General features: G+C 62.2%; 221 protein-coding genes, 3 tRNA genes and 1 pseudogene (1 of these 225 cut by a window edge). 97 read left to right on the forward strand and 128 right to left on the reverse strand.

From position 1 onward, the window contains the following. Window positions 1-208 precede the first annotated feature (208 nt). The gene (locus tag Q0974_RS06625) at window positions 209-1,693 is read left to right on the forward strand and encodes an MFS transporter (protein WP_299324078.1); all 1,485 of its coding nucleotides are present in this window, start codon (window positions 209-211) and stop codon (window positions 1,691-1,693) included. A 54-nt stretch (window positions 1,694-1,747) separates the two neighbouring features. On the opposite strand, the gene pdeM is transcribed toward Q0974_RS06625, so the two are convergent. The 5 genes from pdeM to Q0974_RS06650 form a co-directional block, all read right to left on the reverse strand. Next, the gene (gene pdeM / locus Q0974_RS06630) at window positions 1,748-2,410 is read right to left on the reverse strand and encodes a ligase-associated DNA damage response endonuclease PdeM (RefSeq protein WP_299324080.1); all 663 of its coding nucleotides are present in this window, start codon (window positions 2,408-2,410) and stop codon (window positions 1,748-1,750) included. Window positions 2,411-2,441: 31 nt separating this feature from the next. Beyond that, the gene (locus Q0974_RS06635; protein ID WP_299324081.1) at window positions 2,442-3,845 is read right to left on the reverse strand and encodes an MFS transporter; all 1,404 of its coding nucleotides are present in this window, start codon (window positions 3,843-3,845) and stop codon (window positions 2,442-2,444) included. Between the two features lie 12 nt (window positions 3,846-3,857). After that, window positions 3,858-5,072: a dipeptidase gene (locus Q0974_RS06640; RefSeq protein WP_299324083.1), complete on the reverse strand. Its 1,215-nt coding sequence runs from the start codon at window positions 5,070-5,072 to the stop codon at window positions 3,858-3,860. 158 nt (window positions 5,073-5,230) lie between these two features. Then, the gene (locus Q0974_RS06645) at window positions 5,231-5,644 is read right to left on the reverse strand and encodes a hypothetical protein (protein WP_299324086.1); all 414 of its coding nucleotides are present in this window, start codon (window positions 5,642-5,644) and stop codon (window positions 5,231-5,233) included. A gap of 188 nt (window positions 5,645-5,832) precedes the next feature. Then, window positions 5,833-8,268, reverse strand: a complete 2,436-nt coding sequence (locus Q0974_RS06650) for a ligase-associated DNA damage response DEXH box helicase (protein WP_299324088.1) — start codon at window positions 8,266-8,268, stop codon at window positions 5,833-5,835. A 100-nt stretch (window positions 8,269-8,368) separates the two neighbouring features. On the opposite strand from Q0974_RS06650, the gene Q0974_RS06655 reads away from it, so the two are divergent. Beyond that, the gene (locus tag Q0974_RS06655) at window positions 8,369-9,283 is read left to right on the forward strand and encodes a sulfotransferase domain-containing protein (RefSeq protein ID WP_299324090.1); all 915 of its coding nucleotides are present in this window, start codon (window positions 8,369-8,371) and stop codon (window positions 9,281-9,283) included. Window positions 9,284-9,292: 9 nt separating this feature from the next. On the opposite strand, the gene Q0974_RS06660 is transcribed toward Q0974_RS06655, so the two are convergent. Further along, window positions 9,293-9,826, reverse strand: coding sequence for an HD domain-containing protein (locus Q0974_RS06660; RefSeq protein ID WP_299324093.1), 534 nt, complete (start codon window positions 9,824-9,826; stop codon window positions 9,293-9,295). A gap of 38 nt (window positions 9,827-9,864) precedes the next feature. Between Q0974_RS06660 and Q0974_RS06665 the strand changes: the two genes are divergently transcribed. Beyond that, complete coding sequence (locus Q0974_RS06665) at window positions 9,865-10,863, forward strand: ligase-associated DNA damage response exonuclease (protein ID WP_299324094.1); 999 nt, start codon at window positions 9,865-9,867, stop codon at window positions 10,861-10,863. Window positions 10,864-11,079: 216 nt separating this feature from the next. On the opposite strand, the gene Q0974_RS06670 is transcribed toward Q0974_RS06665, so the two are convergent. The 4 genes from Q0974_RS06670 to Q0974_RS06685 form a co-directional block, all read right to left on the reverse strand. Continuing rightward, window positions 11,080-11,481, reverse strand: coding sequence for a DUF1801 domain-containing protein (locus tag Q0974_RS06670; RefSeq protein ID WP_299324097.1), 402 nt, complete (start codon window positions 11,479-11,481; stop codon window positions 11,080-11,082). Then, window positions 11,481-12,863, reverse strand: coding sequence for a phosphoglucomutase/phosphomannomutase PgmG (pgmG, locus tag Q0974_RS06675; protein ID WP_299324098.1), 1,383 nt, complete (start codon window positions 12,861-12,863; stop codon window positions 11,481-11,483). Before pgmG ends, Q0974_RS06670 begins: the two co-directional genes overlap by 1 nt. 98 nt (window positions 12,864-12,961) lie before the next feature. After that, window positions 12,962-13,378: a DnaJ domain-containing protein gene (locus tag Q0974_RS06680; RefSeq protein ID WP_299324100.1), complete on the reverse strand. Its 417-nt coding sequence runs from the start codon at window positions 13,376-13,378 to the stop codon at window positions 12,962-12,964. Window positions 13,379-13,385: 7 nt separating this feature from the next. Beyond that, window positions 13,386-14,177, reverse strand: coding sequence for a division plane positioning ATPase MipZ (locus Q0974_RS06685; protein WP_299324101.1), 792 nt, complete (start codon window positions 14,175-14,177; stop codon window positions 13,386-13,388). Window positions 14,178-14,274: 97 nt separating this feature from the next. On the opposite strand from Q0974_RS06685, the gene panC reads away from it, so the two are divergent. From panC to Q0974_RS06700, 3 genes are all read left to right on the forward strand, one after another. After that, a complete protein-coding gene (panC, locus tag Q0974_RS06690) occupies window positions 14,275-15,120 on the forward strand; it encodes a pantoate--beta-alanine ligase (RefSeq protein ID WP_299324103.1) in 846 nt (281 codons plus the stop codon). Window positions 15,121-15,320: 200 nt separating this feature from the next. After that, window positions 15,321-15,617: a hypothetical protein gene (locus Q0974_RS06695; RefSeq protein ID WP_299324104.1), complete on the forward strand. Its 297-nt coding sequence runs from the start codon at window positions 15,321-15,323 to the stop codon at window positions 15,615-15,617. A gap of 113 nt (window positions 15,618-15,730) precedes the next feature. Then, the gene (locus Q0974_RS06700) at window positions 15,731-16,342 is read left to right on the forward strand and encodes an FKBP-type peptidyl-prolyl cis-trans isomerase N-terminal domain-containing protein (protein WP_299324106.1); all 612 of its coding nucleotides are present in this window, start codon (window positions 15,731-15,733) and stop codon (window positions 16,340-16,342) included. Window positions 16,343-16,437: 95 nt separating this feature from the next. Here the strand turns inward: Q0974_RS06700 and Q0974_RS06705 are convergent, their stop codons facing one another. The 6 genes from Q0974_RS06705 to pyrE form a co-directional block, all read right to left on the reverse strand. Further along, window positions 16,438-17,556 (reverse strand): AI-2E family transporter, encoded by a 1,119-nt coding sequence (locus Q0974_RS06705; protein ID WP_299324108.1) that lies wholly within the window; start codon window positions 17,554-17,556, stop codon window positions 16,438-16,440. After that, window positions 17,553-18,428: a signal peptidase I gene (lepB, locus tag Q0974_RS06710; RefSeq protein ID WP_299326225.1), complete on the reverse strand. Its 876-nt coding sequence runs from the start codon at window positions 18,426-18,428 to the stop codon at window positions 17,553-17,555. The genes Q0974_RS06705 and lepB overlap by 4 nt, the downstream gene beginning before the upstream one ends. A 53-nt stretch (window positions 18,429-18,481) precedes the next feature. Continuing rightward, entirely contained in the window at window positions 18,482-18,904 is a 423-nt protein-coding gene (gene acpS, locus Q0974_RS06715) for a holo-ACP synthase (protein WP_299324110.1), read from the reverse strand. Between the two features lie 437 nt (window positions 18,905-19,341). After that, window positions 19,342-20,073 (reverse strand): pyridoxine 5'-phosphate synthase, encoded by a 732-nt coding sequence (locus Q0974_RS06720; RefSeq protein ID WP_299324111.1) that lies wholly within the window; start codon window positions 20,071-20,073, stop codon window positions 19,342-19,344. Beyond that, window positions 20,070-21,143 (reverse strand): serine hydrolase, encoded by a 1,074-nt coding sequence (locus tag Q0974_RS06725; protein WP_299324113.1) that lies wholly within the window; start codon window positions 21,141-21,143, stop codon window positions 20,070-20,072. The genes Q0974_RS06720 and Q0974_RS06725 overlap by 4 nt, the downstream gene beginning before the upstream one ends. After that, window positions 21,143-21,724, reverse strand: a complete 582-nt coding sequence (gene pyrE / locus Q0974_RS06730) for an orotate phosphoribosyltransferase (RefSeq protein WP_299324115.1) — start codon at window positions 21,722-21,724, stop codon at window positions 21,143-21,145. Before pyrE ends, Q0974_RS06725 begins: the two co-directional genes overlap by 1 nt. Window positions 21,725-21,915: 191 nt before the next feature. On the opposite strand from pyrE, the gene coxB reads away from it, so the two are divergent. From coxB to Q0974_RS06785, 11 genes are all read left to right on the forward strand, one after another. Then, complete coding sequence (coxB, locus tag Q0974_RS06735) at window positions 21,916-22,977, forward strand: cytochrome c oxidase subunit II (protein WP_299324118.1); 1,062 nt, start codon at window positions 21,916-21,918, stop codon at window positions 22,975-22,977. 12 nt (window positions 22,978-22,989) lie between these two features. Further along, window positions 22,990-24,651 (forward strand): cytochrome c oxidase subunit I, encoded by a 1,662-nt coding sequence (gene ctaD / locus Q0974_RS06740; RefSeq protein WP_299324120.1) that lies wholly within the window; start codon window positions 22,990-22,992, stop codon window positions 24,649-24,651. Between the two features lie 49 nt (window positions 24,652-24,700). Next, entirely contained in the window at window positions 24,701-25,651 is a 951-nt protein-coding gene (locus Q0974_RS06745) for a heme o synthase (protein ID WP_299324123.1), read from the forward strand. Then, the gene (locus Q0974_RS06750) at window positions 25,648-25,779 is read left to right on the forward strand and encodes a hypothetical protein (protein ID WP_299324125.1); all 132 of its coding nucleotides are present in this window, start codon (window positions 25,648-25,650) and stop codon (window positions 25,777-25,779) included. The genes Q0974_RS06745 and Q0974_RS06750 overlap by 4 nt, the downstream gene beginning before the upstream one ends. Beyond that, entirely contained in the window at window positions 25,776-26,327 is a 552-nt protein-coding gene (locus Q0974_RS06755) for a cytochrome c oxidase assembly protein (RefSeq protein WP_299324127.1), read from the forward strand. Before Q0974_RS06750 ends, Q0974_RS06755 begins: the two co-directional genes overlap by 4 nt. A 46-nt stretch (window positions 26,328-26,373) precedes the next feature. Next, the gene (locus Q0974_RS06760; protein ID WP_299324129.1) at window positions 26,374-27,186 is read left to right on the forward strand and encodes a cytochrome c oxidase subunit 3; all 813 of its coding nucleotides are present in this window, start codon (window positions 26,374-26,376) and stop codon (window positions 27,184-27,186) included. An 18-nt stretch (window positions 27,187-27,204) separates the two neighbouring features. Further along, complete coding sequence (locus tag Q0974_RS06765) at window positions 27,205-27,585, forward strand: DUF983 domain-containing protein (protein ID WP_299324131.1); 381 nt, start codon at window positions 27,205-27,207, stop codon at window positions 27,583-27,585. Beyond that, window positions 27,582-28,154, forward strand: coding sequence for an SURF1 family protein (locus Q0974_RS06770; protein ID WP_299324133.1), 573 nt, complete (start codon window positions 27,582-27,584; stop codon window positions 28,152-28,154). Before Q0974_RS06765 ends, Q0974_RS06770 begins: the two co-directional genes overlap by 4 nt. A 26-nt stretch (window positions 28,155-28,180) precedes the next feature. Next, the gene (gene thrC / locus Q0974_RS06775; RefSeq protein ID WP_299324136.1) at window positions 28,181-29,578 is read left to right on the forward strand and encodes a threonine synthase; all 1,398 of its coding nucleotides are present in this window, start codon (window positions 28,181-28,183) and stop codon (window positions 29,576-29,578) included. Then, window positions 29,575-30,438 carry a class I SAM-dependent methyltransferase gene (locus Q0974_RS06780; RefSeq protein ID WP_299324139.1) on the forward strand — a complete coding sequence of 288 codons (864 nt, stop codon included), beginning with the start codon at window positions 29,575-29,577 and terminating at the stop codon, window positions 30,436-30,438. Before thrC ends, Q0974_RS06780 begins: the two co-directional genes overlap by 4 nt. Before the next feature lie 67 nt (window positions 30,439-30,505). After that, window positions 30,506-30,871: a hypothetical protein gene (locus tag Q0974_RS06785; RefSeq protein WP_299324141.1), complete on the forward strand. Its 366-nt coding sequence runs from the start codon at window positions 30,506-30,508 to the stop codon at window positions 30,869-30,871. Between the two features lie 231 nt (window positions 30,872-31,102). Here Q0974_RS06785 and Q0974_RS06790 read toward each other — a convergent pair whose 3' ends face one another. Genes Q0974_RS06790 through Q0974_RS06800 form a run of 3 tightly spaced genes read right to left on the reverse strand, consistent with a single transcriptional unit; the run spans window position 31,103 to window position 32,738 of the window. Beyond that, window positions 31,103-31,750, reverse strand: a complete 648-nt coding sequence (locus Q0974_RS06790) for a heme exporter protein CcmB (protein ID WP_299324143.1) — start codon at window positions 31,748-31,750, stop codon at window positions 31,103-31,105. Next, window positions 31,747-32,331, reverse strand: a complete 585-nt coding sequence (gene ccmA, locus Q0974_RS06795) for a heme ABC exporter ATP-binding protein CcmA (RefSeq protein ID WP_299324144.1) — start codon at window positions 32,329-32,331, stop codon at window positions 31,747-31,749. The genes Q0974_RS06790 and ccmA overlap by 4 nt, the downstream gene beginning before the upstream one ends. Continuing rightward, window positions 32,328-32,738 (reverse strand): metallopeptidase family protein, encoded by a 411-nt coding sequence (locus Q0974_RS06800; RefSeq protein ID WP_299324146.1) that lies wholly within the window; start codon window positions 32,736-32,738, stop codon window positions 32,328-32,330. The genes ccmA and Q0974_RS06800 overlap by 4 nt, the downstream gene beginning before the upstream one ends. A gap of 53 nt (window positions 32,739-32,791) precedes the next feature. On the opposite strand from Q0974_RS06800, the pseudogene Q0974_RS06805 reads away from it, so the two are divergent. Next, window positions 32,792-33,085: pseudogene (locus Q0974_RS06805) on the forward strand (4a-hydroxytetrahydrobiopterin dehydratase); the annotation flags it as partial. Window positions 33,086-33,359: 274 nt separating this feature from the next. On the opposite strand, the gene Q0974_RS06810 reads toward Q0974_RS06805, so the two are convergent. Then, a complete protein-coding gene (locus Q0974_RS06810) occupies window positions 33,360-34,154 on the reverse strand; it encodes an SDR family oxidoreductase (RefSeq protein WP_299324148.1) in 795 nt (264 codons plus the stop codon). Between the two features lie 127 nt (window positions 34,155-34,281). Between Q0974_RS06810 and Q0974_RS06815 the strand changes: the two genes are divergently transcribed. Continuing rightward, window positions 34,282-35,058, forward strand: a complete 777-nt coding sequence (locus Q0974_RS06815; RefSeq protein WP_299324151.1) for an ATP-binding cassette domain-containing protein — start codon at window positions 34,282-34,284, stop codon at window positions 35,056-35,058. After that, on the forward strand, window positions 35,055-36,611 hold the full coding sequence (locus Q0974_RS06820; RefSeq protein WP_299324154.1) for a glycine betaine ABC transporter substrate-binding protein: 1,557 nt from the start codon (window positions 35,055-35,057) through the stop codon (window positions 36,609-36,611). The genes Q0974_RS06815 and Q0974_RS06820 overlap by 4 nt, the downstream gene beginning before the upstream one ends. Here the strand turns inward: Q0974_RS06820 and Q0974_RS06825 are convergent. The 6 genes from Q0974_RS06825 to Q0974_RS06850 form a co-directional block, all read right to left on the reverse strand. Further along, a complete protein-coding gene (locus Q0974_RS06825; RefSeq protein ID WP_299324156.1) occupies window positions 36,608-37,405 on the reverse strand; it encodes a glycosyltransferase in 798 nt (265 codons plus the stop codon). The genes Q0974_RS06820 and Q0974_RS06825 overlap by 4 nt on opposite strands. Window positions 37,406-37,412: 7 nt before the next feature. Then, a complete protein-coding gene (locus Q0974_RS06830; protein WP_299324159.1) occupies window positions 37,413-38,324 on the reverse strand; it encodes a Gfo/Idh/MocA family oxidoreductase in 912 nt (303 codons plus the stop codon). Continuing rightward, window positions 38,321-38,839, reverse strand: a complete 519-nt coding sequence (locus Q0974_RS06835; RefSeq protein WP_299324161.1) for a dTDP-4-dehydrorhamnose 3,5-epimerase family protein — start codon at window positions 38,837-38,839, stop codon at window positions 38,321-38,323. Before Q0974_RS06835 ends, Q0974_RS06830 begins: the two co-directional genes overlap by 4 nt. Window positions 38,840-38,948: 109 nt before the next feature. Then, complete coding sequence (locus tag Q0974_RS06840; protein ID WP_299324163.1) at window positions 38,949-39,725, reverse strand: ion transporter; 777 nt, start codon at window positions 39,723-39,725, stop codon at window positions 38,949-38,951. Between the two features lie 2 nt (window positions 39,726-39,727). Beyond that, window positions 39,728-40,705: a calcium/sodium antiporter gene (locus Q0974_RS06845; protein ID WP_299324164.1), complete on the reverse strand. Its 978-nt coding sequence runs from the start codon at window positions 40,703-40,705 to the stop codon at window positions 39,728-39,730. 130 nt (window positions 40,706-40,835) lie between these two features. Further along, entirely contained in the window at window positions 40,836-41,738 is a 903-nt protein-coding gene (locus tag Q0974_RS06850) for a LysR substrate-binding domain-containing protein (RefSeq protein WP_299324166.1), read from the reverse strand. A 111-nt stretch (window positions 41,739-41,849) separates the two neighbouring features. On the opposite strand from Q0974_RS06850, the gene Q0974_RS06855 reads away from it, so the two are divergent. Both Q0974_RS06855 and nhaA read left to right on the forward strand, forming a co-directional pair. Further along, window positions 41,850-42,026 (forward strand): YdcH family protein, encoded by a 177-nt coding sequence (locus Q0974_RS06855; RefSeq protein WP_299324167.1) that lies wholly within the window; start codon window positions 41,850-41,852, stop codon window positions 42,024-42,026. 125 nt (window positions 42,027-42,151) lie between these two features. Then, on the forward strand, window positions 42,152-43,357 hold the full coding sequence (gene nhaA, locus Q0974_RS06860) for a Na+/H+ antiporter NhaA (RefSeq protein ID WP_299324168.1): 1,206 nt from the start codon (window positions 42,152-42,154) through the stop codon (window positions 43,355-43,357). Window positions 43,358-43,531: 174 nt separating this feature from the next. On the opposite strand, the gene nrtS is transcribed toward nhaA, so the two are convergent. Continuing rightward, window positions 43,532-43,783: a nitrate/nitrite transporter NrtS gene (nrtS, locus tag Q0974_RS06865; RefSeq protein WP_299324171.1), complete on the reverse strand. Its 252-nt coding sequence runs from the start codon at window positions 43,781-43,783 to the stop codon at window positions 43,532-43,534. A 127-nt stretch (window positions 43,784-43,910) separates the two neighbouring features. Between nrtS and Q0974_RS06870 the strand changes: the two genes are divergently transcribed. Genes Q0974_RS06870 through Q0974_RS06880 form a run of 3 tightly spaced genes read left to right on the forward strand, consistent with a single transcriptional unit; the run spans window position 43,911 to window position 49,495 of the window. After that, window positions 43,911-44,990 (forward strand): efflux RND transporter periplasmic adaptor subunit, encoded by a 1,080-nt coding sequence (locus Q0974_RS06870; protein WP_299324174.1) that lies wholly within the window; start codon window positions 43,911-43,913, stop codon window positions 44,988-44,990. 9 nt (window positions 44,991-44,999) lie between these two features. Further along, the gene (locus Q0974_RS06875) at window positions 45,000-48,071 is read left to right on the forward strand and encodes an efflux RND transporter permease subunit (RefSeq protein ID WP_299324175.1); all 3,072 of its coding nucleotides are present in this window, start codon (window positions 45,000-45,002) and stop codon (window positions 48,069-48,071) included. Next, window positions 48,068-49,495 (forward strand): efflux transporter outer membrane subunit, encoded by a 1,428-nt coding sequence (locus Q0974_RS06880; protein ID WP_299324177.1) that lies wholly within the window; start codon window positions 48,068-48,070, stop codon window positions 49,493-49,495. The genes Q0974_RS06875 and Q0974_RS06880 overlap by 4 nt, the downstream gene beginning before the upstream one ends. 273 nt (window positions 49,496-49,768) lie before the next feature. Here the strand turns inward: Q0974_RS06880 and Q0974_RS06885 are convergent, their stop codons facing one another. The 8 genes from Q0974_RS06885 to Q0974_RS06920 all read right to left on the reverse strand — a co-directional run bounded on the left by Q0974_RS06885 (window position 49,769) and on the right by Q0974_RS06920 (window position 65,717). Further along, window positions 49,769-51,826: a hypothetical protein gene (locus Q0974_RS06885; RefSeq protein ID WP_299324179.1), complete on the reverse strand. Its 2,058-nt coding sequence runs from the start codon at window positions 51,824-51,826 to the stop codon at window positions 49,769-49,771. A gap of 188 nt (window positions 51,827-52,014) precedes the next feature. Further along, on the reverse strand, window positions 52,015-53,367 hold the full coding sequence (locus Q0974_RS06890; RefSeq protein ID WP_299324182.1) for an HlyD family type I secretion periplasmic adaptor subunit: 1,353 nt from the start codon (window positions 53,365-53,367) through the stop codon (window positions 52,015-52,017). Between the two features lie 6 nt (window positions 53,368-53,373). Next, a complete protein-coding gene (locus Q0974_RS06895) occupies window positions 53,374-55,185 on the reverse strand; it encodes a type I secretion system permease/ATPase (protein ID WP_299324184.1) in 1,812 nt (603 codons plus the stop codon). Then, window positions 55,182-56,630: a TolC family protein gene (locus tag Q0974_RS06900; protein WP_299324186.1), complete on the reverse strand. Its 1,449-nt coding sequence runs from the start codon at window positions 56,628-56,630 to the stop codon at window positions 55,182-55,184. The genes Q0974_RS06895 and Q0974_RS06900 overlap by 4 nt, the downstream gene beginning before the upstream one ends. 45 nt (window positions 56,631-56,675) lie before the next feature. Next, window positions 56,676-62,759 (reverse strand): Ig-like domain-containing protein, encoded by a 6,084-nt coding sequence (locus tag Q0974_RS06905; RefSeq protein WP_299324189.1) that lies wholly within the window; start codon window positions 62,757-62,759, stop codon window positions 56,676-56,678. A gap of 344 nt (window positions 62,760-63,103) precedes the next feature. Continuing rightward, a complete protein-coding gene (locus tag Q0974_RS06910) occupies window positions 63,104-64,162 on the reverse strand; it encodes a TIGR03032 family protein (protein ID WP_299324190.1) in 1,059 nt (352 codons plus the stop codon). Between the two features lie 261 nt (window positions 64,163-64,423). Then, window positions 64,424-65,566, reverse strand: coding sequence for a TIGR03032 family protein (locus Q0974_RS06915; RefSeq protein WP_299324191.1), 1,143 nt, complete (start codon window positions 65,564-65,566; stop codon window positions 64,424-64,426). Between the two features lie 60 nt (window positions 65,567-65,626). After that, a tRNA-Ser gene (locus tag Q0974_RS06920) sits at window positions 65,627-65,717 on the reverse strand. Between the two features lie 113 nt (window positions 65,718-65,830). On the opposite strand from Q0974_RS06920, the gene Q0974_RS06925 reads away from it, so the two are divergent. From Q0974_RS06925 to Q0974_RS06940, 4 genes are all read left to right on the forward strand, one after another. Further along, entirely contained in the window at window positions 65,831-66,661 is an 831-nt protein-coding gene (locus Q0974_RS06925; RefSeq protein WP_299324193.1) for a LytTR family DNA-binding domain-containing protein, read from the forward strand. Window positions 66,662-66,832: 171 nt separating this feature from the next. Beyond that, window positions 66,833-67,462, forward strand: a complete 630-nt coding sequence (locus tag Q0974_RS06930) for a hypothetical protein (RefSeq protein WP_299324196.1) — start codon at window positions 66,833-66,835, stop codon at window positions 67,460-67,462. 42 nt (window positions 67,463-67,504) lie between these two features. After that, entirely contained in the window at window positions 67,505-68,407 is a 903-nt protein-coding gene (locus Q0974_RS06935; protein ID WP_299324199.1) for a peptidylprolyl isomerase, read from the forward strand. A 109-nt stretch (window positions 68,408-68,516) separates the two neighbouring features. Beyond that, window positions 68,517-69,674, forward strand: coding sequence for a cell wall hydrolase (locus Q0974_RS06940; RefSeq protein ID WP_299324201.1), 1,158 nt, complete (start codon window positions 68,517-68,519; stop codon window positions 69,672-69,674). A 146-nt stretch (window positions 69,675-69,820) separates the two neighbouring features. On the opposite strand, the gene Q0974_RS06945 is transcribed toward Q0974_RS06940, so the two are convergent. From Q0974_RS06945 to rimP, 16 genes are all read right to left on the reverse strand, one after another. Continuing rightward, entirely contained in the window at window positions 69,821-70,333 is a 513-nt protein-coding gene (locus tag Q0974_RS06945) for a TIGR02281 family clan AA aspartic protease (protein WP_299324203.1), read from the reverse strand. Window positions 70,334-70,379: 46 nt separating this feature from the next. Next, the gene (locus Q0974_RS06950; RefSeq protein ID WP_299324205.1) at window positions 70,380-70,616 is read right to left on the reverse strand and encodes a hypothetical protein; all 237 of its coding nucleotides are present in this window, start codon (window positions 70,614-70,616) and stop codon (window positions 70,380-70,382) included. A gap of 97 nt (window positions 70,617-70,713) precedes the next feature. Then, a complete protein-coding gene (locus Q0974_RS06955) occupies window positions 70,714-71,418 on the reverse strand; it encodes a hypothetical protein (protein ID WP_299324208.1) in 705 nt (234 codons plus the stop codon). Window positions 71,419-71,594: 176 nt separating this feature from the next. Then, window positions 71,595-73,853: a polyribonucleotide nucleotidyltransferase gene (gene pnp, locus Q0974_RS06960; RefSeq protein WP_299324217.1), complete on the reverse strand. Its 2,259-nt coding sequence runs from the start codon at window positions 73,851-73,853 to the stop codon at window positions 71,595-71,597. A gap of 180 nt (window positions 73,854-74,033) precedes the next feature. After that, on the reverse strand, window positions 74,034-74,303 hold the full coding sequence (gene rpsO, locus Q0974_RS06965) for a 30S ribosomal protein S15 (protein WP_299324218.1): 270 nt from the start codon (window positions 74,301-74,303) through the stop codon (window positions 74,034-74,036). Window positions 74,304-74,395: 92 nt separating this feature from the next. Then, window positions 74,396-75,442: a tRNA pseudouridine(55) synthase TruB gene (gene truB / locus Q0974_RS06970; RefSeq protein WP_299324219.1), complete on the reverse strand. Its 1,047-nt coding sequence runs from the start codon at window positions 75,440-75,442 to the stop codon at window positions 74,396-74,398. Beyond that, window positions 75,424-75,984 (reverse strand): GNAT family protein, encoded by a 561-nt coding sequence (locus Q0974_RS06975; RefSeq protein ID WP_299324220.1) that lies wholly within the window; start codon window positions 75,982-75,984, stop codon window positions 75,424-75,426. Before Q0974_RS06975 ends, truB begins: the two co-directional genes overlap by 19 nt. Window positions 75,985-76,024: 40 nt before the next feature. Next, window positions 76,025-76,405, reverse strand: coding sequence for a DUF6491 family protein (locus tag Q0974_RS06980; protein WP_299324221.1), 381 nt, complete (start codon window positions 76,403-76,405; stop codon window positions 76,025-76,027). Between the two features lie 130 nt (window positions 76,406-76,535). Then, complete coding sequence (locus tag Q0974_RS06985) at window positions 76,536-77,153, reverse strand: thymidine kinase (RefSeq protein ID WP_299324222.1); 618 nt, start codon at window positions 77,151-77,153, stop codon at window positions 76,536-76,538. A gap of 38 nt (window positions 77,154-77,191) precedes the next feature. After that, the gene (locus Q0974_RS06990) at window positions 77,192-77,704 is read right to left on the reverse strand and encodes a DUF2239 family protein (protein WP_299324223.1); all 513 of its coding nucleotides are present in this window, start codon (window positions 77,702-77,704) and stop codon (window positions 77,192-77,194) included. A 77-nt stretch (window positions 77,705-77,781) separates the two neighbouring features. Next, on the reverse strand, window positions 77,782-78,624 hold the full coding sequence (locus tag Q0974_RS06995) for an enoyl-CoA hydratase (RefSeq protein ID WP_299324224.1): 843 nt from the start codon (window positions 78,622-78,624) through the stop codon (window positions 77,782-77,784). 61 nt (window positions 78,625-78,685) lie between these two features. After that, window positions 78,686-79,078 carry a 30S ribosome-binding factor RbfA gene (rbfA, locus tag Q0974_RS07000; protein ID WP_299324225.1) on the reverse strand — a complete coding sequence of 131 codons (393 nt, stop codon included), beginning with the start codon at window positions 79,076-79,078 and terminating at the stop codon, window positions 78,686-78,688. 230 nt (window positions 79,079-79,308) lie between these two features. Then, window positions 79,309-81,819 (reverse strand): translation initiation factor IF-2, encoded by a 2,511-nt coding sequence (gene infB / locus Q0974_RS07005; RefSeq protein WP_299324226.1) that lies wholly within the window; start codon window positions 81,817-81,819, stop codon window positions 79,309-79,311. Further along, window positions 81,816-82,520 (reverse strand): DUF448 domain-containing protein, encoded by a 705-nt coding sequence (locus Q0974_RS07010; RefSeq protein ID WP_299326228.1) that lies wholly within the window; start codon window positions 82,518-82,520, stop codon window positions 81,816-81,818. The genes infB and Q0974_RS07010 overlap by 4 nt, the downstream gene beginning before the upstream one ends. Window positions 82,521-82,533: 13 nt before the next feature. Further along, on the reverse strand, window positions 82,534-84,162 hold the full coding sequence (gene nusA / locus Q0974_RS07015) for a transcription termination factor NusA (protein WP_299324227.1): 1,629 nt from the start codon (window positions 84,160-84,162) through the stop codon (window positions 82,534-82,536). Between the two features lie 4 nt (window positions 84,163-84,166). After that, window positions 84,167-84,694, reverse strand: coding sequence for a ribosome maturation protein RimP (gene rimP / locus Q0974_RS07020; RefSeq protein WP_299324228.1), 528 nt, complete (start codon window positions 84,692-84,694; stop codon window positions 84,167-84,169). Window positions 84,695-84,881: 187 nt separating this feature from the next. Here rimP and Q0974_RS07025 point away from each other — a divergent pair, with 187 nt between their 5' ends. Both Q0974_RS07025 and Q0974_RS07030 read left to right on the forward strand, forming a co-directional pair. Further along, window positions 84,882-86,012 (forward strand): PQQ-dependent sugar dehydrogenase, encoded by a 1,131-nt coding sequence (locus Q0974_RS07025; protein ID WP_299324230.1) that lies wholly within the window; start codon window positions 84,882-84,884, stop codon window positions 86,010-86,012. Then, window positions 86,012-86,668: a Rieske (2Fe-2S) protein gene (locus Q0974_RS07030; protein ID WP_299324233.1), complete on the forward strand. Its 657-nt coding sequence runs from the start codon at window positions 86,012-86,014 to the stop codon at window positions 86,666-86,668. The genes Q0974_RS07025 and Q0974_RS07030 overlap by 1 nt, the downstream gene beginning before the upstream one ends. Before the next feature lie 58 nt (window positions 86,669-86,726). Here the strand turns inward: Q0974_RS07030 and Q0974_RS07035 are convergent, their stop codons facing one another. The 9 genes from Q0974_RS07035 to lnt form a co-directional block, all read right to left on the reverse strand. Beyond that, a complete protein-coding gene (locus Q0974_RS07035) occupies window positions 86,727-87,095 on the reverse strand; it encodes a MerC domain-containing protein (protein ID WP_299324235.1) in 369 nt (122 codons plus the stop codon). A gap of 172 nt (window positions 87,096-87,267) precedes the next feature. After that, complete coding sequence (locus Q0974_RS07040) at window positions 87,268-87,834, reverse strand: phosphoribosyl-AMP cyclohydrolase (RefSeq protein ID WP_299324238.1); 567 nt, start codon at window positions 87,832-87,834, stop codon at window positions 87,268-87,270. A 53-nt stretch (window positions 87,835-87,887) separates the two neighbouring features. After that, window positions 87,888-88,670: a carbonic anhydrase gene (locus Q0974_RS07045; protein WP_299324240.1), complete on the reverse strand. Its 783-nt coding sequence runs from the start codon at window positions 88,668-88,670 to the stop codon at window positions 87,888-87,890. A 159-nt stretch (window positions 88,671-88,829) separates the two neighbouring features. After that, window positions 88,830-89,357, reverse strand: a complete 528-nt coding sequence (locus Q0974_RS07050) for a hypothetical protein (protein ID WP_299324242.1) — start codon at window positions 89,355-89,357, stop codon at window positions 88,830-88,832. Beyond that, window positions 89,358-90,047 carry a tRNA (guanosine(46)-N7)-methyltransferase TrmB gene (gene trmB / locus Q0974_RS07055; protein ID WP_299324244.1) on the reverse strand — a complete coding sequence of 230 codons (690 nt, stop codon included), beginning with the start codon at window positions 90,045-90,047 and terminating at the stop codon, window positions 89,358-89,360. Beyond that, the gene (locus Q0974_RS07060; RefSeq protein ID WP_299324246.1) at window positions 90,044-91,561 is read right to left on the reverse strand and encodes an AMP-binding protein; all 1,518 of its coding nucleotides are present in this window, start codon (window positions 91,559-91,561) and stop codon (window positions 90,044-90,046) included. The genes trmB and Q0974_RS07060 overlap by 4 nt, the downstream gene beginning before the upstream one ends. Continuing rightward, entirely contained in the window at window positions 91,558-92,787 is a 1,230-nt protein-coding gene (locus Q0974_RS07065) for a DUF418 domain-containing protein (protein WP_299324249.1), read from the reverse strand. Before Q0974_RS07065 ends, Q0974_RS07060 begins: the two co-directional genes overlap by 4 nt. 89 nt (window positions 92,788-92,876) lie before the next feature. After that, window positions 92,877-94,109, reverse strand: a complete 1,233-nt coding sequence (gene metK, locus Q0974_RS07070) for a methionine adenosyltransferase (protein WP_299324251.1) — start codon at window positions 94,107-94,109, stop codon at window positions 92,877-92,879. A gap of 82 nt (window positions 94,110-94,191) precedes the next feature. Then, window positions 94,192-95,718, reverse strand: a complete 1,527-nt coding sequence (gene lnt / locus Q0974_RS07075) for an apolipoprotein N-acyltransferase (protein ID WP_299324253.1) — start codon at window positions 95,716-95,718, stop codon at window positions 94,192-94,194. A gap of 88 nt (window positions 95,719-95,806) precedes the next feature. Here lnt and Q0974_RS07080 point away from each other — a divergent pair, with 88 nt between their 5' ends. Continuing rightward, complete coding sequence (locus Q0974_RS07080) at window positions 95,807-96,232, forward strand: VOC family protein (RefSeq protein ID WP_299324255.1); 426 nt, start codon at window positions 95,807-95,809, stop codon at window positions 96,230-96,232. Here Q0974_RS07080 and Q0974_RS07085 read toward each other — a convergent pair. The 14 genes from Q0974_RS07085 to Q0974_RS07150 all read right to left on the reverse strand — a co-directional run bounded on the left by Q0974_RS07085 (window position 96,229) and on the right by Q0974_RS07150 (window position 106,929). Further along, entirely contained in the window at window positions 96,229-97,608 is a 1,380-nt protein-coding gene (locus Q0974_RS07085; protein ID WP_299324258.1) for a sorbosone dehydrogenase family protein, read from the reverse strand. The two genes, Q0974_RS07080 and Q0974_RS07085, sit on opposite strands and share 4 nt — an antisense overlap. After that, window positions 97,605-98,513, reverse strand: coding sequence for a hemolysin family protein (locus Q0974_RS07090; RefSeq protein ID WP_299324260.1), 909 nt, complete (start codon window positions 98,511-98,513; stop codon window positions 97,605-97,607). Before Q0974_RS07090 ends, Q0974_RS07085 begins: the two co-directional genes overlap by 4 nt. A gap of 12 nt (window positions 98,514-98,525) precedes the next feature. Continuing rightward, window positions 98,526-99,050 carry an rRNA maturation RNase YbeY gene (gene ybeY, locus Q0974_RS07095; protein ID WP_299324263.1) on the reverse strand — a complete coding sequence of 175 codons (525 nt, stop codon included), beginning with the start codon at window positions 99,048-99,050 and terminating at the stop codon, window positions 98,526-98,528. After that, the gene (locus tag Q0974_RS07100; RefSeq protein WP_299324265.1) at window positions 99,047-100,039 is read right to left on the reverse strand and encodes a PhoH family protein; all 993 of its coding nucleotides are present in this window, start codon (window positions 100,037-100,039) and stop codon (window positions 99,047-99,049) included. Before Q0974_RS07100 ends, ybeY begins: the two co-directional genes overlap by 4 nt. Further along, the gene (gene miaB / locus Q0974_RS07105; protein ID WP_299324267.1) at window positions 100,039-101,376 is read right to left on the reverse strand and encodes a tRNA (N6-isopentenyl adenosine(37)-C2)-methylthiotransferase MiaB; all 1,338 of its coding nucleotides are present in this window, start codon (window positions 101,374-101,376) and stop codon (window positions 100,039-100,041) included. Before miaB ends, Q0974_RS07100 begins: the two co-directional genes overlap by 1 nt. 53 nt (window positions 101,377-101,429) lie before the next feature. After that, window positions 101,430-102,065 carry a hypothetical protein gene (locus tag Q0974_RS07110; protein ID WP_299324269.1) on the reverse strand — a complete coding sequence of 212 codons (636 nt, stop codon included), beginning with the start codon at window positions 102,063-102,065 and terminating at the stop codon, window positions 101,430-101,432. A gap of 8 nt (window positions 102,066-102,073) precedes the next feature. Next, window positions 102,074-102,862: a 1-acyl-sn-glycerol-3-phosphate acyltransferase gene (locus Q0974_RS07115; protein WP_299324272.1), complete on the reverse strand. Its 789-nt coding sequence runs from the start codon at window positions 102,860-102,862 to the stop codon at window positions 102,074-102,076. Further along, complete coding sequence (locus tag Q0974_RS07120; RefSeq protein ID WP_299324273.1) at window positions 102,859-103,596, reverse strand: 1-acyl-sn-glycerol-3-phosphate acyltransferase; 738 nt, start codon at window positions 103,594-103,596, stop codon at window positions 102,859-102,861. The genes Q0974_RS07115 and Q0974_RS07120 overlap by 4 nt, the downstream gene beginning before the upstream one ends. A gap of 9 nt (window positions 103,597-103,605) precedes the next feature. After that, window positions 103,606-104,028 carry a Fur family transcriptional regulator gene (locus tag Q0974_RS07125; protein ID WP_299324275.1) on the reverse strand — a complete coding sequence of 141 codons (423 nt, stop codon included), beginning with the start codon at window positions 104,026-104,028 and terminating at the stop codon, window positions 103,606-103,608. Between the two features lie 70 nt (window positions 104,029-104,098). Then, window positions 104,099-104,521, reverse strand: coding sequence for a MucR family transcriptional regulator (locus Q0974_RS07130; protein WP_299324277.1), 423 nt, complete (start codon window positions 104,519-104,521; stop codon window positions 104,099-104,101). Window positions 104,522-104,619: 98 nt separating this feature from the next. Then, on the reverse strand, window positions 104,620-105,114 hold the full coding sequence (gene rimI, locus Q0974_RS07135) for a ribosomal protein S18-alanine N-acetyltransferase (protein ID WP_299324285.1): 495 nt from the start codon (window positions 105,112-105,114) through the stop codon (window positions 104,620-104,622). Further along, the gene (gene tsaB / locus Q0974_RS07140; RefSeq protein ID WP_299324286.1) at window positions 105,111-105,725 is read right to left on the reverse strand and encodes a tRNA (adenosine(37)-N6)-threonylcarbamoyltransferase complex dimerization subunit type 1 TsaB; all 615 of its coding nucleotides are present in this window, start codon (window positions 105,723-105,725) and stop codon (window positions 105,111-105,113) included. Before tsaB ends, rimI begins: the two co-directional genes overlap by 4 nt. 15 nt (window positions 105,726-105,740) lie before the next feature. Further along, complete coding sequence (locus Q0974_RS07145) at window positions 105,741-106,331, reverse strand: malonic semialdehyde reductase (RefSeq protein WP_299324288.1); 591 nt, start codon at window positions 106,329-106,331, stop codon at window positions 105,741-105,743. A 28-nt stretch (window positions 106,332-106,359) separates the two neighbouring features. Then, on the reverse strand, window positions 106,360-106,929 hold the full coding sequence (locus tag Q0974_RS07150; RefSeq protein WP_299324289.1) for a NifU family protein: 570 nt from the start codon (window positions 106,927-106,929) through the stop codon (window positions 106,360-106,362). 112 nt (window positions 106,930-107,041) lie between these two features. On the opposite strand from Q0974_RS07150, the gene Q0974_RS07155 reads away from it, so the two are divergent. The 3 genes from Q0974_RS07155 (at window position 107,042) to Q0974_RS07165 (ending at window position 109,672) form a co-directional block, all read left to right on the forward strand. Beyond that, the gene (locus tag Q0974_RS07155; RefSeq protein WP_299324291.1) at window positions 107,042-107,416 is read left to right on the forward strand and encodes a DoxX family protein; all 375 of its coding nucleotides are present in this window, start codon (window positions 107,042-107,044) and stop codon (window positions 107,414-107,416) included. Between the two features lie 13 nt (window positions 107,417-107,429). Next, the gene (locus tag Q0974_RS07160) at window positions 107,430-108,086 is read left to right on the forward strand and encodes a DUF2461 domain-containing protein (RefSeq protein ID WP_299324292.1); all 657 of its coding nucleotides are present in this window, start codon (window positions 107,430-107,432) and stop codon (window positions 108,084-108,086) included. Window positions 108,087-108,337: 251 nt separating this feature from the next. Continuing rightward, window positions 108,338-109,672: a DEAD/DEAH box helicase gene (locus Q0974_RS07165; protein ID WP_299324294.1), complete on the forward strand. Its 1,335-nt coding sequence runs from the start codon at window positions 108,338-108,340 to the stop codon at window positions 109,670-109,672. 33 nt (window positions 109,673-109,705) lie between these two features. On the opposite strand, the gene Q0974_RS07170 is transcribed toward Q0974_RS07165, so the two are convergent. Then, window positions 109,706-110,320: a peroxiredoxin family protein gene (locus Q0974_RS07170; RefSeq protein ID WP_299324296.1), complete on the reverse strand. Its 615-nt coding sequence runs from the start codon at window positions 110,318-110,320 to the stop codon at window positions 109,706-109,708. 175 nt (window positions 110,321-110,495) lie between these two features. Between Q0974_RS07170 and Q0974_RS07175 the strand changes: the two genes are divergently transcribed. Beyond that, window positions 110,496-111,038, forward strand: coding sequence for a hypothetical protein (locus tag Q0974_RS07175; RefSeq protein ID WP_299324298.1), 543 nt, complete (start codon window positions 110,496-110,498; stop codon window positions 111,036-111,038). Between the two features lie 59 nt (window positions 111,039-111,097). Here Q0974_RS07175 and hslU read toward each other — a convergent pair whose 3' ends face one another. The 3 genes from hslU to hslV all read right to left on the reverse strand — a co-directional run bounded on the left by hslU (window position 111,098) and on the right by hslV (window position 114,166). After that, on the reverse strand, window positions 111,098-112,411 hold the full coding sequence (gene hslU / locus Q0974_RS07180; protein ID WP_299324299.1) for an ATP-dependent protease ATPase subunit HslU: 1,314 nt from the start codon (window positions 112,409-112,411) through the stop codon (window positions 111,098-111,100). A gap of 57 nt (window positions 112,412-112,468) precedes the next feature. Continuing rightward, a complete protein-coding gene (locus Q0974_RS07185; protein ID WP_299324301.1) occupies window positions 112,469-113,431 on the reverse strand; it encodes an FAD-dependent oxidoreductase in 963 nt (320 codons plus the stop codon). A gap of 174 nt (window positions 113,432-113,605) precedes the next feature. After that, window positions 113,606-114,166, reverse strand: a complete 561-nt coding sequence (gene hslV / locus Q0974_RS07190) for an ATP-dependent protease subunit HslV (protein WP_299324302.1) — start codon at window positions 114,164-114,166, stop codon at window positions 113,606-113,608. Between the two features lie 110 nt (window positions 114,167-114,276). On the opposite strand from hslV, the gene Q0974_RS07195 reads away from it, so the two are divergent. Continuing rightward, window positions 114,277-116,187, forward strand: a complete 1,911-nt coding sequence (locus Q0974_RS07195) for a PAS domain-containing sensor histidine kinase (protein WP_299324304.1) — start codon at window positions 114,277-114,279, stop codon at window positions 116,185-116,187. Between the two features lie 11 nt (window positions 116,188-116,198). Here the strand turns inward: Q0974_RS07195 and Q0974_RS07200 are convergent, their stop codons facing one another. From Q0974_RS07200 to Q0974_RS07230, 7 genes are all read right to left on the reverse strand, one after another. Then, window positions 116,199-116,804 carry a hypothetical protein gene (locus Q0974_RS07200; protein ID WP_299324306.1) on the reverse strand — a complete coding sequence of 202 codons (606 nt, stop codon included), beginning with the start codon at window positions 116,802-116,804 and terminating at the stop codon, window positions 116,199-116,201. After that, window positions 116,801-117,100 (reverse strand): hypothetical protein, encoded by a 300-nt coding sequence (locus Q0974_RS07205; protein WP_299324309.1) that lies wholly within the window; start codon window positions 117,098-117,100, stop codon window positions 116,801-116,803. Before Q0974_RS07205 ends, Q0974_RS07200 begins: the two co-directional genes overlap by 4 nt. Before the next feature lie 122 nt (window positions 117,101-117,222). After that, the gene (locus Q0974_RS07210) at window positions 117,223-117,636 is read right to left on the reverse strand and encodes a holin family protein (RefSeq protein WP_299324311.1); all 414 of its coding nucleotides are present in this window, start codon (window positions 117,634-117,636) and stop codon (window positions 117,223-117,225) included. A 73-nt stretch (window positions 117,637-117,709) separates the two neighbouring features. Further along, window positions 117,710-118,687, reverse strand: a complete 978-nt coding sequence (locus Q0974_RS07215) for a kelch repeat-containing protein (RefSeq protein WP_299324314.1) — start codon at window positions 118,685-118,687, stop codon at window positions 117,710-117,712. Between the two features lie 41 nt (window positions 118,688-118,728). Next, a tRNA-Pro gene (locus Q0974_RS07220) sits at window positions 118,729-118,805 on the reverse strand. 78 nt (window positions 118,806-118,883) lie between these two features. Next, entirely contained in the window at window positions 118,884-119,570 is a 687-nt protein-coding gene (locus tag Q0974_RS07225; RefSeq protein ID WP_299324317.1) for a nitroreductase, read from the reverse strand. A 3-nt stretch (window positions 119,571-119,573) separates the two neighbouring features. After that, window positions 119,574-119,885 carry a putative quinol monooxygenase gene (locus Q0974_RS07230; protein ID WP_299324319.1) on the reverse strand — a complete coding sequence of 104 codons (312 nt, stop codon included), beginning with the start codon at window positions 119,883-119,885 and terminating at the stop codon, window positions 119,574-119,576. Window positions 119,886-120,056: 171 nt separating this feature from the next. Here Q0974_RS07230 and yajC point away from each other — a divergent pair, with 171 nt between their 5' ends. The 4 genes from yajC to Q0974_RS07250 are packed head-to-tail and all read left to right on the forward strand — an operon-like array spanning window position 120,057 to window position 123,360. Continuing rightward, complete coding sequence (yajC, locus tag Q0974_RS07235; RefSeq protein ID WP_299324322.1) at window positions 120,057-120,380, forward strand: preprotein translocase subunit YajC; 324 nt, start codon at window positions 120,057-120,059, stop codon at window positions 120,378-120,380. A 15-nt stretch (window positions 120,381-120,395) separates the two neighbouring features. Continuing rightward, window positions 120,396-122,000 (forward strand): protein translocase subunit SecD, encoded by a 1,605-nt coding sequence (gene secD / locus Q0974_RS07240; protein WP_299324324.1) that lies wholly within the window; start codon window positions 120,396-120,398, stop codon window positions 121,998-122,000. Next, window positions 122,000-122,980, forward strand: a complete 981-nt coding sequence (secF, locus tag Q0974_RS07245; RefSeq protein WP_299324327.1) for a protein translocase subunit SecF — start codon at window positions 122,000-122,002, stop codon at window positions 122,978-122,980. Before secD ends, secF begins: the two co-directional genes overlap by 1 nt. Continuing rightward, complete coding sequence (locus Q0974_RS07250) at window positions 122,980-123,360, forward strand: MTH938/NDUFAF3 family protein (protein WP_299324329.1); 381 nt, start codon at window positions 122,980-122,982, stop codon at window positions 123,358-123,360. The genes secF and Q0974_RS07250 overlap by 1 nt, the downstream gene beginning before the upstream one ends. Here Q0974_RS07250 and Q0974_RS07255 read toward each other — a convergent pair. Continuing rightward, window positions 123,346-124,512: a glycosyltransferase gene (locus tag Q0974_RS07255; RefSeq protein ID WP_299324331.1), complete on the reverse strand. Its 1,167-nt coding sequence runs from the start codon at window positions 124,510-124,512 to the stop codon at window positions 123,346-123,348. The two genes, Q0974_RS07250 and Q0974_RS07255, sit on opposite strands and share 15 nt — an antisense overlap. A 102-nt stretch (window positions 124,513-124,614) precedes the next feature. On the opposite strand from Q0974_RS07255, the gene Q0974_RS07260 reads away from it, so the two are divergent. The 4 genes from Q0974_RS07260 to ligA all read left to right on the forward strand — a co-directional run bounded on the left by Q0974_RS07260 (window position 124,615) and on the right by ligA (window position 129,779). Further along, entirely contained in the window at window positions 124,615-125,412 is a 798-nt protein-coding gene (locus Q0974_RS07260) for an outer membrane protein assembly factor BamD (protein ID WP_299324333.1), read from the forward strand. A 41-nt stretch (window positions 125,413-125,453) separates the two neighbouring features. Beyond that, window positions 125,454-127,115: a DNA repair protein RecN gene (recN, locus tag Q0974_RS07265; RefSeq protein WP_299324336.1), complete on the forward strand. Its 1,662-nt coding sequence runs from the start codon at window positions 125,454-125,456 to the stop codon at window positions 127,113-127,115. Beyond that, window positions 127,115-127,588, forward strand: coding sequence for a hypothetical protein (locus Q0974_RS07270; RefSeq protein ID WP_299324338.1), 474 nt, complete (start codon window positions 127,115-127,117; stop codon window positions 127,586-127,588). Before recN ends, Q0974_RS07270 begins: the two co-directional genes overlap by 1 nt. 61 nt (window positions 127,589-127,649) lie before the next feature. Continuing rightward, window positions 127,650-129,779: an NAD-dependent DNA ligase LigA gene (gene ligA / locus Q0974_RS07275; RefSeq protein WP_299326231.1), complete on the forward strand. Its 2,130-nt coding sequence runs from the start codon at window positions 127,650-127,652 to the stop codon at window positions 129,777-129,779. Here the strand turns inward: ligA and Q0974_RS07280 are convergent. After that, window positions 129,776-130,804: an HWE histidine kinase domain-containing protein gene (locus Q0974_RS07280; RefSeq protein ID WP_299324341.1), complete on the reverse strand. Its 1,029-nt coding sequence runs from the start codon at window positions 130,802-130,804 to the stop codon at window positions 129,776-129,778. The genes ligA and Q0974_RS07280 overlap by 4 nt on opposite strands. 103 nt (window positions 130,805-130,907) lie before the next feature. Beyond that, a complete protein-coding gene (locus tag Q0974_RS07285; protein ID WP_299324343.1) occupies window positions 130,908-131,585 on the reverse strand; it encodes a TIGR02117 family protein in 678 nt (225 codons plus the stop codon). 69 nt (window positions 131,586-131,654) lie between these two features. On the opposite strand from Q0974_RS07285, the gene phhA reads away from it, so the two are divergent. Then, complete coding sequence (gene phhA / locus Q0974_RS07290; RefSeq protein ID WP_299324346.1) at window positions 131,655-132,536, forward strand: phenylalanine 4-monooxygenase; 882 nt, start codon at window positions 131,655-131,657, stop codon at window positions 132,534-132,536. Here the strand turns inward: phhA and Q0974_RS07295 are convergent. From Q0974_RS07295 to Q0974_RS07305, 3 genes are read right to left on the reverse strand one after another with little or no spacing between them, the layout of a single operon-like run. Next, window positions 132,481-133,422, reverse strand: a complete 942-nt coding sequence (locus Q0974_RS07295) for a 50S ribosomal protein L11 methyltransferase (RefSeq protein ID WP_299324348.1) — start codon at window positions 133,420-133,422, stop codon at window positions 132,481-132,483. The two genes, phhA and Q0974_RS07295, sit on opposite strands and share 56 nt — an antisense overlap. Then, entirely contained in the window at window positions 133,412-134,134 is a 723-nt protein-coding gene (locus tag Q0974_RS07300) for an SDR family oxidoreductase (protein ID WP_299324351.1), read from the reverse strand. Before Q0974_RS07300 ends, Q0974_RS07295 begins: the two co-directional genes overlap by 11 nt. A gap of 53 nt (window positions 134,135-134,187) precedes the next feature. After that, window positions 134,188-135,504: a methyl-accepting chemotaxis protein gene (locus Q0974_RS07305; protein ID WP_299324353.1), complete on the reverse strand. Its 1,317-nt coding sequence runs from the start codon at window positions 135,502-135,504 to the stop codon at window positions 134,188-134,190. Window positions 135,505-135,659: 155 nt separating this feature from the next. Here Q0974_RS07305 and sdhC point away from each other — a divergent pair, with 155 nt between their 5' ends. From sdhC to Q0974_RS07335, 6 genes are all read left to right on the forward strand, one after another. Then, the gene (sdhC, locus tag Q0974_RS07310; protein ID WP_299324355.1) at window positions 135,660-136,097 is read left to right on the forward strand and encodes a succinate dehydrogenase, cytochrome b556 subunit; all 438 of its coding nucleotides are present in this window, start codon (window positions 135,660-135,662) and stop codon (window positions 136,095-136,097) included. After that, window positions 136,097-136,477, forward strand: coding sequence for a succinate dehydrogenase, hydrophobic membrane anchor protein (gene sdhD / locus Q0974_RS07315; protein ID WP_299324357.1), 381 nt, complete (start codon window positions 136,097-136,099; stop codon window positions 136,475-136,477). The genes sdhC and sdhD overlap by 1 nt, the downstream gene beginning before the upstream one ends. Further along, a complete protein-coding gene (sdhA, locus tag Q0974_RS07320; RefSeq protein WP_299324360.1) occupies window positions 136,477-138,279 on the forward strand; it encodes a succinate dehydrogenase flavoprotein subunit in 1,803 nt (600 codons plus the stop codon). Before sdhD ends, sdhA begins: the two co-directional genes overlap by 1 nt. Window positions 138,280-139,061: 782 nt before the next feature. Next, window positions 139,062-139,400, forward strand: a complete 339-nt coding sequence (locus Q0974_RS07325) for a hypothetical protein (protein ID WP_299324362.1) — start codon at window positions 139,062-139,064, stop codon at window positions 139,398-139,400. Between the two features lie 74 nt (window positions 139,401-139,474). Beyond that, complete coding sequence (locus tag Q0974_RS07330) at window positions 139,475-139,855, forward strand: hypothetical protein (RefSeq protein WP_299324365.1); 381 nt, start codon at window positions 139,475-139,477, stop codon at window positions 139,853-139,855. Window positions 139,856-139,865: 10 nt separating this feature from the next. After that, on the forward strand, window positions 139,866-140,873 hold the full coding sequence (locus tag Q0974_RS07335) for a C13 family peptidase (protein ID WP_299324367.1): 1,008 nt from the start codon (window positions 139,866-139,868) through the stop codon (window positions 140,871-140,873). Here the strand turns inward: Q0974_RS07335 and Q0974_RS07340 are convergent. Next, window positions 140,870-142,018 carry an alpha-hydroxy acid oxidase gene (locus tag Q0974_RS07340; protein ID WP_299324370.1) on the reverse strand — a complete coding sequence of 383 codons (1,149 nt, stop codon included), beginning with the start codon at window positions 142,016-142,018 and terminating at the stop codon, window positions 140,870-140,872. The two genes, Q0974_RS07335 and Q0974_RS07340, sit on opposite strands and share 4 nt — an antisense overlap. 107 nt (window positions 142,019-142,125) lie before the next feature. Between Q0974_RS07340 and Q0974_RS07345 the strand changes: the two genes are divergently transcribed. From Q0974_RS07345 to zapE, 5 genes are all read left to right on the forward strand, one after another. Then, the gene (locus tag Q0974_RS07345; protein ID WP_299324372.1) at window positions 142,126-143,133 is read left to right on the forward strand and encodes a phosphoribosylglycinamide synthetase; all 1,008 of its coding nucleotides are present in this window, start codon (window positions 142,126-142,128) and stop codon (window positions 143,131-143,133) included. Window positions 143,134-143,217: 84 nt separating this feature from the next. Further along, on the forward strand, window positions 143,218-144,585 hold the full coding sequence (gene creD, locus Q0974_RS07350; RefSeq protein WP_299324375.1) for a cell envelope integrity protein CreD: 1,368 nt from the start codon (window positions 143,218-143,220) through the stop codon (window positions 144,583-144,585). A 107-nt stretch (window positions 144,586-144,692) separates the two neighbouring features. Beyond that, a complete protein-coding gene (locus Q0974_RS07355; protein WP_299324377.1) occupies window positions 144,693-145,475 on the forward strand; it encodes a succinate dehydrogenase iron-sulfur subunit in 783 nt (260 codons plus the stop codon). Between the two features lie 14 nt (window positions 145,476-145,489). Next, window positions 145,490-145,942, forward strand: a complete 453-nt coding sequence (locus tag Q0974_RS07360; protein WP_299324380.1) for a PaaI family thioesterase — start codon at window positions 145,490-145,492, stop codon at window positions 145,940-145,942. After that, the gene (gene zapE, locus Q0974_RS07365) at window positions 145,939-147,048 is read left to right on the forward strand and encodes a cell division protein ZapE (protein WP_299324383.1); all 1,110 of its coding nucleotides are present in this window, start codon (window positions 145,939-145,941) and stop codon (window positions 147,046-147,048) included. Before Q0974_RS07360 ends, zapE begins: the two co-directional genes overlap by 4 nt. Window positions 147,049-147,050: 2 nt before the next feature. Here zapE and Q0974_RS07370 read toward each other — a convergent pair whose 3' ends face one another. After that, entirely contained in the window at window positions 147,051-147,563 is a 513-nt protein-coding gene (locus tag Q0974_RS07370) for a winged helix-turn-helix transcriptional regulator (RefSeq protein WP_299324384.1), read from the reverse strand. Between the two features lie 92 nt (window positions 147,564-147,655). On the opposite strand from Q0974_RS07370, the gene Q0974_RS07375 reads away from it, so the two are divergent. The 6 genes from Q0974_RS07375 to sucD all read left to right on the forward strand — a co-directional run bounded on the left by Q0974_RS07375 (window position 147,656) and on the right by sucD (window position 151,885). Next, a complete protein-coding gene (locus tag Q0974_RS07375; protein WP_299324387.1) occupies window positions 147,656-148,036 on the forward strand; it encodes a VOC family protein in 381 nt (126 codons plus the stop codon). A gap of 5 nt (window positions 148,037-148,041) precedes the next feature. Then, the gene (locus Q0974_RS07380) at window positions 148,042-148,545 is read left to right on the forward strand and encodes a hypothetical protein (protein WP_299324389.1); all 504 of its coding nucleotides are present in this window, start codon (window positions 148,042-148,044) and stop codon (window positions 148,543-148,545) included. 164 nt (window positions 148,546-148,709) lie between these two features. Continuing rightward, window positions 148,710-149,675, forward strand: coding sequence for a malate dehydrogenase (gene mdh, locus Q0974_RS07385; RefSeq protein ID WP_299324392.1), 966 nt, complete (start codon window positions 148,710-148,712; stop codon window positions 149,673-149,675). A gap of 2 nt (window positions 149,676-149,677) precedes the next feature. After that, window positions 149,678-150,253 (forward strand): hypothetical protein, encoded by a 576-nt coding sequence (locus Q0974_RS07390; RefSeq protein WP_299324394.1) that lies wholly within the window; start codon window positions 149,678-149,680, stop codon window positions 150,251-150,253. Between the two features lie 106 nt (window positions 150,254-150,359). Then, a complete protein-coding gene (locus Q0974_RS07395) occupies window positions 150,360-151,004 on the forward strand; it encodes a hypothetical protein (protein WP_299324397.1) in 645 nt (214 codons plus the stop codon). After that, window positions 151,001-151,885, forward strand: coding sequence for a succinate--CoA ligase subunit alpha (gene sucD, locus Q0974_RS07400; RefSeq protein ID WP_299324399.1), 885 nt, complete (start codon window positions 151,001-151,003; stop codon window positions 151,883-151,885). The genes Q0974_RS07395 and sucD overlap by 4 nt, the downstream gene beginning before the upstream one ends. Here the strand turns inward: sucD and Q0974_RS07405 are convergent. Beyond that, window positions 151,882-152,829, reverse strand: a complete 948-nt coding sequence (locus Q0974_RS07405) for a glycerophosphodiester phosphodiesterase family protein (RefSeq protein ID WP_299324402.1) — start codon at window positions 152,827-152,829, stop codon at window positions 151,882-151,884. The two genes, sucD and Q0974_RS07405, sit on opposite strands and share 4 nt — an antisense overlap. A gap of 148 nt (window positions 152,830-152,977) precedes the next feature. On the opposite strand from Q0974_RS07405, the gene Q0974_RS07410 reads away from it, so the two are divergent. The 6 genes from Q0974_RS07410 (at window position 152,978) to Q0974_RS07435 (ending at window position 160,445) form a co-directional block, all read left to right on the forward strand. Continuing rightward, window positions 152,978-155,881 carry a 2-oxoglutarate dehydrogenase E1 component gene (locus Q0974_RS07410; RefSeq protein WP_299324404.1) on the forward strand — a complete coding sequence of 968 codons (2,904 nt, stop codon included), beginning with the start codon at window positions 152,978-152,980 and terminating at the stop codon, window positions 155,879-155,881. Window position 155,882: 1 nt separating this feature from the next. Continuing rightward, entirely contained in the window at window positions 155,883-157,160 is a 1,278-nt protein-coding gene (odhB, locus tag Q0974_RS07415; RefSeq protein ID WP_299324407.1) for a 2-oxoglutarate dehydrogenase complex dihydrolipoyllysine-residue succinyltransferase, read from the forward strand. A 31-nt stretch (window positions 157,161-157,191) separates the two neighbouring features. After that, window positions 157,192-158,601: a dihydrolipoyl dehydrogenase gene (gene lpdA, locus Q0974_RS07420; RefSeq protein WP_299324409.1), complete on the forward strand. Its 1,410-nt coding sequence runs from the start codon at window positions 157,192-157,194 to the stop codon at window positions 158,599-158,601. Between the two features lie 145 nt (window positions 158,602-158,746). Next, window positions 158,747-159,457, forward strand: a complete 711-nt coding sequence (locus Q0974_RS07425; protein WP_299324412.1) for a PepSY domain-containing protein — start codon at window positions 158,747-158,749, stop codon at window positions 159,455-159,457. 37 nt (window positions 159,458-159,494) lie between these two features. Next, window positions 159,495-159,806, forward strand: coding sequence for a GIY-YIG nuclease family protein (locus Q0974_RS07430; protein ID WP_299324414.1), 312 nt, complete (start codon window positions 159,495-159,497; stop codon window positions 159,804-159,806). Between the two features lie 12 nt (window positions 159,807-159,818). Further along, the gene (locus tag Q0974_RS07435) at window positions 159,819-160,445 is read left to right on the forward strand and encodes a trimeric intracellular cation channel family protein (RefSeq protein ID WP_299324417.1); all 627 of its coding nucleotides are present in this window, start codon (window positions 159,819-159,821) and stop codon (window positions 160,443-160,445) included. Between the two features lie 9 nt (window positions 160,446-160,454). Here the strand turns inward: Q0974_RS07435 and Q0974_RS07440 are convergent, their stop codons facing one another. From Q0974_RS07440 to Q0974_RS07460, 5 genes are all read right to left on the reverse strand, one after another. Then, a complete protein-coding gene (locus tag Q0974_RS07440; protein WP_299324419.1) occupies window positions 160,455-161,219 on the reverse strand; it encodes a VOC family protein in 765 nt (254 codons plus the stop codon). Then, entirely contained in the window at window positions 161,216-162,307 is a 1,092-nt protein-coding gene (gene rsgA, locus Q0974_RS07445; RefSeq protein ID WP_299324422.1) for a ribosome small subunit-dependent GTPase A, read from the reverse strand. The genes Q0974_RS07440 and rsgA overlap by 4 nt, the downstream gene beginning before the upstream one ends. A 225-nt stretch (window positions 162,308-162,532) precedes the next feature. Beyond that, window positions 162,533-164,419, reverse strand: a complete 1,887-nt coding sequence (gene sppA / locus Q0974_RS07450) for a signal peptide peptidase SppA (RefSeq protein WP_299324424.1) — start codon at window positions 164,417-164,419, stop codon at window positions 162,533-162,535. 264 nt (window positions 164,420-164,683) lie between these two features. Beyond that, window positions 164,684-165,325 carry a DUF1109 domain-containing protein gene (locus Q0974_RS07455; RefSeq protein ID WP_299324427.1) on the reverse strand — a complete coding sequence of 214 codons (642 nt, stop codon included), beginning with the start codon at window positions 165,323-165,325 and terminating at the stop codon, window positions 164,684-164,686. Between the two features lie 5 nt (window positions 165,326-165,330). Continuing rightward, window positions 165,331-165,855, reverse strand: coding sequence for a sigma-70 family RNA polymerase sigma factor (locus Q0974_RS07460; RefSeq protein ID WP_299324428.1), 525 nt, complete (start codon window positions 165,853-165,855; stop codon window positions 165,331-165,333). Window positions 165,856-166,369: 514 nt separating this feature from the next. Between Q0974_RS07460 and groES the strand changes: the two genes are divergently transcribed. The 3 genes from groES (at window position 166,370) to Q0974_RS07475 (ending at window position 169,844) form a co-directional block, all read left to right on the forward strand. Next, window positions 166,370-166,657, forward strand: coding sequence for a co-chaperone GroES (gene groES / locus Q0974_RS07465; protein ID WP_299324431.1), 288 nt, complete (start codon window positions 166,370-166,372; stop codon window positions 166,655-166,657). Window positions 166,658-166,709: 52 nt separating this feature from the next. Beyond that, window positions 166,710-168,356, forward strand: coding sequence for a chaperonin GroEL (gene groL, locus Q0974_RS07470; RefSeq protein ID WP_299324434.1), 1,647 nt, complete (start codon window positions 166,710-166,712; stop codon window positions 168,354-168,356). A gap of 171 nt (window positions 168,357-168,527) precedes the next feature. After that, entirely contained in the window at window positions 168,528-169,844 is a 1,317-nt protein-coding gene (locus tag Q0974_RS07475; protein ID WP_299324435.1) for a S41 family peptidase, read from the forward strand. A gap of 15 nt (window positions 169,845-169,859) precedes the next feature. Here Q0974_RS07475 and Q0974_RS07480 read toward each other — a convergent pair whose 3' ends face one another. Beyond that, entirely contained in the window at window positions 169,860-170,282 is a 423-nt protein-coding gene (locus Q0974_RS07480; RefSeq protein WP_299324438.1) for an MAPEG family protein, read from the reverse strand. A gap of 127 nt (window positions 170,283-170,409) precedes the next feature. On the opposite strand from Q0974_RS07480, the gene Q0974_RS07485 reads away from it, so the two are divergent. Further along, on the forward strand, window positions 170,410-171,315 hold the full coding sequence (locus tag Q0974_RS07485; protein WP_299324440.1) for a LysR family transcriptional regulator: 906 nt from the start codon (window positions 170,410-170,412) through the stop codon (window positions 171,313-171,315). Between the two features lie 6 nt (window positions 171,316-171,321). Here Q0974_RS07485 and Q0974_RS07490 read toward each other — a convergent pair whose 3' ends face one another. From Q0974_RS07490 to Q0974_RS07500, 3 genes are all read right to left on the reverse strand, one after another. Further along, entirely contained in the window at window positions 171,322-171,534 is a 213-nt protein-coding gene (locus Q0974_RS07490) for a hypothetical protein (RefSeq protein ID WP_299324443.1), read from the reverse strand. 109 nt (window positions 171,535-171,643) lie between these two features. Beyond that, complete coding sequence (locus tag Q0974_RS07495; protein WP_299324445.1) at window positions 171,644-171,913, reverse strand: hypothetical protein; 270 nt, start codon at window positions 171,911-171,913, stop codon at window positions 171,644-171,646. Between the two features lie 133 nt (window positions 171,914-172,046). Then, window positions 172,047-172,886 carry a VacJ family lipoprotein gene (locus Q0974_RS07500; RefSeq protein ID WP_299324448.1) on the reverse strand — a complete coding sequence of 280 codons (840 nt, stop codon included), beginning with the start codon at window positions 172,884-172,886 and terminating at the stop codon, window positions 172,047-172,049. 200 nt (window positions 172,887-173,086) lie between these two features. Here Q0974_RS07500 and Q0974_RS07505 point away from each other — a divergent pair, with 200 nt between their 5' ends. The 6 genes from Q0974_RS07505 to Q0974_RS07530 all read left to right on the forward strand — a co-directional run bounded on the left by Q0974_RS07505 (window position 173,087) and on the right by Q0974_RS07530 (window position 182,837). Beyond that, window positions 173,087-174,997: an alpha/beta fold hydrolase gene (locus tag Q0974_RS07505; RefSeq protein WP_299324450.1), complete on the forward strand. Its 1,911-nt coding sequence runs from the start codon at window positions 173,087-173,089 to the stop codon at window positions 174,995-174,997. Between the two features lie 97 nt (window positions 174,998-175,094). Continuing rightward, entirely contained in the window at window positions 175,095-176,054 is a 960-nt protein-coding gene (locus tag Q0974_RS07510) for a metalloregulator ArsR/SmtB family transcription factor (protein ID WP_299324454.1), read from the forward strand. Continuing rightward, window positions 176,051-177,007, forward strand: a complete 957-nt coding sequence (metF, locus tag Q0974_RS07515) for a methylenetetrahydrofolate reductase (protein WP_299324457.1) — start codon at window positions 176,051-176,053, stop codon at window positions 177,005-177,007. Before Q0974_RS07510 ends, metF begins: the two co-directional genes overlap by 4 nt. Then, window positions 177,004-178,065, forward strand: coding sequence for a homocysteine S-methyltransferase family protein (locus Q0974_RS07520; protein WP_299324459.1), 1,062 nt, complete (start codon window positions 177,004-177,006; stop codon window positions 178,063-178,065). The genes metF and Q0974_RS07520 overlap by 4 nt, the downstream gene beginning before the upstream one ends. A gap of 141 nt (window positions 178,066-178,206) precedes the next feature. Beyond that, complete coding sequence (metH, locus tag Q0974_RS07525) at window positions 178,207-180,846, forward strand: methionine synthase (RefSeq protein WP_299324461.1); 2,640 nt, start codon at window positions 178,207-178,209, stop codon at window positions 180,844-180,846. A 209-nt stretch (window positions 180,847-181,055) separates the two neighbouring features. Beyond that, complete coding sequence (locus Q0974_RS07530; protein ID WP_299324463.1) at window positions 181,056-182,837, forward strand: arylsulfatase; 1,782 nt, start codon at window positions 181,056-181,058, stop codon at window positions 182,835-182,837. 149 nt (window positions 182,838-182,986) lie between these two features. Here Q0974_RS07530 and Q0974_RS07535 read toward each other — a convergent pair whose 3' ends face one another. Next, complete coding sequence (locus Q0974_RS07535; RefSeq protein ID WP_299324466.1) at window positions 182,987-184,639, reverse strand: alkaline phosphatase family protein; 1,653 nt, start codon at window positions 184,637-184,639, stop codon at window positions 182,987-182,989. 68 nt (window positions 184,640-184,707) lie between these two features. Between Q0974_RS07535 and Q0974_RS07540 the strand changes: the two genes are divergently transcribed. Then, window positions 184,708-186,780 (forward strand): protein-disulfide reductase DsbD domain-containing protein, encoded by a 2,073-nt coding sequence (locus Q0974_RS07540; protein ID WP_299324468.1) that lies wholly within the window; start codon window positions 184,708-184,710, stop codon window positions 186,778-186,780. 107 nt (window positions 186,781-186,887) lie between these two features. Here the strand turns inward: Q0974_RS07540 and Q0974_RS07545 are convergent, their stop codons facing one another. Together Q0974_RS07545 and Q0974_RS07550 are read right to left on the reverse strand one after the other, a co-directional pair. Further along, window positions 186,888-188,603 carry an amidohydrolase family protein gene (locus Q0974_RS07545; protein ID WP_299324471.1) on the reverse strand — a complete coding sequence of 572 codons (1,716 nt, stop codon included), beginning with the start codon at window positions 188,601-188,603 and terminating at the stop codon, window positions 186,888-186,890. Between the two features lie 98 nt (window positions 188,604-188,701). Next, window positions 188,702-189,568: an NAD(P)-dependent oxidoreductase gene (locus tag Q0974_RS07550; protein ID WP_299324472.1), complete on the reverse strand. Its 867-nt coding sequence runs from the start codon at window positions 189,566-189,568 to the stop codon at window positions 188,702-188,704. A gap of 85 nt (window positions 189,569-189,653) precedes the next feature. Between Q0974_RS07550 and Q0974_RS07555 the strand changes: the two genes are divergently transcribed. Further along, on the forward strand, window positions 189,654-190,895 hold the full coding sequence (locus tag Q0974_RS07555) for a threonine ammonia-lyase (protein WP_299324475.1): 1,242 nt from the start codon (window positions 189,654-189,656) through the stop codon (window positions 190,893-190,895). Window positions 190,896-190,965: 70 nt separating this feature from the next. Here the strand turns inward: Q0974_RS07555 and Q0974_RS07560 are convergent, their stop codons facing one another. Then, window positions 190,966-191,718: a glycosyltransferase gene (locus Q0974_RS07560; RefSeq protein ID WP_299324476.1), complete on the reverse strand. Its 753-nt coding sequence runs from the start codon at window positions 191,716-191,718 to the stop codon at window positions 190,966-190,968. After that, window positions 191,703-192,287 (reverse strand): TIGR04282 family arsenosugar biosynthesis glycosyltransferase, encoded by a 585-nt coding sequence (locus tag Q0974_RS07565; protein ID WP_299324478.1) that lies wholly within the window; start codon window positions 192,285-192,287, stop codon window positions 191,703-191,705. The genes Q0974_RS07560 and Q0974_RS07565 overlap by 16 nt, the downstream gene beginning before the upstream one ends. A gap of 119 nt (window positions 192,288-192,406) precedes the next feature. Here Q0974_RS07565 and Q0974_RS07570 point away from each other — a divergent pair, with 119 nt between their 5' ends. After that, the gene (locus Q0974_RS07570) at window positions 192,407-193,783 is read left to right on the forward strand and encodes an L-serine ammonia-lyase (RefSeq protein WP_299324480.1); all 1,377 of its coding nucleotides are present in this window, start codon (window positions 192,407-192,409) and stop codon (window positions 193,781-193,783) included. On the opposite strand, the gene Q0974_RS07575 is transcribed toward Q0974_RS07570, so the two are convergent. The 5 genes from Q0974_RS07575 to Q0974_RS07595 all read right to left on the reverse strand — a co-directional run bounded on the left by Q0974_RS07575 (window position 193,784) and on the right by Q0974_RS07595 (window position 197,572). Then, a complete protein-coding gene (locus tag Q0974_RS07575) occupies window positions 193,784-194,266 on the reverse strand; it encodes a TspO/MBR family protein (protein WP_366943582.1) in 483 nt (160 codons plus the stop codon). A gap of 39 nt (window positions 194,267-194,305) precedes the next feature. After that, window positions 194,306-195,931, reverse strand: coding sequence for an AbgT family transporter (locus Q0974_RS07580; RefSeq protein WP_299324483.1), 1,626 nt, complete (start codon window positions 195,929-195,931; stop codon window positions 194,306-194,308). A 119-nt stretch (window positions 195,932-196,050) separates the two neighbouring features. Further along, entirely contained in the window at window positions 196,051-196,845 is a 795-nt protein-coding gene (locus Q0974_RS07585; protein ID WP_299324486.1) for an SDR family oxidoreductase, read from the reverse strand. 206 nt (window positions 196,846-197,051) lie between these two features. Then, window positions 197,052-197,126, reverse strand: a tRNA-Glu gene (locus tag Q0974_RS07590). Between the two features lie 62 nt (window positions 197,127-197,188). Further along, a complete protein-coding gene (locus tag Q0974_RS07595; protein ID WP_299324488.1) occupies window positions 197,189-197,572 on the reverse strand; it encodes a VOC family protein in 384 nt (127 codons plus the stop codon). Window positions 197,573-197,711: 139 nt separating this feature from the next. Here Q0974_RS07595 and Q0974_RS07600 point away from each other — a divergent pair, with 139 nt between their 5' ends. The 3 genes from Q0974_RS07600 to Q0974_RS07610 are packed head-to-tail and all read left to right on the forward strand — an operon-like array spanning window position 197,712 to window position 198,659. Beyond that, on the forward strand, window positions 197,712-198,248 hold the full coding sequence (locus Q0974_RS07600; protein WP_299324489.1) for a hypothetical protein: 537 nt from the start codon (window positions 197,712-197,714) through the stop codon (window positions 198,246-198,248). An 11-nt stretch (window positions 198,249-198,259) separates the two neighbouring features. Beyond that, window positions 198,260-198,475 (forward strand): helix-turn-helix transcriptional regulator, encoded by a 216-nt coding sequence (locus tag Q0974_RS07605; RefSeq protein WP_299324491.1) that lies wholly within the window; start codon window positions 198,260-198,262, stop codon window positions 198,473-198,475. After that, window positions 198,462-198,659 (forward strand): hypothetical protein, encoded by a 198-nt coding sequence (locus Q0974_RS07610; protein ID WP_299324493.1) that lies wholly within the window; start codon window positions 198,462-198,464, stop codon window positions 198,657-198,659. The genes Q0974_RS07605 and Q0974_RS07610 overlap by 14 nt, the downstream gene beginning before the upstream one ends. Window positions 198,660-198,668: 9 nt before the next feature. On the opposite strand, the gene recJ is transcribed toward Q0974_RS07610, so the two are convergent. Both recJ and Q0974_RS07620 read right to left on the reverse strand, forming a co-directional pair. Further along, complete coding sequence (gene recJ, locus Q0974_RS07615) at window positions 198,669-200,432, reverse strand: single-stranded-DNA-specific exonuclease RecJ (protein ID WP_299324495.1); 1,764 nt, start codon at window positions 200,430-200,432, stop codon at window positions 198,669-198,671. A 23-nt stretch (window positions 200,433-200,455) separates the two neighbouring features. After that, entirely contained in the window at window positions 200,456-201,676 is a 1,221-nt protein-coding gene (locus Q0974_RS07620) for a cation:proton antiporter (protein ID WP_299324496.1), read from the reverse strand. A 122-nt stretch (window positions 201,677-201,798) separates the two neighbouring features. Between Q0974_RS07620 and Q0974_RS07625 the strand changes: the two genes are divergently transcribed. The 3 genes from Q0974_RS07625 to Q0974_RS07635 are packed head-to-tail and all read left to right on the forward strand — an operon-like array spanning window position 201,799 to window position 204,001. Further along, a complete protein-coding gene (locus Q0974_RS07625) occupies window positions 201,799-202,749 on the forward strand; it encodes an ABC transporter ATP-binding protein (protein ID WP_299324499.1) in 951 nt (316 codons plus the stop codon). Next, window positions 202,746-203,507, forward strand: a complete 762-nt coding sequence (locus Q0974_RS07630; protein WP_299324500.1) for an ABC transporter permease — start codon at window positions 202,746-202,748, stop codon at window positions 203,505-203,507. The genes Q0974_RS07625 and Q0974_RS07630 overlap by 4 nt, the downstream gene beginning before the upstream one ends. A gap of 2 nt (window positions 203,508-203,509) precedes the next feature. Then, window positions 203,510-204,001 carry an NAD(P)H-dependent oxidoreductase gene (locus tag Q0974_RS07635; RefSeq protein ID WP_299324503.1) on the forward strand — a complete coding sequence of 164 codons (492 nt, stop codon included), beginning with the start codon at window positions 203,510-203,512 and terminating at the stop codon, window positions 203,999-204,001. Between the two features lie 10 nt (window positions 204,002-204,011). On the opposite strand, the gene Q0974_RS07640 is transcribed toward Q0974_RS07635, so the two are convergent. The 7 genes from Q0974_RS07640 to Q0974_RS07670 all read right to left on the reverse strand — a co-directional run bounded on the left by Q0974_RS07640 (window position 204,012) and on the right by Q0974_RS07670 (window position 211,791). Continuing rightward, window positions 204,012-205,175, reverse strand: a complete 1,164-nt coding sequence (locus Q0974_RS07640; protein WP_299324505.1) for a hypothetical protein — start codon at window positions 205,173-205,175, stop codon at window positions 204,012-204,014. Between the two features lie 118 nt (window positions 205,176-205,293). Further along, window positions 205,294-207,099 (reverse strand): hypothetical protein, encoded by a 1,806-nt coding sequence (locus tag Q0974_RS07645; protein ID WP_299324507.1) that lies wholly within the window; start codon window positions 207,097-207,099, stop codon window positions 205,294-205,296. Window positions 207,100-207,192: 93 nt separating this feature from the next. After that, window positions 207,193-208,536, reverse strand: coding sequence for an NAD(P)/FAD-dependent oxidoreductase (locus Q0974_RS07650; RefSeq protein WP_299324511.1), 1,344 nt, complete (start codon window positions 208,534-208,536; stop codon window positions 207,193-207,195). A 13-nt stretch (window positions 208,537-208,549) separates the two neighbouring features. Further along, window positions 208,550-209,527 (reverse strand): class II fructose-bisphosphatase, encoded by a 978-nt coding sequence (glpX, locus tag Q0974_RS07655; protein ID WP_299324514.1) that lies wholly within the window; start codon window positions 209,525-209,527, stop codon window positions 208,550-208,552. Window positions 209,528-209,541: 14 nt separating this feature from the next. Beyond that, a complete protein-coding gene (locus tag Q0974_RS07660) occupies window positions 209,542-210,009 on the reverse strand; it encodes a hypothetical protein (RefSeq protein ID WP_299324516.1) in 468 nt (155 codons plus the stop codon). Next, window positions 209,984-210,469, reverse strand: coding sequence for an asparaginase domain-containing protein (locus tag Q0974_RS07665; protein WP_366943583.1), 486 nt, complete (start codon window positions 210,467-210,469; stop codon window positions 209,984-209,986). The genes Q0974_RS07660 and Q0974_RS07665 overlap by 26 nt, the downstream gene beginning before the upstream one ends. Before the next feature lie 14 nt (window positions 210,470-210,483). Further along, window positions 210,484-211,791: a homoserine dehydrogenase gene (locus Q0974_RS07670; RefSeq protein ID WP_299324518.1), complete on the reverse strand. Its 1,308-nt coding sequence runs from the start codon at window positions 211,789-211,791 to the stop codon at window positions 210,484-210,486. 84 nt (window positions 211,792-211,875) lie between these two features. Here Q0974_RS07670 and Q0974_RS07675 point away from each other — a divergent pair, with 84 nt between their 5' ends. Next, a complete protein-coding gene (locus Q0974_RS07675) occupies window positions 211,876-212,667 on the forward strand; it encodes an NTP transferase domain-containing protein (protein WP_299324521.1) in 792 nt (263 codons plus the stop codon). 2 nt (window positions 212,668-212,669) lie between these two features. Next, on the forward strand, window positions 212,670-213,464 hold the full coding sequence (locus tag Q0974_RS07680; protein WP_299324523.1) for an NTP transferase domain-containing protein: 795 nt from the start codon (window positions 212,670-212,672) through the stop codon (window positions 213,462-213,464). Here Q0974_RS07680 and Q0974_RS07685 read toward each other — a convergent pair. The 4 genes from Q0974_RS07685 to Q0974_RS07700 all read right to left on the reverse strand — a co-directional run bounded on the left by Q0974_RS07685 (window position 213,461) and on the right by Q0974_RS07700 (window position 216,581). Further along, on the reverse strand, window positions 213,461-214,522 hold the full coding sequence (locus Q0974_RS07685; RefSeq protein ID WP_299324525.1) for an alkane 1-monooxygenase: 1,062 nt from the start codon (window positions 214,520-214,522) through the stop codon (window positions 213,461-213,463). The genes Q0974_RS07680 and Q0974_RS07685 overlap by 4 nt on opposite strands. A gap of 50 nt (window positions 214,523-214,572) precedes the next feature. Further along, window positions 214,573-215,037 carry a hypothetical protein gene (locus Q0974_RS07690; RefSeq protein WP_299324527.1) on the reverse strand — a complete coding sequence of 155 codons (465 nt, stop codon included), beginning with the start codon at window positions 215,035-215,037 and terminating at the stop codon, window positions 214,573-214,575. An 86-nt stretch (window positions 215,038-215,123) separates the two neighbouring features. After that, window positions 215,124-215,738, reverse strand: coding sequence for a 2-hydroxychromene-2-carboxylate isomerase (locus Q0974_RS07695; protein WP_299324530.1), 615 nt, complete (start codon window positions 215,736-215,738; stop codon window positions 215,124-215,126). A 432-nt stretch (window positions 215,739-216,170) separates the two neighbouring features. Next, a complete protein-coding gene (locus Q0974_RS07700; protein ID WP_299324532.1) occupies window positions 216,171-216,581 on the reverse strand; it encodes a thioesterase family protein in 411 nt (136 codons plus the stop codon). 49 nt (window positions 216,582-216,630) lie between these two features. On the opposite strand from Q0974_RS07700, the gene Q0974_RS07705 reads away from it, so the two are divergent. Next, window positions 216,631-217,164, forward strand: a complete 534-nt coding sequence (locus Q0974_RS07705) for a demethoxyubiquinone hydroxylase family protein (protein ID WP_299324534.1) — start codon at window positions 216,631-216,633, stop codon at window positions 217,162-217,164. Here the strand turns inward: Q0974_RS07705 and Q0974_RS07710 are convergent. Continuing rightward, complete coding sequence (locus Q0974_RS07710; protein WP_299324536.1) at window positions 217,161-218,369, reverse strand: LL-diaminopimelate aminotransferase; 1,209 nt, start codon at window positions 218,367-218,369, stop codon at window positions 217,161-217,163. The genes Q0974_RS07705 and Q0974_RS07710 overlap by 4 nt on opposite strands. Window positions 218,370-218,540: 171 nt before the next feature. Here Q0974_RS07710 and phaC point away from each other — a divergent pair, with 171 nt between their 5' ends. Continuing rightward, window positions 218,541-220,343, forward strand: a complete 1,803-nt coding sequence (gene phaC / locus Q0974_RS07715; protein WP_299324538.1) for a class I poly(R)-hydroxyalkanoic acid synthase — start codon at window positions 218,541-218,543, stop codon at window positions 220,341-220,343. 3 nt (window positions 220,344-220,346) lie between these two features. Here phaC and Q0974_RS07720 read toward each other — a convergent pair whose 3' ends face one another. Continuing rightward, window positions 220,347-221,579: a hypothetical protein gene (locus Q0974_RS07720; protein ID WP_299324539.1), complete on the reverse strand. Its 1,233-nt coding sequence runs from the start codon at window positions 221,577-221,579 to the stop codon at window positions 220,347-220,349. 81 nt (window positions 221,580-221,660) lie between these two features. On the opposite strand from Q0974_RS07720, the gene Q0974_RS07725 reads away from it, so the two are divergent. The 5 genes from Q0974_RS07725 to murA form a co-directional block, all read left to right on the forward strand. Further along, on the forward strand, window positions 221,661-222,005 hold the full coding sequence (locus Q0974_RS07725; protein ID WP_299324540.1) for a PadR family transcriptional regulator: 345 nt from the start codon (window positions 221,661-221,663) through the stop codon (window positions 222,003-222,005). Continuing rightward, a complete protein-coding gene (locus tag Q0974_RS07730; RefSeq protein WP_299324541.1) occupies window positions 221,998-222,495 on the forward strand; it encodes a hypothetical protein in 498 nt (165 codons plus the stop codon). The genes Q0974_RS07725 and Q0974_RS07730 overlap by 8 nt, the downstream gene beginning before the upstream one ends. A 254-nt stretch (window positions 222,496-222,749) precedes the next feature. Then, complete coding sequence (locus tag Q0974_RS07735) at window positions 222,750-223,277, forward strand: phasin family protein (RefSeq protein ID WP_299324542.1); 528 nt, start codon at window positions 222,750-222,752, stop codon at window positions 223,275-223,277. A 163-nt stretch (window positions 223,278-223,440) separates the two neighbouring features. Then, entirely contained in the window at window positions 223,441-223,797 is a 357-nt protein-coding gene (clpS, locus tag Q0974_RS07740; RefSeq protein ID WP_299326240.1) for an ATP-dependent Clp protease adapter ClpS, read from the forward strand. 60 nt (window positions 223,798-223,857) lie between these two features. Next, window positions 223,858-224,275: the 5' end (the start) of a UDP-N-acetylglucosamine 1-carboxyvinyltransferase gene (murA, locus tag Q0974_RS07745; RefSeq protein ID WP_299324543.1), read on the forward strand. 866 nt of this gene lie beyond the right edge of the window; only the first 418 of its 1,284 coding nucleotides appear in the window; its start codon is at window positions 223,858-223,860; the stop codon falls past the right edge of the window.

The raw sequence follows: 224,275 nt of genomic DNA on the forward strand, positions 1-224,275 counted from the left end.
CTCCCCCTCCCGACCTCCCAATAAGTGTACCCTGTGGGAGGTCGGGAGGGGGAGTGGGCCGGTGCCGCGAACTTCCGTCAGGAAGTTTCTGACAAATAAATCCCGGTGCGGCGCTCGACCGCCAGCTCGAGTCTGACAAAAAAATCCCGCCAGAATTTCTTCCCGCCTTCCTTGCGCTGACCTCTCAATCCATCCAACGCTGACCGCCATGGAATCGCTCCATGACCGGCCCGAATGCGCCGACCGGCAGCGGGAGGCAGACGCGCCCTGCGCGGTCGCGGCCCGGCCTTATGTGCTCGCCGCCACGATCATGGCATCGGGCATCGCATCGGTCACCGGGTCGATCATCCTCATCACCCTGCCGCTCATCCAGCGCGATCTGGGCGCGAGCTACGGATCGCTGCAATGGATCTCGAACGGCTATACGCTTTTTCTGAGCGCGCTTATCCTGATCGGTGGTGGGGCGGGCGATCGCTATGGGCGGCGGCGCATCTTCGTCATCGGAATCGGTATCTTCACGATCGCCTCGATCGCCTGCGGTTTTGCGCCGACGAGCGAGATCCTGATCGCCGGGCGGATAGTGCAGGGGATCGGCGCGGCGCTGATGGTGCCGCAGAGCCTGGCGATCATTGCCGCGTCCTTCCCAAAGGACATACGCGGCCGCGCCATCGGTCTATGGGCGTCGGTCTCGGCGCTGACGACCGCCATCGGCCCTTCGCTTGGCGGGGTGCTGCTCGATGCGACGAGCTGGCGTGCGGCCTTCTGGATCACGCCGCCCTTTGCGCTGATCGTCCTGTATCTCGCACTCCGCTATGTGCCCGAAAGCCGCAACGAGGAGGAAACGGGTGCGCTCGACTGGCGCGGCGCGATATTGGCGGCGCTCGGTTTCGGCTTGCTGACCTTGGGGCTGACCGCGCTTTCGGAAGGCGGCGGCACCACCCGGCCGCTCGCGCTGATCGGCGCCGGCGCACTCTTCGTCATCCTGTTTATCTGGTCCGAACGCAGCGCCCATAATGCGCTTATGCCGCCGAAGCTGTTTACCAATCGCCGTTTCGCCGGGGCCAATGCGATGACGGTATGCCTTTATGGCGCGCTCGGCGCGGTGCTGTTCCTCCTGCCGTTCGACCTGATCGGGCGGCGCGGGCTCAACGCGACCGAAGTCGGGCTGACGATGTTGCCGCTCGGCGTGATCATCGGGCTACTGTCGCGGCCGATGGCAGGGCTGGCCGAGGATTATGGCGGCCGGCTGTTCCTCACGATCGGCTCGGCGATTGCGGCGGCCGCGATGATCTGGATGTCGTTCAATACGCTCGGTTATTGGACCGGGGTAATTGGCCCGCTGGTCCTGCTCGCTTTCGGTATGTCCTTCGTTTTCTCGCCGTTATCGACGATGGTGATGAACAGCGTGTCGGACAATCAGACCGGTACCGCATCGGGCGTGAACAATGCGGCGAGCCGGATTGCCGGGCTGTTCGCGGTCGCGATCGTCGGCGCGGTCACGGCGACGCTATTCGCGGGTGGCGGGCAGGGGCTCGAATTCGGTCAGTTCCCGGATAGCGCCAGCCCGGCCTATGCCGCGGTCGAAGATCGTTTCGTGCGTGCCCATTCGATCGCATTGCTCGTGGCGGCGAGTTGGGCGGTAATCGCGGCCTTCCTCTCCTGGTTCATGATCGGACCGGACCCGGAAGAGTAGTTTGTCAAACTCGACCTCGCGGTCGAGCGCGGCACTAGCTAAATTCTGACAAATTTACGCAGCAAGCGGAAACCTAAGCAGCCGGTCGTTGACGGGTACCAGCGCTTCGGCGTCTGCCCCCACGGCCCGCGCGATCTCCGGATGTCCGGCGTCCAGCCCGCCGGTTAGCGCGCCGAAGGCGGGCAGGATCAGCTTGCGTGTCGTGGCCACGAAGCAGCGGCGCGACACGCCTTTGCCACGCACGCGGATCCGGAGCTTCGGGTGGAAATGGCCGGACAGTTCGGGGCGCGGCTCGGCGGGATCGGCTTCGTGGCGGAGCAGCAGCCCGTCGACTTCCGCCTCCTCCATGATACGCCCGCCGCAGTCCGCCCCCAGTGCCCCGTCATGGTTGCCCGTGATCCACGTCCAGTCGAGCGTATCGGTCAGCACTGCAAGCTTGGTGCGTGCGGCGTCGGACAGCCGCTCGCTCCCGGCGCTGTCATGGAAACTGTCGCCGAGGCACCAGAGTTCGCGCGCATCGGTGGCCGCGATCAGCGCCTCGAGATCGGCGAGCGTCGCCTCGCTGTCATAGGGTGGCAGCATCTGGCCGAACCGGGCGAACCAGCTCGCTTTCTCGAAATGCAGATCGGCGACGAGCAGCGCTTTGCGCGCCGGCCAGAACAAGGCGGCCTGGGGCAGTGCGACGAGATCATGGCCGGAGAACGAAAAGGGAACCATTGCGCTTATGTGCCGCGCGCAGCCCGGCTAATCAAGAGGCGGTTATCCGCGCCAAGCGACTGGCGGTGAATAGTCCGACTAGCGCGAGCGGCACGCCGATGGCGCAGACCCAGAAGCCCGCCGCCGCGACCGTTTCGGCGGTCGGGCCCTGTGCGAAGCCGGTCAGGTTGGCGGCGATCCCGGCAATCGCCGCGCCGGTGGCCGCGCCCGCATCGCGCACCGCGCCGATCCCGGCCGAACCGGTCGCGCGTTCGTCTTCGTCGAGCGAGGCCATCACCGCGCGGCTGATGAAGCTGTAGGACAGGCCGAAGCCCGCCCCGAGCATCGCGCCGCCCAATATCACGAGCAGCAGGAAACCACTGGCGAGCACGACGCTCAGCAGCGCGAGCCCGACCGGCACACAGGCCGCGCCGATCACGATCCAGCGCCTTCGCCATCGCTCGCCGGACCCCGCCACAGCCAGCGCTGCACCCGTCCAGGCCAGCGCCTCGACAGCGACGACATAGCCGGCCTGCGTCGCGCTCAGCCCGTTGGTGAATTGCAGGATGGCGGGCGCATAGATGGCGAAGCCGACTTCGCCGGCGAGCAGCAGGAAATAGGTCGCATAGGCCGCGCCGATCAGCGTGTTGAAGCGCGCCGCATTGCGGGGCAGCAGGCGCGTGCGGGCGCGGCGGTCGACAAGGACCGCAGCCGCCAGCAGGCCCAGCCCTGTGGGCACCAGCACGAGTTGTAACGGCCCCGTTTCGACGACGCCAGCCGCCGACAACAATGTTACGCCGAAAACGATCAGCGCGATCTGCATGAGCGGCAAGGCGCCCGAGCCGGGTTTGCGGTCGCTGGCCGGGATCAGCCAAATTGTGGCGAGTGAGAATAGCACGGCCTGTCCCGCAAACAGCCAGAATACGCCACGCCAATTGCCTGCATCGGCGAACAGTCCGCCGACGAGCGGTCCGAGGACGGTGGCGACGCCCCATATACTGGTCGCGGCGGCGAATACGCGGACGAGATAGCGTTCCTCGAAAACCAGATTGATCGTGACGTAGCAGAAGCCCGCGACCCAGCCCGCGCCGACACCCTGCACCATGCGGCCCGCCACGAAGCTCGGCATGTCCGGGCCGAGTGCGCTCATCGCGCAGCCGATCGCGAGCAATATGCCGGAGCCGACCATGGCGGGCCGGAGCCCGATCCGGTCGGAGAGCCAGCCCGCGCACGATGCCGCCGCGACGACGCCGACCAGATAGCCCGATGTCGCCCAACCGAACCAGGCGAATCCATCCAGATCGCGCCCGACGCTCGGCATGATGGTGGTCGTCACCAGCGCATCGGCGGCCATTAGCCAGATACCGAGCATGATCAGCGCGAAGGCAGGCCAGCGCCCGCCGCCCAGCGTTTCGCGCCAGCTCGCCGTGTCTTCTGCGATTTCGGCTCCGCTCATCCAGCCTCGGGATTAGCCGCCATGGCTCGCCGCATGCGCTTCGGCGGCGCGTAACAGGCGCAGCACATTGCCGCTCCACATCTTGGCGAGATCTTCCTCGTCATGGCCTGCGGCGAGCAGGCGTGCAGTGATCTGCGGCAGTGCGGTGACATCGCGCATCCCTTCGACACCGCCGCCGCCGTCCCAGTCCGCGCCGAAGGCGACATGATCGACCCCCGCGACTTCGATGAGATGCATAAGGCTCGCCATGAACATCTCGAAATCGGCATCCTCGCGCGGCGTGACCGCTTCGAGTGCGCGCAGATTGCGGACAAAGGCCTCCTGCGTCTCGCGCGATTCGGAGAATAATTCCATGAAGCGACTGCTCAGCGCTTGCCATTCGGGCGAGTTGCTGCGCGGCGCAAGATAGATGCTGTTGACGGCGATCACGCCGCCGGTTTCCGCGAGCCGACGGATACGTTCGTCGCTGATGTTACGCGGATGTTCGTTCAACGCATTGGGGCCGGTGTGCGAGAGGATGATCGGCGTGGCGGACAGCTCCACCATCTGGTCGAATGCCGCATCCGAAGCGTGGCTTGCGTCCGGGATAATGCCGAGCCGGTTCATTTCGGCGATCAGTTCGCGGCCGAGCGGGCTGAGGCCGCCCCAGCGTTCGTCGTCCGTCGAGCTGTCGGAAAACTGGTTGGTGCCGGTATGGACAGGGCCGACCATCCGCACGCCATTATCGTAGAAGCGCTGGAGCGTGCCGATATCCTCGCCCAGTGGATAGCTGTTTTCGATCGCCTGATAGATGACGCGCCGGCCCGTGGCGGCGATGCGCGCGGCGTCGTCCGCGGTGAGGGCGCGCTCCGCGGTGTCAGAGTTGGCGGCGATCATCGCGAGGATCATCTGCTGGCGGATCGCCGCCGTGGCGGCGGCATTCGCATAGCCTTCCGCCGTCAATTCGCCCTGCGCCGTCCAGATAACGAAAAAGCCGCCGTCCAAGCCGCCCTCGATCATGCGCGGAATATCGACCTGGCTGTTGTCGGTCACATAATCATGCCGTTCGGCGATATCCCAGCCCGGGCGCATCAGGTGCAGCGGCGTATCGAGATGCGTATCGAGCGTCAGCAGGCGCTCATGCACCGCAGCGGCGTCGCTTTCCTCGGCTTGCGCGGCCAGCGGTGCGGCCGCAAATCCTGTTGCCATCACGGTCGCAAGCCCAAGCCCGAGTCCGATTCTGCGCATCTTACTTCCCCTGTCCGATCCTATGTGCCCGGCAGGGCTAGCGTCTTTTGGCGGGATTGTCGCGCCCCAAAAACAGTCCGGCCGCCCGGCTCGCGCCGCATCGCTGCAGCACGGGCCGGACGGCCGGATGTGGTCGCCGGAGTGCGACCGGGTGTGGATTAAAGACCGCGCATGCCGATGCCCATAACCTTGTCGGGTCGGCGCTCATCCATGATGAGGCTGATCGCATGCGTCCGGCCGCTACCGTTGCGTACGCGCAGCACCATGCCGTTGTCGACTTCGGCGACTTCGAGCAGTTCGAGCTCGCCGGTGCGCCGGGCAATCCGGTTGAGCTGCTGTAAGCGCTGACTGTAGGCGCGATCGGACAGCAGATTGTCGCGCGCCCAGCGCGATCGATCGCCGCTGCCGCCGTTGAGCGCCGCGACGAAAGACTCGGCGCGCTGTTGCGCACTCATCGAGCCGGCTTCGGACTGGACGGCCGCCGGAGCGGCGGTGAGCGCCATGCCCGCTGCGGGAAGCGCGGCAGCGGCAAGCAGCAGGCGGGTCTTCTTGGTGATTGTCGTAAACATCATACACTCCTGAACCAAATGTTTGGATATCCGCATAAGGGGCGTGCGGATATCGGGTGTATTATTTTATCAATACAGCAATGTCGCCCGGATTTCGACAGATGGCGGGGATTTGTCGATAAACCGATTCGTAACGACAAACGTCGCAATAACGTCGATAAATAGCGTCTAATTAGTCCGTTTCGGGCTAATTAGACGCCTTCCATTGCGATTTCGGCGAGCGCTTCGGCTTCGATCAGCAATGCGTCGTCGACCGTGCCCTGCGCGACATGTTCGCGGCCGATCAGCACGAGCACCGGCACGGCAAGCGGGGAGACGCGCGGCAAATCGGCATGCACCATCGTGTCCGCCGCCCGGTCGAGCAGGCCGGCCAGCCGCCCGACGTCCGTTAGTTTCGTCCGCGCATCGGCCCAGGCCGCTTCGAGCAGCAGATGATCGGGCTCGTATCGGCGCAGGACATCATAGATCAGGTCGGTCGAGAAGGTCACCTGCTTACCCGTCTTGCGCTTGCCCGGATGCTGCCGCTCGACGAGCCCGCCGATCACCGCGACCTCGCGAAAGGCGCGCTTGAGCAAATGGCTGTTCTGCACCCAATCGACGAATTCGTCCTCGAGAATATCGGGCGAGAAGAGCGGCGCGGGATCGCGCACCCGCTCGAGCGAATAGGTGGCGAAGCTGTAATCGTTCGCGACGAAGCCGATCGGCTTCAGCCCGGCTGTCTCCATCCGCCGCGTCACCAGCATGCCGAGCGACTGATGCGCGTTCCAGCCCTCGAAACTATAGGCGACCATGAATTGCCGGTCCTCATGGGGAAAGGTCTCGATCAAAAGCTCGCCGGGCTTGGGCAGCACCGATTTTTCCGACTGCACGCGCAACCATTCCTCGACATCCTCGGGAAACGCCGCCCACTCCGCCGGATTAGCGAGAAAGCCGCGCACCCGATCTGCGAGATGCGTCGTCAGAGGCAGGCGTGCGCCAACATAGGTCGGGATGCGCGCGGGCCGGGACGAGGCGCGCACGGTGAGGTCGGTATCCTTGATGCCGAGCACTTCAAGGCTCATGCCCGCGAAGAAGAAGGTATCGCCCGGCGAAAGCGTTGCGGCGAAATATTCCTCGACCGTGCCAAGCTTGCGGCCATTCTTGAACCGTACGTCGAGTATCGGCGCATCGACGATGATGCCGGCATTTAGCCGGTGCTGTTTTTCGAATTTCGGATGGCTGACGCGCCAGATCGTCTGGCCGTCCGCATCGACGTCGCTCGCCAGCCGCTTGTAGCGGTCATAGGCGCGCAGCGCATAGCCGCCGCTCGCGATATAATCGAGCTCGCGCGAAAATTCGGCCGAGGGCAGATCGCGATAGGGCGCGGCCGAACGGACTTCGGCCAGCATCGCCGCTTCTTCGAACGGCGCGGCGCAGGCGCAGGCCATCAGATGCTGGGCCAGCACGTCGAGGCTACCGAGGCGGAAAATATCGAGATCGAGTTCGCGTTCCGCTACCGCATCGAGCGCGGCGCGCGCTTCGAGATACTCAAAACGATTGCCGGGCACGAGGATCGCCTTACTAGGCTCGTCGAGCCGGTGATTCGAGCGCCCGATCCGCTGCAGCAGGCGTGAGGCGCCCTTGGGCGCGCCCATCTGCACGACGCAATCGACATCGCCCCAATCGACACCGAGATCGAGGCTCGCCGTCGCCACCAGCCCGCGCAGCTCGCCGCGCGCCATCGCCGCCTCGACCTTGCGCCGCGCCTCGCGGGACAAGGAACCGTGATGGATACCGATCGGCAGCTCGCCGCCATTCGCCTTCCACAGATCCTGGAAAATCAGCTCGGCTAGCCCGCGCGTATTGCAGAAGACGAGCGTCGTCTTGTGCGCGGCGATGATCTCCATCACTTGCTCGGTCGCATAGCTGCCCGAATGGCCGGACCAGGGCACGCGGTCCTCGGGCAGCAATATCTCGATCTCGGCTTCGGCCCCCGCTTCGCCGGTCACGATGGTCACGCTATCCGCATCGGCATCGGGCGCGAGCCAGCGGGCATAGCCCTGGCTGTCCGCCACGGTCGCCGAGAGCGCCACCCGCCGCAGCCCCGGCGCGAGTGTCTGCAACCGCGCCATCGAAAGACTCAGCAGATCACCGCGCTTCTGCGTCGCGAAAGCATGGACCTCATCGACGATCACAGTCTTGAGGTCCGCGAAGAGATTGGCGCTGTCCGCATAGGAGATCAGCAGGCTCAGCGATTCCGGTGTCGTCAGCAACATATGCGGCGGCCGCTGCCGCTGGCGGACCTTACGGTTGTGCGGCGTGTCGCCGGTGCGCGTTTCGACGCGAATATCGAGATCCATCTCCGCGATGGGCCCGAGCAGGTTGCGTTGCACATCGACCGCCAGCGCCTTGAGTGGCGAAACATAGAGCGTGTGCAGCCCGTCGCCCGGCTTATCGATCAGCTCCACAAGACTGGCGAGAAACCCGGCCATCGTCTTGCCCGCACCGGTCGGTGCGACGAGCAGGGCGTGACGTCCGGCGCGCGCGGCTTCCAGCATCGCAAGCTGGTGCTGGCGCGGTGCCCAGCCCCGATCGGCAAACCAGCGTGCAAGCGGCGCGGGCAGGGACGAGGCGGAGGCATCGGTCATCGGCTGCCTATGTAGCTTGATTATGCGCGGTTGCGAGTATGCTTGCCGCCGACTGGTCAGCCGTTAGAGGTGAGGCACCGATAGATGGGGAATCGACGCGATGGTGCATGCAGTGACAGGCCGGGCGGAATCGGCCGAGGAATTCGGCGAGCTGATGGGGCGCATGTTCGGCCCCGCGCCGGGCGCGGAAAAGCTGCGCCCCTATGAGCCGCGTCCGACCGATGTGATCATCACGCCCTATGGCAAATGCGGCACGACCTGGTTGCAACAGACCTTCCATCAGCTGCGCACCGGTGGTGATATGGAATTCGACGACATCTCACGTGTCGTACCCTGGATCGAAACGGCGTTGTCGCTCGGTCTCGATATCAATGCCGAGCAGAAGGCCGAGCCGAGGGGCTTCAAGAGCCATCTCTCCTATGACGCGCTGCCCGAGGGCGCGCGCTATGTCGTCTCGCTGCGCAATCCGAAAGACGCGTTCATTTCCATGTTCCGCTTCATGGAGGGCTGGTTCATTGAGCCCGACACGGTGCCGATGGAACATTTCTACGAGGGCTGGATCACGCCGGGTCCGCAGGGCAGCAACTATTGGAGCCATTTACTGAGCTGGTGGCGGCAGCGGGACAATCCGAATGTGCTGCTGCTGACCTATGAGCATATGATCGAAACGCCCGAGCATCATGTGCGCATGCTTGCCGATTTCTGCGGCATCCCGCTCGATGACGATCTGCTGGCGCTGACGCTCGAACGCTCCTCGCTCGCCTATATGCTCGAACACAAGGACAAGTTTGCTGATCCGATGATGCGCGCGCTGTCCGAAGAGCGATGCGGTTTCGCGCCCGGCAGCGATTCGGCGAAGGTTCGCAAGGGCGGCGTTGGCGGCCATAAGAAAGAGCTGTCGGCCGAGATTGGCGAGCGGATCGATACGGCCTGGTCGGAGCAGGTCGCGCCCGAAACGGGCCTTGCCGACTATGCCGCGCTCGATGCAGAGGTCCGGCGGCGCAATGGCGGGTGACCGGAGGCGCTAGGGCCGCTGCGCAAGCGCCGCGTCGAAAGCTGCATCCAGCCCCTCATGTTGGCCGCGCAGGCCGGCGACAACGCGTTCGGCCCAGTCGAAATAGTCGCGTTTGCGTTCGACCGGCCAGTCGGGCGGCGCGGCGACGATATCGTGCAGGTTACTTGTCTTGTCGGCGATTTTGACGAGCTTGGCTTCGCGCGACTTGTGCGGCGCATGCTCGACCTGAAGCCGCTTGCGCTCGGCCTTTTCGAGCGACTTGTCGTCGGTCACTTCGCTGACAATGCCGGCGACCCGTACACCGAAACGCGCCTCGATCTCTTCAATGCTCGTTTCGGTATCTTCCACCGTATCATGGAGCACGGCGGCGGTGAGTATCTCGATATCGTCCACGCCGTGCCGCGCCAACAGCGCGGCGACGTCCAGCGGATGGTTGATATAGGGCGTCGCATCCGCGCCTTTGCGCCGCTGATCGCGGTGCCGGTCGGCGGCGAACTGCGCGGCATCGAGCAGCAGGTGGAGCGGATTGTCGTGATTCTGCATGGTTCTCAAATCTCCTTGTCATGCACTATATAAACGGAATGGCCCGTCTCGGACATTGGATAGACCCGCGCCCGGAGGGGATTTACGTGCCGGCGGCCGATATCTGGATCGATCCGTCCCAGCCCAAAGACCGCGCACTCGTGACCCATGGCCATGCCGATCATGCGCGCGGCGGGCATGGCGCGGTCTGGGCGACACCCGAAACGCTGGCGATCATGGAGGTGCGCTATGGGGAGCAGCAGGCGCAGCGGGTCGCCTATGGCGAAACGATCGATCTTGGCGATGTCACGGCGCGGTTCGTTCCAGCCGGCCATGTGCTCGGGTCCGCGCAGATCGTGCTCGATCATGGCGGCGAACGGGTCGTCATTTCGGGCGATTACAAGCGCCGCCCTGATCCGACCTGCCCAGCATTCGAGCCCGTGCCCTGCGATATCTTCATCACCGAGGCGACGTTCGGGCTGCCGGTTTTCGTCCATCCCGACACAAGCGAGGAAGTTGCCAAGATTCTCGATACGCTGGCGGCCAACCCGGATCGCTGCGTGCTCGTCGGCGCCTATGCGCTGGGCAAGGCGCAGCGGATGATCTGCGAATTGCGCAACGCCGGGCACGATGCGCCGCTCTATATCCATGGCGCGCTGCAGCGGCTCTGCGATCTCTATCGCGATCATGGCGTCGATCTCGGCGAGCTCAGGCCCGCGACCGATACGCCCAAGGAGGAGATGCGCGGCAGTATCGTACTCGCGCCGCCCAGCGCATTGAACGATCGCTGGTCGCGCCGCCTGCCCGATCCGATCACGGCGATGGCGTCCGGCTGGATGCGTATCCGCCAGCGCGCGCGGCAGCGCAATGTCGAGCTCCCATTGATCGTTTCCGATCATGCGGACTGGGTCGAGCTGACATCCACTCTGGAGGAGCTACGCCCAAAGGAAGTCTGGGTCACCCATGGCCGCGAGGATGCGCTCGTCCATTGGTGCGAGACACGGCAAATCAAGGCGCGCGCCCTCGCCCTGGTCGGCCGCGAGGACGAAGACGAATAGGCGGCTAGACGCCTGCTGCACCGCGTCACAAAACTGAAAAAAAGGGGCTGCACCACAAGGGGCAGCCCCGTAGTATAGGAGAGGATGCCTGAAAAGGCAGTCTCTTAGTACGAGGTGCCCACTCTTGCTGCAAGTGCGAAATACAGTTTGTGCGTTGCAAAAACTGCAGCGGCGAAACATTCGTGCGCGCGGGAGGATATTTGTGTCGCGCTCAACTTATCGGCGGCGATAGGTCAGCGCCATCGCGATGCAATGGCGTAACGCATCGCGGGGCAAGGGCTGCGCGATATCGATGAGAATGGCGCGATTGCCGTCGATACGCAGTTGGTCGCCATAGAGTTGCCGAAATCGCTCGGCGAGATCGGTCTGGCAATGGACGTAGAGCCCGATTTCGCGGTCCGAGCCCTTATGCGCGTTGAGCCGGATCGTCGTGCCGGCCGGGTTCAGATAGGCCGGTTCGTTCCATTTGAGCGTCTCTTCGAGCGGTCCGACGCCGTCCGTCTCCGCCGCGGTATCGAGTATCAGCGCCCTGAGTTCGAGCAGGCGCTTACGCATGGCATCATCATATTCGCCGAACCGCGCTTCGACCGCCTCCGACTGAAAACCAGGCGTCGCCATCAATGCCCGGCTTGCGGGCCACGTTCGAGACCCGACTTCGCCAGTTGCCCGTCGATCTGCGCCATCAGCCGCTCGAGCCCGGCCTCGCTCTTCGCTTCGGCCCGCGCGACAAGCACGTCCTGCGTGTTGGAGGCGCGGAGCAGCCACCAGCCATCCTCGGTGTTCACCCGCGCGCCGTCCGTATCGTTGACGTTCGCGCCGTCCGCCCGCAGCCGTTCCAGCACCTCGTCGATCACCGCGAATTTGCGGCTTTCATCGACCTGAAAGCGCATTTCGGGCGTGTTGATCATATCGGGGATCGCATCGCGCAACTCCGTCACGCTTTTGCCGAGCACATGCGCCGCCGAAATCAGCCGTACGGCGGCGTAGAGCGCGTCGTCGAACCCGTAATAATCCTGCGCGAAAAAGACATGGCCGCTCATCTCGCCGGCCAGCGGACAGCCGGTTTCCTTCATTTTGGACTTGATCAGCGAATGGCCGGTCTTCCACATCAGCGGGTCGCCACCCAATTCCGCGATCCGGTCGTAGAGCGCCTGGCTCGCCTTCACATCGGCGATAATCGTCGCGCCCGGCGCCTTGCGCAGCACGGGTTCGGCGAAGATCGCCAGCAGTTGATCGCCCCAGATCACCCGGCCCGTGCCGTCGATCGCTCCGATCCGGTCGCCATCGCCGTCGAAGGCCACTCCGAAATCGAGATTGTTCTCGGCGACGAGCGTTTTGAGGTCTGCCAGATTCGCCTCGTCTGTGGGGTCGGGATGATGGTTGGGAAAAGATCCGTCGATATCGGTGAAGAGGGTGAAATGCTCGCCGGGCAGCCGCGCGACGAGCTTTTCGAGGATCGCGCCGGCCGCGCCGTTGCCCGCATCCCAACCGATGCGGAATTCGCCGCCCGCATGGCCCGCCACGAGCCGGTCGACATAGATGTCGGCGATGTCGACATGCTCGCTGGTTCCGCTCCCGGTTTCCCAGTCTCCGGCGGCGGCCATGGTGCCGAGCCCCTGGATATCGTCCCCGAAAAACGCCCGGTGCTCAAATACCATCTTGAAGCCATTATAATCGGGGGGGTTATGGCTGCCGGTTATCTCTATGCCGCCATCAACCTCTAGCGTCGCCTCGGCGAAATAGAGCATCGGGGTCGGCCCCAGGCCGATCCGCACCGCATCGACGCCGCTCGCGTTCAGCCCCTCAACGAGCGCCGCTTCGAGCATCGGCGAACTCGTCCGCCCGTCATAGCCCACTGCGACCCGGCTGCCGCCCGCGCGGCGAACCAGCGTGCCGAAGCTGCGCCCGATGGCGCGCGCATCGTCTTCGCCCAGCGTTTCGCCGACGATGCCGCGAATGTCATATTCGCGCAGGGTTGTGGGGTCGAAGTGGTGGGTCATCTCGATCTCTTATATGCGTTTGGCTGGCTGGCCGGAAACAAGGTGCGACCCCGCGTTCGGCTCTAAGTGTTACCGCTGCAAGGCACAAGCCGCCGATGCTATTCGCTCTGTTCGGGCACCTGATTGCGCGCTTCGCTGAGCAATATGTCGCGCGCGGCGTTGACGCGCCGGGCAAGCTCCGCCGAACCACCGACATCAGGATGCACTTTGGCGATCAACCGGCGGTGCGCGCTGCGGATCGAGGCCTGATCGGCATCCGCGTCGACGCCGAGCAATTCGCGCGCTTCGTCCACATGCATCCGCGCCCGCCGCAACTGCTGGGAGCGATAGGCGGCCCATGCGGCGACGCCGGCGAAACAGATCAGCGCGAGGATGCCTTGCCCGGTCGAAAACAATTTGAAGCCGAGAATCACGGCCGCGATCGCCGCCCAATCGCCGCTGTCGCTGCGCCGCAGCTTGCCCGTCCACCAGGCCCAGGCTGCGATCGCTCCGAATGCCAGCAATATGAAGTGCATTATGCCCTTATACAGTCTCGAACATATCCTGTGTAACCCCCTGTTCGGGGAGCTGCAGCGCGGCAACCATTTCCCGCAATTCCTGTCGGGCCGCGACATGGCTGAGCCCGACGCTTTCGAAATGATCGATATCGAGCAGCGTCAGCCCGCTCGGGAAGAGTTCGCGATAGATGACGCGCTCGGAGAGCCCCGGAATCACGCGAAAGCCCACACGGCGCGATAGATCGTTCAATGCCCGCGCGACCCGCCGCATATTCTTCGCTTCGATATGCTGGAGGCGGTTTCTCAGGACGACCCAGTCCACTTCGCCGCCGCTCTGCGCCTTGGCCTTGCGCGCATCCCAGACGATCTCGGCGTAGAAGCTCGGCTTGCGGACCGTGTAACTCTCCGGATCGACTTCGCCGATCAAGTCCAGATCGACGAAACTGTCATTGATCGGTGTGACCAACGTGTCCGCGCGGGCGGCCGAAATGCGGGCCAGCGGATCGTCGCGTCCCGGCGTGTCGATAATCAGAAATTCGCTATCCTGGGTCAGCGCTTCGATGCCGCGCTCGAAACCGACCAGATTATCGGCCTCGCTGACCATGAAACGCGGCGTGGGCAGCGTTGCGCCAAGCCGCTCGGCGCTGGCCTGCCGGTTTTCGAGATAGCGGGTTGTCGTGCGTTGCCGGCTGTCGAGATCGAGCACCGCGACCTGGCGGCCCGACGCGGCGAGCGCCACGGCGGTGTGCACGGCCGTTGTCGACTTGCCGGTGCCGCCTTTCTCATTGGCGAAAACGATGAAATGGCAATCGGCCACGGTTCCCCCGGAGAAACTGATACCCAAAATGAACTGGCTTGATTCGGACCCCCCGCCCGCTCACAAGCACGGCCGACATATCGGAGGCGCGAAACAGGTGCAATTGGAGAGACGGTTAATCGGGGTGCGCGCGGCGGTGCGCGGCTTGCGTAGCGATGGCGGCACGGTGGCGCTCGTTCCCACCATGGGCGCGCTGCACGCCGGGCATATCGCGCTGGTCGCGCGGGCCCGCGAGGTCGCCGACTATGTCGTCGCATCGATCTTCGTCAATCCGACCCAGTTTGGCGAAGGCGAGGATTTCGATGCCTATCCGCGTACCGAAGCGGAGGATGCGGAGAAACTTGAGGCGGCCGGGTGCGATCTGCTCTGGACGCCGCGGCCCGAAGAAGTCTATCCCACGGGCTTTTCGACGACGATCCGCCTGACCGGGGTCACCGAGGGCCTGTGCGGCGCATCGCGGCCCGGGCATTTCGATGGCGTCGCGACCGTCGTCGCCAAGCTCTTCAACCAGATCCGGCCCGACTACGCCCTTTTCGGTGAAAAAGACTATCAGCAGCTTGCGCTGATCCGGCGCATGGCGCGCGATCTCGATTTCGAAGTCGAGGTTATCGGCGTGCCGACCGTGCGCGAAGCGGACGGGCTCGCGCTCTCCTCGCGCAACGCCTATCTGACCGAAGACGAGCGCGCGCGCGCCGTCGCGCTGCCGGACGCGCTTGGCGAGACGGCCGCGGCGATCGTCGCGGGCGACGACGCGGGCGACGCGATCATCGCGGCCAAGGCGAAACTGTTCGAGGCGGGCTTCGCGACCGTCGACTATATCGAGCTACGAGACGCCGAGACGCTGGAGCCGGTCGAAACGCCTGAGCGGCCCGCCCGGCTGCTCGCCGCCGCGCGGATCGGCAAGACCCGGCTGATCGATAATATCGCGGTGGAGATGGGGTAGGGGAAGGTTTGCTTGTCAGAACATTGGTGCCGCGATTTTTCCGCTGAGGAAAAATTCTGACAAAGAAACCTGCCGCGCCGAGCCGAAGGCGAGGTCTGACAAAAGACTCTGACAAAAAGATCCCAATCCCGTTAACCTTTTATTATCCATAACCGGTCAATCCCTGTTCTCGACGACAGTCAGTGAAGGGGAACAGGGTCATGGCGCACAGTGCGGCAACCGCGAATTTTCTGATCGAAAGCCGTTTAAGAGACGCGGCTACGGGCGACGAGAATGCCTATTTCGATCTCGGCATCGCCTACTCGGCGGGTACGGACGGGCTCGATATCGATCTGATCGAAGCGCATAAATGGTTCAACCTTGCCGCAGTGCGCGGGCATGAAAAGGCGCAGCGCTGCCGAGCGGAAATTTCCGACGAAATGTCGGCGCGTGAAATTGCCGAAGCGCAGAAACAGGCGCGCGCCTGGCTCTCCTCGCTCGAACGCCGCGCCGCCTGAGACGAAACAGGCCGGTCCGCGCGGGCCGGTGCCAGCCATAGCGGCGGATTTACCGCTGGATTTTTGTGGGGCTGCTCCATAGGGGTGGCCCTTATTGTTTTCGGGAATAGATCATGTCCGTCACCGCCGTTCCACTCCGCCCGATACAAAAGGGTGCATTGGCCAAGCTCTGGCTCGGCATTTGCGCGCTGATTGCGGGCGCGATCGCCCTTGCCTGGTTCACCGCGACGCCCAGCGCGGCCCAGTCGCCCGAGGCCTTCCTCGCCTGGAACGGGGCACGCGCGGACGTGGTGACGACGGATTCCGGCCTGCAATATGAGGTTCTGGAAGCCGGTGACGAAGACGGTGAGAGCCCGGGACCGCAAGATGCGGCGGTAGTCAACTATACGCTGCGCCTGCTCGACGGCGAGATTGTCGACGAAGGACAGGGCCAGCCATTTCCGCTGAGTCAGGTATTTGCTGGCTTCGGCGAAGGCGTACAGGAGATGACGGTCGGTGCGCGGCATATGCTCTGGCTTCCGCCCGATCTCTGGCTCCCGCCTGGCGTCGAACCCGGCGATCCGCCCGCGCCGCAAATGCCCTTCGATACGACCGATGTGCTGGAGTTCGAGGTCGAACTGGTCGATGTTCTGTCGCAGGAAGAGTTCATGCAGCAGATGATGCAGCAACAACAGTTGCAGCAGCAGCTCCAGGAACAGATGGGCGAAGCGCTCCCGCCGCAATAGGGATTCTTTTGCGAGACCTTTGGCTACGCCTCAGGCGCGGTAGGTTTCTTTGTCAGAACATTGCGATAGCAATGTTCTGACAAAGAACCCCCCCGCTAACCGGGGTCGGTCGGCGTGGCGCCTTCTTCGGCGGCGCGGCGCTGGGCGGCTTCTTCTTCCTCGTCATTATGTTCGGACCGGCGTTCGAGCGCGGCCTTGATCATCGCGACGATCGGATCGGCGAGCGCGAGGCCGATAATGCCGAACAGTGCGGCGAACAGGATTTGCGCCGAGAGGGTGAGGGCAGGGGGCAGGTCGACCGTCTGTTTCGCGACCATCGGGATCACGACATAGCCGTCGAACGTCTGCACGACGAGATAGACGAGAAAGGCGTAGAAGCCGAGTTCCGGGCTCGCGCTGAGGCCGACCGCGACCATGAGTACGCCGGTGATGAACGCGCCGATATTGGGGATAAAGGCCAAGAGCCCGGCGAGGATGCCGAGCAGGAGCGCCATCGGCACGCCGGCGATGGTGAGGCCGAGCCAGGTGATGAAGCCCTCGAACACCATGCCGAGAACGCGGCCCGCGAGCAGCCGCTGCAGCGTTTTCGACATGCGCTGCGTCGTCTTGCGGAATTCGGGGCGCGTGCCGCGCGGCAACATCCACTGGATACCGCGATCATAGAGATTGGGGTCGATCGCGATGAACAGGCCGATCACCATGATGAGGAACAGCGTCGCGATGCCGCTGACCGCCGAACCGAGCGCCGAGGTGAGGCTGCCGACCGAACCCAGCACGTCGCGGATGATCTGGGTGAGCTCCGTGCCGCCCGGCGTCATGCCGAGTTCGTCGAGCATCGCGAGCAACCGCTCGAACTGATCGGTCAGCGTGATGCGCAGCTGTTCGGCCTGGTTGGCGATCTCGATCCCGGCCAGCCAGCCGACGCCCGCCAGCCCGCCGATGATCAGCACCACGACGACGAGCAGGCGCAGCGCGCGGCTGAACGGAATGATCGGGCGCAGCAGCTTCGTGCCGCCATCGAGCAGGGAGGCGAAAACGATGCCGGCGAGGATGAGCAACAGCGCCTGCGCGAGTTGCCAGACGAGGAGAACGGCGACGGCGACCATCGCCCAGGCGGTGGCGCGTTTCAGTTCCCGCCGGATTACGGGATCGCGGACTTCGGCCGGCCCGAACTTGCCGTCATAGGGCCCGGGTTCGTCGTCCGGCGTCGTCATTCCTCTCCTTCGCGGCCCGGATGCAGCCCGGTGCCGGCCCGGCCGCTGCGCATCGCGCTGAACCAGCTGATCGGATTATACCAGTCCGTGGTGCCGTCGAGCGAGAAGGTGATGAATTCGGCCCGGCCGCCGATACTTTCGACGGGCACCGGCCCGCCCAGCCCACCCGGGCGCCGCGGATCGGTCGATAACGGCGCGCGGCTGTCGGCCGATTGGTCGCGATTGTCGCCCAACAGGAACAGATGGCCCTCGGGAATGGTGATCGGCCCGTAAAAGTCGCCGGGCGAGGGGCCAAGATCGATCGTGTCGTAATAGCGGCCCTCGGGCGTATATTCGCGATAGACGGGCATGCGGCAATAGCGCTGCCCATCGCTGCCCGTCGTAATCAGGCCCGGCACATCGTCGCACGGCACGTTTTCGTCGATCGGGATCATTGCCGGTTCGCGCTGTTCGCGCCGCAAGGGCGTGCCGTTCAGGATCACCGCACCGCCGCGCAGCTCGATCGTATCGCCGGGCAGGCCGACGACGCGCTTGATATAGTCCGATCGCGCGCCCTGCGGCACGGTGATGACTATATCGCCGCGCTCAGGCATGCGGCCGAACAGGCGGCCCTCCATAAAGGGCAATATGTGGAAGGATGGCGATACATAGGACCAGCCATAGGGATATTTACTGACCACGAGCCGGTCGCCCTGGATCAGCCCCGGCATCATCGACTCAGACGGGATATAGAAGGGCTTGGCGACGAAGCTGTGAAAACCGAGCACGGCGAGGACGAGCAAGAGGATACCCTTGATCTCGCCCCACCAGTCGGTGCCCTTCTTCTCGCCATCATCTTCGGGCGCAGCGGCGCAGTCTTCGCTCGCCTTCAGGGCGGCTGCCAGATGCTCGTCGCTGTCGCTCGCGCGTTCCTGATCCAATTCACTCACTCGCTTCTGTCGTCCGGCAGTTCCAGCCGGGCATAAAGGATGACGAAGGCCTGCGCCCAGGGATGGTCGTCGGTCATCGTCAGATGCACCTCCAGCCGGTGGCCGGGCGGGGTCAGCGCGTCAAGCCGCTTTTTCGCGCCGCCTGTGAGCGCCAGCGTCGGCGCGCCGCTCCGCGCGTTCACTACACCAATATCCTTCATGAACACACCCTGACGGAAACCGGTGCCCACGGCCTTGGAAAAGGCCTCTTTCGCGGCGAAGCGCTTGGCATAGGTGCCGGCGATGGTGAAGGGGCGGCGATTGGCTTTCGCGCGCTCGATCTCGGTAAAGACGCGCTGCTCGAACCGTGCACCGAACCGGTCGAGCGAGGCCTGAATACGCTCGATATTGCAGAGATCCGAGCCGATACCGATGATCAAAGGAAAAATCCTCCCCTGTAAGGGGAGGGGGACCGCGAAGCGGTGGAGGGGTATCCCGTTATCAGCGAAAGGGCTGTCTGTCCGAGACGGTGATACCCCTCCGTCAGTCCTGCGGGCTGCCACCTCCCCCCAAGGGGGAGGATTTCAAAATTGCAGAGATCGGAACCGATACCGCTGATCATGTTTCATTCTTTCCGATGCGATCGACGGGCTTCCCGAAAAGGTACCAAAGGACAGTTGTCAGTACCCTCACAGCAAACACTGCTCCACCCGCCATCACTATAGTATAGGAGAGGGGAGCTCGTATCCCCCCGTCCAGTTACCAATAACGATATTCCAAACGACCATAGCGGTAATGGCCATCGCAATTACGAAAAAAGCGATGCAGACAGCCATATGGACGACATATAGCGGATGATATTGGCGGATTTGCTCAATCATCGCGCCAGATCCATTAGTTCGCGCATCCGTTTCACGCTCGTTTCGAGACCGGTGAATATCGCCTCGCCCATAAGGAAATGGCCGATGTTCAACTCCGCGATCTGCGGGATCGCCGCTATGGGCCCGACATTGTCATAGGTCAGGCCGTGCCCGGCATGCGGTTCGATGCCGTTCTTGGCCGCCAATGCGGCGGCATCGGCGATGCGGCGCAGTTCGGTCGCCCGCTCCTCGCCATCGAGATGCGCATAGCGGCCGGTATGGAATTCGACGACCGGTGCGCCGAGGCGCAGCGCAGCTTCGACCTGTGCGGGATCGGGTTCGATAAACAGGCTGACGCGGATATTGGCGTTTTTGAGTTCGCGCACGAACGGCGCGAGATGATTGTGTCCGCCGGCCGCGTCGAGACCGCCTTCGGTCGTGCGTTCCTCGCGCTTTTCGGGGACGATGCAGGCGGCATGCGGCGTATGGCGCAGGGCGATGTCCAGCATCTCGTCGGTCGCCGCCATTTCGAGGTTGAGCGGGATGGTCAGCGCTTCGCTCAGCCGGTCGATATCGCCGTCGGTGATATGCCGCCGGTCCTCGCGCAGATGCGCAGTGATGCCGTCCGCGCCCGCGTCCGCCGCCTGTTCCGCCGCGCGCACCGGATCGGGATGATCGCCGCCACGCGCGTTCCGGATCGTCGCGACATGATCGATATTCACGCCGAGGCGCAGATGATGGGCGGTCATTCGGCGGTCTCCGGGCAGGCGGCGATCGAGAGCAGTTCGAAGGCAAAGCCGCGCTCGCGCGCGACATGGCCGAGCGGAAACTCGGCTTCGCTGCGGTTGGTGAACATCATGACGACCATGTCGCGCTCCGGCAGGATATAGTTGCGGCCTTGCACCCCGCCTATCGCGCCGGGCCGTTCGACCAGCTTTTGCGGTGTCGCGCATCCGGCAAGCGGCGCGGGAAACACCCATTGGCCGAGCGCCGCATAGCCGATTGCGGGATCGCCGGTCCACATCTCATCGCGCGCGGCGGGATCGAGCAGTTCGCCGCGCATCAGCGCCCGGTCGAACGCCCAGAGATCGAATATCGACCCGTTCATGCCGCCCGCGCCGCCATAGCTGGCGAGGCGCACCGGCGGCTCGGCGGCGCCGAACTGGAAACCGGGCACGGTCTCGCCGCCCGCCGGGAACAGCGCGGGCGCGCCCGGCAACCGATCGGCGATCAGCATGTCGAGAGATTGCCCGGTCACCCGTTCGAGCAGGCGGCCGAGAATGATGAAATTGCAATTGCTGTAATGATATCCGGCCCCGGGCGCCGCGCGCGATGGGCCCGTGCAATAGGCCTCGATCGCCGCATTGCCGCCGAAATCCGGTCCGTAAAAGGCCGGCAGGCCGTTGGGCAGGGTGGCGCTATCTTCCGGGTCGGGCAGGCCGGACATATGCTGCAGCAGATGACGCACGGTGATCCGGTCGCGTTCGGCATTGGCGAAATCGAGCCAGTAGCGGCCGATCGGCGCATCGAGATCGATGCGGCCGGCTGCGGTCTCCTGCATGGTGAGCGTCGCGACCAGCTGCTTGGTGATCGACGCCCAGCGCCAACGCGCGGTCAGCTGATGCGGTTCGCCGCTGCCGGGCCGCACCTCGCCGAAGCTGCGCGCATACAGAATCGTATCGCCGCGCGAGACGAGGATAACGCCGTTGAAATTCTGCGCTTCGGCCAGCGCGCCGATCCGCGCTGGCTCGATCGCCTGTGCCGGTGGGATTGCGAACAGGCCGCACAGCAGCGCCAGGGCGGCGAGCGCCCGGCGCATTACTTCGCCCGGCTGCCGGGTTTTTCGGCCGGGATCGCGGCCAGCTCCTCGGGCAGATCGTCCGGGTCATAGACCGGGAAATCGAGCGACAGCAGCGGGAAGAAAGGTATGCCGAGATCGGCCGTGCCATTGGAGCGGTCGACCAGAGCGGCCTCGGCGACAACTTCGCCGCCCGCATTGATCACCGCGGTGATCGCTTCGCGCGAGGAGAGGCCGGTGGTCACCACATCCTCGACCATCAACACCTTCTGCCCGCGCTCCAGCCCAAAGCCGCGCCGCAGTTCGAACGTGCCTTCGGGCCGTTCGAGGAACATGGCGTCGATGCCGAGCGCCCGGCCCATCTCATGGCCGATGATCACACCGCCCATGGCCGGCGATACGACCACGTCGATGTCGCTGCGAACTTCGCGCGGCAGGCGGGCGGCAAGCGTGGAGGCGAGGCGCGAGGCGCGCATCGGGTCCATCAATACGCGCGCGCATTGGAGGTAGCGCGCGCTGCGCTTGCCCGATGAGAGAATGAAATGGCCTTCGAGAAGCGCCTGGGCCGCCCGGAATTCGGAAAGAATATCGTCGTCGGTCATAATGCGCACCACCGCCTTTCGTCCGGCGGCACATAGGCGGCGGGGGCGATAGCTTCAACCCGATGCTGCGACGCAAGAATTTCCCGAAAGTGAAGCTTGAGGCCTGCAAATCCCGGCTCTATATAACGCGCAAGTTTCACTATTATGTGAACTGTTTGAACCGCTCCCCGAGCGGAACCTGTGGGGATAAAATGCGTATTCTGACGAACTTGATGCTGGCCGCCGGTTTGGCCGTGGCTTCGCTTTCCGTAACGTCGGCGGTGAGTGCCGCCGCGCCGCAACCGGAACTCGCGCCGGCGCCGCAAACCGAGCTCGCACCCGCGCCGGGCACTGAAACCGAAGCGGCCGAGTCGGCTGAAGCCGAAGTGCCGGCCTTCGAACATGCGCCGGCCGTGGAAGGGTTCGGCATGCCGACCGGAGCGATGGGCATCCAGGATCAGGTGTCCGAAGTCGGTCACCAGGCCCGCTGGTTCCACGATGCGCTGCTGATGCCGATCATCACGGCGATTTCGCTGTTCGTGCTGGCGCTACTCCTCTGGATCATCGTACGCTATAATCGCCGCCGCAATCCGACCCCGTCCAAGACGACGCACAACACGACGCTGGAAGTGATCTGGACGCTCGTTCCGGTGCTCATCCTTGTTGTCATCGCCGTGCCGTCGATCAGTCTCTTGCAGGCGCAGTATAATCTGCCTGAGGGCGAGACGGTGACGGTGAAGATCACGGGCAACCAGTGGAACTGGACCTATGAATATCCCGATCATGGCGACATTCTGCTCGTTTCGAACATGCTGGAGGAAGAGGGCGAGCAGGCCGAAGGCGCGCGGTTCCGCACCGATGCGGATGGCCCGCGCCTGCTGGCGGTTGACGAGCGCATGGTCATTCCGGCAGGCGTCAATATCCGCTTCCTCGTGACCGCGTCTGACGTGCTGCACAGCTTCGCGGTACCGGCCTTCTGGACGAAGATCGATGCCGTGCCCGGCCGCCTCAACGAAGGCTGGACCCGGGTCGATCAGGAAGGCGTCTATTTCGGCCAATGCTCCGAACTATGCGGCGTCCGCCACGGCTATATGCCGATCGCGGTCGAAGTCGTCTCGCCCGAACGGTTCGAGCAATGGGTGCTCGCCAATGGTGGGACGATGCCCGGAAGTGAGGAAGAGGCCGCCGAAGAGGCACCCGCCGAAGCCGATACCGAAACGGCCGAAGACGCCGAAGAAATTGCCGCGGCCCGCTCCGCGCGCGCAGCCAGTTAAGGGGCCGCAAGAATGACCGATACCGCAGCCACTCCCTCCCATTTCGAAGCCGCAGGTCAGGACGAGGCGCATCACGACGCCGATCACAAGCCCGGCTTTTTCGTCCGCTGGTTCATGTCGACGAACCATAAGGATATCGGCACGCTCTACCTGATCTTCGCGATCGTCGCCGGCATCATCGGTGGCGCGCTTTCGGGCATGATGCGCATGGAGCTCGCCGAGCCGGGCATCCAGTATCTCGCCCAATGGGCCGGCGAAGAGGGCAATGCCGCGCTCCACTTCTGGAATGTGATGATCACCGCGCACGGCCTGATCATGGTCTTCTTCATGGTCATGCCCGCGATGATCGGCGGATTCGGCAACTGGTTCGTGCCGCTGATGATCGGCGCGCCGGACATGGCCTTCCCGCGGATGAACAATATCAGCTTCTGGCTGCTCGTTCCCGCTTTCCTGCTGCTTTTCGGCTCGATGTTCGTGCCTGGCGGCATGGCGGATGGCGCGGGCGTCGGCTGGACGGTCTATGCGCCGCTATCGACATCGGGGGCCGTCGGCCCGGCGGTCGACATGGCGATCCTGTCGCTGCACCTTGCCGGTGCATCCTCGATCCTCGGCGCGATCAACTTCATCACGACGATCTTCAACATGCGCGCGCCGGGCATGACCCTGCATAAAATGCCGCTGTTCGTCTGGTCGGTGCTGGTGACGGCGTTCCTGCTGCTGCTCGCGCTGCCGGTGCTCGCTGCCGCGATCACGATGCTGCTGACGGACCGCAATTTCGGCACGACCTTCTTCGATGCGGCCGGCGGCGGCGATCCGCTGCTCTACCAGCATCTGTTCTGGTTCTTCGGCCATCCCGAGGTTTACATCATGATCCTGCCGGGCTTCGGCATGGTCAGCCAGATCGTCGCGACGTTCAGTAAGAAGCCCGTCTTCGGCTATCTCGGCATGGCCTATGCCATGGTCGCGATCGGCGTGGTCGGCTTCGTCGTCTGGGCGCACCACATGTTCACCGTGGGGCTCTCCTTGAATATGAAGCTCTACTTCACCGCGGCGACGATGGTGATCGCGGTGCCGACCGGCATCAAGATCTTCAGCTGGATTGCGACCATGTGGGGCGGTTCGGTGAGCTTCAAGACGCCGATGGTCTGGTCGATGGGCTTCATCTTCATGTTCACGGTCGGTGGCGTCACGGGCGTCGTGCTCGCCAATGGCGGCTTCACCAACTATGTGCATGACACCTATTATGTCGTCGCGCACTTCCACTATGTGCTGTCGCTCGGCGCCGTCTTCGCGATCTTCGCGGGCTGGTATTACTGGTTCGGCAAGATGTTCGGGAAGATGTATAACGAGTTTCTCGGCCAAGTGCATTTCTGGCTCTTCTTCATCGGCGTGAACGTGCTGTTCTTCCCGATGCACTTCCTGGGGCTGGACGGCATGCCGCGGCGCTATCCCGATTATGTGGACAGCCAGACCTATTGGAACGATATCGCGACCTATGGCTATCTGATCATGGCCGTTGGCATGCTGGTATTCTTCGTCAACATGATCTGGTCGCTGGTGGCCGGCAAGAAGGCGGACGACAATTATTGGGGCGAGGGTGCAACCACGCTCGAATGGACGCTGTCGAGCCCGCCGCCATACCACCAGTTCAACAAGCTGCCGAAGGTCGACTAGGAACTAGGCCGCCACCCGCATCGCCGGGTGGCGGACCCGGATGGAATTGATGAACACACGGACCGCCTCTGTCCCCGCCCGTACCTCGACGGGCCATGTCATCGCCGATTGGCGCGATTTCTACGCGCTGACCAAGCCCGGCGTGATGAAGCTCGTCGTGTTCACCGGGCTCGCCGGGATGCTGGCCGCGCCGACCCAACTGCATCCCGTCCTCGCCTTCACCGCCATTCTCGCGATTGCGCTCGCGCATGGCGCGGCGGCGACGCTGAACCAATGGTATGAAGCTGATATCGACGCGGTGATGAAGCGAACGGCGGACCGCCCGATCCCCGCCGGACGGATGGACCGGGAGACCGCGCTCCAGTTCGGCGTCGGGCTCGGCGTCTTCTCCGTCATGCTGATGGGCATCGCCGCCAACTGGCTGGCCGCCGCGACGCTTGCCGCCGCGATCCTCTTCTACGTGGTCATCTACACGATCTGGCTCAAGCGCCGCACGCCGCAGAATATCGTGATCGGCGGGGCCGCGGGCGCTTTCCCGCCGCTGATCGGCTGGGCCGCGGCGACCGGCGATATTACGCTGATGCCGATCCTGCTCTTCACGCTGATCTTCCTGTGGACGCCGCCGCATTTCTGGGCGCTGAGCCTGTTCGTGAACGCGGATTATGCGCGCGCCGGCGTGCCGATGATGACGGTGGTCGCGGGCACGCGCTCCACGCGCCGGCAGATGCTGGCCTACACGATCCCGATGGCGGCCGTCGCCATCGCGCCCTGGCCACTCGGCCTGGCCGGCGCGATCTACGGCGTGACGGCCACCGCACTGAGCCTCGTCTTCCTCGCGCTGGCGATTGCGGTAGTCCGCAACCCGTCCGAAAAGACCGCGCATATGGTGCCCGAGAAGCGGCTGTTCCTCTTCTCGATCCTCTATCTCTTCGCCCTGTTCGGCGCGCTCGTCGTCGATGCATGGGCGCCGACGATCCTCGCGATAGGAGCCGGCTCATGACCCCCGACGACGAAGATCTGATCCGCAGCCGCCAGAAGAGCCGCGCGCTCGTCACCGCGCTGATTCTCGGCGGACTGGCCCTGCTCTTCTATCTGATCACCATCGCCAAGCTGCTGGTGGCCTCATGAACCTCGCACTCCAACAGAAGAACCGGCGCAGCGCCACCATGGCGGTGCTGCTCGTCGCCGGGATGATCGCGCTCGGCTTCGCGTCCGTGCCGCTCTATCGCATCTTCTGTCAGGTCACGGGTTTCGGCGGCACGACCCAGCGGGTCGAAGCGATGTCGAGCGATGTGGCCGCGACGGGGCGCATGGTCACCGTGCGGTTCGATTCCAACACGGCCCGCGATCTTCCTTGGAATTTCGCGCCGGAGCGTAACACCGAAACCGTCCAGATCGGCGAGCGCGCGCTCGCTTTCTACCGGGCGGAAAATATGGGTACGCGCCCGGTTACCGGCACCGCGACGTTCAACGTCACGCCGCTCGAGGCGGGCCGCTATTTCAACAAGATTCAGTGCTTCTGCTTCGAGCGCCAGACGCTCGCGCCGGGCCAGGATATCCGCATGCCGGTCACCTATTTCGTCGATCCGGCGATCCTCGACGATCCCGATATCGGCGATGTCGAGGAAATCACCCTCTCTTATACTTTCTACCCCGTGGACGATCAGGCATCCTAGGGCTAGAGAGCTGACCGTAACGCTTCACTAAAGGGATTCGAGCGCAATGGCTGGAGCCGCCCCCGAACATGACTATCATCTGGTAAACCCCAGTATCTGGCCGTTGATCGGCGCATTTACGGCGCTGGCCATGGCCGCGGGCGGCATCATGTGGATGCACGATATGCCCTATGGCAGTCTCGTCTTCTTCGCGGGCACCATCGGCGTGCTTTTCACCATGTTCGCCTGGTGGGCCGAAGTGATCCGCGAAGCGAATGGCGGCGATCATACGCCGGTCGTGCAGCTTCATCTGCGCTACGGCATGATCCTGTTCATCGCCTCGGAAGTCATGTTCTTTGTTGGCTGGTTCTGGGCCTTTTTCAACGGCGCGCTGTTCCCGGCCGAAGTGATTGGCGGCACCTGGCCGCCAGAAGGCATCGAGGTGCTCGATCCTTTCACCTATCCGCTCCTGAACACGCTGATTCTGCTCTGCTCTGGCACCACGGTCACCTGGGCGCACCATTCGCTGCTCAACGGCGACCGGGACGGCTTCAAGGCTGGGCTGTGGCTGACGATCCTGCTCGGCATATTGTTCAGCGCGATCCAGGTCTATGAATATGGCCATGCCGCTTTCGATTTCTCGGGCAATATCTATGGCGCGACCTTCTACATGGCGACCGGCTTCCATGGTTTCCACGTTATCGTCGGCACCATCTTCCTCGCCGTCTGCCTGTTGCGCGCCTATCGCGGCGATTTTACGCCGAAACAGCATTTCGGCTTCGAAGCGGCGGCCTGGTATTGGCACTTTGTCGATGTCGTCTGGCTGTTCCTCTTCGTCGCCATCTATGTCTGGGGCGGCGCGGGCGCCGAGATCCACTAGCCGGCCAGGGTTCGCACGATGAGCGAGCCCACGCCCCTGCAATCCGGCATTTACGGCGCCTGTCCGCAATGCGGCGCGCATACGCTGTTCGATGGTCCCGTTCATTTCGCGGATCGCTGCCGCGCCTGCGGGCTCGATTATCGCAGCTTCAATGTCGGTGACGGCCCGGCGGCGTTCCTGACGCTGATTATCGGCGCTCTCGTCGTCGCGCTCGCGATCGGGGTCGAGCTTTCGATCCGGCCGCCCTTCTGGATTCATGTCCTGCTCTGGGTGCCGTTTACGGCGGCGGCCGTCGTCTTCGGATTGCGGGTCGCGAAGGGCGTGCTGCTCTCGCTCGAATATCGCCGGGATGCGCATGAGGGGCAGTTGAAGGACGATGCGCCCGGAGACGGGGAATGAGGTTCCCGCTGATCCCAACCACGCTCGTGCTCGCCGCCGTCGCGACGATGATCGCGCTCGGCGTCTGGCAGCTTCAACGGAAAGCCGAAAAGGAGGCGCTTCTCGAAACCTATCGCGCCGCGATGGAGATGCCGCCCATCGCCTGGCCCGAAACGCCGGACGAAGATCTGCTCTATCGGCGCGCGACGGGCTTTTGCGTCGAACCGATGCGTTGGCGTGCCACGGCCGGGCAGAATCGCGACGGGGAAACCGGCTGGCAACATATCGCCTCCTGCCGGACGGGCGGCGGCGAAGGGCCGGGGATGCAGGCCGTGATGGGCTGGTCGCGCTCGATCGATTCGCCAGAGGACTGGGCGGGCGGCGAGGTGACGGGCATCATCACGCTCGATGCAGACCATGGCCTGCGGCTCGTATCGGAGAATGCCGCGCCGGGGTTGGAACCGGTAGCGCGTCCTTCGGCCGAGGATATTCCGAACAATCATCTGCTCTACGCAATCCAGTGGTTCTTCTTCGCGCTGGCGGCGGCGGTTATCTATCTGCTGGCGTTGCGCCGCCGGTTGCGCGACTGACGCGCCCCGGCTAACCCCCGCCCGTCATGCACTATATCAGCACACGCGGCAGCGCTCCGGCGCTTGATTTCGAAGGGGCGACGCTGGCCGGGCTCGCGTCCGATGGCGGGCTCTATATGCCCGAAAGCTGGCCGCGTTTTTCGCGCGAGGATATCGCCGCGCTCGCCGGTCTCTCCTATGCCGAAACCGCGGTTCGCGTGCTGGCGCCTTTCGTCGGTAACGCGCTGAGCGAAGCGGAGCTGCGCGGCCTGTGCGAGACGGCTTATGGGCGTTTTTCCCATGCGGCCGTCACGCCGCTGGTGCAGCTTGACGCGCAGCACTGGCTGCTCGAACTGTTTCACGGGCCGACGCTCGCCTTCAAGGATGTGGCGCTGCAACTGCTCGGACTTCTGTTCGAGCGGTTCCTGACGGACAGCGACAGCCATCTGACGGTAATCGGCGCGACGTCGGGCGATACGGGTTCGGCCGCGATCGACGCGCTGGCCGGGCGCGACAAGGTCGATATCTTCATGCTGCATCCCAAGGGCCGCGTGTCCGAGGTGCAGCGGCGGCAGATGACGACGGTGCTCGCGCCGAACGTCCATAACATCGCGATTGAGGGCAGTTTCGACGACGCCCAGCGCCTCGTCAAAGCCATGTTCGGCGATGCGCAGTTCGCGGGTCGCTTTACGCTGTCGGCGGTCAATTCGATCAACTGGGCCCGGCTCGCGGCGCAAATCGTCTATTATTTCTATGCCGCTGTCCGGCTGGGTGCGCCGGAGCGCAAGGTGGCGTTTTCCGTGCCCACCGGCAATTTCGGCGATGTGTTTGCCGGCTATGCCGCCGCGCAGATGGGGCTGCCGGTCGAGCGGCTGATCGTCGCGACCAATATCAACGATATCCTGCACCGCGCGATGGTCGCCGGCGACTATTCGGTCGGCGAGCTGACGCCGACCGCCGCGCCCTCGATGGACATCCAGGTCAGCTCCAATTTCGAGCGGTTGCTGTTCGACATGTACGATCGCGACGGCGAAATGCTGGCTTCCGTCATGCGGAGCTTCGAACAGAGCCGTGCGCTCCGGCTCGATGATCGCGCGCATACGCGGATCGGCGAGCTGTTCAGTTCGGCGCGCATCGACAATGACGCAATGGCGCTGGCGATGCGGCAGGCGGCCGAGAATATGGGCGAGGTCATCGACCCGCACACGGCGATCGGCCTCTCCGCGGCGATGGCGGCCGATCTGCCGGCCGATATACCCGTCGTGACACTGGCGACGGCCCATCCGGCGAAGTTCCGCGATGCCGTGGAGCGCGCGACCGGCCATCGTCCGTTGCTACCCCCGCGCGTTTCGGGCCTGTTCGAACGCGAGGAGCGGTACGAAACACTGCCCGGCGAACTACAGGCCGTCGAAGCCTATATCGCCGAGCGCGCGACGGAATCGTGACGCTCAAAACGCTGATCGCGGAGCCCTGGCCGGACTATGGCCTTGTCGATTCGGGCCATGGCCGCAAACTCGAACGCTATGGCCGCTTCCGCTTCATCCGGCCCGAACCGCAGGCCATGTGGGCGCCCGCATCGGAGAATTGGCGCGCGGACGGCGAATTCGTCCCGGCGTCCGACGCGGATGGCGGCGGGCGCTGGCATCTCGACGGCGGCGTACCCGACGAAGGCTGGCCGCTCGGCTGGGAAGATGTCCGCTTCCAGGCGCAATGCACGCCCTTCCGCCATCTCGCTTTCTTTCCGGATATGGCGTCGCACTGGAGCTGGATGCGGGAGAGGGCCGAGGAGGGCAGCGAAGCGCTCAATCTCTTCGGCTATACGGGCGTCGGCAGTCTCGCGCTGGCGGCCAAAGGCGCGAAGGTCACCCATGTCGATGCGTCGAAGAAATCGGTCGAGGCAGGGAAGGCGAATGCCGCGCTGTCGGGCCTGTCGGACGCGCCGATCCGCTGGCTTGTCGACGATGCGGCCAAATTCGCCGCGCGCGAGGTACGGCGCGAGCGGCGCTATGACGGGATCATGCTCGATCCGCCCAAATGGGGCAGGGGGCCGAAGAAGGAGCTGTGGCAGCTCGAAGAGGGATTGCCTGGGCTGATGGCGGATTGCGCGAAGCTGCTCGATGCCGACAGCCGCTTCCTCGTCCTCACCGTCTATGCGGTCCGCATGTCCGCGCTCGCGATCGGCGAGCTTGTCGCGCAATCGCTGGCGCATCTCGGCGGCACGGTCGAATGCGGCGAGATGGCGGTCCGCGAAGAGGCGCGCGGCCTGACCTTGCCGACCGCGATCTTCGCCCGCTGGGAACGCTAGCGTCCTGTAACGGGACAGGCGGCCCGCCGGACTCCACAAGATCGCGGTCCCCGTTCATGGTTAACCGATGGTTACCCGAGTCGTTTTCGCCGCAGCGCTGCTCTGCGCCACGTCGCCGCTGGCCGCCCAGCAGCTGCCCTATATCCTCGGCAACCTCACCGGCATCCCGGAGGCTGCGCCGCCGCCGACCCCGCTTCTCCCGCCAACGCCAGAGCCCGAACCGCGTGGCCCCCAGATCGCCTATGATGTCAGCAGCCTGCTCTACAATCGCACGCCCGACTATCTGGCGCTCGGTTACGATCTGGAGGGGCTGACCGGCAGCGTCGCGACGCACCGCGTGATCCGCGATTATGGGCCGCTCGATTATGAGTTTGAGGGACTGGTCCGGGCGAACGATCTTCGCGGCGGAGCGGCGACACGCGCCGGCGATTGAGTTTGTCAGAATTTCCCTATCGGGAAATCGCGGCAGCGGGGTTTATTTGTCAGAACATTGCTCTCGCAATGTCGCGGCACCAGCCCACTCCCCCTCCCGACCTCCCATGAGTGTACCCTGTGGGAGGTCGGGAGGGGGAGTGGGCTGGTGCCGCGATTTTTCCGCGCAGGAAAAATTCTGACGAAAAAACCTGCCGCGCTCGACCGTTAGGTCGAGTCTGACAAAAAGCTCCTAATCCCGCATGGCGCGGATCGCCGCGCCCGTCGCAAACGGCGCTACCGCCACCAGCAGCAACGCCGCCGCGCCGAGCAACGCAAAAGCCCCCCGCTGCAGGTCGTCGAGCGCCCCGGCGCCGAAGATCAGCACCGGCACCGCCAGCGGCAGCATCAGCAGCCCCGCCAGCGCCCCGCCGCTCTGCAGGCCCGCGACCAGCGCGCTCACCGTCACCGCCAGCGCGGCAAGGCCGAGACTGCCGAGCGCGAGACCCGCCTCCAGCTTCAAGAGGCCATCCATGTCCATGTTGAGCATCGCCGAAGCCGGCAGCGCAGCCAGCATCAGCGGCGGGCCGAAGCCGATCCAGTGCGCGCCGATCTTGGCGACCGCGACGACTTCCTCGCTGATCCCGCGCACCGCATATTGATCGAGAACGCCCGCATCGCGGTCCGGCGCGATCAGCCGGTCGATGGGCATCAGCGCGGCGAGAAGCGCCGCCGTCCACAGCGCCCCGCCGCCGACCCGGCCGAGCACTGTCGGATCGGGGCCGATGGCGAAGGGAAAGAGCGTTGCGACGAGCAGGAAGAAGATCAGCGGCAATAGCCAGCCCGAGCCGGTAAAGCTGCGCCGCAGATCGCGGCGCGCGATGGCGAAGAGCGCGCTCATCCGGCCGCTCCAATCGTCATCTCTACCGCGTCGGGCAAGGCCAGTGGCTGATGGGTCGCGGCGATAACGATCCCGCCGCTTGCGCGATGGTCTGCGATGGCGCTTTCCAGCCGCCCGCGCGCTTCGGTGTCGAGGCCATTGGCCGGTTCGTCGAGCAGCCAGATCTCCGCGCCGCTGCCGATGACGCGCGCGAGCCCCGCACGCTTCAACTGGCCGGTCGAGAGCATCCGTATGGGCACTTCGGCGAGCGGCGCCAGGCCCATCGCCGCCAGCCCGGTCGCAACCTCCGCCGCGCCCCCGCCATCGATCCGCGCCCAGTAGAGCAGAGCCCGTTCGAGCGGCAATTCGCGGTCCAGCGCGGGCTCGATAGCGCCGAACGCGAGCCGGCCGTCCATCTCGACGCGCCCGGCCTCCGGCCGCAGCAGCCCGGCGATCAGCCGCAAAAGGCTCGTCTTCCCCGCGCCGTTCGGCCCGGTCACCAGCGCCGCGCCGCCCGCGTCCAAAGTGAGGTCCAGCCCCGAAAACAGCAGCCGGTCGCCGCGCACACAGCCCAATGCCTCAAGGGACAGCCGGGCGCTCAATCCGCTTCGTCTTCCAGCGCGTGCATGTCGTCGTCCGACAGGCCGAAATGATGGCCGACTTCGTGGATCAGCACATGATGGACGAGCCGCTCGATGCTGATCCCGCGATCGGCCGCCTCGGCCAGGATCGGCTGGCGGTAGAGATGGATCATGTCGGGCAGGTCGCTCGGGTCGGAGATGCTCTTCTCGCCGATCGGCCGGCCCGTATAAAGGCCGGACAGCTCCATCGGATGGGTGAGGCCGACGGCTTTCAGCGATTCCGGATCGGCATATTCCTCGACGCGCAGCACGACATTGCCCATCTGCTCGCGAAACTCGGCCGGCAGGCTCTCCATCGAGCGCCGCGCCATCGCCTCCATCGCGTCGGCGTCGGGAATGGGGTCGGAAAGGCTTTCGTCGAACCGCATAGTGCGGCAGATAGGATGCCGGGCGGAACAAGGGAAGAGACGGAAGGACGAAGGCGATGACCGAGAGACTGAGCGATAGCGAGCGGACCGCGGCCCTGGCGGCGCTGGACGGCTGGGACCATGATGCGGAGTGCGACGCGATATCGAAACGCTTCGAATTCGCCGATTTCAGCGAAGCCTTCGCCTTTATGAGCCGCGCCGCGCTGCTCGCGGAAAAAATGGACCACCATCCCGAATGGTTCAACGTCTACAACAAGGTCGATGTGACCCTGACGACGCATGATGCCGATGGGCTGAGCGAGAAGGATGTGGAGATGGCCAAGGCGATGGAGGGCTTTGCAGGGTAGGTTGCCCCTATTTCAGGGATAGCTAGATCAGGATTTTTGCAATCAGCCAGACGCACAAGCCACATACGGTCAATCTTGCTAAGATGGACCATAAGTATCGACGGCCATCTCTTATAAACTGAGCTTCATAGTAAATAATAAGAAGATTCCACGCTATGAAGGATGAAACAAGTATCAATATTACTATAGTTGAAATGCTCACTAGTAATATTCCGATTGTATCGAACGGCCGGTGTTAGTTTCCCGCGTGCGCGGGAATGACAAGCGTTCTGCCTCAATCCTCCACCGTCCGCGCCATGCCGAGGCTTTTGCGCAGCCGGTTCGGGGTCCAGCGCGCGGCGAAGGCGAGTTTCTTCGCCGTCTTGCCGACCGTCGTGTGGACCTTCTCGCCATGGACGGCAATCCAGGCGGCTTCGGCGACTTCGCTGACCGGTGTGATCTCCAGCCCCGCGTCGGCGATCATGTCGCGCACCGAGCTGTTGCCGCCGGTGAGCGGGCCATCGAGGATCGGCGTTTCGATGAAGCTCGGCATCAGGTCGCGCACCCGGATGCCATAGGGGCGGAACTCGATATCGAGCCCCTCGGTCAGCGCGCGGACCGCGAATTTGGTGCCGCTATACACGACGAGGCCCGCGGCGCCGTAGATGCCCGCCGCCGAGCTCGTGTTGAGGACGCAGCTGTCGGGCGTGTTGCGCAGCATCTCGAACGCCGCGCGCGTCCCGTCGATCACGCCGGTGAAATTGATCGCGATCGTCTTGTCGATATCTTCGTCGGACATTTCCTGCAGCGGCCCGCCGATACCGATGCCAGCATTGTTGAAGAGCACGTCCATCCGTCCGCCCGTGCGCTCGCCGAACGCTTCGATGACCTGTTTCCACTGCGCGCGGTCGGTCACGTCGAGATGATGGATCGAAAACTGGCCCTGCTGCATCCCGGCCGCGGTCTCTTCCATCCCCGCATCGTTGATATCGGCCAGGCCGACAAACCAGCCGCGCTCGCCGAAATAGTGCGCGACCGCGCGCCCGATGCCCGACGCCGCGCCGGTGATGAAAATACTCTGTGTGGTCATATGTCTGCCTCGCCCGTTTTTATGCGTACCTTACAGCGGCTCGGGCCGCCCGGTGCAAATAATTTCTCCCGCGCGCTACCGCACCGCCTGTTGACCCATGGTGCCAAGGCCGCGATGCTCGCGCGCGATGGAGAGGAAGAACGGCCCGGCGGTCCGCTTTGACGGCATAGCCAAGAGTTTCGATGACGGGGCCAGCTTCGCCGTCGCCGCGCTCGATCTGGAGATTGCGGGCGGCTTATTCGTCGCGCTGGTCGGCGAATCGGGGTCGGGCAAATCGACGTTGCTCAAGACGATCAACCGGCTCGTCGAACCGAGCGCCGGGAGCGTCTCGATCGGCGGCGAACCCGTTGACGGGCAGGACCCGGCCGATCTGCGCCGGCATATCGGCTATGTCTTTCAGAATATTGGATTATTTCCGCATATGACGGTTGCGGAGAATATCATGATCATTCCCCGTATCGGTGTAAACGAAACCGTCAACCAGGTGCCCGAACTGCTCGATCTGGTCGGCCTGCCCGAGGAGGTCGCCGACCGCCTGCCGAGCGAATTGTCGGGCGGGCAGCAGCAACGGGTCGGGGTGGCGCGCGCTCTAGCCGGAGAGCCGGGCTTGATGCTGATGGACGAACCGTTCGGCGCGCTCGATCCGGTAACCCGCGATCAGCTCGGCGAGGCCTATCGCGCGCTGCATGACGAACTCGGCCTGACGACGATCATGGTGACGCACGATATGGCCGAAGCGTTGCTGATCGCCGACCGTATCCTTGTGATGAGCGCCGGCCGCATCGTCGCCGATTGCTCGCCCCAGGCCCTGCTGGCGGGCGAGGGGGGCGAGGAAGCGAGCGCGCTGATCGCCGTGCCCAAGGGGCAGATGGCGAAGCTCCGGCGGCTGGAGGAGGGGGCGTGAATCCCCGTCTTCAGGAAGCACTGGAACAGGTGCCACTGCTGCTCGCCGATCATGTTCTGCTATCAGCGGCGGCGCTGTTGCTCGGGCTCGCAGTCGCGCTGCCGCTGGCTGTGGGTGCGTCGCGCAACCTGCGCTTGCGGCGGATCGCGCTTGGCGCGGCGAGTCTGGTGCAGACCATACCCGGACTCGCCTTGCTGGCGCTTTTCTATCCGCTGTTGCTCGCGCTCAATTCGCTGTTCGCGCCGGTTGGGCTTGCGCTGCCGGCGCTCGGTTTTCTGCCGGCGTTGCTGGCGCTGGCGCTCTACGCCGTGCTGCCGATCCTGCGCAATGCGGTGACCGGTATTGTCGGGATCGATCCGGCGATTATCGAGGCCGCTGATGGCGTCGGGATGACGCGGCGGCAGAAGTTGCGGCTCGTCGAAGCGCCGCTCGCCGCGCCGGTCGTGATGGCCGGTATCCGCACGGCGACGGTCTGGACGATCGGGGCCGCGACGCTCTCGACGACGGTCGGCCAGTCGAGCCTTGGCGATATGATCTTTGCCGGGCTCCAGACGCAGAACTGGACGCTCGTGCTTGTCGGCTGCCTCGCGGCGGCGGCGCTGGCGCTGACCGCGGACGCGCTGCTCGGCCTTATCGAAGCGGGGATCGCGCAGCGCAGCCGCTGGCGGATCGGGGGCGGGCTGATCGCGCTGGCCGCCGGCGTCGTGCTGGCGCTGGCGCCGTTCGCGGCGAGCGGATCGCGCGACGATGTCGTGACGATCGGCGCCAAGGGGTTCAGCGAGCAATATATTCTCGCGCGCCTGATCGGTAACCGGCTCGAGGCGGCGGGTTATACGGTGCGCTATCGCGATGGGCTCGGCTCGGCGGTCGCGTTCGAGGCACTCGCGAGCGGCGATGTCGATGTCTATGTCGAATATACGGGCACGTTATGGACCAATGCGATGCGGCGCACGGACAATCCGCCGCGCGACGAGATGCTGGCCGAGCTCAGCGATTGGGCGGCCGATACGCGCGGCGCGCTGCTGCTCGGGCGGCTCGGCTTCGAGAATACCTATGCCTTCGCCGTCACCCAGGAAACGGCCCGGCGCTACGAAATGGAGAGCCTGGGCGATCTTGCCGCCGTCGCGCCGCGGCTGACCATGGGCACCGATGTCGAATTTCTGAACCGCCCCGAATGGGCGACGATCCGTGATGCCTACGGCCTCGCGTTCGAAGACGCCCAGTCCTACCAGCCGACCTTCATGTACCGGGCCGTCGAAAGTGGGCGCGCGGACGTCATCACGGCCTTTTCGTCGGACGGGCGGATTGCGGCGAGCAATCTCTTCGTGCTCACCGATCCGCGCGGCGCGATCCCCAACTATGATGCGGTGCTGATGGTCGCGCCCGGGCGGGTCGGCGAAGATCGCTTTATCGCCGCGCTCGAACCGCTGCTCGATGCAATTCCCGTCGAGGCGATGCGCGAGGCCAATTACATGGTCGATCGCGACGCGGACAAAGCGAGTCCCGCCGAAGCCGCCGCCTGGCTCGAGCGCGAAACCGGGATTGTGCCCTAGCCCGGAAATCGCAGGTGGAAATATTCCCGCGCGGCATCGCGCCGTATCGCCTGAACCAGATCGTCGCGTTGGCGGCGGTCCTGTACCCGTGTCAGCATCGCGCGATTCTCGGCCGCCCGCTCCTCCAAAGACATTTGCAGGCGATAGGGCGTCGGCATGGTGATCACGCCGATCTCGTGCCGCGTGGCGCATCGGATGCCGTCGAGGCGCAGAAATTTCCGCCACATGAACAGGTCGGTCCAAATGTCTTCGGGCGCTGGCGACCAGCCCTCTTCGAGCCGATGATAGGCCGTCCGGCGATAGCCGCAGGCCGATGGCCCGAAAAAGTTGAAGCGCTTTTCGAGCATGCGGGTCCGCGTCTTTTCATGTCCCAGATCGAAGCCATAGGTGAGAAAGCGGCCATCGGGTTCGGCGAGCACCTGCAGCAGATTGCCGAAATCCGCATGGGCGAGCAGCCGGCGCATCTGGGCGAGAAAATCGGGCATCCACATATCATCGTCGGCGATCTGGCAGATGAACCGGCCGCGGCTTTCCTGCTCTATGATCTGCCCGCGATAGGCCTCGCCATGGCGTTCGCCTTTCGGAAAGGCGCGTACCGCTATCCGGGCGTCGGTCTGCGCCAGCTCTTCGGCCTTCGTCACGGTGGCTGCGGGCGCGCCGTCGCACAGGATGAATAGCTCGAAGGATTGTTCATGCTGCGCCAATACGCTTTCGACGGCGATGGGCAGCATGTGCGGCGGCCGGTGGATCGGCAGCAATATCGTGAAGACCGGTGCAGTCTGCTCGGTTGCCATGGGCCCGCTAGCCGACCATCGCGTCGATTTCGGCAAGCCGCTCCACGATGATGCATCCTTTTTCCGCACCCGCAAGCGGCGGCGGACCGCCTTTGATATGATCCACAAAGCCCTGAATTTCGGTGAGCAACGGCATGGTATCGGCAAATGCGATCGTTTCGACGTCGCCGCCCGGCGCTGCAACGGGATTGCGGCGGACGAACAGGCTGGTGTCATAACCGCCGCGTAATTCCAAGATGCCCTGTTCGCCGATTGCGGTGACCCGGCGCAGATGTTCGGCGCTGCAGACGCCGATATCGAGCGTCACCGTCGGTCCGCCTTCCGTTTTGAGTACCGCCGTGCAGCCCAGATCGGGCTGCGCCGCGACGATCGCCTCCGCGCTGTCCAATGGTGGCACTGTGCCGAGGATATGATCGGCTATGGACAGGTCATGCGGCGCGAGAATCCAGAAGGGCGAGACGTCGGCATAGCTATGCCCGCTGCTCCAGCGCTGGAAGCGCAGCCCGAGCAGCGTTCCGATCGTCCCGGCCGCGATCTCGGCGCGCATCGCTTCGACGCCGGAATGGTAGCGCCATTTGTCCATGACAAAGACTTTGCCGGTATCGGCTTCGCGTATCTTCCGCGCGCCCGCGACATCGGCCGTCATCGGCTTTTCGACGAAGATCGGTTTACCGAATGGCATGAGTGCGAGCACGATCTCGGAATGGGTCTTGGTTGGTGTCACCACGACATAGCCGTCCACCTCGGGCAGGTCTTGCCAGTGATCGACGATGGACGCGGCGCCGGTTTCCTCGGCGATGCCGCGATGTGCCGGATTGCGGCAGGCGACATGGACGCGTGCCCCGCAGGCGATCAGATCGCGCAGAACCAGTTTCCCCCAGCGCCCGCAACCGACGAGGCCGATGACGACATCGCTCATTCGGCAAATCCGGCGGCGTCGATCATTTCGTCCAGCGTGCCGGCCTGCTGATCCCGTTCGGACAGGATCGGATCCGTGCAGGGCCAGTCGATGGAGAGCCCCTCGTCATTCCATTGGCAGCCATATTCATCGGTGCCGTCAAAGGCGATGTCGACACCATAGACGTGGATCGAGGGCTTGCGGAAATAGAAGCCATGGGCGACCCCGACAGGGATGCCGACGATGGCCGGGCGTCCCGCGTCGATAGTCAACAGGATCGCTGTGCCGTGCGTATCGGAATCGGGCCGTAAGTCCTGCAGACCGAGCAAAAGCTCGCCTTCGATGACGGTCAGCGAATCTTCATGCCGTCCATGGAGATGCACGCCGCGCAGCACATTCGGCACGGAGCGCACCATATTCCATTGCTTGGGGGGTATCTTGCCGAGCTGCCAGGATTCACGGAAAATCTCGGTCAGCTCTCCCCGGCTATCCATGTGCGTCGTCAGCGCGCGGCACTTCAGACCTGCGATGGGCATATCGTCCGAGTCGGCCAAATCTTGAGCGTTGAGCATTTACAAAACCTATCATGTCATAGTCGGAAACCGAACTGCACTTTTGGTCAGGCCCGGCTGCCGGGACGCCGATCTAGCTGGTGTTCCGTTCGCGTTCGGCGATCCGGTCGATCTTGGCGTGGAGCGATTTGATCTCATCCATGATCGCGTCGCGCTCGGCGGTCTCGGCTTCCTCCTGGCTCTCATGCATCGCATTGACGATGATAGCGATGAACAGGTTGAGCACGACGAAGGAGGTGATGAGGATAAACGGCACGAAGAATGTCCAGGCCATCGGATAGACCTCCATCACGGGCCGCACGATGCCCATCGACCAGCTTTCGAGCGTCATGATCTGGAACAGCGAATAGAGCGAGGCGCCGATCGACCCGAACCATTCGGGGAAGCGTTCGCCGAACAATTTGGTCGCCATGACCGAGAAGATGTAGAAGATCAGGATCAGCAGCAGAATGACCGAGCCCATGGCCGGGATCGCCGACAATAGCCCCTGCACGACCTGCCGCATTTTCGGAATGATCGATATGAGCCGCAGCACGCGCAGGATGCGCAGCGCGCGCAGCACGGAAAATTCCCGGCTGGCAGGCACGAGCGCGGCGGCGACGATCACGAGATCGAACACGTTCCAGCCGCTCGTAAAGAAGCGGTGGCGATAGACGATCAGCTTGGCGACGATCTCCGCGACGAAGATCGCGATGGCCACGGTGTCGAGCATGCTCAACAGACCGCCATAATTCGCTTGCAGGCTCGGCACGGTTTCGAGCCCGATCACGATCGCGTTGATGATGATGACGGTCATTATCGCGGCGGTGAACCGCGGCGATTCGACGATCCGTTGGAGCCGATCGATCATGGCTATCCGTGGCCGAGCAGCAGCCAGGCGATATAGCCGAAATAGGCAAGGAGCATCAGGCCGCCCGTGATCCGGCCGAGATGCCGGCTGACCCAGAGCAGCACCATCAGCCCGACGGCGATGCCGAGCAGCAAGGGCAGATCCAGCGTGACGAAAGACGCCGGCACACCGCCATTGGCGGCGATCGCCGTAACGCCGCCGATGCCGAGGATATTGTAGATGTTCGACCCGACCACATTGCCGAAGGCGATCTCGCCCTCCTTGCGCAGCGCCGCCATGACCGAGGTGACGAGTTCGGGCAGAGATGTGCCGATGGCGACGATGGTGAGGCCGATCACGGCTTCGGAAAGGCCCGCGATGCGCGCGAGATCGATCGACCCCATGACGAGGAAACGGCCGCCCATGATCACCCCGGCAAGGCCGAGGACGGTGAAGAGGATGGGTTTGCCCCAACCGTTGAATACCTCGTGGATGCGCGGATCGGCGCCCTCGAAGGCTGCGCTCCTGTCATAGGCCGCACCATGATCGTCGGCATGCGATTTCTCGTGAAAATAGGCCATGACGATATAGGTGACGAGCAGCATGAGCAGCAGCACGCCGGTGGCGATATTGACCCAGCCGAAGGTCGCGAGCCCGACAAGCAGCGCCGTCGCGCCGAGCGCCACGCCGGCATCGCGGGTTACGGCCCGGCCCGTCACGGTAAACGGCGCCACCAAAGCCGCCGCGCCCAGGATGAGCAGCGTATTGGCGATGTTCGAGCCGACGACATTACCCCAGGCGATGCCCGGCGCCCCGGCGAGCGTGGCTTCCAGGCTCGTTACGAGTTCGGGCATCGATGTGCCGAAGCCGAGGATCACGATCCCGACGATCAGTGGCGCGACGCCGGCGCGTTCCGCCACGCCGACGGCGCCCCGGACCAGCACCTCACCGCCGACGATCAACAGGATCAAGCCGCCGACAATGGCCAAGAGAATGAGCATGAACGTGAAATATCCCGGTGATGCGGTTTTTAGCTGGGCGATGTAGTGGGCCGGTGAACCCGTTACAGGCCCGGTCTATAGAATATCGCGCTTGGGGCCGATAGGCTTTTTCGATTCTTGCCGGACATAGTTATGCGAGCTGCGACCGGGCCTCGGCCTGGATATGCTCGGCGATCGCGCGATAGGCGGGCGCATAGGCCGCGCCCTCGCGCCAGCTGGCGGCGATCGCGCGGTTCGCCGTCCAATCATCGACATTGAGGACCTTGACGCCGGCCTGGCCGCCGACTTCCGACTGGATATAGAATTCGGGCAGGATCGAAAGCCCGAGGCCCGATCCCGTCATCTGGCGCAGGCTGTCGAGGCTCGTGCCTTCATAATCGCTGAGCAGTTCGAGGTTGAGTTCGCTGCAGATCGCCGTGACCTGGCGGTGAAAGCTGTGGCGGCGATCGAGGCTGAGCACGGTCTCGCCGGCGAGATCGGCGCGGGTGACGGTCGTGCGCGCCGATAGCGGATGATCGGCGGCGGCCACCATATAGAGCCGCTCGCTGAACAGGGGTTCGACATGGAGCGACGGGCCCTCGATCGGCATCGGCCCGAGCAGCATGTCGAGCGCGCCGCGTGAGAGTTCCATCGCCTGATCGTCGGGAATGCCCTCGCGGATATAGAGCCTGAGATCGGGCTGCTGCCGGTGAAGCGCCGCGACGATGGAAGGCATCAGATAGGGACCGAGCGTCGGGCTGACGCCGAAGCGCAGCGTGCCGGCCAGCTTCTCACCGGCCCGGTGCGCCATCGCCCTGAGCTCGCGCACTTCGACGAGAATTTTGCGCGCGCGCTCGACAAGCTCGCGGCCGATCGGGGTCAGTTCGGCGGTCGGGGCGCCGCGTTCGACGAGCACGACGCCGAGCCGATCCTCCAGCGTTCTGAGCTGCTGGCTCAGCGTCGGCTGGGAGACATGGACGGCCTGGGCGGCGCGTCCGAAATGCTGATTGTCGGCGATCGCGACGAGATATTCGAGCTGGCGAAGCGTCGGCATGGCCTGGGTAGTCCTGTATAGATAAATGCTATGACTAAGGTGAGTAGCATTCGATTGGATCGATTGCAACGTCGGACATAGGTTATATGCGTAATGATAAGGAAGAACGCCATGAAACGCCGGTTTTACAGTTTGACCGCAAGGCATCGCGCACTGGATGCGCGGATCGACGCCAGCCGTTCGGTACGTGACCATTCTCCCGACATCGCGCATCTCAAAAGGATGCGGCTTGCCATAAAGGATGAGATTCAGGGCTTGCATAACGCCGGCTCGCGCCCCGCCGCGTAACAGTCTCCTGTTCCCTCCCTGGGTGGCGCGCCGATGCCCCCTCTAACGGCGCGCCACCCCTTTCTATTTGGGCGCTCCGCGTCCACACATGACCGTCAGATTCGCACAAACCGAAGAGAGTTTCGATGATCGATCAACTGCGCCCGGCCATTAAGGAATTTCTCGCCCAGGAAACGACGGGCGGTTATTTCCTGTTCGCCGCAGCGATCCTCGCAATGATCGTCGTCAATTCGCCGCTGGCGGATATCTATGCCGGTCTGTGGCAGACGCCGGTAGAGGTGCGCGCAGGCGCGCTGGAGATCGCGAAACCGCTGTTCCTCTGGGTCAATGACGGCCTGATGGCGATCTTCTTCTTCCTCATCGGCCTGGAGGTGAAGCGCGAGATACTCGATGGCGAGTTATCGTCGATGGACAAAGCCGGCCTGCCGATCGTCGCGGCCATCGGCGGTATGGCGATCCCGGCGCTGGTTTTCGTCGCGATCAACTGGGGCATTCCCGAAAATCTCGATGGTTGGGCTATTCCGGCGGCGACCGACATCGCTTTCGCGCTCGGCGTGCTTGCGTTGCTCGGCAGCCGCGTGCCGGTGGCGCTCAAGGTGCTGCTGCTGGCGATTGCGATCATCGACGATATCGGCGCAATCCTGATCATCGCTCTGTTCTACACGTCGAACCTGTCGATGATGGCGCTGATGCTCGGCGCAGTCGCCGTCGTTGCGCTGTTCCTGCTCAACCGGTTCGGCGTTGTGCGTATCGCACCCTATATCCTGATCGCGATCATCCTCTGGGTCTGCGTGCTCAAGTCGGGCGTCCATGCGACGCTTGCCGGTGTCGTCGCCGCGCTTGCCATCCCGCTGAGCGGCGGCAAGGACGGGCATTCCCCGCTCAAACATCTCGAGCATCAGCTTCACCCCTGGGTCGCGTTCCTCGTGCTGCCGGTTTTCGCCTTCGCCAATGCTGGGGTCAGCCTCGCGGGGATCAGCATCGCCGATCTGATGGCGCCGCTGCCGCTCGGTATCGCGCTCGGCCTCCTGATCGGCAAACAGATCGGCATCTTCGGCTTCGCCTTCGTCGCGAACGCGACCGGCATCGTGAAGAAACCCGAGGAGATTTCCTGGGTGCAGCTTTACGGCCTCGCCTGTCTCGCCGGTATCGGCTTCACGATGAGCCTGTTTATCGGCACGCTGGCCTTTGGCGATGGCGCCCAGATGGAGCAGGTGAAGCTCGGCGTGATCGTCGGCTCGCTGATCTCCGGGCTGCTGGGTTATTTCCTGCTGCGTATCTCGGGCAGCAAGCAAAGCGAGACTGCGTCCGCGCAGGCCGCGCCCGCCTGATCGGCATGCCTCAATCGGCGGCGGCCGTATAGACGAGGCGAAAGCCGATATGATTGGTGCCGATGCCGCGCTCCTGAAACTGGCGCGCGGCCGGGCGGTAGCGGGCGCAATAACTGCCGCGCACAGATATGACCCGCCCTTGATAACGGCGCTGCCCGGCGCGCGGGGACCGCCTTACTTGCCAGCCCGCTGCGTATCGCGAAGCAGCGCCGCGGTGGAGTAGCTGCTCACGCCATAGGGGACGAGATACGTCAGCAGAATCTTCCAGATTGGCGGCATGGTCCCGGCCATGATGACATCGCCCTGATTGATCGCGACGAGCAGCGTCCCGATCACCAGCGCTACCTTGAAGGCCCGCCGAACGGTCACCGGGTGGAGCAGAAGGCGATAAAAGGGTTCGATCGCATCGACACTTCGATCTGCCATGCCATTCTCCATACGCTCTCGATATTCGGACCAGTCCCAAGGTTGCAGTTTCGCGTGCAGCCGAGACGATAGCAACCGCGTGCAATCGAGACTGGCCTGTGCCGCCGGCATCGCATATCGATTGCCTATGATTCGATTTTTCCAAGCGAATTTTTCGAAGAGATTTCACTGGCTGCCGATCGGGGTGTTGATATTCGTCTCGGCCTGTTCGGGCGGCGAGGAGGAGGCCGAACCACCGACGCGTCCGGTCAAACTGATCGAAGTGTCGACGAGCGACGATATCCGCACACAGAATTTGCCGGCCGTTATCGAGGCCACCCGCTCGTCCGACCTGACTTTCGAGATCAGCGGCACTCTGCAGGAATTGCTCGTCCGCGAAGGCGACAATGTGCGTCAAGGCCAGGTGATCGCGCGGCTCGATCCGCGAACCTTCCAGAACGATCTCGCGATGGCGCGTGCCGAGTTCAACAATGCTGAAGCCGAATATCAACGTGCGGCACGCCTGGTCGCCGAGGATGCAATCGCGCAGAATGTGTATGAACAACGGCGCACGGCGCGTGAGGTAGCGCGAGCGCAACTCGATACGGCGCAGGTGCGGATTGGAGATACGGCGCTCCGCGCGCCGTTCTCCGGCGTGATCGCCCGTACCTATGTCGAGCGGTTCGAGAATATCGGTGCGCAGCAAGAAATCGTTACGCTGCAGACCCAGGGCGGCGCTCATGCCGTCGTGCAAGTGCCGGCTACGCTGGTCGCGAATTCGGGGCAGATACGGCCGCTGGAAAGCGTGCTGACGCTCGATGCAGCGCCGGAGGTGACGATACCCGTAACGATCTATTCGACATCGACCCAGGCCGATCCCTCGACGCAGACATTCGAGGTGCGTTTCAATTTCCAGCCGCCATCGGGCGTGCTGATCCTGCCTGGCATGACCGGGACGATCCGGTCTCGCCTCGCAATGGATACCGCAGATGTCGTCAATGAGGGCGTTTCGGTGCCGCTTGCGGCGGTGCTTTCGGACGGTGAGGATCGCTATGTCTGGCTGGTCGATGAGGAGAATATGACCGTGGAGCGGCGTGACGTCACTACCCGCTCGGCCAATGGTGAAATGCTGGCGGTTACCCAGGGGCTCAGAGCCGGTGACATGATTGTCGGTGCGGGCGGTTCCTATCTGCATGAGGGTATGCGGATCAGGCCCTACGAGGAGTAGGGCGCGCATATGGGGCTCGCGGAATTTTCGATAAAGAACCGACTGATCAGTTTCATCGTTATTATCGGTGTGCTGGTTGGCGGCTGGATCGCATATCAGAACATGCCGCGTTTCGAGGATCCGGAATTCACGATCCGAGAGGCCGTCGTTGTCACCCAATATCCGGGCGCAACACCCGAAGAGGTTGCCAACGAGGTTACCGAGCCGCTTGAAAGTGCCATCCAGCAGATGGCGGAAGTCGAAGAGGTCCGGTCGATATCGTCCGACGGGCTTTCGCGGATAACCGTCGAAATTAAATATGGCGACTCGACGACGCGCGACGCGCTGCAGCTTGTCTGGACTAAGCTCCGCAACCGTGTTCGGGATGCCCAGGGTTCTCTGCCGCCCGGAGCACAGGAATCGATCGTCAATGACGATTTCGGCGATGTGTACGGCATCTATTATCTGATTACGGGCGAGGGCTATACGCCACGCGAACTGTACGAATATGCGCGCGATTTGCGGACGGATTTGCTGGCCGTCGATGGGGTCGCGAAAGTTGCGATCCAAGGGCAGCAGCAGGAAGCCATTTATGTCGAGATATCGCGCGAGCGCGCGTCTGCACTCGGTGTTTCGGTGGAGCAGGTCTATAACGATCTGGCGCAGCAAAATTCGGTCGTGGCGGCGGGTGATGTCCGTATCGGCGACCGGCGCGTCCTGATTCAACCTACCGGCGAAGTCAGCTCGGTCGCGGCGATCGAGAATATCGTCGTATCGACGCCAGAGGCCGATACGGTCATCTTTCTGCGCGATGTGGCGACGGTGCGGCGCGACTATGTCGATCCGCCGACGTTCTTGAACCGCTATAATCATGAGCCGGCGATCGGCATCGGCATATCGAACGTGTCGGGCACCAATGTGGTGGCGATGGGCGAAGCGATCGATGCCGCGCTTGCGGAGTCCGAAAGCCGTCGGCCGCTCGGCATCGAGGTGCATGAATTTTATCATCAGGGCAAAGTGACTGACGCCGCAGTGCAGGCATTCGCGATCAATGTCGTGATGGCTCTCATCATCGTTCTGGTTACGCTCTACTTTTTCATGGGTCTGCGTTCGGCGCTTATCATCGGTGGGGTTCTGATCCTGACGATCTCGGCGACGCTAACCACCATGTATCTGGCCGGGATACCGATGCACCGGATTTCATTGGGCGCGCTGATCATCGCGCTGGGCATGCTCGTCGATAACGCCATTGTAGTAACCGAAGGCATTCTTGTGGGCGTCCAGCAAGGCCGGCGGAAGCTCGATATTGCGAAGGAGGTCGTTGCGCGGAGCAAATGGCCGCTGCTGGGCGGTACGCTGGTCGGCATCCTGGCCTTTGCGCCCATCGGTTTCGCGCCGGGGTCGACAGCCGAATTTACCGGTCATCTCTTCTGGGTCGTACTGATCTCACTGCTGTTCAGCTGGGTGTTCGCGATTACCATTGTGCCGCTACTTGCCGACATGTTGTTCAAGGAAGTGGAGGGGGATGCGGTTGAGGAAAAGACCGAGCATCGCTTCATGACACGCTACAAGGATTTCATGCGCGACATGCTCGCCCGGCCATGGCGCGCGGTCGGCACGGCGATCGGGCTGTTTCTCCTCTCGGTTGCCGGCTTCGGCTTCGTGAAATCGGGTTTTTTCCCGGCCTCGACCACGCCGCAGCTCGTCGTCGATTTCTGGCTGCCCGAAGGCACGGATTTCGACCACACACGCGAAAATATCGTGCAGCTCGAAGAGGAAGTGCGCGAAATGGAGGGCGTCGAGGGCGTCAATACGCTCATCGGCGAGGGCGCGCTCCGCTATATGCTCGTCTATCCGCCTGAAAGCTCCAACTCGGCTTATGGTCAGCTGCTGCTGCAGGTCGATTATGATCGTATCGGAGAGCTGATGCCTGCGATCCAGAATCATATCGACGCCAATTATCCCGATGCACAGGCCAAGGTCTGGCAGTTCCAGCTCGGCCCGGGCGGCGGATCCAAGATTGAGGCGGAGTTTTCAGGCCCGGACCCGGCGGTCTTGCGGCAGCTTTCGGCTGCCGCCGAGGAGATATTCGCAAATGACAGCGGTCTCACGGCGGTCAAGAATAACTGGCGGCAGCCGGTCAGCGTGATCGAACCGATCTATTCCGAAGCCCGAAGCCGGCGGCTCGGCATTTCGCGCGAAGATCTCGCCAATGCGCTGCGGACCAACTTTGCGGGCCGCAATGTCGGCGTCTATCGCGAAGGGGACACGCTGATCCCCATTGTCGCTCGCGCGCCTATCGGTGAGCGGCGCGATATCCAGAGCGTCGCTAGCGTCCAGATACCAAGCCAGGTGACCGGCGGCACAGTGCCCCTGATCGAGACGGTCAGCGGTTTCGACACCGTCTGGCGAGACGCCATATTGCGCCGTATCGACCGGGTATGGACGATACGGGCCCAGGCCGATCCCGTGCCCGATGAACTGGCCGCTACCGCGCTCGAGCGCGTGCGGCCCGCGGTTGAGAATATCTCACTCCCGCCCGGCTACACGCTGACCTGGCAGGGCGAGTTTGGCCAGAGTTCCGAAGCGAACGAGAATCTCGCCAGCACTTTGCCGCTCGGCTTTCTCGCGATGGTGCTCGTCGTCGTCCTGCTGTTCAACGCTCTGCGTCAGCCACTTATCATATGGCTGGTCGTGCCATTGGCGATCATTGGCGTCGTTATCGGTCTGCTGGTCACTAACTCGGCAATGGAGTTTATGGCGATACTCGGCGTGTTGTCGCTCTCCGGCCTGCTCATCAAGAATGCCATCGTGCTGGTCGATCAGATGGATCTGGAGATCAGGGAGGGCAAGCCGCGCTTCGACGCGGTGATCGATTCCGCCGCCAGCCGCGTGCGCCCCGTAGCAATGGGTGCAATCACGACGGTTCTCGGCGTCATCCCCCTGTTTGCAGACGCCTTCTTTCGCTCGATGGCGGTAGTGCTCGTCTTCGGTCTCAGCTTTGCGACGGTCCTGACACTCGTCATCGTTCCCGTGCTCTATCTGCTCTTCTTCAAGATCGGCACCGACGAAACGGCGGCGGCAGCGGAGGCTGCGCCATGATCCGGCAACTCGGACGCGTAACAGTCTTGCCGGCTTTGCTGGCAATGGGCTTGGCTGTTTCCGGCTGTGCAAGCTTCAGCAATACGAGCGGCGAGGCGGATGCGCTCGCGGACACCAGCCTCCCGCCGGTGCCCGAACGATGGGCGATGGCGCGGGAGAGTGTCGGCGCGGTCCATATCGGCTGGATCGATGCGTTCGATGATCCCGTCCTGTCGGCGCTGGTCGCGGAAGCGCAGGCAAATAATCGCAGCCTGCGCGCGACGGCCGCGCTGGTCGACCGCGCCTATGCGCTGCTGCGGCAATCGCGTTCACAGCTCTATCCGGCGCTCGATGGCACCGCGAGCGCGGCGCGCAGTGGACCGCTCGAAGGCGGGCCTACGGCCTCGGCATTCACCCTCGGCGCGCAGGTCAGCTGGGAAGCCGATGTCTGGGGCCGGGTACGTTCCGATGTCGAAGCGGCGCGGCAAAGCGCCCGCGCGCTGGAAGCCGATTATCGGTTCGCCCAGCATGCGCTGGCCGCGGCGGTGGCGCGGTCCTACTTTATCGCCAGCGAGGCCCGGCTGCAGGTAGGCGTGGCGCAGGATATCGTCGATGCGCTGACGGAGATCGACCGGATCGTGCGCGTCCGCTTCTCCAATGGCTATGCCAATGCGCAGGATGCAGCGCTGGCGCGGACCGACCTCGAAACGGCGCGGGATTCGCTGCTGAGCGCGCAGCTTGGCGAGCGCGATGCGGTGCGCGCGCTGGAGGTGCTGCTTGGCCGCTATCCCGCGACTGAGCTCGAACTGGAAGCGACGCTGCCGCGCGAACCGCCACCGCCCCAACCCGGCATTCCCTCGCAGCTTCTTGAACGCCGGCCGGACATTATCGCGGCCGAACGCCGCATCGCCTCGGCGATAGCCGGGGTCGATCAGGCGCAGGCCGCGCGGCTGCCGCAGATCAGCCTGACCGGCTCGCTCGGCGGGGCTTCGAACGAGCTGTCCGATCTGCTCGATCCGGTCAATATCGTGTGGCGGCTCGCGTCCAACCTGCTCGCCCCGATCTTCGATGGCGGGCGGCGGCAAGCGCAGGTCGAGGTAGCCACTGCGGCGCAGGAAGAGGCCGTGGCGAACTATGCGGATCTCGCGCTCAACGCCTTTTCCGAGGTCGAAGGCCTGCTGGATGCCAGCCAGGTCCTGCGTCAGCGCCGCGCATCGCTTGTTGCTTCCGATCGTGCGTCGGATCGCGCGCTCTACATTGCCGAGTTGCGCTTCGACGAGGGCGAGAATGAGTTGATCGATGTGCTCAATATCCAGCAGCGCGTCTTCGGCACGCGTAGCAGCCTCGTCGCGATCCAGCGCGCAGTGCTCACCAACTATATCGATCTGAGTCTCGCTCTGGGCGGTGATTGGAGATCGGCTGATGCGATTGATGAGCAACGATAGTGCGCGCGAATGCGGCATTGTTCGGGTCTAATCGCGCCGAAGACCTCCGCGTTTCATGATTCGGTGGTATTGGTCGGCGCTATAGATGACGCATTTCTATCGCTTTTTCCGCGCCGCAGAGATCGAAACCGAGGCATAGAAAGTTCGTGCCGGCGCGACATCACGGAAGCGGCGGTGCTGTAAGTCTAACGACAACTAGTCTGTGATTGGCTCAAAACCCAATATTGGTCTGGCTTCAGCTATGAAAGCCGATAATGCTGAAAACCTCGTTTGTCAGTATGCGATCATATAATCCCGGCCTTCCAAAGATGGCATTGCGCCTGCCATGAGGCCAAAGTCGAAGGTTCCTGCAGCGACAGAAAGGTTTAAATCCATATCGGCAAATCGGAGGGTTTCGACGTTAAGGATTTCGTCGGTCCCGTCATTGGGGCCGGAACGCAGATCGGTGAGTATATAGCGGTCGCCGACGATGCTCAGGTCATAGTCGGCACGGTTGCCGGCGTACACAGCGATGTCATCGCCGGCTCCCCCATCGAGGAAATCGTTACCGAACTGTCCAAAAAGAGTGTCGTCGTCGTCCTGGCCTTCAAGATGGTCGTTACCGCTACCACCGAACAGCGTGTCATCGCCAAGGCCTCCGAGCAAGCGATCGTCTCCGGCAAGGCCAAAGGCCGCATCATCGCCGATATTGCCGAAGAAGAAATCATTCTCTCTCGTCAGTGACGCCCGGTCAGCGGCACCCGATCCGAAAACCCACGCATCCGCTCCTGTTACATTGCGCACATCGAGGTGCGTGATCGCGCTGAAGGTGCCGACGATCTCGACCACAACACCGTCCGTGTCTATGACCGAAGGCTCGATCATCGAAATGTCGATCCGCCCTGGGCCAGCGGCCTGGCCACCTACCGTCAGAGTATTGCCGGAAGCCACTGCCGTCAGCAAAGTCGGATTATTTGGCAGATTCATATTCATATCGGCGAATTGGAGCGTTTCGACGTTGAGTATTTCGTCGGTTCCGTCATTCGGGCCAGCACGCAGATCGGTGAGTATGTAGCGGCTGCCCGAGATGCTCAACTCATAGTCGGCACGGTCACCGGTATAGATGGCGATGTCATCGCCGGTCCCGCCATCGATAAAATCGTTGCCGAACTTACCGAAAAGGACGTCGTTATCCTCGCCGCCATCCAAGTGATCATTGCCAGCACCGCCGCCAAGAAAGTCATCGCCTCTGAAGCCTATTAACTCATCATGACCGGCAAGACCAAAGGCTACGTCGTTGCCTACATTGCCGAAAAAGTAATCATCTTCTCTCGTCAGCGATACCCGGTCATCGGTACTCCATCCATTAACGCGCGCACCAGCTCCGGTAACGCCGCGCACATCAAGGTGCGTAATAGTGCTGAAGGTGCCTGTGATCTCGACCAGGACGCCGCCCATATCTTCAACCGACGGCTCGTTCAGGGAAATGGCAATCTGTGAGCCAGCAGCCTGGCCGCTTACCGTCAGACTGTTGCCGGAACCAACCGCAGTCAGCAAAGTCGGATTGTTCGGCAGGCTCATATCCATGTCGGCGAATCGGAGGGTTTCGATGTTGAGGATTTCGTCGATCCCGTCATTCGGGCCGGAACGCAGATCGGTGAGTACATAGCGGTTACCCGCGATGCTCAGATTATAATCGGAACGGTTGCCGGTGTAGATGGCGACGTCATCGCCGGTGCCGCCATCGACAAAATCATTGCCGAACTTACCGAAAAGGATGTCGTTATCCTCGCCGCCCTCCAGGCGATCATTACCAGCACCACCGCCAAGAAAGTCATCACCTATCAAGCCATTTAACTGATCGTCTCCAGCAAGCCCAAAAGCCACATCATCGCCACGGTTGCCGAAAAAGATATCATTCTCTCTCGTCAGGGATACCCGGTCAGCGGTACTCCATCCATTAACGCGCACACCGGCTCCGGTAACGCCGCGCACATCCAGGTGCGTGAACGGGCCAGGGCTGCCCGTAATCTCGACCAGAACGCCGCCTGTATCTTCAACCGACGGCTCGAACATTGAGATATTGATCAGTCCCGGGCCAGCGGCCTGGCCATTTACTGTCAGGCTTTGGCCGGACCCAACCGCAGTCAGCAAAGTCGGATTGTTTGATGCGTCAATTTCTGCCGAAAAATCGGGCGCAACGATATGGCTCTCAGCAGCAAGCGCGGAGTAGCTGATCCGCCAGTCGAGATCGTGTCCGCGCACGACGGGTGGTTTTGTGACGGGGGCGTCGAAATATGACTCGCCCGTTCTCGGGTAAATCATGTTCTCAGGCATCGACGTAATAGTCATGGCGATTTCCTTCAGTTCGACGACTGGCGCCTCCACGACCGATAAAGCATAAATAATCTTTTAATTGCAAGTTATTGTCTAATAGAGGCGGCAATTCAGGATTCACAGGATAGAGCGTCAATATTTGCAGGTGAACGTATGAGGATGAGCCTTGTAGTGCGCTACTATTTCACCCGTTTGGTCTTGCGCTACTCGCGCAGCGCACTTCGGCCAAGTCGCGTAATCGGCGTCAGGATGTAGCTGAGGATGGATTGTTTCCCGCCCAGCAGGCTAACATCGGCTGTCATCCCGGGTCCGATCATGACCGGGTTCCCGTCGCCGTCGAGAAGGTTTCCTTCCGTGACGACGCGGACCGTATAGAAATTCTCACCGGTGCGCTCATCCTGTGTCGTATCCGGTGAGATGGTAATGACCTCGCCATCCAACGTACCGTAAACGACGCTTTCATAGGCTGAAATGCCGACTTCAGCACGTTGCCCGATACTGACCTGACCAATGTCTGACGGGCGGATCATCGCTTCGACAATCAAACTATCTTCCGACGGCACGATTTCCGCGATGGGCTCGCCAGGTCCAATAGTACCGCCCACCGTTGCCGTCATCACCCGGTTCACTCGACCGGACAAAGGCGCGCGAATTATGGTCCGGCGCACGCGGTCGGAAAGAGCGGGTAAGCTTCTACGGAGCGCCGATTGCTGGGCCTGCACACGTGCCAATTCATCGGCGGCCTGCGCGCGCCATTGTTGTCTAGCCTGGGTGAGGCTGGCTTGTGCCTCGGCGACGCTTGCCTGGGCGCGTGCGACTGATGCGGCGGCAGCCTGCGTTTCGCTCATCGCGATCGATACGCGGTTTTCTGCCTGCGTCAGCGAAAAACGCGGCTCGATACCGCGCTCGACGAGCGGGCGGAGGATATCGACCTCCTGTTGCGCTGCGCGGGCGGCAGCCTGGCGCGCGGTGAGACTGGCTTGCGCTTCATTGGCAGCACGTTGCGATTGTGTAATCCGCGCGCGCGCGGCGGCCGTTAGCGCGTCGAGATCGGCCATTCGCGACCCATGCAAAGAGCGTTCAATGGCGATCTGTTCGCGGGTCGACTGATTATTGGGTGTCGGAAACCGCGGCTGACGGCCATCTAATTCGGCTTGTAAACGGGCGATCTTCACATTCAGCGCATCGAATTGTGCGCGGTTCGACCCCAAATCAGAGGCCGACTGGGTATTATCCAGTCTCACAAGAGGATCGCCCACGCTAACCTGATCTCCAACGTTCACCAGTATCGCTTCGACAATTCCGCCCTCCAGATTGGAAACCACCTGCATCTGCGAACTGGGAATCACCCGGCCAGGCCCACGAATAGTTTGGTCTAGTTCGGTCAGAGCGGCCCAAATGATGAACGCAATGAAAAAACCGGCAATGAGCCATAACAGCAGGTTGGAGGCCGCGCGGGGGCGTTTCCGGCTAGTCAAACGTTCCAGGAAGTCAGGCGGCCCGTCGTCAGGTACCGCCGCTTCGTCAGCAGCCTCCTTTTGCTTTTCAGCGTTCATACATCCTCATCCGCCAGACTTTGTGGAAGGACGGACCGTGATGTTCGGCGTTTGTTTTGCCTGTCTGACAGGCGGTTCTTTGTTTTTGATGCTTTGTCGTTGATCGCCTTGTATTTTCCTGAGGATTGCGTCCCGCGGGCCATCGGCAATGATTTTGCCTTCGGACATCAGGATGATCCGGCTCACGAGCCGCAACATCGGTGGCCGATGGGTAATGAGTACCAAGGTCCGGCCTTCCAATTCCGGCGTGATCCGATCCAGAAGCCCGGCTTCGGTCTCTGCGTCCATCGCGCTGGTTGGTTCATCAAAAACGAACATCGGCGGTTTTCCTGCAATCGCACGGGCAATGGCAATCGATTGGCGCTGGCCGCCTGACAGACCCTCCCCGCGATCTGCAAGTCGGAGATCATAGCCGTTTACGACCTTTCCCATGAATTGATGAGTGCCCGAGATTTTTGACGCGCGCAGCATTTCCGCATCGTCGATATCGGCCCGTGCGAGCATGATGTTCTCCCGAACAGACCCGGACAGCAGAATGTTGTCCTGCATCGCGGAGCCAATAAAAGTGCGCATCCGGGACGGCGCGATCTGTCGTATATCGGTACCGTCGATCATCACGATACCGTCTTCTGGCGGAAACAGGCCAATAATGAGTTTGGCGATGGTGGACTTGCCAGATCCGACACGCCCAAGGATCGCAATATGTTCGCCGGGTTCGATTACAAAGCTTACATCTTCCAGCGCTTTTTCCGGTGCGCCTGGATAACGGAAATCGACTTTTCGAAACTCTATTCGGCCCTCTAGGTCCGACAATTGCAACGCGTTTTCCTCAGACCCTTCGACGGGCGTTTCGACAAGTTCGTTGATTTGCCGATAAGCGATACGTGTCATCGATATGCGTGTCAGCAAGCTTGCAATCTGACCCAGCGGAGCGACTGCGCGGCCGGCAAGGATCGAGCATGCAATCAGACCACCGAGCGATAGGGTCTGGTTGTTGATCATGCTGACGCCGATGATGACTACGCCCGCATAGGATATGGTTTGTGCCATCGCCGCCGTATTGACACTTATTGCGGCGATCAGCCTTTGCCGCAATGAATAGTCCGAATGGCGTTCGATGGAATCGAGCCAGCGCTCTGTGAGCAATGGACCGGCATTTGAGGCTTTGACCGTCTCCAGACCACCGATCGTTTCGACGAGAACTGTCTGCTTCAGCAAGCCTTCGCCCATGCTTTTTCGCGCCATGCGTTCCAGTGCCGGCTGGCATGCCAGGCTGACGCCGATGACCAATGGGACCACTAGCGCCGGAACGATTACGACCGCCCCTCCAATCAAGAATATCACCAGCAAGGTCAGTAGAATGAATGGTATGTCTACTATTGCCGAGATTGTAGCCGAGGCGAAGAAGTCACGCAGCGTTTCCAATTCGCGCATCAAACCAGCCAATGCCCCGGTCGATCCTTTTTTGAGGTCGAGACGGATATTGAGAAGTCGTTCGAAAACGGTATGGCCGATATCGCGATCGATTTGCGCTCCGGCGATATCTACAAAATAGGCGCGCAGGGTTCTGAGAATGAAATCGAACAAGATGACGATAGCGAGTCCGATCGACAACGCGATCAGTGAATCCGTCGCATTGTTAGGTACGACGCGGTCATAAACAGTCATGGTGAAAAGCGCGGTTGCGAGGCCGAACAGATTGATCATCGCTGCCGCAATGGCGACCTTTAGATAAACTGACTTGTTCGCCAGCATGGGCTCGGAAAGCCATCGGGAAAAGCGGGGCTTGCGCTCCTCAATAATTCGTTCGTGATTCATTGACCGTCTGACAAGGTGGGTGCGGAGTTGGGCACCGTGATGCCCAATGTACTCAACAGCCCGCCGGTGCGCGAAAGCAAAACATAATGCGCCGCACCAAGCTCCGTAGTCGACGCGATATAGGCAGTAGTAGCTTCGGCATATCTGCGTTCCGCGTCGATCACATCGAACAAGCTCCCGCGCAAGTTTTCAAAACGTGTCAAAACGACGTCGCGAGACTGACGCGCAGTAAGATAGCCGCGTTCGGCCGCGGCCAGTTCTTGCTCCAAGGCGTCTACATCCGTCCAGGCGATGAGGGCTAGGCGAACCGCATCCTCGCGGACGCGTTCGGCGCGGGCTTCCGCAGCCCGAGCGAGAGCTCTGGCCTGGTCGGCCCGGGCATCAGCGGCACCGAATAACCGATATTGCAGACTAACTACACCACGGATGTCATAATCATTGTCGTTCTCGAATATACCGAAACGCCCCCCTTCGATTCCCGCCGTGACACGGGGCAGTGTGTCGGAACGTGCTGCGCGGGAATCTTGCAGAGCCGCACGTGACTGTGCCCGAGTAATTTCAACGGCCGGTGTTCTCGCTGCGGCGAGGTGTACCGCGTCGCGGCTCGAAAACCGGAATTCCGGGACGGCCGGCATGACGATATTCGGCGGCGGCTCTACATCGAAATAGGAAGTAAAACGCGTCTCGGCATTCGCCAATTCTCGAAGATATCGCGCGGTTAGCGCTTCACTGATCGCAATCAGTGCGTCGACGGTGACGATATCGGCTTGTGCGGAAACTCCCTGCCGCACGCGCATCTGTATCGCCTCGCGGAGGTTGATCTGCCGTTCGATGAATTGCTCGGTCAGATGAACCATCATTCGATACGTGCATACATCATACCATGCTGCAATCGCTTGCAAGGCCACTTCGTCGGCCTGCCGCGCAGCCTCAAACTCAGCTGCGCGGAGCCGCGCGCTGGCCGCAGATATGCGGATGGAGGTTGCACCGAAATCAAGAACTGTCTGATTTACAGAGAATGTTGCATCTGTGCGGCCGGTAGATCTTGAACGCTCCAGGATATTGTCCGGGTCGTTCGAAAAATTTCGAGCGATCGATGTACGCGCGGAAAGGCCGATATCGATGGTCGGAAACAGGCCCGCACGGGCTTCACGCCTAGAGGCACTAGCCTCGGCGATGCCTGCAACCGCTTCGTCAATCGCAGCATTCGCGCGTATCGCCTGCTCAATATAACGCGCAAAGTCTTGCTGTGTCGTTGTGCGTTGCAAGAATAGAATTATCGGATCCGTCGTAGCATCAAGTGTAAGGGGATCGCTGTCAGGCATTGGCAATGCGGGCACGGCCGATTCTTCCGGATTGGACGTTGTATCAACTTGCGCCTTGGCGGCGCCGGAGGACGCGGCAAGCAACAGTATTGCTAAAAATATGCGGTGGCACCCAATCATCTATTTGAGCCCTTGGTACTGCTCCTTACAGAAGCCCGGTGTTTATCAGGTTATGAAGTCGGCAGCGACGAGGTCGACTGTGCTGTCGAGGATGATGGTGAAATCCGCCATCCCGTCGCCATCCGTATCGCCAAAAATTCGCGTATCGCCACCGACCTGCTCGTAGCGTAACTCGCCTGCAGTATTGCTGAACGCGTCGGTGCCAATGAAGGAGAAGGCATCATCGCTACCGCCTGCGATCGCATCGATTGCTTCCAGATCGATAAGATCGCCGTCGGCCTGGCTGAAATCGGCGATGTGATCGGCATCGGCGATCGCCGCCGCGCTGTCGCCTTCTTCGAACACAAATCGGTCGAGACCTGCGCCGCCCGACAAGATGTCCGTACCGAGCCCGCCATCGAGCCTGTCATCACTTGCGGCGCCGTTGAGCGTGTCATTGCCATTGCGCCCGATGACCAGCGAGCCGCTCGTGCTGGCGGTCAATATAAGACCGCTGTCGGAGAAGGCGCGGATGACTTCGATCTCCGCGCTCCCGGCATCGAAGTCGACATTGGTGCTGACGACGTCACGACCGCCGCCAGCGGCTTCGGTAACCGTGTCCCCGGCATCATCGACGCGATAGATGTCGTCACCCAGGCCGCCCGTCATGGCATCGGCGCCCCGGCCGCCATCCAATATGTCATTCCCTCCACCGCCATCGAGCCTGTCATCGCCCGCGGCACCGAGAAGCGTGTCATTGCCGTTCCGCCCGATGACTAGCGAGCCGCTCGTGCTGGCGGTCAATGTAAGGCCACTATTAGAGAAGGCGCGGATGACCTCAATCTCCGCGCTGCCAGCATCGAATTCGATGGTCGTATTGACTATGTCACGCCCGCCTCCGGCGGCTTCGGTGACCGTATCGCCCGCATCGTCGACGCGATAGATGTCATCGCCCAGACCGCCCGCCATCGCGTCTGCGCCAAGACCGCCGTTGAGAATATCGTTCCCCGCGCCACCATCGAGCCTGTCATCGCCTGCGGCGCCGAGAAGCGTGTCATTGCCGTCACGCCCGATGACCAGCGAGCCGCTTGTGCTGGCGGTCAATATGAGGCCGCTGTCGGAGAAGGCCCTGATCACCTCGATCTCCGCGCTCCCGGCGTCGAAGTCCACGGTTGTATTGACCTTGTCGAATCCGGCACCGCCGGCTTCGGTAACCGTATCGCCGGCATTGTCGACGCGATAGATATCGTCGCCAAGGCCGCCCGTCATGGCGTCTGCGCCCAGACCGCCGTTCAGTATATCGTTTCCCGCGCCGCCATCGAGCCTGTCATCGCTTGCGGCGCCATTGAGCGTGTCATTGCCGTTGCGCCCGATGACCAGCGAGCCGCTCGTGCTGGCGGTTAATATGAGGCCGCTGTCGGAGAAGGCGCGGATGACTTCGATCTCTGCGCTTCCGGCATCGAAGTCGGCATTGGTGCTGACGACGTCACGCCCGCCGCCGGCGGCCTCGGTAACCGTATCGCCGGCATCATCGATGCGATAGATATCGTCGCCCAGGCCGCCCGCCATCGCGTCTGCGCCCCGGCCGCCATCCAATATGTCATTCCCTCCACCGCCATCGAGCCGGTCATCGCCCGCGGCGCCAAAGAGCATATCGTCACCGTTGCGCCCGAAGAGTAGCGAGCCGCTCGTGCTGGCGTTCAATATGAGGCCGCTGTCGGAGAAGGCGCGGATGACCTCGATCTCGGCGCTCCCGGCATCGAAGTCGACGGTTGTATTGACTTTGTCACGCCCACCGCCGCCGGCTTCGGCAACCGTGTCCCCGGCATTGTCGACGCGATAGATGTCGTCCCCCAGGCCGCCCGCCATCGCGTCTGCGCCGAGACCGCCGTTGAGGATATCGTTCCCCGCTGTGCCAAACAGCACATCGCCATTGCTGTCGAGGCCGCTGATGGTGACCGTGACGATCGCCACATCGTCAGTGTTGAGCTCATAGGTGAAGCTGTCAGTTTCGGCCAGATTGGATGCGCCCGAGGCGGGGCCCGGCAATGTATCGAACGCGCCATTGGGATCATAGGTGAACGTGCCATTGGCATTAAGCGTCAGCAACGCGCCTGATGTGAGTGCGATCTGGACGCCGACATTGGCGGTATTGCCGTTGACGGCCGTGACGGTCAGGCCGCTGTCGATATCGGAATCGGCGGTCGCCGGGTTGGCGGCGAAGACATTGCCGCCCGCCAGCACTGTCGCCTCGTCGGTCGTAAAACTGTCGTCGATGGCAATCGCCGGATCGTCGACCGGCGTTACGTCGAAGGTCAGCGTATTGGCCGCGGAACTCGCTTTGCCGTCGGAGACCTGGAAGGCGAAGCTGGCATAGGCAGCGCCATTGTCGTCGGCACCGGGGGTGAAGACGAGATCGCCGATATCGGCGACCGGGACTACGAGCGGCAGATCGCCAGCCATCACCGGCGTACCGTCGAGCAACAACGTACCGGCGATGGGCAGCGAGGTAATGGTGACATCGACCAGCATGTCGCCGGCATCGCCATCGCTAAAGCCGAAGTCCGAGGCCGCGAAGACATGGTTTGTATCTTCGTCGATAGTGATGGTGGCATCTGTGCCTTCCGGCGTGAAATTGACGCGCCGGCCAAAGATCACATAGGCCTCTCCAGCATCAGCCCCGCCATCGTCGCCATATCGCGCCCCGACGATCAGGTCGTCGATACCGTCGCCATTGACATCGCCGGCCGCCGACACGCTGCGACCAGCTCTGTCCTCTGCCATGTCGCCCTGTATGATAAAGCCGGTCGTGGCGTCGAGACTAGAGAGATCGAAGACTTGGCGGCCACCGATATCGGTGCCGAAGCCGCTCCGCGTACCGAATACCACATAGGCCTCGCCCGCATTGTAGCCGCCATCGTCTCCGATCTGCGCGCCGACGATCAGGTCGTCGATACCGTCGCCATTAACATCGCCGGCCGCCGACACGCTATTGCCCGCACCATCGCCGCCCATATCGCCCTGTATGATAAAGCCAGTTGTGGCATCGAGGTTGGTCAGGTCGATGACCTGCCGCCCGCCAACATCGATGCCGAAGCCGCTTAACGTGCCAAATATCACATAGGCCTCGCCTGCAGATGTGCCACCGTCTCCGCCGCCGGTGGCTCCGATGATCAGGTCGTCGATACCATCGCCATTGACATCGCCGGCTGATGACACGCTCCATCCCGCCTGATCACCCTCCACATCACCTTGGATGATAAAACCGGTGGCGGCGTTGAGGCCGGTCAAATCAATAACCTGGCGGCCGGCGATATCGGTCCCGAACCCGCCGCGCGTGCCGAATATCACATAGGCCTCGCCAGCTTGGAAACCACCATCGTCTCCAGTCCTTGCCCCGATGATCAGGTCATCGATACCGTCGCCATTGACATCGCCGGCCGCCGAAACGCTATAGCCTGCACCATCCCCAAACATATCGCCTTGGACGATAAAGCCGGTAGTGGCGTCTAGAGTGCTCAGATCTACAACTTGGCGGCCGCCGATATCGCTGCCGAATCCACTCCGCGTGCCAAATATCACATAGGCTTCGCCCGCAAAGGTGCCGCCATCGTCTCCATTAGTAGCGCCGACAATTAGATCGTCGATACCATCGCCATTGATATCGCCGGCCGACGATACGCTGTTGCCTGCAGCATCTCCCCCAATATCGCCCTGGACGATGAAGCCGGTGGCGGCGTCCAGAGTGGTCAGATCGACGACTTGTCGGCCGCTCACATCGGTGCCGAACCCGCTCCGCGTACCGTATATCACATAGGCCTCGCCCGCGGTGCCGCCGCCGCCAGCTCCGATTATGAGGTCGTCGATTCCGTCGCCATTGACATCGCCAGCTGATGACACGCTATCACCTGCAAAATCTAATGCCATGTCGCCCTGCACGATAAAGCCGGTGGCGGCATCGAGACTGGTCAGATCGATAACCTGGCGACCGCTCACATCGGTGCCGAACCCGCTCCGCGTACCGAATATCACATAGGCTTCGCCAGCAATGTTGCCACCATCATCGCCAAAGGGCGCGCCGACAATCAGATCGTCTATACCATCGCCATTGATATCGCCGGCCGAAGATACGTTGGTGCCGGTAAAATCATCTGGCATATCGCCCTGAACAATGAAGCCGTCTGCTGCGCCCAGCGTGCTGAGATCCATCACCAGTGGGAAGGGATCGCGATAGACGTTCGCCTGGCCGAAAATCACATAGGCCTCGCCGGCGAAGGAGCCGCCATCGTCGCCGTTGAAAGCCCCGATTATCAGGTCGTCTATACCATCGCCATTGATATCGCCCGCCGCCGACACGCTTTGGCCAGCCCTATCACCCTCCATATCGCCCTGGACGATAAAGCCGGTCGCGGTATCGAGACTGGTCAGATCGATAACCTGCCGGCCGCTTACATCGGTGCCGAACCCGCCGCGCGTGCCGAATATTACATAGGCCTCGCCGGCATAGTCGCCGCCATCGTCGCCAAAGGGCGCGCCAACAATCAGATCGTCTATACCGTCGCCATTGATATCGCCAGCCGATGATACGCTGGTGCCTGTTAGATCGAACGCCGTGTCGCCCTGAATGATAAAGCCGGTGGCGGCATCGAGGCTGGTCAGATCGATAACCTGGCGGCCGCCAACATCGGACCCGAACCCGCTTCGCGTGCCGAAAATAACATAGGCCTCGCCGGCAAGGGTTCCGCCATCGTCGCCATTGCGAGCCCCGACGATCAGGTCGTCGATACCGTCGCCATTGACATCGCCGGCGGACGACACGCTCCATCCCGCCTGATCATACTCCATATCGCCCTGGACGATAAAGCCGGTGGTGGCATCGAGGTTGGTCAGATCGATAACCTGACGGCCGCTCACATCAGTGCCGAACCCGCTGCGCGTCCCGAATATCACATAAGCCTCACCGGCAGCACCGCCACCATCGTCGCCAAAGAAGGCCCCGATAGTTATATCGTCGATACCGTCGCCATTGATATCGCCGGCCGATGACACGCTGAAACCAGCCCAATCATCTGCCATGTCGCCCTGGACGATAAAGCCGGTTGCGGCATCGAGGCTCGTGAGATCGACGACTTGCCGGCCGCTCACATCGGTGCCGAACCCGCTCAACGAGCCGAATATCACATAGGCCTCGCCAGCATTGCTGCCGCCATCGTTGCCTTGCATAGCGCCGACGACGATATCGTCGATGCCGTCGCCATTGATATCGCCGGCCGACGATACACTGATGCCTGCTCGGTCGCCGTCCTGATCGCCTTGGACGATAAAGCCGGTTGCGGCATCGAGGCTGGTCAGATCGATAACCTGCCGTCCGCCCATATCTGACCCGAACCCGCTGCGCGTACCGAATATTACATAGGCCTCTCCGGCATAGGTGCCTCCATCGCTGCCGCGATTGGCTCCGACGATTATATCGTCGATGCTGTCGCCATTGATATCGCCGGCCGAGGACACGCTGAATCCCAGCTGATCGCCGCCCTGATCGCCCTGCACGAGGAAGCCGGTTGCGGCATCGAGGTTTGTCAGATCGATGACCTGCCGCCCGTCCACTTCCGTGCCGAACCCGCCCACCGTGCCGAAAATCACATAAGCCTCACCGGCAGCACCGCCACCATCGCTACCGCCAGTAGCCCCCACAATGAGATCGTCGATGCCATCACCATTGACATCGCCGGCCGACGAGACACTCCACCCCGCATTATCGTTCGCCATATCACCCTGGACGACAAAGCCCTGGAACGCGGTCAGCCCGGACAGATCGACAACCGCGCGGCCGCCCACGATCGTGCCGAAATCCGCCCGCGTCTCCGGCATGCCGATGGTCAGCGCCAAGAGCGCGGCTTTTTGTGGCGGCGGCGCATCTGGAAGCGGTGCACTCATCGGGGGCGCATCCAGCAAGCGCGCGCCCTGAATCGGGGCATCCAAACTCTGCGCAATCGCAAAATGGCTGTCGGACACGGAAAGCGGCGGCCATGCCGCCATGTCGGGGGAGAACGGCAAGCGCATCCGGCCGATACCGCTTTTCTCGCGCGTCGCCGGGTCCAAGATCGTATCGCTCATACTGCCCAGCGGATCGCGCAACAGATCGCTCATCTTCTGTTCCCCTCCCAAGGAAATTCTATACAATCTTCACCATGTTAGCGTCGGCAAGTCAAAGCCTGACAATGTCGGCATAATCCGCCGGTACTTGTCAGCCAGCATCGGCTGCGGGGTCCTGTTTGGGCTGCTATAAGCAACCGGCTACGCGGAGAGGGTCATATACTATACGTAACGACTATGAGGTGTCGGTTGCGCGGCTGCTAACGTGCCCACACGCGCGCGCCAATCGAGGTCGCCCGATTTGTGTGCAGTGAGCAGCAGGGCTGATTCGCTTGGACGGCGAAGCCTGATCCGCATCTGCGTTATCGTCAGGGCAGTGACACGGTCCCAGATGTGCCCTACGCCTCGACTGAGATAACGTGCATAACTTCATCGGTCTTAAAGCCGATCGCGGAAGGCCGGCGCACACCCGGCAGGGCCGAAACGTCAAACAATTCGCGAATAACCCCCTCGATGCGCACCCAATGGATCATATCGCCGGTTGCAAGATCAACGATTGCGAGGCCGCAACGCGGTTCGGTTTCCCGGTCCAGTAAAGCCTGATCGAGCGGCAGACCTGAAAAGGTTCGATTGTCGCGCGAGAGCGAGAGGCCGATAATTGCAAAACCGTTCCGGATAGTCAGGCCACGCGCATAGCCGGGGCAAAAGGCAATGGGCTCAAAAGTTCCGCTCTCGCGGTCGATCTTCCCGAATTCGCCGGTACCCGAATTGAGCAGATAGAGCTCGCCTCGATACATGCGTGGACTGTGCGGCATCGAGAGTTCTGCCGCTACGATCTCGTTTGTATTCACGTCGATGACGATCCCGCCATCGGCGCGCTTGTCCCGCCACCCGTCCGCCATATCGGATCGGGAAATCGCCGTTGCGAAAGCAGGTTTGCCTTCGATCATCGCCATGCCGTTCAGATGGCAGCGGTCTTCAGGCGAAATCTTGCTGATAAACGGTGGCTTCCAGAGCGGCCGAAAACTGTGCCCATCACTGACCGTGGCGATACAGGAAAAGCGTGTGGCAACAAAAACAGGCCGTCCATCTTGGGCGAAGCTTACATCATGCGCGTCTACATCGCCGGTGATCCAGCTTTGGTGCGGGCCATAAAGGGCATCAAAACCGTCAGGCGTTTGCTGACCGGTCGCGAGAACGTTATCGAGACGATAAATCTGATATTGGGTCGCGAGTGCCAAAGTCCTGGCGTCGTCAGTGACGGCGATACCCATCGAGCGCATGAAGGTCCGCTCGAAGATGGACAAACGCCCCTCTGGCTGGACGCCGATGAAATAGACTTTATTGCCCTGATAAGTCGTAAATACGATGCTGATCTGCTGTTGGGTGAGCCATTGTGGGAAATGGCGAGAGCTCGTCAGCGCAAATTTTTCTTCGGTCTGCTTTGCTTTATTCATGCTAGCTGGCTCTTGTCTGAGGTACATCAGCGCGCGATTTTATTGGCCCGTATCAGATCGCAAAATCGAATAGTATAATCCTAGGCATGTGGCGATCCCCGAACGAATGGCGATTATCGCCGACGTCGGTTCGAATATTATGGGCTGTGTTGGCAGCCATTTGCGCAGCGTGAGGCCGGCAAATCTGCCAGCTTTGCGATCAAAGCAGAGCATTGGGAATTGTCATCGCCGAACCAGACCGTAGGGCCATCCGCCATCAAGCTAGGGCGGATTCTCAATGGTAATGAAATCGCGCACCTCGTTCGATTGCGGGCCGAGCGTGAGTGCGTTCTTCACACCGGGGAGTACGCAAACGTCGAACAGTTCCGTAATCGCTCCATCGAAGCGCAGCCATTGGATCACATCGCCGGACGAAAGCGAGAGGCACTGAAGACCGCACCAAGCATCTGCATCTTTTTCTTTCAGGCGTTCATCCAGTGCGAGCCCTTCAAAGCGCCCGTGACGTGGCTTGGAAAGGCCGATGATCGCATGCTGTTTATGTAGCGCGAGGCCGCGGGTAAAGCCCGGGCAGAATGCGAAGGGCACGAAGCTCTTTTTCTCCATATCGATCCAGCCCAGCTCGCCGGTGCCCGAATTGAGAAGCCATAGCCTGCCGTCGTGCCAGCGCGGCGAATGCGGCATGGAAAGCCCTTCGGCGACGATTTCGTCGGTCTCGACATCGATAACGACGCCGCTGTCGTGGCGCCGGTCTCGCCAGCCGTCGATCACGTCGGACTTGCAGACCGCCGTCACATATTTGGGTCGGCCATCGACCATGGCGAGGCCGTTGAGATGGCATCGGTCTTCCGGCGCGAGCTTGGAAATGAAGTCTGGCTTCCATATCGGCCGGAAACTGTGTGTCAGACTGGGCTCGCACAGGCAGGAATATTTGGTGTTCACGAACACCACGACGCCATTCTCGCATATGCCGACTTCGTGAAAGTCGATATTGCCGAGCGTCTGCATGTTGCGCGGCACATAAACCTTGTCATGCACTTCGTTGGCGAGTTGGTTCGACGCCAGCACGTTTTCGAGCCGGACGAGCTGGGTCAGCGTGCCCAGATAGAGCCGGTTGCTGTCCCCGGTGACGCCCATCGCCTGCGGATAGAGCGCTTCGTGCAGGGCGAGCTTGCCGTCTTTCCCATGGCCGATCAGGTATAGCCGGCCGGTCTGATAGGAGGTGAAGGCGATTGAGATATTTCGGGTCGCCAAGAATCCCGCCAAGCCTTTCGAGAAGTCGATATCGATCTTGGCTGCTTCGCCCGCTGTCTCCTCTACAGCTTCGGTCTCCGCCGCCCTGTTTTCGCCAGTAGCAATCTCGGCCGGCGTCTTTTCGCCCGTGTTCGGAATCGTCCTGCTCTCCAAATCATCGACTGCCAGTGGCTTTAAATAAAAACTATATTACAATATCTTACAACACATGAATGGCGGAGCGGGTGGGATTCGAACCCACGATAGGGGGTTACCCTATACACACTTTCCAGGCGTGCGCCTTCGACCACTCGGCCACCGCTCCGCATATCCTGGCAAGCGGTTGCACCTAAAGCGCGCGCGGCGTGTGCGCAAGGCTGTCCGGTCGGTTTCCGGCGACAGGCTGGCGCCGTGGCGAAAATCGGATAGATTGGCCGGATGGCGACTGCGCATCCCGAAGGCCTGTCCGAACGTTCCCAGGGCGCAATATGGGCCATTGCCCGCGTCACGACTCTGTTATGGATCGTTACGGTCGGACTGTTCACCCTGACCAGTTATCTCGATACGCGCAGTAGCGGTGGCGATATGCTGCAGATCGTTCAGATCTACGCGCTCGGCTTTCTGCCCTGGCTGATCGCCACACCGTTGACCGTATGGGTCGGGATCGATCAGGCGCGGCGCCGGCCCGGTTGGGTGCGAATCGCCGTCGAAACCATCCTCCTTGCAGCCGGGATCACCTTCATCGTTCTGGCGAATATGGCGGTGATCGTCGCGGCCTATTGGGGCGTTACGGCGGGCGATATGCTGGCGGCCAACAGTTTTCGCGAATGGATATGGGATATCCTGATCTTCGCGGTCGCCTTGCTATCGGGCCATGTCCTCGGCGTCATACGGGGCCAGGTGCCGCATGCGCCGCAGGATGAAGAGGCGGGCAAGATCGTCGTCCGCTCCGCGCACCGCGTGGATATTGTCGATATCGACGATGTGATCGCGGCCACGGCGCAGGGCAATTATGTCGCGCTCGTAACCGAAAATGGCGAGTTTTTGCATCGCGCGACCTTCGCGGAAATGAACGCGCTATTGGCGCGCCATGGCTTTGTGCAGGTCCATCGCTCGCACCTTGTCCGGGCCGATGCGATTGTTTCCGTCCGGCGCGGATCGGGCCGTGCTCAGACCGTCCTCATGCCGGGCGGACGGGAATTTCCCGTGAGTGCATCGGGCAAGCGGGTGCTGGAACAGCTGCTCGAGGTGCAGCACGCGGCCGCCTGATCGGTATCGGCCTTCTGCGCTCGGTACTGCCCTGAAAATTTCGGCCCCGGTAGGACCGTATTCGTCCCAGCGTTGCGCATATTGGCCACATCGGCCCGGTCCGGGTCTTCAAACCATGGCGCGGGCTGTGAGAAGGCGCTTCCGATACATAACAGTCGGGAGACGCGCGCAATGGTCCGGATCAATGCGAAAATCGCGAGTTGGGTAGCCGCAGCAGCTTTGCTGCCCGCCATGCCCGCACACGCACAGACGCCGCAGGCTGGCGGAGACGGCGAGTTCGTCGAACCCTGCTCTGCTGCCCCGTTCCGCCAGTTCGACTTCTGGGTCGGTGAATGGGTGGCCTTCGACTATGATACCGGTGTCGTCCAGGGCATCGACCGGATCGAGACGATCGAACATGGCTGCGCACTCCGACAACAATGGTCGCAGATGACGGACCGGTATCGCACGCCCGGTGCGCCGCATCGTTATGGCGGTATGTCGATCACATCGCTCATACCGGGGCCGCGCTGGCAGCAGATGTGGGTCGGCAATGCCGGCGGCGCGATTACCGTGCAGGGCGAGCAGCGCGAAAGCGATGGCGCAATCGTGCTTAGCCACGAGTTCGTGGGTCCCGATGGCGCGGACTATCATCGGACCTGGTACTGGGTGCCCGAGGCGGATGGCACCGTGCATAGCTGGGGTGAAATTCGCGCGCGCGGCGAGGATGGCGAATGGGGTGAGCCGCAGGTGCCGTGGAATCTGCGCTATGTCAGCCGGTCCGTGGTTGGCAATTTGGTCGAGGCGCCGGCGGACGAGTAAGCGAATCTGGAATAGCGGAATAAGCCATGGCACAAGGGCGGCATGAAACAGCTTGCCCTGATCGCCGCCGCTCCGCTTCTCCTCGCCATGCAGGCGCCCGAAACACCGCAATCCCCGGCCGAAATCGTCGCCGCGACTACCGAAGAGGATTGGCGGCCGATACTGCCGGAGAATCTACTGATCATGACGCTCGGCGATGGCGGTGAGGTCCTGATCGAGCTGGCGCCCGGTTTCGCGCCGATCCATGTCGCCAATATCCGCAGGCTGGCTCGGGAGGGCTGGTATGACGGGATCAGCATCAACCGTGTGCAGGACAATTATGTCGTGCAGTGGGGCGATGCGAGCGGGAACAAGCCGTTGCCCGAAGGCATCGAGCGCGACCCGCCCGAAGAATATGATTTCGCGATGGGCGACACCTATCTCGCTGAATTCGTGAACGTGCAGGACGGGCATTATGAACAATATTCGGGTTATCTGAGCGGTTGGCCGGTCGGGCACAGCCCGCGCGAAGACGGCGTGCGCAGCGGCACGCTCGTCCATTGCTATGGCATGGTCGGCGTCGGGCGCGGCGACAATCCGGATACCGGCACGGGTGCCGAGCTCTATACGGTGATCGGCCATGCGCCCCGTCATCTCGACCGCAATATCGCGCTGGTCGGGCGCGTAATCGAGGGGATCGAACATCTCTCCAGCCTGCCGCGCGGCACTGGCCCGCTGGGCTTCTATGAAGGCCCGGGCGAACGCGTGCCGATTGCGAGCGTGCGCCTCGCCAGCGAGTTGGAGGAGGCCGCACAGCCCCGCTTCGAAGTGATGCGCACGGATAGCGCGGCGTTTCGGGCCTATGTCGATGCGCGGGCCAACCGGACCGGCTGGTTCATCCGGCCTGCCGGCGCGGTGGACGTCTGCAACGTCAACCTGCCGATCCGGCGCGCGGCGGCCGATTAAGCATCTTTGCGGGGCCTGCGGGCTCTGGTTAACCATCTATTATCGGTACTTTGTTCCGGAATTCGCCTAGCGCCGATGCTGCCGAATTTTCGAATAGAGGGACGAAGCCGTGGCCGATGCCGGGACATCGCTGCCCCGCTGGATGCAGGGGGACTGGGCCGAGGATGCGCCCTTGCAGCGCGTGTCCGCCGCACCCGTTCTGCACGAAGCTGGCGACTCCGCGGATGTCGGCGTTTCGAAAACGCTCGTCCTTGAAAGACCGGAACACGCGGCTGCAACGGGAAAACGCCCGGTTTGGTCAGGCGTCGTGGCTGGTTTGCTCGGACTGGTGGGCCTTGTTACGCTCAGCGCGGCCGGACTGGCGCTTCCCGAACGCGGGCTGACGGTTTCTTTGCCCGAAGCGCGGCCTTTCTCCGAACTGGTCGGTCACGCGCCTGATGGAAGCGCCCTACCGATGACGCTTACCCCTGCTGAAGAAGACGCGATCCGCGCCGCCATCGAAGCCGAGCTTGCCGAACATTCGGGTTATCAGGGGCCCGTGCCGTCCGGTATTGCGTTCCGCGCAGCAAGCGATGCCGACCGCGAACGCGCGCTCCACTGTATGACTCAGGCGATCTACTATGAGGCGGGGACTGAACCCGAGGCCGGGCAGCGGGCGGTGGCGCAAGTGGTGCTCAACCGTGTCCGTCATCCCGGTTATGCGAACAGCATTTGCGGTGTCGTCTATGAGGGCAGCGAGCGGAGCACCGGCTGCCAGTTCACCTTTACCTGTGATGGCGCGCTGGCCCGGCGTCCGCTGCCGAGCCTTTGGGCGCAGGCGCAGCGCTATGCCCGCGAAGCGATCGCCGGGCGGCAGTTCGGCGAGGTCGGCTATGCGACCCATTATCATACGCTCGATATCTGGCCCTATTGGGGGCGGACGCTCACCATGACCAACATGATCGGTCGGCATCTGTTCCACCGGTTGCGCGGAACGGCTGGCAGCCCGGGCGCCTTTACCATCCGCTATTCCGGCCGCGAACCCGCGCCGCGCCCCTGGCAACCACGCAATGCGGAAACGGCGATCGAGGAAACGGATATCCTGACCGATGCGCAGACCGCCGAAGACGGCCTGCCGCCTGCGCCCATAGCGCGCGCCGGTATCACGGAAGCCAATGTTACGCGTGAGCCGAACAATCTGCCGCGCAGCCGCCCGATCGAGGATGCGCTGCCGGATTCGCAAATCCGCCCCGAATATCGCGACAGCGGGCGCTGGATCGGCGGTTAGGGGTTTTCTGTCAGAAACTTCCTTGCGGAAGTTCGCGGCACCGGCCCACTCCCCCTCCCGGCCTCCCATTGAGTATACCCTGTTGGGAGGCCGGGAGGGGGAGTGGGCCGGTGCCGCGCCTGAGCGTCAGCGAAGGTCTGACAAACTTAACGCAACCGCATTTCATCGCCGCTGATCTCGACCGTCCCGACCCGTTCGAGGAAGGACTGGCCGAGCAGCGATATCGGCAGATCATTTTCCGCGACCATCGCGGGCACATTATGGCTGTCCACGGGGCCCAGTGCGACACGGTCGATCGTCACCGGCTTCAAAGGGATTGGGCCGCCCGCCGTCTGCGCCGTCGCCGTGAATTCGCCGGGACGCGCCTGGATGCCGGCGCGCTGCGCATCCTCGCGGGTCAGCACGACGCTGCTGGCGCCAGTATCGATCAACATCCGGCTGGTCGCGCCGTTGATCCGGACATCGGCGTAGAAATGCCCGTCGGCGGCGCGGTCGATCGCAAATTCCGCGGATCCGTTGCCCGCCACTTCAGCAAACGGCTTGGAATCGGCTGTTGTTGAGGATGCAAGCTCGACCGGAACCGGTTCGGCCTCGCGCTCGCCGCCGAGAAAGGCGAGCGCGATCATCGCGAGACCGATTATCGGAAGCAGCTTTTCCATGCCGCCATCATAGCGGCATGGGGTTAAGCAGCGGTTTCGCTGGCCGTCAGGCCGCGAGCGGCGCGAAGGCGTCGGTCTTGCCGCGGCTGCGGAACAGGCCGGTGCCGATCGTCGGCCCGCGTTCGAGGGGCAGGGCGGTGCCGCAAAAGGCGCATTCGGCGCTCATGCGTCCGATATGCCAGTGCGAGCGGCCACAGCCGGGGCAATGGTTGGTTTCGTTCGCCCGATAGACGATGCGAATTCCCAACCGGGCCGGGGTAAAGGCGTTCTGGTCGTGATACATCGATTATCTCCTCTGCGTTCCTGTCGATGGAACGAGAGCGAGTATCGATGAACCGAGATGAATCGGCTGTGACCGGGATCACCGGTTTCTGTTCATCTTATTCGGGATGCGTGTCGCGTGGACCGCTGCGCATGCGTTGTGTGGAATTCTGCCGTGTCGAGCGGGTGTTGGCGCGTGCTGGCGGCGCGGTGTTACGCGCGGGAGCCTGGCGTACGGCGGAGCGTCCGCCTCGATTGCCGCTATCTGTGCGCCGCTGCGGGCGTGTGTTGGTGACCGGCGGATAGGGGCCGCGATAGCTGTTTCTCGCTCCGTCGCGATTGCGCCTGTTCTCGCGGCGCTCGCCACGCCGTTCCGCCCGGCGTTCCTCGCGTCTGATTTCGCGTCTTTCCTCCCGGCGGGCTTCGCGCCGTGCTTCCCGCCTTTGGCCGCGCGCATAACGGCGGGCCCGGCGTTCCTCCCAATGGCGGCGATGATGGTCCCGCCAGCGATAGCGATGGCCGAGCCGATCATAGACGTAGAAGGAATAGCCGGGATAGTAGAAGCCGTCATACCAGCCATAGGGGCCGTAGCGGTTATTGTAGAAGACGCTGCCATAACCATAGCCGTTGCGGGCGACATAGGCGGCGTCCTCACATTCCGGGTAAAGATAACCGTCCTTGTCGTAACATTCGTCCGGGTAGAGATTCCCGGCATAACGGTCGCTATAATAGCCGGTGCCATAGCCATCATAGATGGTGCAGCCGGACAGGCCGGCGGCTGCAACGGCTAGAAAGGCGATATTCCTGATGCGCGCGATCTGCATAGTCTCTTCCCCTTCGCCCAATATCCGGGCGCCCCAATAGACTGCGCATCATAAGGATCGCGTTTGAACCCCTTGTGAACCGCGACTATTGCCGCTGTTCCGGATCGGGACGCTCTTCGCCAACGAAAAAGGGGTCCGCAAGCGAGCCCCTTTCCCGTTACCGGTGATTTCGGCAGTTAGTCCTTGGTGATGAATTCGGGCAGATCGCCATCGGCGTCCTGCTTGCCCTTATTCTCATTGCGGTCGCCACGGTCACGGCGCGGACCGCGCCCACGACCGCCACGGCCCCGGCCGCCCTTGTCACCACGCGGTTCACGCGGCGGGCGAGTGTCTTCGAGCTCTTCGCCGGTTTCCTGATCGACGACACGCATCGACAGGCGGACCTTGCCGCGGCCGTCAATCTCGAGGACCTTGACCTTCACTTCCTGGCCTTCCTCAAGCTCGTCGGTCACCTTTTCGACGCGCTCATTCTTGATCTCACTGACATGGACGAGGCCGTCCTTCTGTCCCATGAAATTCACGAACGCACCGAAATCGACGATATTGACGACCTTGCCGTCGTAAATCTTGCCGACTTCCGGTTCCTCGACAATGCCTTCGATCCATTTGCGCGCGGCTTCGATCTCGTTGACGTCCGAAGAGGACAGCTTGATCACGCCCTCGTCGTCGATATCGACCTTGGCGCCGGTTTCCGCGACAATCTCGCGGATCACCTTGCCGCCGGTGCCGATAACGTCGCGGATCTTCTCTTTGTCGATCTGCATCGTCTCGATGCGCGGCGCATAGTCGCTCATCTCGGTGTTCGGCGCACTGAGGGCTTTGGCCATCTCGCCCAGAATATGTGCGCGCCCGCCATGGGCCTGCTCCAGCGCGGTCTTCATGATCTCTTCGGTTATACCGGCGATCTTGATGTCCATCTGGAGCGAGGTGATGCCCTTCTCGGTGCCTGCGACCTTGAAGTCCATGTCGCCGAGATGATCCTCGTCACCGAGAATGTCGGAGAGCACGGCGAAATCGTCGCCTTCCAGGATGAGCCCCATCGCGATGCCCGAAACGGGCCGCTTGAGCGGCACGCCGGCATCCATCATCGCGAGGCTGCCGCCGCAGACGGTCGCCATGGACGAAGAGCCGTTGGACTCGGTGATGTCGGAGAGAACCCGGATCGTATAGGGGAATTCCTCCGCATCGGGCAGGACCGGATGGAGTGCGCGCCAGGCGAGCTTGCCATGGCCGATCTCGCGCCGTCCGGTGAAGCCGAAGCGGCCCACTTCGCCGACCGAATAGGGTGGGAAGTTATAGTGGAGCATGAACGGCGAATAGGAGAGGCCGTTCAGCCCATCGATCATCTGCTCGGCATCCTTGGTGCCCAGCGTCGTCGTAACGATCGCCTGGGTTTCGCCGCGCGTGAACAGCGCCGAGCCGTGCGTGCGGGGCAGGAAATGCACCATCGCCTCGATCGGGCGGACTTCGTCGAGCTTGCGCCCGTCGATCCGCGTACCGTCCTTGATGATCGCGCCGCGCACGATCTCGGCTTCCAGCTTCTTCACGAGCTTGAGCGAAGCGAGATAGGCTTCCGGATCGGCTTCCTCGTCAAACGCATCGCGCGCCTTGGTGCGCGCTTCATTGATCGCGTCCTGACGCTCCTGCTTGTCGGTCAGCTTGTACGCCGCTTCGAGATCGGCGCCGATAAGATCCTTGAGCTTGGCCTTCACCGCGCTCTGGTCGATATCGACATCGATTTCCCACGGCTCCTTGGCGGCCTGTTCGGCGAGATCGATGATCGCCTGGACGACCTTTTTCGATTCCTCATGCGCGAACATGACGGCGCCGAGCATCACGTCTTCCGACAGCTCCTGCGCTTCGGATTCGACCATGAGCACGGCATTGTGCGTACCGGCGACGACGAGGTCGAGCTCGCCCTCGGCAACCGCTTCCATGCTCGGATTGAGCTGATATTCGCCATCCTTGTAGCCGACGCGCGCCGCGCCGATCGGGCCCATGAACGGGACGCCGGAGATCGTCAGGGCAGCCGAGGCCGCGACCATCGCCAAGATGTCCGGCTCGTTTTCGCCGTCATAGGACAGCACCTGCGCGATCACGTTGATCTCGTTGTAGAAGCCTTCCGGGAAAAGCGGGCGGATCGGCCGGTCGATCAGACGGCTGGTCAGCGTTTCCTTTTCTGTGGCGCGGCCTTCGCGCTTGAAGAAGCCGCCCGGAATGCGTCCGGCGGCCGAGTATTTTTCCTGATAGTGGACGGTCAGCGGGAAGAAATCCTGCCCTTCCTTGACCGATTTGGCGGCCGTGACCGAGCACAGCACCACCGTGTCGCCGAGCTGCGCGAGCACCGCGCCGTCGGCCTGACGAGCCACCCGGCCCGTTTCGAGGGTCAGCGTCTGGCCGCCCCATTCGGTTTCGACTTTCTTTACGTCAAACATCTTTTCATCTTCACTTTCTGCGCGCCGGCCGCCCCATGCGGTTCGGCGCTTTGTTGCAGGGACTGCACCGGCCCTGCGCGGTCTGGAAGCTCTCGCGCTTCCCTTGATATGGCCGCGTGCCGGATTGCCCGCGGTCCACAAACGAAAACGGCTCCGTAGACGGAGCCGTTCCCCAAAACTCTATTTACGAAGGCCCAGCTTCTTGATGAGGTCCTGATAGCGGCCCTCGTCGACATTGCGCAGATAGCTGAGCAGGTTACGGCGCTTGTTGACCAGCATCAGCAGCCCGCGGCGCGAATGATGGTCCTTGTGATGGCCTTTGAAATGGTCGGTCAGGTTGGTGATCCGTTCGGTCAGGATCGCGACCTGCACCTCGGGCGAACCCGTATCGCCCTCTTCGCGGGCATGTTCCTTGATCACTTCGGCCTTGCGTTCGGCAGTAATCGACATCGCATAATTCCTTTCGAGTCTTTGTGCGAGCAACCCTGTAAACAGGACGCTCGGGCATACTTCCAAGCACGCCGGACCATCCGGTACGCTTGTTAGAGGTTAAATCCGCGCACCACTTTCAGCTCGATCCCGTCGGATTCGACGAGCGCAACCGGAACAGACTGGTCGGTTGCAAGATAGAGCCCGGCAGTGGCGGAAACCCCGATCACCCGCTGCCCCATGCGGAGCTGCCTTGCCTGATCGGGAGCGACGGATAGAGCCGGGATGTCGTCCAGCCCTGCCGCCAATGGCAAGAGTGCCTGTTCAAGGCCGTGGCTCTTAGCGAGTTCGTCCAGTTTGTCCAGCGAAATCGCGCTTTTCAGCGAAAAGGGGCCGGCCTTGCTGCGGTGCAACATAGTGACATGACCAACCGTGTTCAAGGCGCGTGCGATATCGCGGGCGAGGGAGCGGATATAAGTGCCCTTCGATACAGTGGCGGTGAGGGTGACATTTTCGATCCTCTCCCCTTGCGGGAGAGGATAAGAAGGCTTGGCGGCTTGCCGCCTAGCCGGAGTTGGAGAGGGGGCGAGGTAGGCATGCCCCTCTCCAGGCTGCGCTAGCCCGGTATCCGGGCAAGCTCCGCCATCCTCTCCCGCAAAGGGAGAGGAAAGAGTGAGCGAATACACAGTCACCTGCCGCGTCTTCATCTCCACATCCTCGCCGGCGCGCGCTCGGGCATAGGCCGGCTTGCCGTCGATCTTGAGCGCGGAATATTTGGGTGGGATCTGGTCTATCGGTCCAGTGAATTGCCGCAAAACCGCCTCGATCTCGGAGAGGGAAGGGCGGTTTTCCGAGCGTTCGGTGATTTCGCCCTCGGCATCGAGCGTATCGGTCTCCGCCCCGAACCCAATCGTGAATTCATAGACCTTGTCGCTGTCGAGCATCCGCCCGGCGAGTTTTGTCGCCTCGCCCAGCGCGATCGGCAGCACGCCGGAGGCCAGCGGGTCCAGCGTCCCGCCATGGCCGACTTTTGCCTTCGCATAGCCGCCGTCGCGCAACGCCCGCTTGACCGCCGACACGCATTGCGTCGAGCCGATGCCGACGGGCTTGTCGAGAATGATCCAGCCATGCAGGGCGGGTTTTACGTCCGGGTCTGCCATTCCTCGGCCAATAGCCCGAAAACCGCCGTGTCGCGAACATATCCGGTCCAGGTGATTCGGTTTTTCCGGAGCGTGCCCTCATGCGTCGCGCCGAGTTTCAGCACGGCCGCCATCGACCGTTTGTTTCGCGCATCCACCCGAAACTCGATGCGGCGATAGCCGCAGGCGATGGCGTGATCGATCAGCAGCGTCTTCATCGTGCGATTGAACGGTCCGCCGCGTACGTCAGGCGCGATATAGGTTCCGCCGATCTCGAGCACGGGCTGAAAACCGCCGGGCCGAATATAGTTGGTCATGCCAACCACATCCTCGCCATTCAGCACGATGAAATTCACCCAGTTTTCGGTTTCAGCCAGTTCGCCGATCCGGTCGAATCCGCGATCGAAATGCTCGCCGAGCATCGAGAAGGGATAGATATCCCAAATATCGGGATCCGCGGCGCAGGCGGCGCGCAATCCCTCGCGATGCGCTTCCGTGCGCAGTTCGAGGCGAACATCGCCATCGGATAGCGGTTGGGCGAGCATGGGGCGGTCGACGGTCATGTGCGCCCATTGGCAGGCGATTGTGGCGGAGTCGGGGCGGCTATTCGGCCTGCGTTTCCTCTTCCGTCTCGTCGGGATCGGGAATCTCGACCAGACTGCGGACGCGGCAGCGCTGATCGCGCGTGATCACGCTGCTGAACCGGTCGAACCTACCATTGCTGTTGACGTCGAACGCAATCGTCTCGGTAAAGCGCAGTCCGTTGCACGGCCCGAGAAATTCGGCGCGATACCAGCGGCCATGATTGGCCTCGATCAGTAATATATCGCGCTCCGGCGCGCGCCAGTTGCGGATCGATCGGTTGGCGAACGGAATATAGGCCTGTTCGGGTTCGGCGGTTTCCGCGCCGTCATCCCGATCATCATAGGCTGCGGCCGGGGCAGTCAGCGTCAGAATGGCAATCGGGGCGAGAATCGTTTTCATTCCGCGACAGCTATCCGCATCCGCCTGAACAGGGGCTGAGTGCGCGCTGCGGTGATGCTTGCACTGATGCGTATCGAAGGAGACTGTTATGGCGGAGTTTATCGGTGTATGGGCACCGCCGACAATGCCGCTAAGCTGAGGTCCCCTCTTTATCGAAGGGTACGGATATCAGGCCTTCCAACCCCTCGGTGAAATGCTTGCGGCAGAGCGCGACATAGCGGTCATTACCCCCGATTTCGGTCTGCTCGCCGGCTTTCACCGCGTTGCCATGTTCGTCGATCCTGAGGTTCATCGTCGCTTTCTTTCCGCAAAAGCAGATGGCCTTCAGTTCTACCAGCGAATCCGAGATAGCTAACAGCGCTGCGGAACCGGGAAAGAGTTCCCCTTGGAAATCGGTGCGCAGACCATAGGCGAGCACCGGGATATCCGACTTGTCAGCAAGACGCGCGCACTGCCAGACTTGGTCCTTGGTCAGAAACTGCGCCTCGTCGATCAGGACGCAGGCGAGTGGGGTCTCGCGATGCTGCTCGAGGACTGCGTCATGGATGTTGCTATTCTCGTCAAAGCGATGTGCATCGCTGTGCAGCCCGATGCGCGAGCTGATCGCGCCGAAGCCCGGCCGATTGTCGAGCGCGGCGGTCCACAGCATCACCTGCATGCCGCGCTCGCCATAGTTGAACGCGGCCTGGAGCAGGTTCGAGGATTTCCCCGCATTCATCGACGCATAATAGAAATAGAGTTTGGCCATTAGGCGAGCCTAGCGCCGCTAGCCGCCGCGCGCCAAGCCTATTGCCCCCAGGCCATGCCGAGCGCGTGATCGCGCACCGCTGTCGGCCATTTCGCGGTCAGCGTTTCGAACCGGCTCCGGTCGTCGGCGTACAGGGCGCGGATCGCCTCCTCGAAATGCGGATAGTCACCGGCCATCGCGCTGAGGAAATGATAAGCCGCGTCGCGTTTCGAACGGTCGGGCAGGCCGGCCTTGCGCGCCGTTTCGACGAGCTTGCGCAGTGTCGCGGACGCGCCGCCCGGTTGTTTGGCGAGCCACTCCCAGTGCCGGGGGAGTAGCGTAACCTCCTTGGACGTCACGCCGAGTTTCGGCCGCCCGCGTTTCGGCGGTGCCGGCTCCTGCGCGAGCGCGCGGAGATCGAAATCGACCTGCTGTCCGGTCTCGTCGTCGAAGACGAGAATGTCCGACGCCCGCTCGGTTTCGGGCATGCCGCGCAGGGTTTCGACGATATGGTTGCGCGGGCCGGTTGCGAGCCAGCTTTCGGTTACGAATGCGGTATAACTTGTCATCATAGCCTCCTGAACGGACGGCTATTTATGCCGGGGTAAAATGCGAGTCAATATACCCGGGTAAAAATATCTGCTTCCCGTCAATCGTCGGGTTTCCGGGTCTCCGCGCGGATCGTGTCGACACCCGACGGATCGATCGGCACACCATGGTTGAGCCGGGCATTGGCATGGCCGACCTGCTGCCAGCCCATTGCCGCCTGGATCGCGGTCCACTGGCCCTGCGCATCGAGGCTCTGGTTGCAGGCGAGCTTGGCAAGCCGGAGGCCGATCATCGGCCGTTTGGCGATCCGTTCGGCCATGTCGAGCGTGAACCGATCGAGCGTTTCGCGCGGCACGACATGATTGACCATGCCGAGCTGCCGGCATTCCTCGGCGGTGAAACACGTGCCGGTGAACAGCATTTCCTTGGCCTTGCGGTGCCCCACTTCCCAGACATGGGTGAAATATTCATGGCCGTTCACGCCGAACGCGACGACCGGGTCGGAAAAGCGTGCATCCTCGCTCGCGATCACGATATCGAAGGGCCAGACCAGCATCAGCCCGCCCGCGATGCATTGGCCCTGCACCTGGACGACGGTCGGCTTGGGCAGATTGCGCCAGCGCCAGCACAGGCCGAGATACATTTCCTGCTCGGTGCTCAGCTGCCCGGCCTGGCCTGGCTCATCGAAGCCGGCCCATAGCGTTACCGGATCGTGATCGGCGGGCCCCGACCGGTCCTTGAGGTCATGCCCGGCGGAAAAATGGTCGCCATTTGCCGCGATCACGATGCAGCGGATGTCATCGTCCTGCGCGGCATGTGTCAGCGCCCGGTCGACCTCGTAGAGCATCTGCGCATCCTGCGCGTTCGCCTTGTCGGCCCGATCAAGCGTGATCCGGGCGACATGTGTCGCGGGTTCGTCATAGGTTATCCGCTCGAAATCCATACTGCTCCTCCCGCTGCATCGAGGCTGTGCGGTTTCGATAGCAGATTGCGGGCCGGGCAGCCTATTCCTCGCTCGACTCGGACAGGTCGCGCGCAATTTTTGGATCGCGCAGGAGCCGGTCGATCTTGCCGCCCTCGTCGAAACTCTCGTCGAGCAGGAATTTGAGATCGGCCGCATATTTGGTGTTCACGCGCTGCGAGACTTCGCCGCGCAAATAGCGGACATTCTTTTTCAGCGCGGCGAGCACTTCCTCCTCGTCGCCGCCGAGCAGCGGTTTCACGAAGACTGTGGCGTGGCGAAGGTCCGGCGACATCCGCACTTCGGTGACGCTGAGCATATGCGTCGCCAGCACCTCGTCATGCACGTCGCCGCGCGAAAGGATTTCGGACAGCACATGACGCACGCGCTCGCCGACGCGTAGCAATCTAACGGATTGTGTCTCTTCGGATTTCATTGGCGGTCACTATGTGTTGCGGCATGCGATTTAGGACTTAAGCCGGTAACGAGACCGCCGATCATGCAGGCGAAGGCTGGCCTATTTCTTGCCGCCCTTGTCGCCGCCTTTATCGCCGCCCTTGTCGCCCGGCTTGCCCTTGTCGCCGCCTTTGCCTGAATCTTTCTTGTCGCCCATCTTGGCTCTCCCTCTTGTTTTGGCGGGAGCAGCCTAGGCGCATTTTGTGACAGCTACAATGTGCGCTCTTTTTCCTCGACCTCGAACACTTCGAGCGTATCGCCCGGCTTCACATCGTTCGTGTCCTCGAGCACGACGCCGCATTCGAGGCCCGAGCGGACCTCGTCGACATCGTCCTTGAAGCGCCGCAGCGATGCGATCGTCGTCGCGCTGACGATGACATCGTCGCGCATCAGACGGGTGCTGAGGCCCTTGCGGATAAAGCCTTCGGTGACGAGCAGGCCCGCCGCCTTATCCTTCTTGCCCGCCGGGAACACTTCCTTGATTTCGGCGCGGCCCACGACATTTTCGATCCGCTCGGGGCCGAGCTCACCCGCCATTTCGGCTTTGATCTCGTCGAGCAGGTTGTAGATGATGTCGTAATAGCGCAGCTCGACGCTGTCGCGTTTTGCGATATCGCGCGCCTTGGCGTTGGGCCGCACGTTAAATCCGATGATCGGCGCGTTCGACGCGGCGGCCAGCGTCACGTCGCTTTCGGTGATGCCGCCGACGCCCGAATGCAGGACGCGGACCTTGATATCGTCGGTCGAAATCTGTTCGAGCGAACCGATAATCGCTTCCACAGACCCCTGCACGTCTGCCTTGATGACGAGCGGGAATTCGATCGCCTGTGCTTCGCCCATCGCCGAGAACATATTCTCGACGCTGGTCGGCGTCTGTGTCGTGCGCGCCTTGTCGATGACGCCCTGGCGATAGGCGGCGACTTCACGGGCGCGCGATTCGTCCTCGACGACCGTCAGCGGATCGCCGGCATTGGGTACGCCCGACAGGCCGAGCACCTCGACCGGCACGGAGGGGCCAGCCTCTTTCACCTGCTTGCCCTTGTCGTTGACCATGGCGCGGACCTTGCCGCTTTCGGCGCCGACGACGAAAATGTCGCCGCGCTTCAGCGTGCCGCGATTGACGAGCACGGTGGCGACCGGGCCGCGGCCCTTGTCGAGCTTCGCTTCGACGACCGTGCCTTCGGCTTCGCGGTCCGGATTGGCCTTGAGTTCGAGCAGTTCCGCCTGAAGCAGGATCTTCTCGGTCAGCTCGTCGAGCCCGTCGCCCTTGAGCGCCGAGATTTCGACATCCTGCACATCGCCGGACATCGCTTCAACGATCACTTCATGTTCGAGCAGCCGCTCGCGCACCTTTTGTGGATCCGCGCCTTCGACGTCCATCTTGTTGATCGCGACGATCATCGGCACTTCGGCGGCCTTGGTGTGATTGATGGCCTCGATCGTCTGCGGCATGATGCCGTCATCCGCGGCGACCACGAGGATCACGATATCGGTGACGTTCGCGCCGCGTGCGCGCATTTCGGTGAACGCAGCGTGGCCCGGCGTATCGAGGAAGGTGATTTCCTGACCGTCCTTGGTCTTCACCTGATAGGCGCCGATATGCTGGGTGATGCCGCCGGCCTCGCCCGACACGACTTCGCTGCCGCGCAAGGCGTCGAGCACGCTGGTCTTGCCGTGATCGACATGGCCCATGACCGTGACCACGGCAGAGCGCGGCTTCAGATCTTCGGGCTTGTCCTCTTCGCCTTCCATGCCGAGTTCGACATCGGATTCCGACACGCGCTGGATATTGTGCCCGAACTCGGTGACGAGCAGTTCGGCCGTATCCTGGTCGATCGTCTGGTTGACGGTCACGGCCATGCCCATCTTGAACAGCGATTTCACCAGATCGGCGGCCTTTTCTTCCATCCGCTTGGCGAGCTCGCCGACCGTGATGGCTTCCGGAACTGTGACGTCCCGCGCTTTTTTGACCTTGGGCTGGTCATCGGCATGCGCGCGCTTTTCCTTGTCCTTTTCGCGGGCGCGCTTGAGCGCTGCGAGCGAACGCGAACGCGGGCTGCCATCGCCGTCGCGCAGCGCGCGATTGACGGTGAGCTTGGACCGTTCCTTGCGCTTCTCGCTGGCCCGCTTGGGCTTGCCCTTTTCTTCCTTCTTCTTTTCGGGACGCTTGGGTTTCGCGACCGGCGTGAAAGCGCGCGGCGCGGGCTTGTCGGGATCGAGCGTCGGACCGCCGGTTTCGGGTTCGATCGGCGCGGCGTCGGCGGTTTCGGCTGCCGCTGCGGCTTCCTTTTCGGCCGCCTCTTCGGCCTTGCGATTTTCCTCGGCGCGTTTCGCTTCTTCCTCGCTTTGCTGCTTCTTCGCTTCCTCCTCGCGGCGGCGCGTATCTTCGAGCTGCGCCAGCCGCGCTTCTTCGGCTTCGCGCAGCAGCTTCTCCTGCTTCTCCTTGCGGGTCAGCGTTTCGTCGGCTTCGCTCTTTTTCTTGGCGGCCGGCGCAGGCTTCTTGGCCGGTGCGGGCGCAGCGGGAGCCGGCGCTGTTTTCGCCTCTTCAGCGGGCGCAGGGGCGGGGGTTTCGCCCGGCTTGGTGAGCACGCGACGTTTCTTGCGCTCGACCACGACCGTATTCTTGCGGCCATGGCTGAACTGCTGCTGCACCTTGCCCTCGACGGTGCGCTTTACGCCGAGAGTTCGTGTGCCGAGTGTCTTCTTATTGTCGTCGCTCATTCTAAGCCTTTGTCTTCCAACTCATTATCGTACGGTTCCCGCGAGTCTCGCCCCGCGGGACCGGCCGTTTCATTCGATCCAGAAAATTCCATCCAGCGCGAGATTGCGCCTGATACACGTTTTGCGGCCCGTTCGTCCACAATTGCGATATGAACTATATTTTCCCGGCCCAGCGCCGCGCCCAATATGGTGCGGTCCGCCGGAATAACCAACCCCCGCATGTCGCTGCCTTCCGCATCCATGCCGACGCGCCAGGCCTGATCGAGCTTGCGCCGTCCGTCTTCGGCCGCATCGGCGGCGTGGAGCAGCAGCTGCACCTGGCCCGCGCGCGCGGCGTCGCGCGGCTTTTCGGAGCCGGTGATCAGGGTGCCGCCCCGGGCTTCGAGGCCGAGCCGGTCCAGCGCATTGCGCGCCAGAGCGTCCGTGATGCGTTCCGCCAGATCGTCCGGGATCGTCAAAGCGTTGGTCTTGAACGCCCGGGCGAGGGCGCCACGCAGCTTGCCGCTGGCTATCGCGGCGCCGAACGCTTCGCCATCGGCGGAAATCCATGCGCCGCGTCCCGGTGCCTTGGCGCGGACGTCGGGCAATATCGTGCCGTCCGGCGACAGCGCCAGGCGGATCAACTCTTCGCGCGGCCGTACATCGCCCGAAAGGATGCATTTCCTTTCAGGCTGGCGCGTCCGGCGCTGGTTCGGCTTCAGGCCGTCCGCGGTCTCATTGTTCGCTGTCCGCAACTGCGTCCTCCCCGGATGCGTCTGCGGCAGCGGCCGGTTCGTCGTCGAACCAGTGCGCGCGGGCGGCCATGATGATCTCGTTGCCCTGTTCCTCGGTAAAGCCATAGTCGCCGAGCACGCCGCCCTTGGGCTGCGGACGGGCAGGGGCGGCCTGGTCGCGGCGGCGCGGTTCGACGCGCTTTTTCTCGATCAGTTCGTCCGTGGCGAGATCGGCCAGATCGTCGAGCGTCTTGATCCCGGCCTCGCCGAGCGTGACCAGCATCTGCTCGGTCAGATATGGCATCTCGATGAGATCGTCCTCAACACCCAACTCCTTGCGCTTGGCGCGGGCGGCCTCTTCGCGCTTTTCGAGCGCTTCGACGGCGCGTGACTGGAGCTCGGTGGCGATTTCCTCGTCGAGCCCTTCGATCGCAGCGATTTCGGCCGGATCGACATAGGCGACTTCCTCGAGCTCGCTGAACCCTTCGGCGACGAGCAGCTGGGAGAGCGTTTCATCGACATCGAGTTCGGCCTGGAACATGTCAGACCGCTGCATGAATTCGGCCTGGCGCTTCTCGTTCGATTCATCCTCGGTCATGATGTCGATCGCCGAACCGGTAAGCTGCGAGGCGAGACGGACATTCTGGCCGCGCCGGCCGATCGCGAGGCTGAGCTGATCGTCGGGCACGACCACCTCGATCCGTTCTTCTTCCTCGTCGAGCACGACGCGGCTGACCGATGCCGGCTGCAGCGCGTTGACGACGAACGTCGCGAGATCTTCGGACCAGGGGATGATGTCGATCTTCTCGCCATGCATTTCCTGGACGACGGCCTGCACGCGGCTGCCCTTCATGCCGACACAGGCGCCGACCGGGTCGATCGACCCGTCATGGCTGATCACACCGATCTTGGCGCGGCTGCCGGGATCGCGGGCCGCGGCCTTGATCTCGATGATGCCGTCGTAGATTTCCGGCACTTCCTGCGCGAACAGCTTGCGCATGAAATCCGGATGCGCGCGGGTCAGGAAAATTTGCGGTCCGCGATTTTCGCGTACGACCTTGAGGATCAGCGAGCGGATGCGGTCGCCAACGCGGACGATCTCGCGCGGGATTTGCGCATCGCGGCGGATAACGCCTTCGGCGCGGCCGAGATCGACGACGATATGACCGAACTCGACGCGTTTGACGACGCCGGTGATGATCTCGCCGGCACGGTCCTTGAATTCCTCATATTGCCGCTCGCGCTCGGCCTCGCGGACCTTCTGGAAGATCACCTGCTTCGATGCCTGCGCCGCGATCCGGCCGAACTCGATCGGCGGCAGTGGATCGACGATAAAGTCGCCGAGATTCGCGCCCTCCTGCAGCTTCTGGCCCTGTTTCAGGTCGACCTGCTTGAAATGGTCCTCGACCTCTTCGACAACCTCGACGACGCGCCACAGACGCAGATCGCCGGTCTCGGTGTCGATCTTCGCGCGGATATCGTTTTCCGCGCCGTAACGGGCGCGGGCGGCGCGCTGGATCGCGTCTTCCATCGCCTCGATGACGATCGCCTTGTCGATAATCTTCTCGCGCGCGACGGCATCGGCAATCGCGAGCAGCTCGGCTTTGTTAGCGGAAATGGCAGAGGCCATGGCTTTATCCTTCTTCTTCCGTAATCGTTTCGGCGCCTTCCATCGAAAGCGGCGCGGTTTCTGCAATCAGTCTGTCGGTCAAGATCAGCTTGGCCGAATGGATATTCTGAAAATCGAAAATATGGTCGTCCTTGCCAGCGATTTCGGCGTGGATCGCCGCGCCCTCGCGGCCCTTGAGCACGCCCCTATACTGTTTCTTGCCCATCACCGGTTCGATCAGGTTGAACCGCGCATCATGGCCGGCCCAGTCTTCGAAATCCTTCAGCCGCGTCAGTGGGCGGTCGATACCCGGCGAAGAGACTTCGAGCCGATAGGCGTTCTCGATCGGATCGGCCTCGTCGAGCATGTCGGAGAGCGCTCGCGAGATGGCCGCGCAATCCTCGATGACGAGCTGCCGCGTATCGGGGCGCTCGGCCATCACCTGCAGCACTGGCCCATCCTCGCCGCTGATCATCTTGACGCGCACGAGCGCGAAGCCGAGCTTTTCGACTTCGGGTTCGATCAGTTGCGTCAGTGCGGCGATGTCCGCCATGCCGTCTCCATAGCATATATAAGTCTTGCCCGTGCCGGCCCGGGGCTTCCGGACCAGCCTCTGCAACGTCACCGATGTAGAGATAGGCAGGAGCTATATAGGCAGGGCTTTGATATCCGGCAAGAGAAACCATAAATAGGCGCGAAACGTATATAGACCGAGACTTCCGCCCCCTTAGGAGAATATCATGCGAACTCTTTTTGCCAGCCTGTCGGTTATCGCTCTGGTTGCGTGCAGCGCGTCAGAAGGCGTGTCGGCGCAATCCACGGATGCGGAAACGAGCGTTGCTGCCGAAACCTTCACCGTAGAGGAACAGGGAGTGTTCGCCGAACCCTGGGCGATGACCTTCTGGGGCGACAATCTGCTCGTCACCGAAAAAGAAGGCGTGATGTGGCGCGTCGATCTATCCACCGGCCAGCGGTTCGATATCGGCGGCCTGCCCGAGGTCGATTATGGCGGGCAGGGCGGATTGGGCGACGTCGTTGTCGGGCCGGGCGGCGAGTGGATCTATTTCAGCTATGCCGAAGCCGGAGACGGCGAAACGCGTGGCGCCGTGGTTGCGCGCGGGCGGATAGCGATAAGCGGAGCCGGCGTAACGAGCATGACTGATATCGAAACGATCTGGCGGCAGCTGCCCAAGACGGGCCGCCGCGGCCATTACAGCCATCGCATCGTCTTTGGCCCGGACGGCTATCTCTACATCGCTTCGGGCGACCGGCAGGAACTGGAGCCCGCGCAGGACATGACGAACAATCTCGGCACAGTCGTCCGCCTGAACCCCGACGGCAGCGTGCCGGAGGATAATCCGTTCGCGGACCAGGGCGGGATGACCGCAGAGATCTGGTCCTATGGCCATCGCAATCCGCTGGGCCTCGCTTTCGCGCCCGACGGTCGGCTCTGGGATGTCGAGCACGGTCCGGCAGGCGGCGACGAACTCAACCTTGTCCGGCGCGGCGTCAATTATGGCTGGCCGACCGTTTCGGACGGCGAGCATTATGACGGCCGTCCGATTCCGGACAATGATACGCAAACCGGGTTCGGCGAACCGGCCATCGTCTGGACGCCGGTCATCGCGCCGGGCGGCATGATCTTCTACACCGGCGATATGTTCGCCGACTGGCAGGGCGATGCGCTGATCGCGGGCCTCTCGAGCAATGCGTTGATCCATGTCGAATTCGACGGCGATAGTGCGCAAGAAGTCGCGCGCTACGATTTCGGCAATCGCGTCCGCGAAGTCGAGCAGGGGCCGGACGGCGCGATCTGGATACTTGAAGACGGCGACGATGGGCGGTTGCTACGGCTGACGCCGGGCGCTTGATGGGCGATCCCGTAAAGGTCGCAGACTATCGCCGCGATCTTGGCGCGAGCCTCGCCCGTATGTTCGAAAACGCGCTGGACTGGGAGCATCTGCCCCATGTCCACGCGCATGCTTTCACCTCCATTGAGTTGCTCGAAGAATGCGAAAGCGGCTGGCGCGCAACGGTCGGCACGCCGCAGGGCGGCGCACTGCTGATCGATCTTGAGCTGGATCGTGAGGCCGGATGCTGGACCACGAACAGCTATGCGGGCGATACGCTGGTCGGCCGGATCGTCACCCATGCGACGGCCACCGGACCCGACAGTTGCCGGGTGGATATCGAATTTCTCGTGCCCGACCCCGATGCCGCGCAGCGAGACGCGTTCGGCAGCTATTATCCGGCGCTCTATGCACTGCTCTATGATGAGGATGAGGCGATGATGATCGCCCGCGCCGAAGCGGTGGAACGCGGACCGGCGGCACTGGACGAGCGCCGTACGGTGAAGCTGGCCAATCGCGAAGCTGCGACGGTTCCGCGCTACTGCCCCCATCTCGGTCTACCACTCGACGCGGAGCCAGATGACGACGGCACGATCACCTGCCCCTGGCACGGCTATCGTTTCGACATCGCGACGGGGGAGTGCGTCAGCGGCGCTCAATGCGGCTGGCGGATCTGAGACAGGCTGACACAGCCCTGCCGCTGTTAATTGACGATATGCCCGGGCCGGTCAGTTCTCAATGCGCATGGACGCGTTGGAACCAGCGCCAGCCATGCGCTCCGGCGAGCAGCAGCCCGCCAGCAACGGTTAACGGGGTTTCGACATCATGTAAGGCTTCGACAAAGGCCGCGACAAACAGCAGCAGAAGCCCGAGCACCGCGATTACGGCGAAAAGGCGTCCGCCGCGGGTGCCGAGTGCGCTGGCTATCGCCAAACCAGAAACCGGTATCGCCAGCAAAACGAAAACGCGATGTACCCATTCCATGTCCGCCAAGCTCGCAAAGAGCGGCAGGAACGCTGCGCCGACGGGAAGAAGCAGGCAATGGGCCAGGCAAAGCCCGGAAAGCCCGATCGCGGTCGAGTCTAAGGTTTTCGCGATAGTCATGATTGAGCCCCTGATGATATACAATAACATCTATGGATATCGCAGCCGCTGTGCAAGATGCTTTGTAGTTGGGGCGGCCGTCAATCGGTCAGACTCTAATACACTGTGCCAAAAAGAAAACGGGGGCCTTCCGAACGGAAGGCCCCCGCCTCAATTTTCGTGATGCAACCGCTTAGCCAGCGCTGAACGGCATGGACGAGTGGTGGAGAACGATCTTCAGTTCGCCATCTTCGTCTTCAATATAGCCGAACGTATATTCGACCTTCACTTCTTCACCTTCGGTAGTGGTGAAATAGTAATTGCCCATCGCCATGGCGCTGTCGCTGTCGATGATCGTGCCTTCATTTTCCCAGCGCACATTGGTGTAGGGCGCGATGGCGAATCCGCCATCTTCCGCGATCGAGCCGCCGACGAAATAGGACAGGGCTTCATCGAAGGTGCCGCGGAACTGGTCTTCAGCGGCGAGCGTCGGCTTGAACAGGATGGTGGTGTCATCGCCATAGGCGTAGAAGCGCTCGATATGCTCGCGCGCGGCCTGCTGGTAATCGCCTTCCTCGGTGTAGACTTGGCCGATGGAGACGATGCCCTCGCCCCATGCCTGCTGCGCGGCGGTCACTTCTTCTTCGGTGATCGCTGCGCCTTCGCCGCCACCGGCGGATTCGGCCGAAGCTTCTTCGGAGGCCGGGGAACAGGCGGCGAGTACGGCTACGCCTGCGATAAGGGGAATAGTGCGTTTCATTATGATAACTCCTGTTGGTGGTTGGGTAAAAAGTTGAGTTGGTTTCGCCGAAACTATCCCTCGACGAAGAGGATTTCGCGATCGCCGGTCGGTTGAACGGGACGGGCGGTATTGCCGTAGAGCGCCGTGTAGGCGGCGATCTGGTCGGCCGACACGGTCACCGGTTCGCTCATGAACACCCAGTTCACGCCTTCGCTGCACGGCGGCGTCGTCAACGAGCCGGGGAAACGGAAGAAGCTGCGTGTTTCCGGCAGCAATGCGTTAGGATCGAAGGTGATGCCCCCGAATGTTTGCGCGCCCTCCTCGTTGCTAAACGCCTCGAAAGCGGCCGCGAGCACGGTATTCGGTTCGCCTTCGGTCATGGACACGCCGATCACGGCGAGTTCGCCGTCTGCATTTGCGTGTACGAAGTGAATATCACCGGCTGGCTGTTCGCCTTCGATCGTATATTCGCTCGGCACATGCACATGCACTTGAAGGAAGTCGTAACGCGTGCCTTCGAGCATGATATAGCCGCCTTCGGGCGCGACGAGATCGCTGTTATAGCCTGCGCCGTCGATGATCATCGGGCCGCTTTCCCAATTGATCTCCAGCGTCACATCTTCGCTGTCGGTCGCCTCGGCGCGTACAAGATTGATCGGCGACTGGACGGTGCCGGTAGCGCAGGTTGCATATTCCTCGTGCACCGTGCCCCAGCTTGCCGGATTCTCATAGGTCCATGATGCTTGCTGCGTTTCGCCGCTTTCCGCGTCGGCCGTAGAGGCCCTATCCTCGGTAGCACTACCACATGCGGCGAGCGCCACGGCCGAGGCCGCAAGCAGCAAAGTCGTTCGCATCGGTGGCTCTCCTGTTCGGCCGGGCATGTAAATCAGATCGGCTCACTCCGATATACATTCAACTCGGCGGTTTTGGATGGGTTCCAAATAGATTGTTTCGACACTGATCGATAGTCTTTGTCTATCGGATGCGCCGCTTTCTTTTGAATGCTCTTAGCGTCAGTGCGCGCGGCCGAGTTCGCGCGCGCGCTCCATCGTCGCGTCGAGATCGAAGAGCCGCATCGTGCAATAATCGACAAGCGTGAAGAACTGATCGGCCGGAGCATTTGGCATGGCCGAGCGGTAATCTGTCGCGCCGGCCTCGATTTCGCGGCTTCGGTCCAGAGCTGCGGCTTCGTCAAACGGAAAGACGACGAAGACATGTTCCTCGCCGACAGGTGGCGTTCTCGGCATGCAGCTGTTCATCAATATTCCTTGTTCCAGGAAATGCGTCCAGAGTTGCACGGTTTCCGGCGTCTCGCCGATCAGCGGTTCGATGACCTGAATCCGTTCACCGCGGCGTTCGTCCAGGTCGATGCCGGTGACGACCGCGCCCCGAAAAACGCTCGCATTTTGCGCGATCCGTTCGAGAGCATCGCTTCGAGCAGCCGCCGCAGCCTCTTGCGAGAAATATCGAATGCAGCTGCAGGCTGACGCTTCGAAGGGGATCATCGCGTACAGAATGATAAGGGCAACGAGGTTACGCATCTATCGGTCCTTCCGCCGATACCGGAAATACCACACTTCATGCCCTTTTTTGCGCGCCTTGGCCTCGTATCGCGTCTCCGGCCAGTCGGCCGGGCGATCGAGAAAATCACGCGGTGTTTTGGCCTGCCATTCAAAGTCCTCACGCTGGCCCATGATCATCATCGACCAGCGGCAATAGGTCGGATCGTCCGTGCCCAGCCGGAATTCGCCGCCGGGCTTCAGCTTGGCCGCGATCATATCAAGCGGCCCGTAATTGACCATGCGCCGTTTTGCGTGCCGGTTTTTCGGCCAGGGATCGGGGTGCAGCAGATAGAGCCGGTCGAGCGAGGCGTCGGGCAGGCGCTCCAGCGCATCCAGCGCGTCGCCCATATGGATTCGGACATTGGTGAGATCGCGATCGCGGATATGCTTCAGCATCCCGACGACACCGGTTTCGTAATGCTCGCAGCCGATAGAGCCGGTTTTGGGTCGCGCTTCGGCCTGCGCGGCGAGATGTTCGCCGGACCCGAAGCCGATCTCGAATTCGAGCGGGCGCGTGCCGCCAAATAATTGCTCGGCCGTCAGCGGCCCGTCTTCCGGTATCGCAAATTCGGGCAGCATGGTCTCGAGCATGGCCTGCTGGCCGGCACGCAACTTATGGCCTTTCGAGCGACCGTATAGGCGGCGGATGGTGGCGGGATCCTCAGTCATTGTGCGGCGAATAGTTCTGCATGGTCTTCGCGCAGTTTCGCCTTCTGCACCTTGCCCATCGCATTGCGGGGCAGGGCGTTTGCGAAGATGACGCGGCGTGGCTGTTTGAACCGGGCGAGTTGGGTTTCGATGGCGGAGAGAATAGCGCTTTCGCCGACCGCTTCGTCTTCGCGGACGATGATGGCGACGACCGCCTCGCCGAGATCGGGATGCGGGACGCCGATCACGGCGCTTTCGAACACACCCGGCACGGCGTCGAGCGCCAATTCGATCTCTTTCGGATAGATGTTGAGCCCGCCCGCGATGATGAGATCCTTCGCCCGGCCAACAATCGCCACACGGCCGTCCGCATCCATGGTCGCAATGTCACCGGTCACGAAATAGCCGTCGGGCCGCATCTCCTCTTCGGTTTTGTCGGGCTTCTTCCAATAGCCCTGGAACAGGTTGGGGCCCTTGATTTCGAGCACACCGGGCTCGCCGCGTTCCACTTCCTCGCCTCTTTCGTCGCACACCCGGGCACTGACGCCGGGGAGCGGGAAGCCGACTGTGCCGGGCACCCGGTCGCCATCATAGGGATTGGAGGTAATCATGCCTGCTTCCGTCATCCCGTAACGTTCGAGAATGCGGTGGCCGGTCTTGGTCTCGAAATCGGCGAATGTGCTTTCGAGCAACGGCGCAGAGCCGCTGATGAAAAGCCGCATATTGGCGCTTGTCCCCGAGGTCAGCTCGGGGTGATCGGCGAGCCTCACGTAGAAGGTTGGTACTCCCATTAACACCGTCGATCGGGGTAAATCGGCGATGATCGCATCGGTGTCGAAAGATCGGTGAAAACGGACCGTCGAACCGCCGAGCAGCGCGAGATGCAGTGCCACGAACAGGCCGTGCAAATGATAGATGGGTAGCGCATGGATCAGCACATCGTCCGGCTGCCAGCGCCAATAGTCTTTGAGCACCAGCGCGTTGGACGCGAGATTGTCATGGCTGAGCATCGCGCCCTTCGAGACACCCGTAGTGCCGGATGTATAGAGGATGGCCGCCAGATCGTCGGGCGCGCGCGCGACGGTTTCGAAATCCTCACCCTCGGTTTCCGCGATCAGTGCGGCAAGGCTGCCCTGGCCATCGGCATCGAGCGTCAGCACCTTGGCATCATCAGCGAGTGGCGCGATTGCGGCTTCCTTCGCCGGATCGCAGACGATGATCGCCGGCTCAGCATCGCCGATGAAATAATCGAGTTCGGCCGCCGTATAGGCCGTGTTGAGCGGCACATAAACAAGCCCCGCGCGCAGGCTTGCGAGATAGAGCAGGACATTCTCGATGGATTTCTCGACCTGAAGGAGTATCCGCTCGCCGGGTTTGGCGCCGAGTGCGGCCAGCGCCCGCGCGCGCCGCGCCGTCGCCATGTCGAGATCAGCATAGGCAAGGCGGATTTCGGACCCCTCGACCAGGCATGGCTTGTCTCCGGCGCGCGCGGCGGCATTGGAGAATAGATCGTAGAGATTGGCCGTATCGCTCATGCCGCTGCACCTCTCAGTTTTTCGACTCGCCCACGCGACAGGCTGCGCCAGAGCCATTCGAGCGGTCCATAGCGGAAATGCGCAAGCCAGGGTTTCGACCAGAGCAACATGAGCACCATCGTGCCGAATGCAAAGGGATAGGCCTCGATCCGCCCGATCTGACCGAAGAGCCCGAGCCCCCAGCCATAGAAGATCAAGCCAAGCACCAGGCTTGCGCCGATATAGTTGGTCAGCGCTACCCGGCCGGCGGCCGCGACGCGTGCGATCAACCGGCTCTCGGCGAAGCGGCGAATCGTCAGTATCAACAGGGCCGCCCAACCCACCGTCATCAACATGTCGAAGGGTGCGGACCAGACCAGCGCATTGGCGCCGATTACGACTGCGGCGAAATCGCTGGCAAAGGCCCATGCGGCGAGCATGGCAAGCGGAATGCCGCCGCCGACAAAGCCGATGACAGCCCAGCGGCGATAGCGCGCCGTGTCCCAGCCGCCGGTCAGCATGTTCGAGCGCAACAACGCCACGCCGAGCAGCATTCCGGCCAAGGTGATCGGCAGCATGGCCGCGAGGCCGATCAGCGGCCCTTCGACATTGGCGAGCCGGCTGGCGACGATATCGCCATAGCCGCCGGTGAACAGTGCGTGCTGCGCCTCGATTGCCGACTGATCGACGCCGAACATCCGTTCCTGCAAGGTAAGAATCTGAGCTTCTTCCGGATTATCCAAAACATAGCGATGAGCCGCCAGCCAGTTCAGCGCCAGATAACCGAGGGCCGCAAGGTGCACGCATAGCAGCGCGCCGGTCCAGATCAGCAACCCACGCACCGAGAGATTGGCGAAGAGCGGCAGGACCAGGCCGGTGATCGCGTAGAGCCGCAAAATGTCATTATTGGCGAGCAGGACCGCATGGGCGAGGCCGAAAACGAGCAACCAGCCCATCCGCACCCAATGCCGGCGCGCGCCATTTCCCCCACGGCTTCGCGTACGCTCGATAACGAGCATGGCACTCGCGCCGAACAGGGCCAGAAACAATCCGCGCATCTTGTCTTCGACAAAGACGAAGCTCAGCGCCCAGGCGGCCAGATCGGGTGTCTCCATGCCGCCCCAGGCGCGGGGGTTGAAATAGGCGGCCGATGGCATCGCGAAGAAGAAGATGTTCATCAGCACGATGCCCATCACGGCAAAGCCGCGAACGGCGTCGAGCTCCATATGGCGGACAGCCCCGTTCATCGGGCCAGTGTCTAGCTATTCCCGGTAAAATTGTCTTCTAGTACGAGCCTCGCGAGGAGCACTTCGCGTGAAGCCAGACACCCGGGAGATCAAAGCGCTGCTTTGAGCGTGTCGACCAGATCGGTCTTTTCCCAGGGGAAGCTGTCGCCTTCGGCCGCGCGGCCGAAATGGCCATAGGCGGCCGACTGCCGGTAGATCGGCTTGTTCAGGCCGAGATGTTCTCGGATACCGCGCGGCGTGAGCCCGCCCAGGGCCGGAATGCTCATGATGGCCTCTTCGATCGCGGCATCGTCGACCGTCCCCGTCCCATGGGTGTCGACATAGAGCGAAAGCGGTTCGGAAACGCCGATCGCATAGGCGAGCTGAATGGTGCAGCGCTTGGCAAGACCCGCGGCGACAATATTCTTCGCCAGATAACGGGTGATATAGGCCGCCGAGCGATCGACCTTCGTCGGATCCTTGCCGCTGAACGCGCCGCCGCCATGCGGGGATGCGCCGCCATAGGTGTCGACGATGATCTTGCGGCCGGTCAGTCCGGCATCGCCGTCCGGTCCGCCAATCTCGAACGCGCCGGTCGGGTTGATGTGATAGACGGTGTCGTCGGACAAAAGGTCGGCCGGAATGATGTCCGCGACCGTTTTCTTTACATAGGCTTTGAGTTCAGCCTCTTTCTCGCCCTCATGATAGCCGGGAGCGTGCTGGGTCGAGACGACGATCGCCGTGCAGGCGACGGGCTTGCCGTTCTCGAAACGCAACGTCACTTGGCTCTTGCTGTCGGGTTCGAGGAACGGCGCGACGCCGCTCTTCCGGTCTGCGGCCATGCGCTGAAGAATCTTGTGGCTGTAATCGAGCGTCGCCGGCATCAGGTCCGGCGTCTCGTCGCAGGCAAAGCCAAACATGATGCCCTGATCGCCCGCGCCCTCATCCTTGTTCGAACCTTCATCGCCAGCATCGACGCCCTGCGCGATATGTTCGGATTGGCCGTGCAGATGATTTTCGAAGCTCAGTGTCTTCCAGTGAAAACCATCCTGCTCATACCCGATGTCCTTGATCGTGCCGCGCACGGCTTCCTCGATCTCGTCCCGCGCGCCGGGAGCCCAGCCACCATTATCGGCATAAGCGTCCGCATCGTACATCGGCTTGCACCGAATCTCGCCGGCCAGCACGACCCGCTGCGTCGTCGTCATGGTTTCGCAGGCAACCCGCGCTTCGGGGTCCTTGGAAAGCATCAGATCGACGATGGCATCCGAAACCTGATCGGAAACCTTGTCCGGATGTCCCTCGGAAACGCTTTCGGACGTGAAGAGATAATTGCTGCGCATGCTTTTCCTCGATCAGATAAAGAAAGACCGGCGAAGCCGTGTCGGCACGTCCGGTCTACATATAAAGAATTCCTTATGTGCCTTAGCGGGGGCGCCGCATGAGTGCAAACGCCAATCCGGCGAGCAGCAAGGCGAATATCAGCGGGATGATGTTGCCGTAGCGCGCAAAGACCGTCGGGGCATCGGCAGCAGGCAGGGCTGCATCGATAGTCCCCGCTTCGAGATAGGGCAGATGCTCGACCACGCGGCCGCCGGCATCGATCACCGCCGATATCCCGGTCGGTGTCGAGCGGATCACCGGCAGGCCCTCTTCCATGGCCCTGAGCCGCGCTTGCGCAAGATGTTGGGGCGGACCCCAGGTGCCGAACCAGGCGTCATTCGAGGGATTGAAGAGAAAATCGGGCCGGTTGCCGGGATCGACAGTCCGGCCGGAAAAGATGATCTCGTAGCAAATCTGTCCGCCGACGCTGCCGAAACCGGGCAGTTCCAACGTCTGCGGTCCCGGGCCCGGCCAGAAATCGAGATCACCGGGCGCGAGGCGCGACATGCCGACCGCTTCGAAGAATCCGCGGAGCGGCAGATATTCGCCGAAATGCACAAGGTTCGCCTTGTCGTACCGCCCGAGCATCTCCGCCTCGGCATTCATCGCATAAAGGCTGTTGCGTGCGCCCACGGCCCGGCGGCGGCCATCCTCCCCGGTTTCGACGATCAGCTTCGTGGCGCCCAGCAGGAGGATATCGTCCGGGCCGAGCAGGCTGGCGATCCGGAAGCGTGCGAGGGGCTCGTCTTCGATGAATTCCGGCACGGCCGCCTCGGGCCAGAAGATCAGGCGCGGAGCATCACCGGTTTGTCCGGTCGTTTCCGTCAATCGCGCGAAATTGCGCGCGGCGAAAGCCGGGTCCCATTTTTCCGATTGGTCGATATTGGGCTGGATGACGCGGATCAATGGACGATCCGCGTCGGGCGATTGCGTGGTCGAATTTGGCAGAGTCACAAAACCGGCCAGACTGACGATGGCAGGAATGCCGACCAACATCGCCAAAGCCGACCACCGCCTGTCGCGAAATATGAGGAATATCGCGCCTGAAAGCAGGATGAGCAGGCCAGAAAGCCCATAGGTGCCGATGATGCGCGTCGCGGGGGTCAGCAGCGCCTCGCTGTCCATGCTCGCCACTGTGATGGCCGCGAGCGGGTTCCACGGAAAATTGAGCGGGATCGTCGCGCGCAGATATTCGGCCAGGATCCAGGTGGCGCCGAACAGGAGAACGAAGGTGACCGGCATCGCCTTGCCGACTCGCCATGCCAGTGCCGTTGCGAGGCCCGGAAACAGCGCAACATAGGCGGCGGTGATGAACACCCCGACCCAACCGAGCCAGGCGGGCATGGCCGCCTGATAGGTGAAGGCGGTGGCAATCCAGTTGAGCCCCAGGCCGAAATGCCCCAAGCCGAAAACCCATCCCATGGCGAAGGCAGAGCGCATCCGTTCGACGTTAAGTGTAAGCGCGATCAGCAAGGCGAATGCGGCCAGCGTTAACGGCCACAGGCCGAGCGGGGCGAATCCGGTGGCCGATACCGCCCCGGCGGCGAAAGCGACGAATAGCGCGCGCATGCGAGCGCTATCGCGCGGGTGGGGGACTATTTCAATCGCTATCCGGACGGGCGTTCCAGCAAGGGCGGTTTTGGCCTATGGCGGACGCATGACCGACCTCCCGCCATTCCATCTGGCCTTTCCCGTGCATGATCTGGACGCGGCACGGCGTTTCTATGGCGAGATCATCGGATGCGACGAAGGACGGTCGGACGATCATTGGATCGATTTCGATTTCTTCGGGCACCAGATCGTCGCTCATCTCGCCGCGAATGCCACTGCCCGTGCTGTCAGCAATGCAGTCGACGGCCATGACGTGCCCGTGCCGCATTTCGGCGCGGTGCTCGATTGGGAGGATTTCGCTGCGCTGCGCGATCGTTTCGAAGCGACCGAGACTCCCTGGGGCATCGAACCTTATGTCCGGTTCGAAGGGCAACCCGGCGAGCAGGCGACGATGTTCGTGCGCGATCCGAGCGGCAACGCGCTTGAATTCAAGGCGTTCCGGGATCGCGGCCAGATTTTCGCGAAAGACTAGCCCGCAGCTTCTTCCGTTTCCGGCTCGGGTTCGCGGGGCGGTGCATCAGGGTTGCTGACGCGCCAGATGCGATTGCCGACATCGTCGGCGACCAGTAGTGCGCCGGTTGCATCCGTCATCACGCCGACCGGGCGGCCGCGCGCTTCGTCACCATCGAGAAAGCCGGTGAGTACGTCGATCATCTCGCCAACCGGGCGGCCATTTTCGAACCGGACGAACACGACCTTGTAACCGGAGCGCGGACGGCGGTTCCAGGACCCATGCTGCCCGATAAAGGCGCCATTGCTAAAGCGGCTGCCGAGTCGCGCGCGATCCGCGAATTCCAGGCCGAGCGAGGCGGTATGCGGCCCGAGTGCATAATCGGGCACGCGCGCATATTGGGCCATGCGCGGCGTCAGCGGTTCGACGCGTTCGTCGAGATAGCGGCCCCAATAAATGCCGGGCCAACCATAATTCGAACCGAACACGACTTCGCTCAGATAATCGGGCACGAGATCGCCGCCCAGCATGTCGCGTTCGTTGACGACTGTGTAGAGCCGGTTGCGGGTGGGCTCCCAGTCCAGGCCGACCGGATTGCGCAGGCCCGCGGCAAAGATGCGGAAATCGCGCTCTTCGACATTCACCTCGAGCACCGCCGCGCGGTTTTCCTCGGCCGCCATGCCGCGCTCGCCGATATTGGAGTTCGAGCCGACCGCTACGTACAGGAGATTGGGATCGTCGGGGCTGGCCACGACATTCTTGGTCCAATGGCTGTTGGGTGCATTGGCGGGTAGTTCGACGATCAACTCGCCTTCGCCCTCGATCTCGGTCTGCCCCGGTTCGAACGGGAAGCGGATCAGCGCATCGGTATTGGCGATGTAGAGAAAGCCGCCGGCGACGGTCATGCCGAAGGGTGAGTTCATGCCGTTCGATTCATCGAGCAACGCCGTGCGCTGATCCGCGGTGCCATCGCCATCGACGTCGCGGAGCAGCGTGATGCGGTTAGCCGACGGGCCGAGCGCGCCGGCGCGGGTCATCAGCCGGCGTTCGAACCAGCCAGAGATGCCGCTATATTCGCGCGGTGGCGCACGGGTTTCCGCGACCAGCACGTCGCCATTTTCCAGCGTCAGCATCCAGCGCGGATGATCGAGATCGTCCGCGAACAGATTGACTTCGAGTCCCTCGGCCGGCGTTGGCATTTCGCCGTCCTCCCAGCCGGTCGCCTCGGCGACATTGATCGTCGGAAAGGTCTCGGCGCGCGGCTCGACAAGTTCGGGGGTCGGCCCGCTGACCGCTTCGACGCTGAGCCGCGCCGGGTGCGGGCGAACCATAAGCCAGACGATGATGCCCAATACGATCAGGGCGAAGGGGATCAGAATTAATCTTCTGCGCGTCATGTGTCGTCTTTGTCCTTCTCATCGTCCGCGGGCGGATAGAGTTTCAGCCGGGTCACGCGTTTGCTGTCGCCATCCGTCACTTCGATCTGCCAGCCGCTCGGATGGTCGAGCCGGTCGCCTTCGACCGGCACGCGCCCGGCCAGCACAAAGGCGAGGCCGCCCAGCGTATCGACATCTTCGTCGATCTCGCCGAGCCGTTCATCGATGATCTCTGCGACGTCATCGAGTTCGGCGCGCGCTTCGGCTTCCCAATGGCCCTGCGGCGTTTCGGTCAGCAGCTCGCTTGCTTCCTCGTCATGCTCGTCCTCGATCTCGCCGACGATTTCCTCGACGATATCCTCGATGGTCACGATACCCTCGGTGCCCGAATATTCGTCGAGCACAATGGCCATATGGGTGCGCGTAACCTGCATCTCGGCGAGCAGGTCGAGCACGCCCATCGATTCAGGCACATAGCGCGGTTCGCGGATGAAGCTTTCGATGCTTTCGGGCCGCGGTTCGTCCGATACCAAGGCGGCGAAGATATCGCGGATGTGGATCATCCCGATCACTTCGTCGAGGCTGTTCCGATAGACGGGCAGGCGGCTGTGCCCGGCCTCGGAAAACACCTTCACGACGGTATCGAAGCTCTCCTGCTCCTCGACGGCAATGATGTCGGCGCGCGGTACGCAGACATCGTCGGCGGTTGTCTCGCCGAAGTGGAGCAGCCGCTTGAGCATCTGCCGTTCGACGATCGAAAGATCGCTCTTATCTTCCGGTTCGGCCTGATGCTCGTCGATCGCCGCTTCCAGCTCGTCGCGCAGCGTCGCTTCGCCATTTTCGCCGAAAATCAGGCCGCGAAGCCCTTTCCATAATCGCCCGCCGCCATTTTCGGCAGGGGCGGTGCTACTCGATTCCTCTGGCATGGAGTTGGTGTGCTATACCTCGTGCAGGTTCACAATAGGTTCGTATGGATCGGCGATGCCGAGGGCCGCGAGCGCAGATCGCTCCATGGCTTCCATCGCGACGGCCTCGGCTTCGCCTGTTTCATGGTCATAGCCTAGCAAATGCAGCATCCCATGGACAATAAGATGGGTCGCATGATCGGCGATGGCAATATGCTTGGCTTTGGCTTCGGCGGTGCACACGCCATGAGCCAGCACGATATCGCCGAGCAATATCTCGCCATCGTCGCTATTCGCGAGGCCCGCGAGCATGTCGGTCTGGACCATCGGGAATGACAGCACGTTGGTCGGCTTGTCCTTGCCGCGATAGGCGGCGTTGAGCGCCTGCACTTCGGAATCGTCGGTCAGTTTCACCGATATTTCGACGGTGGCCGCTTCGTTAACGAGATCGCCATGGGGTGTCTGGAGAGCTGCTTGCGTGACGGCCTTGAGCGCAAGTTCGCTCCAGTTCGTTTCGTCAGTCCATGCATCGCCGCATTGTATCGCGACTGCAATCATCCCGCGCCCTCATAGGCTTCGACGATCCGGCCGACGACCGGATGGCGGACGACATCGCCGACGCCGAAACGGACGGTCGCGATGCCCTCGATATCTTCGAGCCGCGATACCGCATCGGCCAGACCGGACACGCCTTCGCCGGGCAGATCGACCTGTTTCGGGTCGCCGCAGACCACCATCCGGCTGTTTTCGCCGAAGCGGGTCAGGAACATCTTCATCTGCGCGGGCGTGGTATTCTGCGCTTCGTCGAGAATGACGAAGGCATCGGCCAGCGTCCGCCCGCGCATGAAGGCGATGGGCGCGATCTCGATTTCGCCGCTCGTAATCCGGCGTTCGACCTGGTCGCTCGGCAGCATATCGTAGAGCGCGTCGTAGAGCGGGCGCAGATAGGGATCGACCTTTTCGCGCATATCGCCCGGCAGGAAGCCAAGCCGTTCGCCCGCTTCAACGGCCGGCCGCGAGAGGATCAGCCGGTCGACCGAACCGGTTATCAGCTGATGCACGGCCTGGGCGACGGCGAGATAGGTCTTGCCCGTGCCCGCCGGGCCGAGTGCGAAGATCACGTCGTCGCGCGCCAACGCCTCCATATAGCGCGTCTGGGTGATCGAGCGTGGGACGATCGTCTTCTTGCGCGTCCGGATCATCACCTTGGGCGGTTCGGACACGTCTTTGCGCACCACACCGTCGAGCGTCGGCTCGGCCGACATCGCGATCACGGCTTCGACGGCGCCGGCATCGATTTCCTGTCCGTTGGCGAGGCGATTATAGAGACCGGTCAACACATCCCGCGCGCGTTCGGCATTCTCCGCATCGCCTTCGATCGTCAGCTGGTTGCCGCGCGCGGCGATATAGACGCCGAGCCGGTTTTCGATGGCCACGAGATTCTGGTCATATTCACCGAACAGACCGCCGAGTAGCTGTTGCTGTTCGAACTCCAAATCGATTCGCGTTTGCCCCTTATCGGCTTTCGCTGCGCTTTTCCTGGCCATCAGGCGGCCTCTCTTTCGGCGAGCGCGCCGCCAAGGCTCTTCGGCCCGGCGCTGATGATATCGACGTCGATCATCGCGCCGATCGGCGCATCGGTTTCGAGATGCACCGATTGCAGCCAGGGCGATTTGCCAATCCGCTGCCCCGGTTTGCGGCCGTCGCGTTCGAGCAGCAGCTGTGTACGCTTGCCGACGGTCTTGCGATTGAAGGCGAGCTGCTGTTCGTTGAGCAGCGCCTGCAGCCGCTGCAGCCGCTCGTCGGCCAGTTCCGGCGCGACGAAATCGTCGGTCATCTCGGCGGCCGGGGTACCGGGACGCGCGCTATATTTGAACGAGAAGGCTTGCGCGTAATCGGTCGCCCGCACGATATCGAGCGTTGCCTCGAAATCCGCATCGCTTTCGCCCGGGAAGCCAACAATGAAGTCGCCGGAGATTGCGATATCGGGCCGGGCGGCGCGCATGCGCTCGATGATCGCCAGATAGCTTTCCGCGCTGTGGCTGCGGTTCATGGCCTTGAGGATCGGATCGGAGCCGGACTGTACGGGCAGATGCAGATAGGGCATCAGCGTTTCGACCTCGCCATGGGCGGCGATCAGGCCCTCGGTCATGTCGTTCGGATGGCTCGTCGTATAACGAATGCGCGCGAGGCCGGGGATCCGGTCGAGCGCGCGGATCAGACCGTCCAGGCCCTGCGTGCGTCCTGTATCGTCTTCGGCGGACCAGGCATTCACATTCTGGCCGAGCAGCGTGATTTCCTTCGCGCCCGCATCGACCAGCGCCTTGGCCTCGTCGATAATCGCACCCCATGGGCGCGATATCTCGGCGCCGCGCGTGTAGGGCACGACGCAATAGGTGCAGAATTTGTCGCAGCCTTCCTGCACGGTGAGGAAGGCGCTCGGCGCCTGTTTCGCGCGCTTCGGTAGCGCGCCGAATTTCGAATCCGCTGGCATATCGGTGTCGAGTGCATTCTCACTGCGCGCAGCTTTAGCGACGAGCTCAGGCAGATTATGATAGGCCTGTGGACCGACGACGATATCCACCTCTTTCGCCCGGCGCGGGATTTCGGCCCCCTCGGCCTGCGCGACGCAGCCCGCAACCGCGATCATCGGTGTCGATCCGTCCTCTCGCCGCATCCGCCCGATATCCGAATAGACCTTCTCGGCCGCCTTTTCGCGGATATGGCAGGTATTGAGCACGACGAGATCGGCCGCGTCCGCATCCTTGGCGGGCGACAATCCCTTCGCGTCCAGCAACTCCGCCATGCGCTCGCCATCATAGACGTTCATCTGGCAGCCGAAGCTCTTGACGAAATAGCTCTTTGGTAGAGGCTTGTCATGCATAGGCCGCCGCATCTAGTTTACCGCAGTATTAGGTGCAACCATCAGGTTTGCGGCTAATCATGGTTCTTTCGACGACTTCGAAGAATTCCTTTCGCCCATTGCCTACTGTAAGGCTTCGCTTTCGGATTTTCCAAAACCATTTGCGCGAGCTTGAGTTCATACTCCCGTAAACCTCGCAGCCCCGATTGGCCGAGTATCTTTTTGCGCTTTGTGACTTCCTGAGCAACCTCGAATGGAGTCATATCGCGATAGGGCCAAAAAAGGAGGTCAGTTGAAAAAGCCGTTGGAAGACTTGCTTCCAAGTATTCAAACAACCTGTCTTCCCAAATTTGCCCCCCGTTTGATCGATGAAAGTCGACTATTTGTGCTAGCTCGGTTTCGCTCATATCGGATAGAGGTTCAGGAAAATCGATGGCAGCGGCTTCGGCAAGTTCCTCTTCACTTGTCCAGCCCCATATCTCGAAGAAGGTCTCTTCTTGCCACTCCTTGCCAGTCAGTTTCTCTAGTTCAGAGAGGCTTTGCTTTGGATCGCCCACCCCATCATTTACCGCCGCAACGCACCTCTTCATTGCGTTACAAATCTGCGCTACGAAAGTTGGATCGGGCTGCGCGGTAAACTTGGAAATTAGTTCCTTAACGCGTGGGCTGAGCTGAGAAGACGTCAAATCTGCCTCACGTGATGTTGCCATTTATGTAACTATAGGACAGCTCGGCCGCCAAGAGAAGCGGAGAGCGCTTGCCGGATTTGCTCGCGCGCCGTGGCGGCAATCTCTTTGCGGTCGTTACAATGGCTCGGGTCGAACGGGGTCAGGAACACTATGCGCACCGGTATCACCGCGCGCCGGCACATGATGCGCCATGTATAGTGCAAAGCGCCTTCGGTGCCGATCCATCCGACTTCCGGCCCGGTTCCTTGAAAATCGAGCAGGATCGGCTGGACGCGGATACCGCGCGGGGGCGGGACGAGCACGGCGAAAAGCGAGGGTTTGAACGGCAACAGGCTGGTGCCGTCGGTCGTCGTGCCTTCGGGAAAGATCGTGATCGGCTGATGATCGGCAATCGCTTCTTTCAGCTCTTCGATTTGCCGGCCGACGCCGAGCCGGTCGCCGCGCGACACAAAAACCGTGTGATTGAGCGTCGCCAGCCAGCCGGTGATCGGCCATCTGCGGATTTCCGCCTTGGCAACGAACGCCGAGCGCGTGACGCCGCCGATGATTGGAATGTCGATCCAGCTCAGATGATTGGAGACATAGAAAACGTCTTCCTTCAAGGGGACGCCTTCGGTGACGATGCGGATGTTGAGGATCCAGGCGATACCGAACAGAAATCGCGGCGGCCAGGGCGATGCCTGACCCGCCAACCGGTATCCGCCGTGCAAGATCAGGCACACGCCCAGAAGCCCGAACATAGCGATCAGCCGGAGGAGAAATCTGACGGGTCCGAAAAATCCGATGGGCGGATAGCTTTCCGGGTTTTCCGTGCTCATGCCGCTTGGCGCTGCGCCACATCTATTCCAAGAGCTTTGGCGATTGCAGTTTCGCACTGTTCGGCGATGTCCTTCCGATGTGACTCTTCGTCGATCGGGATCGGCTCCAGCAGATGGATCGTCACATCTTCGACGCCGCGCCGCGCGAATATCTTGCGTGCATTCGTGCCCGCATGGCTGCCGCTTGGCCAGATCAGATCGGCGCTATGCTCGCCATAATCGAGCGCGATCGGCTGTACGGAAATATGGTCGACCGGCGGGATAACCGATCCGAACAGGGCCGGACGGAAGGGCATCAATTTGCCGTTGTTGAGTTTGCCTTCGGGGAAGAAGGCGACAGACAGACCGTCATGCAGGGCGCGACGGATACGCTCCGCTTGCGCGCCGGCCGCGCGGCGATCGCTGTTCGCAATATAGATCGTGCCGACCATCGTCGCGAGCCAGCCGGCGATCGGCCAGCGGCGGACGGATTCCTTGGATACGAAGGACGCGCCGGTCGCGCCGCCGATCAGCAATATGTCCATCCAGCTCTGATGATTGGCCGCGAAAAGGATCGTTCCGGGCGCGCGTTCACCGATGACCGTCGCACGCATCCCGCAGGCCCGGGCGCACCAGCCCAGAAAGCGCTGCGGCCAAGGAGAGCGTTGCCGGAACAAACGCCAGAGCAAATGGAGCGGTACGCAAAAGAGAATCAGCCCGGCGAGCCAGGCAAGGCGGAAAAGGAAGCGTATCAACGCGCGGTCCTAGCCGTCGCGATTGTGTGACACGCCATACAGCTCCATCCGATGATCGACGAGCCGATAACCGAGTTTCTCGGCGATACGCCGCTGCAGTTCTTCCAGCTCCTCGTCGACAAATTCGATGACCTTACCGGTTTCGACATCGATCAAATGATCATGATGATCGTCCGCGGCGGCCTCGTAGCGCGCCCGGCCGTCGCCGAAATCGTGGCGTTCCAGAATGCCGGCTTCCTCGAACAGCCGAACTGTCCGATACACCGTTGCAATCGAAATGCCGCTGTCCACTTTCGAAGCGCGTTCGTGCAAGGCCTCGACATCGGGATGATCGTCCGCTTCCGATAAGACGCCAGCGATCACGCGACGCTGTTCGGTAATGCGCAACCCTTTTTCCGCACACAGCGCTTCGATATCTATCTTTCGGCTCATAAGATGAGTCTAGAGGATAACCCCGGGGCTGAAAAGGGACGAGCGAACTGCAGCCGCGATTAAACGGCGTTTATCTCTTTTTCCGCCGCGCCCCAGGCTTGCGGCCGAGACCGATCTTCTTGGCCAGCTTACGGCGCTGTTCGGCATAGTTGGGCGATACCATCGGATAATCGGCGGGCAGGCCCCATTTCTGGCGATACTCGTCCGGAGTCATGCCGTAATGCGTCATCAGGTGGCGCTTGAGCATTTTGAGCTTCTTCCCGTCTTCGAGGCAGACGATATAGTCCGGCTTGATCGACGACCGGATGGAGACGGCCGGTTCTGGTTTTTCTTCCGGGGCATTGGCTTCGTCGAGCTCGCTCAACGCGTTGTGAACATTCTGAATGAGAAGCGGCAGATCCGAAACGGCGACGCTGTTATTGCTAACATGTGCAGACACGATATCTGCCGTCAGCGTTATTAGAGTTTCGGTCATGTCGACAGTATCGGTCATCGAAAGTCATCCTATTCGTAATCTGTTAACTCGTCGCATCGTGCGATATGCGTAGTGATGTATATCCGAAATGGATAAATCAACTGCTTTTATCGCAATTATTGTTCAGCAGGCGCATCTAGTTGAAGTGCTAACGTTATTGCATCGAAATGTTCGCCGTCACGACCGCTATAATAGTTTTTCCGCCGCCCGATTTGCTCGAATCCGATGGCGGAATAGAGATCGGCCGCCGCATTTCCGTCCCGGACTTCGAGGTGCAGCCGCGCGGCGCCGCGCGCTCTCGCCGTCCGCGCGACCTCCTTCAGCATATTGCGCCCGATCCCCTTGCCGCGATATTCAGGCTGTACAGCAATGAGCAGCAATTCCGCTTCGTCCACGATCATCCGGGAGAGGGCAAAACCGACCGGCCGGTCGTCCTGCCGGTCTACGATAATCCAGCTGTTTGTATCACCGAGCATCCCCCGGCACTGCGCGCGCGACCAGCCTTCGCCGAAACGCGGATCGAACGCGCCGTCCATGATTGCCATCACAGCGTCGAGATCGCGACGCGCGGCGCTGGTCGCCGGCTCGTCGCGAGATGCGATAATCGTCATTGCGGCGGGCGCGCATCGGGCGCCCGGCCATAGATCGGCTTGGGCGGCAAGGCCCGGAAGGATTGCGGAAGCCGGCGGACTTCTGCGGCGCGGGGATAGAGTTCGATGGCCTTCCCGGTTTCCGCCAGTGCCACAAGTTCGGCCGCCGCGTTGCCGACCAATAGCGGTTCTTCAATTACGTCAACGGCCGCCTCCGGCCGCAAGGATGCGAGCGGCGCGATTTCGGCAAAGGGTTCCTTGCTGAAGCGCTGCACGAACATTTCCCCATGACCTCCGAGAATCGTTACCGCCAGTCTATCGGCTGCGGCGCCATCGGAAAAGGTCATGGCGGCCATCAAAGCGAGTGCCGAATAACCTTGCACGTTTGCCCCCCAGCCGAGGCCGAGCGCCCGGGCGGTGGCGAGGCCGACACGCAGCCCGGTAAAGCTGCCCGGCCCGCAATCGACGAGTATGGTATCCGCACGGCCACTGCCTGGCAGTTCCGCGATCATCGGCACCAGCTTTTCCGCATGGCCGCGCCCGACGATTTCGTGCCGCTCCGCGACAAGCTCTTCCCCATCGATCAGCGCCACCGAACAGGCGTCGGAGGCGGTATCGATTGCGAGGATCATGCTGGCTCGCGCGGATCAGGCTATGCGGTTGAACGTGTCGAATTCGGGCCGGGGACTGCGGTCGAAAATCGTTTCCGGATCGCCATAGCCAAGCGTCGAGATGAAATTCGCCTTATGCTTGGTCCCGTCGAAAAAGGCCGCATTGACCTTGTCATGATCGAAGCCGGACATCGGCCCCGTATCGAGGCCGATCGCGCGCGCGGCAATGATGAAATAGGCGCCCTGCAGGGAGCTGTTGCGGAAGGCGTGGTCCTTGCGCGCCTCGAGATCGCCCTCGAACCAGCTTTTCGCGTCGGTATGCGGGAACAGCCAGGGTAGCTCTTCGTGGAAATCGGGATCCATGCCGATCACGACGGCCGCAGGCGCCTCACGGATCTTGTCCTTGTTGCCCTCCGATGCACAGTCGGCGAGCGTGTCCTTCGCGTCCTGGCTCATGCACCAGACGAAGCGTGCGGGTTGCTGATTGGCCGATGTCGGCCCCATTTTCAGCAGCTCGTATATCTGGTGGATATGGTCTTCGGTGACCGGCTTGTCGTGATAGCCGTTATAGGTGCGCGCGGTACGAAAGATCGTGTCGAGCGCGTCGTCAGACAGCGGCTTTCCCATCGATATCCCCTCTTGGAAACGGTTCGGATCAGATCGCGCGAACTTCGGTCACTTCCGGCACATAGTGTTTGAGCAACTGCTCGATGCCCTGTTTGAGCGTCGCGGTGGACGAAGGACAGCCCGAACAGGCGCCCTGCATCTGCAGAAACACTTTGCCCTCTTGAAAACCGCGATAGACGATATCGCCACCGTCCTGGGCGACGGCCGGGCGCACGCGCGTTTCGATCAATTGGCGAATCTGCGCCACGATCTCGGCGTCCTCAGGATCGTCGTCGAAGCTTTCCGCCGGCACCGCGATATCGGCGGTATTGCCCTCCTTAAACAGGGGGGCTCCGCTCGCGAAATGGTCGAGCATCACGCCGAGCACATCGGGCTTGAGCGTTGCCCAGTCGACGCCTTGCGCCGCCGTCACCGAGACGAAATCATAACCGTAGAACACGCCCGTTACGTCGCCGAGATTGAACAGCGCTTCGGCAAGCGGCGAGACACTCGCTTCTTCGGGCGCCGCGAAATCGCGGGTGCCGGTCGCCATAACCTGTTGGCCGGGCAGGAATTTCAGTGTTGCCGGATTGGGCGTGGTTTCGGTTTCTATCAGCATGACTTCGACATGGCGTTTCGGGGCTTTAGGATCAAGAGGTTGCGGGTTTTCCATTTGACAGGGGATGGGTTGGCGAACAGGTTGGTAACGGGTTCATGAGAGGAGAATTGCAATGATCGTATTGCTGGGTCGGATTTTGCTGGGCGCGCTATTTGTGATGGCGGGCTTCAACAAAACGCAGGGAATAGACGGGCTGGCCGGATTTCTCGAGACGGGGCCGGTGCCGGGTTTCATGGCCTGGCCAACCGCCATATTCGAAATCGTTGCAGGCCTGATGATTATCGTAGGCTTTTTTACCCGTTACGCGGCCGTCGCGCTGGCGCTATTCTGTATCGCGACCGGAGTTTTCTACCATCCAGCCGAAGACGGTGGGATCGATATCGGCGCGATGCTCAAGAATTTCTCGGTCGCCGGTGGTTTCCTGATCCTCTACACCCATGGCGCCGGTATGCTCAGCATCGACGCGCGCCGGGGCGGCACGGACTGAGGGCGGTCGCGCCATGATCCCGAAAAGCTTGTTCGATTTTCTGCGGGAATTGACCGACAATAATAATCGCGACTGGTTCAACGCGAATAAGGATCATTACAAGGCGGAGGTCGTTGCGCCGATTTCCGCCTTCATCGAACGGATGGCGCCGCGCGTCCATGCAATCAGCGAGCATATCGTCGTCGACCCGCGGCCCAATGGCGGATCGATGTTCCGCATCTATCGCGATACGCGTTTCTCGAAGGACAAGACGCCGTACAAGACCCATGTCGGCTGCCAGTTCCGCCACGCGGCGGGCAAGGATGCGCATGCGCCGGGCTTTTACGTGCACTTCGAACCGGGCAAATGCTTCTTCGGCGGCGGTGTGTGGCAGCCGCCGTCCGAGCCGCTGCGTGCGATCCGGCAGCGGATCGTCGACAAGCCCGGCGAATGGCGCGACGCGGTCGCGGGCATCGACGTTCGCGGCAATCAGCTGAAGCGCGGGCCCAAGGGTTTCGACCCCGAGCACGAACTGATCGAGGACCTGAAACGCAAGAGCTTTTTCGCCATGCATGAGGGCACGGAAACGCTCGCCCGGTCGAAAAAGTTGGAGGACGAAGTGGAAGCGCAGTTCCGCAGGGCCGCGCCGCTTATGCGATTCATTGCGGACTCGATCGGGGTCGCTTTTTAGCCTTTCGCGCAATTTGCTTGCGTATTTGCGCAACATAACCCATATGCGCTGCAGCGCAGCATGAAGCGGATATCCTGCTTCTCCCAACAATCGGCAGCGTGATCGTCCGCCACCAAGCGGAACCGGCCGGTAACCAGCGCACGAATTTCCTGAGGCTTCCCTTATCACGCGGGTCGTTTCGCAACCCGCGCCATGCGGCTGCGCACCCGATGACGGTGCGCGCCTGCATGCCGCCTATGTGAGTATAACCATTGACCAAATTTTCCGATCTCGGCCTGGCCGAACCCATTCAGCGCGCGCTTGCCGCGAAAGACTATACGACGCCGACGCCGATCCAGGTGCAGGCGATCCCGCCGCTGCTCGACGGTCGCGATCTGTGCGGCATTGCGCAGACCGGCACCGGCAAGACGGCAGCTTTTGCCCTGCCTTCGCTGGATTATCTGGCCGAGGAAGAGGGTGCTCGCCGCGCCAAAGCCTGCCGCATGCTCATCCTCTCGCCGACCCGCGAACTGGCGAGCCAGATCGCGGACAGTATGCGCGGCTATGCCAAATATCTGCGGATGCGGATCGAGACAGTGTTCGGCGGCGTTCCGGTGAACAAGCAGAAACGCAAGCTTGAAAATGGCGTCGATGTTCTGGTCGCCACGCCGGGTCGGCTTCTCGACCTCATCGACCAGCGGGCGCTGACGCTCGAAGATGTCGAGATTTTCGTTCTCGACGAGGCCGATCAGATGTTGGACCTCGGCTTTATCCATGATCTCAAGCGGATCGAAAAGCTCCTGCCGCAGCGCAGGCAGAGTCTGTTCTTCTCGGCAACCATGCCGAAGAATATCGCCAATCTCGCCGACAAATTCCTCTACCAGCCAGTCAAAGTGTCGGTCGCACCGCAGGCGACCACGGCCGAGCGCGTCGAACAGTATGCGACCTTTGTCGGGCAGAAGGAAAAGCAGGCGCTGCTGACGATGACGCTGCGCGACGAGGATATCAAGCGTGCGCTCATATTTTCGCGCACCAAGCATGGCGCGGACCGCATCGTCCGCTTCCTTGCCGGCGCGAAGATCGGGGCCGCCGCGATCCACGGCAACAAGAGTCAGCCACAGCGCGAAGCCGCGCTTGCGGCGTTCCGCTCGGGCGAGATCAAATATCTGGTCGCGACCGATATCGCCGCGCGCGGCATCGACATCCCGGCCGTCAGCCATGTCTTCAACTTCGATATGCCGAACGTGCCCGAGCAATATGTGCACCGGATCGGCCGTACGGCCCGGGCCGGGGCGAGCGGGATCGCCATCTCCTTCGTGAATGACGAAGACGAGCGCGGTTATCTGAAGGCGATCGAACGGCTGACCGGCATTCGGCTGGACAAACGGGCCCTGCCCGAGGATTTCGTCGCCAAAGCGGCAGAACTGCCCAAGGCTGCGCCGCGCAGCCATGGCAAGGGACCGAGAAACGGTAAACCCAAATCGCACAATCGCCGCCGCGGCGAACGCGCAGACGGACAGGGCCAAAAACGCCGCCGTCGCCGCAATCGCAACAAGAACGGCGTCGGGGCCCATCGCGGCGCGGTGAAGCGCCAGGGCAACCGCTAACTAAATGATGAGTCGAACGGCGTGGAGTAGCGCCTAGAGCGCGTCGACCGCCGCCACAATATCGCTGAGTTCCGGGCGCTCCCGATAGTCGCTTTCGACCATCTTGGCGCGCACCGTACCGTCCGTGCCGATCACCAGGATGGCCGGGCGCGGCACGCCGTTGGCGAAGCTTCCCTCGCCATATTGCGGGTCGCGCAGGTCGAAAGCGTCGATCATCGCCGAGCCTTCGTCTGACAGCATTGTGTAGCCGATATCCTCGCGCTCGGAGAATTCCGCGAGAACCGCCGGGGCGTCATAGCTCAGCGTCGCCAGCGTATAGCCGCGCGCTTCGAGATCGGCCTCGAGATCGCGGAATTCGACGAGCTGCGCCTGACATACGCTGCACCAGTCGGCGGACCGGTTGAAGGCCAGCACGATGCCGTTTTCACCGACCAGATCGTCGAGGCGCCGTTCCGCGCCTGTCGCATCGAGGGTCAGGAAATCGGCGGGAATGGCCTCGCCGACTGCCGGCCCCGAATGCTCCATCGGTTCGCTCTCGATCTGTTCGGCCTGTTCCGCCGGTTCGGTTTCGGACGCCGTGTCCTGGGTACAGGCCGCGATACCGAGCGTGGCGGCCGCCGAGATGAAAAAGATGGTTGTTGCGCGCATGCTTCGAAACTCCCGAAAAGATGTCCGGCTTCCTATTCGCGAAAAAAGGCGGGGAGGTTACGATCTAGATCACAGTTTGGAACGATAGCTGAAAAAATCGCGCTCTCTCCCATGCTTGGCCTTGCCTGTTGGCGGCTGGGCATGAAATATGGCGTTGCAAAAAGGATGGGGCATTATGAACAAGAATATCATCATCATTATCGGTGCGGCGGTGGCCGCCTTTTTGGCTGTGCTGCTGATTCCACGACTGTTGGACAGCGGCGAAGATGAGGCGCCTGCGACGGCTGAATCCTCCGATAATGGCGGCGATAGCGGTTCGACGGGCAGTGCGGGTTCGGCGTCATCATCCGGCGACGATAAAGACGATCCTGCGCAGTCGGCGCGCTCCGCGCGCGGTTCCAATCCGGTCCTGGAGGCCCAACTGGCCGAAGCAGTCCGTCAGGTGAATGCGGGTGGCCCGGTTGTGATAGATGAGTTTACGACGATGACGTCGGCTCGGGCGCAAGGCAATCGCATACTCTACCGCTACGAGATTTCGCGGAATTTGAACGCGACACAGGTGTCGCAGTTCCAGCAATATGCATCGAACCAGAACCAGCAGACGATATGCAGGCGGCCGGAAACGCGGCAGCTCATCGATATCGGCGGTGAGATCGAATATGTCTATTTCGGGCCGGGCAACCGTTTTCTGTTCAGCACGGCGATAACGAGCTGCTGAGTGCTAAGTTCTGCGCCGCGTGTCGCCCGAACTTGCGCAATATCGGTGTCTTGTCGCCGCTAGAGCACATATTTGCTCAAGTCCGTGTCGCGCGCCACTTCGGCCAACTGCTTTTCGACATAGGCGGCGTCGATGACGAGCGTGTCCGCGTCGCCGTCGCGCTCTTCTGAGCCGGCGGCGAAGCTGATCTCCTCGACGAGCTTTTCCATGACCGTCTGAAGGCGGCGCGCGCCGATATTCTCGATCGACTGGTTCACCTCGGCCGCGATTTTCGCAAGTTCGGCGATCGCATTCTCGGTGAATTCGATCTCGACGCCCTCGGTGCCGATCAGCGCGCGATACTGTTCGGGCAGGTTCGCCTTGGTCTCGGTCAGGATACGCACGAAATCCTCTTCGGTCAGCGCGCGCAGTTCAACGCGGATCGGGAGGCGGCCTTGTAGCTCAGGCAGCATGTCGCTCGGCTTAGCGACGTGGAACGCTCCCGATGCGATGAACAGGATGTGATCGGTCTTCATCGGGCCATATTTCGTCGCGACGGTCGTGCCTTCGATCAGCGGTAGCAGGTCGCGCTGCACGCCTTCGCGGCTCACTGAGCCCCCGCGCACATCCGAAACCGCGATCTTGTCAATCTCGTCGAGGAAAACGATGCCGTTCGCTTCCGCATTGGCGAGCGCGACCCGGGCGACATCGTCCTGATCGAGGCGTTTCTCCGATTCTTCCTCGACAAGCTTATCCCAAGCGTCGGCGACCCGCATCTTGCGCTTTTTGCGCGGCTGCTGCCCGAAGGCCTTGCCCATCATGTCGGAGAGATTGATCATGCCGACCTGACCGCTCATGCCCGGTATCTCCATCGGCATGTTCGGCGTGTCTTCCACCTCGATCTCGACTTCGGTGTCGTTCATGTGATTGTCAACGATACGCTGGCGGAAGCTCTCGCGCGTCGCATCGCTCGCTCCCTTGCCGGTCAACGCGTCGAGCAGCCGTTCCATGGCCGCCTTCGAGGCATCTTCGCGCACCGCTTCGCGGCGCCGATCCTTTTCGAGCCGTACCGCATCTTCGACAAGGTCGCGGGCGATCTGTTCGACATCGCGGCCGACATAGCCGACTTCGGTGAACTTGGTCGCTTCGATCTTCACAAAAGGCGCATCGGCGAGTTTGGCCAGACGGCGGCTGATCTCGGTCTTGCCGCAGCCGGTCGGCCCGATCATCAGGATATTCTTCGGCGTCACTTCGTTGCGCAATTCTTCGGACAGGCGCTGCCGCCGCCAGCGGTTGCGTAGCGCCACGGCGACCGCGCGTTTCGCATCGGTCTGTCCGATAATATGCTCATCAAGTGCAGCCACGATGGCTTTGGGGGTGAGGGCGTCGTTCATGGAGTCTCGTCAGGAAAAGAAAGTTTCAGGACAGACATGGGTGCTGGATGGAGAGCGTCAAGCCTCCGCCCCGCAACGCCAGCTCTCCGCAAGGCCGCGATGCCGCTCGACAATGCGCGCGATGTCCTCCGGTTGGGGTTCGGCCGTCCATTCGCCATGCTCGAACGTGCCGCCCAGGACAATCCCGTCCGGTCGGGGGAACATATATCCCTGGCGCACCGTATAGGCATAGTCGATCTCGGGTTGCGGGATCAGGACAGCGAGTTGACCGCGTACCGGTTCGAGTTCTTCGTCGCCGAATAATGCGCGGGCGCCGAGCCCGGTACAGTTGAAAACAAGCCGTTCGGGCAAGGCTAAGACTTCGGACGGGGTCGCAAAGTCGCGTACGACAATCGTGCCGCCGGCAATCCGGATGTCGCGCATCAGTGAGGCAAGAAAACGCCCGGTTTGAACATACATGGTCCGGTAGCGCAGCATATTCTCGGCTGGGAACGGATGCGCGTTATAGGGCAGCGCCTGCCGATCCGGAAAGACCGGGTTCGGCGCGGCTGATCGCAAGCGGCCTTCGTCATAGGTGGGGAGCCAGCGGACGCCGTAATCGTCGCCGACCATGATCTGCATGCGGCGGCGCGTGAAGTCTGTCGCCAAAACCCGCCTGGCGAGCCAGTTCTGCGTAACGGCGCCGCGGTCATAATAGCTCCCGGGCATGATCTGGCCGCCGGCGATGTTCGAGGTGGTGTTGGGCGGCAGCGCTTTTGCATAAATGCGAACGGGAAAACCTGCCTCTTGCAACAGGCGCGCGGTCGTCAGGCCCAACGCGCCGGCGCCGATTACGGCAACTGGACCTGCATGCCCCGGCAGGCCGAGAGCAATCGCCTCGCGCGAAGACCCCCAGCACAACGATATGCCGGCGCCGCCATGGCCGTAATTGTGGACGATCGTCTTGCCGTCGAGGGGCTGGGTTTCGACGCGATAGCCGGAAGGTCTGTAAGGCCGTAGCCCGGCAATCGTCCGGATCACCCGGTTGGCGGAGACATTGACGCGCGGGAGACAGGCGGCACCGAACAGCGAAACAGGCCGCGGCGCTGTCGTAGCACAGCCCGCAACAGCGATTGCCGCCGATCCCGCGACAAGAGTGCGGCGAGAAATCAAGAGGGGCGATGGAGCGACTCTCACGCCCGCTTGCATAAAGGACTAGCTGTCGGAGTCGATTGTTTCGACGGTCAGTTGGTCATTAGTGTAGACGCACACCTCCGCGGCGATCGCCATTGCACGGCGCGCAATCTTCTCCGCGTCCTTTTCATAGTCCTTCAGGGCGAGCGCCGCGGCGAGCGCATAATTGCCGCCGGAGCCGATGGCCGCGACGCCGTCGGCCGGTTCGAGCACATCGCCATTTCCGGTGAGGATCAGCGTGATCTCCTTGTCGGCGACCACCATCATCGCTTCCAAGTTGCGCAGATATTTGTCGGTTCGCCAGTCCTTGGCGAGTTCGACGGCCGCGCGCATCAGCTGGCCGTTATGCCGTTCGAGCTTGCTTTCGAGCCGTTCGAACAGGGTAAATGCGTCCGCCGTCGCGCCCGCAAACCCGCCAATCACCTGGCCATCGCCGAGTTCGCGGACCTTGCGCGCGTTCGGTTTCATTACGGTCTGACCCATCGAGACCTGGCCGTCTCCGGCGATCACCACTTTGTCGGAATCCCGCACGGCGAGGATGGTCGTGCCGTGCCAGGGTGCGCTGCTTCGATTTTCGTCCATGTGCGCCGATATATGCGCGCTTCCGCCCGCCGCAAGCGCACGCGATCTTAAGATCGTGGTAACCATTGGGCGTTACTTGTTTTTCAACAGTTTGCGGGGGATTACCACCGATGTCGTTGATCGACGATCCACAGGTAGCTGCGCTGCTCGGCGAAGTCAGCGATTTCGGCGTGTTCGCGATCGATCTCGATGGCATCTGCACAGCCTGGCAGCCGATTTCGAGCAATTACAAGCTCGCACCGGTCGAGGAAGTGGTCGGCTACCCGCTCGACCGATTTTATGCACCCGAAGACCGAAAAGCCGGTAAATATTGGGAAAATCTGCGAACCGCCCGGGAAACCGGCCGGATGGACACCGAAGGCCTGCGGCGGCGTTGGGATGGCAGCTATTCCTGGACGCGCATCAGCATCCTCCGGAAAGACGACGAAGCCGGTAAGCACATAGGCTATATCGGCGTTTCCTATGACGCCACACGGCAGCGCGATGCGGCCCGTGCACTGCACGCGAGCGAAGAAGCGCTGCGTATCCTAGTCGACGGGCTGCGCGACCATGCCCTGTATATGCTCAGCAATAGCGGTCGGATAACCAACTGGAATGCCGGCGCGGAACGGATTACCGGCTATTCGGCCGACGAGGCGATCGGCCAGCATTTTTCGATTTTCTTCGACGAAGAGGATCGCGGCCGCGGCATACCCGAACACATTTTGGAACAGGCCCGCGTTGCGGGAAATTACCGTGAAAAGGGCTGGCTCATCAAGAAGAGCGGAGAGCGGTTTCGGGCTAAATTATTCGCCCAGCTTCTATATGATGAGGATGGCGAAATACTCGGTTTCGGCGGCATTACCCGCGATATCACCGAACAATATGACACGGAGCGCAGTCTCGCCGCCGCGCAAGAGGCGCTCGCGCAATCGGAGAAACTGCGGTCGCTGGGTGAACTCACCGGCGGCATCGCGCATGATTTCAACAATCTGCTGACCGTCGTCCGCGGTTCTGCGGAGCTTTTGAAGAGTGCGAAGCTCTCGGATGAAAAGAAGGCGCGCCACCTCGATGCAATCGTTGAAACGGCGGACCGCGCCGCCGAACTGACTGGACAGCTTCTGTCTTTCGCGCGCCAGCAGCCGCTCCAACCGAAGCGCGTCGATATCAACGATGTGATCGTCGGAATGAAGGGGCTGCTCAATCGTACGCTTGGCGGTGGGGTCAGCATTCTTCTGACCCCCGGCGACTCGCTTTGGGACGTGCAGGTCGATCCGACTCAGCTCGAGAATCTCATCCTCAACGCCGCGATCAATGCGCGGGATGCGATGGAAGGTTCGGGGACGCTCACCCTGACGACGCAGAATGTGAACCGCGAAGGCAGTGAAGAAGTCTGTCTGTCGATCTCCGATACGGGATGCGGCATCGCACCGGACATTATCGATCGGGTGTTCGAGCCATTTTTTACGACCAAGGACCCGGGCAAGGGCACGGGTCTTGGTTTGTCCCAGGCCTATGGTTTCGCGGCGCAGTCCGGCGGACGGCTGGACATTAAGAGCGAAGTCGGTCGCGGCTCCACCTTGAGCCTCTATCTGCCGCGCGCCTGGCCGGTGTCGAGCGATGCCAGCTTGGGCGCATCGGGCCAAGGCGATGAACGGGATCTGCCTAGGGGCACGCGCGTACTACTGGTCGAGGATAGCCGCACCGTTGCTGTATTCGCCCAGTCCCTGCTCGAGGATATGGGCTGCGATGTCGTGCATGCGAGCAATGCCGAAGAGGCGCTCGTTGCGATCGAAGACGAACCGCAGGAATTCGACATTATCTTCTCCGACATCGTGATGCCGGGCATCAGCGGGCTCGATCTTGCGGAGAAAGTGCGCCGCCAGAAGCCAACTCTGCCGATCCTGTTGGCGACCGGATATAGCGAGGCTGCGGCGCGCGGCGAGGGCAGCGAGTTTCCGATCCTGCCCAAGCCCTATCGGCGCGAGATATTGTCGGCGAAGCTGTGCGAGACGCTCAACGCGTTCAGCGAAGCCGCCTGAACTGCTACAGCCTACAGGTCGAGCGGACCGCTCGACAGGATTTCCAGATTGCGATCGTCGAGCGATTGACCGTCAAGCGCTGTGTCGCGCTCGCGGACCAGCTCGGCAATCTGATCGCGAAACGTCGCCACTGCAGCCGTCAGCCAGCCATTGACCAGTGGATCGCCCGGCGCGTCGTCGACGTCGAAAAGGTCGAGGCGCTCGATAATCGCTTCGCCCGGCATGAAATATTCGTTGGTCACCCAGCGATTGGTCGTGAACCAATGGGTCGGGATACCTTGCGTGTTGCAGGATAGCGCAACGAAGTGGACGACCTTGGCCGGCGTCTTGTCTTTGGTCTTCGGTTTGGCTTCCGCGAGCGGTTCGATACCGTCAAAGGCGTCGAGCGGCAGGAACAGGTGAAAATGGCCATGCTCGCCCGGTTCGCGCTGCTCCGGCGGGTGCGCGTGATAGAACCAGCGCGATTTGTTCGACGGGCTGACCGCGTCTTTTTCGGGATAATGGTCCCATTGCCGGAAATCGCAATCCGGCGGCACGACACGCGGAACGAGCGGCGTCCCCTGCGACGCCATTTGCTCGGTCAGAGCAAATAGCGTCGCCTCGGGACTTTCGCTCAATAGGCTGCGCAACAGCCTTCCGCGGCGGCGCAGCAGCCCTCGGCCGATGCGGTTTCAGTCGCGGCGCAGCAGCCCTCGGCCGCAGCGGCGCAGCATCCTTCGGCAGCTGCCGCACAGCATCCTTCAGCCGCACAACAGCCTTCCGCGGCACAGCATCCGCCGGTCGCATCGCCCGCGGCAGCCGCGCAGCAGCGCGCCCCGCAGCTACAAGCTTGCAGCGCCGGAGCGGCGAGCGCGAGGCCGCCGGCGACGGCCAGCATCGATGCGAGGCTTCGTTTTTCGGTCTTATCGGTCATGTGTATCTCCCAAGAGTGTTTTGGCCTTCCGGGTTCGAAGCCAAATCGCAGCCGGTTACATACGCTGCGAAATTCGATACCGGGCCCTCGGGATGCACGGTCTCAGGTCCGCGGGTTTCGGCCTAGCGGTCGACGCCCTTGATCTTTCCCCATTGGCGCGCAGCCGTATAGCCGAGATATCCAGTCCCGAACAGCGCATAAAGCGGTTCGGGAATGCCTTCGAGATAGGCGTTCATGCCAGCCGCGATATTTTGGGCAGCCTCGGGCCGGAATGCGGCGAGCAGGCCCATCGGCAAGGCCCAAAGCAGCAGGACGTACATCACGTAGAGGAAGCTCGGGCGGGCTCGGCTCGTCCAGGGGTCAGCCGATTGCGCCTCCGCGATGATCGCGGACAACTGTGTGCGGATGGTTTCCGCCGCCTGGGTGCCTTCGAGCTTAAGCAGCTCAAGCTTGGCGCGGTCGCGCGCGTCACGGTCGGGCAGCACCCGGTCGATAACGGTGGTGAGCGGGCCCAAAAGCCCGGATAGGAACGACATGAGCAATCTCCTTTGGATACTATAGAGGTCCTAAACGAACCCGATAGGTTCCTACATTGCAAGGAAGATTGCCTTACTGGCTGGTTTCTATCGGGAAAATCGTTCCGGTGACCGAATAGATCGTGCGCATTCCGGCCTGCGCCCCGCCGCCAAGCGCATATGTGCGTCCACCGGCCTGATGAACGACGGCCAGCCCGTGCCGCGGGCCCGTGAGAGCCGGCCCTTCGCGCCATTCGAGCGTTTCGAGATCGAGGATATCGTGCCGATCAAAAACCGTGCCCTCATCGAGATTCTCGCCACCCACGATATGGAGCTGGCCCGGTGTGGAGAAGGCGGCATGGCCGCCTCGGCCGACCGGCATCGGCGGTAGCGTGCGCCAGCTGTTCGCGTTGAAATCGAATGCCTCGATGCGATCGATCTGGGTTCCCAGTTCGGCGCTCCGCCCGCCGGTCACGTATAGCGTATCTTCGGTCAGCGCGATGGCGTGCGAATGCCGCGCCGTCGGCATGGGCGGACCTTGCCGCCATTGGTCCGTTTCGAGGTCGTACATCCAGAGGCTGGCAAGATCCTCCTCGCCATTCTGGCCGCCCACAAGGTAGAGCACACCGGATCTCCAGACCATCGCATGTTGGCCGATCGGGTGCGGTAGGGCCGCGAGTTCCTCCCAACGATCGGAGCCCGGCTCATGGACGAAGAGCATCGGGTTCTGATCCTGCTGGAAGGGCAGTCCGATATAGCCGCCAGAGGCGTAGAGCCATTCCCCATCGGTCGCCATCGCGACATGATGCAGGGCGCGGGGCAGATCGGCGCATCGCTGCCAGCTTTCGGTGCGGACGTTATACTGCTCGCAACTTGCGAGCGTACGGAAGAAGCCGATGCCGCCCGCAATATAGATGTCTTCGCCGATCGCGACGGCCGAAATTTCCGAACGCGGATCGCGCATCTCGCCGTCGCTGTGGGTTAGGCGGGGCCAGTTCCAGAAGATCAGCGCGGCGGCGAGGCCGAGTGCGAGAAACGCTATCGCTGTCCTGGCAAGCCTTCTGCGCTGCATCCCTGTGCCACTCTCGCTTGGGGGCATTTTTCGGAAAAGGCTGGTCGGGGCGACTGGATTCGAACCAGCGACCTCCACACCCCCAGTATGATGCGCTACCAGGCTGCGCTACGCCCCGACCAAGGGGGCGCGATGTAAATCCGAACGCTGCGCAATGCAAGCATGACCTCGGGCGAAGATCGCCCGGCAGGAGGCGCTAGGCGCCGATAAAGGTCGTGAATTCGCTGACGGGCACGCGATCGGTGCGCAAGCTGTTGATTGGCGCGTCGGGATCGTAATGGCCGAGCGCCATGCCGCAATAGAGCATATGCGTGTCGGGAACGCCGAGCCATGGCCGCACCATCTCGTGCAACACCGCCCAGGCCTCTTGCGGGCAACTGTCTATGCCTTCGGCCTGCGCGGCCAGCATCAGCGTCTGGATGAACATGCCGAGATGTGCCATCTGCCCGTTGCCGATGGCCAGCGCCCGGTCGATCGTGAAGAATAACCCGACCGGCGCATCGAAAAAGCGGAAATTGGCGGCCATCTGCATCATCCGGCCGGCCTTGTCGTCGCGCGAGATACCCGCCGCGCCGAACATTTCCTCGGCGTTGCGCATGCGCCGCTCGGTATGCGTTTCGCTCATCCCGGCCGGATAGATTTCGAACTCCGCCGCGCCGAGATCGACGCCGCTGGCAATGGCCTCCAGCGCGTGTTCTTTGAGCTCCTCCAGTTTGTCTCCCATGACGATATAAACCGTCCAGGGTTGCATATTGCTGCCCGAGGGCGAGCGGCTCGCCAATGCCAAAAGTCGCTCGACGGTTCCCCGGTCTATCGGCGTATCGAGAAAGGCGCGGCGGGACTGGCGCGCATTGATCGCTTCCGAAACGGTCAGTTCGGCCATCGCTCAGTCTTCGCCCATCAGCGTCCGGCCCGGCTCGGCGGTATAGGTTTTGACACTGACGCCGGTGATCTTGGCGCCGGACAGCGCTTGGTTGAAGGTTGCCATATGCGGGGCCTGGAAATGGGCGTTGAGCGCATCCTGATCTTCCCAGATCTCCGCTATGCGCATCACATCGGGTTCTTCCAGGGCGCGGCCATAGGAGTAGCTGATACATCCCGATTCCTTGCGCGTTTCCTCGATCATGGCGACTGCCGCGTCGTGCAGCCTGTCCAATTCACCGGCTTCCATCCGGACCCATCCTTCGACGATTATCATGATATTTCCCTCCACTTGGTATCTGGGCGCGGTGCTAGCGCGCGGCCGCGCGGATGCAAATAAATTTGCCGCTATCAATGGCAGTTGCGCGAAACGCACCTTAGGTGATAGACGCGCGCCAATCACACGGGCGTAGCACATGCCCGATCATCCAGCTTACAGGTTCGCTTCATGTCCGCCACACCCGTTCTTGCCGCAGCCGCTCCATCCGGAGGCACCGGTGCTTTCATTCTTCAGCTCGTACCGCTGATCCTGATCTTCGTGATCTTCTGGTTCCTGCTCATCCGCCCGCAGCAGAAGCGGATGAAGGATCACCGCGCGATGATCGACGCCGTGAAGCGTGGGGATCGCGTGGTCACAGGTGGCGGCCTGCTCGGCAAGGTCACGAAGGTGAAGGACGACGAAGTCGAGATCGATCTGGGCGGTGGGCAGAAGGTCACCGCGATCAAGGCGACGCTTTCCGACGTTCGCAATCCCAGCGCAGCCAACGATTAAGGCGTATACCGACCGATGAACGATTTTCCGACATGGAAGGTCTGGATGCTCACGGCGCTGCTCATCGTCGGCGTGCTGACGGCTGTCCCAAGCCTGATGAGCGAACAGCAGCGGGCGATGCTGCCGGACTTCCTGCCGCAGCCGACAATCAATCTCGGCCTCGATCTGTCAGGCGGCGTGCATATCCTGCTCGAAGCGCAGACCGAGGAGTTTGAAGAACAGCGGCTCCAGACCATGTCGGACCGCATCGAAGATGCGATGGAGGATGACGGGCCGGAAATCGAGATTGGCGGCCTCTCACGCAGCGGCGGCGAAATCAGCTTTACGGTGCGCAACGAAGCCGATCTTGACGATGCGATGGAACGCATCCGTGCGCTGACCCAGCCGGTCGGTTTTACCGGCGAGCGCGATTTCAGCGTCGAGAATGAGGATTCGCTGACCGTGGTCGTACGGCCGACCGAAACGGGTACGGCCGAAGCGATCAATACGGCGGTCCAAACGGCGACCGAAGTCGTTCGGACGCGCATCGACGAGCTCGGTACGCGCGAGCCGACGATCATCCGCCAGGGCGCCGAACGGATCGTCGTACAGGTGCCGGGCCTCGACAGTCCGGAATCGCTGATGAGCCTGCTCGGCCGAACGGCGAGCCTCGAATTCCGCATGGTCAATTACGAAGCCGATCCCAATATGGCGCTGGCCTGCCAGGCGCCGATCGGCAGCGAAGCCTTGCCCTATGCCAATCAGGAGGAGGGTACGGGCTGCGTTATCGTCCAGCGCCGCGTGATGGTTTCGGGCGATCAGCTCGTCAATGCGCAGCAAGGTTTCGACCAGCAGACCGGCGAAGTAACCGTCAACCTGACTTTTGACGGCGCGGGCGGCCGCGCGTTTGGCCGAGTAACGCAGGAAAATGTCGGCCGACCTTTCGCGATCATTCTCGATGGTGAAGTGCTGTCTGCGCCAAACATCAACGAACCGATCCTGGGCGGCAATGCGCAAATCTCGGGCAGTTTTTCCGTACAAACGGCCAATGAGTTGGCAATCGCGCTGCGCTCCGGACGGCTCCCGGTCGAACTCGCCGTTATCGAAGATCGCACGGTCGGTGCGGAAATCGGCGAGGAAGGCGTCCGGCTCGGCGGCCTTGCGGGCCTGATTGCGACAGTCGCGGTCATGACCTTCATGATTATCACCTATGGCCGTTTCGGTATCTATTCGAATATCGCGCTGGCGCTGAACCTGTTCCTGATCCTAGCGATCATGGCGATGCTCGATGCGACGCTGACCCTGCCCGGTATCGCCGGCTTCGTGCTGACCGTCGGCGCGGCGGTCGACGCGAACGTGCTCATCAACGAAAGAATACGCGAAGAGCAGAGACGCGGGCGCAAGCTTATCGATGCCGTGCAGACCGGTTATAAGGAAGCGAGCCGGGCGATTTTCGATGCCAACATCACCAACTTTATCGGTGGCGCGCTCATGTTCTCGTTCGGCTCGGGTCCGGTTCGCGGATTTGCGGTCGTGCTCGTCGTCGGTATCGTCACCTCGGTCTTTACCGCTGTCACCATTACGCGGATGATGGTCTCGGTCTGGATCAAGAATAAACGGCCCAAGGAGCTTGTGATCTGATGCGTCTTCTCAAGCTTGTCCCCGAAAACACGAATATCCAGTTCCTCAAATGGCGGAACATCGCGATTGCCATCTCGATCGTGCTAACGATCGGATCGATAGCGCTGACCGCTACGCGCGGCCTCAATTTCGGCGTCGATTTCGCCGGCGGTCAGATGATTCAGGCAACCTTCACCGAAGATGCCGAAGCACCGGTCGGCGAACTGCGCGAGGACATCGCCGCGCTCGGAATCGAGGGCGCTTCGATCCAACGGTTCGGCGATCCGAACCAGGTCTCGATCCGCATGCGCGTGACCGAAGGCGCGGACGAGGATCCGGAGATCGCGAACGAGATATCGACCCGCGTCACCCAGATGATGCAGGCGGAATATGAAGGCGTAAGGATCGATTCAGTCGACTCGGTGTCGGGCAAAGTGTCCGACGAGCTGTTCCGCGCGGGTGCACTTGCGCTCGGTCTCGCGATGGTCGCAATCGCGCTCTATATCTGGTTGCGGTTCGAATGGCAGTTCGGGGTGGGGGCGCTCTTCGCGCTATTCCACGACGTCGCACTCACATTCGGATTCTTCGCGCTCACCCAGCTCGAATTCAATCTCAATATCGTCGCGGCTTTGCTGACCATCATCGGCTATTCACTCAATGATACAATCGTCGTTTATGACCGAATACGCGAAAATCTGCGGAAATACCGCAAGATGGAGATCGTGCCGCTGCTCGATCTGTCGGTGAACGAAACCCTCGCCCGGACCGTTATGACCAGCCTGACCATGGTGGTTGCGCTTGTTGTGCTGATTTGGGTCGGCCCGGACCTGCTGTTCGGTTTCACGGCCGCGATGCTGCTCGGCATCTTCATCGGCACGTATAGCTCCGTCTATATGGCCGCCCCCATCCTGATCTGGCTGAAAGTGGGATCGGATACCTTCGTGCCCGACGAGGCCGGACCCGATGGTCCGAAGGTCCATAAGGAGGGCTACGGTCGCTAATGGTCTCGCTGAAACGCGAAGGGCCAGCATCCGGACCGGTGATCACGGGTTTTGCCGGTAACGGCTTTCGCGTCGATAACGAGATTGTCGATGGCGGGTTATGGCTCACGCCGGAATGGGCGCGACCCTGGGCAGCGGACGATGTTGCCGCGCTCGACGCCAAAGCGCTCGATCCTCTTTTGTCGATCGAACCGTTGCCCGAATTTCTCCTGCTTGGAACAGGCGCCAGCCTTCAGCGCCCTTCGCCGAGCTTTGTCGCGGCTGTGGAGGCGAAGGGGATCGGTGTCGAGGCGATGGACAGCCGCGCGGCCGCGCGCAGTTGGAGCCTATTGCGCGCCGAGGACCGCTGGTTCGTGGCCGCCTTGCTACCGCTCGACTAGGCGTGAAAGATGCGTGAACAGCGCGTCGCTGTTCCGCTCCCAGGAAAATCTGTCGACTGTGGCGCGCACCGCATCCTGATCTGGCGGATCGGCGAGAATTCGTCTGGTTTCGGTGGCGATAGCCGCCGGCTCACGCGCCGTGATCGCGCCAGCCTCCGGCCGATCGATCAATTCCGCCGCGCCGCCCGCGCTGCTGATCACGATCGGCGTGCCGCAGGCTAGCGATTCGGTCCAGGCGTTAGCCAATCCTTCGGACACGGACGGCAAGGCCATCACATCGGCGGTCGCGAGCAGGGACGCGACTTCGGTGTGCGGCAGATTGCCGGGAAACCGAACACGCTCGCCCAGCCCCAACGCCCGCGCCTGCTTTTCGAGCGCCGGCCGGTCTGGGCCCTCGCCGATGCACCAGAGCGTCGCATCCGGAACATCCCGCAACGCGTCGATAACGATCGCCTGTCCCTTGCGCGGAATCAGCGCGCCGACCGTCACGATGAGCGGTCCGGTTATGCCAAGGCTCTGCTTTGCCTCGGCGCGGTCGACTGGTCGGAAAAGCTCTTTGTCGATGCCGGTATAGTGAACGGTGATCTTGTCCGCCGCCATGCCCAGCGCCACCATGTCGACCTTGAGCGCCTCGCTGACAGCCAGCAGCCCGGATGCTTGCAACCCAGCCTCGCGGACCTGCTCGGCGCAACCCGGCTTCTTCCCCCAATAATGAATGTCGGCGCCGCGCGCCTTCACCGAAAAAGGCACACCGATATCGGCGGCGAGCCGCATTGCGGCGGGACCGTCAGGATAGAAGAATTCCGCATCGATAATGTCGAATGGGAAACGCTCATGAATATCGCGCAGCACAGGCATTACCGCGCGCGCCATAGCCGCGGGAGCACGCGACCCGCCGATTTTCGGGATCGATCGAAAACGTGGTCGATGGACGGTCACACCCTTCCACATTTCCCGCTCCGGAACCGCCGCAAACTGCCGGTACTGTGCATGATGGTTTAGCGGCCATGGCGGTACGCCGATCGGCGCAACGACTTCCAGCTGCACATCGTCGCGCGCGGCCAAGGTCAGCGTCTGGCGTTCGACGAATCCGCCGAAAGTGGGCCGCGACGCGTCGGGAAACAGGGTTGCGAGGGTGAGCACGCGGAGCATGGTCCAGCGCTATAGCCGAACATCGTGCGCGCGGAACCCTCTGCACGATCATACGTGCAAGCTCTCTTGGCGGCTGCGTTCGGCTGCGCTAGAGGCATGGTTATGCGTATCCAGTTCCGCCCTGTGGCGATCATGCTTGCCGCTGTCGCCTTTGCCCCGCTTGCTTCGTGCGCCGGCCCGAGCGCCCAAACCCGCGCCGACCAGCAATATGTCGCCCGCGACGTCAACACGCTCTACAATCTCGGCAAGGACCGGCTCGACCGGAACCAGTATAGCATTGCCGCGGCGATCTTCTCCGAAGTCGAGCGCCAGCATCCCTATTCGCCCTGGGCGCGGCGGGCGCAGTTGATGGGTGCGTTCAGCTTCTATCTGGCGCAGGAATATCCCGAAGCGATATCGTCCGCGCGCCGCTTCCTCTCAATCCATCCCGGCAACCGCGATGCGCCCTATGCTTATTATCTGATCGCGGTCAGCTATTATGAGCAGATTTCCGACGTCACCCGCGATCAATCCGTGACGCGCCAGGCGCAGGCCGCGCTCAACGAGGTCGTGCGCCGCTATCCCGACAGCGTCTATGCCGCCGATGCGCGGTTGAAGCTCGATCTGGTCAACGATCATCTCGCGGGCAAGGAGATGGAGATCGGCCGTTTCTACCAGCGCCGGCGGCAATGGCTGGCTGCGACCGTGCGTTTCCGTAATGTCGTCGACAGTTTCGATACGACGACGCACGCTCCTGAGGCGCTGATGCGGCTGACGGAAAGCTATCTCGCGCTCGGTATCGTCGAGGAAGCGCGCCGCGCTGCCGCCGTGCTCGGCAACAATTATCCCGAATCGCGCTGGTACGAACGGGCTTATGACCTGATGCGGCGGCACGGTAATCCGGCGGCCAGCGAGAGCTAAGGCCACTGGCCTGATCGCCAGAATCCGTTAAAAGCCGGACCATGCTCACCGGCCTTTCCATTCGCGATGTTGTCCTGATTGAAGCGCTCGACCTTCGCTTCGAGAATGGTCTCGGTGCGCTGACCGGGGAAACAGGGGCGGGCAAATCCATACTGCTCGATGCGCTGGGTCTGGCGCTTGGTGTGCGGGCCGATAGCGGACTCGTGCGGCAGGGCGCCGAACGCGCGGTCGTCAGCGCGACTTTCGATATCCCGGCCAGCCATCCGGCGGGCGCGCTGCTGACCGAGAGCGGTCTGGATGCCGAACCCGGCGAGCCGCTGATCCTCCGCCGGATCGTCAAAGCGGATGGCGGGAGCCGCGCCAGTGTCAATGATCAGCCCGTATCCGCCGCCTTGTTACGCGAGATTGGTGGGCTGCTCGTCGAAATTCACGGCCAGCATGACGATCGCGGGCTTCTCAACGCCAAGGGCCATCGCGCGCTGCTTGATGCGTTCGGCGGTGTGGATCTGACGAAGACTGGCAAGGCCTGGAGCGATTGGCGGACAGCCGAGTCAGTGTTGGCTGATGCACGGGCAGAGGTGGAAGAAGCCGAACGCGACCGGGATTTTCTTGATCATGCCGTGAAGGAATTGCGGGCGCTGGCGCCGCAGCCGGGCGAGGAGGCCGAGCTCGCCGAGGCCCGCGCGACAATGCAGAAGGGCGACCGGATTTCCGGCGACCTTGCCGAAATTACCGAGCTGCTCGACGGGTCGGAAGGCAGCCTCGCCAAGCTACGCCAGGCCGCGCGCCGGGCGGACCGGATCGCGGGCGAGCATGAAGTATTGGGCGAAGCTCTGGCCGCGCTCGACCGGGCGCTGATCGAGGCCGATCTTGCGGAGGAGAAGCTCGCCGAAGCTGCGCATATCCTCGCCTTCGACCCGGCGCGGCTGGACGAAGCGGAAACGCGACTGTTCGATATCCGCGCGCTGGCCCGGAAGCATCGCGTGGAGCCCGATGCGCTCCCGGCACTGGCCGAGGAGATGGCAGCGAAGCTTGAGCGGATCGAAGCCGGCGGCGCGCATCTGGCGAAGCTGGAAGCCGACGTTGCGGCCAAGCGCGATGCCTATATCGCGGCGGCTGAGGCGCTACATGCGAAACGCGCGAAATCGGCCAAGGCGCTGGACAAGGCGGTCGCCGCCGAACTCGCACCGCTCAAACTCGATGCCGCGCAATTCCGCACGTCGGTCGAAACGCTGGACGAGAGCGAATGGACAGCGGCGGGACAAGATCGGGTTGCCTTCGAAATCTCGACCAATCCCGGCGCGCCCTTCGGTCCGCTGGGGAAGATCGCGTCGGGCGGCGAACTCTCCCGCTTCATCCTCGCATTGAAGGTCGCGCTGGCCGAACAGGGCGGTGCGGGCACGATGATCTTCGACGAAATCGACCGCGGTGTCGGGGGCGCCGTGGCGAGCGCGATCGGCGAAAGGCTGGCCCGGCTGGCCGAAGGCACGCAGCTCCTCGTCGTCACCCACAGCCCCCAGGTCGCCGCCCGCGCCGGCCATCAATGGCAGATCGCGAAAACGAGCGACGGCCTCGTGACGCGCACGAGCGTCCAGCGTCTGGACGAAGGCGAACGCCGCGAGGAAATCGCGCGGATGCTGTCGGGCGCGGAGATTACGGACGAGGCGCGTGCGCAGGCGGATCGCCTGCTGGAGGGGGTGTGATGACTTTTAGTGAGGGCGCTGCCTTATATGCTGCTGCCCTGTCCACAATCTTAGCAATGATTTCTTTGTTACGTTGGCTCGCCGATTACCGACCGTTTCGCTTGAACACGCCCGCCGAGGCTTTTTTGCCAAGCTCTTCGGTAGAGGCGCACTTAACGAACATGAGTAAGTTTCAAATCGCAGTTGATGGAATCTGGCTAGGCTATGCGTTTAGGCCGTGGTTCAATCCCTTCCGGCGCAAGATGCTGCAGGCAGTATCGATGTCCGGCTTTGATCTTGATACAAATGAAGATTTCACAATTGAGACAAAGGTTTTCCAACCCGCTAGCCATATTTTCGCTGGTTACGTCGGTCGAGAGCGTTTTCAGTATCGGTCAAAACTTTTCGATAAATCGGGCTTTGACCATCGGCTTGGTGTAGCCATTGAACATTCTCTATCGAGCAGACCGCAAATATTGCTCTACAAGCCATGAACTTGGAAGAAATCTCGGAACTTGGTGATGAAGACCTTTTCTTTTCAGAGCTGGGTGAATGATGCCGGATATTGTCAATCTCTCAGAAGTCGATGCCGCGAACGAACTCATGCGGCTGGCGAAGCAGATCGCCAAGCATAACCGGCTTTATCATGCCGAGGATTCGCCCGAAATTTCGGACGCCGACTATGACGCGCTCGTCCGCCGCAATGCGGAGCTGGAGGCGCAGTTCCCGCATCTTGTACGCGAGGACAGCCTGTCGAAACAGGTCGGCGCGGCGGTCGCGGCATCGCCGCTGTCCAAGGTCCAGCATGAGCAGCGCCTCTATTCGCTCGATAACGGATTTTCGGACGAGGATATCGCCGAATGGGTGGCGCGTGTCCGCCGCTATCTAAACCTTGCCGAGGATGAGCCGGTCGCGATTACGGCCGAAGACAAGATCGACGGGCTGTCGCTCTCGATCCGCTATGAGGATCGCAAACTCGTGCTCGCCGCGACGCGGGGGGATGGGCAGGTCGGCGAAGATGTGACAGCCAATGCCCGCACCATCGCCGATATTCCCGAAACGCTGCCTGCCGGTCCGCCCGATGTCTTCGAGGTGCGCGGCGAGGTCTATATGTCGAAACAGGCTTTTGCCGATCTCAATGCGCGGCAGGAGGAGGCCGAGGAGAAGATTTACGCCAATCCGCGCAACGCCGCCGCCGGCTCGCTGCGCCAGCTCGATGCGGAGGTGACCGAAAGTCGCAACCTCAATTTCCTCGCCCATGGCTGGGGCGTGGCGAGCGATGTGCCGGGTGATACGCAGATGGCGGTGATGGAAGCGCTCAAGGGCTGGGGCATTCCCGTGTCGGACCGGCTCGTGCGGGTGGAAACGCTCGATGCACTGCTCGATCACTACCGCGCAATCGAAAGCGACCGGGCGGAGATGCTCTACGATATCGACGGCGTCGTCTATAAGATCGACCGGCTGGACTGGCAGGCGCGGCTCGGCTTCGTCGCCAAGGCGCCGCGCTGGGCGCTCGCGCATAAATTTCCGGCCGAGCGCGCCGAAACGACATTGGAAGCTATTGATATCCAGGTCGGACGGACGGGTAAGCTGACGCCCGTCGGGCGGCTGACGCCGGTCACGGTTGGCGGTGTGGTCGTCTCCAATGTCACGCTTCACAATCATGACGAGATCGAGCGGCTGGGCGTGCGCCCGGGCGACCGGGTCGTGGTGCAACGAGCGGGCGACGTCATCCCCCAGGTCGTCGAGAATCTGACGCGCGACGAAAAGCGTGAACCCTACGCGTTTCCCGATCATTGCCCGGCCTGTGGTTCAGAAGCCGTGGCCGGGGAGGGCGAAGTCGATGTGCGCTGCACGGGCGGCCTGATCTGCCCGGCGCAGCGTGTTCAGCGGCTGATCCATTTCGTCAGCCGGGTCGCGCTCGATATCGACGGGCTCGGCGAAAAGAGCATCGTCGAATTTTACGAACTCGGCTGGCTCGAAAAGGGTCCGGCCGATATTTTCAGGCTGCATGAGAAACGCGAGGAATTGCTGGCGCGCGAAGGCTGGCAGGAGAAATCGGTCGATAACCTGCTTGCGGCTATCGAGGCGCGGCGCGAGCCCGATGCGGCGCGCCTGCTATTCGGCCTCGGCATCCGCCATATCGGTGCAGTCACGGCGCGCGACCTGCTCAAAGGGCTGGGCGATATTCGCACGCTGCCGGAAAAGGGACGCGAAATATACGCCTATCGGCGGGACAATCCGCAGGGCGAAGACGAATCCGACGGCAAATATCGCGACCGGCTGACCGAAGCGGTCAAGGCGATCCTCGAAGTCAGCACGGATGGCATCGGCACGGCCGCCGGTTTCGCGCTCGCCGATTTCTTCCACGAAGCGCATAACCGGGCGGCGTGGGACGATCTGTTCGGCGAGGTCGATCCGCCGCTCTATGAGGTCGAAGTCACCGAGAGTGCGGTGTCGGGCAAGACGATCGTGTTCACCGGCAAGCTCGAAACGATGAGCCGTGATGAGGCGAAGGCGCAGGCCGAGCGGTTGGGCGCCAAGGCGGCGGGCTCGGTGTCCGCGAAAACCGATCTGCTCGTCGCGGGCCCCGGCGCCGGGTCGAAGCTCAAAAAAGCCGCCGATCTCGGCATCGAGGTCATCGACGAAGCGGGGTGGGCAGAGATTGTGCGGTCGGCCGGTTAAATTTCGTCACCGGTCTGGCTGGGATGGAACACGAGCGAATAGTGCAGCCCGGTCTTCGTCAGAGTGCGTTCGGCATGCCCGCCGAGTTGCGACGGGACCACGACATCCATGATTTCCGATCCAAAGCCCTTGGTTCCGGCGGCTTCGATCGGGGATGCGACGGTTTCGGTCCAATCGAACCGAAGCGCGGGCGGGTCTGTTTCATCCTGCCACGACCAGCGTACGGAAAGCTTGCCCCTCTCGTCGCGCAGCGCGCCATATTTCGAGGCGTTGGTTGCGAGTTCGTGGATCGCGAGCGAGAGCGTTTGCACCTGTTTCGCCGATAGCATGACGCGCGGACCCTCGATCTCGACATCGGCTTCGGCGTTGATAAAGGATTTGAGCGCACTGCTGACCAGCGCTTTTAGCGTCATCCCGTCCCATTTGTTGCTGGCTAGCTGTTCGTGGGTGACGGCCATCGCGCCGAGCCGGGCATCGAACCGATCCAGAAAATCCGCGATCGTGATGCTGTGCTTCGCGGTTCGGCGGCCGATACTGGCCACGATCGACAGCAGATTCTTGACCCGATGGTCGAGCTCGCGGGAGATGATCGCATTGCGGCGCTCGGCGAGTATCTCCCCGGTGACGTCCTGCGCCATCTGCAACATGCCGACAATCTCACCGCTCTGGTTGCGATAGGGGCGCTGGATCGTCGTCCAATAGACGTCGCGCGGTTTCCCATCGGCATCGACGATACGAAACAGCTTGCCCTCGGTTCGCGTCTCTTCGCCGGCCAGCGTGCGGGCGAACTGTGCCTTGAAATGCGCCTCGCGCTCGGGCTTTTCGGGAAAAACATCGAACACATAGCGACCGATAAGGTCTTCGGCGTTGGCCCCGGTCACGCTGAGATAGGCCTGGTTGCAGGCCACGAAGCGCAAGTCGCGATCGAGCATCATCAGGGACGCAGGAAGCTGATCGAACAACTCCGCAAAATCGATGTCTGCGGCAGAGGAGGCTAAGTCCCGGGATTCGCGAAGCCCGGTCATATCAGCGGCAATTGGTTCGAATACACCCAAATCACTTACTCGTTACGGGGTAAAAACAATAGTCTTCATCATGCAACCTATCCTGCAGACCGTAAATCTTACGCTAACGGGTATCGCCAATCCATCGCATGACTCCGGTGTTGAACGGCGTCCATATGCCGATCCGCACGTCAGCATTGCGCAGGATCGAGCCGGTCCATTCGTTGCAGGTGCGGAACGCCGTATAGCGGCCATGGGCCTCGTAGAAGACATCGTTGGGACCGTACGCGCCGGCTGGCTGGGAGTTTCCATCCGCATCGAGCGCGAACTGGGCGCGGATCGCGGTGGCGATCTGATTATATTGCTCCGGCGTCACGGTCAGCGGCCGGAGGTCGTCGGCGACCTGCGGTGCGGCGATATGATCGACATGGACGAGACTCGCTTCGCTGCCGAACAGTGCCGCGACTGCTGTTGACGGACGCAGATCGGCCCAGGTCGGCGTTTCGAGATAGAAGGCGCGATCGCCCCAGCCGAAGAGCAGCCAGTCGCTGAAATAGCGCGGATCGGCCAGATGCTCGGGGCGGATCAGGTCGCTCCAGTCGGCAAGCGCATTGCGGCGCGGGAGGACGAGCCCGGTATGGATACCATTGTCATGGACATAGATGGTGACGCCGTTTTCCGGTTCGCGCCAGTCGCCATTGGCGGGGATCAGCGCGCCGCCCATACCGGCAAGCGGATAGACGAGCAGCAGCAGGCCGAATATCGCCAGAGCCCGGCCTAGGCCGCGCAACGCCCGTTTCATCGCCCGTCTCCGCTCAGTTTTTGACCTCGGTCATTCGTTCTTTACGTCCTTTGATGCTATATCGCCCGCATGACAGCTGAAACACATGTTTTCGAACGCCCGCCCGAGGGCGCCGCCGAAGATTGGTCGATCCCGCAGCAATGGGAGGATTATACCGCCGAAGAGCATGAAACCTGGGATATCTTGTTCGAGCGGCAGCTCAAGCAGCTGCCGGGCCGCGCGAGCCAGGCTTTTCTCGACGGGATCGACGTGCTCAATCTTTCGAAACCGGGCATCCCGGATTTCGAGGAACTGTCCGAGCGGCTGATGAACGCGACCGGCTGGCAGGTGATCGCCGTGCCCGGGCTCGTGCCCGACGATGTGTTCTTCGACCATCTGGCCAATCGCCGCTTTGTCGCCGGCAATTTCATCCGGGAGCGCGACCAGCTCGATTATCTCCAGGAGCCCGACGTCTTCCATGACGTTTTCGGCCATGTGCCGATGCTCGCGAACCCTGTGTTCGGTGATTATATGGAGGCTTATGGACGGGGCGGGTTGCGTGCGCTCGAATATGACAGCCTCGATCATCTCGCGCGGCTCTATTGGTATACGGTCGAGTTCGGATTGATCGACGAGCCGGAGGGCCTGCGCATCTATGGTTCGGGCATCGTATCGAGCCATGGCGAGAGCCTGTTCGCGCTGGACGATCCGAGCCCCAATCGGATTGGTTTCGACATGAAGCGGGTGATGCAAACCAATTACCGGATCGACGATTTCCAGCAGGTCTATTTCGTGATCCAGAGCTTCGAGGAGCTGTTGCGCGTGACGGTCGAGACCGACTTCGCACCGCTCTACGCGGAGCTTGAAGATTCGCGCGATTATGCGCCAGACGATGTTGCCGACGAAGACAGCGTGATTACGCGCGGGACGCAGGCCTATGCCCGCGAACGCGCCGCCGCTTCACCAGCCTGAGAATCGCCCATTCGCCGCGATCTAGCCGCTCGGCCAACCGAAAGCGCTGGCGGCGATAGGCGGCGATCACGGCTTCGGCCTGCGCATCAAGCAGCCCTGCGAGCACTAGCGTTCCGCGCGGCGCAACGGCGTTGCCAAAGGCCGGCGCCAGATTGATGAGCGGCCCGGCTAGGATATTGGCGATCAACAGATCGTATGGTGCCCGCGTTCGCAAACGCCGATGAACGAGGCCGGCAGTGCTGACGAGTTCGAGCATGCCCGGCGCTTTCCCAAGCGGAACGTCGTTGATCGCGGCATTCTGCCCGGCGACATCGATGGCCACCGGATCGATATCGGACGCAATCGCCCGCGCCCTTGGCCATAATGCAAGCGCGGCAAATGCGAGCAAGCCGGTGCCGGTTCCAATATCCGCGACATTGCGGAACCGGCGACCGGAGGCCTTAAGGCGATCGAGCAGAGCGAGGCAACCGGCGGTCGTCTCGTGATGGCCGGTCCCGAAGGCCTGTCCGGCATCGATTTCGAACGCGATGCTATCCGCCGGCACCGCATTGCTGTGGATCGGCGTGTGGACGAAAAACCGGCCCTCATGGATCGGCTCGAGCCCTTTCTGGCTGACCGCAACCCAGTCCCGGTCCTCGAGCTTGATGATCTCCGGTTCCGCGCCCGCCGCGCTGGGTACGAGATGCATCGCCGTGGCGATCGTATCGGCGGTCGGCTCGTCTTCGAAATAGATGTCGAGCTGCCATTCGTGGGGCCGGGCCGGATCGATCTCGCTCGTCATGAGAACGGGTACTGGCTCCATAAGCGCGAATGGCGCGATATCGTCTTTCAGGATTTCCGCTTCCGCGCGTGTGCAGGGCAGGGTGAGTTTCCAACTAGCGGACAAAGCTCGCCCCGTTGATATCGAGTACGGCTCCCGTCATCGACGGCGGAGCATCGAGCGCGCAGAAGCGGATCGTTTCCGCCACTTCCTCGGGCGTGGCGACCCGGCCGAGCGGAATATCGCGCAGTAACTGTTCGCCGCCGCGGCTTTCCAGATAATCCTCGGCCATACCGGTCATCGTAAAGCCCGGGCAGATCGCGAAAGCGAGGATATCCTCACTCGCATAGGCCCGCGCGATCGTCTTGGTCATCGCAACCATGCCGCCTTTGGACGCCGCATAGTGCCAATGGTCGGGGCTGTCGCCGCGATAGGCCGCCCGGCTCGCGATATTCACGATCCGCCCGCCACGATTTTCACGAAAGTGGAGGATCGCAAGGCGGCACAGTTCCGCGCTGGAGGTCAGGTTCACCCGCAATGTGCGTTCGAAATCTGCGCGCCAATCCGCATCGCTTTGGTCGATCGACGAAGCTTCGAAGATGCCAGCATTGTTGATCAGCACATCTATCCGCCCATCGAGCAGTTCGAGCGCGCGATGCCAAGCCTCTGCGGCCGCGCCCGGCGCGTCGAAGTCGGCCGCGACCGTCACATCGCCTTCGCATTGTGTTGCATGGCGGGCGAGGCGCGCTCCGGTTTCGGCGAGTCTGTCCGCGGCTGCCTTGCCGATGCCGCGGCGGGCGCCGGTGATGAAAATATGGGTGTCACTCGCGTCTTTCATCCGCCCTCGATAGGCGGACTGGCGGGCAAGCGAAAGCGCCCAAGAACGGAACGTTAGCCCTCGGCCATGCGGCGGACGAATTCGCCTGCCGCGCCGGTCAGCTTCTGCAGATGACCGTCCACTCCGTGAAAGCCTTCCGACACGCGGCTGATATCCGATGAGACGCTTTCGCTGTCCTCGCGGATCGCCGCAATCGTGCCAGACATGGAATCGGCGGCGAGCGCCGTTTCGTCAACAGCGGCGGTAATCGTCGTCACCGTCTGCGCCTGTTGCTCCATCGCCTGTCTGATACGGGTGGCCGAGGCCTGAACCTCGTTGACCGTCGCCCGGATCGACTCATTGGTCTCGACGGTCTGGGCGGTGGCCGACTGGATGGCAGCGATCTTGTTGGCGATATCGTCGGTGGCCTGCGCCGTCTGATTGGCGAGGCTTTTCACTTCCTGCGCGACGACTGCGAAGCCGCGCCCCGCATCGCCGGCCCGCGCGGCTTCGATGGTGGCGTTGAGCGCCAGCAAATTTGTCTGACCCGCCACGTCGCGGATCAGTCCGAGGATGGATTCGATGGATACCGTATGTTCGGACAGCGCCTCGCTGACGCGCACAGCTTCCTGCGCCTGTTCCGATGCCCGTGTTGCGACGTCGGCCGATGTCTCGACCTCGCTGCGTGCCTCTTCGATAGCCCGGATCAGGCCGGCGGCGGTCTGCGCGGCCTCGCGCATGGCGATCGCCGATTGTTCGGCCGCAGCTGCAACTTCGGACGCCTTGCCGAGCATACCTTGTACCGATTGCGAGGCATCGTCGGTATTGGCGATCACGGCCATACTGTCCTCGGTCGCATCCTTGACGGTCTGTTCGATCTTTTCCCGGAAGATCCGCGTGCTTTCCTGCCGCTTGTCCTCTTCCTGCTTGAACAGAATCTCGTTGATGAAGGAGGAGGTGATTTCGAACTCGAGCGCGGAAAACTGGAAATAGGCTCGGGTGAGGCGGAGTCGCTCTTCCGGATCGTCCTGGGTGCCTTCGTCGATCAGCTTGAGCACATCGCCATTTACGAAGGACAGCGCCGCAAATAGCTCTTTCGGAGAAATGCCGGCTGCGAGAATGCGCTCGGCATGCTTTTGGGCGATATCGATCCAGCGCCGTTCCATCGGGCGGTGCATTTTTTCGACGCTATATTCGGTGGAATAGCCGATCGCCTTTTCGAGCTGTTCGCTGCTCATCGCCCCGAGCGAAGGGTTGAGTGCGATAAATCGATCCCAGAATTCTTTGGCGAGCACGCGCTCCTTGCCGTCGACAAGATTGCCGATGCGCTTGATATCGGTTTCCAGGCTGCCGTCATGGTCAAAAACGGCAATATGGTCCGTGATGTTCATCTGTGTATCGCCCGCATTAAATTTGCAGGAGATGCTAGTAGAAGCGATTGGTTAAGGGCGCGTTAGCCTTGTGCGTACTGCCCCAAAGCCCAGCTTGCATGCATAGGCCGTTCGTCTAAGAGGAACCCCACATTGGGAAAGCCATAGAGACTATAATGTCACGCAACCATTCTCGCCCGTTATCGCCGCATCTCACCCATTGGCGATGGGGCGCCAATATGCTGGTGTCTATCCTGCACAGAATTACCGGATTCGGCCTGGCTATTGTCGGTGGGCTGATATTTGCGGGATGGTTGCTATCGGCCGCGAGCGGCGAAGAGACCTATAACTGGTTTCTGGGCCTGTTCACTGTCGAAAGTGGTGCGATCAACATCGTCGGTGCGGTGTTCGGAATCGGTCTCACATGGGCGTTTTTCACGCATCTTTTCAATGGGCTGCGCCATTTCGTTCTGGATGCGGGCGCGGGTTATGAGCTGAACACTAACCGGACCTGGTCGATTGCCGTTGTCGCCGGCGCCATTCTCGCGACTGTAGCCCTGTGGGCATGGCTGTTGTGGCCGACGATTGGCGCGCTAGTCGGAGGAGAAGGTTGATGGGTACGGGGCTCGGCCGTGTTCGCGGTCTCGGTTCGGCGAAACAGGGCACGCATCACTGGTGGATGCAGCGGCTGACGGCGGCGGGGAATGTGCTCCTGATGAGCTGGTTCGTCGTATCGCTGCTGCGCCTGCCGGACCTTTCCCACGCGGTCGTCACCGAGTGGCTGTCGAAACCTCTGGTCGCGATCGCGATGATCCTGCTTGCGGGCAATGTTTTCTGGCATTTGCGGCTCGGCCTGCAGGTCTTCATCGAGGATTATGTGCATAACGAAGCCTCGAAGCTCGGGTTGCTCGTGCTGCTCAATTTCTTCGCGGTCGGGGCGGGCGCAATCGCCATCTTCTCCATCGCCAGAATCGCTTTCGGGGGCGCCGTATAATGGCCGACGCGTACAAGATTATCGACCATACATACGACTCCGTCGTCGTGGGTGCCGGCGGTTCGGGCCTGCGCGCGACGATGGGCAGCGCGGAAGCGGGCCTCAAAACGGCGTGCATCACCAAGGTCTTTCCGACGCGCTCACACACGGTTGCGGCGCAGGGCGGGATTGCCGCATCGCTCGGCAACAATACGCCCGATCACTGGACTTGGCATATGTACGATACCGTCAAGGGATCGGACTGGCTCGGCGATCAGGACGCGATCGAATATCTGGTCCGCGAGGCGCCGCAAGCGGTCTACGAGCTCGAACATGCCGGTGTGCCGTTTTCGCGCAACGATGACGGCACCATCTATCAGCGCCCCTTTGGCGGCCATATGCAGAATATGGGTGAAGGCCCGCCCGTTCAGCGCACCTGCGCCGCGGCCGACCGGACCGGTCATGCCATGCTCCACGCGCTCTATCAGCAGAGCTTGAAGTATGACGCCGATTTCTTCATCGAATATTTCGCGATCGACCTGATCATGGTGGACGGCGAGTGCCGGGGCGTCATTGCCATGTGCCTCGAAGACGGATCGATCCACCGCTTCCGCTCGCAGGCGGTCGTCCTCGCGACCGGCGGTTATGGCCGCGCCTATTTCAGCGCGACGAGCGCGCATAGCTGCACGGGCGACGGTGGAGGCATGGTGCTGCGCGCCGGACTGCCGCTGCAGGATATGGAATTCGTCCAGTTCCACCCGACCGGAATCTATGGCGCGGGCGTGCTGATCACAGAAGGTGCGCGTGGCGAGGGTGGTTATCTGACGAATTCCGAGGGCGAACGCTTCATGGAGCGTTACGCGCCGTCAGCGAAAGACCTCGCCTCGCGCGATGTCGTTTCGCGCTGCATGGCGACGGAAATCCGCGAAGGCCGCGGGGTCGGCGACGAGAAAGACCATATCTTTCTCCACCTCGACCATATCGATCCGAACGTGCTGGCCCAGCGCCTGCCGGGTATTACCGAAACCGGCAAGATTTTCGCGGGCGTCGATCTGACGCGTCAGGCGCTGCCCGTCGTCCCGACCGTGCATTACAATATGGGCGGTATTCCCTGTAACTATTGGGGCGAGGTCGTAAACCCAACGGCGGACGATCCGGATGCTGTCGTGCCCGGGCTCTACGCAGTCGGTGAGGCGGCGTGCGTGTCCGTGCATGGCGCCAATCGACTTGGCTCCAACTCGCTTATCGATCTCGTCGTGTTCGGCCGGGCGACCGGCTTACGCCTCAAGGACAAGCTGGAAGCGGGTGCGTCGCAAAAGCCGCTGCCGGACGATAGCGCCGATATGGCGCTCGAGCGGCTCGACCATTTTCGTCATGCCGATGGCAGCACGCCGACCGCCGAGCTGCGGCTCGATATGCAGAAGACGATGCAGGCGCACGCCGCCGTGTTCCGCGATACGAAGCTGCTCGACGAGGGCGTCGAGAAGATGGCAGCAGTCAATGCGAAGCTTGCCGATGTCCGCGTCAGCGACCGTTCGCTGATCTGGAACACCGACCTTATTGAGACGCTCGAGCTCAATAACCTGATGTCCCAGGCCGTGGTTACCATGGCCAGCGCCGCCAACCGCAAGGAAAGCCGCGGCGCGCACATGCACGAAGACTATCCAGATCGCGACGACGAAAACTGGATGAAGCACACGGTCACGACCTTTGCCGGCTGGGGCGGCAAGGACGGCACTGTCGATATCGATTACCGCCCCGTTCATGATTTCACGCTGACCGACGAAGCGGACTATATCGAGCCCAAGGCGCGGGTGTATTGAGAGAAGACGACCATTTAGAAGAATACGAAGGCAATAAGCTTTGGTTTCGGTTTATTGTTTTCTTCATGGTCATGATCTTTATCTGGATGAACTGGACGGCTTTCTCCAGACAGGCCGAAATCCGCCATTTGCAGACATCGGGCACGTCGACCACAGCGATTGTCACAGAAAGAATATTAAAGAGATGTCGCGGCATCCGCTGTAGTTCACCAGTGTATTTTCGAGGATCGATTGGAAGCGAAGCGTATCAAGATTTCCAATCTCGTTGCGGCAGAGCGTGTTGGAGAATCATTCGCTACCGCTTTGAGCATGAGGGGCGGACGCATTTCGGAACAGAGCCAGTTAAGATCGCAGCTTTCGAGCGCTTGTCTGAGGGAAGAAGCGTTAATGTACTTTACGATCCTAGGCGTCCGGATATGTCTCAATTTATCAATACGAATAGGAACTCCGTACTATTTTGGGTAACTATAGCAGTAGATTCTCTAGTTTTTGTTTTGGCATTATTATTTTTGCCTCGACAAGCCTCGAAAACCATATTGTTCATACTGTTAATTTTTGCCTGGATGTACTTTTTTATATTCAGGCATATTTGGTGAAATGTTGATTTTATCTATATCGTGCGCCTGGACTAAATCGGTCGAATCCCTGCAGGGCAGCAATATGGCTTCCATCTCAAGCCGAAATGCGCTTGAACATAAAGTTACTATGCCCGGCGCGCCTTTCGATCTGATCTGTCCGCCATATTTTTGCGGTAGGTGTTTTGGCACCGGGGCCGAAACCTAGTGGCCTGGCCGGCATGGATCGTTTCCGCGCTGGCGCATCCGGAAGTTCGGCGCGTGGGTGTCGAGGCGGCGACCAAGGCAGGCGGTATGCTGGCCGAGCGGCTGGGCAAACGCAAAGGCGGCACCGAAATTCTGCCCCCGGAAGAGGGCCAGCCCTCCGATGCGGATCTGCTGCGCGAAGCGATGGAAAGCCTGCCGACCAAGCAGGAATTGGCCGAAGCGATTGCCGCGCTCGATGCGCAGAGCGAAGCGCGGGTGGCGCGCCTGCGCGGCACGGTTATCCTGTTAGCTATCGCACAGTTCGTCGCGTTGGCTGTGCTGATCGCAGTGCTGATCTAGCGCGCTTGCCCGCGTGCGGTTTTTGGTCCTCGGCGAAACCCTGTGATATCTGGCGCCGAGGGAGATAAGTTGCGATGAAGAGTATGAGTATTCCGCGTACCGCCTGTCTGTTGCCGATCGCGTTGGCGCTTGCCGCCTGCGCCCATAGCGGCGCCAATTATGAGCCCATTGTCGATGGGCCGGTGGGCGGAAAATATTATGCCGATCTGGAGGATTGTCAGGCGCTGGCGCGCTCGCCGCAGATCGACCGGCATGTCGACAATAATGCGCTCGCGGGCGCCGCGGTCGGCGGGGTCATCGGCGCTATCGAGGATGATTCGGTTGGCGGTGCGCTTGTTGGCGCGGCCCTGGGCGCGCTGATCGGCGGGATCGGCGGATCGGCGGAAGCCAATGCCGTGCGCGAGGATGTCATTATCGACTGTATGCTCGATCGCGGGCATCCGGTGGTCGGCTAGGAGGGTAGCAGTGTCGCCTGTTCACAAGCTGGCACTGTTTGCCGTAACCGCTGCTATTGCATGGGTTGCACCGCCTGTTTCCGCGCAATCGGATACTGACCCCGCTGTCAGCCATACCCGGCCGCTGCCGTCCTTTCTGTCGCGTGTCCAGCCGCATGAAGCCGTGCTTGGCGCCAATGCCGGTACGGAGTTTGCCTACGATATCGATCCGGACGATGCGCTGGCCGATCACCGTCGCCTCACCGATGCTCTTGCGGCTCTGGCGCCGCAGCGGCCGGGCACCGTGGACGCCTATGTCCTGTCGATAGCGCTGGACAGCGATCCCGTATTCGGCCGCGAAGCGCGCGAGGCAGCACGGGTATTGGCCCGGCGCTACGGCGCCGACTATCGCGTGATCACCCTGGCCGCGCCGGATGGCAACGGCGATGCGAGCCTGCCGCACGGCTCGCTGACCGCTCTGTCGATAACGCTGGCCCGGATTGCCGAGCTGATGGACCCGGCCGAGGATGTGCTGATCTTCTATGCGACCAGTCACGGCCTGCCGGAAGGCATCGTCTATTATTATGGTGATCAGGGGTATGGCACCATGTCGCCGCTGCGCCTGTCGACGATTATGGGTCAGCTGCGCATCGCAAACCGGCTGATCATCATGAATGCCTGTTTTTCCGGTAACTTTGTGCGCGGCCTGTCCTCGCCGACGAGTGTGGTCGTTTCCGCCGCTGCGGCCGATCGCACCTCGTTCGGCTGCACGCCGACCAATGACTGGACCTATTTCGGTGACGCCTTCATCAATCGGTCGCTAAGGCGATCGCAACCGCTGGCCGACGCGTTCGAGCAAGCGCGGATCAAGATCACGCAATGGGAATCCGATATCGGCATGACGCCATCAGAGCCGCAGATCGCCATCGGGCGGCAGTCCGGCACTTGGCTGGACGTGCTGGAAGGCCAAATGCCGCAAAGTGCGACGGCGCCGGTCGGAAGGCCCGCGAACGCGGATGCGCGGCCAGCGAGGCGCTAGCGCCAGCGCAGATTGTCCCGGCCAAGCGCGCCGACACTCTTGACGCCCATCAGCTTCATGTCCCGCTCGATCTCTGAGCGCAGATTACCGAGTGCGCGTTCGACGCCGGCCTGCCCGGCCGCGGCCAGCGCATAGAGATACAGCCGCCCCCCGGAACAGGCTTTTGCGCCGACGCTGAGCGCTTTCAGCACATGGCTGCCGCGCCGGATGCCGCCATCGCAGATTACGTCGAGCCGGTCGCCGACTGCATCGACAATCTCGGCCAATTGGTCGAACGGTGCGCGGCTGCCGTCGAGCTGCCGCCCGCCATGGTTGGACACCATGATGGCCGTTGCGCCAATATCGGCGGCGCGTTTCGCGTCCTCGACTGACATGATACCTTTCAAGCAGAATTCGCCGCCCCAATCGGCGCGAATCTGCTCGGCCATGGTCCAGTCGAGCGTCTGGTCAAGCATGGTGGTAAAGTAATCGCCGATTGAGAGGGCGACACTGCTGCCTTCACCGATATGGCCGGAAAGATTGGGCAGCTCGAACTTCTCGCGGAACAGGTAATTGAGCCCCCAACCCGGCTTGGCCGCATAGCTGAGGAAGGATCGCGGTGTGATGCGCGGCGGGGACGTAAACCCGGTGCGCAGGCAGCGTTCGCGGTTGCCGCCGACGATCGTGTCCACGGTGAGCGTGAGCGCGTCGAACTCTGCCGCCTTGCACTGCTCGACCATGGCGCGGTTCAGCCCCTTGTCCTTGTGGACGTAGAGCTGGAACATTTTGGGGCTCGATATGGTCGCGCCGATCTCCGCGATGCCGACCGTCGCAAGCGATGAGATCCCGAAATAGGTGCCGAATCTCTCCGCCGCCCGGCCCACGGCTCGCTCGCCACGCCAGTGGAACAGACGCTGCAGCGCTGTCGGCGACAGGAATAGCGGCATATCGATCGTCCGGCCCAAGACCGTGGTCGTCAGATCGACCTCTTCGGCGCCCGACAATATGTTGGGAACGAGGTCACATTCCTCATACGCCTGTGTGTTGCGAGCAAGCGTGCGCTCATCGTCCGCCCCGCCATCAATATAATGGAAAACTGGGCCGGGCAGCCGGCGCTTTGCCAGCGTCCGGAAGTCGTCGAAATTGTGACAATCGATCAATCGCATGGCCGCGTCGTGTAAACCAGCCGCGCCAACTTGCCTACCGCGGCATCTGGCGAAGGGCAGAATATGGGGCTAGGGAGCAGCTTTGGGGCGCAATGAGGGAGGTCGCCATGGCAGAAGCCTTGCAACCGCTGCGAATACCGGACGCAGATAAAGAACGGATCCGGATCATGTTCATGGCCAAGCATGCCTTGTGGGGCGGGGGCATGCATCCCGAAGACGGCAACCATGCGATCTACCATCATGAAGTGCGCACGACGCTTGAAGGGCTCGACCTCAATCTGCGCGTCGAAAACAGCTATGATGTGCTGTTCACCTATCCGAACGTCGATTTCGTCTTTCCGCTGCTGAACCGCGGCGGGTTCGTGAATTCGGAAATGCTGATCCCGTTGCTCTGCAATATGCATCGCATTCCCTATGTCGGCGCGATCCCGTTCGTGCGCGGGCTCGGCGATGACAAGTCCGGCTCGAAACTCGTCTGCGTCCATGCCGGTGTGCCGACGGCGCCCTGGTTCTGTTATCGGCGCGGCGCGCCGGTCGAGGAAGCTGATTGCCCGCAGGCCGATCGCTGGGTGATCAAGCCCAATGCCTCGTCGGCAAGCTGGGGCATATCCGATGCGCATGACTGGGCGGGTGTGGCCAATGCCGTGGCCGACATGCACGGGCAGGGTCATGACGCGATCGTCGAACCTTATCTCGACGGTTACGATGTACAGGTGGCCTTTATCTCTATGGGCGATCCGGTCATGCTGCCGATGCTCATCTATGAGCGCGAGGATACGCAGAAGCTCTGGACCTATTATGAGAAGCGCGATCTCGTCGCGAATACCGAAAAATCGACGCTGAAACAGTTCGAAGAACCGGAATTCGCACCGAAGATCGCCGAATATGCGAAAAAGGTCGCGCGCGAGTTCCAGCCCTTCGATTATGGCCGGATCGAGTTTCGTCTCGATCGCAACACCGGCGATATCAATTTCATCGAGATCAACCTCAACTGCAATCTCTGGTCGGAAAAAGTGATGGCGAAATCCGCCGCTATTGCCGGTTTCAGCCATGCCGATCTGCTGGAAACGATCCTTGCCGACAGCCTCAGGCGCAACGGATTGATCAGCCTGTAGAATATTAAGCCGGGGTTCAGACGCCTCCCGCCACTGCCGTCGACGAAACGAGTTATTTTGTCGACGAGTTGAGTGGAGGGTGATATGAGCGAGACAGCAAATAGCCGGTCGCCGGGGTTCAAACTGGCGATGGTGCTCCTAGTGGCGTTTCTGCTTTCGATCCCGCTCTTTACGATCTGGTTGCTTGTCTATGACCGTGAGCAGCAGTCGCAGACCGCGCTCACCTCCATCGCCGAGGGTTGGGGCGGGCCGCAGGTGCTGAGCGGCCCCTATCTGATGATCCCCTATCATGCCGAAACGAACGAGACGGTCACTGAAAACGGACAGCAGACAACGCGCACGCGAGAAGTCTGGCGCGAATTGACGCTCGCGCCGGAGAGCTTCGAACTCGCAACCCAGATCGATCCCGAACGGCGCCAGCGGTCCATCTATGAAGCGATCGTCTACATGGCGGCGAATGAAGGCCAGGCGGTTTATCGCTTGCCGGCTGATCTGATGCGGCAGGGCGTCGATCCGACGACGCTGGCGTTCGATCGCGCCGAGCTGCGCTTCGGTCTATCCGATATGCGTGGTATCCAGCGGGCGGAAATCCGCTTCGATGGTGAACCCGTCGCGCTGACGCCGGGCGGCGGCAATCGGTCCGGCTTTTCCGCAGCGGTGGATGCGAGCGCGATAGCCGACCGGCCGCTTGAAGCGTCTTTGGCGTTCGAGGTGCGCGGCAATCAGCGGCTGTCTCTGATGCCGCATGCCGGGTATACCGATTGGCAGGTCAGTTCGAGCTGGCCGCACCCCTCATTCACCGGCGGCTTTTCGCCCGAGCGCGAGATTGACGGTGAAGGCTTCACCGCCAGTTACAGCGTGCCGAACCTTGCATTGGGGCGGTCGCTTGTGATGACCGGCGATGCGGCGGCCGAGGAGATGGTTGTGGCGCAGCCGAGCCTCGATCCGCGCTACGATGTCCCAGCGGCAACGACCGAAGCGCGCGTCGGCCTTTTCCAGCCCGTCGATCTTTATTCGCAGGTCGACCGGTCGGTGAAATACGGCTTTCTGATCATCGGTTTCACCTTCCTTGCCTATCTGATGTTCGACCTGATTGGCGGCGTGCGCGTATCGACGATCGAATATCTGCTTCTGGGCGCGGCGCTGGTGCTCTTCTTCGTGATGCTGCTCGCCTTTGCCGAGATTATCGGCTTCGCCTGGGCCTATATCGTGGCTGCGGCTGCGATCGTCGGGCTCAATACGGCCTATTCCGCCGCCGTACTCGGCAGCTGGCGGCGGGCCGGCATGATGGGCGCGCTGATGATCGGCCTCTATGCGGCCATATATGCGCTGCTCAATCTCGAAAGCCTCTCGCTGCTGATTGGTTCGCTGATGCTCTTCGCGGCGCTGGCAGCCGTCATGTACCTGACGCGCAACATCGATTGGGGTCGATCGGCGGCCGAAGCGCAATAGGCGCGCCGCTCGATTGCCTCCATCGAAAATTTGCCTGCGGCGCCCCCTTCCGCAGTGCGGCATGACGCGCTATCTCGCTGCTGCACGGCAAGGAAATCGAACGCATCATGGCTGAATTCACGCTTCCGAAGAACAGCAAGGTCAGGAAGAACGGCAAGGTCCATAAATCGGACGGCGCCCGCACGGTTACCTTCAAAGTCTATCGTTACGATCCCGATAGCGGTGAGAATCCGCGCTACGACCGGTTCGAGGTCGATCTCGACAGTTGTGGCCCCATGGTGCTCGATGCCTTGATCAAGATGAAGGGCGAACAGGACAGCACGCTGACCTTCCGCCGCTCCTGCCGCGAGGGGATTTGCGGGAGCTGCTCGATGAATATCGACGGCTCGAACGGCCTCGCCTGCACGACCGCGATCGAGGATTGCGACAAGAAGGAAATCACGATCACGCCGCTGCCGCATATGGATGTGATCAAGGATCTCGTGCCCGATTTCACCCATTTCTACGCGCAATATGCCTCGATCCAGCCTTGGCTGAAGACCGAAACGCCCGAGCCGTCCGGCAAAGAGCGCCTGCAATCGCCCGAAGAACGCGCGAAGCTCGATGGACTCTATGAGTGCATCCTGTGCGCCTGCTGCTCCACGAGCTGCCCGAGTTATTGGTGGAATTCGGACAAGTTTCTCGGCCCCGCGATCCTGCTCCAGGCCTATCGCTGGCTCGCCGACAGCCGCGACGAACATACGGGCGAGCGGCTTGACGAACTTGAGGACCCGTTCCGCCTCTATCGCTGCCACACGATCATGAACTGCGCCAATGTCTGTCCGAAAGGCTTGTCGCCGGCCAAGGCGATCGCCGAGACGAAAAAGATGATGCTCGAACGCTCTGTTTGAGCGGGGCGAAGCTCTTGTCAGACTCCAAATTCCGCCACGAACCCGATCCCGACAATCCGGGCTGGATGATCTGGGAACTCGTCGGCGAGGAGCGGTTCAATACAGTGCTCGGCCCGTTCCGCGTCCGCAAGGAGAGCGACACGACGTCCCGCTGCCGGATGTGGCCGCAGCCGATCCATGCCAATCTAGCCGATGTCGTTCATGGCGGCGCGGTGATGACCTTTATTGATGCCGCACTTTTCGCCGGCTCGGCGGTGCTGGGGATCAGTCATATGGGGCGGTCTGTTACCGTCGATATGTCGGTGCAATTTATCGGGCCGGGGCTTCTGGATCGCCCGCTCGATGCTGAGGTCGAGATTTTGCGCGAGACCGGTCGGCTGGTATTCCTGCGCGGGATCGTGGTGCAGGACGACGCGAAGGTGGCGGCTTTTTCCGGAACGATACGCAAGGCCGGCCCGCCGAAATGACAGCGCTGGCCGCGCGCTATCGGGAGCTGGTCGCGGCCGACGAGCTGCGGCCCGACCCCGATCAGGAACGGGCGGTCGCGCATCTTGCGGAACTCAGCAAGGCGCTGGAGGTTGCACCGCGGCGCGGCAGCATTCTCTGGCGTGCGCTGGGGCGCAAGCCGGAGCCGATACGCGGCGTCTATCTCTGGGGCGGGGTCGGGCGTGGCAAATCGATGCTGATGGATCTGTTCTTCGAATGCCTCGCCATGCCCTCCAAGCGGCGCGTGCATTTTCACGAATTCATGCTCGACGTGCACAACCGACTGCGCGCCGAACGGGCGAAGGAAAAGGGCGATCCGGTGCTGCCCGTTGCCGATGCGCTGCGCGATCAGGCGCGGTTGCTCGCGCTCGATGAGATGGTCGTGAACAATACGGCGGACGCGGCGATCCTGTCCCGCGTGTTTACCGCGCTGCTCGAAAAGGGCGTGACCGTCGTGACGACCTCGAACCGCCCCCCGGTGGACCTCTATAAAGATGGCCAGAATCGCGAGCTATTCCTGCCCTTTATCGATCTGATCAGCGAGCGGCTCGATATCGTGCCGCTGAACGGGCCGACCGATTACAGGCTCGATCGGTTGGGCGGCATGCCGACCTGGTATGTGCCCAATGGTGAGGCGGCCACGGTGCAGCTTCGCGAGGCCTTTTTTCGCCTGACCGACTATTCCCCGGACGATGCCGCGCATGTACCGAGCGAGGATATCGACGTCGCGGGCGGCCGCTCTCTGCACGTGCCGAAATCGTTGAAGGGCGTTGCGGTGTTTTCCTTCAAGCGCCTGTGCGGCGAGGCGCGCGGGGCGCCGGACTATCTCGCTGTCGCGCGCAAATATCATACGGTGATTATCGTCGGTATCCCGGTCATGGGGCCGGAAAAGCGCAACGAGGCCGCGCGTTTTAAGACGCTGATCGACGCGCTGTACGAATATAAGGTGAAGCTGCTGGCCGCCGCCGATGCGCAGCCGACCGCGCTGTACGAGAGCGGCGATGGCGCGTTCGAATTCGAGCGCACGGCGTCGCGGCTGATAGAGATGCAATCGGCCGATTATATGGCCGCCGGGCACGGCATTTAGCGCTAGATCGCTCGGGCGAGCTGCGTGCCGCGATCCGTCAGGCCATAGAGCGGCACCGGCGGAAAATCCTCGACAATCTCGCGCGCGACCAGCTCATGCGCCATCATCTGTTTGAGCGTCAGCGACAGTGCGCGCGGCGTCGCTGGAGCGAGCCCAGTCTTGAGCTGGGTGAAACGCAGCGGGGCTGGACGCAACGCCGATGCAAGCGGTAGCGTCCAGCGCTGAAAGGCGTCCGGGCCCAGTCCGAGTTTGGTCGACGTACCGAGAATTTCCTGGGCACGCAACGCCACCGCGGCTCCCGCTTCGGTAAGAATATATTCGGGGCGCAGCGGATGCCCGTGTCCCGGATTATGCGCCACCCAGCCATGGCGCTTGAGATGATCGAGCGTACTGACGAGTGCCGACCGCGCACAGCCCAGCCGATTCAGCAGGACGACAAAACGAGCGCCGCCGCCCTCGGCGGTCAACGCCGCCAGCACTGGTACGGCCCAGCGCCGTTCTCCGAGTTTTCGCATATCGTCGGCCGAAAGCATGATCGATCCATTCGCGATTGACTCAATATATATAAAGTATAAAAATAAGACTATCAAATCGGGAGGATGCGAAAATGGGGATAGATTTCGACGGCGGGCTGACCTGCACTTTGGGTGTCTCGGATCTGGATCGTTCGATCGACTGGTATTTCGATACGCTGGGCTTCACTCTCATGTACCGCGTCGACGAGATCGGTTGGTGCGAACTCGAAACGGCGGTCGACAAGGTCAGCATGGGACTATCGCAGGTCGAATCCGTTGCGATCGGCGGCGGGGTGACGCCGACTTTCGGCACGTCCGATATCGAAGCGGCCAAGGCCGATCTCGATGCCAAGCATGTCAAACAGGACGGGCCGATCCAGGACGTACCCGGTCTCGTTCGGCTGCTGACTTTTTACGATCCCGACGACAATCCCTTGATGCTGTATCAGGATATGCGCGAGGCGGCGGAGTAGGAGCGATGATCAAGGCACTGATTATCGGCTTGATCACGTCGCTGCTGACCTTCTCCCCGGCTCAGGCGCAGGATGGCGAGACTTTCGCCGAATGGATTACGGGCGATTGGGCGGGGTCTGGCCAGTTTTCCGGACAGGAGAGTATGGCGACGCTGACCGTCGAAGACACTCTCGGCGGCCGCTTCCATGCGTTCCGATATCGTTTCGCGGCAGCCGCAAACGATGGCGGCACCACATATTTCGAAGGACTTGGCCTTTATCACGCGCACGGTGAACGGGCTTGGACTGGCCAATGGTTCGACAGCATGGGTAATGTTCATCTGCTGAACGGCGCGATCGACGGCGAAACGCTCGTGGCCCATTGGGGCGATCGCGGCCGCACCCATTACCGGCGGGTGGGTGGCAACCGGCTGGAAATTGTCGACGCGATGCAGAATGCCACTGGAGAGTGGCAGGAATTTGCCCGTTACTCGCTAAACCGGCTCACTATCGGAGGCTCTGCAGACTGACCTTGGCTTCTGTCTGTTTCCGACCGACAGGCGACGTCCAACATTCCTCATAAACGCAGTCCGCAAAGCCGTAAAATTGCGGCATCGAACAGTTGCCGACTCATGCCTCACCGTCTAAGCCCGGCGCGTTTCAGGGACGTTGGCCAGCAGACAAGAGGATAGACATGGCTCGCAACAAGATCGCGCTTATCGGTGCCGGGATGATCGGCGGCACGCTCGCCCATCTGGCCGCAATGAAGGAAATGGGGGATGTCGTTCTGTTCGACATCGCCGAGGGTATGCCGGCGGGCAAGGCGCTCGATCTGGCGCAGGCCGGGCCGGTCGAAGGCTATGACGCCGCGCTCAAGGGCACCAACGACTATGCCGATATCGCGGGCGCGAACGTCTGCATCGTTACCGCTGGTGTCCCACGCAAGCCCGGCATGAGCCGTGATGATCTGCTCGAGATCAACCTCAAGGTCATGAAGGCGGTTGGCGAAGGCATTAAGGCGCATGCGCCCGACGCCTTCGTTATCTGTATCACCAATCCGTTGGATGCGATGGTCTGGGCGCTGCGCGAATTTTCGGGGCTGCCGCATAACAAGGTCTGCGGCATGGCCGGCGTGCTGGACAGCGCGCGGTTCCGCCATTTTCTCGCCGAGGAATTCGGCGTGTCGGTCGAGGACGTGACGGCCTTCGTGCTTGGCGGCCATGGCGACACGATGGTGCCGGTGCCGGCCTATTCGACCGTGGCGGGCATTCCGATCCCCGATCTGATCAAGATGGGCTGGTCGACGCAGGAGAAGATCGACGCAATCGTCCAGCGCACGCGCGGCGGTGGCGGCGAGATTGTCGGGCTGCTCGGCAATGGCAGTGCCTATTATGCGCCCGCGACGAGCGCCATCATGATGGCCGAGAGCTATCTGAAAGATAAGAAGCGTGTGTTGCCCGCGGCTGCGCATCTCACCGGCCAATATGGCGTCGACGACCTCTATGTCGGCGTTCCGGTCGTGATCGGTGCGGATGGCGTTGAGCGGGTCGTTGAGATCGAACTCGGCGACGAGGCTCGCGAAAATTTCAACGTTTCGGTCGACGCGGTAAAGGAACTGCTCGAAGCCTGTAAGAATCTCGACAGCTCTTTGGAGGCATAACCATGATTGCAGCTCTTCTTCTGCTCCAAGCCGCTACGCCTGCTGAAACGCCGCCCGCCTACCCGACGAACGAGGTGCTCGTGGCGTTTGCCAATGCCTGTTCCGATCTCAGCGATATGAACGCCGTGAGCACGCGCGTCGCGTCGCAAGGCTGGGAGCAATTTGCGCCGGCGGCCGATAGCCAGCTCGGCGCGCTTGTCAGCATCGGACAACAGAATGTCGCGGGCGGCGTAGCGGGTCTGCAATATCGGGGGACGCTTGCCGGCCGGACGCTGTATCTCGCGCTCAGCGAGGCGCAGGACGGCAATTCGATCGCCCGGGGATGCCGGCTCTATGATTTTACGGCGCCGGCAATGCCCGATCTCGCGACGCTCGTTCCGTGGGCGGGACGGCAACCGAGCGCGCAGAGCGGCGGTGTCGGCGCGGCGGCGCATAGCTATAGCTGGTCTCCGAGCGCGCTCGCCGAAGCGCAGAATGAAACGGTCATAACCTTCATTCCCGCGGACAGCCCGCTCGCTGCGACCGTGCCCGCCAGCGGCCTGGCGCTCGTTGCCACGCAGACGGTACCGCGCAACTGATGACGGCCTTGTGCGACCCGGCTGCCGGATCAGCGTTTTCCGGCTTCCGTGCGGCTGACCTCGCCGAATGGTCGGGGTCCGCCGTCTACGATGATGAAAACCGCAGATGATACGGGCGCACGCTATCCTCGTGGCGATCGCTTCGGCCGGACTAGCTATCTCGGCCCCGGCTGCTGCGGACGACCACGTGTCTACCGGCGACTATCCGCTGGACGATATTTTGGCAGCCTTTGCAACGGCCTGTTCCGGTGTCGAAGACCCAGCCGTCAATCGCGCCTCAGTCGAGGCGGCGGGCTGGGAACTCTATGAGCCCGATGCCGACAGCATAATGGGGCGGCTGATCACTTTCGGGCGTGCGGCCATCGAGAATGAAGAGCTGGAAGACGGCGAAACACCGACCGAGATTCTCGACAATGGCGTCTTCCGGCGGACTATTTCGGGTCGCTCGCTTCATATCGTGCTTTCCGGCGCACGGATCGACGAGATTAGGACGACCGGCTGCCGATTGTACGATTTCGAAGCAACGGCCGAGCCTGATGCGGAGACATTATCCAGCTGGGCGCGTCGCGCGCCAGAAGCTGTCTCACGGCCTTCGGACGGGCTCGTGGCCTATAAATGGAATGGCGGCCTCAAGCCCGGGCATCTCGATATGGAGATTTTCTTCGCCGCCCCGGACGCCGAGCTTCCAATGAATATCCCTATTTCCGGACTGACATTGTCCGCCAGCAATTTGGAGATTGAAGGTCTATGAGCATTCTTGTCGACCGGAACACGAAGGTCATCACGCAGGGCATGACCGGCGATACCGGGACGTTTCATACGCAGCAGGGCCTCGATTACGGCACCAAGATGGTCGCTGGCGTCACGCCCGGCAAAGGCGGGCAGGAGCATCTCGGCCTGCCGGTTTTCGATACGGTTGCCGAGGCGCGCGATGCGACGGGTGCCGATGCGAGCGTAATCTATGTGCCGCCCAAATTTGCGGCGGCGTCGATCATCGAGGCTATCGAGGCGGAGATTCCGCTGATCGTGGCGATTACGGAGGGCATTCCCGTGCTCGATATGGTCACCGTGAAAGGCCATCTCGAAAAATCCAGCTCGCGCCTGATCGGGCCGAATTGTCCGGGCGTGCTGACGCCGGACGAGTGCAAGATCGGCATCATGCCCGGCAGTATCTTCTCCAAAGGCTCGGTCGGTGTTGTCAGCCGTTCGGGTACGCTGACCTATGAGGCCGTGCATCAGACAACTGCCGTCGGGCTCGGTCAGTCGACGGCGGTCGGGATCGGCGGCGATCCGGTGAACGGCACCAATTTCATCGACGTGCTGGAGATGTTCCTCGCGGACGACGAAACCGAATCCATAGTCATGATCGGCGAAATCGGCGGGAGCGCGGAAGAGGAAGCCGCGCAGTTCCTAGCCGACGAAGCCAAGGCGGGCCGTTCGAAGCCGGTCGTCGGTTTCATTGCGGGCCGCACAGCGCCACCGGGCCGCCGCATGGGCCATGCCGGCGCGATTGTGTCTGGCGGTAAAGGCGGCGCGGACGACAAGATCGCGGCGATGGAAGCGGCCGGGATTGCGGTGTCGCCGAGCCCATCCGAACTCGGTACGACACTCGCCGCTCTGTTGCAGGGCTAACGCGCGCCGCAGGCGCGCACGGCTTCGGCCGTATTCTGACGCGTTTCAAGCGCGGCAAAGGCCTGATGATGGCGGTCCGTCGACAGAATATCGGCGCCCTGCTGGGCAAAGCGGGCATAGGCTTCATCACTGCCAGCAGCCGCGATCGCTTCGTCCAGCGTCCATAGCGTACCGAAATTGGCGCTGACGCCGCGTTCGGCCAGCGCCGCCCAGAGTTCGGGACGCGGCGTATCGAGACCGGTCCAGGCTATGATCCGTTCGGGTGGTATGCCGCGTGCGATCAACGCATCGAGATCCTCGATCTCGTCGATTGATGTCGAGATCATGACCCGGTCGCTTGCCGCCGTAACCCGCGCGGCGTCGGGAATCGTATAGGTGATAATCGCGGCGTAATCCTCTGCATCATGCGCCTGGAGCATTGCAACAGCCTCTTCATGCGGGACGCCGCGTTTGACATCGAGCTGCAGCACAGCGCGCCCGCGCGCCCATTCGACTATGTCGGCAAGCGCCGGAATGCGCGCCTCGGTAAGTTGGCCATCATTGTCTCTTAGTCGCAAGGTACGAAGCGTTGCAGCGGTTTGCGCGGCGAATGGCCCGGAAGCTTCGGTATCCGTGTCAAGCTCTGCATCGTGAAAGAGCAGCAAAACGCCATCGCTTGAGCGCCGGACATCGATTTCGAGCAGCATCGGCGCCTGCGCCATCACATGGACGAGCGTTTCGAGCGCATTCTCGGGAAAGCCCGGCTCCGGTCCGCCCCGGTGCGCACTGATTAACGTCGCATCGCGTTCGCGCATGCAGGCGAGGAACGCGCCCAGCCCGCCTTCTGGCATGACCATGGCCGTGCTGGGCTCCGGCAGCCGCGACTCGGTCAACAAGATCGGAGACGCGCAGGCAGCGAGTGCGCCACAAGCCGCGAATAAGAGGATTTTGGGAATATGGGTCATGCGGAACGCCGTAGTCCTTTTCTGTGACAGGTTTTTGGCCTTTGATCGGCAAGATCGTCTCAATCAGGTCTTGAACATTGTGCCGATATGATAGAGGGGCCATATCGCATTTTGTTCCGTCGCCACAGGCGGAAAAAGGATAGGTTCGATGGGCTTGGAAGGCCTGAATTTCGACGAGCTGGCAGGCGTCAGCCCATCTTTCGTTGAAGGCTTGTATCGCAAGTACCGGGAAAACCCCGATGCGGTGGATGCGAGCTGGCGCGGCTTTTTCGACGGATTGGAGGCGACGACGAGCGGCCCGAGCTGGCAACGCCCGGGCTGGCCGGTCATAACGACAGACGCGGTTACGTCGGGCCTCGATCCGACGCAGATGACGATCGCGGACCCCAATCATCCGCCCGCCGCGCCCTCCTATTCCCGCAAACCGCTGTCGTCGGACGAGATCGAACGGGCGGCGGGCAACGCTATCCGCGCGATGATGCTGATCCGCACCTATCGTGTGCGCGGCCATCTTGCGGCGAATCTCGATCCGCTCAAGCTCCACGAGCGCGAGCTTCCGGCCGATCTGACGCCCGAATTTCACGGCTTTACGGCCGAGGAGCTGGACAAGCCCGTCTATTTGGGCGGCGCGCTCGGCATGGAAATCGCGACGGTCAACGAGATCGTTGCGATCCTGCGCGACAATTATTGCGGGCCGGTCGGCCTTGAATATATGCACATCAACGATCTGGAGGAGCGCCGCTTCCTCCAAGAGCGGATGGAGGGCAAGGAAGCCTCGATCCAGTTTACGCCCGAAGGCAAGGAGGCGATCCTCCGCAAGGTGATCGAAGCCGAGCAGTGGGAGAGCTTTCTCGGCAAGAAATATGTCGGCACGAAGCGGTTCGGGCTCGATGGCGGCGAGTCCATGGTTCCCGCGCTCGAGGCCATCATCAAATATGGCGGTGCGGACGGCGTACGCGAGATGGTGATCGGTATGGCGCATCGCGGCCGGCTCAACGTGCTCGCCAATGTGATGGCCAAACCCTATCGCGCGATCTTCCACGAATTTGCGGGCGGCGCGGCCAATCCCGAGGATGTCGGCGGTTCGGGCGACGTCAAATATCATCTCGGTACGTCAACCGATCGCGAGTTTGACGGAATCAGCGTCCATATGTCGCTGGTGCCCAATCCCTCGCATCTGGAAGCCGTCAATCCGGTGGTGCTCGGCAAGACCCGGGCGACGCAGGTCAACCGCGAGGACCTTACCGAGCATAAGGAAGTGCTGCCCGTGCTGCTCCATGGCGACGCATCCTTTGCCGGCCAGGGTATCGTTATGGAATGTTTCGGCTTTTCCGGCATTCGTGGCTATAATACGGGTGGCTGTATCCATTTCGTCATCAACAATCAGATCGGCTTTACGACGAGCCCGCAATTCGCGCGCTCCTCGCCCTATCCGTCGGACATTGCGAAGATGGTCCAGGCGCCGATCCTGCACGTCAATGGCGACGATCCCGAAGCCGTGACCTTCGCCTGTAAGCTCGCCATCGAGTTCCGCCAGACCTTCCACCGGGACGTCGTTATCGACATGTGGTGCTATCGCCGTTTCGGCCATAATGAGGGCGATGAGCCGAGCTTCACCCAGCCGCTCATGTACCGCGCGATCCGCTCGCATCCGAAGGTTTCGAAAGTCTATGGTGAGCGGCTCGTGACCGAAGGCGTTATCGGCGAGAATTGGGTCGATGAGGCGACCGATTCCTTCAACGCGATGCTCGACGAGGAATTCGAGGCTGGGAAAAGCTATCTGCCCAACAAGGCTGACTGGTTCGGCGGGCGTTGGGAAGGGCTCGGCATGCCAGCCGATCCGGAGACGGCCCGGCGCGGTATCGTGTCAGGCGTCAAGGAAAAGACGCTGCGATCGATCGGCGAAATTCTGACGACCGTCCCCGACGATGTGACGATCCACAAGACGCTCGGGCGCATTCTCGATGCCAAGCGCGCGATGTTCGAAAGCGGCGAAGGCTTCGATTGGGCGACAGCCGAAGCGCTCGGTTTCGGGACGCTGATAAACGAGGACTATCATGTCCGACTTTCCGGCCAGGATTCGGGGCGTGGCACGTTCAGTCAGCGCCATGCCGAATGGGTCGATCAGGAAACGGCCGAGCGTTACACCCCGCTCCATCATGTCACGGGCGGCCGGTTCGAAGTGCTGAACAGCCCGCTGTCCGAATATGGCGTGCTCGGTTTCGAATATGGTTATGCGCTGGCCGATCCGAAGACGCTCGTGCTGTGGGAAGCGCAGTTCGGCGATTTCGCCAATGGTGCGCAGATCATGATCGATCAATTCATTGCATCGGGCGAAGCCAAATGGCTGCGCGCCAATGGCCTCGTGATGCTCTTGCCGCATGGCTATGAAGGACAGGGACCCGAACATAGCTCGGCGCGGCTCGAACGCTTCCTGCAGCTCTGCGCCGGGGACAATATGCAGGTCTGCAATATCACGACGCCGGCCAATTATTTCCATGTCCTGCGCCGCCAGATGTTGCGGCCATTCCGCAAGCCGCTCGTCATCATGACGCCCAAATCGCTGCTGCGGCACAAGGCGGCGGTTTCGGATCTCGAGGATTTTCTCGGGGATTCGCATTTCATGCGGATCAAGTCCGATCCCAATGCGCCCGACGACAAAGATGTGAAACGGTTGGTGCTGTGTTCGGGCAAGGTAGCTTACGACCTGTTCGAAGCGCGCGATGCGGCCAAGGACAAGAATACGACCATTGTCCGGCTTGAACAGCTCTATCCTTTTCCCGGAGAACCGCTGGTCGTGCGGCTGAAGCGCATGATCAATCTGGAGACCGTCGTCTGGGCGCAGGAAGAACCGAAAAATCAGGGTGCGTGGATGTTTGCCCGCCACTATATCGAGGAATGTCTCGAAGAGGCCGGTGTCGGCCCCAACAGACCAGACTATGCGGGCCGCGAGCCGAGCGCATCGCCGGCAACCGGCCTCGCCAAACGCCATACCGAACAGCAGGAAACGCTGGTCGCCGCGGCGCTCGGCCATAGCCAAGGAAAGAAGTAGAATGGCAACCGATGTTGAAGTCCCGACGCTGGGCGAATCGATCACCGAAGCCACGCTTGGCGAATGGCTGAAACAGCCGGGCGACGCGGTCGGCCGCGACGAGCCGATTGCGAGCCTGGAGACGGACAAGGTTGCCGTGGAGGTGCCGTCGCCCGTCGCGGGCGTGCTCGAAGAACATGTCGTGGCAGTCGGTGATACGATCGAGGTTGGCGCGGTGATTGCGCGCATCGGCGAGGGTGCGAGCGCATCCATAGGCAAGAGCGCGGAAAAAGCCGATCCGCCAGCCGAGAAGGCGGCGCCCGCCAAGCAGGCAAGCGCGGCCGAGGAGACGAAAAGCGAGGCGCCCGATACGGACGGCCCGCCGCTGACCCTGTCGCCCGCCGTGCGCCGGCTGGTGCTGGAGCATGGACTCGACCCGTCCAAGATCAAGGGCACCGGCAAGGACGGCCGGTTGACCAAGGACGATGTGCTGACCGCGGCCAAGGCAGAAAAGGCCGAGGCCCGCGAACCGAGCATGGAACGCACCGAACCCGCGGCTGCTACTGCCCCGCAACCCGCGCCTGCCGCCTCTGGTGAGCGCAAGGAAGAACGCGTCCGGATGACCCGGCTACGCCAGACGATCGCCAAGCGGCTAAAGGATGCGCAGGATACCGCGGCACTGCTGACCACGTTCAACGATGTCGACATGACGGCCGTCATGGATGCGCGCAAACAGTATAAAGAGCTGTTCGAGAAGAAGCATGGCATCCGCCTTGGCTTTATGGGCTTCTTTGTGAAAGCCGCCTGTCTCGCCTTGCGCGACGTACCCTCGGTCAATGCGCAGATCGATGGCGACGAGATCGTCTATCACGATTATGTCGACGTCTCGGTCGCCGTGTCCGCGCCGAATGGCCTTGTCGTCCCGGTCATCCGCAACGCCGAAAGCATGAGTTTTGCCGAGATCGAAACGACGATCGCCGATTTCGGGCAGCGCGCGAAGGATGGCACGCTGTCGATGGACGAGATGCGCGGCGGCACCTTCACCATTTCGAATGGCGGCGTGTTCGGCTCACTGCTCTCGACGCCGATCATCAACCCGCCGCAATCCGCCGTGCTCGGCATGCACCGGATCGAGCAGCGCGCGGTTGTGCTCGATGACGGCTCGATCGCCGCCCGGCCGATGATGTATCTGGCGCTCTCCTATGATCACCGCCTGATCGATGGCCGCGAGGCGGTGACCGCACTCGTCCGCATGAAGGAAGCGCTCGAAGATCCGATGCGGCTTCTGATCGATCTCTAGACATCTCGCTCCCCGCGCTTGAGGAAAGATAATGGCTGACAAGACCTATGATTATGACGTGCTGGTGATCGGTTCCGGGCCGGGCGGCTATGTCGCCGCGATCCGGGCCGCGCAGCTCGGGCTCAAAACGGCCTGCGCGGAAAGCCGCGAGACGCTGGGCGGCACGTGCTTGAACGTTGGCTGCATCCCGTCCAAGGCGCTGCTGCACGCGTCCGAGCTCTACGAGGAAGCGCATGAGGGCGCGCTGGAAAAATTCGGCATCAAGCTGACCGGTGCGAAGCTCGATCTCGATCAGATGCATGCCGAAAAGTCGAAAGCGGTCGGCGAACTGACCGGCGGCATCGAATTTCTGTTCAAGAAGAACAAGATCGACTGGCTCAAGGGCCATGCGAAGTTCACGGGTGAGAATACGGTCGAGGTCGATGGCAAGACCGTTACCGCGAAAGATATTGTGATTGCGACTGGTTCCTCCGTCACGCCGTTGCCGGGCGTCGAGATCGATAACGACAAGCACCAGATCGTCGATTCCACGGGCGCGCTCGCGCTGCCCAAGGTGCCCAAACATATGGTCGTGATCGGCGGCGGTGTGATCGGGCTGGAGCTCGGGTCGGTGTGGCGGCGGTTGGGTGCCGAAGTTACTGTCGTCGAATATCTCGATCAGATCCTGCCCGGCATGGACGGCGATATCCGCAAGGAAGCGGCGAAGATTTTCAAGAAGCAGGGTTTCACGATCCGCACGGGCACCAAGGTGACCGGCGCCGAAACATTGAAGACCAAGGTCAAGCTCACGGTCGAACCCGCCCAAGGCGGCGACGAAGAGCTGCTCGAAGCCGATTGCGTGCTCGTGTCGATCGGTCGGCGGCCAAACACCGAGGGGCTGGGGGTCGATGCGATCGGGCTCGAGCTCAACGAGCGCGGCCAGGTGCCGATCGACCACGAGTTCCGCACGACTGTCCCCGGCGTCTGGGCCATCGGCGATGTCGCGCCGGGCCTCATGCTCGCGCACAAGGCCGAGGATGAAGGCATCGCGGTCGCCGAGAATATCGCGGGTCAAGTCGGCATCGTAAACCATGATGTGATCCCGTCGGTGGTCTATACGATGCCGGAGATTGCCGGGGTCGGGCTCACCGCCGAGGAAGCGAAAGAGAAGGGCTATACGGTTAAGGCCGGCAAGTTCCCGATGATGGCCAACAGCCGCGCCAAGACGAACCGCGATACCGATGGCTTTGTCAAAGTGATCGCCGATGCCGAGACGGATCGCGTGCTCGGCGTCCATATCATCGCCTCGCTCGCTGGTACGATGATCGCCCAGGCCGCGCAGGCGATGGAGTTCGGCGCGACGAGCGAGGATATCGCTTATACCTGCCACGCCCATCCGACCCATGCCGAGGCGGTGAAGGAAGCGGCGATGGCGGTGCAGGGCAAACCCATCCATATCTGATTTGGACGATGGTTTCGTTTACACCGAACGGGGTAGGCCAAATCACTGCTCAAACTTCCAATTATGGCTTAATATCAGTGGGATAAGGCCTGTTCAGGGTGATTGACAGCCGGGTCCTGCCGTAACCTGAAATATGGAGCTGCCGATGCGCCCAACGCTTACCAAATGGCATATCTGGCTCGGCTGGCTGGCGGGCGTGCCGCTGCTGCTCTGGACCGTCTCGGGCCTGTTCATGGTGTCGCAGCCGATCGAGACGGTGCGGGGCGAGCATCTGCGCGCCGAACCGCCCGTCATCGCGACGCCCGCCAATCCGCCTGTCTTCCCGCGCATCGATAGCGCCGTCCGCGCGGTCGAAAGCGTCGATCTCGTCCAGCGCCCGTCCGGCACGCAATGGATCATCCGCTACGCCGATGGCGGTGGGCGCCGCGCTTCGATCGAAACCGGCGCCTATCTCGCGCCGCAACTGACGAGCGACGAGGCGGCCGGCATCGCCGAGGCCGCCTATGCCGGCGATGCACCGCTCGCGCAGATGCAGCGCTTCGAGGCTGACGCCAATCCGATCGACCTGCGCCGCAATCGCCCCGCCTGGCAGGCGCGGTTCGGCGACAGCCATCATGTCTATGTCGATGCGGAAACCGGCGATATCCTCGCGATCCGTACCGGCCTCTGGCGGACTTTCGATTTCATGTGGGGGCTGCACATTATGGACCTGGAGGGTCGCAGCGATACCAGTCATCCGCTGCTCATCGGTTTCGCCGCGCTGGCGTTGCTGATGACGCTGCTCGGTCTGATTGTGCTGCCCTGGCGGTATGTGAAGAAACGGCGGAAACAGATCTTTCAAGACCGTTTGCCCTGAGCTTGTCGAAGGGCCGTACTTTCTTCTAATTCGCGCAATGCCATTTTGGACATATATGCTGCACTGCCGGGGCGGGGCCTTCTATGCCGGACATACGGACGATCTGGATCGCCGGATTGGGGAACACCGCAGTGGCCGGATTCCAGGATTTACCCATGACAAGCTTCCGGTCGAACTTGTCTGGTCCGAGGAGTTTCAGACCCGCGATGAGGCGAAAGCTATGGAAAAGCGCATCAAAGGCTGGGGCCGTGCCAAGAAAATGGCACTTATACGCGGTGATTGGGAAGAAATTTCGCTTTTGGCCAAAAAGAAGGACGGCCCTTCGACAAGCTCAGGGCAAGCGGAATAGGGTGCACGGCCAGTGACCCCCATCGATTTCCCAATCGGCCCCGTGCTCTCGACGCTCGATCTTGCCGGGATCGGGCTGTTCGCGGCGACGGGTGCGGTGGCGGCGGCGCGGGCGAAGCAAACGCTCGTGACCTTCGCATTCTTCGCGCTGGCGACGGGCGTGGGCGGCGGCACGGTGCGCGATCTGCTGATCGGCGCGCCGGTCTTCTGGATTGAAGACACGCGCCCGCTCACCGCCTGTCTCGTCATCGCGCTCCTTATCTGGATCACGCCGGCGAAGCTCTGGGCCGGCAAGGCGCTGGACTGGCTCGATGCGATCGGCATGGCCGCCTATGCGGTGTTCGGCGCGGCCAAGGCTTTGAGTTTCGGCGTCCCGCCCGTCGCCGCCGTGATGATGGGCATCTTCACCGCCTGTCTCGGCGGCATTATCCGCGACGTGCTGGCCGGCGAGCCCTCGATAATCTTGCGGCCGGAACTCTATGTGACGGCGGCCGCGCTCGCGGCAGCACTGTTCGTGGGCCTGAGCGCGGCGGGCGTTATGCTGCCTGTCGCGGCGGGGGTTTCGGCATTGGCGGGTTTTGCGCTGCGGGCGCTGGCGATTTGGAAGGGCTTGGCCCTACCCGTGTATCGGGGCGGATAGCGCCTTACCTCAGGCTTTGGGCAGACATATCGCCGCGCCGTCCGGGGCGCGCAAAAATGCATGGCCGTCCGACGGCTTCCCTTGTCCGAGAACCGTTGCACCGAGTGTTTTGGCATCGTCCAGTGCAGCCTGCGGTTCGGTCACTTTCAGGCTCGGTATCCAGATCGCCTGCGTCCCCGACGGCGGCTCATCGGGCAGATACAGCGCCACTTTTTCACCCGAAGGCCCGGCAATGCACCTGCCATCCTGTTCCCCATCCGAAAGCGGCCCGGCCTCCCAGCCGAACAGCTGCGCATAGAATTCCATAGGAAATGCCGGGGCAGCCGACAGATAGACTTCCACACCGAACTGTCGCTCAGGTACCGGAAAATCGTGACGCGACAGGGAGATGCCAATAAGTGCGCCGTGCGGGTCGCGCAGCAGCGCATTGCGCCCGACGCCGGGCACTTCGAACGGATCGCGGACGATCGTTCCGCCGAGCCGTTTCGCGGCGGCGGCAGATGCATCCACGTCAGCGACTTCGACATAGGCGATCCACCCGTTCGGCAATGCCGGCGGTGTTTCGGCAAAGCCGGCCCCGGCCTCATTGTCCGAAAGGGCGAGAACGAAGTCTTTTTCGCCGCCGCCCCAAGCAAAGTCGGTTGCGTGTTCGATCTCGTAACGCCAGCCCGCAATGCGCTCGTAAAAAGCCATCGAGCGTCGCCGATCGCTGGTGAAGAGATCGTGCCAAACGATCCGGCCCGTCTTATCGGTTGTCATCTTGTCGGTTGTCATTGTCCCGCTCCTTCCCGGCCTTTTGCCTTTTTGATCTGGCGTACCATCTTGCCGAACGCCTTGTCGCGCGTTCGGCGTTCGGCGAGGCTTGCCGAATTGAACGCCTCTTCGGCCTTGAGCTTGCGCCACCGGCCAAGCCGCGCTTCGTCGATATCGCCGCGCTCGAGAGCGGCCAGGACCGCGCATCCCGGCTCGGTCCTGTGCTGGCAATCGTTGAACCGGCACTGGGCGGCAAGGGCGTGAATGTCCGCGAACACAGTATCGATACCGGTCGCGGCATCGGTCAGTTGCAACTCGCGCATTCCGGGCGTGTCGAGTACGAGACAGCCGCCCGGCACGCAATGCAGCTGCCGCCTCGTGGTCGTATGCCGGCCCTTGGCGTCGTCCTCGCGGATCGGCTGTGTCTCGATCAATTGGGTGCCGGAAAGGGCGTTAGTGAGGGTCGATTTGCCGACGCCGGAGGATCCGAGAAACGCGACGGTTTGACCCGATTTGCACCAGTCTTTCAGTTTTGCCCCCGGCTCTTCGCCCCGCGCATCGAGGGTCACGACGGGGACAAGTTCCGAAATCGCGGCCGCCCGATCGATATAGCTCTGCGTTTCGGAGACCAGATCGGCCTTCGTCAAGACGATAACCGGCGTGATATCGGCCTCGAATGCCAGGGCGATGTATCGTTCGAGTCGGGCGACGTTGAAATCCTGGTTGCAGGACGAGACGATGAAGACCGTGTCGATATTGGCCGCGATCAGCTGGAGCTGCCGGTCCGTTCCCGGTGCGCGGCGTTTGATGAGGCTCTTGCGCTCTAGGACGCGGCTCGATTGCGGGCGCTGCCGATCGAGCAACACCCAGTCGCCAACTGTCGCGTCCGGCAAGGGTGGGATCGTTTTGTCGATGCCATCGCCGATGATATGGAGCGCGCTGCGATGCACCTCGACGATGCGGACAGGCGGTGTCTCCGTCAGCGCGTCTTCGCTGATCTGCGTTGCGAAATAGGGTTGCCAGCCGAGCGTTTCGAGTGGCGATATATGTTGTTCTGATCCGCCGCCCTTGATCCTGGGCGGCAGGAATGCGGAATAATCCCGTACCATTGTCGGTCAACTTTCATGTTCGGGGCGCGAGTCAAGCTCGGGCCGGAAGTGTCAGTGTTTTCTGAGGTTGCAAAGCAACGGAGCCGCCAAGATCGTCTTGGCAGCGCTCTTGATCGTTGCATTTGCGCCGGGAGGACTGCTTGTCCTCCCCACTTCACCGGGACATGAAATCTCCGTTTTCGATATCCGCTGTTTAGCGCATATTCGCGATTTCTACAATCTGTTTCAGCCGCGCAGCCAGGCCATCAGCATCGTTTGCAGCGTTGTCTCCTCCGCAGCGCTGCTCCGCCCCGGCAGCACCTCCACCGGGCACTCGAGACAGCGTAGCTGCATCGCCGGACCGTCGAGCAGGAGCTGCATCTCGGCGGTTACCGTCGCGAGAATCGCGCGGGGGTCGGGGGCGAGCATTGTCCAGATGTCGCGCGGGGCGCTGGTCTGTTGGGCATCCTCATCCTCGCGCGTCCAGTTGCGGATGAACTCGGCGAACGGGTCCGGCGGCTGTTCGATCCAGAGGATGCGGACATCGTCGGCCTCCACCTCGGCGCGGCTCGCGGCCTCGGCAATCGCATCGTCCATCGTACCGAAGGCGTCGACGAGGCCGAGCTGGCGCGCCGTGCCGCCGGCCCATACGCGGCCCTCGGCGATCTCGGCGACGCGCTCGACCGGTATGGACCGGTTTTCGCTGACGAGGCTCAGGAAGCGGCGGTAAATATCTTCGGTGCCCGACTGGATGAGCCGCGCTGCTTCGGGCGAGAGGCCGCCGAAGATATCGGGTTCGCCCGAGAGCGGCGTTGTCGTCACGCCGTCGGCGCCGATATCGAGCTGGTCGAGCGTGCCCTCGAAGGTCGGGATCACGCTGAACACGCCGATCGAACCGGTGATCGTACCCGGCTCGGCCATGATATGATCGCCGGCCATCGCGACCCAGTAACCGCCCGATGCGGCAAGATTGCCCATCGAAACCACCACGGGGATATCGCCCTCGGCCTCGGAGAATTGGAGTACCGCGCGCCGCATCCGCTCTGAGGCCAGCGCCGAGCCGCCCGGAGAATCGACGCGTACGACGAGCGCCGAGAAATCGTGATTTTGCGAGGCTTCGCGCAGCAATTCGGCGATCGTCTCGCCGCCCGCCGTGCCCGGCGGCGCTTCGCCGTCGACGATCGTGCCGGCGACCGTCACGACGCCGATATTGGTGCCGCCGCCCTGGCGCGGGTTGGCCGCGATCCAGTTGGCGAGGCGGATCGCCTGAAAGCCGGTATCCGCATCTTCGCCGGCCAGTTCGGCGAGGCGCGCCTGCCAATCCGCGCGCGTGCCGATCTCGTCGACCATACCTGTTTCGCGCGCGGCGGTGGCAAGATCGTTATTCGCTGCTTCGACCAGATCGGCCGGCGTTGCGATAATCGCGTCGAGATCGGCTTCGGGCCGCGCGCGCGCGACATCTTCGCGCCACGCTTCGAACAGCGTGTCGGCGAGCGCCTGATTGGCTTCGCGCGCTTCGGGCGATTGTTCGGATTCGCTGAACGGTTCGACCGCGGACTTGAACTCGCCAACGCGGAATACATTCACATTGACGCCGAACCGCCGGAGCATGTCGCCATAATAGAGTCGGCTGCCGCCCGGGCCGAGCACCAGCGCCCCGCCCATCGGATGGACCCAGATTTCGCTGGCATGGGCGGCGAGCGCATAGGCGTCGTCGCCATAGCCGGTCGCATAGGCGATCACCGGCTTGTCGGCGTCGCGCACCGTCTGGATCGCATCGGCGACCCGCGCAACGGCCGTCTGCCCGCCGCCGAGGAAACCGTCGAGATCGAGCGCGACGGCCGAGACGCGATCGTCGGTCGCGGCGGTCTCGAGCGCCTGCACGATATCGCGCAGCCGGTGTTGCGGTACGGTTTCGGCGCCGGTCAGCGCGTCGAAGGGATTAATATTTTCCGGCTGCTCGACGATCACGCCATCGAGATCGAGATGGAGCGCGCCTTCGCCCGGCACGACCGGATTGGGGCTGGCGGTGAGCACCATGTAGAGGAGGCCGAAAAACAGCAGCAGAAGGAGCAGGACGAGCGCGTCCTTGATCCCCACCAAAACCTTCCAGGCACCGCGCAACAGCCGCATTCCAAGCTCCTCGATCGTCAGATAGACGCTATTTAGGTGCGGTGGCGATGACGTGCAATCGGCCCTCTCCCCTTGCGGGAGAGGGAAAGACGGCGCGTAGTGCCTTCAGGGAGAGGGGCCCAGAGTGAGCGAAGCGAGCGTAAATGCTTTAAGACACGCGCCGTTTGCGGCGAACCCTCTCCAAGGACGGCTAAAAAAATCGGCCGCTGCGCTGCCCGATTTTACAAGCCGTCCTATCCTCTCCCGAAATGGGGGAGGAAGAATCTACCAGCGGACGAGATGCGGGACGATCAGCCGGCCCGCCACCGTCGTCAGGGCGATGGCGAGCGAATACCAGAGGCCGATATAGACGATGTCGTTATGCGGGCAGTGCATCGAATAGGCGAGCGCGCCGAGGCTGCCCGCTGCAAGGCCCGTGACCGTGCCTGCGCGCTCGGGCGAGGTCGGCGCACCGCGCCGAAGCCACCAGGTCAGCACCGCGCCGAGCATGAGCCCGATACCGATCGAATAGGTCAGGCATTCGACGCCATTGACCGGGTGGAGCCGTTCGGCGACCGGCGTGCGGCTGACCAGAGCCGCGACCGCCGCGGCCACCGGTATCGTCAGCGCGGCCATCGCCGCCCAGCGCCAGCCCGAGCGGCTGGTGCCGACGGCCGGGCGTGCCATGCTCGTGGCGGCGGTCAGGCTGGCTGCGCCGAGCACGACGAGCAGCCCGGTGCGCACTAGAAACATCGGATCGGTTGCCGTTGCGTCCAGGAAACGGTCCCGAAATCCCAGCGTCGAAACGACGAGCACGCCGCTGACCGCCGTCAGAAAGACGACGCCGCCGATCGCGCCATTGGCATTGAGCGGTTTTACCGGCTCCAGCTCTTCGGCAAGGCTATCGAGATCAAAATTCTGCGACATTATTCTTATTCTTCCTCGATCGCCGCGGCCATGCGTTTCATGCCGCGATGAATATTGACTTTGACCAGCGATTCCGACTGGCCGGTTTTTTGCGAGGCTTCGGCGATGCTCAGCCCCTCTATCTTGACGAGTTTGATCACCAGCGCCTGTCTTTCCGGGATCGTGCCCAATAGCCGTTCCAGCCCGATCTTCGCCTCGACGGCCGGATCGGAGGGGTCGGCGGTGAGTTCCTCGTTCAGTTCCACCTCTTTCGCGCGATAGGCTTTGCGCAGATGGTCGATCCAGCGATAGCGCGCGATCGCCGCCAGCCAGGGCAGAAAGGCCCGGGTCGGATCGTAGGATGCGCGCTTCCGGTGGAGGGAGATCAATGTGTCCTGCACGAGATCGTCTAGGACATGCGGCCCGATCTTGCGGGCATAATAGCGTTTGAGCCAGGTCTCGCACTCGCCGAGCAAGGTGCGATAGGCTTTCTTGTCACCCTCTTGGGCGAGCGCCATGAGGCGCGCCAAAGTCTCGTCGTCGGCAACCACCTTCTTGGTTTAGCATGCAAATCCGCGCTGTGTAGTGCGGGCGTGGCCGTGCGATCGAAAAGCGATGGGGCAAATAGGGGTGGGGAGCCATCCGACAGTATGCGACCCGTATAGTGCGGCCGCCGGATAGCCCCCCGGCCCTCGATCGCCCGGACGCGCAGGGAGGCATCATGTGCGCGCCCGGTTCCCGGCTGCCTGCTCGGGGGCAACGTGCAAGCGGTTGGGAAGGGTACGATTCGAGGGGAAATTGACTGTTTCATTACATGGGTCCGGCTCTTCACTAACCGGTTCGCCGTCATTCGCCCGCCGGTTACACCCGCCGGTCAGAAAAATTCCGTGATATGCGAATTTTTCCTTGAAACATGCGGTCAGAGGCCTAGATGAGCCTCTGTTAGCACTCACCTGTTGAGAGTGCTAAAAACTGTTTTCGCACGATTGGCGATTGGCCGGGCGTTCCACGATGGAAAGGCCTTTCCGATCGCCTTGGATTTGGGAATTGAGGAAAGGAATTACAATGGGATTTCGTCCGCTGCACGATCGCGTGCTCGTCCGCCGCGTAGAGGCCGACACCAAAACGGCCGGTGGCATCATCATTCCGGATAGCGCCCAGGAAAAGCCGCAGGAAGGCGAAGTCGTCGCCGCCGGCCAGGGTCTCAAGGCCGATGACGGCAAGGTTACGCCACTGGACGTCAAGAAGGGCGACCGCATTCTGTTCGGCAAATGGTCGGGCACCGAGGTCAAACTCGACGGCGAAGATCTGATCATCATGAAGGAAAGCGATATCCTCGGCGTCGTCGCCTAAGGGTCTCGCTTTTTTCATTCCGGGAACACGAAACATACAGAGGTAAGCTATCATGGCAGGTAAAGACGTAAAATTCGGCCGCGACGCGCGCGAGCGCATCATGAGCGGCGTAGACATCCTCGCCGACGCGGTGAAAGTCACGCTCGGCCCGAAAGGCCGCAACGTCGTGCTCGACAAGAGCTTCGGCGCGCCGCGCATCACCAAGGACGGCGTTACCGTCGCCAAGGACATCGAACTGAAGGACAAGTTCGAGAATATGGGCGCGCAGATGGTCAAGGAAGTCGCTTCCAAGACCAATGACGTGGCCGGCGACGGCACGACGACGGCGACGGTTCTCGCTCAGGCGATCGTCCGCGAAGGCATGAAGTCGGTCGCGGCCGGCATGAACCCGATGGACCTGAAGCGCGGCATCGATCTCGCCGTCGGCAAGGTCGTCGCGGACATCCAGAAGCGCTCGAAGAACGTGAAGAGCTCCGACGAAGTCGCCCAGGTCGGCGTGATTTCGGCCAATGGCGACAAGGAAGTCGGCGAGAAGATCGCCGAAGCCATGGACAAGGTCGGCAAGGAAGGCGTGATCACCGTGGAAGAGGCCAAGGGTCTCGAATTCGAACTCGATGTCGTCGAAGGCATGCAGTTCGACCGCGGCTATCTGAGCCCCTATTTCGTGACCAACCCCGAAAAGATGAATGTCGAGCTCGAAAACCCGTACATTCTGATCCACGAGAAGAAGCTCTCGAATCTGCAGGACATGCTGCCGATCCTCGAAGCCGTGGTGCAGTCGGGCCGTCCGCTCCTCATCATCGCGGAAGACATCGAAGGCGAAGCGCTTGCGACGCTGGTGGTCAACAAGCTGCGCGGCGGCCTGAAGGTCGCTGCGGTCAAGGCGCCGGGCTTCGGCGATCGCCGCAAGGCGATGCTCGAAGACATCGCGATCCTGACCAAGGGCGAGATGATCTCCGAAGATCTCGGCATCAAGCTGGAATCGGTTACGCTCGGCATGCTCGGCGAAGCCAAGCGCGTCACTATCGACAAGGACAACACGACCATCGTCGATGGCGCGGGCCAGAAGAAGGCGATTGCGGGCCGTGTCGAAGCGATCCGTCAGCAGATCGAAACCACGACCAGCGACTATGACCGCGAGAAGCTCCAGGAGCGTCTCGCCAAGCTCGCCGGCGGCGTGGCCGTGATCAAGGTTGGCGGCGCGACCGAAGTCGAAGTGAAAGAGAAGAAGGACCGTGTCGACGACGCGCTCCACGCGACCCGCGCTGCCGTCGAAGAGGGCATCGTCCCGGGCGGCGGAACCGCGCTTCTCTATGCCACCAAGGCGCTGAACGGCCTCGAAGGCGAAAATGCCGACCAGACCCGCGGTGTCGATATCGTCCGCAAGGCGCTCTACGCGCCGGTGCGCCAGATTGCCGAAAATGCCGGCCATGACGGCGCGGTCGTTTCGGGCAAGCTGCTCGACGGCAAGGACGCGAAACTCGGCTTCAACGCCCAGACCGATGTCTATGAAGATCTGGTCAAGGCCGGCGTGATCGACCCGACCAAGGTCGTGCGTGCCGCGTTGCAGGACGCTGCCTCGGTTGCCGGTCTGCTCATCACCACCGAAGCGACGGTGGCCGAGCTTCCGGAAGACAAGGCTGCGGCTGCGCCCGCCATGCCCGATATGGGCGGCATGGGCGGCGGCATGGGCTTCTAAGCCCAGGCGTCAGCCAACGAAAAAGAAGGGCCGGAGGGGAAACTCTCCGGCCCTTTTTTTGCGTGCGGTGCGATGTTCAGTGCTGATGTGAGAATCGCGCTTGCAAGTCAGTCCGTGATGATCTAGCTGACTTACTGTAATAATACAGCATGTCATAAGAGGTGATCCGCGATGTCCATTCTGCGCCACGCCGCGTTCGGCCTTGCCGTTCTGGCGACGCCGATAGTGCCCGTCTTCGCAACCGTGCCAACACAAACGACCGAACCGGCTGCGATTCTCTCTGCTGCCGAACTACGGGCCGATCTCGATACATGGCTCGAATGGACGCGCGACACGCATCCGGACCTCGCGCACTCGGTTGAGCCAGGTGCCCTGGAGGCGGCCGCAAGCGCGCTGGCTGACGATCTTCCCGAAACCGTGACGCGCGCCGAAGCGTGGCGGCGGCTCGCCACACTCAATCCGCTATTGAACGATGCGCATATGGGTCTCGTGGTGCCCGAGCCGCCCGCCCTGCCGGACGGGACTGCCACGATGACTATCGCGATAGAGGACGGCGCGCTTCGCGTGGTGGAAGGGGCGGATATCCTGCCCGACGGCAGTGTGATCGGGGCGGTCAACGGCCGCACTTGGGCCGAACTCCTGGGCACCTTGCGTCCACTTGTGCGCGGCGAAAGCGACCGGCTGCGCGAACATATTATCGAATTGAGACTGCGGCACTATCTGGCTCTCGCACTGGATGGCGAACCGATCGACCGGCTCGATTATGTCGCGCCCGACGGTACGGCGGGGCAGGTTGTGATTGAAACTCCGATCGGCTTTTCGACCACCGAAACGGGAGACTTCGCGCTGAGCTGGCGCGATAGTGCGGCGATCCTCTCGGTTCCGAGTTTTGACCGCGATCGTGAGGAGGAGTTCGCCGTATTCCTGGCGGATGCGTTTGCAGAAATAGCAGCGCGGGGTGCCGATCATCTGGTTATCGATCTGCGCACGAACGGCGGCGGTGCCCATGATTTGTCGGACCGGCTCATGGCCTATCTGACGGATCGCCCCTATTCGGCAATATCGGCGGTGACGGCGCGCATAACCGCTGAAAATCAGGCGCTTATTCCCGGCAGCACAATCGGTCAGATCGTCTCGGTTCCATTTCAGCAGACGGTTTCGCCGCCTGAGGATATGGAGAACCGTTATTCGGGCCCGGTTACCATCATGATCGGCCCAGCCACGTACTCACAAGCCATCGTTTTTGCCGCAACAGCGCGGGACCATGAAGTGGCAAGGCTTACCGGACAGCCCACCGCCGGGCCGGCCAATCAGACCGGCCAAGTTCAAAGTCACAGGCTGCCGCATTCGGGCTTTACCGTCCGCGCGCCGCTTTACGTTCTGTATCGGGCTTCTGGGGATCCCAGCCGCGCGCCGCTGATGCCCGATATCGTCATTCCGGCCGATGCCGATGATCCCATCGGCGCTGTTCTGGCAGTACCGGAATAGCATGGCGCGTTCGGCCTAGGCCGTCCCGATCACGAAGAGCAGATAGCCGGCGAGGAAGAGGCCCGAGGCGAAGGTGCCGAATGCGCCGATGACACGGGCCGCGATAAATATCTTGCTGCCGTCCTCGCCGTGCGAGCCCGTCAGCGAACCGAAGGCGAAGGCGTGCGACAGGCGCGCGACGACAAAGGCGCCGCCGACTATCGTCAGCACCTGCGGCGATCCGCCGACCAGTTCGGCAAGCGCTAGCACGACGAGGAAGAGCGCGGCATTCTCAGCCAGGTTGCCGTGACGGCGGACCTTGCGTTCAAGGTCCTTGTCGTCACCCATGCCGACGCCCGTATTGGTCTGCACCCGGTGCATGCCGACGAGGATCATGAAGATGAGCTGCAGGATTAGAATGATGGCAGCGACGCTGGCGGAGATGACGGGCAGGGGCATGAGCATCCTTTCGGATCGAAGTTGACGCGTAACGGGTCGAGACTTAGTGGTGCAATAATTTCACGTCCAAGGCAAAATATGCACCATAGTGTTGCATAGATTAGCCAGTAGAGAGAGCGGTGATGCCGTGGCGCGTATTGCACATCCGGATTGGGAAGGGATCAAGACCTTCAAGGCCGTGATGGCGGCGGGCACGGTGCGCAAGGCGGCCGGCGAACTCGGCGTACATCATTCCACCGTCAGCCGCCGAATAGAGGCGCTCGAACATTGCCTGAAGGTGCGCTTGTTCGATCGCCGCCCGGAAGGCTATGCGCCGACCCAGGCGGGTGAGGAACTGGCGGCCGTGGCGGGTGATTTCGGCGATGCGATCGACGATATCATGCGGCGCATGGCCGGACAGGACGATGTGCTCCCGGGCAAATTGACCGTGACCATGGTCGAGCCGCTGGCCAGCGCGATCTTCGCCCCGCGCCTGGCGGAATTCAGCGATCGTCATCCCGGGCTCGAGCTCGATATTCTCGTCACCTATGCGGAGCTGGACGTGGCGCGGCGGGAGGCGGATATCGCGATACGGATGAATAACGATCCGCCCGAAACATTGGTCGGGAAACGCTATTTTCCCTATTATTGGACCGTGTACGCCGCACCTGCCTATCTGGAGTGCCATGACCTTGTCCGCGAGCCGGAGACAGGCCGATGGCTGGGCTGGGGTGATAGCGAGGACCGCTATCCGGAATGGACGAAAAAGACGGAATTCGCGCGCGTTCCGGTCTGGGGTGCATTTGATGGGCCGGCCCTGCAGATTGCTGCCGCCGAAGCTGGGCTGGGCCTCGCAATGCTGCCCTGCATGATGGGCGATATGGCTACCGGGCTCGTTCGCGCGACGAACCGTAAGCCTGAGCCGGGGCGGGATATCTGGGTGCTGACGCATAACGATCTGCGCCGGACCGCCCGGGTGCGCGCTTTCATGGACTTCGCCGACGTCGTGATCCGCGACAATCGGGCGCTGTTGACCGGCGAACGTCGGGACTAGCCAGGGCTATTCTTCGGTTTCGGCCTGCGGTTCGGGCTCGGCGGCCTGGATGGCCGCTTCATATTCGGCCTGGGCCTCATCGAGCGCCGCTGCCGCTTCGTCGAGCTGACGCTCCTCCGCGCCGGTGAGACCGGTTTCGTCCTCGGCACCTGCGGAGCAAGCCGTCAGGACCAAGGCGCCCGTAACAAGCGCGGCCGCAATCCCTTTTGAACGTGCCATTCGCCATTCTCCCCCCGATGATCGATCGGACACTTCCGGCACCTATACAGAAAAGGCCGCGCTCCGATGCGGGGCGCGGCCTTCGCTGATAATCGACTATTGCCGGGCCTTATTCGGCCGGTGCTTCTTCGCCTTCGTCGCCGCTCATGGCGTCGTCAGCGGCAGCTTCCACCTCGTCGGCCATAGCATCCATTTCAGCCATCGCGTCGTCGGCGGCCGCTTCCATGTCGGCGGCAGCTTCTTCGGCAGCGGCTTCAACGTCCGCGGCCGCTTCTTCCGCGGCGTCCGTGGCGTCGCTGGCGGCTTCCTCGGCGGCGGTGCAGGCCATCAGGCCGAGCGAAGCGGCTACAGCCATTGGCAGTGCAAAAGTCTTCTTCATGGGTCTACTCTCCCAGAGTTTAACATATTGAGCGTAAAATGACTTTGGCTGTGGAGAGCATGCCTCCCCGCAACCCGTCGCCGCGCTTGTACCGTTCATGGGCGGTTAATGCAATATTGAGGTGTTTTGCACGCTATTCGGGCGGATCGGGAACTGCCGGTTCCATCCCGTCCATGTCTTCCATCTCTTCCATATCCTCGATCGCGGCTTCGAACGCGGCGTCTTCGCTATCGCTCAGATCCTCGCCATCGCCCGCGAACCCGGCCGTATCATAGTTCAGAATGACGGCCTCACGCTGCTCGAAATAGGCCGCGCGCGCCGCCGCATAGGGGTCCGCGCTGCTCTCGAGAAAGTCGTCCACGCCAGCCTCGATCAGTTCGGATCGGGTATTGACGATGCCCATGCCCCGGATCGCCCATTGCTCGGTGGTCGTCAGGTTGAGACCGCGGTCGAAAAAGATCTGCACGGGGTTGGCGATGAAATCGACGATCGTGCCGACCGTGTCGCGCTGGGTCGACGGACCGAGTATCGGGTTCATGACATAGCCGCCATCGCCGACTCCCCAGACCGCGAGCGTCTGCCCGAAATCCTCGGGTGCCGGCGCAATGCCGAGATCGGTGGCATGATCCGCCAGCCCGCCCACGCCGATCGTCGAATTGATGATGAACCGCCCGAGATTGCGCAGCGCCCGGCCGGGCCGACCCTGCAGCAGATTGTTGATGAAAGACCAGGGCTCGGTCAGATTGCGGAAGACGTTGGAGAGACCGCGCCGTGCCGGTTGCGGCGTTATCGCGCGATACACTTCGGTGACCGGGCGGACCGCCACATCGTCGATCGCCTGATTGGCGGCCCACATATCGCGGTTGAATTCCTCGTGCGGATCGCGGTCCGCCATGCCGTTCGGTCCGGCCATTGTCGTCGCGCAGGCGCCCAAAAACAGCATGAGCAGCAATGCGGTCAACAGTCTACGCAAGATACTCGTCCCCCGGAGTCGGCCAGTGCGGGCAGCAGAAATGCCCGCGTGCTGCGGATGTGTCGAGTCATTTTGAGCGCGCAGATGATTGTCTATGGTGTCAGCCCTGCGCTATGTGCGGCAGCGCTATGGCTCTGTCATCTAATGGTTTAATCGCGCTTTCGCTGATCTTCGCTGCAATTTCGCCCCCATCAATTGCGATGGCGCAGGAACCTCAATCAGCGGAAGGGGAAGTTGGTTCTGCGATTCCGGACGAAATCCCGACCAGCGCATTCGGCGCCCGCTCGGAACTAAGCGGCGCGCAATTATCCCCCGATGGCAGCAAATTTGCCCTGATCGTGACCCGGGATGAGGCAACCTATATCAGCGTCTACGACGCTGATACTCATGAGCTGGCGAGCGGCTTGAACCTTGGCAGCGAACTGGATTTCAACTGGTTCCGCTGGGCTGGTAGCAACCGCATCCTGTTTTCGATGACAGGCCGCCACCGGCAAGATCTTTACAGTTTCTCCCGACTCTACTCTCTCAATACCGAAACCCATGTCATGTACCCGTTGATCGGTCGGCACATGGCGCTCAATGGTGACGATATCGTCCATATTGATCCGGACGGAAACTATGTGCTGGCCAGCTTTGCCACGCGATCCCGCCGGCCTCCGGCAGTATGGCGGTTCGACCTTACGGGCGACGAACGACCCGAGCCTGTGTTGGTCCAGCCGGCGCGCAGCAACATTTTCGGTTACATCGCCGATGACACAGGCGTCCTCCGGATTGCGCTGCACCTGTCATATGGCGGTCGTGTTCGAATGCGCTATCGGAGCGATGGCAACGGCGATTGGGACACCGTCGCCCGGGCGCGCCTCGATGATAATGATACGTTGGACCTTTGGGATTTTATGGGCCTGAGAGCGGGAAGCGACCAGGGCTTTTCAATCGGCGTGCCTGACGGTGGAGAGCGCAGGGTATTGATGGAGTTTGATTTTGCCACCGGCGAACCAGGCGACATCGTTTTCCAGTCTTCCGAGGAGGATGTGTCGACGGTTCTCTTTGACGAACAGCGGAACCCGATCGCCATTGCATATGCGGGCGAGACGTTTCGACGCGAATGGCTCGATCCCGAAATCCAGGAATGGCGTCGCCAGCTGAGCGCCGCGTTGCCGCAGAGCCGCGTGTGGATCCTGGATATCACGGAAGATCGGAGCCGGATGCTGGTCCTTCAGGAAGGCCCGACGGATCCGGGTGCTCTTTATGTTTTCACACCGAGCGAAGGCCGACTCGATCTGTTTGCCGAATATCGCCCGCAGGTACCGCGGACATTGTTGTCCGAGCCGAGTCCCATCCGGTACGATGCCCGCGACGGCACATCGATTCATGGATATCTGACCCTGCCTGTCGGCCGCCCTGGTGAAAATCTGCCGCTGATCGTCCATCCGCATGGCGGCCCGTTCGGAATTCGCGACACCGATCAATATAGTGACATGGTCCAGCTGCTGGCCAATCGCGGCTATGCGGTGATCCAGCCCAATTTCCGTGGTTCCGGGGGCTATGGCGAAAGCTTCGAACTTCTCGGCAATGGTCAGATCGGCCGCGCGATGCAGGACGATCTCGACGATGCCGTCGCGTATCTTGTCGAGCAGGGAATAGTCGACCCGGACCGGGTCTGCATCGTCGGATCCAGCTACGGAGGTTTCGCCGCTGTCTGGGGTGCGATCCGCAATCCCGAAATCTATCGCTGTGCCGTCAGCTTTGCCGGTGTGATGCATTTCGAGCGGCAGTTGCAGCACGACCGCAACTTCCTCTTCCGCCGCAATCGCGGTCGGCATTGGGATCGTGTGGATGGGGATCAGACCAATTTCGATCTGGATGATATCTCCCCTGCGGTGCAGGTCGAGCGTCTCACTAGGCCAGTTCTCCTTGTCCACGGCGAAGAAGATAACCGGGTGCCTTTCAATCAGTATGAGTTGATGGTCGACCGCGCGGAAGATGCCGATATCGAGCTCGAGACCCTGACCTTCCCGGAATCAGGCCATGGATTTAACAGCGCTGCCGATGAAACCGCCTATTATGATGCGGTGGTCGATTTTCTCGCGCGCCACAATCCGTCCGACTGACCAGCAATTTCCAGTTTCCAGCGCTGGGGTCGGTATGTTTAAGGGGTTTTTAACCCGGAATTTGACCACATATAAGGATATCTTTATATCCTTATGAATGCGTGCCGAGCTTGAGATATTCAGAGCCCTTGCCGATCCGACCCGTTTGCGGATCGTCGCGTTGCTGCGCGCAATGGAGCTGTCCGTCGGCGAGCTGGCCCAGGTTCTCGGTCAAAGTCAGCCGCGCGTCTCCCGCCATGCGAAAATTCTCGTCGATGCCGGGCTGGCCGAACGCCGCAAGGAAGGGAGTTGGGTCTTTCTCGGGCTCGGCGATCCGGCACGCGTGCGGCCGTTATTGAACGCGATCGACGGCTGGTCGGAAGAGGGCGAGGATCACTGGATGCGCGCCGATGTTGCGCGCCTCGAAGCAGTCCGCGCCGATCGCCAGGTGGCAGCGCAAGCCTATTTCGCCGCCCATGCCGATGAATGGGATGCGATCCGCTCGCTTCATGTCGCCGAAAGCGAAGTCGAGGCCGCGATGCGCCGCGCGCTCGATACCGACGATATCGGCCGTCTTGTCGATATCGGCACGGGAACGGGGCGGATTCTCGAACTGTTCGCGGGCCGCGCCGATAGCGCGATCGGCATCGACCGGAGCCCGGAGATGCTGCGGCTGGCGCGCGCCAAGCTTGCCGAAGCCGAACTCGACACGGCCGAAATCCGCCAGGGCGACATGTACGCGCTCGCCTTGCCGGACCGGACAGCGGATACGGTGACCCTGCATCAGGTGCTGCACTATGCGCAGCAGCCGGCCGCGGCGATCGCGGAGGCCGCGCGCATACTCGATAGCGATGGGCGATTGCTGATCGTCGATTTCGCCGCCCATGAGCGCGAGGATTTGCGCAGCGAGGCGGCCCATGCACGGCTCGGTTTTTCCGACGAACAGATCGGCAAATGGTTTGCCGATGCGGGCATGGAGGGCGGCCTGTTCGAAGAGCTCGAAGGCGAGGAGCTGACGGTGAAATTATGGCTGGGGCGGCGCAAGGCCGACCGGCGGTTGAAGGTGGTGGCGGCATGAATTTGACGGTCGATCAATTGCATGAAGCGCGCCGCGCGGTCGACGATCCGCTGTTCGCGGACCTTGCCGGCGATGCGCAGATATCGTTCGAATTCTTCCCGCCCAAGACGGAGAAGATGGAAGCGACGCTGTGGGACTCGGTCAAGATGCTCGAGCCGCTCGGCCCGCGATTCGTGTCAGTCACCTATGGCGCGGGCGGCTCGACGCGCGAGCGGACCCATGCGACGGTCCGCCGGATCGTTAGGGAAACGCCGATCAAGGCGGCCGCGCACCTGACCTGTGTCGATGCCAGCAAGGCTGAGATTGAAGAGGTCATCAGCGATTATTGGGATGCGGGCGTGCGCCATATCGTCGCGCTGCGCGGCGATCCGCCGCGCAAGGGCGATACGTTCGAAACATTCCAGCCGCACCCGGACGGTTATAAGAGCGCGGCGGACCTCGTCGCGGGCATCAAGGCCTTCAAGCCGTTCGAAGTGTCCGTCGCCGCCTATCCCGAGGTCCATCCCGAAGCCGATTCAGCTCAGGCCGATCTCGACAATCTCAAGCGCAAGCTGGATGCGGGCGCCAATCGCGCGATCACGCAGTTCTTTTTCACGGCCGAGAATTTCTTCCGTTTCCGTGACGAGGCGGCCGCGGCCGGGATCGATGCGGAAATCGTGCCGGGCATATTGCCGATATCCAATGTCGCGACGACCAAGCGGATCGCCGGCATGTGCGGGGCGGCGATACCGGCCTGGATGGACCGGCTGTTCGACGGGCTCGACGCATTGCCCGCTGCGCGCCAGCTGATATCGGCGACCGTCGCCGCCGAGCTCTGCCGCAAGCTTTATGCGGGCGGGGTTCGCGAATTCCATTTCTACACGCTCAACCGGGCCGAGCTGAGTTACGCGATCTGCCATTTGCTCGGCATCCGGCCGGTTGAAGAGGATAAGACAAAGGAGACAGCGCAATGAATGCTCCGCACACCACCGCACGTGAGCGTCTGAACGAAGTCGCCAAGACCGGCATCGTCATCAAGGACGGCCCCTATGGCACCGCGATCCAGGCGGAAAAACTCACTGCTGAACAATATGCCGGCGATACCGGCCTCGCCCTGGATCAGAACGGCAACAACGATCTGGTGAATCTCACCCAACCGCAGGTGATCCGCAAGATTTGCGACAGCTATATAGCAGCAGGCGCAGTCGTACTGGCGACCAACACATTCAACGCAAACCGTATCAGCCAGGCCGATTATGGCGCTGAGCATTTGGTGCATGACATCAATCTCGCGGCGGCCAAGATCATCCGCGAGGCGTGCGACGATGCGACGGCGAAAGACGGAAAAGAGCGTTTCGTGTGCGGGGCGATGGGGCCGACCAACAAGACCCTGTCGTTGAGCCCGGATGTCGAAGATCCCGGCTATCGCGAAGTCAGTTTCGATTTTGTGAAGGACGTTTACAAGGAACAGGCTGCGGCGCTGCTTGAGGGCGGGTGCGATTTCATCCTGATCGAGACGGTGTTCGACACGCTCAACTGTAAGGCAGCGATTGTCGGTGTGAAGGAATTGGAGATTGAGCGCGGCGCTGACGTGCCGATGTTTATTTCCATGACCGTTACTGACAAGTCCGGGCGTAATCTGTCAGGCCACACGGTCGAGGCGTTCTGGAACACGGTGCGCCACGCGAAGCCCGCCGCGATGGGTCTCAATTGCAGCTTTGGCGCCGAACAATTGCGCCCGCATGTGCAGACACTCTCTGAGACGGCCGATACGCTGTTATTCGCATATCCCAACGCCGGATTGCCTAACGATCTGGGCGAATATGATGAACCGCCGGAGACCACGGCCGAGTTCGTTTCAGCCTGGGCTCGCGAAGGCTTTGTCAACATTCTGGGCGGATGCTGCGGAACCACCCCTGATCATATCGCTGCAATCGCCGAGGCGGTAAGCGGGGTCGAACCACGCACCAGCAAGAAAGCGGACCCGGCCATGCGCCTGGCGGGTCTCGATCCTTTCAAGATTGCGAGCTGATAACCTCGCCCTGTTCATGCCAAGCCTGTCGAAACTCAGTTTTTTCGCCGACCCAACGCAAGAAGTGAGGCGCAGGCCCATTCGACTGTGGTCTGGACAGATTTCGACACGATCAGGGTGCGTAGATCGAAAGACCAGATTGTGACTACCCAAGCAGCCTCGACCTTCATCAATATCGGTGAGCGCACCAATGTGACCGGCAGTGCCCGGTTCAAAAAGCTCATCATGGCCGACGACTATGCAACCGCTGTCGAGGTCGCGCGCCAGCAGGTCGAAAACGGGGCGCAGGTGATCGACGTCAATATGGATGAAGGGTTGCTCGACGCAGAAAAGGCGATGACGACCTTCCTCAAGCTGATCGCCGCCGAACCCGATATCGCGCGCGTACCGATCATGATCGATAGCTCGAAATGGTCGGTGATCGAGGCCGGGCTCAAATGCGTGTCGGGCAAGCCGATCGTCAATTCGATCAGCATGAAGGAGGGCGAGGAGGAGTTTCTCGCCCATGCCCGTAAATGCATGAATTATGGTGCCGCCGCCGTGGTTATGGCGTTCGACGAAACCGGGCAGGCTGATACCAAAGACCGCAAAGTCGAAATCTGCAAGCGCGCCTACGACCTTTTGGTCGCAGAGGGCTTTCCGCCTGAAGAGATCATCTTCGATCCAAACATCTTTGCGGTTGCGACCGGGATCGAGGAGCACAACCGCTATGGGCTCGACTTCATAGAAGCGGTGAAAGAGATCAAGGCACTATGTCCGCACGCCAAAACGAGCGGCGGATTATCCAATCTTTCCTTCAGCTTTCGTGGCAACGAGACCGTGCGCCGGGCGATGCATTCGGTGTTCCTGTATCATGCAATTCCCGCCGGCCTCGATATGGCGATCGTCAATGCGGGACAGCTGGATGTCTATGACACGATCGATCCTGTCCTGCGCGAGGCGTGCGAAGATGTGATCCTTATGCGCGACGTGGAGGGAGATGAAACCGCCACTGAACGGCTTATTGCGCTGGCCGAAAGCTATAAGGGCAAGTCCAAGGAAGACGACAAACAGGCCGAGGAATGGCGCGGCTGGGAAGTGGTCAAGCGGCTCGAATATGCGCTTGTCAAAGGCATTGATGCGCATGTCGTCGACGATACTGAGGAAGCGCGCCAGGCGATCTTCGATCGCGGCGGCAAGCCGATCGAGGTGATCGAAGGCCCTCTCATGGACGGCATGAACGTCGTCGGCGATCTCTTCGGCTCGGGGAAAATGTTCCTGCCGCAGGTCGTCAAATCGGCGCGCGTGATGAAGAAGGCTGTCGCCCATTTGCTGCCCTTTATCGAAGCGGAGAAAGACGAGAGCGCCAAGGGCAAGGGCACGATCATCATGGCGACGGTCAAAGGCGATGTGCACGATATCGGCAAGAATATCGTCGGCGTCGTGCTGCAGTGCAACGGCTTCGAGGTCGTCGATCTCGGTGTGATGGTGCCGTGGAGCGATATTCTCGAAGCGGCGAATGAGAATGATGCCGATATGATCGGGCTCTCCGGCCTCATCACGCCCTCGCTCGACGAGATGGTCACGGTTGCCGAGGAAATGGACCGGGCGAATATGCAGGTGCCGCTGCTGATCGGCGGCGCGACGACGAGCCGGGTGCATACGGCGCTGCGCATCGAACCGGCCTATGCGGGCCCGACCATCCATGTCCTCGATGCAAGCCGCGCCGTCGGCGTCGCCTCGACGCTCGTGTCGCAGACCCAGCGCGACCCGTTCGTCGAACAGGTCGCTAATGATTATGACGAGATCCGCACGGCGCGCGAGGGTCGGGGGGCGAGCAAGCTCGTCTCGCTGGAGGACGCGCGCGCCAACGGTTTTGAAGCCGATCTGTCGCTGAAGGCGCCGGCACCTGCGAAGCCCGGATTGCATGTCTTCGAGGATTGGGCGCTCGATGATCTGCGCAACTATATCGACTGGACGCCCTTCTTCCGCGCCTGGGAGCTGGCGGGCTCCTATCCCGCGATCCTCGACGATGAGATCGTCGGCGAAAGCGCGCGCGATCTGTTCCGCGACGGACAGGCGATGCTCGATACGATTATCGCGGAGGGTTGGCTGAAACCCCGTGCCGTCGCGGGTCTGTGGGAATGCCGCCGGGATGGGGACGATATCGTCGTGGTCGATGAGGGCCGCGAACACAGGCTGCCCATGCTCCGCCAGCAGGTACTCAAACGCTCGGGCCGCCCCAATATGTGCCTGGCGGATTTCATCGATCCGGCCGGCGACTGGATCGGCGGCTTCGCCGTGTGCGCCGGCCATGGCATCGATGATCATATCGCGCGCTTCAAGGCCGAGACCGACGATTATTCCGACATTCTCCTGAAGGCGCTGGCCGACCGGCTCGCCGAAGCCTTTGCCGAGCGTATGCATGCCCATATCCGCACGAAACTCTGGGGCTATGCGCCGGACGAGGATTTCACGAACGAAGAACTGATCCGCGAGAAATATACCGGCATCCGCCCCGCGCCCGGCTATCCGGCCTGCCCGGACCACAGCCTCAAGCCGCTGCTGTTCGAATTGCTCGGCGGCGGGTCGGGACATAATGGCCCGGCCGGGATCGAGCTGACCGAAAGCTTCGCCATGTGGCCGACGGCGGCCGTGTCCGGCTTCTATTTCGGCCATCCGCAGTCGCAATATTTTGGCGTCGCCAAGGTCGCCGAGGATCAGCTCGAGGAATATGCAGAGCGCCGCGCCGTCGATCTCGACACCGCGAGGCGCTGGCTGCGCCCGAATCTCGAAGTCTGAAAGGCGCGAAAAGAGCGTTAACGCGCCGAAAAGACGATCTTAACCACGAACATTCGGACTTTCTTAACCGCCCGACGGTCAATCATCATGGCTCTCGGGAGTATTTCCATGCGCGTTTCCCCTGTGATTATCATCGCCGTGCTTGCCGCGCTGCTCGCCCCGGCGGCCGCCTAGCGGCGCGCTGCTCCGGGCTATTTGCCCAAATTGACATGATAGCACCCATCGCCGACACCGGGCGCATGGGGGATGGACGTCTTACGCGCCTGATAGCGGCCATGACCGCGATGCTGTTTGCCGCGGCCGCGCATGCGCAGCCTGCCGAGCGCCCCAATATCGTTCTGATCGTCGCCGACGATGTCGCCTTCACCGATTTCGGCGCCTATGGCAGCGAAATAGCCACGCCCAATATCGACGCGCTCGCGCGGCGCGGGACGATCTTCTCCAATTTCCACGCGACCCCGATGTGCGCGCCCTCCCGCGCCATGCTGATGACGGGCGTGAACAGCCATCGCGCGGGGATCGGCAACCTGCCCGAAACGACGCCGGAAGAGCATCGCGGCGCACCCGCCTATCGCGGGTTGCTGGCCGAGGGCCTGCCGACGATCGCGACGCGCCTGCGATCGCGCGGCTATCGGACCTATATGACTGGCAAATGGCATCTCGGGCACACGCCGGAGACGCTACCGAGCGCGCGGGGTTTCGATAGGACGTTCATCCTCGATTCCACCGGCGCGGACAATTGGGAACACCGGCCCTATCTGCCCTATTATGATCGCGCCGAATGGTTCGCGGACGGCGAACCGGTCGATACGCTGCCCGACGATTTCTATTCGTCCGATTTTCTCGTCGATCGCATGATCGATTTTGTCGGGACGGCGGACGCGGACGCACCCTTCTTCGCCTATATCGGCTTTCTCGCGATCCACATTCCGGTGCAGGCACCGCGCGACTATACGATGCGCTATGCCGATACCTATCGCGATGGCTGGCAGGCGCATCGCGAGCGCCGCCATGCCGCGGCCGTGGAGGCGGGCCTGGTCCCGGCGAATGCGCCGCTTGGCGGGTTTCATCCGGACTTGCAGGACTGGGACGATCTGAGCGCCGAAGAGCAGGCTTGGTATGCGCGGGCGATGGCCGTGAATGCGGGCATGCTCGAAGCGATGGATCATCATCTCGGCCGGCTGATCGCGCATCTGCAAGAGATCGGCGAATATGAGAATACGATCTTCATCGTCACCTCGGACAATGGCCCGGAAGGCAATGCGCCGGGCGGCAATCTGATCATGAACGCCTGGATGTGGCTCGTCGGCTATTCGACCGATATCGAGACCATGGGAGAGCGCGGCAGCTTCGGCTATATCGGGCCCGAATGGGCAAGCGCCAATGCGTCTCCGCACAGCCTGTTCAAATTTTACGCGAACGAGGGCGGCACGCGCGTGCCGTTGATCGTCGCGGGGCCGGGCGTCGCGGCAGGTGCGATGGCGGACCAGCTTAGCCTGATCAGCGACATTCCGGCGACTATTGCGGCGTTGGCCGATGCGAATGGCGAGGGAATGACAGGTCGCAGCCTGATGCCGGTGCTGACTGGCGAGGACGCGCCCATCTATGGTCCCGAAGACAGTTTTGGGATCGAGACCGCGGGGCGCATGGCCTTCTACCGGGGCCGCTACAAGATCGTGCGCAACGGCCCGCCGCTGGGCGACAATGTCTGGCGGCTCTACGATCTCGAAACCGATCCCGGCGAAATGCGCGACCTCTCCGCCAGCGAGCCCGAGCTGTTTGCCGAAATGCAGGACGGCTATGCGCGCTGGGCCGAAGAGAATGGCGTGCTCGAAATGCCCGAGGGCTACGATCCGATCGTGACACTGATGGAGCATAGCCGTGACCCGCTCCTCCGCCGCTATTGGTGGGTGTTGGCGCTGTTGGGCGGGGTCGTCCTGTTGCCGATCGCTATTTTTCTCTATCGCCGCAGGATGCGCCGGGTGGCGTAGAAGCGACTTGCAATGTTGGAGATAGCCGCGTCTGGTCGATGCGCTCCGATAGAAAACAAGCCGGCGCGAAGGCTAAAATACCGTACGTCGAAAAAGGCCGCTACGTGCCTACTTTGTAAACTTTGTAGGAATGACAGTCCGCTGTTCGCCTATGGGCAATTCGTCTCCGCCACGCCCGGCATCAGGTCGAGGCACCGCCCGTCGATCTCGACATCCGAGATATCGAGGCCGATCAGCGAGGCCAGCGTCGGCAGGATATCGACCGTCATGACGCCGAGTGGCTGTTCGATATGTTCCGCGCCCGGCCACCAGAAGAGGATCGGGACGCGCCGGTCATAGTCCCAAACGCTGCCATGGGTCGCGACATAGGCGCCGGGAACAGGCTCGGGGATCGGCGTCACGCGCGGCTGCAGCACGACGATGAAATCGCCCGAGCGGTCCGGGTGGAAACTGGCGCGCACGCGATCGAGCACCGTCCAATGTTCGGGCGGAGCGTCGGTGACCGACTGCGCCATGATCTCGTCACGCCCGAAGACGTGATAGACCTGGCTGTGGGCGGAGATCATCGCAATCGCCCGGTCGATCACTTCGGCGCGGCGATCTTCGGGCACCGAACGGTCCACGTAAAAGTCACCGAACGGGCTGTCGGCACGCAGGATCGGCGCTTCGAGGCCGGTTTCGGCGGCGAGCCGTTCGTCGAGCGTTTCGAAGCCCGGGAGCAGGCGCGCGGCGCGCGGGGCCGCCTGTTCGGTCTGCCGCTCGGGCAGGTCGAGCCCGCCATGATCGGATGTCAGCATCACGACATAGTTGATGTTGCGCGCGTCGAGCCGGTTGAAGAAATCGCCGAGCATCGCATCGAGCGCGCTGAGCTGAACGCACATTTCGACGCCATGGGTGCCATAGGCATGGCCGATATAGTCGGTCGCCGAAAGGCCGATGGCGAGCAGGTCCGTCGTGCCCCGCTGGCCGAGCTCGAGCTCCGCGACCAAATCGGCGGCGAGCACCAGCGTCAGCAGATCGCCCTCGGGCGAGGCGAGTATCTCCCGGCCGCTCGTCGTCGGACCGCGCGAGAAGAGATGGGTGCCGACCGTATGGCCGTCGCCGATTGGGATGGCGCGGTTATAGGGCGCGCAATGCTGGGGCACCGGCAGCGGCTCGCGGCTGGAGACCGCGGCCTGTATGGCCGTTTCGTTGATCCAGCGCAGCGCGTCCGGCCGTTCGCGCCCTTCGAAGGTCGTAAAACCCGCATCGCCGGGCCAGAAGAAATGATCGGCCTCGACGCCCCCCAGCATGACCGCCGCGCGATCCTTGCCCGCCACGGACACGACCTGGCTCGCCGCGTCCACGCGCTGGATGAGATCCCCGAGCGTCGGCACGAGGAGGAAATTCGTCGACACCGTATAGTCGTCGGACGAGGAGCCTTGGACGCTCGGGTCTTCGGAACAATAGACCCGCGTATCCTCGCGCGTGACGCTCATATCGTACCAGCGATTGGCGACCACGCCCGTCCGCCCCGGATGCGATCCCGTCAGGATTGTCGAATGACCGGGGCAGGTTTCGGTTGCCGCATGCGCCTGATAGCCGGACGGGAAGACCGCGCCCTGGAGCAGCCGCGCAAAACCGCCCGTGAAATTCTGGCGGTGCTGAGCGAAGAGATCGGCGCTGAGCTGGTCGACCGAAATCGCCACGATCAGTTGCGGGGTTTCCGACTCGGCGGTCGCCGCGCCCGCGTCATCCTGCGCGAAGGCCGCGAACGGCAGGGAAAGCGCTGTAACCAGCGTGGCGATATGGGCGAATTTCATCGGACGACCCCTTGATAGTGCATGGCACGTTTCGCGTTGCTATAGCGCGCTCGCGAAGGAGCAAACAGGTGCGATTTTCCGCTTTGCAGACCATATACGGCCTCGTCGCCGCATTTTTCTGCCTGCTGCCCGCGGTCGCGCCTGCGCAGGTGCCGCGCGAAAATGCGATTCAGGCCGATCTGCTGGCCGAAACCGATGTGCCCACGCCCGGCCAGACCTTCACGATTGCGATCCGCATGCGGCCGGATGAGGGGTGGCATGGCTATTGGCTGAACCCGGGCGAGGCGGGGCTGCCGAACCGGTTCGACTGGACATTGCCGGACGGCGTGAGCGTCGGAGAATTGCGTTATCCGGTGCCCGAGCGACTCTCGATCAGCGGCATCATGAATTACATCTATTACGGCGAATATGCGATGCTCGTCGATGTGACGCTGGACGAAAACGTCGCGCCGGGTACCGCGCTGCCGCTGCGCGCCGAGGGCCAGTGGCTCGCCTGTACGGACGAAATATGCGTGCCCGAAGACGGCCCGCTCGCGATCGATCTTGTCACGGGTTCGGGCGCGGTCACCGATACCGCTGTGTTCGATGCGTATCGCGCGACCATGCCGCGGCCGCTGGGCAGCGAAGCTACGTTCGAAGTGGTTGGCGATACACTGCGGCTCGGCATTCCTTTTCCGGCGGCCGCGTCCGTTTCCGGGCCCTATTTCTTCTCCGAGACCGACCGAGTGCTCGATTACAGCGCCGAGCAGCGCATCTCGCGCAATGGCGATATGCTGATCGTCGAAGTGCCAGCAGAGAATGATGCCGCCGAAGCAGAGCGGATTACCGGCCTGATCAAGATCGGCGAGCATGACGGGCTGATGCTCGCGGCCGTGCCTGGCGCCGTGCCAGCAGCCGGCGAGCCGATATCGGGCGAACCGGCGGACAGTTCGACCATGAGCGCCGACATCGGCACCGTTCTCCTCGCGCTGGGCGGCGCGATCCTTGGCGGCCTGTTGCTCAACATCATGCCCTGCGTTTTTCCGATCCTTAGCCTCAAGGCATTGAGCCTCGCCAAGGCTGGGGGCGAAGAGCGCGCGGTGCGCCGCGATGCGCTGGCCTATACAGCGGGCGTTATCATCGTCTGCCTCGGGCTGGGTGCAGCACTCCTTGGGCTGCGCGCGGGCGGGGCGGCAGCCGGCTGGGCATTTCAATTACAAGACCCCCGCATGATCCTCTTCCTGCTCCTGCTGGTGACGGCGATCGCGCTCAACCTTGCCGGGCTGTTCGAAGTGCCGAGCCTGTCGGGCGGCGGGCGCTTTGCCGACAAGGATGGCGCGGCCGGCTCCTTCTTCACCGGCGCGCTGGCGGCGTTCGTGGCGACGCCCTGCACCGGTCCCTTCATGGCGGCGGCGCTCGGTGCGGCGCTTGTGGTGCCGACCGCGGTGGCACTTGCCATATTCGCCGGGCTCGGCCTCGGCCTGGCCTTGCCGTTTCTCCTGCTCGCCTATGTACCGGCTCTGCGCGCCAAACTGCCCAAGCCCGGCCCGTGGATGGAGCGGTTCCGGCACATCATGGCCGTTCCGATGTTCCTGACGGCGTTGGCGCTCGGCTGGATTCTCGGCCGTCAAACGGGTGTCAACGGTATGACGCTCGGCATCGCCGCGGCGCTCGGCATTGCGCTCATGCTGTGGTGGGCGGGTAACCGGCAGGTGGCGGGCAAGCGCGCCTGGTTGCCGGTTATCCCCGCGCTGATTGTCGTACTGGCCGCGCTCGCTGTCGTGCCGCCCTCCGCGCCCGCCAGCGCCGCGCAAGCAGAGAGCGGCGTCCTCGATGCGGAGATGTTCACCGAAGCGCGGCTCGCGGAATTACGCGGCGAGGGCCGCCCCGTCTTCGTCTATTTCACGGCCGACTGGTGCATCACTTGTAAGGCCAACGAGGCCGGCGCGCTGAGCCGTGCAGCCGTTGCCGAGCATTTCGAGGCGCAGAATATCGCCGTCCTCGTCGGCGACTGGACGACCGGCGATCCCGTGATCGGGCGCTTCATCGAAAGCCATGGCCGCTCGGGCGTGCCGCTCTATCTGTTCTACGGCCCGACGGGTGAGCCCGAGATACTGCCGCAGATCTTGACAGTCGGCATGCTGACGGAGCTTTCAGCTTGAGATTCGCGTCATTCCGGACTTGATCCGGAATCCAGAGCCAAAAACGCTATCGCTTACCGTCCTGGACCCCGGATCAAGTCCGGGGTGGCGATCATGTGTTTGGCAACCTATCGCCCGATATCCTCATCCGCGCTGATCATCGGGCCGACTGGCGCGTCCATCGGCGGCGCATCGGCCGCGCCGCGTACCCAGGTGCGTTCGCCGCCGATCCAGGTCTCCGCAACTTGCGTCGCGCGGATTTCGGCCGGTGTCGCGTCGAAAATGTCGCGGTCGAGGATCAGGAAATCGGCATAGAGCCCTTCGCCGAGCCGCCCGATCTGGTCTTCCGCGAAACCGGCAAAGGCCGCGTCGGTGGTGAAAGCGGCGAAGGCCTGTTGCAGCGAGACGCGCTCATGCGCCTGCCAGCCGCCGGGCGGTTGACCGCTCGCATCTTCGCGGCTGATCGCCACGGCCAGGCCCGGAAACGGGTTGGGGCTCTCGACCGGAAAATCGCTGCCAAAGGCGAGGCGCGATCCGACGCGGAGCATCGAATTCCACGCATAGGCGCCGGCCAGCCGGTTCGGCCCGAGCCGCGCTTCGGCCATCAGCCGGTCGGACGTCTGGTGTACGGGCTGCATCGAAGCGATGATCCCGTGCCGGCCGAAGCGGGGCAGGTCCGCGGGATCGACGACCTGCGCATGTTCGATCCGCCACCGCCGGTCGTCAGTATAGCGGGTCGCCAGTTCCTCGATCGCGCCCAGCGCCTCGCGGTTCGCGCCGTCGCCGATCGCGTGGATTGCCGCCTGGAACCGGTCGAGCGACAGCCGGCTGAGACGATTGCGGAGCGCGATCCCGTCGATCAGCGCGAGGCCGGTTTCGCCGGGCGCGTCGGCATAGGGCGCGTTCAGCAGCGCGCCGCGCGAGCCGAGCGCGCCATCGGCAAAAATCTTCAAGCCCACCATGCGCAGCCGCCCGTCATAGAGCCAGGGCGTCTTCGCATCGCCGGCGATATCGAGCAGCGTTTCCAATGCGTTAGCGTAGGAAATCACGCGGATTTGCAGGCGGTCGCGATCGCCGGCGCGGCGCAGCACGTCCCAATCGTCGGCGCTTGTGCCCATATCGTGCATCGTCGTGATGCCGTAGCTGAGGAGCAAATCCTGCGCCTCGCGCAGCGCCATATCGCGCACGGGCGGCTCCGGAGTCGGGATCGCATCTTCGACCAGCGCCATGGCCGCGTCGATAAAGACGCCGTTCGGCTGGCGGCCATCGCGCTCGATCCGCCCGCCCGCTGGCGATTGCGACGATGCGCCGACGCCCGCCTGCGCCATAGCCATGCTATTCGCGACCCCGGCATGCCCATCGACGCGCACGAGCCAGACTGGGCGGTCCGCGACGGCGGCATCGAGATCGGCGGCGGTGGGAAAGCGCCCAAGCCCCCAACGCTCTTCGTTCCAGCCGCGGCCGACAACCCAACGCAGCGTCGGGTTCTCTGCGCTATATTGGGCGAGCCGCGCCATCGCGTCTTCGAGGCTCGTCGTATCGGACAGATCGAGCTGGATCGCGCTAAAACCGAGGCCCATCAGATGGCCATGTGCGTCGATCAGGCCGGGAATGACCGTCTGGCCACGGGCGTCGTGCCGGAAGTCGACTTCGCGCGGGCGGTCGTCATTGCGGCGCAGGAGCTGTGTGACGCGCCCGGTTTCGACGTCGAAGAGCAGGCCGGTGAAACGCACGAGATTGCCGTCTTCGTTGAGCGTATAGCCATTTGCATTGTCGATCAGCGCATCGGCCTGCGCCGGGGCGGGCAGGAGGAGGGCGGCTAACGCCGTGAAACACGCCGCCACCCATCCCGTTATTAGCCCTGAGCGTGTCGAAGGGCGCTTCTCAGCCGGAGAAACAGGCTTCGACAGGCTCAGCCCTAACGGTTTTGTGACTCCGATGTTCACTCTTCCAGTCTCCTTACCAGCGAACTCGTATCCTGCCGCGCGCCGCCCATCGCCTGCACCTCGGCATAATAGCCGTCGACAAGCTTCGCGAGTTCGAGCGTTGCGCCTTTCGCTTCGCCCTCTTCGAGCGCCAGCCAGAGATCCTTGCGCATCCAGTCGACGGCGAAGCCGAAATCGAATTCGCCCTTGGCCATCGTCTTCCAGCGATTGTCCATCTGCCAGCTTTGCGCCGCGCCGCCCGAGATCGCATCGAACACCCGGTCGAGATCAAGGTCCGAGCGTTTGGCCAGATGCAGCGCTTCGGACAGGCCCTGCAGCACACCGGCGATCGCGAGCTGGTTGCACATCTTGGTTTGCTGGCCCGCGCCCGGCTCGCCGCAATGGACTATCCGCGCCGCGTAAGCCTGCATGATCGGCTCGGCGAGCGTCATTGCGCGGCGGCTGCCGCCGCACATGATGGCGAGCGCACCGTTTTCCGCGCCCGCCTGACCGCCCGATACCGGCGCATCGACGCAATGAATGCCCTGCGGCTCACCGGTCTCGGCCAGTTTGCGGGCGAGCTTCGCCGATACGGTCGTATGGTCGATCCAAAGCGTGCCTTCATGCATCGCATCGAAGGCGCCGTCCGGGCCGATGGTCACGGCTTCGACATCGGCATCGGCGCCGACACAGGCGATAACGGCATCGACGCCATCGGCCGCCTCGGCGGGGCTGTCGGCGTTGCGGCCGCCATGTTGCGCGACCCAGTCCGCCGCCTTGGTGGCCGTGCGATTATAGACGGTTACCTCGTGATCGACCTTCAGCAGATGCCCCGCCATGGGCGCGCCCATCACGCCGAGCCCGAGAAATGCGATCTTTGCCATGAGTTGCCGCCTGCCGTTCGTGCCGTAGCGCGATCCATAGGATGTGTTTGCGGTAGACGCCAGATAGGCTAGGGCGGGCCCCGTTATGGCGACAGCAGCAGATACCGGGCCCGATTCGACCGTCACGCTGGAGAGCGTGCGCGCCGCGCATGACCGGATTGCCGACTCCATCGTCCGCACGCCGACCATGCTCAGCAAGACGCTGTCCGAGATGACGGGCGCCAATGTCTGGCTGAAGTTCGAGAACCTCCAATTCACGGCCGCCTTCAAGGAGCGCGGCGCACTCAACAAGCTGCTGCAACTGTCGGACGCCGAGCAGAAACGCGGCGTTATCGCGGCTTCGGCCGGCAATCATGCGCAGGGCGTCGCCTATCACGGTGCGCGGCTCGGTATCCCTGTCACGATCGTGATGCCGCAGCATACGCCGACCGTGAAAGTCCAGCAGACCGAGGGCCATGGCGCGACGGTCGTTCTGCATGGCGAGCGGTTCGACGATGCCCAGGCGCGCGCTTGCGAAATCGCCGAGGAGCGCGGGCTCGTCTTCGTGCACCCGTTCGACGATGCCGATATCGCAGCGGGTCAGGGCACGATCGCGATTGAAATGCTCGAAGACGTGCCGGACCTCGATTTGCTTTGCGTGCCGATCGGCGGCGGCGGGCTGATCGCGGGCGTGGGCGTTGCGGCTAAGGCGATGAAGCCGGATATCGAACTCATTGGTGTTGAGGCCGAGCTCTATCCGTCCACCTACTCCAAGATGCGCGGACTCAAGCTACCCTGTGAGGGCGATACGCTGGCCGAGGGCATCGCGGTCAAGGAACCCGGCGGGCTTACGCTCGAAATCATCCGCGAAACGGTCGACGATATCCTGCTGGTCGGTGAACGCGATCTGGAACGTGCCGTGGCGCTGTTGCTGCAGATCGAGAAAACGGTGGTCGAGGGCGCGGGCGCGGCGGGCCTTGCCGCGCTGCTCGACCATCCGGCCAAGTTCAAGGACAAGAATGTCGGCCTGATCCTGTGCGGCGGGAATATCGATACGCGGCTGCTCGCCAATGTGTTGCTGCGTAACCTGGCGCGCGACGGCCGACTCGCGCGGCTGCGCATCCGGCTCAAGGATCGCCCCGGCGCGCTCTATTATGTCGCCAAGGTGTTCGACGAGCAGCAGGTCAACATCATCGAAGTCTACCACCAGCGCGTCTTCACAACGCTGCCCGCCAAGGGTCTGATCACCGATATCGAATGCGAAACACGTGACCGCGCGCATCTCGAACGGCTGATCGCCGCGCTGGAGCGCGAAGGCTATGAGGTATCGCCGGTGGAGCTGGCGTAGATCGTCAGACCTTCGCTGCGCTCAGGTGCGGGCCGGTGCCGCGAACTTTCGCCAGAAAGTTTCTGACAAATCAGCGAATATCGGGATACCAGCGATCCAGGCCCTTCTTTCGACCGAATGCCCAGCTCATCCCGCATTTGAAATAGATCCAATTCGCCTTGAGCGCGCCCCATTCGGCGATGCGGCGGTCGGAGGTTTTCACGATCCGTGGGACGAGCTTCACACTACCGAGGCGGCAGAGCCGGAGGCACAGATCGACATCCTCCATGATGTTCATATCCGGATCGCAGCCGCCGACGGCGAGAAAATCGGCGCGGCGAAAAAACATGGCATGATCGCCGAACAGCAGGCGCAGGCCACGCACGAACAGATGCGGCCGTAACAGGATCGGGCCGTAATAGGTCTTCGCCCAGTTATGAAAGCTCGTGCCCCAGCGGGTTTTCGTGCCAGTGAGCAGCGGCGTGAAACCGCCCAGCGCACGCTTCGGGTTTGCGAGCGTGCGTTCTACGAGCGCCAAGGCGTTCTCCGGCAAAGCGGTGTCCGCATGAAGGACGCAGATCAGCGGCGCGCTCGCCTCTGTGACGCCGCGATTGACCTGCACCGCGCGACCTTTCCGGTCATGCTCGACGACGTGAAGTCCTGCGTCCCGCGCAATTTCGACCGAACGGTCGGCGCTGCCGCCATCGACGGCAATCACTTCGGCCGGCTGCGGATCGAGCGTCGCGATATTGGCGATGACGGCGGGCAGCGCTGCCTCCTCGTCGAGCATCGGGATGACGATGGCGACTTCGCTGCGGGCGGGTTGGATCACGCGGTCAGCCATGGCCAGCGTTTAAGATCGTCTGGTCGGTCGCAGTCCGCCAGCGTTTCGAGCAGCACGGGGTCTATATCGCGATCCGCGAGGCGTTTCAGCGTTTCGGGCAAAACGGCATCGGTGCCCCAATCCATGTCCGTGAACAGCCAATCGTAGCGCTTGGCGATGCCGATCAGCCAATAGCCGCCATCTTCCGCTGGGCCGATGACGACGTCCTTGTCCGCAAGGGCTTTGGCCGCTTGTTCGAGATGACAGACAGCGAGATCGGGGCAATCGGCGCCGACGAAGATTACTGGCAGCGGATTGATGGCCGCGCGCAGCCGATCACCAAGATCGCCATCCGCTTGTTTCTGATAGCTTGGGCCACCACCGAGCCACGCCGCGAAATCCTTCCGATCCGCGCCAGTGAACCGAACTTCCATCGGCAGTCCGCTCTCGCGCATCACGGCGACGGTGCGCTCTGCAAGTGTCCGATGGATCGCCGCCGCCCCGGCGTCGCCCAGCGCCGGGATAAGGCGCGTCTTCGCTTTTCCCGGAACGGGATAGCGGGTGAAAAGCACGAGGCGCGGTTGCGGCATCCCGTCCTCATAGCGGTTGCGCACCCGCCGCCAAGAGTAAGCCGCACATGCAGGATCGGGATGGCGGCGCGGTTCGTAACTGGCTAATGCGGCCAGGCACTATCGGGAACGCGCCAATCATGCTGTCTGTTCTAGATCTTTTTCGCATCGGTATCGGGCCGTCGAGCTCCCACACCGTGGGGCCGATGCGCATCGGCCGGCGCTTCGTAACCAGCCTGAAACGGCGCGGCCATATCGAGCGCACCGCGCAGATCACAGTCGAGCTGCAGGGGTCGCTGGCGCTGACGGGCGCGGGCCATGCGACGCCGAAGGCGGCGATTCTCGGGTTGATGGGCCTGAAGCCCGAGACGCTCGATCCCGAAGCGGCCGATCCGGCAGTCGCCGCGGTGCACACGGAGAAACGGCTGACGCTGTGCGAGGGCGTCACCATCGATTTCGATCCCGAGCGCGATATCGTCTTCGCCTATGATGTAATCCCCGATCTGCATCCGAACGGCATGCGCCTGTCCGCCAGTGACAGCGATGGCACGACGCTGGCGGAGCGCACATACTATTCCACAGGGGGCGGCTTTATCGCTTCGCGGCGCCAGCTCGAACGGCCGGCCAAGAACGACATCATCCGTGCGGGCCAGCCTGTGCCCTATGCGTTCGGATCGGCGCAGGAGGTGCTCGACTGGTGTGAGCGCGAGGATATGGCGATCCACGAGCTCATCTACGCCAATGAAGATGCGCGACGCCCGCGTGCCGCGACAGATCAGGCGCTCGACCGGATCGCGAAGGTCATGATGGCCTGTATCGACCGCGGCTTGAACCGTGAGGGCATGCTGCCGGGCGAACTGAAGGTGAAGCGACGTGCGCCGGGCCTCTGGGCAAAGCTCAGCGCCTCGCCGCAATCGAACGAGCAGGAGCAATTGTTCGACTGGCTCAATGTGTATGCGATGGCCGTGAACGAGGAGAATGCCTCGGGCGGCCAGGTCGTGACCGCGCCCACCAATGGCGCGGCGGGCATCATCCCGGCCGTTATCCGCCATTATTGCGCGCGCGACGATATGGATGCGGTGGCAATCCGCAAATTCCTGCTCACGGCGGGCGGGATCGGGCTGCTCTACAAGCAGCGCGCGTCGATCTCGGGCGCCGAAATGGGCTGTCAGGGCGAAGTCGGCGTCGCCTGCTCGATGGCGGCGGGTGGACTCGCGGCCGTCTGGGGCGGCACGCCGACCCAAGTGGCGAGCGCCGCCGAAATCGGTATGGAGCATAATCTCGGGCTGACCTGTGATCCGGTCGGCGGGCTCGTCCAGATTCCCTGTATCGAGCGCAATGCGATCGGCGCGGTCAAGGCGGTGAACGCGGCGCGGCTGGCGCTGCACGCGCATGAGCGGATGCGGGTGAGCCTCGATCAGGTCATCGAAACGATGCGGCAGACCGGGCTCGATATGTCGTCCAAATATAAAGAGACCAGCCAGGGTGGGCTGGCGGTCAATGTTGTCGAATGCTGATCAGGCGCTCTCCGTGGCGAAGGGCGCGTTGAGCCGGACGATCTTCCAGTTGAGCAGGATCGCGAAACTGACCCAAGCGAGATAGGGCGCGATCAGCCAGCCGGTCATAGGATCGTAAGGCGCGAGTCCGACGATCAACGACAGCACGGACGCCCAGAGGAAAAAGGCTTCAATCAGCGACCAGTCCGGCCGACGCGCGATGAAGAAGAGCGGGCTCCAGAGCAGGTGGAGCAGGAAATTGACGCCGAACAGGGTGAGTATCAGCTGCCGATCCGCAACTGTCGGCGCGGCCTCCCACGCGATAACACCGGCCCAGCCCGCCAGGCCGAGGATGATCGTCCAGGCCGGGCCGAACAGCCAGTCGGGCGGATTCCAGCTCGGCTTTTTCAGGTTGCGGTACCAGGGGCCGATCTTGGTAAGCGCCGCGCCGGCCGCCAGCAGGACGATGATGGCTGCGGCGGCGATGGCGATTGTCATGCTCATCGGCCAGTTATCGCAGGTTCGCCGCCAAAGGCCAGCTGATCACGGTGTAACCGGCAGCTCGGTGAAGACTTCCGCGCCCGGCCCAAGGGGTATGCCGAATGCGACCCAGACGATCACCAATACGATGCCCATGACCATCATCCAGACCGAATAGGGCACCATGGTTGCGAGCAGGCTACCGATGCCGAAATCGGGCAGCCAGCGCTGGCAGAAAACGAGGACCAGCGGCAGATAGACCATCAGCGGGGTGATGATATTGGTGGCGCTGTCGCCGACGCGATAAGCGGCGGTGGTCATTTCCGGACTTATGCCCAGCAGCATCAGCATCGGCACCAGCACTGGTGCGAGCAGCGCCCATTTTGCGCTCGCCGAGCCGACGAACAGGTTCAGCAGGCCGGTGAAGATGACAACCATCGCCAGGAGCAGCGGCGCGGGCAGCGCGAGCGCCTGCAAGCCATCCGCGCCTTTCACGGCGAGGATCAGCCCCATGTTCGACCAGGAAAACATCGCCACGAAATGCGCGGCGGCAAAGGCCAGGACCAGATAATAAGCCAGGTCCGCCATCGAGTCCGTCATCATTTTGACGAGATCGCGATGATCCCCGATCGTGCCCGCGGCGCGGCCATAGGCCCAGCCGGCGGCGAGGAAGAGAACGAAAAAGGCCGCGACGAGCGAATTATAGAAAGGCGTCAGCCGCGCTTCGGGTATCGGCGCCTCCTCGTCGATCAACGGTGTGCCCGGCCCGACGGTGAAGAACACCCACAGGCCGACGATACCGAGCACGGCGAGGCCCGCATTGCGCAATCCCTTTTTCTGCTCGGGCGTCAGCGGCGCGTCGATATCGGCATGATCGTCCGCCTCGGCTTCGGCGCTCGGAAGAGGCTGGCCCGCGGCCACCGCCGCTTGCCCCTGAGGCGTGTAGGTGCCGAGGCGCGGTTCGATAATCCGGTCGGTGACGTACCAGATGACGGGCAAGAAGATGCAGGTCATCGCGACGATGAAGAACCAGTTGCCCGCAATATTGGCTTCCCATCCGACAAAGACCGTCTCGACTGCTGCCTGGGTTATGCCGAACAGCAGTGCATCGAGGCTGCCGGGGAGCAAGTTGGCCGAAAAGCCGCCTGATACACCGGCAAAGGCGGCGGCGATGCCGGCGATCGGGTGCCGGCCGGCAGCCGCATAGATCACGCCGGCGAGCGGGATCAACACGACATAGGCGGCGTCAGCGGCGAGATTGCCGAGCATCGCGGCGAGCGCCACCACCGGGGTGAGGAAATTGGTCGGCGCGTTGCGCACGCCCGCGCGCATCGCCGTGCCAAACAGGCCGCAGCGTTCCGCGACGCCCGCGCCGAGCATGACGACCAGCACGAAACCGAGCGGGTGGAAATGGGTAAAGGTGGTCGGCATTTCGACCCAGAGCCGCTGGATATTGTTGGCGGAGAGCAGGCTTTCGGCCGAGATGATCCGCGCCGCGCCCGTCGCCTCGTCGATCTCGGTCGGATGGGCGGCGGACCAGCCGGTCACCGCCGCGATAACGCTCAGCACGATCAGGATGCCGATGAGATAGAAGAATATGAAGACCGGATCGGGCAGCCGGTTTCCGGTCCGTTCGATCCACGCCAATATGCCGCGGCGTTTTTCGGTTGCTGCCGTTCCGTCGCTCATATGTCCCCGCTTTAACGCATCACAAAGCGCGCCTTATCAGCGAGAACGCGTCCGAGTGCAATCGCCCATGGCATTGCGGCAGCCTATCGTGTTCAATCAATCGCCGCGGCCTGTCCGCGCTATTTGGGCGGCATCCGGATCGCGCCGTCGAGCCGGATCGCTTGGCCGTTGAAATAGCTGTTGCGCGCGATCTCGAGCACGAGGCTGGCGAACTCTTCAGGATTGCCGAGCCGTTTCGGAAATGGCACCGAGGCGGCGAGATGATCGAACATCGCCGGCGCGCGATCCTTCATGCCCAGCATCGGCGGCGTTGCGAAGATACCCGGCATGATCGAATTCACGCGGATGCCGAGATCCATCAGATCGCGCGCCATCGGCAGGACAAGGCCGTTCACGCCCGCCTTGTTGGAGCCGTAGATCACCTGGCCGATCTGGCCGTCCTGCGCGGCGGCCGAGCTGGTTAGCGTGATGCAACCGCGTTCGCCATCTTCGCCAAGCGGATTGGCGTTCGCCATGCCGAGAGCCGAGATCGAAGCGATACGATAGCTGGCGACGAGGATGCCCTGCGCGCCCTTTTCATATTCTTCGGTCGGCAAACGGGCGTAAGTGCCCGTTTCCTTGTCGTAGCGCAGCGTCTTGCCGCGTCCCGAAGCCATGGCGCAATGGACGGTCACGCGTTCCTGGCCATGCGCGGCGCGCGCGGCTTCGAACCCATCCAGCACCGATTGCTCGTCCGTGATGTCGACATGGTGGAAGGTTGCGCCGATTGCGTCGGCCTTGGCCTGGCCCGCCTCCGCATTGATATCGAAAATGGCGACCTTGAACCCGACATCGGCCAGTGCCCGCGCGCTGGCATTACCGAGCCCCGATGCGCCACCTGTGACGACGGCCGCCAAACCGTGTTCGAATTTCATGAGCCTTCCCCTATCGTCGACATCCGCCGGAGAAGCTAAGGCTATCGCCCGCGCCGATCAATCGCCGGGATTGGTGAATGGAAGGGAGAAAGCAGGTGACCCCTACGGGAATCGAACCCCGAAGGATGGGCCTGCCCATCCGTCCGACAAAAGGCACGGGCCCGGCGAAACGGCCTGTGGCATGCGCAACGGTGAACGAAAAAGGCTGGTGACCCCTACGGGAATCGAACCCGTGTTTCAGCCGTGAAAGGGCCGCGTCCTAACCGCTAGACGAAGGGGCCGTCCCAGCGGGTGCGCAGATAGGCGAGGGGGCCGGGCTGGTCAAGCTCTGTGTTGCACCGCATCATCCCTTCGCGCTGTGGCAGACGGCCTGCAGCTTATTGCCGTCCGGATCGCGGACATAGGCGCCATAATAGTTGGGATGATAATGCGGGCGCAGGCCCGGCGGACCCTCGTCCGTGCCGCCATTGGCCATGGCGGCGGCATGAAAGGCGTCGACCGTGGCGCGGTCCTTGACGAGATAGGCGATATGGACGCCATTGCCGGGCGCCGCCGGTTCGCCGTTGAAAGCGGGGCCGATAAAGGTCTTCTGTCCGGCCGCTTCGCCGAAGGCCGCACCCGCATCGGTTTCCATGAAGAGCGGATGGCCGAGCACATCCATCACGGCGAGCCAGAAGGGCTTCGCTCGCTCCCAATTGTCGCAACCCAGCGTGATATGGCCGAACATTCCCGCCTCCCTCGTGCAAAGCGCAAGCATAGGCCTTCCAAAGGCTTTTACGCCACCCGGTGATCGTGAAAATATAGTTTGAAATTAAAAAATTAAAGTAATAGTTTAATTTCAGTCCCGATTACCGGAGTGATTCGCCGTGTCTCAGTCCACCGCCCAGCGCCGTTTTGCCAGCCTTCTCGCCCTTGCAACACTGGCGGGCGCCATCGCCTTACCGGTGCTGACGATCATTATCTGGCTGTTCTGGGACTATTTCGCGCCGACCGCCGCGGCCAATCTGGGGCAGGGTTTCGATCTCTCGACATTGGGGGTAGGCGCGCGGATGGCGGGGTTCGCCGTCTCGATGGTCGGTGCCGCGATCTGGTCATACGGCCTGTTGTCGCTGCGCCGCACCTTTGCCGAGGCGGCAGACGGGCGGCCGCTATCCCTCGCTGCGGTGCGCGGATTCAGGCGGTTCGCCTGGGTGGCGTTCCTCATGGTGTTCGTCGGTATCGTGCAAAATACGCTCTATATCATGATCTACTCGATCAGCGATCCGAACCGGGACGGGCAGCTCTCGATCCATTTCGGCTCCGGCGAGCTCGGCGCGCTCTTTATCGGCTTGCTGTTCGTCTTTGTCGCGCATGTCTTTGCGACCGGCCAACGCGCCGTGGACGAGAATGCGGCGTTCCTCTGAGGGCGGCATAGGTGCGGATCGTCATCAATCTCGATGTGATGCTGGCGCGGCGCAAGATGCGGTTGAAGGAACTCGCCGCGCGCATCGGCCTCACGGAGCAGGCGCTCTCGATGATCAAGACGAACAAGGTGCGCGGCGTCAGGTTCGATACGCTGATGAAGATTTGCGATGTGCTCGACTGTCAGCCCGGCGATATTTTGGAGTTTGTGCGCGATGAAGAGAATTAGGATCTTCGGCTTCGCCGTACTTGCGGCATTGGGCTGTTCCGCCTGTGCGACATTCAGTCCGTCGAGCGACGGCGAGCAGTGGCGCGAAAGCCAGTGCCGGGAAAAATATGGCGCGCCCTGCGCCGAGCTCGACCGGCAGCGCATCGAGCATGATTTGCGCGATGTCGTCGAAGGGTTTGACTAAGCACAGGCGTCAGTCCGCCCAGGCCGCGTCTTCGAGATGCAATTCGGCGGCCGGGCGCGGACCCCAATCGTCGATCTTGGCGCGTCCGGCGACCCAGAGCTTGCGCGTCGTTCCGGCGCTCAGCATCGCCTGGCCGAGCGGCGTATCGGCGGCGCGGAAGGCGATGGTCTTGAGGCTGCGCCCATCCTCGCCGGCGACGATCGCGCGGACATGGTCGGTCCCGACGATATCGGCCTTGATCACGCGCACCGGGCCTGTCGCGATGCGCGGTGCGGGCCAGCCCATGCCATAAGGACCGCCTTCCTCCAGCGCATCGACAAAGGCTGGCGTCACGCCCCCTGGTGCGACCACGGCATCAAGCTGTAACGCCCGTTCGCCGCGGGCCCGGGTCACATCGTCCGCCATCCGCGCGTCGAGAAAATCGGCGAGCGCATCGATCTTGTCTTCTGCGACAGTTAGCCCGGCGGCCATCGGATGCCCGCCGCCCGCAATCAGCAGCCCCGTGTCTTTTGCGGCGAGCACCGCGCTGCCCAAGTCCGCCCCCGCGACCGAGCGGCCCGACCCTTTGCCGATTCCGTCATCGTCCAGTGCGACGACAATGGCGGGACGATGCAATTTTTCCTTCAGCCGGCTCGCCACAATGCCGATCACGCCCGGATGCCAGCCCTTGCCGGATACCAGCGCCACCGAGCGATTGTCCTGTCCCTTGCCGAGTTCGAGCGCCTGCTCGGTCACGGCGGCCTCGATGGCGCGGCGTTCTTCGTTAAACTGTTCGAGCTCGGCGGCGATCGCTTTCGCTTCCTCCAGATTCTCGGTCGTCAGCAGCCGCACGCCGAGATCGGATTTGCCGACCCGCCCGCCCGCATTGATCCGCGGACCGAGCCGGAAGCCGAGATCGGATGCGATCGGCGCACGATCGAGCCGCGAGGCTTCGAGCAACGCATTGATTCCGATATTGCGCTGCGCCGCCATCACCTTGAGGCCTTGCGCAACGAAAGCGCGGTTGAGCCCATGCAGAGCGGCGACATCGGCGACCGTGCCGAGCGCCACGATATCGAGCAGTTCGATGAGTTTCGGTTCAGGGCGGTTTTCGAAATAGCCGGTTTCGCGCAGCCGCCGGACGATGGCCGCGCCGAGCAGAAAGGCGACGCCGACCGCAGCCAGATGCCCATGCGCCGCGCCTTCCTCCTCGTCGAGCCGGTTCGGATTGACGAGGCTGTGGGCGACCGGCAGCTCGGCCGCGCATTTGTGATGATCGACGACGATCACATCGACGCCGGCATCCTTGGCTTGCTGCAGTGCCTCGAACGCCTGCGCCCCGCAATCGACGGTCACGATGAGTGATGAGCCTTGCTCCGCGAGCCCGACCAGCGCCTCGCCGGACGGGCCATAGCCCTCCATCAGCCGGTCAGGGATATAATAGCCGGCGTCGAGGCCGAGATCGCGCAGCAGGCGGATCAGCAACGCGGCCGAGGTCGCGCCATCGACATCGTAATCGCCGAAAATCGTAACCCTTTCCTGCGCGTGGATAGCCGCAACGATGCGTTCCGCGGCCTGGTCCATGTCGCGGAATATCGACGGGTCGGGCATGAAGTTGCGGATCGTCGGCGCGCGATAGGTGTCGATCTCGTCCCGCGCGCAGCCACGCGACAGCAGCAGGCCGGTGACCAGATCGTCCGGTTGGAAACTGCTGCTCAGCCCGTCGATCGCGCCGCCGCGCCAGTGCCAGGGCTGGCCGGAGATCGAATGGGCAATATCGAGCGCGGGTTTCATGAGCCTGCTTCTAGCGGTCGCGGTTAATCCCCGCCATCGGCCTTTGCCGCTTTGCTGTGGGCATAGCGAGCGGCCAGCGGCGCGGCGGTGATCCCGTGCAGGACAATGCTGAGCAGCACGGTCAAATAGGCCGTCGCGCGGATCGGCTCGCTGATCGCCCCTTCGCCGAACACGATGAGCACGAAAACGAGGGTTGCGAGCCCGCGCGGTCCGAACCAGCCGACATAGGCGATGGTCGGCAGGCGCACCCCGGAACCGATCAGCGATACGGCGACGGCGCCCATCCGGATCACTGTGAGGCTGAGCAGCGCGTAGACGAGATAAACCCATTCGAAACTGGCAATAGCGACGACGGGGACCGTCAGCCCGAAGGCGAAGAACAGGGAAAGACCAAAGAACCGGCCTTCCTGCTCGACGAAATCGGCCACCACGCCGGTGCGCTCTTCGCAGAGCGCTGCAAAGGCGAGGCCGGCCACAAACGCGGAGACGAAGGCGTTGCCGCCAATGGCTTCGGCGGCGAGAAACGACCCAGCGGCCACGCCGAGACAGGCCAGCGTTTCGAAATGCCGGTCGAGCCAGCCGGCGCGCGCGGACCGGACGATCGCAAATCCGCCGATCACGCCGACCGCGAGGCCGGAAAGGACACCGAAAGCGATTTGCTGCAAAGCGACGCCGAGCCAGAACAGCCAGTCGCCCTGCATATGGAGCTCGACGAAACCGGCCAATGCGGCAAACAGAAAGACGAACGGCACGGCGAGCCCGTCGTTCAGGCCCGATTCCGTTATGATTGTGCGCCGTATCCGCTCGGGCACATCCTCATTATCGACCACGGCCGCGCCGAGCGCTGCATCGGTCGGGGCGAGTATCGCGGCGAGCAGCGCCGCCTCCATCCACGGCATCTCTGGAAACAGGCCGATTGCCGCCAGCGTGCCGAACAGGATCGCCAGTGGCAGGCCGATCAGCAGCATGCGCTGGGCGAGCGCATTCATGCCGATGACTTTGCGGAAGGACAGTCGGGACGCATCGCCGAACAGCACCAGCGCAAGCGTGCATTCGGCAAAAAGCAGCAGATTTTCCGACCCCGGATCGAGATTGAATTCGACCGTTCCGGAGAGGCCCAGCGCAAGGCCGCCCAGCGCAAATATGAGCGGCGCCGGCGCGATGGTTGCACCGAGCGGTTTCGAAAATATGCCATAGCCGACGAACAGCAGGGCGAGCGCCGCCAGCAGAGCCTCCGCAGTCATGCCCGTCCCCTTTACGCCATTCGAATGCGCGCACCATGGCGGCGCGCGTCAGGCTTGCCAATATGGTCGGTACCGCAGTTAGGATGCTTGAACCCGGCCCGCGGTCCGTGCAGAGAGCCGCGATGCAGCCGATCATCTCCATATCCAATCTCTGCAAGACCTATGACGGCGGCGTGCAGGCGCTCGACAATGTCAGCCTGGATATCGCGCCGGGCGAGATTTTCGCGCTGCTCGGGCCGAACGGGGCAGGCAAGACGACGCTGATCAGCGCCGTGTGCGGCATCGTGACGCCGACATCGGGCATGATGATGGCGGGCGGGCACGATGTGCTGCGCGATTACAAGAGAGCGCGCAAGATGATCGGGCTCGTGCCGCAAGAGATCAGCACGGACACGTTCGAGACGGTCTGGGCGACGGTCAATTTCAGCCGCGGTCTGTTCGGCAAGCCGCGCGACACGGCCTATATCGAGCAGCTGCTCAAAGACCTGTCGCTTTGGGACAAGCGCGACGCAAAAATTATGGAGCTTTCGGGCGGGATGAAGCGCCGCGTGATGATCGCCAAGGCGCTGAGCCACGAACCTGAAATCCTGTTTCTCGACGAGCCGACGGCGGGCGTCGATGTCGAGCTTCGGCGCAATATGTGGAACCTTGTGCGGGGCCTGCGCGAGCGAGGCGTCACGATCATCCTGACCACGCATTATATCGAGGAAGCCGAGGAGATGGCCGACCGGGTCGGTGTGATCCGCAAGGGCGAGATTATCGTCGTCGAGGAAACCGCGGCGATCATGCGCAAGCTCGGTAAGCGGCAGCTTAAGTTGACGCTGTCCGAGCCGATGGAGACGGTGCCCGATGCGCTGGCCGAGTGGGAGCTGGAGCTGGCCGATGAAGGGCACTGCCTGATCTATACATTCGACGCCAATGACGAGAGCACGGGGATTCCGTCGCTGCTCAAGACAATGAGCGATCACGGTATCGGCTTTGCCGATCTCGACACATCGAAAAGCTCGCTCGAGGATATCTTTGTCGGTCTCGTGCATGAAGAGCCGGCAGCCGAACAGGAGCCCACGGCATGAATGTCCGTGGCGTATGGGCGCTCTATGTCCTCGAAATGCGGCGCGCGTGGCGAACGCTCTGGCAGAGCATCGTCGCCCCGGTGATCACGACCATGCTGTATTTTGTCGTATTCGGCAGCGCCATCGGATCGCGGATCGAGGATATCGGCGGCGTCGATTATGGCGCGTTTATCGTGCCGGGTCTGATGATGCTCTCGCTGCTGACGCAGAGCATCTCCAACGCCTCTTTCGCCATCTATTTCCCCAAATTCACGGGCACGGTGTATGAGATGCTGTCCGCGCCGATGTCGCCGATCGAGCTGGTCATTGGATATGTCGGCGCGGCGGCGACCAAGTCGATCATCCTCGGGCTGATCATCCTTGCGACGGCGACCTTCTTCGTTGATGTCCGGATCGAACATCCGCTGGCGATGATCGCATTCTTGGTGCTCACAGCCGTCACTTTCAGTCTGTTCGGCTTTATCATTGGCATCTGGGCGGACGGTTTCGAGCAGCTCTCCTTCATCCCGATGCTGATCGTGACGCCGCTGACCTTTCTCGGCGGCGCATTCTACTCGATCAATATGCTGCCGGAACTGTGGCGCACGATCAGCCTCTTCAACCCGGTCGTCTATCTGGTCAGCGGTTTCCGCTGGAGCTTCTACGGTGAGGGCGATGTCAGCATCGGGCTGAGCCTCGGGATCACGGGCCTATTCCTCCTGCTTTGCCTGGGCACGGTGATCTGGATCTTCCGCACCGGCTATCGGCTGAAGGAATAGCCATGGCGCGCCTGCTGATCGTCTATCACAGCATGACCGGCGGGACGCAGCAGATGGCCGAGGCGGCGGCGCAGGCGGCACGCGATGCGGACGGCGCTGACGTGATCGTGAAGGAAGCGCCGGATGCGGGCCCCGAAGATCTGCTGGCCGCCGATGGCTATCTGTTCGCGACGCCAGAGAATCTCGCGGCCATTGCCGGCGTGATGAAAGCCTTTTTCGATCGCTGCTATTATCCGGTGCTCGGCAAGCTCGAGGGCCGGCCCTATGCCGCGATGATCTGCGCAGGCTCGGACGGCGAGAATGCGCGGGCGCAGCTGGAGCGCATCGCCACCGGCTGGCGGCTCAAGAAAGTCGCCGACACGCCGATCATCTGCACCTATGCACAGACCAAAGAAGAGATATTGGCGGAAAAGACGATTCCCGACGACGATCTGGCCCAATGTCGCGAGATCGGGGCGGCGCTGGCGGCCGGGCTGGAATTGGGTGTGTTCTAAAAAGGCGCGCTTATTCGGCCAGCACGCCGAGATAGGTTGTGTTGACCGCCGCCGGTATCCGTATCTCGCCACGCTCCGCCAACGCATCGGTGACGCGCGAATAGTAGAGGTGATACCACCAGATGAAATATTCCTCGAAGCTCACGCCATGGGTGGCGTAGGGAGAGCGTTCGTAGTGGCTGCGTAACTCCGGCAGGTGGGCCTGGAGCAGGGCGGCGAGTTCCGGCCGGAACGCATTCGCCATATCGGACAGCGCTTCATAGGTCGCCATTCCGAAAATCGGGATCAGCACGCGATTGTCCGCATCGATCAGGCCGAATTGGCGGAGCAGGGCGATCTCGCCGGCAGCCGCTTCATGCGCAGGGTCGCGATGCAGCGCGCGCAAGGTTTCGGCGAGCCGCTGCCGGACTGCGGCGGACGAGACATCGGCATCGGGCCCGAGCCGCGCGGTAAGCGTTTCGGTATCGGGCAGGGTGATGATGTTGGCCGGACCGGAATAGCGGCGATTGCCGTAAAGCCCGAGCGCCAGCCCATCGAGCAGCGTGAAATGGTTGCCATAGATGCCGAAGGCCTCTTCCTCCGGCCCGCTCTTTTCCATGAGCGCGAGATAATAGTTGCCGCCGCCGCGCGATGGCCGCTCGGTACCCAAGATATCGGCTTCGATGCCGTTGATCTGCCAATTGTCGAGTAAAACGTTGCTGAGGATCAGCAGCGAGGATTCTTCAAACGATACATGCTCGAACCCGGCCAGTTGCGCATAGGCGGTACGAACCTCGGGCAGATGGGCGACGATCAAGGCGACACTATCGTCGATAAGCGCAGGCGAAACCGGCATCGATTGGGGCGTTTCGGCGAGTGTCATCACCGGAAAGGCGAGCGAGAGACTCGCGTCAGGCTGCTCGGTCGCTAATCCCTCAGCGACAAGCACCTCCACGCGCGCGTCGATATCGGCGCGATTGTGCTCGCCCCTATTGGCAAGGTCCGCGAGCGTGTCACCAGAATATAGGGCGAGGATGATATCCTGCGTCAGTGCGTCCAGACTGATGCCCGGTCGGTTTTCGCCCGAAGAGATTTGTTTGAACTCGAAATTCTCCGAAGAGAGTTGAGCCGAGGCTGGGACGGACAGAAGCATCGCGCCTAACAGAGCCAAAAACTGTTTCGTAAGCGCCGCCATAGTTTGAGACATAGTGCATTAATACGATAATACACACGATCGGTCAACGATGTCCTGCGCCAGGCACTCTGTAGGACAGGAGAAGAGGTCTGATCTGTTCTATTTCGCTCCGATGCCGTCAGGTATCGGGCGAATGTCGGAAATAGGACGCAGGCACCGGATCGATATCGTCGACTTCCATTACCTGTTCGCTCCGCAATACGATATCGCCCGACGCCGCGTTGACGGCGATCACCTCATTGCGCCGCGGCAGGCCGATCAGCAGGCGATCGGCGCGCACGTCGAAGGCGATGCCGAGCGGGCGGGACGGCAGCGCAAAGTCGCGCCTGACTTCGCCCGTTGCATCATCCAACGCGACCAGGTTGGACGATGCGTTGTTGACCACCCATATCCAGCCGCGCTGTGCATCATGCGCGAGCCCGATCGGGAAAATGCCGCCGCTGTTCCAACATGCCGTGCGTGTCGGAGCCGCAACATCGACTACACAAACCTCTCCCGTCCCACCGTTGGTCACGAACACGCGGCTGCCGTTGCCGGTTGCCGCTAAACCTTCAGCCCCGTTTCCTGTGGCGATGAAATGGCTGTCTCCCGTATCCAGATCGATGAGGTCGATGCCGCCCGTGTCCGTATTGCTCGCGACAAGGATGGACCGGTCTTGTAGGAGCATCACCTTGTGCACACCGTTAGCCAACTCGAAGCGGCGCGTTTCCGCGAACGTCGCGCCGTCGAACTCGCGCACATGGCCTTCATTCTCGCAGGTGATCCAAAAGCGCTCGGCCTGCGCGGTTATCGCGGCGCCATGCGGTCGCTCGCACCCGTCCAGAGGGCGATGTGCGATTTGCGCGCCCGTGGCGAGGTCGACGATGCGAAATCCGTCGCTGCTCTCGCTCATCCACCGCATTTGCGACGGCTCGATAGGGTCTTCATGCGGTGCCGGGAAAACACCGTGTGAGGGGACGAGCGCAAAGCGTCCATCTTCGCTGACGGCGACGTCATGCGGTCCGACGCCGGCCGGAATGCGTTGCGTTACGGCGAGTGTTTCCGGATCGAGCAAGACCAGCTCGCCGGCCGAGCGCGCCACGGCGGCTATCATCGGTGTTATTGGCTCCCATGTGCTGGGTTCGGCGGTCATAACATCGGCATCGTCGCCGCTGCTCTGCGCATAGGTCAGCGATCCATCGCTTAGGAAACGCGGCATAAGCTCGCTACCCACACCGTTGAGGCGTGACAGTGGCACTGCTGTGGTCCAGCTATCGCCCGTGCGGCGCGACACATACAGATCGCCCGATACGCTTCTATTGCCTGGCCGTTCTGACGCTTCGAAAATCAGGCGCTCTCCATCCGGTGAGATCTCCAGATTCCATTCACCAAACTCCGAATTGATGCTGGCGGGCAGCCTCTCGACAGCCCAGGCCTCTGCCCGCAGAACGGCATGGTACAGGTCTCCGCCGCCTAGGCCCGGGCGATCAGAGGCGAAATAGAGCGAACCGTCCGGACGCAAGACCGGGCTATATTCGGTCGATTCCGAATTGATCGGTTCGGGCATTCTGGTCGGTGCAGCCCAACCGTCCCCCGCCCAGCGCACACACCAGATATCGATGTCGCCAGCCACCGCGCGATCGCTTGTAAAGCAAGCTTCTTCCCGTTCCGGCGAGAAATAGAAATCGCCTTCATCGGCTTCCGGATCAGCGAAAGACGGTGACCGAAGAACCGAACTCCCCGGCTCCGCGTAAAGAATTGCCGATCCCGCGTCGGTTGCCCATGGTCCGTCCAGCCGGGTGATATACAACCCGTCGGGACCTTCGCTCATCGATATTTCGGGCAATGGACTGTTGAAATCCGGAACGTCGGCTTCGCTGCGATGGCATGACAGGGCCAAGGTCGATCCCAGGATAGCGAGCGTGAGGCCAGCCGGTACTTTCATATGGAAAGTCCTTCTCATTAGTGCCGCCGGAAGCCGGATAGAAATTACGACGATTACCGTAATTCTGCAAGATCGATCGGGATATCGCCGCTCTTACTCGGCGAAGGAGTGGATCGCCTCGAGCGCCGCGCGTTCGCCGGTTTCCATCGCGCCGTGCACGGTTGCGCTTTCGCCGTCGCAATGGGTCGCTTCGCCGGCGAAGAACAGGACGTCTGCAACCGGCGCGGCGAGCGTTTCGCGGGCGTCGCCCATGCCGATGGTCGGATAGGAATAGCCGCCCAATATGAACGGCTCCGTCGTCCAGTCCTGCACCACGGCATCGCCCGTGAACGTTTCCGAAGCCCGGCCGCCGAAGATACGGTCGAGATCGTCGATGACGGCCGTGATGGCGCCCTCGCGGCCCATATCGCTCATTGCCTGCGCGCGCTCGCCGGTTGTGAACACGCCGATGGTCGGGCGGTCCGAACTTTTGCCGATCCGGGCGTCGTAGTAGAGATTGCCGATCGCGCCGCCGACTACCTCCTGCGACCCGAAAAAATCCTCGGTGAAGGTGAGGAACATCTTGTGGCCCGCCTCCATGCCGATTTTACCGATCGCCTCCGTCTTGTCCGCCGGCAGGGCCGGCTCGAAGCCGATGCTGCCCGATTTGAGGATATTGACGGAGGTCGTGAGAATTGCGCGGTCGAAGCGATGCTCTTCGCCGCCGACGGCCAGCGTCACGCCCGTCTTGTCATAACCGATCCGCTCGACAGCCGCGTGCGTTTCGATGCGATCCGCGATCGGTTCGGCCACCAGCGTCTCGACAAGATCGAAATAGGTCCAGTCGCGCACCTTGTAATCGTCTTCGCCCGAGCGGCTGCGGCTTTCTTCCTCGATGGCGGCATAGGCCGACATGCGATGCGCCGAGCCGCCGCTGTCATTGGCGAGCGCGGGGAGTAGGACCATTTGTTCGGCCGGCAGCCCCTCCGCGACGGCCCATTCGGTCAGCGTGAGATCATCGGCGGGGCCACGGCATTTCATGGCCTTGGCGTAAAGCGAGCGAAACGCCTTCGGCATATCGCGCTCATCATACAGCCGGTTATCGAACCAGAGCGCCAGCTCGCTCTCATCTTCGAGGATGTCGGCACCGGCTTTCTTCGCCAGCTTGTGGGTCAGCGTGCGATGGCCGTGGATCCATTCCGCGCCGAGATCGACCGGCATGTGAGACAGCGCGGTGCTCTTCCCGAGCCGCCCGCCGATCCGCTCTGAAGCCTCGAATATCGTGAAATCGATTCCGCGGTCATGCAGCGTCTTGCCCGCATACAGACCCGCCGCGCCGGCGCCGATAATCGCGATCCGCGCGCCGTCGGGCACCGTTTTCGCCGCCTCTGCACGATTGTCAGGCGACAGACCATGTTCGGCAAGCCAACGGGATAAACGGAACCGGGTCTGGGCCATGTCTGCGTCTCACCTATCCCTTGTAGTGTTCGCCCTTCACCCAGCGGACCGTGCCCGATGAGGCGCGCATGACGACGCTTTCGGTGGTCATGCAGCCTTTGCGCAACCGCTTGACGCCATCGAGCATGGAGCCGTCCGTGACGCCCGTCGCGGCGAAGATGACGTCGCCTTTGGCGAGTTCCTTGAGGCTATAGATTCGGTCGAACTCTTCGTCAGGGATGCCCCATTTGCGGGCGCGCGCTTTTTCATCGTCGTTGCGGAAGACGAGCCGGCCCTGAAACTGGCCGCCCACGCAGCGCAGAGCCGCCGCCGCGAGCACACCCTCCGGCGCGCCGCCCTGGCCCATATAGACGTCGATGGTCGTATCCTCGTCGGTCGTCGCGATTACCCCGGCGACATCGCCATCGGGAATGAGCTGCACACCGCAGCCGATCTCGCGCAGCTCCGCGATCAGCGCCTCGTGGCGCGGGCGGTCGAGCACACAGGCGATAATCTCGTTCGGTTTCACGCCCTTGGCCTTGGCGATGCGCTCGATATTCCAGGTGACGCCCTTGGAAAGATCGATCGTGCCCTTGGGATAGCCGGGGCCGATGGCGAGCTTGTCCATATAGGTGTCGGGCGCATTGAGCAGGCAGCCCTTCTCGGCGATGGCGAGCACCGCGAGCGCGTTCGGACCGGCCTTGGCCGTAATCGTCGTGCCTTCGAGAGGGTCGAGCGCAATATCGACCTTGGGCGCGCCGTCCGATGCCTTGCCGACCTTCTCGCCGATATAGAGCATCGGTGCTTCGTCGCGCTCGCCCTCGCCGATCACGACGGTACCGTCGAAATCGAGCCCGTTGAACGCCTCGCGCATGGCTTCGACGGCGGCGGCGTCGGCCGCTTTCTCATTGCCGCGGCCGATCAGTCGTGAGGCCGCAATCGCGGCGGCTTCGGTCACGCGGACCATTTCGAGAACGAGTACGCGGTCCAGTACCTCGCTGGCTTTCGGCATTATCCGGTCATCCTTTAGTCATGTTTCGCGCGCGATAGGCCAGGGTCATGACATTGTCGAGAATCGGATGCGCGCTTTGTCTGTTGTTCGCCGCTTCTGCAGGGTCGACAATAGATCAGACACAGGCCGACGACATAATCGCGCGAGCTGAACAGCGATATGCGATAACCGATGACGAATGCGAGCGCCGGGGACGGCAAATCGTCGTCTGTGCGGATCAGAATGAGAATGACCGGTATCGCCTGCCGTTCGAAACGGCCATTCCTGGTGACCCCGACAATGAAGGTTTTTGGGCCGAACGTGAGCGCATTCAGGCCGCTCCGGGCACGTGCGAGCGTGGTGCCTTTTTTCAGGTCGGCTGCGGTGCGGTTGGCATCGGTATCGGCATTGGCGGCCGAAATACGGGATTGCAGACCGGCGGACTGCGCCGGGCAGGGCAATAGCCGCAATAAGCGCTCAATCGACGAACTTGCCGCCGGCACGGTCCTTGCGCGCGGTCGCGGGATCGAAAATCCGGCCGTTCATCGCGACATAAACGCCGGGCGGCAACGCCTGCACCGCTGCCAGCGCGAAACCGATATTGAACTCGGCGTCGCTATGCTTGAGCGAAGCCGGTTGCAGCGCGCCCGTCAGCACGATGGTCTTTCCGTCGATACCGCCGAGCATGCGCGCGGTCTCCACCATCGTGTCCGTGCCGTGCGTGATCAGGATGTGGTTCGCCTCGCTGTCTTCCGCCGCCTGGCGGATCGCCACGCGGTCTTCGCCGGTCAGGTCGAGGCTGTCTTTGCGCAGCAGCTGCGTCACGCGGTGATCGCACTGGACGTTATTCTGCCGCAGCATATCGGCGACCGCCGTGGGGCCGACCTGATATTCGGAGAGTGCGTCGAAATAGACTTTGTCGATCGTCCCGCCGGTCGTGAAAATATCGATCAGATCGCTCATCGCGCGATGGGCTCCTAAAGGTCCAGAATGTGCATGAGCATGGGTTCGCCCGCCAGGCTTTGCGAACCGCGCAGCCGGTCCAGCGCGTCGGTGACGCAGCGTTCCGGCCCTTCATGGGTGACCATGATCAGGCTGACCACATCGTCGCTATCCTCGCTGGGGTCGGCGCCGCTGCGCTGGATCATGCTTTCGATCGAGACATTCGCATCGCGCATCGCGGCCGTGATGTCGGCAAGAACGCCCGGCCGGTCATGGACGGCGAAGCGCAGATAGGCACGGCCGCGCCGGTCGCCCGCATCGGCCGGCCCGGTTTCGGACAATCGGGCGAACGGCATCGCGAAGGCCGGTCCATATTCGCCGCGCGCGACGTCGATCAGATCGGCGACGACGGCGCTGGCCGTTGGGCCTTCGCCCGCGCCCGGCCCTTCGAAGAACAGTCGCCCGACATAATTGCCCTGCGCGACGACAGCGTTGAGCGATCCTGCGACATGGGCGAGCGGGTGGGTGCGCGGAACGAGGCAGCAATGGACCCGCTGGAACAGCTTGCTGCCATGGCGCTCGGCCGTTCCCACCAATCGCACCTTGAAGCCGAGCGCCCGCGCCTCGACGATATCCTCGGCAATGACCTGTCGGATGCCACTTGTCGCCACAGAATCGAAATCGAGCTCCGTACCGAAGGCGAGGCTGGCGAGAATCGCGAGCTTGTGCGCGGCATCCACGCCATCAATGTCGAAAGTCGGATCGGCCTCGGCATATCCGAGCGCCTGCGCATCTGCGAGCACCTCCGCGAAGTCACTGCCCTTGGCTTCCATTTCGGTCAGGATGAAATTGCAGGTGCCGTTGAGGATGCCATAGACCGAAGTGATGGCGTTCGCCGCGGCGCCTTCGCGCAGGCCCTTGATGACCGGTATGCCGCCGGCGACTGCCGCCTCATATTTAAGCGCAACATTCGCCTTTTCCGCAGCGGCGGCGAGTTCGAGCCCGTGATGGGCAATCATGGCCTTGTTCGCGGTGACGAAGGATTTGCCAGCATTCAGCGTACCGCGCGCAAGGTTGAGCGCCGGGCCGTCCGCGCCGCCGATCAGCTCGGCGACGACATCGACATCGTCGCGCGCAGCGAGTGCATCGGGATCGTCTTCCCAGGCGAAGGGAGAGAGGTCGACGCCGCGATCCCGGCTACGGTCACGCGCCGACACGGCAGTAATCTCGATTGGCCGGCCCGCGCGCCGTTCGATCAGCTCGCGATTCTCGTCCAGAAGCTTGATGACACCCGCACCCACAGTGCCAAGGCCCGCCAACGCCACGCGCAGAGATTCGCCCATATCCTTCGCCCTTCAGCTCATGCCCTTTAAGTCGGGCAGGCCCGGCCTTAATTGTGTCCCGGTTCAAATGCTACCGGGCAAAATATGACGACCGACCATAAGCCGCCGACCATTCTCGTGCTTGCCGGCAAGCGCGACGGCACACTCGATCCGCTGGCCGAACGTGCCGGGGTTAGCCACAAGGCCATCGTTCCGATCGGCGGAAAGCCGCTGATCGGCCATGTCCTGGCGACGCTGGAACAGGCGTGGGACGATGCGAAAATCCTCGTATCGATCCACGATCCGGCGGTGCTGGACGGTGTCGCGGAGGTGCGGCGGCTGCAGGCGGCCGGGCGGCTGGAGATGCGAGCGGCCCAGCACGGGATCGTTGAGAGCATCGAGACGGCGGCCGAGGGCATAGACTGGCCGCTGCTGATCACCACCGGCGATAATGCGCTGACCACGGCCGAGGCGCTGCACGCGATCCATGCCAGCGGCGTCGAACAGCAGGCGGACGTCGTGCTGGGTCTGGCGAAGCGCGAAGATATCCAGGCTGCGCATCCGGACGGCCAATATGGCTTCTACCAGTTCAAGGATATCGCGATCTCGAACTGCAACCTGTTCTGGCTCGGCACCGCCAGCGCCTTTTCGGCGGTCGAAGCCTTTCGCAGCGGCGGGCAGTTTTTCAAAAATCGTGGCCGGATCATCAAGGCGTTCGGCCTTGGCAATATGATCCGTTTTCTTCTGAAGACGGAGACTGTCGACGGGGCGATGGGGCGGCTCTCGCAGCGCTTCGGCGTCAAGGTGATCGCACATCGGTTCACGGACGGGCGGCTCGCTATCGATGTCGACAATGAGCGCACCTATCGCGTTACCGAGGAGCTGCTTGGGGCCTGACGATGCGCGTACCGACGATCTTGGTATTGGCCGGGAAGCGCGATGGCGCGCTCGATCCGTTGGCCGAGCGGGCGGGGGTGAGCCACAAGGCAGTCATCCCCGTCGCCGGTAAGCCTTTGATCTCGCATGTGCTCGAACGGCTGGAAGAGGCGTGGGACGATGCGAAGATCATCGTGTCGATCCATGATCCCGCCGTTCTCGACCATGTGAACATCGTTCGCCGGTTGCGCGAGGCAGGGCGGCTGGACATCGTCGAGGCGGAAGCCGGGCTTGTCGAGAGTGTCGAGCGCGCGTCGCAGACCGTGCAATGGCCGCTACTGATCACAACCGGCGACAATGCGCTGACGACTGTCGAGGCGTTGCACGCCATTGCCGCTGTCGGCGATGAACGGCAGGCCGATGCGGTGATCGGCGTTGTCAGCAGCGAGGCGATCCAGGCGGCCTATCCCTATAAGCGGAAAGGCTTTTACGAGTTCAAGGATGTCGCAATTTCGAACTGCAATCTGTTCTGGCTGCGCGATGCGGGAGCGTTGGCTGCGGCCGAACCATTCCGCCGCGGGGGGCAGTTCGCCAAGCGCAAGGGCGAGTTGCGGCGCGCTTTCGGGCTGATGAACCTGATCCGCTTTCGGTTCAAACTGGATACGCTGGACGGCGCGATGGCGCGGCTATCGCGGCGCTTTGGCGTGCGCGCCGTGGCCCATCTGTTTGAAGATGGAAAACTGGCCATCGATGTCGATAATCAGGAAAGCCTGGAGGCGACCGAGGCGCTGATGGCCGCCGACAACGCAAGCGTCTAGCGCTGCGCCTCGGCGCGCTTCTCGAACTTGTCCAGCTCCCGATCCATCACGCGGAACCAGAGCGGCGGGATCGTCGCCATGGTGATCATGCCCGCCAATCCATAAGGGAATTGCGGCACGTCATCATAGTGGCGGAGCTTATAATAGGGCCGGTTGGACTGGTAATGATGGTCGGAATGGCGGCCGAGATTGAACATGTTGATGTTCGAGAGGATATGGCTCGAATTCCAGCTATGTTCGGGCTTGACGCGGGCATAGCTGCCATCGGGCTTGCGCTCCCGCACCATGCCATAATGTTCGGTATAGTTGATCGTCTCGAGCGCGATAATCGCGATAACGCTCTGGATCGCGAACAATAATAGGCTGGCCGGGCCGAGCAGGACGAAGATCGCCGCCATCAGCGCCAGCGTGAAGCTCCACCAGACGAGCATATGGTTGCGCAGCGACCAGGGCCCGATGCCCTTGCGCGCGAGCCGCTCTTTCTCGAGGCCCCAGGCGCTCTTGAAACCGCCGATGATCGTGCGCGGCAGGAAAGCGTAGAGCGTCTCGCCGCGCCGCGCGGTCGCCGGGTCTTCGGGCGTCGCGACGCGGACATGATGGCCGCGCACATGTTCGATGGCGAAATGCGGATAGCTGACCAGCGAGAGCAGCAGGAAGGAGAGCTGCCGCTTGTTCGCGCGGTTGCGGTGCATGAGCTCATGCGCCGTCACGATGCCGACGAAACCGCCATATTCGCCCATCAGCACGGCGAAGGCGGCAAATTCCCACCAGGCCAGTTCCGTCACCGATACCGCCCATAGCGCCCAGCCGACGAGCAGGATGAAGGACAGCGCCGTCAGGCCGACGATCAGGTCGTACCGCGCGATTTTGGGCGCTTCGAGCTGCGCGATCCGCGCCTCGGACGGCCAGCGGGACTCGCCTATCAGATGTTCGGCGGCCGGCAGCGCCAGATAGAGCAGCAACACCATTGCCACCAGCCATGGCCCGCCTGCGTAGAAGCCGGCGACGATGACGAGAGCCGTGAACAGCCCCACCGTATAGGCCAGTTGGTACCGCATTGCTCCAATATAAGAACGGGGGTCGGCCGACGCAATTTCGGCCGCGCAACCTACTCTTCCGCGCCTGCATCCACGCTGATCGTCACGCCGCGCCCCTCGTCATTCTCGATGCGGAATGTGCGTTGATTTTCGCCCGATTCGGTTTCGACGATCCGGCTGTCGCCATCGGTGCGGACGGCCACGACCTCCGCGTCCGCATCGGTGGCGTCTGTCTCGTCGGCTGCGGCGTTTTCGGTTTCTCCTGCCTCTTCCTCACCGGTTTCCTCCGACGCTTCGGCACTACGATCCCGGTCTTCGTCCTGCTCCCGGCCATCGCGCAAACCCGCCCGGACTTCCCGGCGGATCTCGTCGCCAAGTTCGCGCAGCTCCTCGCGGTCTTCGACGGAGATGGTAACGCGGTCGTCGCCGCCCCAGCCGTCATAATTCCAGGCGATCGCCGCCAGCGCGATGGCGCCGCCGATAAAGAGCGCGCGCTTTCGCCGCGGATCGGGTTCGGGTGTCGGTTCGGAAGTCACGATAATGTCCCTGATTCTCTCAGCGCACCTTACCGCGCGGATTGCGCGAACGGAAGCTGTGTTTGTCGACTAATACAGTGCTTTCGTCAGCCCGCCAGCTCGATGGCGCGCCTCACAAGGGGCAATTGGTCATTGCCGAAATACATGTCGGCGCCGTTTACGAAGATGCTCGGGCTGCCGAACCCGCCCCGCTCAATCACTTCGTCGGTATTGGCGCGCAGCCTGGCCTTGACCGCATCGTCTTGCGTCCGCGCGACGAGTGCTGCCCCGTCCATGCCGATGCCGTCCGCGATCGCCGCCAACACGTCCGGCTCGTCGAGATTTTCCTGCCGGTCGAAGTAGGCGGCGAAGGCCGCTTCGGCGAAACGGACGAGCGCCTCCTGATCCTCTTCCAGCGCGCAACAGGCCCGCATCGCATGGACGCTACGCACCGGATGCCAGGGCGCGGGAAAATTGAGCGGCAGGTTCGACCAGGCTGCCCAGTCGCGCAGGCTTTTCATGAAAAAGCGCGCCTTGGGCCCCTTGCTGTCCTCGCGCGCCGCATAGACGGACTGGTTGACGGCGTTGAACACGCCGCCGACCAGAAACGGCCGCCATGTGACTTCCGCGCCCGTCTCGTCGAGGATCGGGCGGATATTGTGAAAGGCCAGATAGGTCCAGGGGCTGGAAAGGTCGAAGAAGAATTCTACTTTTGCAGTCATGGTTTTCCTTTTTCCGACGCTGAAGACGTATCATGCCGTCATTGCGAGCGCAGCGAAGCAATCCAGAGCTGCAAGCTCCATCGCTAACTGCTCTGGATTGCCGCGTCGCTCCGCTCCTCGCAATGACGAAATCGCCATCGTCCCGTTTCCTGTTCCGTAACACTGGCATTCAAAAGTCACACACGCTAAAGCCGGAAAATCTTCCGCTTCCGATAGGCTATTACGGATGCCGGACGGCGGATGCTTACGCGCGTGGTCTTCCGTGTCGTCCGGTTGACACCGGTTGACACAGGCCGGCGGTGGCCCGCCCCTCCAATGCCTTGAAAAGAAGCCATTATGCGATTGCGCGTGTGACCTTTCGCCGGGCTGTGTCAGCGTCTCTCTCCGCCAGTGCTTTCATCTCTGCTCGTGCCGACTGTCCCGGCCCGCCTCCTATTTTGCAAGAAATCTCTCGCGCACATCGTCCGGGATCGGAATCGGCTTGCCGCTGTCGAGATCGACATGGACATGGACGAGTTCGATTGTTGCGCGCAGATCGTCTTCGCCGTCGAGGCCGTAGAGTCCGATTTCCGTCGTCACGCTGCTGCTGCCGATCCGCCCGGTGACCGCCGTCCCGTCGATCTCCTCGTCGGCGCGGATCGGCTGTTTGAACTCGACCACGGCTTTCACGACATGGAATTCGAGCGCCTGTTCGCCCGAAAAATGGATATCGATCGACCGCCAATATTCGGTGATGATCAGGTCCGCATATTCCAGATAGCGCGAATTGAAGACGACCGACTGCGGATCGACCTCGGCATAGCGGACGCGGAAACGATGGGTGAAGGGGTGGGTTTCAGGCATTTCCACCAATTGCTAGACATTTGAGAGAAGGGCAACCGGGAGACGAATCTTGGCAGGAAAAAGGAGAGCGAAGACCTATCCTGAAAAAGTTCTCAAGGTCGTAAACGCTGGAGAGCATGGTGCCGTCAACATCTACCGCGGGCAAATATGGGGTGCGACACTTTCCTGCCCATCGTACCGAACAGAGCTCCGAGAATTCATGGCCCATGAGCAGGAGCATCGGGCAATATTCCAAGCGGAACTCGACGCACGCAGTGTACGCCGTTGTACGAGCTATGGTTTGTGTGGCCTTGGAGGGCTTGTGCTGGGATTTTTCACCGGGATGTTGGGAAAGCGTACCATCGCAGTGACAACCGTTGCTGTCGAAAGAGTCGTCCTGCGACACCTTGAAGACTATCGCGAGCGCCTGAAAGACAGTGATCGTCAAGCTTATGACGCGCTTTCGAAAATCGTGGAAGATGAGCAGGAACATCATGATGCAACCGAGCGTGCTGCCGGTCGCCCTGGGCCGTTTCTTTGGGTCGTCGGAGCGATTGTCTCGCTCTCGACTGAAGCCGTTATCTGGACTGGGATGAAGATTTAGCCAGTATCAGAACCCGCGCTGTTCGAACGGAACCCCTCCAGATACTTCTTGATCCCGCGCGCCGCTTGCCGGATGCGCTGCTCATTCTCGACGAGCGCGATACGCACGAACCCTTCGCCTTCCTCGCCGAAGCCGACGCCCGGGCTTACTGCCACGCCCGCATGGCGCAGCAGGTCTTTCGAAAATTCCATCGCGCCCATATGCGCGCATTGTTCGGGGATCGGGGCCCAGGCGAACATGCTGGCTTCGGGGGAGGGGACGTCCCAGCCCGCGCGGCCGAAGCTTTCGACCATCACGTCGCGGCGATTGCGATACATGGTGCGGTTATGCTCGATAATGTCCTGCGGCCCGTTAAGCGCCGCGACGGCGGCGACCTGGATTGGCGTGAAGGCGCCATAGTCGAGATAGCTCTTCACCCGTGTCAGCGCGCTGATCAGATGTTCGTTGCCGACCGCGAAGCCCATGCGCCAGCCGGCCATGCTGTACGTTTTCGACATGCTCGTGAACTCGACCGCGACCTCCTTGGCGCCCGGCACCTGCAACAGCGAGGGCGTCGGCGTGTCGCCATAATAGAGCTCGGCATAGGCGAGATCGCTGATGATCCAGAGCTCATGCGCCTTCGCGAATTCGACAACTTTCCGGTAGAAATCGAGATCGGCGACATAGGCGGTCGGGTTGGACGGATAACCCATGACGAGTACCGATGGCTTGGGTACGCTGTAGGCCATCGAATAGCGGAGCCGGTCAAAAAACTGTGGCCCGGGCGAGGCCGGGATCGATCGGATCGCGGCGCCGGCGATGATGAAACCGAAGGTGTGGATCGGGTAGGAGGGATTCGGCGCGAGCACGACATCGCCGGGTGCGGTGATGGCTTGCGCAAGATTGGCGAGGCCCTCCTTCGATCCCAGCGTGACGACGACTTCCGTGTCGGGATCGAGATCGACATCGAACCGGCGCTTGTAATAGGCGGCCTGCGCCTTGCGGAGGCCCGGAATGCCCTTCGACGCGCTGTAGCGATGCGCGGTCGGATCGTTGGCGACTTCGGAGAGCTTGTCGATCACATGCTGGGCCGGCGGCGTGTCCGGATTGCCCATGCCGAGATCGATGATGTCCTCGCCCCGCGCCCGTGCCGCGGCCTTCATCGCGTTCACTTCGGCGAAGACATAGGGCGGCAGGCGGCGGATGCGGTAGAAATCGGTGTTCATGGTGGGGTGCTAATAGCGAGAACTTCTCCCATCGTCATGCTGAACTTGTTTCAGCATCAACTTCGCAGATTGCGAGGACAGTGCCGACCGAGGAGTGGACCCTGAAACAAGTTCAGGGTGACGGGTGTTTCTTGTGGCCTCGTCGAGTAAAGTACGCGAACGGAGATGATCATGGCCGACGAAACAGACACCCCAACCCAACCATCCCTCCCCACCCTGGAAGACATGCAGCATTGGACCGGCGTGCTCGGGCGGGCGCAGCAGATGATGCTCGAATATGGCGCGCGGCAGATGCAGCGGGCGCAGGAGACGGGCGTCGAGAAGTTGGGCGAGGCCGTGCCGGCGGCGGGCCGGTTGCCGGACTTTCCGGCGATGACGCTCGATCCGGAAAAGCTGGCAAAAGCGCAGACCGATTTCTGGGAGGACAGCCTCAAGCTCTGGACGCGTTTCCTCAATCCCGGGGACGGCGATGCGGAAGGCGAAGACGCACCGCCCCAGCGCCCGGATCGCCGCTTCGCCGCGCCGCAATGGCAGAACAATCCGGTCTTCGACATGATCCGGCAAAGCTATCTGGTGATCGCCGATCATATGCTGCGCAGCGTCGATGCGATCGACGGGGCCGACCCGAAACAGAAGGAGCAGATCCGCTTCGCGACGCAGCAGTTTGTCGATGCGATGAGCCCGAGCAATTTCGCCCTGACCAATCCGGCGGTGCTCGAAAAGGCGGCCGAGACCAAGGGGCAGAGCTTTCTCAAGGGGCTCGAGAATATGCTGACGGATCTCGACAAGGGGCAGCTCACCCATACCGATCCCGACGCCTTCACGCTGGGCGAGAATATCGCGACGACGCCGGGCAAGGTCGTCAAGGAAACGCCACTCTACCAGCTAATCCAGTATGCGCCGGTGACGAAAAAGGTGTTTGAGACGCCGCTGATCATCTTCCCGCCCTGGATCAACCGCTTCTACATTCTCGATCTCAACGAGAAAAAGAGCTTCATCCGCTGGGCCGTGGCGCAGGGCATCACGGTGTTCGTCGTCTCCTGGAAATCGGCGGACGAGAGCATGGCCGACGTCACGATGGACGACTATGTCGTGCGCGGGCAGGTCGATGCGATCGATACGGTGCGCGATCTGCTCGGCGTCGAGAGCGTCAATGCGATCGGCTATTGCGTGGCGGGTACGACGCTGGCGATGACTTTGGCCTGGCTGGCGGCGCAAGGCGAGGCGGACAAGGTGGAGAGCGCTACCTTCTTCACGGCCCAGGTCGATTTCACCGAGGCCGGCGATCTGCAACTGTTCATCGACGATATCCAGGCCAAGCTCATCGAGCAGCTCGGCGAGGGGGATGGCTATCTCGACGGGCGCTACATGGCCGCGACGTTCAACCTGCTGCGCGGGCGTGATCTGATCTGGAACTATGTCGTCAATAACTATCTGATGGGCGAGGAATATCCCGCATTCGACTTGCTCCACTGGAATGGCGATACGACGAACCTGCCGGCGAAATGGCACCGCAACTATCTGCGCGACTTCTACCGCGACAATAAGCTGGCCGAGCCCGGCGGATTGTCGGTGGACGGTACGCCGATCGATATCCGCACGGTCAAAACGCCATCCTATGTGCAGGCCGGGCGGGAGGATCATATCGCGCCGCCCGAAAGCGTCTGGAAGATTACGGAGCATTTCGCCGGGCCGCTGAAATTTGTGCTCGCCGGCTCAGGCCATATCGCCGGTGTCGTCAATCCGCCTGACGCCAAGAAATACCAATATTGGACGAACAGGAAACGCACCGAGACGCTCGAAGAGTTTATCGCCGGGGCGAAGGAAACGCCGGGCAGCTGGTGGGCGGACTGGCTGAAATGGCTCGAAGGCCATGCGGGCGGGAAGATCGAGGCGAAGGGCGCGCGCAAGCCCGGCAAGGGCAAGCTCAAGGCGCTGGAAGATGCGCCGGGCAGCTATGTGAAGACGCGCTAAGGGCTAGTCGCTCCCGAGTTCCGCCCGCACTTCGTGCAATCGGCGGAGGCCCGCAAGCCAGCTGTCCAGTGCCGGGCGGCAGCTTTCCTCGGCCCAGCGGCATAGTCCGATCGTTTCCAACACTTCTTCATAGCGGTCGGCGAATTCCGGCATGCCTTCGGCGCGCAGCGCATCGCCGAAGATAGCCGCGACCTCCGGTTCCCAGTCGAACAGCTGGAAGACAGTCGCCGCGCGCAACTGCGGGTCTTCGGCGAATATCCCGGCCATGTCTTCGAAGAAGAGCCGCTGATTGTCGGCACTGGCGCCCGTCCGGTTGGCGGCCGGATCGTCATAGCCGGCCGGACAGCCCAGTTCCTGGAAGAAAATCTCCTTCTGCCCGGCAAGGCCTTTGATCCGCTCGATTTCGGCGCGCCAGAATGCAGGATCGTCAGGGCTGCCATCGGCGCGCGAGCAGTAAAAATTGAACGACGCGATATCGAAAAGTGGCATCAGCGCGTCGACAAGCGCGCGGCTTTCGGGATCGACGGTGAAGGTCAGTGTGACGGCGAGGTCGGGATCGAGGCGATTGGCCGTCGCCGCGCCGCGCGCGAAAAAATCATGCGCGGCTAAGGTCGGAATATCGGTATCGCGGATCGGGATATCGGCCTCATTGCCCAGTGCCAGGCCCCACACCTCTCGCTCGGTGAGGCGCGGCACGAGCCATGCCAGCAATGCTTCGAACCGGTCCAACAGTTCCGGCGAGTCGATGGTCAGCCCGTCCCGCAGCCCATCCGCGTCGTCCGACAGGTCTTCGGGGATCGTGAAGCCTTCGGAATCGAGCGTCGAGAGCGTTACGAACAGGCGAACATCGCCGCGGCCCGCGCGGTCCAGCACTTCGTCTAGCGCATCTGCATCGAACCGGCCCGGCGACGGTTCCAGATCGCGCCAATCGATTTGCGCGCGGCCGATCGTCATGCCCGCTGCGATCGCCGCGTCGCGCAGCCGGTCGGCACGATCGCGGCTTTGCGCATCGAACCGGTTGAAGCCATCGATCACGCCCATATGCGGACCCGGCGGCAAGCGTGGAATAGCGCTGGTCTGCGTTGGCGGCGCGGGAAGAGCGGGCGGGAAGTCCACGATTTGCGGTGCGGGCGGGGGTGGTGCGGCATCGCTGCCACCGCAACCGGCCAAGGCGCTCGCGGTCAGGATTGCAGCGCCCTGGGCCAGCCGGATAGCGAATCGATATATCGTTACCATGTAATACAGAGTAGCTTGCTATCAGCGCGATGCAAGCTATTTTGTATTGCAGAGTAACGAACGTTGGTTAAGAGAAAGCGGATGGATGCGAATGACGGCTGGACGAAACAGATGCGCAAGGGCACGGCGGAGCTCTGCGTGCTCGCCATTCTCGCGCGCCGCGAATCCTATGGCTACGAAATTCTCCAGCAGATTCGCCGCCAGCCATCCATCGCGCTGCAGGAAAGCACGCTCTACCTGCTGCTCGGCCGATTGCTGAAGGATGGGCTTGTATCGGCTCGGATGAGGAAATCGGGCGAGGGGCCGCCGCGCCGCTATTTCGAGCTGACCGCGCTCGGGCGGGAGCGGCTCGCCGATATGAGCGCTTTCTGGCACGGCTTTTCGGCCGATGTATCGGAACTCATCAAGGAGACGCCGGATGACTGAACTCGATCCCGCCGCCGAGCGCACGCTCGACCGGCGGCTCAAGGCGATTGCCAAACGGCTCGGCAAGGCCGGCCATGACGCCGAAGACATCGATATCGTCGTCGACGGATTGCGCGAGCAGGTGCATGATATGATTGCGAGCGGCGACGCCGCAGATGCCGGCGCGATCGATGCCGCACTCGATTCGCTGGAACGATCCGCCGACTGGTCCGAAGGGGCCGGCGCTGACTCCGGGCACGGTCTGGCGAAACTCGCGCTGGGAATCGCCTGTGCGACGGCTCCGGCAGCGATTATCGGCGCGATGATCGCGGACGCAATGGGCGGCGATGGCGGCGCGATATTGGTCACCACAGGCCTGGCCGGCTTCGCAGTCGCACTGATCCTGTCCGTGTTGCACAGACGGACCGTCTATGGCCGCGCGGCATTCGTTCTCAGCACAATCGGGCTGGCGCTTTTTGTACTGCTCCTTATATGGTCCGTGATTGGCTGATAATGCAGTATTATACTTAAAAACAAAGCGTTAATGGTCGTCATCGTCTGCGGAATCTGAGCATCGAACTGCACAAACAGCGGCGGTGAAATCGTTTTCCGCTACATTTATGTTGCAGTGCACAAAAAACTGCTTGCAATCGCGCGAATCATCCTATATTGTGCAATGCAACATAAGAGATTGAAGGGCTGCTTTTCGTTAGGGCCCAACATAACCAGGCCGCTAATGTGGGCCGCAGAAAAAGGAAGACGAAAATGGCTACGAAGAAGACGAAGACCGCCAAGGCGACGAACACGAAAACCGCCAACCGCGTCGAAGAAGCGATGGAAACCGCCAGCGAGCGCGTGAAGGAAACCGCTGAAAAGACCCGTGAGCGCGTCGAAGAATTCGTTGCGCAGGCGCAGGATCGCGCCAAGGAAACCGCCGAGAAGGTTTCGGCTTTCGGCACCGACATGGTCGAGTTCCAGAAGGCGAACATCGAAGCGATGGTCGAAAGCGGCAAGATCACCGCCAAGGGCATGCAGGATATCGCCAAGCAGAACGCTGAATATGCGCGCGAAAATCTGGAAAATGCCAGCAACGCGATGCAGGGTTATGCGTCGGTCAAGTCGCCCCGCGATCTGATCGAAATGCAGAATGAGCGCGCCCGTGCCGGCTTCGACACGATGGTGTCGCAGGCGTCGCACAACACCGAAGCGATGATCAAGCTGGCCGGCGAAGCCTTCCAGCCGATCTCCGATCGCTTCGCTGCTGCGATGGAAAACTTCCGCAAGGCTGCCTAACCGCCAGGCATATTTGCGAAGATGAAAGGGGCCGCTCCGGTATCGGGGCGGCCCTTTTTCTGTTTGCGGCTGCCGAATCCGCGCCACAGACCGGCAGATAATGGGCGTGAACCGCGATTCGCCCCCTTGCGTCCCGGTGCCGCTTCACGATATTTATTCCGACATGCTCGACAGCCTCGTAATCTCTGCAGCGGATGACCGCGACGAAGACGATGGTGCCGGCGACGGCACGGTCGGCGTCGCGACGCAGACGCGCACGCGCACGAAGAAGCCCTCGCCCTACAAGGTGCTGATGCTGAACGACGATTTCACGCCGATGGAGTTTGTCGTGCATGTGCTGCAGCGCTTTTTCGGGATGAGCATGGACGATGCGACGCGGGTCATGCTGCATGTCCATCAGCGCGGCGTCGGCGTATGCGGGGTGTTCAGCTACGAAGTCGCCGAGACCAAGGTGAACCAGGTCATCGATTTCGCCCGCGAGAACCAGCATCCGCTGCAATGTACGCTGGAAAAGGCGTGACGCGATAAATCCTGCCCGGCGCGGGATTGCACAGCGCCGAGCTTTCGCTAGAAGCCGCGCATGGACAGTATCGTTATCCGCGGTGGCAATCGCCTTTCCGGCACACTCAAAATCTCCGGCGCGAAGAATGCCGTGCTCACGCTCATGCCGTGCGCGCTGTTGACCGATGAAATTCTGACGCTCGAAAACCTGCCGCGCCTCGCCGATGTCGACGGCTTTATGCACTTGCTGAACCAGCATGGCGCATCGACGATGCTCAAGGGCGCGCGCAATGGTGGCTTTGGCCGGGCGATGACGATCAAGGCCAAGGATATCGCATCGACCGTCGCGCCCTATGATTTCGTCCGCAAGATGCGCGCGTCGATCCTCGTACTCGGGCCGCTGGTCGCGCGGGCGGGCGAGGCGACCGTCTCGATGCCGGGCGGCTGCGCGATCGGCAATCGGCCGATCGATCTGCATCTCAAAGCGCTGGAGGCGC

Source organism: Parasphingopyxis sp. (genome assembly GCF_028279465.1).
Lineage (GTDB): Bacteria > Pseudomonadota > Alphaproteobacteria > Sphingomonadales > Sphingomonadaceae > Parasphingopyxis.

What these genes read in the sequence shown, in the direction of transcription:
- Q0974_RS06625 (WP_299324078.1), top strand. Translation starts at nt 209, where the DNA reads ATGGAATCGCTCCATGACCGGCCCGAATGCGCCGACCGGCAGCGGGAG.
- pdeM (WP_299324080.1), bottom strand. Translation starts at nt 2,410, where the DNA reads ATGGTTCCCTTTTCGTTCTCCGGCCATGATCTCGTCGCACTGCCCCAG.
- Q0974_RS06635 (WP_299324081.1), bottom strand. Translation starts at nt 3,845, where the DNA reads ATGAGCGGAGCCGAAATCGCAGAAGACACGGCGAGCTGGCGCGAAACG.
- Q0974_RS06640 (WP_299324083.1), bottom strand. Translation starts at nt 5,072, where the DNA reads ATGCGCAGAATCGGACTCGGGCTTGGGCTTGCGACCGTGATGGCAACA.
- Q0974_RS06645 (WP_299324086.1), bottom strand. Translation starts at nt 5,644, where the DNA reads ATGATGTTTACGACAATCACCAAGAAGACCCGCCTGCTGCTTGCCGCT.
- Q0974_RS06650 (WP_299324088.1), bottom strand. Translation starts at nt 8,268, where the DNA reads ATGACCGATGCCTCCGCCTCGTCCCTGCCCGCGCCGCTTGCACGCTGG.
- Q0974_RS06655 (WP_299324090.1), top strand. Translation starts at nt 8,369, where the DNA reads ATGGTGCATGCAGTGACAGGCCGGGCGGAATCGGCCGAGGAATTCGGC.
- Q0974_RS06660 (WP_299324093.1), bottom strand. Translation starts at nt 9,826, where the DNA reads ATGCAGAATCACGACAATCCGCTCCACCTGCTGCTCGATGCCGCGCAG.
- Q0974_RS06665 (WP_299324094.1), top strand. Translation starts at nt 9,865, where the DNA reads ATGGCCCGTCTCGGACATTGGATAGACCCGCGCCCGGAGGGGATTTAC.
- Q0974_RS06670 (WP_299324097.1), bottom strand. Translation starts at nt 11,481, where the DNA reads ATGGCGACGCCTGGTTTTCAGTCGGAGGCGGTCGAAGCGCGGTTCGGC.
- pgmG (WP_299324098.1), bottom strand. Translation starts at nt 12,863, where the DNA reads ATGACCCACCACTTCGACCCCACAACCCTGCGCGAATATGACATTCGC.
- Q0974_RS06680 (WP_299324100.1), bottom strand. Translation starts at nt 13,378, where the DNA reads ATGCACTTCATATTGCTGGCATTCGGAGCGATCGCAGCCTGGGCCTGG.
- Q0974_RS06695 (WP_299324104.1), top strand. Translation starts at nt 15,321, where the DNA reads ATGGCGCACAGTGCGGCAACCGCGAATTTTCTGATCGAAAGCCGTTTA.
- Q0974_RS06700 (WP_299324106.1), top strand. Translation starts at nt 15,731, where the DNA reads ATGTCCGTCACCGCCGTTCCACTCCGCCCGATACAAAAGGGTGCATTG.
- Q0974_RS06705 (WP_299324108.1), bottom strand. Translation starts at nt 17,556, where the DNA reads ATGACGACGCCGGACGACGAACCCGGGCCCTATGACGGCAAGTTCGGG.
- Q0974_RS06720 (WP_299324111.1), bottom strand. Translation starts at nt 20,073, where the DNA reads ATGACCGCCCATCATCTGCGCCTCGGCGTGAATATCGATCATGTCGCG.
- Q0974_RS06725 (WP_299324113.1), bottom strand. Translation starts at nt 21,143, where the DNA reads ATGCGCCGGGCGCTCGCCGCCCTGGCGCTGCTGTGCGGCCTGTTCGCA.
- pyrE (WP_299324115.1), bottom strand. Translation starts at nt 21,724, where the DNA reads ATGACCGACGACGATATTCTTTCCGAATTCCGGGCGGCCCAGGCGCTT.
- coxB (WP_299324118.1), top strand. Translation starts at nt 21,916, where the DNA reads ATGCGTATTCTGACGAACTTGATGCTGGCCGCCGGTTTGGCCGTGGCT.
- ctaD (WP_299324120.1), top strand. Translation starts at nt 22,990, where the DNA reads ATGACCGATACCGCAGCCACTCCCTCCCATTTCGAAGCCGCAGGTCAG.
- Q0974_RS06745 (WP_299324123.1), top strand. Translation starts at nt 24,701, where the DNA reads ATGAACACACGGACCGCCTCTGTCCCCGCCCGTACCTCGACGGGCCAT.
- Q0974_RS06750 (WP_299324125.1), top strand. Translation starts at nt 25,648, where the DNA reads ATGACCCCCGACGACGAAGATCTGATCCGCAGCCGCCAGAAGAGCCGC.
- Q0974_RS06755 (WP_299324127.1), top strand. Translation starts at nt 25,776, where the DNA reads ATGAACCTCGCACTCCAACAGAAGAACCGGCGCAGCGCCACCATGGCG.
- Q0974_RS06760 (WP_299324129.1), top strand. Translation starts at nt 26,374, where the DNA reads ATGGCTGGAGCCGCCCCCGAACATGACTATCATCTGGTAAACCCCAGT.
- Q0974_RS06765 (WP_299324131.1), top strand. Translation starts at nt 27,205, where the DNA reads ATGAGCGAGCCCACGCCCCTGCAATCCGGCATTTACGGCGCCTGTCCG.
- Q0974_RS06770 (WP_299324133.1), top strand. Translation starts at nt 27,582, where the DNA reads ATGAGGTTCCCGCTGATCCCAACCACGCTCGTGCTCGCCGCCGTCGCG.
- thrC (WP_299324136.1), top strand. Translation starts at nt 28,181, where the DNA reads ATGCACTATATCAGCACACGCGGCAGCGCTCCGGCGCTTGATTTCGAA.
- Q0974_RS06785 (WP_299324141.1), top strand. Translation starts at nt 30,506, where the DNA reads ATGGTTACCCGAGTCGTTTTCGCCGCAGCGCTGCTCTGCGCCACGTCG.
- Q0974_RS06790 (WP_299324143.1), bottom strand. Translation starts at nt 31,750, where the DNA reads ATGAGCGCGCTCTTCGCCATCGCGCGCCGCGATCTGCGGCGCAGCTTT.
- Q0974_RS06800 (WP_299324146.1), bottom strand. Translation starts at nt 32,738, where the DNA reads ATGCGGTTCGACGAAAGCCTTTCCGACCCCATTCCCGACGCCGACGCG.
- Q0974_RS06810 (WP_299324148.1), bottom strand. Translation starts at nt 34,154, where the DNA reads ATGACCACACAGAGTATTTTCATCACCGGCGCGGCGTCGGGCATCGGG.
- Q0974_RS06815 (WP_299324151.1), top strand. Translation starts at nt 34,282, where the DNA reads ATGGAGAGGAAGAACGGCCCGGCGGTCCGCTTTGACGGCATAGCCAAG.
- Q0974_RS06825 (WP_299324156.1), bottom strand. Translation starts at nt 37,405, where the DNA reads ATGGCAACCGAGCAGACTGCACCGGTCTTCACGATATTGCTGCCGATC.
- Q0974_RS06830 (WP_299324159.1), bottom strand. Translation starts at nt 38,324, where the DNA reads ATGAGCGATGTCGTCATCGGCCTCGTCGGTTGCGGGCGCTGGGGGAAA.
- Q0974_RS06835 (WP_299324161.1), bottom strand. Translation starts at nt 38,839, where the DNA reads ATGCCCATCGCAGGTCTGAAGTGCCGCGCGCTGACGACGCACATGGAT.
- Q0974_RS06840 (WP_299324163.1), bottom strand. Translation starts at nt 39,725, where the DNA reads ATGATCGATCGGCTCCAACGGATCGTCGAATCGCCGCGGTTCACCGCC.
- Q0974_RS06845 (WP_299324164.1), bottom strand. Translation starts at nt 40,705, where the DNA reads ATGCTCATTCTCTTGGCCATTGTCGGCGGCTTGATCCTGTTGATCGTC.
- Q0974_RS06850 (WP_299324166.1), bottom strand. Translation starts at nt 41,738, where the DNA reads ATGCCGACGCTTCGCCAGCTCGAATATCTCGTCGCGATCGCCGACAAT.
- Q0974_RS06855 (WP_299324167.1), top strand. Translation starts at nt 41,850, where the DNA reads ATGAAACGCCGGTTTTACAGTTTGACCGCAAGGCATCGCGCACTGGAT.
- nhaA (WP_299324168.1), top strand. Translation starts at nt 42,152, where the DNA reads ATGATCGATCAACTGCGCCCGGCCATTAAGGAATTTCTCGCCCAGGAA.
- nrtS (WP_299324171.1), bottom strand. Translation starts at nt 43,783, where the DNA reads ATGGCAGATCGAAGTGTCGATGCGATCGAACCCTTTTATCGCCTTCTG.
- Q0974_RS06870 (WP_299324174.1), top strand. Translation starts at nt 43,911, where the DNA reads ATGATTCGATTTTTCCAAGCGAATTTTTCGAAGAGATTTCACTGGCTG.
- Q0974_RS06875 (WP_299324175.1), top strand. Translation starts at nt 45,000, where the DNA reads ATGGGGCTCGCGGAATTTTCGATAAAGAACCGACTGATCAGTTTCATC.
- Q0974_RS06880 (WP_299324177.1), top strand. Translation starts at nt 48,068, where the DNA reads ATGATCCGGCAACTCGGACGCGTAACAGTCTTGCCGGCTTTGCTGGCA.
- Q0974_RS06885 (WP_299324179.1), bottom strand. Translation starts at nt 51,826, where the DNA reads ATGACTATTACGTCGATGCCTGAGAACATGATTTACCCGAGAACGGGC.
- Q0974_RS06890 (WP_299324182.1), bottom strand. Translation starts at nt 53,367, where the DNA reads ATGAACGCTGAAAAGCAAAAGGAGGCTGCTGACGAAGCGGCGGTACCT.
- Q0974_RS06895 (WP_299324184.1), bottom strand. Translation starts at nt 55,185, where the DNA reads ATGAATCACGAACGAATTATTGAGGAGCGCAAGCCCCGCTTTTCCCGA.
- Q0974_RS06900 (WP_299324186.1), bottom strand. Translation starts at nt 56,630, where the DNA reads ATGATTGGGTGCCACCGCATATTTTTAGCAATACTGTTGCTTGCCGCG.
- Q0974_RS06905 (WP_299324189.1), bottom strand. Translation starts at nt 62,759, where the DNA reads ATGAGCGATCTGTTGCGCGATCCGCTGGGCAGTATGAGCGATACGATC.
- Q0974_RS06910 (WP_299324190.1), bottom strand. Translation starts at nt 64,162, where the DNA reads ATGAATAAAGCAAAGCAGACCGAAGAAAAATTTGCGCTGACGAGCTCT.
- Q0974_RS06925 (WP_299324193.1), top strand. Translation starts at nt 65,831, where the DNA reads ATGGCGACTGCGCATCCCGAAGGCCTGTCCGAACGTTCCCAGGGCGCA.
- Q0974_RS06930 (WP_299324196.1), top strand. Translation starts at nt 66,833, where the DNA reads ATGGTCCGGATCAATGCGAAAATCGCGAGTTGGGTAGCCGCAGCAGCT.
- Q0974_RS06935 (WP_299324199.1), top strand. Translation starts at nt 67,505, where the DNA reads ATGAAACAGCTTGCCCTGATCGCCGCCGCTCCGCTTCTCCTCGCCATG.
- Q0974_RS06945 (WP_299324203.1), bottom strand. Translation starts at nt 70,333, where the DNA reads ATGGAAAAGCTGCTTCCGATAATCGGTCTCGCGATGATCGCGCTCGCC.
- Q0974_RS06950 (WP_299324205.1), bottom strand. Translation starts at nt 70,616, where the DNA reads ATGTATCACGACCAGAACGCCTTTACCCCGGCCCGGTTGGGAATTCGC.
- Q0974_RS06955 (WP_299324208.1), bottom strand. Translation starts at nt 71,418, where the DNA reads ATGCAGATCGCGCGCATCAGGAATATCGCCTTTCTAGCCGTTGCAGCC.
- pnp (WP_299324217.1), bottom strand. Translation starts at nt 73,853, where the DNA reads ATGTTTGACGTAAAGAAAGTCGAAACCGAATGGGGCGGCCAGACGCTG.
- rpsO (WP_299324218.1), bottom strand. Translation starts at nt 74,303, where the DNA reads ATGTCGATTACTGCCGAACGCAAGGCCGAAGTGATCAAGGAACATGCC.
- truB (WP_299324219.1), bottom strand. Translation starts at nt 75,442, where the DNA reads ATGGCAGACCCGGACGTAAAACCCGCCCTGCATGGCTGGATCATTCTC.
- Q0974_RS06975 (WP_299324220.1), bottom strand. Translation starts at nt 75,984, where the DNA reads ATGACCGTCGACCGCCCCATGCTCGCCCAACCGCTATCCGATGGCGAT.
- Q0974_RS06980 (WP_299324221.1), bottom strand. Translation starts at nt 76,405, where the DNA reads ATGAAAACGATTCTCGCCCCGATTGCCATTCTGACGCTGACTGCCCCG.
- Q0974_RS06985 (WP_299324222.1), bottom strand. Translation starts at nt 77,153, where the DNA reads ATGGCCAAACTCTATTTCTATTATGCGTCGATGAATGCGGGGAAATCC.
- Q0974_RS06990 (WP_299324223.1), bottom strand. Translation starts at nt 77,704, where the DNA reads ATGATGACAAGTTATACCGCATTCGTAACCGAAAGCTGGCTCGCAACC.
- Q0974_RS06995 (WP_299324224.1), bottom strand. Translation starts at nt 78,624, where the DNA reads ATGGATTTCGAGCGGATAACCTATGACGAACCCGCGACACATGTCGCC.
- rbfA (WP_299324225.1), bottom strand. Translation starts at nt 79,078, where the DNA reads ATGAAATCCGAAGAGACACAATCCGTTAGATTGCTACGCGTCGGCGAG.
- infB (WP_299324226.1), bottom strand. Translation starts at nt 81,819, where the DNA reads ATGAGCGACGACAATAAGAAGACACTCGGCACACGAACTCTCGGCGTA.
- nusA (WP_299324227.1), bottom strand. Translation starts at nt 84,162, where the DNA reads ATGGCCTCTGCCATTTCCGCTAACAAAGCCGAGCTGCTCGCGATTGCC.
- rimP (WP_299324228.1), bottom strand. Translation starts at nt 84,694, where the DNA reads ATGGCGGACATCGCCGCACTGACGCAACTGATCGAACCCGAAGTCGAA.
- Q0974_RS07025 (WP_299324230.1), top strand. Translation starts at nt 84,882, where the DNA reads ATGCGAACTCTTTTTGCCAGCCTGTCGGTTATCGCTCTGGTTGCGTGC.
- Q0974_RS07030 (WP_299324233.1), top strand. Translation starts at nt 86,012, where the DNA reads ATGGGCGATCCCGTAAAGGTCGCAGACTATCGCCGCGATCTTGGCGCG.
- Q0974_RS07035 (WP_299324235.1), bottom strand. Translation starts at nt 87,095, where the DNA reads ATGACTATCGCGAAAACCTTAGACTCGACCGCGATCGGGCTTTCCGGG.
- Q0974_RS07040 (WP_299324238.1), bottom strand. Translation starts at nt 87,834, where the DNA reads ATGAAACGCACTATTCCCCTTATCGCAGGCGTAGCCGTACTCGCCGCC.
- Q0974_RS07045 (WP_299324240.1), bottom strand. Translation starts at nt 88,670, where the DNA reads ATGCGAACGACTTTGCTGCTTGCGGCCTCGGCCGTGGCGCTCGCCGCA.
- Q0974_RS07050 (WP_299324242.1), bottom strand. Translation starts at nt 89,357, where the DNA reads ATGCGTAACCTCGTTGCCCTTATCATTCTGTACGCGATGATCCCCTTC.
- trmB (WP_299324244.1), bottom strand. Translation starts at nt 90,047, where the DNA reads ATGACTGAGGATCCCGCCACCATCCGCCGCCTATACGGTCGCTCGAAA.
- Q0974_RS07060 (WP_299324246.1), bottom strand. Translation starts at nt 91,561, where the DNA reads ATGAGCGATACGGCCAATCTCTACGATCTATTCTCCAATGCCGCCGCG.
- Q0974_RS07065 (WP_299324249.1), bottom strand. Translation starts at nt 92,787, where the DNA reads ATGAACGGGGCTGTCCGCCATATGGAGCTCGACGCCGTTCGCGGCTTT.
- metK (WP_299324251.1), bottom strand. Translation starts at nt 94,109, where the DNA reads ATGCGCAGCAATTATCTCTTCACGTCCGAAAGCGTTTCCGAGGGACAT.
- lnt (WP_299324253.1), bottom strand. Translation starts at nt 95,718, where the DNA reads ATGCGCGCGCTATTCGTCGCTTTCGCCGCCGGGGCGGTATCGGCCACC.
- Q0974_RS07080 (WP_299324255.1), top strand. Translation starts at nt 95,807, where the DNA reads ATGACCGACCTCCCGCCATTCCATCTGGCCTTTCCCGTGCATGATCTG.
- Q0974_RS07085 (WP_299324258.1), bottom strand. Translation starts at nt 97,608, where the DNA reads ATGACGCGCAGAAGATTAATTCTGATCCCCTTCGCCCTGATCGTATTG.
- Q0974_RS07090 (WP_299324260.1), bottom strand. Translation starts at nt 98,513, where the DNA reads ATGCCAGAGGAATCGAGTAGCACCGCCCCTGCCGAAAATGGCGGCGGG.
- ybeY (WP_299324263.1), bottom strand. Translation starts at nt 99,050, where the DNA reads ATGATTGCAGTCGCGATACAATGCGGCGATGCATGGACTGACGAAACG.
- Q0974_RS07100 (WP_299324265.1), bottom strand. Translation starts at nt 100,039, where the DNA reads ATGGCCAGGAAAAGCGCAGCGAAAGCCGATAAGGGGCAAACGCGAATC.
- miaB (WP_299324267.1), bottom strand. Translation starts at nt 101,376, where the DNA reads ATGCATGACAAGCCTCTACCAAAGAGCTATTTCGTCAAGAGCTTCGGC.
- Q0974_RS07110 (WP_299324269.1), bottom strand. Translation starts at nt 102,065, where the DNA reads ATGGCAACATCACGTGAGGCAGATTTGACGTCTTCTCAGCTCAGCCCA.
- Q0974_RS07115 (WP_299324272.1), bottom strand. Translation starts at nt 102,862, where the DNA reads ATGAGCACGGAAAACCCGGAAAGCTATCCGCCCATCGGATTTTTCGGA.
- Q0974_RS07125 (WP_299324275.1), bottom strand. Translation starts at nt 104,028, where the DNA reads ATGAGCCGAAAGATAGATATCGAAGCGCTGTGTGCGGAAAAAGGGTTG.
- Q0974_RS07130 (WP_299324277.1), bottom strand. Translation starts at nt 104,521, where the DNA reads ATGACCGATACTGTCGACATGACCGAAACTCTAATAACGCTGACGGCA.
- rimI (WP_299324285.1), bottom strand. Translation starts at nt 105,114, where the DNA reads ATGACGATTATCGCATCTCGCGACGAGCCGGCGACCAGCGCCGCGCGT.
- tsaB (WP_299324286.1), bottom strand. Translation starts at nt 105,725, where the DNA reads ATGATCCTCGCAATCGATACCGCCTCCGACGCCTGTTCGGTGGCGCTG.
- Q0974_RS07145 (WP_299324288.1), bottom strand. Translation starts at nt 106,331, where the DNA reads ATGGGAAAGCCGCTGTCTGACGACGCGCTCGACACGATCTTTCGTACC.
- Q0974_RS07150 (WP_299324289.1), bottom strand. Translation starts at nt 106,929, where the DNA reads ATGCTGATAGAAACCGAAACCACGCCCAATCCGGCAACACTGAAATTC.
- Q0974_RS07155 (WP_299324291.1), top strand. Translation starts at nt 107,042, where the DNA reads ATGATCGTATTGCTGGGTCGGATTTTGCTGGGCGCGCTATTTGTGATG.
- Q0974_RS07160 (WP_299324292.1), top strand. Translation starts at nt 107,430, where the DNA reads ATGATCCCGAAAAGCTTGTTCGATTTTCTGCGGGAATTGACCGACAAT.
- Q0974_RS07170 (WP_299324296.1), bottom strand. Translation starts at nt 110,320, where the DNA reads ATGCGCGCAACAACCATCTTTTTCATCTCGGCGGCCGCCACGCTCGGT.
- Q0974_RS07175 (WP_299324298.1), top strand. Translation starts at nt 110,496, where the DNA reads ATGAACAAGAATATCATCATCATTATCGGTGCGGCGGTGGCCGCCTTT.
- hslU (WP_299324299.1), bottom strand. Translation starts at nt 112,411, where the DNA reads ATGAACGACGCCCTCACCCCCAAAGCCATCGTGGCTGCACTTGATGAG.
- hslV (WP_299324302.1), bottom strand. Translation starts at nt 114,166, where the DNA reads ATGGACGAAAATCGAAGCAGCGCACCCTGGCACGGCACGACCATCCTC.
- Q0974_RS07195 (WP_299324304.1), top strand. Translation starts at nt 114,277, where the DNA reads ATGTCGTTGATCGACGATCCACAGGTAGCTGCGCTGCTCGGCGAAGTC.
- Q0974_RS07205 (WP_299324309.1), bottom strand. Translation starts at nt 117,100, where the DNA reads ATGACCGATAAGACCGAAAAACGAAGCCTCGCATCGATGCTGGCCGTC.
- Q0974_RS07210 (WP_299324311.1), bottom strand. Translation starts at nt 117,636, where the DNA reads ATGTCGTTCCTATCCGGGCTTTTGGGCCCGCTCACCACCGTTATCGAC.
- Q0974_RS07215 (WP_299324314.1), bottom strand. Translation starts at nt 118,687, where the DNA reads ATGCAGCGCAGAAGGCTTGCCAGGACAGCGATAGCGTTTCTCGCACTC.
- Q0974_RS07225 (WP_299324317.1), bottom strand. Translation starts at nt 119,570, where the DNA reads ATGGCCGAACTGACCGTTTCGGAAGCGATCAATGCGCGCCAGTCCCGC.
- Q0974_RS07230 (WP_299324319.1), bottom strand. Translation starts at nt 119,885, where the DNA reads ATGATAATCGTCGAAGGATGGGTCCGGATGGAAGCCGGTGAATTGGAC.
- yajC (WP_299324322.1), top strand. Translation starts at nt 120,057, where the DNA reads ATGTCCGCCACACCCGTTCTTGCCGCAGCCGCTCCATCCGGAGGCACC.
- secD (WP_299324324.1), top strand. Translation starts at nt 120,396, where the DNA reads ATGAACGATTTTCCGACATGGAAGGTCTGGATGCTCACGGCGCTGCTC.
- secF (WP_299324327.1), top strand. Translation starts at nt 122,000, where the DNA reads ATGCGTCTTCTCAAGCTTGTCCCCGAAAACACGAATATCCAGTTCCTC.
- Q0974_RS07250 (WP_299324329.1), top strand. Translation starts at nt 122,980, where the DNA reads ATGGTCTCGCTGAAACGCGAAGGGCCAGCATCCGGACCGGTGATCACG.
- Q0974_RS07255 (WP_299324331.1), bottom strand. Translation starts at nt 124,512, where the DNA reads ATGCTCCGCGTGCTCACCCTCGCAACCCTGTTTCCCGACGCGTCGCGG.
- Q0974_RS07260 (WP_299324333.1), top strand. Translation starts at nt 124,615, where the DNA reads ATGCGTATCCAGTTCCGCCCTGTGGCGATCATGCTTGCCGCTGTCGCC.
- recN (WP_299324336.1), top strand. Translation starts at nt 125,454, where the DNA reads ATGCTCACCGGCCTTTCCATTCGCGATGTTGTCCTGATTGAAGCGCTC.
- Q0974_RS07270 (WP_299324338.1), top strand. Translation starts at nt 127,115, where the DNA reads ATGACTTTTAGTGAGGGCGCTGCCTTATATGCTGCTGCCCTGTCCACA.
- ligA (WP_299326231.1), top strand. Translation starts at nt 127,650, where the DNA reads ATGCCGGATATTGTCAATCTCTCAGAAGTCGATGCCGCGAACGAACTC.
- Q0974_RS07280 (WP_299324341.1), bottom strand. Translation starts at nt 130,804, where the DNA reads ATGACCGGGCTTCGCGAATCCCGGGACTTAGCCTCCTCTGCCGCAGAC.
- Q0974_RS07285 (WP_299324343.1), bottom strand. Translation starts at nt 131,585, where the DNA reads ATGAAACGGGCGTTGCGCGGCCTAGGCCGGGCTCTGGCGATATTCGGC.
- phhA (WP_299324346.1), top strand. Translation starts at nt 131,655, where the DNA reads ATGACAGCTGAAACACATGTTTTCGAACGCCCGCCCGAGGGCGCCGCC.
- Q0974_RS07300 (WP_299324351.1), bottom strand. Translation starts at nt 134,134, where the DNA reads ATGAAAGACGCGAGTGACACCCATATTTTCATCACCGGCGCCCGCCGC.
- Q0974_RS07305 (WP_299324353.1), bottom strand. Translation starts at nt 135,504, where the DNA reads ATGAACATCACGGACCATATTGCCGTTTTTGACCATGACGGCAGCCTG.
- sdhC (WP_299324355.1), top strand. Translation starts at nt 135,660, where the DNA reads ATGTCACGCAACCATTCTCGCCCGTTATCGCCGCATCTCACCCATTGG.
- sdhD (WP_299324357.1), top strand. Translation starts at nt 136,097, where the DNA reads ATGGGTACGGGGCTCGGCCGTGTTCGCGGTCTCGGTTCGGCGAAACAG.
- sdhA (WP_299324360.1), top strand. Translation starts at nt 136,477, where the DNA reads ATGGCCGACGCGTACAAGATTATCGACCATACATACGACTCCGTCGTC.
- Q0974_RS07330 (WP_299324365.1), top strand. Translation starts at nt 139,475, where the DNA reads ATGAAGAGTATGAGTATTCCGCGTACCGCCTGTCTGTTGCCGATCGCG.
- Q0974_RS07340 (WP_299324370.1), bottom strand. Translation starts at nt 142,018, where the DNA reads ATGCGATTGATCGATTGTCACAATTTCGACGACTTCCGGACGCTGGCA.
- Q0974_RS07345 (WP_299324372.1), top strand. Translation starts at nt 142,126, where the DNA reads ATGGCAGAAGCCTTGCAACCGCTGCGAATACCGGACGCAGATAAAGAA.
- creD (WP_299324375.1), top strand. Translation starts at nt 143,218, where the DNA reads ATGAGCGAGACAGCAAATAGCCGGTCGCCGGGGTTCAAACTGGCGATG.
- Q0974_RS07355 (WP_299324377.1), top strand. Translation starts at nt 144,693, where the DNA reads ATGGCTGAATTCACGCTTCCGAAGAACAGCAAGGTCAGGAAGAACGGC.
- zapE (WP_299324383.1), top strand. Translation starts at nt 145,939, where the DNA reads ATGACAGCGCTGGCCGCGCGCTATCGGGAGCTGGTCGCGGCCGACGAG.
- Q0974_RS07370 (WP_299324384.1), bottom strand. Translation starts at nt 147,563, where the DNA reads ATGCGAAAACTCGGAGAACGGCGCTGGGCCGTACCAGTGCTGGCGGCG.
- Q0974_RS07375 (WP_299324387.1), top strand. Translation starts at nt 147,656, where the DNA reads ATGGGGATAGATTTCGACGGCGGGCTGACCTGCACTTTGGGTGTCTCG.
- Q0974_RS07380 (WP_299324389.1), top strand. Translation starts at nt 148,042, where the DNA reads ATGATCAAGGCACTGATTATCGGCTTGATCACGTCGCTGCTGACCTTC.
- mdh (WP_299324392.1), top strand. Translation starts at nt 148,710, where the DNA reads ATGGCTCGCAACAAGATCGCGCTTATCGGTGCCGGGATGATCGGCGGC.
- Q0974_RS07390 (WP_299324394.1), top strand. Translation starts at nt 149,678, where the DNA reads ATGATTGCAGCTCTTCTTCTGCTCCAAGCCGCTACGCCTGCTGAAACG.
- Q0974_RS07395 (WP_299324397.1), top strand. Translation starts at nt 150,360, where the DNA reads ATGATACGGGCGCACGCTATCCTCGTGGCGATCGCTTCGGCCGGACTA.
- sucD (WP_299324399.1), top strand. Translation starts at nt 151,001, where the DNA reads ATGAGCATTCTTGTCGACCGGAACACGAAGGTCATCACGCAGGGCATG.
- Q0974_RS07405 (WP_299324402.1), bottom strand. Translation starts at nt 152,829, where the DNA reads ATGACCCATATTCCCAAAATCCTCTTATTCGCGGCTTGTGGCGCACTC.
- Q0974_RS07410 (WP_299324404.1), top strand. Translation starts at nt 152,978, where the DNA reads ATGGGCTTGGAAGGCCTGAATTTCGACGAGCTGGCAGGCGTCAGCCCA.
- odhB (WP_299324407.1), top strand. Translation starts at nt 155,883, where the DNA reads ATGGCAACCGATGTTGAAGTCCCGACGCTGGGCGAATCGATCACCGAA.
- lpdA (WP_299324409.1), top strand. Translation starts at nt 157,192, where the DNA reads ATGGCTGACAAGACCTATGATTATGACGTGCTGGTGATCGGTTCCGGG.
- Q0974_RS07425 (WP_299324412.1), top strand. Translation starts at nt 158,747, where the DNA reads ATGCGCCCAACGCTTACCAAATGGCATATCTGGCTCGGCTGGCTGGCG.
- Q0974_RS07430 (WP_299324414.1), top strand. Translation starts at nt 159,495, where the DNA reads ATGCCATTTTGGACATATATGCTGCACTGCCGGGGCGGGGCCTTCTAT.
- Q0974_RS07440 (WP_299324419.1), bottom strand. Translation starts at nt 161,219, where the DNA reads ATGACAACCGACAAGATGACAACCGATAAGACGGGCCGGATCGTTTGG.
- rsgA (WP_299324422.1), bottom strand. Translation starts at nt 162,307, where the DNA reads ATGGTACGGGATTATTCCGCATTCCTGCCGCCCAGGATCAAGGGCGGC.
- sppA (WP_299324424.1), bottom strand. Translation starts at nt 164,419, where the DNA reads ATGCGGCTGTTGCGCGGTGCCTGGAAGGTTTTGGTGGGGATCAAGGAC.
- Q0974_RS07455 (WP_299324427.1), bottom strand. Translation starts at nt 165,325, where the DNA reads ATGTCGCAGAATTTTGATCTCGATAGCCTTGCCGAAGAGCTGGAGCCG.
- groES (WP_299324431.1), top strand. Translation starts at nt 166,370, where the DNA reads ATGGGATTTCGTCCGCTGCACGATCGCGTGCTCGTCCGCCGCGTAGAG.
- groL (WP_299324434.1), top strand. Translation starts at nt 166,710, where the DNA reads ATGGCAGGTAAAGACGTAAAATTCGGCCGCGACGCGCGCGAGCGCATC.
- Q0974_RS07475 (WP_299324435.1), top strand. Translation starts at nt 168,528, where the DNA reads ATGTCCATTCTGCGCCACGCCGCGTTCGGCCTTGCCGTTCTGGCGACG.
- Q0974_RS07480 (WP_299324438.1), bottom strand. Translation starts at nt 170,282, where the DNA reads ATGCCCCTGCCCGTCATCTCCGCCAGCGTCGCTGCCATCATTCTAATC.
- Q0974_RS07490 (WP_299324443.1), bottom strand. Translation starts at nt 171,534, where the DNA reads ATGGCACGTTCAAAAGGGATTGCGGCCGCGCTTGTTACGGGCGCCTTG.
- Q0974_RS07495 (WP_299324445.1), bottom strand. Translation starts at nt 171,913, where the DNA reads ATGAAGAAGACTTTTGCACTGCCAATGGCTGTAGCCGCTTCGCTCGGC.
- Q0974_RS07505 (WP_299324450.1), top strand. Translation starts at nt 173,087, where the DNA reads ATGGCGCAGGAACCTCAATCAGCGGAAGGGGAAGTTGGTTCTGCGATT.
- Q0974_RS07510 (WP_299324454.1), top strand. Translation starts at nt 175,095, where the DNA reads ATGCGTGCCGAGCTTGAGATATTCAGAGCCCTTGCCGATCCGACCCGT.
- metF (WP_299324457.1), top strand. Translation starts at nt 176,051, where the DNA reads ATGAATTTGACGGTCGATCAATTGCATGAAGCGCGCCGCGCGGTCGAC.
- Q0974_RS07520 (WP_299324459.1), top strand. Translation starts at nt 177,004, where the DNA reads ATGAATGCTCCGCACACCACCGCACGTGAGCGTCTGAACGAAGTCGCC.
- Q0974_RS07530 (WP_299324463.1), top strand. Translation starts at nt 181,056, where the DNA reads ATGATAGCACCCATCGCCGACACCGGGCGCATGGGGGATGGACGTCTT.
- Q0974_RS07535 (WP_299324466.1), bottom strand. Translation starts at nt 184,639, where the DNA reads ATGAAATTCGCCCATATCGCCACGCTGGTTACAGCGCTTTCCCTGCCG.
- Q0974_RS07550 (WP_299324472.1), bottom strand. Translation starts at nt 189,568, where the DNA reads ATGGCAAAGATCGCATTTCTCGGGCTCGGCGTGATGGGCGCGCCCATG.
- Q0974_RS07555 (WP_299324475.1), top strand. Translation starts at nt 189,654, where the DNA reads ATGGCGACAGCAGCAGATACCGGGCCCGATTCGACCGTCACGCTGGAG.
- Q0974_RS07560 (WP_299324476.1), bottom strand. Translation starts at nt 191,718, where the DNA reads ATGGCTGACCGCGTGATCCAACCCGCCCGCAGCGAAGTCGCCATCGTC.
- Q0974_RS07565 (WP_299324478.1), bottom strand. Translation starts at nt 192,287, where the DNA reads ATGCCGCAACCGCGCCTCGTGCTTTTCACCCGCTATCCCGTTCCGGGA.
- Q0974_RS07570 (WP_299324480.1), top strand. Translation starts at nt 192,407, where the DNA reads ATGCTGTCTGTTCTAGATCTTTTTCGCATCGGTATCGGGCCGTCGAGC.
- Q0974_RS07575 (WP_366943582.1), bottom strand. Translation starts at nt 194,266, where the DNA reads ATGAGCATGACAATCGCCATCGCCGCCGCAGCCATCATCGTCCTGCTG.
- Q0974_RS07580 (WP_299324483.1), bottom strand. Translation starts at nt 195,931, where the DNA reads ATGAGCGACGGAACGGCAGCAACCGAAAAACGCCGCGGCATATTGGCG.
- Q0974_RS07585 (WP_299324486.1), bottom strand. Translation starts at nt 196,845, where the DNA reads ATGAAATTCGAACACGGTTTGGCGGCCGTCGTCACAGGTGGCGCATCG.
- Q0974_RS07595 (WP_299324488.1), bottom strand. Translation starts at nt 197,572, where the DNA reads ATGTTCGGCCATATCACGCTGGGTTGCGACAATTGGGAGCGAGCGAAG.
- Q0974_RS07610 (WP_299324493.1), top strand. Translation starts at nt 198,462, where the DNA reads ATGAAGAGAATTAGGATCTTCGGCTTCGCCGTACTTGCGGCATTGGGC.
- recJ (WP_299324495.1), bottom strand. Translation starts at nt 200,432, where the DNA reads ATGAAACCCGCGCTCGATATTGCCCATTCGATCTCCGGCCAGCCCTGG.
- Q0974_RS07620 (WP_299324496.1), bottom strand. Translation starts at nt 201,676, where the DNA reads ATGACTGCGGAGGCTCTGCTGGCGGCGCTCGCCCTGCTGTTCGTCGGC.
- Q0974_RS07625 (WP_299324499.1), top strand. Translation starts at nt 201,799, where the DNA reads ATGCAGCCGATCATCTCCATATCCAATCTCTGCAAGACCTATGACGGC.
- Q0974_RS07630 (WP_299324500.1), top strand. Translation starts at nt 202,746, where the DNA reads ATGAATGTCCGTGGCGTATGGGCGCTCTATGTCCTCGAAATGCGGCGC.
- Q0974_RS07635 (WP_299324503.1), top strand. Translation starts at nt 203,510, where the DNA reads ATGGCGCGCCTGCTGATCGTCTATCACAGCATGACCGGCGGGACGCAG.
- Q0974_RS07640 (WP_299324505.1), bottom strand. Translation starts at nt 205,175, where the DNA reads ATGGCGGCGCTTACGAAACAGTTTTTGGCTCTGTTAGGCGCGATGCTT.
- Q0974_RS07645 (WP_299324507.1), bottom strand. Translation starts at nt 207,099, where the DNA reads ATGAAAGTACCGGCTGGCCTCACGCTCGCTATCCTGGGATCGACCTTG.
- Q0974_RS07650 (WP_299324511.1), bottom strand. Translation starts at nt 208,536, where the DNA reads ATGGCCCAGACCCGGTTCCGTTTATCCCGTTGGCTTGCCGAACATGGT.
- glpX (WP_299324514.1), bottom strand. Translation starts at nt 209,527, where the DNA reads ATGCCGAAAGCCAGCGAGGTACTGGACCGCGTACTCGTTCTCGAAATG.
- Q0974_RS07665 (WP_366943583.1), bottom strand. Translation starts at nt 210,469, where the DNA reads ATGAGCGATCTGATCGATATTTTCACGACCGGCGGGACGATCGACAAA.
- Q0974_RS07670 (WP_299324518.1), bottom strand. Translation starts at nt 211,791, where the DNA reads ATGGGCGAATCTCTGCGCGTGGCGTTGGCGGGCCTTGGCACTGTGGGT.
- Q0974_RS07675 (WP_299324521.1), top strand. Translation starts at nt 211,876, where the DNA reads ATGACGACCGACCATAAGCCGCCGACCATTCTCGTGCTTGCCGGCAAG.
- Q0974_RS07680 (WP_299324523.1), top strand. Translation starts at nt 212,670, where the DNA reads ATGCGCGTACCGACGATCTTGGTATTGGCCGGGAAGCGCGATGGCGCG.
- Q0974_RS07685 (WP_299324525.1), bottom strand. Translation starts at nt 214,522, where the DNA reads ATGCGGTACCAACTGGCCTATACGGTGGGGCTGTTCACGGCTCTCGTC.
- Q0974_RS07695 (WP_299324530.1), bottom strand. Translation starts at nt 215,738, where the DNA reads ATGACTGCAAAAGTAGAATTCTTCTTCGACCTTTCCAGCCCCTGGACC.
- Q0974_RS07700 (WP_299324532.1), bottom strand. Translation starts at nt 216,581, where the DNA reads ATGCCTGAAACCCACCCCTTCACCCATCGTTTCCGCGTCCGCTATGCC.
- Q0974_RS07710 (WP_299324536.1), bottom strand. Translation starts at nt 218,369, where the DNA reads ATGAACACCGATTTCTACCGCATCCGCCGCCTGCCGCCCTATGTCTTC.
- phaC (WP_299324538.1), top strand. Translation starts at nt 218,541, where the DNA reads ATGGCCGACGAAACAGACACCCCAACCCAACCATCCCTCCCCACCCTG.
- Q0974_RS07720 (WP_299324539.1), bottom strand. Translation starts at nt 221,579, where the DNA reads ATGGTAACGATATATCGATTCGCTATCCGGCTGGCCCAGGGCGCTGCA.
- Q0974_RS07725 (WP_299324540.1), top strand. Translation starts at nt 221,661, where the DNA reads ATGGATGCGAATGACGGCTGGACGAAACAGATGCGCAAGGGCACGGCG.
- Q0974_RS07730 (WP_299324541.1), top strand. Translation starts at nt 221,998, where the DNA reads ATGACTGAACTCGATCCCGCCGCCGAGCGCACGCTCGACCGGCGGCTC.
- Q0974_RS07735 (WP_299324542.1), top strand. Translation starts at nt 222,750, where the DNA reads ATGGCTACGAAGAAGACGAAGACCGCCAAGGCGACGAACACGAAAACC.
- clpS (WP_299326240.1), top strand. Translation starts at nt 223,441, where the DNA reads ATGCTCGACAGCCTCGTAATCTCTGCAGCGGATGACCGCGACGAAGAC.